The 230686-nt window shown below is 40.2% G+C and carries 170 protein-coding genes, 1 tRNA gene and 2 pseudogenes (2 of these 173 cut by a window edge); 98 read left to right on the forward strand and 75 right to left on the reverse strand.

From position 1 onward, the window contains the following. A protein-coding gene (locus PQO01_RS19760) for an enolase C-terminal domain-like protein (protein ID WP_274315952.1) crosses the window boundary here: on the reverse strand, positions 1 to 561 show its 5' portion. It extends 702 nt beyond the left edge of the window; only the first 561 of its 1263 coding nucleotides appear in the window; the start codon lies at positions 559 to 561; its stop codon lies off the left edge, out of view. Between the two features lie 146 nt (positions 562 to 707). On the opposite strand from PQO01_RS19760, the gene PQO01_RS19765 reads away from it, so the two are divergent. The 3 genes from PQO01_RS19765 (at position 708) to PQO01_RS19775 (ending at position 3101) form a co-directional block, all read left to right on the forward strand. After that, complete coding sequence (locus PQO01_RS19765) at positions 708 to 1667, forward strand: helix-turn-helix domain-containing protein (RefSeq protein ID WP_274315953.1); 960 nt, start codon at positions 708 to 710, stop codon at positions 1665 to 1667. A gap of 167 nt (positions 1668 to 1834) precedes the next feature. Continuing rightward, on the forward strand, positions 1835 to 2371 hold the full coding sequence (locus PQO01_RS19770; RefSeq protein WP_274315954.1) for a heme NO-binding domain-containing protein: 537 nt from the start codon (positions 1835 to 1837) through the stop codon (positions 2369 to 2371). A gap of 1 nt (position 2372) precedes the next feature. Then, complete coding sequence (locus PQO01_RS19775) at positions 2373 to 3101, forward strand: hypothetical protein (protein WP_274315955.1); 729 nt, start codon at positions 2373 to 2375, stop codon at positions 3099 to 3101. A 193-nt stretch (positions 3102 to 3294) separates the two neighbouring features. Here PQO01_RS19775 and PQO01_RS19780 read toward each other — a convergent pair whose 3' ends face one another. Then, positions 3295 to 4521, reverse strand: a complete 1227-nt coding sequence (locus PQO01_RS19780; protein WP_274315956.1) for a type II toxin-antitoxin system HipA family toxin — start codon at positions 4519 to 4521, stop codon at positions 3295 to 3297. Continuing rightward, entirely contained in the window at positions 4518 to 4811 is a 294-nt protein-coding gene (locus tag PQO01_RS19785; protein ID WP_274315957.1) for a helix-turn-helix domain-containing protein, read from the reverse strand. Before PQO01_RS19785 ends, PQO01_RS19780 begins: the two co-directional genes overlap by 4 nt. Positions 4812 to 5038: 227 nt before the next feature. Between PQO01_RS19785 and PQO01_RS19790 the strand changes: the two genes are divergently transcribed. After that, a complete protein-coding gene (locus tag PQO01_RS19790) occupies positions 5039 to 5410 on the forward strand; it encodes a Dabb family protein (protein ID WP_274315958.1) in 372 nt (123 codons plus the stop codon). A gap of 113 nt (positions 5411 to 5523) precedes the next feature. Here PQO01_RS19790 and PQO01_RS19795 read toward each other — a convergent pair whose 3' ends face one another. The 5 genes from PQO01_RS19795 to PQO01_RS19815 form a co-directional block, all read right to left on the reverse strand. Further along, the gene (locus PQO01_RS19795; RefSeq protein ID WP_274315959.1) at positions 5524 to 7053 is read right to left on the reverse strand and encodes a sulfatase family protein; all 1530 of its coding nucleotides are present in this window, start codon (positions 7051 to 7053) and stop codon (positions 5524 to 5526) included. Positions 7054 to 7060: 7 nt separating this feature from the next. Further along, on the reverse strand, positions 7061 to 8593 hold the full coding sequence (locus PQO01_RS19800) for a sulfatase family protein (RefSeq protein WP_274315960.1): 1533 nt from the start codon (positions 8591 to 8593) through the stop codon (positions 7061 to 7063). Between the two features lie 37 nt (positions 8594 to 8630). Next, positions 8631 to 10277, reverse strand: coding sequence for a sulfatase (locus PQO01_RS19805; RefSeq protein ID WP_274315961.1), 1647 nt, complete (start codon positions 10275 to 10277; stop codon positions 8631 to 8633). Positions 10278 to 10342: 65 nt separating this feature from the next. Then, positions 10343 to 10984, reverse strand: coding sequence for a type II secretion system protein (locus tag PQO01_RS19810; RefSeq protein ID WP_274315962.1), 642 nt, complete (start codon positions 10982 to 10984; stop codon positions 10343 to 10345). Positions 10985 to 11070: 86 nt separating this feature from the next. After that, positions 11071 to 12936: a LamG-like jellyroll fold domain-containing protein gene (locus tag PQO01_RS19815; RefSeq protein WP_274315963.1), complete on the reverse strand. Its 1866-nt coding sequence runs from the start codon at positions 12934 to 12936 to the stop codon at positions 11071 to 11073. Between the two features lie 308 nt (positions 12937 to 13244). Between PQO01_RS19815 and PQO01_RS19820 the strand changes: the two genes are divergently transcribed. Then, positions 13245 to 13844 (forward strand): RNA polymerase sigma factor, encoded by a 600-nt coding sequence (locus PQO01_RS19820; protein ID WP_274315964.1) that lies wholly within the window; start codon positions 13245 to 13247, stop codon positions 13842 to 13844. A 4-nt stretch (positions 13845 to 13848) separates the two neighbouring features. Here the strand turns inward: PQO01_RS19820 and PQO01_RS19825 are convergent, their stop codons facing one another. Further along, the gene (locus tag PQO01_RS19825) at positions 13849 to 15804 is read right to left on the reverse strand and encodes a serine/threonine-protein kinase (protein ID WP_274315965.1); all 1956 of its coding nucleotides are present in this window, start codon (positions 15802 to 15804) and stop codon (positions 13849 to 13851) included. Between the two features lie 164 nt (positions 15805 to 15968). Between PQO01_RS19825 and PQO01_RS19830 the strand changes: the two genes are divergently transcribed. The 5 genes from PQO01_RS19830 (at position 15969) to PQO01_RS19850 (ending at position 23142) form a co-directional block, all read left to right on the forward strand. Further along, a complete protein-coding gene (locus PQO01_RS19830) occupies positions 15969 to 17372 on the forward strand; it encodes a sulfatase-like hydrolase/transferase (RefSeq protein WP_274315966.1) in 1404 nt (467 codons plus the stop codon). A gap of 6 nt (positions 17373 to 17378) precedes the next feature. Next, entirely contained in the window at positions 17379 to 19424 is a 2046-nt protein-coding gene (locus PQO01_RS19835; RefSeq protein WP_274315967.1) for a hypothetical protein, read from the forward strand. Positions 19425 to 19439: 15 nt separating this feature from the next. Beyond that, positions 19440 to 20855 (forward strand): sulfatase, encoded by a 1416-nt coding sequence (locus PQO01_RS19840; RefSeq protein ID WP_274315968.1) that lies wholly within the window; start codon positions 19440 to 19442, stop codon positions 20853 to 20855. After that, positions 20824 to 21540, forward strand: coding sequence for a leucine-rich repeat domain-containing protein (locus PQO01_RS19845; protein WP_274315969.1), 717 nt, complete (start codon positions 20824 to 20826; stop codon positions 21538 to 21540). Before PQO01_RS19840 ends, PQO01_RS19845 begins: the two co-directional genes overlap by 32 nt. A 114-nt stretch (positions 21541 to 21654) precedes the next feature. Further along, positions 21655 to 23142 carry a sulfatase family protein gene (locus PQO01_RS19850; RefSeq protein ID WP_274315970.1) on the forward strand — a complete coding sequence of 496 codons (1488 nt, stop codon included), beginning with the start codon at positions 21655 to 21657 and terminating at the stop codon, positions 23140 to 23142. A 50-nt stretch (positions 23143 to 23192) separates the two neighbouring features. Here the strand turns inward: PQO01_RS19850 and PQO01_RS19855 are convergent, their stop codons facing one another. The 12 genes from PQO01_RS19855 to PQO01_RS19910 all read right to left on the reverse strand — a co-directional run bounded on the left by PQO01_RS19855 (position 23193) and on the right by PQO01_RS19910 (position 37984). Then, positions 23193 to 24248, reverse strand: a complete 1056-nt coding sequence (locus PQO01_RS19855; protein ID WP_274315971.1) for a nitroreductase family protein — start codon at positions 24246 to 24248, stop codon at positions 23193 to 23195. 2 nt (positions 24249 to 24250) lie between these two features. Next, entirely contained in the window at positions 24251 to 25393 is a 1143-nt protein-coding gene (locus tag PQO01_RS19860) for a glycosyltransferase family 4 protein (protein WP_274315972.1), read from the reverse strand. Continuing rightward, entirely contained in the window at positions 25390 to 26643 is a 1254-nt protein-coding gene (locus tag PQO01_RS19865; RefSeq protein WP_274315973.1) for a glycosyltransferase family 4 protein, read from the reverse strand. Before PQO01_RS19865 ends, PQO01_RS19860 begins: the two co-directional genes overlap by 4 nt. Further along, a complete protein-coding gene (locus PQO01_RS19870; protein ID WP_274315974.1) occupies positions 26627 to 27868 on the reverse strand; it encodes a polysaccharide pyruvyl transferase family protein in 1242 nt (413 codons plus the stop codon). The genes PQO01_RS19865 and PQO01_RS19870 overlap by 17 nt, the downstream gene beginning before the upstream one ends. Positions 27869 to 27887: 19 nt before the next feature. Further along, positions 27888 to 28976 (reverse strand): polysaccharide biosynthesis/export family protein, encoded by a 1089-nt coding sequence (locus tag PQO01_RS19875; protein ID WP_274315975.1) that lies wholly within the window; start codon positions 28974 to 28976, stop codon positions 27888 to 27890. Further along, entirely contained in the window at positions 28973 to 30007 is a 1035-nt protein-coding gene (locus tag PQO01_RS19880) for a polysaccharide biosynthesis/export family protein (protein ID WP_274315976.1), read from the reverse strand. Before PQO01_RS19880 ends, PQO01_RS19875 begins: the two co-directional genes overlap by 4 nt. A gap of 2 nt (positions 30008 to 30009) precedes the next feature. After that, on the reverse strand, positions 30010 to 32103 hold the full coding sequence (locus PQO01_RS19885) for a GumC family protein (protein WP_274315977.1): 2094 nt from the start codon (positions 32101 to 32103) through the stop codon (positions 30010 to 30012). Positions 32104 to 32112: 9 nt separating this feature from the next. Beyond that, entirely contained in the window at positions 32113 to 33207 is a 1095-nt protein-coding gene (locus PQO01_RS19890; protein ID WP_274315978.1) for a WecB/TagA/CpsF family glycosyltransferase, read from the reverse strand. Between the two features lie 170 nt (positions 33208 to 33377). Continuing rightward, a complete protein-coding gene (locus PQO01_RS19895; protein WP_274315979.1) occupies positions 33378 to 34853 on the reverse strand; it encodes an oligosaccharide flippase family protein in 1476 nt (491 codons plus the stop codon). Position 34854: 1 nt separating this feature from the next. Beyond that, entirely contained in the window at positions 34855 to 36012 is a 1158-nt protein-coding gene (locus PQO01_RS19900; RefSeq protein ID WP_274315980.1) for an alkaline phosphatase family protein, read from the reverse strand. Continuing rightward, the gene (locus tag PQO01_RS19905) at positions 36009 to 37133 is read right to left on the reverse strand and encodes a nucleotidyltransferase domain-containing protein (protein WP_274315981.1); all 1125 of its coding nucleotides are present in this window, start codon (positions 37131 to 37133) and stop codon (positions 36009 to 36011) included. Before PQO01_RS19905 ends, PQO01_RS19900 begins: the two co-directional genes overlap by 4 nt. Beyond that, positions 37130 to 37984 (reverse strand): glycosyltransferase family 2 protein, encoded by an 855-nt coding sequence (locus PQO01_RS19910; protein ID WP_274315982.1) that lies wholly within the window; start codon positions 37982 to 37984, stop codon positions 37130 to 37132. Before PQO01_RS19910 ends, PQO01_RS19905 begins: the two co-directional genes overlap by 4 nt. 318 nt (positions 37985 to 38302) lie before the next feature. Between PQO01_RS19910 and PQO01_RS19915 the strand changes: the two genes are divergently transcribed. The 7 genes from PQO01_RS19915 to PQO01_RS19945 all read left to right on the forward strand — a co-directional run bounded on the left by PQO01_RS19915 (position 38303) and on the right by PQO01_RS19945 (position 48296). Beyond that, positions 38303 to 39181 (forward strand): choice-of-anchor L domain-containing protein, encoded by an 879-nt coding sequence (locus tag PQO01_RS19915; protein WP_274315983.1) that lies wholly within the window; start codon positions 38303 to 38305, stop codon positions 39179 to 39181. 4 nt (positions 39182 to 39185) lie between these two features. Then, a complete protein-coding gene (locus PQO01_RS19920; RefSeq protein WP_274315984.1) occupies positions 39186 to 41891 on the forward strand; it encodes a tetratricopeptide repeat protein in 2706 nt (901 codons plus the stop codon). Beyond that, complete coding sequence (locus tag PQO01_RS19925) at positions 41861 to 43471, forward strand: archaeosortase/exosortase family protein (protein WP_274315985.1); 1611 nt, start codon at positions 41861 to 41863, stop codon at positions 43469 to 43471. The genes PQO01_RS19920 and PQO01_RS19925 overlap by 31 nt, the downstream gene beginning before the upstream one ends. A gap of 186 nt (positions 43472 to 43657) precedes the next feature. Beyond that, the gene (locus PQO01_RS19930; RefSeq protein ID WP_274315986.1) at positions 43658 to 44770 is read left to right on the forward strand and encodes a glycosyltransferase family 2 protein; all 1113 of its coding nucleotides are present in this window, start codon (positions 43658 to 43660) and stop codon (positions 44768 to 44770) included. Positions 44771 to 44772: 2 nt separating this feature from the next. Further along, positions 44773 to 45993, forward strand: coding sequence for a glycosyltransferase family 4 protein (locus tag PQO01_RS19935; protein WP_274315987.1), 1221 nt, complete (start codon positions 44773 to 44775; stop codon positions 45991 to 45993). Positions 45994 to 46199: 206 nt separating this feature from the next. Then, positions 46200 to 47417, forward strand: a complete 1218-nt coding sequence (locus PQO01_RS19940) for an O-antigen ligase family protein (RefSeq protein ID WP_274315988.1) — start codon at positions 46200 to 46202, stop codon at positions 47415 to 47417. A gap of 45 nt (positions 47418 to 47462) precedes the next feature. Next, the gene (locus PQO01_RS19945) at positions 47463 to 48296 is read left to right on the forward strand and encodes an ExeA family protein (protein ID WP_274315989.1); all 834 of its coding nucleotides are present in this window, start codon (positions 47463 to 47465) and stop codon (positions 48294 to 48296) included. On the opposite strand, the gene PQO01_RS19950 is transcribed toward PQO01_RS19945, so the two are convergent. Then, positions 48293 to 50191 carry a sensor histidine kinase gene (locus PQO01_RS19950; RefSeq protein WP_274315990.1) on the reverse strand — a complete coding sequence of 633 codons (1899 nt, stop codon included), beginning with the start codon at positions 50189 to 50191 and terminating at the stop codon, positions 48293 to 48295. The two genes, PQO01_RS19945 and PQO01_RS19950, sit on opposite strands and share 4 nt — an antisense overlap. 230 nt (positions 50192 to 50421) lie before the next feature. On the opposite strand from PQO01_RS19950, the gene PQO01_RS19955 reads away from it, so the two are divergent. The 4 genes from PQO01_RS19955 (at position 50422) to PQO01_RS19970 (ending at position 53991) form a co-directional block, all read left to right on the forward strand. Next, on the forward strand, positions 50422 to 51795 hold the full coding sequence (locus PQO01_RS19955) for a sigma-54-dependent transcriptional regulator (RefSeq protein ID WP_274315991.1): 1374 nt from the start codon (positions 50422 to 50424) through the stop codon (positions 51793 to 51795). A 164-nt stretch (positions 51796 to 51959) separates the two neighbouring features. Beyond that, positions 51960 to 52619 carry a sugar transferase gene (locus PQO01_RS19960; protein ID WP_274315992.1) on the forward strand — a complete coding sequence of 220 codons (660 nt, stop codon included), beginning with the start codon at positions 51960 to 51962 and terminating at the stop codon, positions 52617 to 52619. 197 nt (positions 52620 to 52816) lie between these two features. Beyond that, positions 52817 to 53422 carry a hypothetical protein gene (locus PQO01_RS19965; RefSeq protein WP_274315993.1) on the forward strand — a complete coding sequence of 202 codons (606 nt, stop codon included), beginning with the start codon at positions 52817 to 52819 and terminating at the stop codon, positions 53420 to 53422. 89 nt (positions 53423 to 53511) lie between these two features. Then, positions 53512 to 53991, forward strand: coding sequence for a hypothetical protein (locus tag PQO01_RS19970; RefSeq protein WP_274315994.1), 480 nt, complete (start codon positions 53512 to 53514; stop codon positions 53989 to 53991). A 56-nt stretch (positions 53992 to 54047) separates the two neighbouring features. On the opposite strand, the gene PQO01_RS19975 is transcribed toward PQO01_RS19970, so the two are convergent. Next, positions 54048 to 57071, reverse strand: coding sequence for a DUF7133 domain-containing protein (locus PQO01_RS19975; RefSeq protein WP_274315995.1), 3024 nt, complete (start codon positions 57069 to 57071; stop codon positions 54048 to 54050). Between the two features lie 393 nt (positions 57072 to 57464). Between PQO01_RS19975 and PQO01_RS19980 the strand changes: the two genes are divergently transcribed. Then, on the forward strand, positions 57465 to 58007 hold the full coding sequence (locus tag PQO01_RS19980) for an RNA polymerase sigma factor (RefSeq protein ID WP_274315996.1): 543 nt from the start codon (positions 57465 to 57467) through the stop codon (positions 58005 to 58007). Further along, complete coding sequence (locus PQO01_RS19985; RefSeq protein WP_274315997.1) at positions 58000 to 59334, forward strand: NPCBM/NEW2 domain-containing protein; 1335 nt, start codon at positions 58000 to 58002, stop codon at positions 59332 to 59334. Before PQO01_RS19980 ends, PQO01_RS19985 begins: the two co-directional genes overlap by 8 nt. Before the next feature lie 186 nt (positions 59335 to 59520). Here PQO01_RS19985 and PQO01_RS19990 read toward each other — a convergent pair whose 3' ends face one another. Together PQO01_RS19990 and PQO01_RS19995 are read right to left on the reverse strand one after the other, a co-directional pair. Next, entirely contained in the window at positions 59521 to 60933 is a 1413-nt protein-coding gene (locus PQO01_RS19990) for a DUF1501 domain-containing protein (RefSeq protein WP_274315998.1), read from the reverse strand. A gap of 3 nt (positions 60934 to 60936) precedes the next feature. After that, entirely contained in the window at positions 60937 to 63321 is a 2385-nt protein-coding gene (locus PQO01_RS19995; RefSeq protein WP_274315999.1) for a PSD1 and planctomycete cytochrome C domain-containing protein, read from the reverse strand. Between the two features lie 443 nt (positions 63322 to 63764). Between PQO01_RS19995 and PQO01_RS20000 the strand changes: the two genes are divergently transcribed. Then, complete coding sequence (locus PQO01_RS20000) at positions 63765 to 67703, forward strand: PVC-type heme-binding CxxCH protein (RefSeq protein WP_274316000.1); 3939 nt, start codon at positions 63765 to 63767, stop codon at positions 67701 to 67703. Positions 67704 to 67819: 116 nt separating this feature from the next. Here PQO01_RS20000 and PQO01_RS20005 read toward each other — a convergent pair whose 3' ends face one another. Both PQO01_RS20005 and PQO01_RS20010 read right to left on the reverse strand, forming a co-directional pair. Beyond that, a complete protein-coding gene (locus PQO01_RS20005) occupies positions 67820 to 68350 on the reverse strand; it encodes a hypothetical protein (RefSeq protein ID WP_274316001.1) in 531 nt (176 codons plus the stop codon). 580 nt (positions 68351 to 68930) lie between these two features. Next, complete coding sequence (locus tag PQO01_RS20010) at positions 68931 to 69665, reverse strand: helix-turn-helix domain-containing protein (protein WP_274316002.1); 735 nt, start codon at positions 69663 to 69665, stop codon at positions 68931 to 68933. 313 nt (positions 69666 to 69978) lie between these two features. Here PQO01_RS20010 and PQO01_RS20015 point away from each other — a divergent pair, with 313 nt between their 5' ends. Then, positions 69979 to 73845, forward strand: coding sequence for a PVC-type heme-binding CxxCH protein (locus PQO01_RS20015; protein WP_274316003.1), 3867 nt, complete (start codon positions 69979 to 69981; stop codon positions 73843 to 73845). Between the two features lie 345 nt (positions 73846 to 74190). On the opposite strand, the gene PQO01_RS20020 is transcribed toward PQO01_RS20015, so the two are convergent. Further along, positions 74191 to 75270 (reverse strand): IS110 family RNA-guided transposase, encoded by a 1080-nt coding sequence (locus PQO01_RS20020; protein WP_274316004.1) that lies wholly within the window; start codon positions 75268 to 75270, stop codon positions 74191 to 74193. 270 nt (positions 75271 to 75540) lie between these two features. Here PQO01_RS20020 and PQO01_RS20025 point away from each other — a divergent pair, with 270 nt between their 5' ends. From PQO01_RS20025 to PQO01_RS20135, 23 genes are all read left to right on the forward strand, one after another. Next, positions 75541 to 76704, forward strand: a complete 1164-nt coding sequence (locus PQO01_RS20025; protein WP_274316005.1) for a Gfo/Idh/MocA family protein — start codon at positions 75541 to 75543, stop codon at positions 76702 to 76704. 20 nt (positions 76705 to 76724) lie between these two features. Beyond that, positions 76725 to 77567, forward strand: a complete 843-nt coding sequence (locus PQO01_RS20030) for a sugar phosphate isomerase/epimerase family protein (protein WP_274316006.1) — start codon at positions 76725 to 76727, stop codon at positions 77565 to 77567. Positions 77568 to 77631: 64 nt separating this feature from the next. Then, positions 77632 to 77817 (forward strand): hypothetical protein, encoded by a 186-nt coding sequence (locus PQO01_RS20035; RefSeq protein ID WP_274316007.1) that lies wholly within the window; start codon positions 77632 to 77634, stop codon positions 77815 to 77817. A gap of 30 nt (positions 77818 to 77847) precedes the next feature. After that, complete coding sequence (locus PQO01_RS20040; protein ID WP_274316008.1) at positions 77848 to 78780, forward strand: alpha/beta hydrolase; 933 nt, start codon at positions 77848 to 77850, stop codon at positions 78778 to 78780. A gap of 339 nt (positions 78781 to 79119) precedes the next feature. Continuing rightward, positions 79120 to 79458: a glycoside hydrolase family 3 N-terminal domain-containing protein gene (locus PQO01_RS20045; protein WP_274316009.1), complete on the forward strand. Its 339-nt coding sequence runs from the start codon at positions 79120 to 79122 to the stop codon at positions 79456 to 79458. After that, on the forward strand, positions 79451 to 80725 hold the full coding sequence (locus PQO01_RS20050) for a DUF1552 domain-containing protein (protein WP_274316010.1): 1275 nt from the start codon (positions 79451 to 79453) through the stop codon (positions 80723 to 80725). The genes PQO01_RS20045 and PQO01_RS20050 overlap by 8 nt, the downstream gene beginning before the upstream one ends. Next, complete coding sequence (locus tag PQO01_RS20055) at positions 80722 to 83319, forward strand: DUF1592 domain-containing protein (RefSeq protein WP_274316011.1); 2598 nt, start codon at positions 80722 to 80724, stop codon at positions 83317 to 83319. Before PQO01_RS20050 ends, PQO01_RS20055 begins: the two co-directional genes overlap by 4 nt. 155 nt (positions 83320 to 83474) lie before the next feature. Beyond that, positions 83475 to 83714 carry a hypothetical protein gene (locus PQO01_RS20060; RefSeq protein ID WP_274316012.1) on the forward strand — a complete coding sequence of 80 codons (240 nt, stop codon included), beginning with the start codon at positions 83475 to 83477 and terminating at the stop codon, positions 83712 to 83714. Then, a complete protein-coding gene (locus tag PQO01_RS20065; RefSeq protein ID WP_274316013.1) occupies positions 83657 to 83920 on the forward strand; it encodes a hypothetical protein in 264 nt (87 codons plus the stop codon). The genes PQO01_RS20060 and PQO01_RS20065 overlap by 58 nt, the downstream gene beginning before the upstream one ends. Before the next feature lie 11 nt (positions 83921 to 83931). Next, complete coding sequence (locus PQO01_RS20070) at positions 83932 to 84567, forward strand: RNA polymerase sigma factor (protein WP_274316014.1); 636 nt, start codon at positions 83932 to 83934, stop codon at positions 84565 to 84567. After that, positions 84567 to 86600 (forward strand): serine/threonine-protein kinase, encoded by a 2034-nt coding sequence (locus PQO01_RS20075; RefSeq protein ID WP_274316015.1) that lies wholly within the window; start codon positions 84567 to 84569, stop codon positions 86598 to 86600. The genes PQO01_RS20070 and PQO01_RS20075 overlap by 1 nt, the downstream gene beginning before the upstream one ends. 134 nt (positions 86601 to 86734) lie before the next feature. Continuing rightward, positions 86735 to 88129 (forward strand): sulfatase family protein, encoded by a 1395-nt coding sequence (locus PQO01_RS20080; RefSeq protein WP_274316016.1) that lies wholly within the window; start codon positions 86735 to 86737, stop codon positions 88127 to 88129. Between the two features lie 3 nt (positions 88130 to 88132). After that, entirely contained in the window at positions 88133 to 90019 is a 1887-nt protein-coding gene (locus tag PQO01_RS20085) for a sulfatase family protein (protein WP_274316017.1), read from the forward strand. Positions 90020 to 90034: 15 nt separating this feature from the next. Further along, a complete protein-coding gene (locus tag PQO01_RS20090; protein WP_274316018.1) occupies positions 90035 to 91528 on the forward strand; it encodes a sulfatase in 1494 nt (497 codons plus the stop codon). 52 nt (positions 91529 to 91580) lie between these two features. Next, positions 91581 to 93371 (forward strand): PQQ-dependent sugar dehydrogenase, encoded by a 1791-nt coding sequence (locus tag PQO01_RS20095; protein WP_274316019.1) that lies wholly within the window; start codon positions 91581 to 91583, stop codon positions 93369 to 93371. Between the two features lie 580 nt (positions 93372 to 93951). Beyond that, on the forward strand, positions 93952 to 94644 hold the full coding sequence (locus PQO01_RS20100; protein ID WP_274316020.1) for a type II secretion system protein: 693 nt from the start codon (positions 93952 to 93954) through the stop codon (positions 94642 to 94644). A gap of 85 nt (positions 94645 to 94729) precedes the next feature. Then, the gene (locus PQO01_RS20105) at positions 94730 to 96061 is read left to right on the forward strand and encodes a sulfatase-like hydrolase/transferase (RefSeq protein WP_274316021.1); all 1332 of its coding nucleotides are present in this window, start codon (positions 94730 to 94732) and stop codon (positions 96059 to 96061) included. Between the two features lie 258 nt (positions 96062 to 96319). Further along, positions 96320 to 96580 (forward strand): hypothetical protein, encoded by a 261-nt coding sequence (locus PQO01_RS20110; protein ID WP_274316022.1) that lies wholly within the window; start codon positions 96320 to 96322, stop codon positions 96578 to 96580. A 244-nt stretch (positions 96581 to 96824) separates the two neighbouring features. Next, entirely contained in the window at positions 96825 to 99731 is a 2907-nt protein-coding gene (locus tag PQO01_RS20115; RefSeq protein WP_274316023.1) for an HzsA-related protein, read from the forward strand. A gap of 44 nt (positions 99732 to 99775) precedes the next feature. Continuing rightward, complete coding sequence (locus PQO01_RS20120) at positions 99776 to 100306, forward strand: DUF7402 domain-containing protein (protein WP_274316024.1); 531 nt, start codon at positions 99776 to 99778, stop codon at positions 100304 to 100306. 707 nt (positions 100307 to 101013) lie between these two features. Then, positions 101014 to 101319 carry a hypothetical protein gene (locus PQO01_RS20125; RefSeq protein ID WP_274316025.1) on the forward strand — a complete coding sequence of 102 codons (306 nt, stop codon included), beginning with the start codon at positions 101014 to 101016 and terminating at the stop codon, positions 101317 to 101319. A 33-nt stretch (positions 101320 to 101352) separates the two neighbouring features. After that, positions 101353 to 102828 carry a sulfatase gene (locus PQO01_RS20130; protein ID WP_274316026.1) on the forward strand — a complete coding sequence of 492 codons (1476 nt, stop codon included), beginning with the start codon at positions 101353 to 101355 and terminating at the stop codon, positions 102826 to 102828. 21 nt (positions 102829 to 102849) lie between these two features. After that, a complete protein-coding gene (locus PQO01_RS20135) occupies positions 102850 to 103725 on the forward strand; it encodes an alpha/beta hydrolase (RefSeq protein WP_274316027.1) in 876 nt (291 codons plus the stop codon). A 171-nt stretch (positions 103726 to 103896) separates the two neighbouring features. Here PQO01_RS20135 and PQO01_RS20140 read toward each other — a convergent pair whose 3' ends face one another. The 4 genes from PQO01_RS20140 to PQO01_RS20155 all read right to left on the reverse strand — a co-directional run bounded on the left by PQO01_RS20140 (position 103897) and on the right by PQO01_RS20155 (position 110844). Then, complete coding sequence (locus PQO01_RS20140) at positions 103897 to 106887, reverse strand: autotransporter family protein (RefSeq protein ID WP_274316028.1); 2991 nt, start codon at positions 106885 to 106887, stop codon at positions 103897 to 103899. Positions 106888 to 107047: 160 nt separating this feature from the next. Further along, on the reverse strand, positions 107048 to 107257 hold the full coding sequence (locus PQO01_RS20145) for a sulfatase-like hydrolase/transferase (RefSeq protein ID WP_274316029.1): 210 nt from the start codon (positions 107255 to 107257) through the stop codon (positions 107048 to 107050). 362 nt (positions 107258 to 107619) lie between these two features. Further along, positions 107620 to 109344: a sulfatase gene (locus tag PQO01_RS20150; protein ID WP_274316030.1), complete on the reverse strand. Its 1725-nt coding sequence runs from the start codon at positions 109342 to 109344 to the stop codon at positions 107620 to 107622. Between the two features lie 12 nt (positions 109345 to 109356). Continuing rightward, positions 109357 to 110844 (reverse strand): sulfatase, encoded by a 1488-nt coding sequence (locus tag PQO01_RS20155; RefSeq protein ID WP_274316031.1) that lies wholly within the window; start codon positions 110842 to 110844, stop codon positions 109357 to 109359. Between the two features lie 483 nt (positions 110845 to 111327). On the opposite strand from PQO01_RS20155, the gene PQO01_RS20160 reads away from it, so the two are divergent. From PQO01_RS20160 to PQO01_RS20205, 10 genes are all read left to right on the forward strand, one after another. Then, positions 111328 to 112083, forward strand: coding sequence for a carboxylesterase family protein (locus tag PQO01_RS20160; protein ID WP_274316032.1), 756 nt, complete (start codon positions 111328 to 111330; stop codon positions 112081 to 112083). Between the two features lie 217 nt (positions 112084 to 112300). Then, the gene (locus PQO01_RS20165; protein ID WP_274316033.1) at positions 112301 to 113446 is read left to right on the forward strand and encodes an AAA family ATPase; all 1146 of its coding nucleotides are present in this window, start codon (positions 112301 to 112303) and stop codon (positions 113444 to 113446) included. Next, positions 113443 to 113979: an RloB domain-containing protein gene (locus PQO01_RS20170; protein WP_274316034.1), complete on the forward strand. Its 537-nt coding sequence runs from the start codon at positions 113443 to 113445 to the stop codon at positions 113977 to 113979. Before PQO01_RS20165 ends, PQO01_RS20170 begins: the two co-directional genes overlap by 4 nt. Before the next feature lie 406 nt (positions 113980 to 114385). Further along, positions 114386 to 116284 carry a beta-L-arabinofuranosidase domain-containing protein gene (locus PQO01_RS20175; protein WP_274316035.1) on the forward strand — a complete coding sequence of 633 codons (1899 nt, stop codon included), beginning with the start codon at positions 114386 to 114388 and terminating at the stop codon, positions 116282 to 116284. A 358-nt stretch (positions 116285 to 116642) separates the two neighbouring features. Further along, positions 116643 to 119957, forward strand: coding sequence for an outer membrane protein assembly factor BamB family protein (locus PQO01_RS20180; protein WP_274316036.1), 3315 nt, complete (start codon positions 116643 to 116645; stop codon positions 119955 to 119957). Next, positions 119958 to 120785 (forward strand): DUF1559 family PulG-like putative transporter, encoded by an 828-nt coding sequence (locus PQO01_RS20185; RefSeq protein WP_274316037.1) that lies wholly within the window; start codon positions 119958 to 119960, stop codon positions 120783 to 120785. It begins immediately after the preceding gene. Between the two features lie 148 nt (positions 120786 to 120933). Continuing rightward, the gene (locus tag PQO01_RS20190; RefSeq protein WP_274316038.1) at positions 120934 to 122913 is read left to right on the forward strand and encodes a serine/threonine protein kinase; all 1980 of its coding nucleotides are present in this window, start codon (positions 120934 to 120936) and stop codon (positions 122911 to 122913) included. Further along, positions 122910 to 123497 carry an RNA polymerase sigma factor gene (locus PQO01_RS20195; RefSeq protein WP_274316039.1) on the forward strand — a complete coding sequence of 196 codons (588 nt, stop codon included), beginning with the start codon at positions 122910 to 122912 and terminating at the stop codon, positions 123495 to 123497. The genes PQO01_RS20190 and PQO01_RS20195 overlap by 4 nt, the downstream gene beginning before the upstream one ends. Positions 123498 to 123610: 113 nt before the next feature. Then, positions 123611 to 125323, forward strand: a complete 1713-nt coding sequence (locus PQO01_RS20200) for a sulfatase (RefSeq protein ID WP_274316040.1) — start codon at positions 123611 to 123613, stop codon at positions 125321 to 125323. Positions 125324 to 125525: 202 nt separating this feature from the next. Then, positions 125526 to 126323: a type II secretion system protein gene (locus PQO01_RS20205; RefSeq protein WP_274316041.1), complete on the forward strand. Its 798-nt coding sequence runs from the start codon at positions 125526 to 125528 to the stop codon at positions 126321 to 126323. 242 nt (positions 126324 to 126565) lie between these two features. On the opposite strand, the gene PQO01_RS20210 is transcribed toward PQO01_RS20205, so the two are convergent. Both PQO01_RS20210 and PQO01_RS20215 read right to left on the reverse strand, forming a co-directional pair. Next, positions 126566 to 128110 (reverse strand): M56 family metallopeptidase, encoded by a 1545-nt coding sequence (locus PQO01_RS20210; RefSeq protein WP_274316042.1) that lies wholly within the window; start codon positions 128108 to 128110, stop codon positions 126566 to 126568. Continuing rightward, positions 128107 to 128472 (reverse strand): BlaI/MecI/CopY family transcriptional regulator, encoded by a 366-nt coding sequence (locus PQO01_RS20215; RefSeq protein WP_274316043.1) that lies wholly within the window; start codon positions 128470 to 128472, stop codon positions 128107 to 128109. The genes PQO01_RS20210 and PQO01_RS20215 overlap by 4 nt, the downstream gene beginning before the upstream one ends. 445 nt (positions 128473 to 128917) lie before the next feature. Here PQO01_RS20215 and PQO01_RS20220 point away from each other — a divergent pair, with 445 nt between their 5' ends. Then, the gene (locus PQO01_RS20220; protein ID WP_274316156.1) at positions 128918 to 130027 is read left to right on the forward strand and encodes an RNA ligase RtcB family protein; all 1110 of its coding nucleotides are present in this window, start codon (positions 128918 to 128920) and stop codon (positions 130025 to 130027) included. Beyond that, on the forward strand, positions 130024 to 130635 hold the full coding sequence (gene prfH, locus PQO01_RS20225) for a peptide chain release factor H (protein WP_274316044.1): 612 nt from the start codon (positions 130024 to 130026) through the stop codon (positions 130633 to 130635). The genes PQO01_RS20220 and prfH overlap by 4 nt, the downstream gene beginning before the upstream one ends. Positions 130636 to 130729: 94 nt before the next feature. On the opposite strand, the gene PQO01_RS20230 is transcribed toward prfH, so the two are convergent. The 6 genes from PQO01_RS20230 to PQO01_RS20255 all read right to left on the reverse strand — a co-directional run bounded on the left by PQO01_RS20230 (position 130730) and on the right by PQO01_RS20255 (position 139009). Beyond that, positions 130730 to 131575 carry a DUF3037 domain-containing protein gene (locus PQO01_RS20230; protein WP_274316045.1) on the reverse strand — a complete coding sequence of 282 codons (846 nt, stop codon included), beginning with the start codon at positions 131573 to 131575 and terminating at the stop codon, positions 130730 to 130732. Then, the gene (locus PQO01_RS20235; RefSeq protein WP_274316046.1) at positions 131572 to 132333 is read right to left on the reverse strand and encodes a HipA family kinase; all 762 of its coding nucleotides are present in this window, start codon (positions 132331 to 132333) and stop codon (positions 131572 to 131574) included. Before PQO01_RS20235 ends, PQO01_RS20230 begins: the two co-directional genes overlap by 4 nt. Positions 132334 to 132576: 243 nt before the next feature. Further along, positions 132577 to 133986, reverse strand: coding sequence for a DUF1501 domain-containing protein (locus PQO01_RS20240; RefSeq protein ID WP_274316047.1), 1410 nt, complete (start codon positions 133984 to 133986; stop codon positions 132577 to 132579). Beyond that, positions 133976 to 137143: a PSD1 and planctomycete cytochrome C domain-containing protein gene (locus PQO01_RS20245; RefSeq protein ID WP_274316048.1), complete on the reverse strand. Its 3168-nt coding sequence runs from the start codon at positions 137141 to 137143 to the stop codon at positions 133976 to 133978. Before PQO01_RS20245 ends, PQO01_RS20240 begins: the two co-directional genes overlap by 11 nt. Positions 137144 to 137346: 203 nt before the next feature. After that, positions 137347 to 138204 carry a carbohydrate kinase family protein gene (locus PQO01_RS20250; RefSeq protein WP_274316049.1) on the reverse strand — a complete coding sequence of 286 codons (858 nt, stop codon included), beginning with the start codon at positions 138202 to 138204 and terminating at the stop codon, positions 137347 to 137349. Positions 138205 to 138235: 31 nt separating this feature from the next. Further along, the gene (locus PQO01_RS20255) at positions 138236 to 139009 is read right to left on the reverse strand and encodes an IclR family transcriptional regulator (RefSeq protein WP_274316050.1); all 774 of its coding nucleotides are present in this window, start codon (positions 139007 to 139009) and stop codon (positions 138236 to 138238) included. Between the two features lie 238 nt (positions 139010 to 139247). Between PQO01_RS20255 and PQO01_RS20260 the strand changes: the two genes are divergently transcribed. The 9 genes from PQO01_RS20260 to PQO01_RS20300 all read left to right on the forward strand — a co-directional run bounded on the left by PQO01_RS20260 (position 139248) and on the right by PQO01_RS20300 (position 146080). Beyond that, positions 139248 to 139469 carry an RNA polymerase sigma factor gene (locus PQO01_RS20260; protein WP_274316051.1) on the forward strand — a complete coding sequence of 74 codons (222 nt, stop codon included), beginning with the start codon at positions 139248 to 139250 and terminating at the stop codon, positions 139467 to 139469. A 66-nt stretch (positions 139470 to 139535) separates the two neighbouring features. Then, positions 139536 to 139844, forward strand: coding sequence for a transposase (locus PQO01_RS20265; RefSeq protein ID WP_274312221.1), 309 nt, complete (start codon positions 139536 to 139538; stop codon positions 139842 to 139844). 89 nt (positions 139845 to 139933) lie between these two features. After that, positions 139934 to 140323 (forward strand): hypothetical protein, encoded by a 390-nt coding sequence (locus PQO01_RS20270; RefSeq protein ID WP_274316052.1) that lies wholly within the window; start codon positions 139934 to 139936, stop codon positions 140321 to 140323. A 50-nt stretch (positions 140324 to 140373) separates the two neighbouring features. Next, positions 140374 to 141462, forward strand: coding sequence for a transposase (locus PQO01_RS20275; protein WP_274316053.1), 1089 nt, complete (start codon positions 140374 to 140376; stop codon positions 141460 to 141462). Between the two features lie 160 nt (positions 141463 to 141622). Continuing rightward, entirely contained in the window at positions 141623 to 142138 is a 516-nt protein-coding gene (locus tag PQO01_RS20280; RefSeq protein WP_274316157.1) for an integrase core domain-containing protein, read from the forward strand. A gap of 33 nt (positions 142139 to 142171) precedes the next feature. Continuing rightward, positions 142172 to 142435, forward strand: a complete 264-nt coding sequence (locus PQO01_RS20285) for a hypothetical protein (protein ID WP_274316054.1) — start codon at positions 142172 to 142174, stop codon at positions 142433 to 142435. Positions 142436 to 142529: 94 nt separating this feature from the next. Continuing rightward, positions 142530 to 143045: a nitroreductase family protein gene (locus tag PQO01_RS20290; RefSeq protein ID WP_274316055.1), complete on the forward strand. Its 516-nt coding sequence runs from the start codon at positions 142530 to 142532 to the stop codon at positions 143043 to 143045. 235 nt (positions 143046 to 143280) lie between these two features. Beyond that, positions 143281 to 145668 (forward strand): sulfatase-like hydrolase/transferase, encoded by a 2388-nt coding sequence (locus PQO01_RS20295; protein WP_274316056.1) that lies wholly within the window; start codon positions 143281 to 143283, stop codon positions 145666 to 145668. 37 nt (positions 145669 to 145705) lie between these two features. Further along, positions 145706 to 146080, forward strand: coding sequence for a diacylglycerol kinase (locus tag PQO01_RS20300; protein WP_274316057.1), 375 nt, complete (start codon positions 145706 to 145708; stop codon positions 146078 to 146080). Positions 146081 to 146146: 66 nt separating this feature from the next. Here the strand turns inward: PQO01_RS20300 and PQO01_RS20305 are convergent, their stop codons facing one another. Further along, a complete protein-coding gene (locus PQO01_RS20305) occupies positions 146147 to 146296 on the reverse strand; it encodes a hypothetical protein (RefSeq protein ID WP_274316058.1) in 150 nt (49 codons plus the stop codon). Beyond that, entirely contained in the window at positions 146280 to 146462 is a 183-nt protein-coding gene (locus PQO01_RS20310; protein ID WP_274316059.1) for a hypothetical protein, read from the reverse strand. The genes PQO01_RS20305 and PQO01_RS20310 overlap by 17 nt, the downstream gene beginning before the upstream one ends. 346 nt (positions 146463 to 146808) lie before the next feature. Between PQO01_RS20310 and PQO01_RS20315 the strand changes: the two genes are divergently transcribed. The 8 genes from PQO01_RS20315 to PQO01_RS20350 all read left to right on the forward strand — a co-directional run bounded on the left by PQO01_RS20315 (position 146809) and on the right by PQO01_RS20350 (position 156667). Continuing rightward, the gene (locus PQO01_RS20315; protein ID WP_274316060.1) at positions 146809 to 147045 is read left to right on the forward strand and encodes a transposase; all 237 of its coding nucleotides are present in this window, start codon (positions 146809 to 146811) and stop codon (positions 147043 to 147045) included. 64 nt (positions 147046 to 147109) lie between these two features. Further along, positions 147110 to 148198 carry a transposase gene (locus PQO01_RS20320; RefSeq protein WP_274312032.1) on the forward strand — a complete coding sequence of 363 codons (1089 nt, stop codon included), beginning with the start codon at positions 147110 to 147112 and terminating at the stop codon, positions 148196 to 148198. A 363-nt stretch (positions 148199 to 148561) separates the two neighbouring features. Continuing rightward, entirely contained in the window at positions 148562 to 149164 is a 603-nt protein-coding gene (locus PQO01_RS20325; RefSeq protein WP_274316061.1) for a DDE-type integrase/transposase/recombinase, read from the forward strand. A 193-nt stretch (positions 149165 to 149357) separates the two neighbouring features. Next, on the forward strand, positions 149358 to 149870 hold the full coding sequence (locus PQO01_RS20330) for a sigma-70 family RNA polymerase sigma factor (RefSeq protein ID WP_274316062.1): 513 nt from the start codon (positions 149358 to 149360) through the stop codon (positions 149868 to 149870). Beyond that, complete coding sequence (locus PQO01_RS20335; RefSeq protein ID WP_274316063.1) at positions 149867 to 151315, forward strand: LamG-like jellyroll fold domain-containing protein; 1449 nt, start codon at positions 149867 to 149869, stop codon at positions 151313 to 151315. The genes PQO01_RS20330 and PQO01_RS20335 overlap by 4 nt, the downstream gene beginning before the upstream one ends. Positions 151316 to 151392: 77 nt before the next feature. Continuing rightward, positions 151393 to 154464 (forward strand): DUF7133 domain-containing protein, encoded by a 3072-nt coding sequence (locus tag PQO01_RS20340; protein ID WP_274316064.1) that lies wholly within the window; start codon positions 151393 to 151395, stop codon positions 154462 to 154464. A gap of 27 nt (positions 154465 to 154491) precedes the next feature. Beyond that, positions 154492 to 155496: a ThuA domain-containing protein gene (locus PQO01_RS20345; RefSeq protein ID WP_274316065.1), complete on the forward strand. Its 1005-nt coding sequence runs from the start codon at positions 154492 to 154494 to the stop codon at positions 155494 to 155496. Positions 155497 to 155860: 364 nt separating this feature from the next. Then, the gene (locus PQO01_RS20350; protein WP_274316066.1) at positions 155861 to 156667 is read left to right on the forward strand and encodes a type II secretion system protein; all 807 of its coding nucleotides are present in this window, start codon (positions 155861 to 155863) and stop codon (positions 156665 to 156667) included. 21 nt (positions 156668 to 156688) lie between these two features. Here the strand turns inward: PQO01_RS20350 and PQO01_RS20355 are convergent, their stop codons facing one another. The 12 genes and pseudogenes from PQO01_RS20355 to PQO01_RS20410 form a co-directional block, all read right to left on the reverse strand. Further along, on the reverse strand, positions 156689 to 157438 hold the full coding sequence (locus PQO01_RS20355) for a HesA/MoeB/ThiF family protein (protein WP_274316067.1): 750 nt from the start codon (positions 157436 to 157438) through the stop codon (positions 156689 to 156691). Position 157439: 1 nt separating this feature from the next. Further along, a complete protein-coding gene (locus PQO01_RS20360; RefSeq protein ID WP_274316068.1) occupies positions 157440 to 157706 on the reverse strand; it encodes a MoaD/ThiS family protein in 267 nt (88 codons plus the stop codon). A 26-nt stretch (positions 157707 to 157732) separates the two neighbouring features. Further along, positions 157733 to 158398 carry an ABC transporter ATP-binding protein gene (locus PQO01_RS20365; RefSeq protein ID WP_274316069.1) on the reverse strand — a complete coding sequence of 222 codons (666 nt, stop codon included), beginning with the start codon at positions 158396 to 158398 and terminating at the stop codon, positions 157733 to 157735. Further along, the gene (locus tag PQO01_RS20370; RefSeq protein ID WP_274316070.1) at positions 158391 to 159671 is read right to left on the reverse strand and encodes an ABC transporter permease; all 1281 of its coding nucleotides are present in this window, start codon (positions 159669 to 159671) and stop codon (positions 158391 to 158393) included. The genes PQO01_RS20365 and PQO01_RS20370 overlap by 8 nt, the downstream gene beginning before the upstream one ends. After that, positions 159671 to 160834 carry a hypothetical protein gene (locus PQO01_RS20375; protein ID WP_274316071.1) on the reverse strand — a complete coding sequence of 388 codons (1164 nt, stop codon included), beginning with the start codon at positions 160832 to 160834 and terminating at the stop codon, positions 159671 to 159673. Before PQO01_RS20375 ends, PQO01_RS20370 begins: the two co-directional genes overlap by 1 nt. Next, positions 160831 to 161484: an ATP-binding cassette domain-containing protein gene (locus PQO01_RS20380; RefSeq protein ID WP_274316072.1), complete on the reverse strand. Its 654-nt coding sequence runs from the start codon at positions 161482 to 161484 to the stop codon at positions 160831 to 160833. Before PQO01_RS20380 ends, PQO01_RS20375 begins: the two co-directional genes overlap by 4 nt. Then, positions 161471 to 162403, reverse strand: coding sequence for an ABC transporter permease (locus tag PQO01_RS20385; RefSeq protein ID WP_274316073.1), 933 nt, complete (start codon positions 162401 to 162403; stop codon positions 161471 to 161473). The genes PQO01_RS20380 and PQO01_RS20385 overlap by 14 nt, the downstream gene beginning before the upstream one ends. Beyond that, complete coding sequence (locus tag PQO01_RS20390; RefSeq protein ID WP_274316074.1) at positions 162396 to 163841, reverse strand: extracellular solute-binding protein; 1446 nt, start codon at positions 163839 to 163841, stop codon at positions 162396 to 162398. The genes PQO01_RS20385 and PQO01_RS20390 overlap by 8 nt, the downstream gene beginning before the upstream one ends. Before the next feature lie 443 nt (positions 163842 to 164284). After that, on the reverse strand, positions 164285 to 165739 hold the full coding sequence (locus PQO01_RS20395) for a sulfatase family protein (protein WP_274316075.1): 1455 nt from the start codon (positions 165737 to 165739) through the stop codon (positions 164285 to 164287). Between the two features lie 93 nt (positions 165740 to 165832). Then, positions 165833 to 166033 carry a hypothetical protein gene (locus PQO01_RS20400; RefSeq protein ID WP_337994463.1) on the reverse strand — a complete coding sequence of 67 codons (201 nt, stop codon included), beginning with the start codon at positions 166031 to 166033 and terminating at the stop codon, positions 165833 to 165835. 52 nt (positions 166034 to 166085) lie between these two features. After that, positions 166086 to 166667 carry a hypothetical protein gene (locus PQO01_RS20405; protein ID WP_274316076.1) on the reverse strand — a complete coding sequence of 194 codons (582 nt, stop codon included), beginning with the start codon at positions 166665 to 166667 and terminating at the stop codon, positions 166086 to 166088. Positions 166668 to 166978: 311 nt separating this feature from the next. Then, positions 166979 to 168353 (reverse strand): annotated as a pseudogene (locus PQO01_RS20410) (IS1380 family transposase). 574 nt (positions 168354 to 168927) lie between these two features. Here PQO01_RS20410 and PQO01_RS20415 point away from each other — a divergent pair. From PQO01_RS20415 to PQO01_RS20425, 3 genes are all read left to right on the forward strand, one after another. Further along, positions 168928 to 170613 (forward strand): sulfatase, encoded by a 1686-nt coding sequence (locus tag PQO01_RS20415; protein ID WP_274316077.1) that lies wholly within the window; start codon positions 168928 to 168930, stop codon positions 170611 to 170613. Positions 170614 to 170709: 96 nt separating this feature from the next. Next, on the forward strand, positions 170710 to 174183 hold the full coding sequence (locus PQO01_RS20420) for an outer membrane protein assembly factor BamB family protein (protein WP_274316078.1): 3474 nt from the start codon (positions 170710 to 170712) through the stop codon (positions 174181 to 174183). Between the two features lie 523 nt (positions 174184 to 174706). Further along, positions 174707 to 177067, forward strand: a complete 2361-nt coding sequence (locus tag PQO01_RS20425) for a hypothetical protein (protein WP_274316079.1) — start codon at positions 174707 to 174709, stop codon at positions 177065 to 177067. Between the two features lie 40 nt (positions 177068 to 177107). Here PQO01_RS20425 and PQO01_RS20430 read toward each other — a convergent pair whose 3' ends face one another. From PQO01_RS20430 to PQO01_RS20455, 6 genes are all read right to left on the reverse strand, one after another. After that, the gene (locus PQO01_RS20430; protein WP_274316080.1) at positions 177108 to 179645 is read right to left on the reverse strand and encodes a DUF1588 domain-containing protein; all 2538 of its coding nucleotides are present in this window, start codon (positions 179643 to 179645) and stop codon (positions 177108 to 177110) included. Beyond that, positions 179646 to 180983, reverse strand: coding sequence for a DUF1552 domain-containing protein (locus tag PQO01_RS20435; protein ID WP_274316081.1), 1338 nt, complete (start codon positions 180981 to 180983; stop codon positions 179646 to 179648). 232 nt (positions 180984 to 181215) lie between these two features. Beyond that, entirely contained in the window at positions 181216 to 182232 is a 1017-nt protein-coding gene (gene rtcA, locus PQO01_RS20440; RefSeq protein ID WP_274316082.1) for an RNA 3'-terminal phosphate cyclase, read from the reverse strand. 40 nt (positions 182233 to 182272) lie between these two features. Then, the gene (locus tag PQO01_RS20445; RefSeq protein WP_274316083.1) at positions 182273 to 183502 is read right to left on the reverse strand and encodes an RtcB family protein; all 1230 of its coding nucleotides are present in this window, start codon (positions 183500 to 183502) and stop codon (positions 182273 to 182275) included. Between the two features lie 90 nt (positions 183503 to 183592). Beyond that, a complete protein-coding gene (locus tag PQO01_RS20450) occupies positions 183593 to 184873 on the reverse strand; it encodes a slipin family protein (RefSeq protein WP_274316084.1) in 1281 nt (426 codons plus the stop codon). A 262-nt stretch (positions 184874 to 185135) separates the two neighbouring features. Next, positions 185136 to 185210 (reverse strand) — tRNA-Leu (locus PQO01_RS20455). Positions 185211 to 185501: 291 nt separating this feature from the next. On the opposite strand from PQO01_RS20455, the gene rtcR reads away from it, so the two are divergent. Beyond that, the gene (gene rtcR / locus PQO01_RS20460; protein WP_274316085.1) at positions 185502 to 187091 is read left to right on the forward strand and encodes an RNA repair transcriptional activator RtcR; all 1590 of its coding nucleotides are present in this window, start codon (positions 185502 to 185504) and stop codon (positions 187089 to 187091) included. Between the two features lie 598 nt (positions 187092 to 187689). Here rtcR and PQO01_RS20465 read toward each other — a convergent pair. Further along, on the reverse strand, positions 187690 to 187857 hold the full coding sequence (locus PQO01_RS20465) for a DUF6435 family protein (RefSeq protein ID WP_274316086.1): 168 nt from the start codon (positions 187855 to 187857) through the stop codon (positions 187690 to 187692). Positions 187858 to 188009: 152 nt separating this feature from the next. On the opposite strand from PQO01_RS20465, the gene PQO01_RS20470 reads away from it, so the two are divergent. The 9 genes from PQO01_RS20470 to PQO01_RS20510 all read left to right on the forward strand — a co-directional run bounded on the left by PQO01_RS20470 (position 188010) and on the right by PQO01_RS20510 (position 196615). After that, positions 188010 to 188309, forward strand: a complete 300-nt coding sequence (locus PQO01_RS20470; RefSeq protein WP_274316087.1) for a hypothetical protein — start codon at positions 188010 to 188012, stop codon at positions 188307 to 188309. A gap of 984 nt (positions 188310 to 189293) precedes the next feature. Beyond that, on the forward strand, positions 189294 to 189491 hold the full coding sequence (locus PQO01_RS20475) for a hypothetical protein (protein WP_274316088.1): 198 nt from the start codon (positions 189294 to 189296) through the stop codon (positions 189489 to 189491). Positions 189492 to 189765: 274 nt separating this feature from the next. Next, positions 189766 to 191850 carry a serine/threonine protein kinase gene (locus tag PQO01_RS20480; RefSeq protein WP_274316089.1) on the forward strand — a complete coding sequence of 695 codons (2085 nt, stop codon included), beginning with the start codon at positions 189766 to 189768 and terminating at the stop codon, positions 191848 to 191850. 111 nt (positions 191851 to 191961) lie between these two features. Further along, positions 191962 to 193209, forward strand: coding sequence for a tryptophan synthase subunit beta (gene trpB / locus PQO01_RS20485; RefSeq protein WP_274316090.1), 1248 nt, complete (start codon positions 191962 to 191964; stop codon positions 193207 to 193209). Next, the gene (trpA, locus tag PQO01_RS20490; RefSeq protein WP_274316091.1) at positions 193202 to 193972 is read left to right on the forward strand and encodes a tryptophan synthase subunit alpha; all 771 of its coding nucleotides are present in this window, start codon (positions 193202 to 193204) and stop codon (positions 193970 to 193972) included. Before trpB ends, trpA begins: the two co-directional genes overlap by 8 nt. Positions 193973 to 194046: 74 nt before the next feature. Then, positions 194047 to 194430, forward strand: coding sequence for a transposase (locus tag PQO01_RS20495; RefSeq protein WP_274313841.1), 384 nt, complete (start codon positions 194047 to 194049; stop codon positions 194428 to 194430). Next, positions 194427 to 195263, forward strand: coding sequence for an IS3 family transposase (locus tag PQO01_RS20500; RefSeq protein ID WP_274313840.1), 837 nt, complete (start codon positions 194427 to 194429; stop codon positions 195261 to 195263). Before PQO01_RS20495 ends, PQO01_RS20500 begins: the two co-directional genes overlap by 4 nt. A 68-nt stretch (positions 195264 to 195331) precedes the next feature. Continuing rightward, a complete protein-coding gene (locus PQO01_RS20505) occupies positions 195332 to 195694 on the forward strand; it encodes a four helix bundle protein (RefSeq protein WP_274316092.1) in 363 nt (120 codons plus the stop codon). Positions 195695 to 196033: 339 nt separating this feature from the next. Continuing rightward, positions 196034 to 196615 (forward strand): DUF4136 domain-containing protein, encoded by a 582-nt coding sequence (locus PQO01_RS20510; RefSeq protein WP_274316093.1) that lies wholly within the window; start codon positions 196034 to 196036, stop codon positions 196613 to 196615. 1 nt (position 196616) lies between these two features. Here PQO01_RS20510 and PQO01_RS20515 read toward each other — a convergent pair whose 3' ends face one another. The 4 genes from PQO01_RS20515 to kdsA form a co-directional block, all read right to left on the reverse strand. Continuing rightward, positions 196617 to 197930, reverse strand: coding sequence for a B12-binding domain-containing radical SAM protein (locus PQO01_RS20515; protein ID WP_274316094.1), 1314 nt, complete (start codon positions 197928 to 197930; stop codon positions 196617 to 196619). Continuing rightward, on the reverse strand, positions 197927 to 199279 hold the full coding sequence (locus PQO01_RS20520; protein WP_274316095.1) for a hypothetical protein: 1353 nt from the start codon (positions 199277 to 199279) through the stop codon (positions 197927 to 197929). Before PQO01_RS20520 ends, PQO01_RS20515 begins: the two co-directional genes overlap by 4 nt. An 11-nt stretch (positions 199280 to 199290) precedes the next feature. After that, positions 199291 to 199827, reverse strand: coding sequence for a hypothetical protein (locus PQO01_RS20525; protein ID WP_274316096.1), 537 nt, complete (start codon positions 199825 to 199827; stop codon positions 199291 to 199293). 113 nt (positions 199828 to 199940) lie between these two features. Beyond that, entirely contained in the window at positions 199941 to 200792 is an 852-nt protein-coding gene (kdsA, locus tag PQO01_RS20530; RefSeq protein ID WP_274316097.1) for a 3-deoxy-8-phosphooctulonate synthase, read from the reverse strand. Positions 200793 to 201051: 259 nt separating this feature from the next. Here kdsA and PQO01_RS20535 point away from each other — a divergent pair, with 259 nt between their 5' ends. After that, positions 201052 to 202233 (forward strand): lactonase family protein, encoded by a 1182-nt coding sequence (locus PQO01_RS20535; RefSeq protein WP_274316098.1) that lies wholly within the window; start codon positions 201052 to 201054, stop codon positions 202231 to 202233. Between the two features lie 129 nt (positions 202234 to 202362). Here PQO01_RS20535 and PQO01_RS20540 read toward each other — a convergent pair whose 3' ends face one another. After that, positions 202363 to 203160, reverse strand: coding sequence for a type II secretion system protein (locus PQO01_RS20540; protein ID WP_274316099.1), 798 nt, complete (start codon positions 203158 to 203160; stop codon positions 202363 to 202365). A gap of 96 nt (positions 203161 to 203256) precedes the next feature. On the opposite strand from PQO01_RS20540, the gene PQO01_RS20545 reads away from it, so the two are divergent. Then, on the forward strand, positions 203257 to 203859 hold the full coding sequence (locus PQO01_RS20545; RefSeq protein ID WP_274316100.1) for a sigma-70 family RNA polymerase sigma factor: 603 nt from the start codon (positions 203257 to 203259) through the stop codon (positions 203857 to 203859). Positions 203860 to 203861: 2 nt separating this feature from the next. Next, positions 203862 to 205874, forward strand: coding sequence for a serine/threonine-protein kinase (locus PQO01_RS20550; protein ID WP_274316101.1), 2013 nt, complete (start codon positions 203862 to 203864; stop codon positions 205872 to 205874). A 93-nt stretch (positions 205875 to 205967) separates the two neighbouring features. On the opposite strand, the gene PQO01_RS20555 is transcribed toward PQO01_RS20550, so the two are convergent. The 4 genes and pseudogenes from PQO01_RS20555 to PQO01_RS20570 all read right to left on the reverse strand — a co-directional run bounded on the left by PQO01_RS20555 (position 205968) and on the right by PQO01_RS20570 (position 212554). Beyond that, positions 205968 to 208220: an APC family permease gene (locus PQO01_RS20555; protein ID WP_274316102.1), complete on the reverse strand. Its 2253-nt coding sequence runs from the start codon at positions 208218 to 208220 to the stop codon at positions 205968 to 205970. Positions 208221 to 208436: 216 nt separating this feature from the next. After that, positions 208437 to 209921 (reverse strand): sulfatase family protein, encoded by a 1485-nt coding sequence (locus tag PQO01_RS20560; RefSeq protein WP_274316103.1) that lies wholly within the window; start codon positions 209919 to 209921, stop codon positions 208437 to 208439. Positions 209922 to 210084: 163 nt separating this feature from the next. Then, complete coding sequence (locus PQO01_RS20565; protein WP_274316104.1) at positions 210085 to 210582, reverse strand: DUF4234 domain-containing protein; 498 nt, start codon at positions 210580 to 210582, stop codon at positions 210085 to 210087. Positions 210583 to 211234: 652 nt separating this feature from the next. Beyond that, positions 211235 to 212554 (reverse strand): annotated as a pseudogene (locus tag PQO01_RS20570) (IS1380 family transposase). Positions 212555 to 212721: 167 nt separating this feature from the next. On the opposite strand from PQO01_RS20570, the gene PQO01_RS20575 reads away from it, so the two are divergent. Then, positions 212722 to 213540: a HEAT repeat domain-containing protein gene (locus PQO01_RS20575; protein WP_274316105.1), complete on the forward strand. Its 819-nt coding sequence runs from the start codon at positions 212722 to 212724 to the stop codon at positions 213538 to 213540. Between the two features lie 162 nt (positions 213541 to 213702). Here PQO01_RS20575 and PQO01_RS20580 read toward each other — a convergent pair whose 3' ends face one another. The 3 genes from PQO01_RS20580 to PQO01_RS20590 form a co-directional block, all read right to left on the reverse strand. After that, positions 213703 to 215274 (reverse strand): sulfatase, encoded by a 1572-nt coding sequence (locus PQO01_RS20580; RefSeq protein ID WP_274316106.1) that lies wholly within the window; start codon positions 215272 to 215274, stop codon positions 213703 to 213705. Between the two features lie 104 nt (positions 215275 to 215378). Next, positions 215379 to 216539, reverse strand: a complete 1161-nt coding sequence (locus tag PQO01_RS20585) for an NnrS family protein (protein WP_274316107.1) — start codon at positions 216537 to 216539, stop codon at positions 215379 to 215381. 1216 nt (positions 216540 to 217755) lie between these two features. Beyond that, positions 217756 to 218610, reverse strand: coding sequence for a helix-turn-helix domain-containing protein (locus PQO01_RS20590; protein WP_274316108.1), 855 nt, complete (start codon positions 218608 to 218610; stop codon positions 217756 to 217758). 226 nt (positions 218611 to 218836) lie between these two features. Between PQO01_RS20590 and PQO01_RS20595 the strand changes: the two genes are divergently transcribed. Genes PQO01_RS20595 through PQO01_RS20610 form a run of 4 tightly spaced genes read left to right on the forward strand, consistent with a single transcriptional unit; the run spans position 218837 to position 228478 of the window. Continuing rightward, a complete protein-coding gene (locus PQO01_RS20595) occupies positions 218837 to 221803 on the forward strand; it encodes a PA14 domain-containing protein (protein WP_274316109.1) in 2967 nt (988 codons plus the stop codon). Then, complete coding sequence (locus PQO01_RS20600) at positions 221804 to 224272, forward strand: extracellular solute-binding protein (protein WP_274316110.1); 2469 nt, start codon at positions 221804 to 221806, stop codon at positions 224270 to 224272. Then, on the forward strand, positions 224272 to 226077 hold the full coding sequence (locus PQO01_RS20605; protein WP_274316111.1) for a carbohydrate ABC transporter permease: 1806 nt from the start codon (positions 224272 to 224274) through the stop codon (positions 226075 to 226077). Before PQO01_RS20600 ends, PQO01_RS20605 begins: the two co-directional genes overlap by 1 nt. A gap of 1 nt (position 226078) precedes the next feature. After that, the gene (locus PQO01_RS20610) at positions 226079 to 228478 is read left to right on the forward strand and encodes a glycoside hydrolase family 127 protein (RefSeq protein WP_274316112.1); all 2400 of its coding nucleotides are present in this window, start codon (positions 226079 to 226081) and stop codon (positions 228476 to 228478) included. Between the two features lie 393 nt (positions 228479 to 228871). Here the strand turns inward: PQO01_RS20610 and mnmA are convergent, their stop codons facing one another. Beyond that, positions 228872 to 229933, reverse strand: a complete 1062-nt coding sequence (gene mnmA / locus PQO01_RS20615; protein ID WP_274316113.1) for a tRNA 2-thiouridine(34) synthase MnmA — start codon at positions 229931 to 229933, stop codon at positions 228872 to 228874. A gap of 3 nt (positions 229934 to 229936) precedes the next feature. After that, positions 229937 to 230686: the 3' portion of an aspartate--tRNA ligase gene (aspS, locus tag PQO01_RS20620; RefSeq protein ID WP_274316114.1), read on the reverse strand. Its footprint extends 1041 nt past the window's final position; the window shows 750 of its 1791 coding nt (coding positions 1042–1791); its start codon lies off the right edge, out of view; it ends in the stop codon at positions 229937 to 229939.

The raw sequence follows: 230686 nt of genomic DNA on the forward strand, positions 1-230686 counted from the left end.
GGTATCGTAACCTTGATAATTCTCCGTCAAAACCCCTTCGCGCTTGTGGCGGTCAATAGCGTGAGAATTGAGAATAACACGAGCTTCATCTTTCGTCAGCACATCTTCGACATAAGAAAAATCGAGCAGTTTAATGGTCTCTTCCGTACTTAAATCGAGGAGAAGTTTCCAGAGTGGGACTTGCTTTTTCTTGGCCCATAAATCAAAGCAGGCATTAGTAATCGCGCCCAAGGCCAATTGTACCACACCTTTATGAGGACCAATCCAGCGAAATTGAGTATGGTTGGAAAGCTTGCGCTGAAACTCACCAAAATCCGCCATGAGCTCATCAATATCTTTGCCCACTAATTCCTGAGCTAAAAACTCAATCGCTTGGCAAACAAGTTCATTACCAGCTCCCACAGTAAAGGCCAGTCCACTGCCCTTTTGCTGATTTTCTGTATAGAGTTCACACACTGCATAAGAATACACTGCATCTAAATGTACGGCATCACTGCCAGCTCCTGGGCCTAGCGGGAAACGAGTATCCCGGGCCACGACTTTGGTAATTATTAAACTCATAAAAGTTTTCCATTTATTTTTGTTTGTTTAAAAATAAATAAGTAAATACATTTAACTTTCGAAAAAAGATGATCGTTATATATACAAAAATAAGAATCCACCCTTTATTATCTTAGAGTGAAATAAGACAAGAAGATGATTTAATTATGAATATTTTGGAACGTTACGGCATTCGCGAAGGTGATCAAGCGAGCCTCCACAGCTCTCTTCCGGTTATCGGCAGGCGAGCCATTTCCGAAGTTCTGGAAAATACCATTTTTGCCCATAGCATGCCCTTTTTTCAATTAATTTATGTTGAAAGCGGTGAGCTTGACTGGTGGGTGGAAGGTGAGTTCTACCACCTCTCACCAGGGAAACTTATTTTAGTAAAACCCTACGAGACTCAAAGTTCATTAAAGGGTAAGCTCCCCGTTGGAGAACGCTATTTTCTGCAATTTAATATGTATGAAAAAGGGCCCGAAATTACTCAGGATGAATGGATAAAAATCAGGAAATTATTATCTGAGTACATACCCCGCACCATCACTGTGGGGAAAGAGTTTAAACATAGCTTTGAGAAACTACTGGAGGCTCATCGCAAGCCCAACTCTTTTAGTCCCCTCATTGCTAAGGCTCAATTTTATGAAATTATCTCAATTTTAAACCAAGCTCAAGAAAGCTATTTAAAAGCTGTGAAAGTAGAGCACACTGCTGCCATCAGTATCATCAAAACTGTCAATTCATATATCAATGCCAACCTCGATACAGTTATAACAAGCTCCAAATTAGCGGATTTATTAGAGCTGAGCGAAGTTCATTTTCGCAGAAAATTTCAGGCCGCTAGCGGTATATCCCCCATCAAGTACGTGAATTTCAAAAAACTCCAGGAAGCCAGACGCTTACTTACAGAGACAGAATTAAATATAAGCCAAATTGCTGTAGAACTGGCCTTCTCTAGCTCACAGCATTTTTCCCATAGCTTCTCTAAAGCCTTCTCCCTCAGTCCTCGCGAATACCGCAAAGAAGTTCTCTCTGCCTTTAAAAAAGCACCACTTAAAAAAGTCTCTCAAGTCTCCGCAGAAATTGCCTCGCGTTTTACGAAGGTGGATCAATACAAAGCTCTCTGAACTAACTTTAGATAAAAAACTCCAGAAAGAATACTAATAAAAAATTGACTTCATTAACATTAAATCATATTTTTTATGATGTAATGTCTAAATTAATGTAACAACTTCATTTGATTTTTGTATATTGTATTTTGATAGTTACATTACATAAATAATGGAGATTAATAATGTATGGTTTGATAGGTGTGGCTGTAAAAAAATTAGTAGAAACAGAAATGGGAGCTCAAGCATGGGAAGAAATATGTGAAAAAGCTGATTTTCCCGAAAAAGATTTCATTAAAACTGATTGCTATGACGATAAATTAATATTTGAATTGGTTCAGCAAGTGAGTGAAAAATTAAACACAAGCACTTCTGAAGTATTAAAAAAATTTGGTCATTATTGGATAGATTTTGCTGTATCAGAGGGATATGGTGAAGCATATAAAATTGGAGGAAATTCATTTGTAGATTTCCTTAAAAATCTTAATAAATTACATCTTTATGTTGCAACCTCATTTTCAAATTTAAAGCCTCCACACTTTCAGGTAGTTAATGAACGTGGACAGGAATTTGATCTGATTTATAGATCAACGAGAAATGGCTTAGAGTTTATGGTTATTGGTTTAGTTGAAGCTCTGGGTATGAAATTCAACAATACTGTCAGTATTACTGATATGATCAAGGATTCAGAAAAGGTATTACTAAAAATTAAATATAACTAGTATGATACGTCGAGATGATTATGTGATAAAATATGGAATTAGTTATGATTGGCTAAAGCAAATTTTTCCCTTTTATTTACTAATTTCCAATGAAAACAAGCTTTTAGATAAAGGCCCCGGTTTTGCTTGGTTAGATGTAAAACTTGAAGTTGATGATTGTATATCAAGCACTTTCACTCCCTTCTATTTTTTCAAAGAATTAACATATGATTTCATTAAAAATGATTCAGACGAAGAGGTCGTTTTTACAGATCATCAAAACTCTTTCACGTTAAAAGGGAAAGCCTATTTTTTTTCAGATGTAAATTCAATGCTTTTGCTAACAAGTATATCAATACACAGTCCAGAAATTGCTAATAAGATTCAATCAAAAAACTTTGAGCCTTATAATCAAACTCTTGATATGATTTTTTTGAAAGCAATGCAAGAAGCAGAATCTAAAAAAAGCTTAGCTCTCATTAGAAAACTTGAAAAAAGAGCTAGAGATTTAGCAGAAGAAAATAAAAAAATATCTTCAGGGCGAGTCTTTGTTAATGGTGAAAAAATTAAACAAATCAGGCAGTCAAAATTAATGAGTGTAGATAATTTTGTAAATCACAGTATTGATCGTAAATGCTACCTTTCAAAATCTACCATTAAAAGAGCCGAAGCTGGAGTTAAAGTTTATTTTAAAACTGCTCTAGACATTGCCAATGTTCTCGATGTAAACATTCAAGAAATTCTGCAATGATTATTCGCCCTCTTTACATACTTTATTCCTCCGCTCATTTCTCCTGAGACCACGGATTTCCCCAAAGAAAACCTGAATATCCCCACTTAAAAAAGTCTCTCAAGTCTCCGCAGAAATTGCTTAGGGTTTTACGAGGACTTAATCGAAAGTTTTCAAAGCCCATTTGGCCTTATTTTATACTGTATTTTGGTATTTATAGTCTGAGACGCTTAAGGTTTGCTTGAATGTGCTTATCAATCATTTGGATCTCTTTAGCTTCAATTTCGTATTCTTTTGCTAAGCTCGAGAATTGATTAAGGGATTCAGAGACTTCTTCAATTGTACTTTTTACTTGTTTGACTGAAATCCCAGATTTCTCCGCCAGTTTGACTAAGCCTTGCCCCGTGGGATTTTTGCCTTCTCCGCAAAGACTCATACTATGCTCACCACCTGGACCACTATTAAAAGTTAAATCATAGGCCGGTGCAGCTGACCACTCTTTGTCATAGATGAAGGAAAAATTCTTCACATGGTCATCGCGATTATGACTAGCAATATTAAATACCGCCTGCCTAAAGACTTGTTCCACATCTTCTTGATTTTTTGTTAAGACTCGAGTGACTTTAAGTAGATCTAAATAATCACTTGAAGGAATACGATAATTGCAATGAATTAAGTTTCCAAAAGTATGAATGTGGACCCGCTTCCCTGCTTTACGATCAAAGCGTTTAATCCCAAAATAATAAGATTCATCAGCACTTTTATAGAGTCTCGTCTCAGGCATTCTTAACCCTGATTTTCGCGCCATTTGTGAGTAAACATATTCAAGCTTCCCGGAATCGTTGTGCTCATTAGGCGCAATAAACTTTAAAATCCACGCTTCAAAGCCATCCGGTAAAATATCTGCCGTGATGATTTCATCACCCTTAATGCCTGCTAAAACTTTGGGGCGTGCGCCCCCAGGACTTCCTCCATGATGGAGCAATTGAGGTAATACATCGCTAAGTGAACCTTGCCAGACTTTCTCTACTTCATCAGCCATGATTTGTAAATCTAGCACTTCTCGTAATACATCTTCGGACTGCGAGCAGGGGCGATAGCTTAAGGCACCCATCGTTCGTGAACCCAAATAAGCCAAGCGATCCAGTATCGACAAGTGATTAGGATTAAGTCCCTGTTTACGAAACATACGATCCATTAAAAGAAGCCCCCAGCCATCCGGTAAAGAATCATCAAATAGACCAAAGACTTGTCCAAAATCATAATCTTTAAATTCATAAAGACCCGATTTAGGAGCTAATTTAAAAGGAGATAACCACAAGGGCTCAGATAAAAAGTCACTTGCGTACTCAAAGTAAATTTTTCTATCCTGTTCAGCTAAAGTTCCAATGAGCCGTGAATCACTTTCACTTTGCTGATAATAAACCTCTAACTTTTTCATAAGCGCCCCCGCTGCGGTTTATCTTCACCAACTTCCAAATCTTTCAGACTCTGTGCCAAAGGAGCTTTAAATATATGCTCGAAATCATCTAAGTGATCGAGAGCAAAGGCTAGCTTCAATAACGACTCAAGAGAAATAAGACCACTTTTCTCAAAACGACGCAAGGACGCCAAACTCACTCCAGAGCGTTCAGCTAAGGTTTGCTGCTTCCAAGCCAGAGCTAAGCGCCTAGATTTCATTCTCTGAGCTAAATCCAAAGCCACTTCATCTGGAGTATCTAAGCTATACATAATATATTATCAATTAGTGGTTAAAAATTCATATTAACGTTAATATATTACTACTTAATAGGATACTTTTCAAGTTTCTAGGCTCATTTACAAGCCGGTTCGAAGTATCTAGATCTTTGCGAAAAGCGCAGAAATTATCGTTTTTTACCTATTTTTTGCAAGTTTTCTCCTATTCAACTTAGATAGGAAGTGGCTTATTAGGACATCAGAAAATTTAGGATAATCTTATGTATAAAGTAATAATAATTTTAATGGTACTCATTATGAATTCATGTTCCACTCTAGAAAATCAAACTGATCCACAAGTTCAACATATCGTCATGTGCTGGTTAAAACCCGATGCCTCACAGACAGAATTTATCCAAGCAGTAAAAGGGCTTAAAAAAATTGAAGAAGTACAAAATGTTTCTATTGGTACAAAATTAGAGAGTGTCGAACCAGTCGCGGACAATTCTTTTGACATCTCCTTCATCATCACTTTCAAAAACAACGATGACCTAAAAGTCTACCTCTATCATCCCAAGCATGTCGAAGCCGTCAAGACTATACTAAAACCTGCCCTCGCCAAAGTCGTCGTCTACGACTTCCAGGAATTATAAATTTACTTTTTTTGAGTCATCAACCCTTCACTCTTTTAAAAGAAATAATTTTTCGCAAGAAATAGCACACACCACTAAGCCCGTGAACATCACGAGCTTTTTTATTGAGAACATTAATCTTTCAGTAAAGGTTTTCCCTGTTTGCGAATCTGTATAAATTTGTTCATCAATTCTTTTTTAATTTGTTCATATTCAGGATTAGCAATCAAATTTTTCGTTTCACTTTCCATAGGGTTTGAAGACAAGTTAAACAAAGACTTCTCCTTCAAGGTTTTGAGATTCTTTTGACTTGAAGACTCTATAATTAGTTTCCAATATCCTTTGCGAATTGCATGTAAAGCTTTCTTTTTCCCAAAAATGCTCTGATGAAATAAGTACTCATGCCCAGCTTCTTCCTTTGGATTTTTAAAAATAGGCAAGAGATTCTTTGAATCCAGAATCACCTCACGGTTAATTTCTTGCCCCACAATTGAAGCTAGAGTAGCAACTACATCATGAGCGACTATTAAAGCTTCGGATTGACTTGCTTGCTTTATTACCTTTGGCCAAACGGCGATAAAGGGGACTAAGTGGCCACCTTCAAATATGCTACTCTTTATTCCTCGCCAGCCATTTACTGAATCATGCCCCAAATCACTCATTGCCTGATCAGGTTTTAAGCCGCCATTATCAGATGTGAAGATAAACAAAGTATTTTCAGCATAGCCATTCTTCTCTAATGCAGCTCTTAAGATGCCAATTTGAACGTCTAACTCCACTATCATGTCTCCGTGTTTACCAGGAGTCGAACCAGCTATTTTGACGCTATTTAATTCTTTGGGAGCCGTATGGGGTATGTGAACTGCCTGAGAGCAGTAGTACATAAAAAATGGTTTATTCACATGGTTTTTTTTGTGCTCATCAATAAAATTGACCGCCTTATTCACTAGTAACTCACCCGCTTTACGCGGGTCCCAATGACTATCACCCACTCCAGTCAAATCATTGTGCTTTCTAGCCTTATCATACATAAGTTGCTTGGATGAAAGCTTTTTTAGAATCGAATCCTTATGAAGAGGCTTCCATTTATTATTTTCATAAAAGGCAAAGGGTTCACCCTGAATACCCTGGGGTAATTCATATGAGTAATCGAAGCCATAATCATTTGGTCCTTTAGCTCTACGGGAATAGTCGATCATATCGGTTTTCCAGCCCGTGTGTAATTGATCTGAACCCTGTTGATACATCTGACCACCCAGTCCCCATTTACCAAAAAATGCCGTTCGATAAGAGGCCTTTTTTACAATTCGAGCGGAGGTCGTAAATTTTGGGTCAATTCCAGTATCGCGATGACTCATCCATACACCAAAAGGCGAGTAGTTTCTGAATGAATAATTGCCAGTCAGCATACTAAAGCGCGTTGGAGCACAGAGTGAGGCCGGTGAATGAGCGTTGGAAAAATGTATTCCCTCGGCAATCATTTTATCCAGTTCAGGGGTATTTATTATTGCTTTTTCAGAACTTCTCTGACGATGAAAATAGGAGATATCCCCAGGCCCCAAGTCATCCGCCATCACAAGAACAATATTAGGCATTTCTTTTGCGTTAATCGCAATAAGAGAGCAAAGCAATAACAACGAAAATTTACTTAAATTTGAATACATAAAGCGCCTAAGATTTTTTCTTTTTCGTTTTTTTAGAATCATTTTTTTTACTTCTGTAATTTATATAGATGGCACTATCACTCAAAGCCCAGTCAATATCTTTTTTCATGTTAGACGCTTTAAAACTTGGGTCATTATATTTTGTCCCATAGCGTTGCATATGCTTTGCTAAACCTCGTATTACAGATCTGTATTCTGGGTCATTTATGTAATTGATTGTCTCATCGGGGTTTGCTTTTTTATCTATTAACCAAATTTCATCCGAGGGATCCATAACCAACTTGTATCTTTCCGAAATAGCTGCGACCCATTTGGCCTTTGTTCCGCGAATAAAGGTCACATCATCCCAGCCCTTTGGTGCTTGTTTAATAAGTAAATGGGAAGCATTTCTCCCCTCTTCTTTACCTACAGTTTTTTTATCCATTAAACCTAAAATAGTTGGGAGAAAATCCACTCCACTCAAAGCTTCATTGACTATTTTCCCTGAGCTAATCTTCTTAGGATATCGCACAATGAAAGGAACTTTTGCTGATGCTTCTAGAGGAACCCCCTTATTTTGCCTTCCGTGTTCACCTCTCATATCCCCATGATCAGACGTGAATACCACAATAGTATTTTCTAAGATCCCCTGTTCATCTAAACAAGTCATGATTCGGGCGATATTATCGTCAATACATTTTATCATACCAAAGTATTGACTGTGATCTGCTGCTCCTCTCTTAGTTGTGGCCCAGGAGGGCAAGCCTTCCTGTTTTTTAGATGCGGTTTTTGGCTTCTGAAAATTCATATGAGTATACATTGTGTCGTAAGGGGCTCGCACCGTATCTGGACCATGGGGGTCTGGGTAACTCACCATATAACAAAATGGACTCGATTTGTGCTGAGTTATAAAGTCAATTGTTTTATTGGTGAGCCAATCTGTTGTATAAGTATTTTCGTCAGCACCATCGACGTCGTAAGTTGGTGTCCCTCTTTTTTCAGCTCCGATTTTAGGGCCCGAAGCCGTATCCAATATTTTTTTCCAATGCCCCCGATTAAACATGAAGCGATTATCTTCGAACCCAAATTGACGCTCAGGTCCCCATTGTGGTTTACCGTCACCATCTAAATGCCACTTTCCTGAATACCCCGTCGTGTAGCCATGAGACTGCAGAATTGAGCCAAAAGATACCACCTCGTCACTCATGTGAGTATTATTATCTATAACAGGGGTATTTTGCGGGTACTGTCCACTGATAAATGAGCCACGCGCCGGTGAGCAGACCGGAGAAGATGCATAGAAGTTATTACAAAGGACGCCCTCTTCTGCCAATTTATCAATATGTGGAGTCTCGACAATATTTCCGTCTCCCCAGATCATGGCCTGATCTTTGGAAAGTAATTTTCTGTAACAACCCAAAGTTCTAAAATTGTGCTCGTCAGTCATAATAATGAGAAGATTCGGGTTCTCTTTCGTGGCTTCTGCGTACAACTTTGGAGTAGAAACTAAACAGGCCGCAGCTGAACCCACATTTATCTTTAAAAAATCTCTTCTATTCATCTAAATCTCCTACAGGTAAAATTTTCATTTATAAACACTAAATAGAAACAAAGTTGCTTTTGTCGCCCTTCATTTTCTTTAGCTTGGATTTAAACTTTGATATCACTTCTTTATATTCCGGCTTTTGTGCCAAATCATATTTTTCTATCGGATCATTTTTAAGGTCATAAAGATGCATTTCATCCTGAGATACATAGACAAACCGGTATCTCTTTGATCTCATGGAGTATTTTAGTGATTTTTCAACTATACCTTCAACACTCATCGTCTGCTGTTGTTTATCGCTAATCCACTGTTTCATAATTGCGGTGACCGCAATTTCATCACCATCCCATTTTTCTTTGGAAGGATTTATGAGCAATGGCTTGAGACTGTGGCCTGATAAGGGCTGTCCACCCTTTTTATAGGTCTTCCCCTTTAGCCTACATAAATCGACTAGTGTCGGATAAATATCCATCAGAGATACCGGCACATTGCACTGACTGTTTCTTTTTGCTAAACCGGGGACACGAATAAGTAAGGGAATTCGACAAGCTTCTTCCCAAGTTGAGTTTTTACCGATCTGCAAATGCTCACCATTGTGCCAGCCGTGATCCGAAGTAATGATGACAATTGTGTTATCTTTATATTTACTGTTTTCTAATGCATCCAATACACGACCAATATTTTCATCTGCTGCATGAACACTGGCTAAATAGGCTTGATTATATAATTTAAATGCGGTCGTCAGGTCACCGTAGCTCGCATAGAGCTCATGCACTTTTTTATAAGGCTTCTCCAACTTAGAATAGTCGTCCAATGGCTTAAAGTTTTTGATAGTTTCCAACTGTCCTGCCGTCAATTGAACATCTTCAATTGGAAAATGGTCGAAGTGTTTTTGCTCGGCATGCATGGGTGTATGAGGGCGTACAAAACCCAAATTAAGGTAAAATGGTGCTTTTAATTCATCACCTTCCCCTTCAAACCAGCCCTTCACTAAATCAGCGTTTACTTTATCCGGAGTCATGTAGCCTCTCTTCGGATCATACTCTGTTTTGGCATTTATATTTTTACTCCACACAGTCCCCATTTTGGAGCCTTCTGCGGGACCTGACACCCAATGAGCTTTCTCACCTAAACCTTTTTCAGGAGCTGCTTCTAGAATCCCAAAAGATCCATCTACTCGACCACGATCTGCAAAGGGAGATTTAACATTTGGATGCGCACCTACTGAATCATCTTCATTTTTCCAAAAAGGGCCATACAAGGGGCCGTAATAGTGTTTCGTCCAATTCTTGTGTTCAACACCATGTTCTGTCTTCCCCGTGCCAATGGAGTAATAATTGTTTTTCTTAAAGTAATCAGAAAGGGTAAAATTATTTTTCAATCCCTTGTGCTTACTAATACTTTTCATTGCTAGGCCCGAATGCCATGGCGCTATGCCAGTATGTAGGCTAGCACGACTTGGAGCACACCAACCAGCATTGGAAAAAGCATTTGTGAAAGACACAGCCGTTTTAGCAAACTGATCGAGATTTGGTGTCTTTGATTGTGGATGACCACCAAGTCCATTGACATAATCATTTAAATCATCGGCAATAATGAACAATACGTTGTAAGGCGTGTCCGTGGCACCTTGAATACTTAGGCTGAAAGCAAGTGTAGCAATGTATAGCAATTTTCTGAAAAACTTTTTAAAAATCATATCTTTATCTTTTTATTTGTATTTAAAATTGAGCGTTTCTTTCTTAAACTTTAATCAAAAAATTATTACCAATCATTTCGCCAAAAACTCTGATCGTAAGTCGATGCAAAAGTTAGTAATGTGACACCGCTTAACGCTGCTAAATGCCCATCTTGGAAGTAAACGTTAGCTTTATCTTGGTGTCGCGCGATACGAGTTTTTTTATCCGAATGAAATATTTTGTCCGAAGTAAAATACCCCTTATACATATTATCAAAAGCATTGTAACTATCCATGTAGACCATCCGTTCAGACGAGCCCTTACCTGAATTTAAAAACAGATCAGAACTAATGTTAAATGATGAGCTCGGATCAAATTTCCAATTCATGGCCACATTGCTTTTCCAACCATCTGTACTCACATCTAAGCCCATTGGGCATTGCGCCGTGGCTGGCACCCAATTACCTAAAGACGGTTCCATGAAACCGTTTTTCGTCAAGGCTTTAATCGAAGAATCACCACTGTAATCAAAAGGAAATAAGCCTTCCCAATCTTCACTATACATATAGGCGGCCGTGCCAATTTGACGAATATTATTAGCACATGTTGCTTGAAAAGCTTTCTGACGTCCTTTTGATAATACCGGTAAAAGCATACTGGAAAGGACCCCAATAATGGCTATGACCACCAACAATTCGATTAGCGAAAACTTTTTATACCTGATCATCTAAACTACCTTCTAATTAATTGAATAAATTGTTTGTTAGCAAAGAATTCAAGCTAAATCACTTAGTGACAAGATTTATGATTTTTTTATTTAGCTAATTGAGAAATTTCTTCGGCGCTAATAGAGCGAGTCCAAATACACACCTCGTCAATTAAGCCTTTGAATGCTTTGACATTTAATTTATTGAATGCCTTGTTGGTATAGCCAAGGCCACCAATTGAAAGACGCATTGACTTAGTAAAATTCAAAGTAATATCACTGCCTTTCTTGATTCTTGTGACAGCTTTTTTCCCATTAACATAGATCAATACTTCTGATAGCCTACACGATTCTTTGGGCATAGTTACTGCTAAATGATGCCAGTTCCCATCGTTTATTTTTTCAGTAAGAGCCAATAAATTATGATCTTCGGAAATCACGACTTCTGGAAGTCCATTATTTATATGTAGGTTCATGAAACCTTTAACCGCCTTAGACCAAATTGATCCAGTATTTATAATGAGCTGATTTTCTTTAGAACTAGTCTTTATCCAAACAGAATATGATATGGGCTTACCATTATCAAGTGGTCCCATCCCATAGCTAGTCATGATCGCATTCTTACCAAATCTTCCCGCTTTCCCATGTTTACCAGGTACTAATTCAACTTTGTGATGTAGTGCATCATAGCTATTGGCAAATGATCCATTATTTGGGATTACACGATCACAATACACCCCACGCACCTGCTGTGATTGCTTCTGATTTTTCTTGAATTCTAATCCCGTAATAGGCCGCTCTGAGCAGAGAAATTCCTTCTCAAAAGAAAAGTTAAAGACGGGCTTATCGAGTTCTAAAAAAGCTAGTACTCCTGAATGAGTAAATTGAGGCTTTTTAGATGTTTTATCGATAATCAATACACCTGATTGTTCAAAATTATTATCTGAAACTGATGGGCCATTTTGCTTATAGCAAATGATTTTAATTTGATCATCACTTATGTCTATAGTCTGAAAATTATTAAAAAAGTTCCCTCGACTTACTACTTGGATCACATTTGAATGAGGATCTTTACTTACTGTGTTGGCATGAACTTCCCCCGCAAAATATATATCTACTTCATACTTACGAAGCACTTCCCAAAATAAGCTTTCTATTCCTCCAACCATCATCATCCCACTGCTATTTACTTTGCGAACAGGATAAATTACCGGAAGATGAGATTGTACAAAAATATGCCTGACTGATGAATCATTGCGCGCCGCAATTAATACTTTTTCTAACCATTCCAACTGTTCACCTGTGATGGTTCTTGTTACGCTGCCTTCATCTGATATACGCTTATCGGGGCTTTCTTGGTAAAAGGCATCAAGTGTTATAAACAGCACATTTTTATGCTGGTATGCGTATGCAGTGTCCTCGAAAGGCGTCCCTAAAGGCTGAGAAGGCACTTCGCCTATAGACTTATCATATAGAAAACTACCACCATTAGCTTTATAATTAAATGATTTTGCAAAAGCTTCCCTAAACTGCGGCTGACAATGTGCAAGCACTGAATTTTCCGGCCATGGGTTATCTCCCATTTCATGATCGCCAACTGCCATAATTAACTTAGAATATCCACCTTTTTCAAATGAGCTTATCATGCCATCATAACATAATTTACCTGCTGCTAGAATCGCTTCTTTAGGCGAGAGTTGTGGGTTAAATGATCTGATGAATTTAGGCGTATCCCAATGACCACCATTGCTATCTCCGGGCATAAGAATTAATTCACCACCATAATTATCTTTCAACATTTTTATATCGGCCACATCCTCTTCTATTGCTTGCTTCAACCAAGAGGGATTGTTAGTTGATTGGGTATATTTTTCTGCGTTATGCCAATCTGCAAGAAGTAGAAAACGCCAAGTTTCTTCAGCATTGATTAAGTTTGAAGTAAACACAATTAATAGTAATATTGGAATTTTCACTGAATTCTCCTGGTCATAATTCTTGATTGATTTTGTTAATAATTTCTTTATTTTATTAGCATTATAAATTTGATCAAAGCTTGTCCTTAATCACTAATTTCCTGATCATACACAAGAAATCCAGAACTAATTAATTAGTGACAAATTTAACGATTTATTGTACATCATCTAGAATTAAAAGCTCCGGAACTATGGCACTCAGCTTAAACATAAATTCTAATGAAAACTGCTAATCAGACAAGATTAAATCATGGAAAATAAGAAATTTGAGGTAGAGTAATAAATAAAAAACATTTAGTAAGGTAAGTATGAAAGAAGATCTAACGAGAATTACCCTCATACAAAAATTACAGACAGATTATAATGAAGATTCATGGGATGAGTTCATAAATTTATATCGTGGTTACGTATTCGTCATTATTAAGCGAATGAACTTTAGTGAAGAAGATTGTCACGATATTATGCAAACGACATTTCTAAAAGTCTGGAAAAATGTTGAACGCTTTGAGCATGGTGGATACAATGGCCAATTTAGAAGGTGGCTCGCTACTATTGCTAGAAATACCGCCTTGCGCTATCTACAAAAACAAAAAAGAGAATCAACAAAACAGAACCTTTTTAACATAGAAAAACAAGAAGTTGATCTAGAGGCTTATACTCAGCCAGAAATAGAAGCTTTAGCCGATAAAGAATGGGAACTCTACCTTTCCAACACCGCATGGCACAATATAAAAGACGATTTAAATAATAATCTACAAGCAATCTTCAACATGTCAGTAGAGGGCCTAACTCGTACGCAAATTGCCGAAGCTTTAGATTTACCAGAGAATACCATTTCCGTCTACAAAAGACGAGTTTTAAATAGCTTAAAAAAAGAAATCAAACGCCTGGAAAAGAAATTTAGTTAGAGTCCTAATCGACAAAGATGAATTGAATCTTCGGCATCTTCTCTATCACCGTAGGTTGTATTTGCCCTTGCCTTAAGATCACAATTTCAAGGCCTGGAACTTTTTGAAGTTCTGTAGGGCTTTGGATTTTCTTCCCCGTAAGAATAAGTTTTTTAACATAAGTCGAACCTAGTGTTCCAGAATGAAAAGTACCTGTGCCACTCAGATTTAATTCTCCGATGAATGAGCCCGAAAAAGCTGTTAATGCCCCTACTTTATGATGATCACTTAAATCTATTGAAGTAAAAACTTGCCCATCATTACTCATAAACTGAAGTTTCCAATTTTTCTGCAATGGGTTACAAGACTTCAAAACTTGATTAATTAAGTGAATTCGGTCTTCCGATAATTTGGAATAGCTCATTCTCGTTCTCATCATGCCGTTCGCCAACCACCTATGACCTACTTTATTTAATTCTTGAAGCATACTCGTAAAGTCCGCAATGGGCAACGCTGATTTGGGAGCCTTCAGCTTCGCATATTTTTTAAAAACTGGCGCCGCAGTTTTTATGAAGTTGGTATTCGAAATATGCTTGTCATAGATCTCAATTGCCTTGAGTAATTCTTCGTTATAAATATGAAGGACTAGGAGTTTTTTATGCACATCGAGATTCATTGGAGTGGCTTTTAAGGCAAAATCTAATTTCTCCTTGTAGCGCTTAGATTGCCATTTATCAAAACTAAAGGGTGTGTTAATAATATTCTTCGATGCCAATTCTGAAATTGTTAGTCGCTCTTCTCTTTCTATCTCATATAGTTTGAAATTTTGCTCTGCTTGAATGAGTGCATCAATAGCTTCTTTTTGAGACCTTTGTGCCTCTTGAAAAGCCACCAAAGTCGCCGCTTTTGATTCTTGTAATTTATTGATAAAGCCCGCAACTATGAGGACTAGCACAGTGACTGTGGAAGAAATCGCCACACAGGCTTTTTTATGACGTCTAAAAATGAGTTTAATTAAGGTTCCCAATCCTGCATTCTCTGCGTTAGTCGCAAAACCATCTAGGTAACGTTGAACTTCATCTGCCAGCTCAGCAGCTGATTGATAACGCTTTTCTGGGTCGTGTTCCATCGCTTTCAAACATACGGCATCTAGACTAACAGGAATGGCATTTGTCGAACTGACTTCTGAGGGTGCCGAAGCTCTGCGCTCAAAATTGATGTCATTGCGTGGAAAGGGCGTTTTATGACTTAATAAACTATAGAGGATACCACCTAGCGAATAAATATCTGTTCTTTCGTCAGTGAGCTTATCATGAGGACGAAATTGTTCCGGCGCCATGTACGATGGCGTACCCAAAATTTGATCTGTTGAATCCACTTCATCTATGGCCAAATCATTGTGGTCGCCCTCTGGAATAAATACGCGTTTTGCTAAGCCCCAATCATGGAGTAGAACTTCTTTATGGGCATCGATCTTTATATTATCGGGTTTTAAATCCAAATGAATGATGCCCCGAGAATGCGCATAGGAAATCGCATCACATATTTTGATAAAAATCCGCAGTGATTCATTTAAGCTGAGTTCTACCTGATCCGTAAAAATCAATTCACTTAAGTTTTTCCCTAAAACCAATTTCATGGTAAAATAAGGCTTGTCACCTACATGCACATCATAAACAGGTATGATATTTGCGTGCTCCAATAAGGCACTCATTTTGGCTTCGCGCTTAAATCGCCTAAAGTTCTCTGTCGATTCTTTATCCTCAAGTAAAACCGCGTACGCCACGTCACGAGCACTCTGCTGATTAAAGGCTCGGTAGATACTTTTGAGCCCACCACAAGCGATTTTTTCTTTAATTATGTAGGCTTGATCAAATGACTCGTCACTCATGGCTTCGTCACTTTCTTCCATATCCAAAAGTGCTAATATCCGGTCACTTGAATCAAAACACGCTTCGGGCAAAGTTTCATTATTTTTCATATGACGATTCCAAAGCTTATCCATAATTGATGATTTCTATAAAAAATTATAGCCTACAAAACAACCTAATGTCAATAATTGAAAGCTGTAAAAATAATTTTATCAATTCTTGTCACTAATGACTTACCAATGACTTATTTGCTTAAAATAAACTTGGAGTCCCAATGAAATCTATCTGTATAACATTCTTTCTATTTCTATTACCATTATCTATGATCGCCAGAGAACGCCCTAATCTAATTGTTATCATGACCGATGACATGGGTTACAACGACGTAGGTTTTAACGGTTGTAAAGAGATCCCTACTCCAGGCATTGATTCCATCGCTAAAAATGGCGTTAAGTTCACCAATGGCTACACATCCTATTCTGTTTGCGGCCCCAGTCGTGCTGGCTTTATGACCGGACGATATCAGCAGCGCTTTGGCTTTGAAAGAAACCCCCAGTGGAATATAACTGATCCCAATTCAGCTCTACCTAAATCGGAAATGACTATTGCTGAATCCCTTAAACAAGTAGGATATCACTGCGGAATCATAGGCAAATGGCACTTGGGTGCAGAACCCAGTCTACGTCCAAACGAACGGGGGTTTGATGAATTTTTTGGCCATCTAGGAGGAGGTCATCGTTACTTTCCTGAAGATCTTATCATCAAAAATACTGAAGATGTTAAAGGCGAAACCGACTCCTACATAAGCTGGATCACACGTAACGATACACCTGTAAAAACAACCAAGTATTTGACTGATGAATTTAGTGACGAAGCGGTGAGCTTTATTAAAAGAAATCACAGCAAACCATTTTTTCTTTTCCTCTCATACAATGCCCCTCACCTCCCACTACAAGCCAGCCAGAAATACCTTGATAGATTCCCCAACATAAAAGACCAGAAACGCAAGACTTATGCCGCAATGGTTAGTGCCGTGGACGATGGCGTTATGCAAGTAATACAAAGCCTAAAGGATTTTGGTATTGAGGATAATACTATTGTATTTTTCCTGTCGGATAACGGAGGAGCATCGCATAAAAACAAAGCGGATAATTTTCCTCTAAAAGGGAAAAAGTCTGATGTCTGGGAAGGTGGCTTTCGAGTCCCATTTGCCATGCAATACACTGGCGCAGTTAAAGGTAATCAAGACTTTGAACACCCCGTCACTTCTTTAGATATTTTTGCGACAATTTCTGCCTTGGCTAATTCTCCTATTAATCCGGGTAAAAAACTCGATGGTGTAAACTTAATCCCCTATGTAACTGGAGACAATAAACAAGCTCCGCACTCAGAAATATTTATCAGAAAGTTTGATCAATCGCGATACGTTGTTCGTCAGGGTGATTACAAACTCATTATACCATTCAAAGGTGCGAAACCACATCTCTACAATTTAGCCACTGACATAGGCGAAAATAATAATATTGCTGCTCAGCATCCTGAACGAGTAAAAGAATTAGATAAACTTAGAAAAGCCTGGGAAAGCGAATTAATGGATCCAGTCTTTTTGGGCCTCATGCAACTTGAAAGTCGACAGGCTAAAAAGTCCAAACAAAATGCAAAAACAGCTGAAAAATAATCCCAAATGAAGAATTTAATTTTACTATCACTCATTCTGATACCTCAACTTTGGGCTAATAATCCCTTGAGCCCATTTTCAGATGCAAATCCAAATTTGCTAGACCCATCTCAGATTCACTCCGACGCAAAAATCACTAAAATAAGCGAGGTCCCCAAATGGTCACTGAAGCAGAGTGAAAAAAAACTAGTGCCAGTAAGCCTCCATCCACCGAAAAACACTTTTTGGGACCTTGGCAATAAGCTTTGGTTTTGTGTCGATGTAAAAAACAATAATTTTGAAAAATCTTTTATCCGTGCGGAATTAAACTCAGGTAAAAAAAAGGTCTTAGGTGGCGTCGTTGTTGAAGGTAATCAAACAAAAACTCTCGCTATATTTTTACCAAAGGCAGATCCAAGTTTAGAGAAGTACCAAGATTTATATGGCCAGGTAAAATCTCTGCCTAATGGCAGTGTCAGTGTTCCGTGGCGTGAAATTGATTCATCGAAAATAACTAAGCTGCAACTCTTTTCTTATTCCAATTCTGGGGTGCACAACCTAGAATTTAGCAATTTTAGAAGCGCTGCGAATTATACTGCTCTTAATCACTCAAACTTTGCAAATTTAAATAGACCTTACTCAGATATTTATGGCCAAAGTACTCTTACTCAATGGCTGGGAAAAATCAAAAATGACCAAGACTTTCAAGAGCAAAAAAGAGTCGAGTTTGATGATCTTATAAAAAACCCAGGAGCACAAAACCTTACGAAATATGGTGGTTTATTAAATGGTCCAAGTTTTGAGGCCACCGGTCATTTTTATGTGAAAAAGATCAATTCAAAGTGGTGGTTTATCGACCCACAAGGAAAACTCTTTTGGTCTTTTGGGATTACCTCTGTGAACAACGCATCAATCACTCAGGAACCTCAGCTCCATAAACTCTTTCCAAATGTTATAGAACTCAACAAAAAACAAGGTTTAAAAAAGAACCTTTGGAATCCGAGATTACTCAATATTGAAAAAAAGTACGGTTCCAATTGGTCAGCTGATTACCCACCTATTCTGCACCAAAGACTTAAATCTTGGGGTATAAACACACTAGGGAATTGGTCAACAAAAGAGTATTACAGTCTTAAAAAAACACCCTACACTTTGGCTGTACATTATAAAAGTAAAAAACTATCTGATGATAAAAAAGCCCTTCCAGATATTTTTCATCATAGTTTCAAGGATGGTCTCCGAGACAGATTAATGCAATTCAGTGAGGAAGCTAATGATCCATGGTGTATCGGATTCTTCATTGATAATGAATTGGATTTCGGTACCAAGGCACTGCAATCTGGAATTAAAATCTTAGCGGCCAGAAAAACTTCCAGTACATACCTAGATGCCATTAATCAGCTAAAAAACAAGTACCCAACTATTGACCATTTAAATCAATCATGGGGAACTACATTCCCCAATTGGAACCAAGTGACCTGGAAAAAGCAAAAAACAACTCAGAAGTATAAAAGTGATTTACTGTACCTCGGCAGCCGTTATTTAGATAAATACTTCTCGACTTGCGCTCAATTCATGAAAGAATATGCTCCAAATAAACTTTACCTAGGAAGCCGAATTCACCGTAAAGAAAATTCTCTTGCATTGAAATTTTCAGCCAAGTACTGTGATGTCACCAGTATCAACTGCTACGACTTTTCACCTCTTATTATCAAACTCCCAAAAGATATAGACACGCCTGTGATTATCGGCGAATTTCACTTTGGAACACTCAATGAAAGAGGTGTATGGGGCGGTGGCTTATGCACTTCTCCTGATATGACCCAAGCTGCTGAACAATTGCAGCTATACCTGGAACATGCAATAGCTGATCCGCGTTTTGTGGGCGCTCACTATTTCCAACTCTACGATCAGGCACTTACTGGTCGCAAAGATGGAGAAAATTACCGCATTGGCTTTTTGAGTATAACGGATACCCCCTACCCATCAATGGTTACCGCCGCTCGCGAAATTGCTGCAAAAATGTATTCATTGCGTAGTGCTGAAAATTCATTACTCAGTCAAGATAAATAAACCCAAGGTCGATTCATGAAATTTAGAAAACTCATTTTTTTAAGTACTTTATTTATTAGTTCGCTTAGTGCAGAAACAGCACCTAACATACTTTTTATTGCCATAGACGACATGAATGATTGGACTGGTTTTTTAGGCGGCCACCCTCAGGCACAAACACCTAATATGGATACCTTGGCTAAAGCAGGCGTCAACTTTACCAATGCCCATTGTTCAGCTCCTGGTTGTTCCCCAAGTAGAAATGCACTCTTGTACGGGATCGAACCCTTTAACTCGGGCTTATATCCATTTTACGAGCACGAAATACACCAAGATTTACATCAGAAATACACCAGTCTCCCGCGCTTGCTTAAAGAAAACTCCTATAATACCTATGGCTCTGGAAAAATTCATCACGGCCCCAAGGGAGATTCCAGGGAATGGACGGGTTATTATGAGCCAAAAAACTTCAAAATGTCTTATGCGCAGGGTGAAGGTTATCAGGTCGGAAAATCCCATAAATCATCCTTCCGCCCCACCATATCACCTTATGAAGAACACCTTGATCATCAGTTCGTCGATTATGGCATAGATATTTTGTCCCAAAAACACGACAAGCCTTTTTTCTTAGCCGTGGGTATCGTTAAACCTCACCTCCCTTTTAACTCCCCAAAGGCATTTTTTGATGCGCTTCCAGCTGTGATCTCACCTCCAGAAATCCCTAATGACGACCTTAAGGACATTCCCAAAGAAGCCAAAAGCTTCTTAAAAACTAGAGATGATAAACAGTTCAAAAAAGATAAGGCTTGGGAAGATGTCCGCCGCGCCTATTTAGCCTGCATTTCCTGGGCAGATTATAATGTGGGTCGTCTAGTTAAAGCTCTTGAAGAAAGTGAATATGCCGATAATACCATCATTGTGCTGTGGTCAGACCATGGCTACCACATGGGAGAAAAAAATACCTTCCGCAAATTTACGCTTTGGGAGGAGTCGACTCGAGTTCCTTTTATCATCAAGGACCTCCGTCCCGAATCAAACTCTCAAAAGGGTAATTGTCATCAAGCTGTGTCGCTTATCAATATCTACAAAACGATTGCGGACTTCGCAGATATAAAAGTTCCTAACTATGTTGATGGCGTAAGCTTAAGCCCTCTATTACAGGATTTATCTAAGAAAATCAATTACCCTGCTATCACTTCGTGGGGGAAAGGCAACTACAGCATACGCTCCGATCATTGGCGCTACACACGTTACCATGATGAAACTGAAGAACTCTACTTTCACAAAACAGACGCCCATGAATGGCACAATCTTGCCCAGAATCCTGAATACGAAAACAAAAAAAATGAACTGAAAAAATTGTTACCTAAAAGTTCTCAGGACACTGTACAAAAGCATATAGCTACATGGAGCTTACAAGGTGCAGACAAAATCAGTAAAAAAAGTAAATGACAAAATTAAACTCAATGATGAAACTTTTAAACAGTTCATCACAACTCTAAAAGAAGAAGGTTTTATCGTATTCACCAATTTCATGCAAAATGTTTTTTTATATCAGCACCAAGGGCAACTCTTCAATAAACGCGCGTCTTACATAGAAGAATTATTCTCTCTTCTAAACCCCAATGCTTCACTAACTTATGATCCAGAAAAAGATAGAGTTAAAATTAGCGGAACTCCAATCTTAACTTACACCCCAGTATCTGGCTTAATGTTCAAAGGCCTTGACCTGCAAGGCACTTCATTTAGTGAAAGCTATTTTTTAAATTCTGTGATGAATCTAGAATATCTTAACTTATCAAGAACCGGTCTCATTAATATTCATCCTGTTTACAGCATGAAAAACCTTAAACATCTCGATATTTCCGGAACTCCCATTCGCTCCTTACTGGTTCATAATTCACATATAAAAATGGATTATTTAAACCTTTCTTCTACTCTGTTGACAAATTATAAGGGAAAGCAAAGAGAAGTCGATACAGTTGATCTTAGTAACTGCTATTCTCTTGATCCCATTTCAATATTTACGGTCGCTTACCCACCAAAAACTGTCATTCTAAATGAGAGTCAAATAGCTCAGTACCCGGACTTTTATATAAAAGCTGAAAAGAAAAATATTAGAATAATTCTTAAATAGTCCGCAAGGAAGAAATTAATCCTACTAATATTTTTGTGAAAGTGTAAAGACCTGAGTAATAACTAACGTTTAGTGACGTACAAAACATCAATAATCAAACTAAAGGTTCGTGTCATGTGTAAATATATTTTAATTATGAGCTTATTGATACTCTCAATAAATGCCGAGGAACGCCCCAACATTCTTTTTGCTATTGCCGATGATATGTCCCATGCCGCCTGCTTTGGCGACGCTTGGGTCAATACCCCCAACCTCGACCGCCTTGCAAAAGAAGGCATTCTCTTTGAGCACGCTTTTGTGAGCAATCCAAAATGCGGTCCCTCTCGTGCCTCAACGCTGGGTGGTCGCCATTTTTGGCAAATGCAGGAAGCTGCTATTCACTGGAGTCAATGGCCATCAAAAATAAAAATTTATACTGATATCCTAGCAGAAAATGGCTATCATGTGGGCTACACTGGCAAGGGCTGGGGGCCCGGCCGTTATAATAATGTTCGCGAACATAATCCCGCAGGTAAAGCTTGGAATAAAATAAAAAATGAAGCTCCTACAAAACTAATTAGCACCACAGATTATGCAGCCAACTTTAAAGAGTTCCTTAATGAAAAAAAAGCCGATCAACCCTTTTGCTTTTGGTATGGAGCCAAAGAACCCCATCGGGCCTACACTAAGGGTTCTGGCGTAAAATCCGGATTGAACCCTGCTTCAGTCAAAGTGCCTGCTTATTACCCTGATCACCCCGAAGTCCGCAGTGATTTACTCGACTATGCCCTAGAAATCAACTGGTTTGATCATCACCTCGGCCTGATAGTCAAGCACCTTGAGGAAATAGGTGAATTGGATAACACCATCATTATCGCCTTTTCAGACAATGGAGCGCCTTTCCCGCGCATCAAAGGCCAAATTTATGACGATGATATTCATCTCCCCATGATTGCACGCTGGGGTAAAGTTCACAAAGGTGGTGATGTGGTAAAAGACTTTGTCAGCAACATTGATCTAGGCCCTACTTTTCTCGAGGCTGCCGGAATTGCGATCCCCGCAGAAATGAGTGGCAAGAGTTTTCTAGATATCTTCCATGCCAACAAGAGTGGTTATATAAATCCAGCGCGCAACTTTGTTTGCGTAGGCCGCGAAAATCATGATTTAGGTCGTGAAGGCGACAAGGGCTACCCAGTTCGTGCCATTCGTACCGAAAAATTTCTCTATATCAGAAATTTTGCCGAAGATAGCTGGCCCTCGGGAAACCCAGAAACAGGCTTTACCAATATCGATAGTTCGCCAACTAAAAACCTCATTTTAGAACTTCATGAAAAAGGCAATAGCAAATACTTTAATTACACCATGGCTAAACGACCTAAAGAAGAACTATTTAGAGTTGATCAAGATTCCGACTGTGTCCATAACCTCGCTAATAACCCTGAATATTCCGCTATAAAAGAAAAACTCTGGAAACAACTCAGTGACAAGCTCAAAGCCACCAATGACCCACGAATGGGATCAAATCCAGATGTTTTTGATGAATACGAATATGTCGGGAAAGAAAGAGCTAAGCATTCCTGGGAAGCTTACGAAAAAAAGACTTTCAAAAAACAGACTTATTAACAATCTCTCAGTAAATTCTAGCATGTCTATCTAGAGGAGGAGTACTTGCCTCACAGGCTACATTTTGGAAGAGGTTTATCCATGATAGTGCACAATTCTTCCATAGGCTTTCTCTTAGACTTTGCCACTGTAAATTCATCTTTTATATGACCGCAAGCGATCATCATGATGATTGAATGAGAATGTGGAATGCCACTAGCATCTTTAAGTGCTAGATCTCGTTTTGGGTTTACACTCCAGTTCAAGGGACAAGATGCGATCCCTAAGGAATGAAGGGCATAAATCAGACTCATGGCATAGAGTCCGCCATCAATCCAGGCCTGATTTCTTTCTGATGATGAGAAAAAACATGATAGATCTGCCGTCACCGTAATGACGGAGTCGACTTGATCTCCAAAGCCTCTGTTACCTAATTGATAAGTTAAAACGCTACTTGCTTTTTCTTTCCCATTCGCCACAAAAGCGTGGTAACATTGACGATTACATACACTTGGTGTTTTAGATGCCAAATAAATAGCTTTTTGTAAATCTTTTAAATCTACTTTTTGATCCGAAAATTGACGCATTGAGTAACGATTCATGAAGAATTCTTCTAAATCTATCTTTGTTTTATCTAAGTATTCTTGCTTAGTGAATTCAATAATTCCAGCAGCTTGAGTTTTTAAATTCTTTAATTCAATAATCTCTTTCTCCAAGTTATTTATAGAATCCTCTAATTCTTGGTCCAAGCTATTGTGAAGTGAATTAAATTCTTCATATTTTTGTAGAACTGCATAGGCGATTTCCAACCTTGAGTTAAAAGCAAAACGTTGATAATACTCTAACACATTTGCAATCAATCGCTTGACAACTGCCACACCAAATCCTGGGCGTGGATTCGTAATAGCTAGAGCTTTCTCAATTTTATGCGCATCTGCCTGAATCAATGCAAGTAGTTGATAACTCGTTTGCACTCTTCCGTTTGATTGTAAATAGAAGATCGAGATTGCGTAGGAAGAGAACTTTCTAAAACGTCCCCAATCATAGAGAACTTGGCGAAAAAGCTCACAAAAGATTTGAACGAAGTTGAAGTAAAATTTAAGGCGATATTTTAGACTTTGTGTCATGATTACCTCTGAGTCTCTGCAAGACATTTTTGATAAGATGAGTAAACATTTTTTGCCGTTCTATCCCAACAAAAACTATTGGCATAATCATAATTCTTATCGATATCTTGATTGAAATTGGGGCTATCTAAAGTTGTACGCATACAGGAATAAATCTCCTCTACGCTGTAGGGATCAAAGTTTGGGACTCTACCCTCTGAAATTTCTAGTAAGGAACTCGTATTGGAGCATATTACGGGTGCTCCACAAGCCATTGCTTCGATCACAGGAAAACCAAAACCCTCAAATAAAGACGGATAAACGCAGAGTTCGGCTGCAGAATAAATCACCGGTAGCATGCCATTGGCGGTGAAACCAGTAAAGACAATATCATCTTTGACAGGTGATTCATTGACACGTTGATGAAATTCTGCGGCACCATTCCAATCTGAACCCACTAGTAGTAATTTATAATCACTGGGGTGACGTTTTTTGAATTTCTCAAAAGCTTGGAGTAAGCGAAAATGATTTTTGCCTTTGGGTTCAATTCTTGAAACATAACACATGAATGGACTATCGAAGCCAAATTCTTCTTTTATTTGTTGTTTGGCATGTTCCTTGATTCGAGGATAAAACAAATTGTGATTAATCCCAGAATAAATAACGTCAATTTTATCTTCATCATAACCAATAAACTTAACAATATCTTTCTTAGAAAATTCACTTACGGTTATAATTCGATCACAACGTCTTATCAAAGATGGAACAATCTTACGATTATAAAACATGCGCATCTTATCATATTTCCCATCAATATTAAAAGTCGCCAAGTCGTGAACCGTGGCAATGAGTGGGCACTTCTTCACATAAGGAATTCTACGATAGCTAGGCACGTGAAGTAAATCTACATTTTTAAGAATATTTGAAAGTGGCAAATAAGTATTGTGCCATAAGATATTCAGTACCGGATTTGAAACCATACTTGTAGAAATATTAAATTTGAGATGATCCTGTTTTGCGATGAGATGACTATCATTTTGCGGTAAAAGCATTTTCAATGTGCTGACTTGTTTCACATCATGCATGGCTTTTACTAGGTCCATTACATAACGAGCGACACCGCTTTTCCCACCCTGTAAGACAAATGATGATAAGGCTACATTCATTTTGTAACTCCTTTTTTTTCAATAAGTTCACAATAAAGATTTTGTAGTTTTTCTACTAAGGCTTGCCAACTGTAATTAAGAACTTCCGCAGAGGCATTACGCTTCAAAGAAGCTTTGAGTTCCGGACTATCTAAGTGATGCATTTTACTTAAAAGATCGTGTTCATTATCAGATTCAAAATGCAAGATATTATCTCGATCTGTACTAAAGGCTTCTATACCTGGAAGACGTGATGCGATAACGGGTGTGCCAGCGGCCCAAGCTTCTAATATGACAATTCCAAAAGGTTCATGTAATGAGGGTAATACAAAAAAATCAGCCCCTGCATAGGCTTCTGCAATCATTGGATCTTGAGGTTTAAAGCCCGGTATAATAATTACTTTGTTTTCAAGACCATAAGCACTAATATCGTCGAGTATAGATTTGTGATAATCTTCAACTGTTATGGGACCTGCAATAACAAGTTTATAGTCTGGGTGAGTTTGGCTGTATTTAGCAAAGGCTTTAACGAGTAATCGCTGATTTTTTTGAAAATCAATTCGTGATAGACAGAGGATATATTTCTCACTATCCTTTATGCCATACTGCTTTTTAAAGCTCAGCCCTGTTTTACCCTCAAATTTTTCGATCTCAACTCCATTGGGAAAATAGACAATTTTTTTTCTTGGGTAACGCTCTTGAAGTTTTTGGTATTCATTGCGATCGACGCATATTACCGCATCTGCTCCAGACACAGTTTTTCTAGACCCCAATAAAAAGCCAAAGGCTTTCCCCCACTCGAACTTACCCTTAAAAGGACTCATCATTTTCTTAGCTTCTGATTGAGGCAGTGTTAGGTAATTGCCATGGAGACTGACCACATAAGGTATTTTTTTAAATTTTGCTACTGTTCTAGCGATACCACCTAGACGATGCTGTACATGTGTGTGAATGACAGATGGACGTTTAGCAAATAGTAAGCGAAAAAGCATACTCAAAGAGAGTGGACTCCCCCCCTTTAATTTAAGTTTTTCTTTGGCTTCGGCACTCAGAAAGAGCCAGGGGAATATATAAGAGAAACGGTGTATTTTAACACCTTCTAAATCATCTTCTTTTTGATCACAAAATATGTCGGTTGTATAAATATGATTGTTGATACCATTTTTTTTCATTTGTGTACAGTAGTTATAAACAACTGCTTCTGTACCACCCCATTTGTCTAAAACGAAGCGTCGGGCTATGTGATATACACTGTCAAGCTGAGCGGGCATGGTTGTTCTCCTCTGTTTGTTCTAAAACAGAGTGAAGCATATCCAATGCCAGTTTTAAGTCTTTCATCATTTTTTCACGAACTTCTTTACTTTTAAGCTCAAAAATAGCTTTGTTATTTATATGCGATCCAATCTGCTCTTCCATAAGATTGAGCTTCACAGATTCTACAGATCCACATGATTGTATGTCAAAACGTTTCAAAAAAGTATCAACTTTACTACCTCGGCTAATACCAATGAGTGGAATGTGGTTAATCGAACCTAAGATAAGTAAGTGCAAACGACTACTAATAATCGTATCCATTTGTGCTGTAAGTGCTACGACATCACGAGGGTGTAAACAATTTTTGACGACTGTGCAATTTTCTTTATTCTTCATCAAAGCCATCATTTGAGTCATTAATTCCGCATCTGTTATCGGATTCATGGGGATAAAGAAGATATTAGCAGAGAATTTTTCGATCCAATGATCCATTTTGTTCGCTAAGTCTAATAAATTATTGACGCAGCGTTGTGCTGAAATACACACGGCAATTTTTTTTCTTTTCTGACCGAGCAAATGACGAGTTGTTTTATCCAATTTTGATAAACTAGTTTCATCTGCTTTAAGGACCAAAGCCAAATCTGCTGCACGAGATATATTGATTTGCTGACACATATCTTTGAGGTTCTTACAGCTATCTTCATTGCGTAGTGCTACGAGTTTTGCTTCACTTAAAACTCGCCCCATCTTACTAATCATTTTTTTCACTTGGCGTGATTCGTACATACTCGCAAAGTCAATTGTATGACCCGAAAGCTTACTTAAACCTGATAATAAATCTTTCTTACGACCATCCTGAAGAGTGAATTTAGCGGGATTCAATTCTGAATTCATGCCAGTCCCAAAAACGACAAAAGGAGTGTTTACATTTTTGCACATACTCAAAATCTCCATGGCATCATCAGGATAATCTGATAAGCCCGTTGCGCCGCTCCAAATAAATAAATCATGTTCTTTGATAAGTTGTTGAGCTGCTTTAGGATCATAATCAACATGACTAAAACCAAAGAGCGGGCAGGTATTTATTTTCAAATGCTTTTGCGTTCCTTTTTCGTCATCAGTACTAACACAAATTTGAGCATCGCTTTTGATCTGTCGAATCATCGTCACCACCCCTTCTAGTATCGCTTCATCACCAATATTATTTCTTCCAAATGGAACTCCACCAAGTAATATTTTCATTTTATTCTCCAGTTTATAATTAATAATTTTCGTCGATTGTGTTGGCTGCGGCAGATGATGCGACTGTTTGAACAAAAGCTCTAATCGCCACCTTTGCTAGACGTTCTAAATCAGCAGTTGAATCTTCTGGCACATAGACTATGTCGCCAGGTTTAAGTAGTACATCAGCTTTGTCACCATGTAGAATTTCGTTTATGTTAAAAACTAATTTTTCGGGTTTACTGAGTGAACCTCTAATGACGATAACATTGGGTGAGGCATATTCCTTAATACCTCGAGATTCCGTAATCGCTTGGATAAGAGTCAGACTATTGAGATACATTATTTGACGCGGATAATTCACTTGACCCAGAGTATACACTTTCTTCGATAAGGCACTCGGAATATGAAGATAATCACCATTATTCAATCTTAGGTCATACTTAGTTTCACCTTTTAAAACTAAAGCTGTAAAATCTACTTTTAACTGTTTTCCATCTCGCATTAGAAAGGCATGCTCAAGGTCCGCTAAATCGACCGTTGAATTCCTAAACTCACCACTTTTAAATCCACCTGAATTAGCTATGGCCTCCAGTATGGTAACCTTACCATTGAGAACTTTTTTTCCAGGAAACTTTATTTGTCCGCCTATTGTGTAACTTTGACTGTTAAAGGAGATTGGTACGACACTAACGATAGTATGCTTTCTCTTCGTACGAATAATATTTTGTATTTCTTCTCGTAATTCTACAATTGTTTTTTCACTAGCTTTAACTGGACCAGTTAACAAATACGATATGTAACCACGTGAATCAATGATCAAGGTTCTTTCTTCTTGAATAGTTCCATATATACTAATCTTTATAATATCTCCATTACCGAGCTTATATTCTACTGGTTCAGATGAATGATCTGCTTTTGGTGATTCAGGGGGGGCCTCCGATTTTGGTGATTCAGGAGTTTCCTCTGCTTTTAGCGATTCAGGAGTTTCCTCTGCTTTTGGTGATTCAGGGGGTTCCTCTGCTTTTATAGATTCAGGGACTTGCTGCAATTTCCCTACTGCTGCTACCTCGGTATCTGCAAAAAGCATAAGTGGTAAAACTAATAGAATTAATAATAGCTTGTTCATTCTTTATCCTCCAAACCAAGTACATCTTCTGAAAAATCTCTACCAACTCGACGGCCGAAAGAACTTGCGAAGACGTTGCAGGCTAACCTTGTTAACTCAACTAAAAATTTGTAAGGCTTCTCGGGGACGAAAATGATATCTCCAGGTTGAAGATACACATCGTATTCTTCACCGCTCAAAATGGCTTCTAAATTGACTTCATAAACTTCTGGATCTTGTAAATCTCCACGTACGATCAAGACCTGCTTTAGGTAGGCATCAGGAGTCAAGCCTCGACCACTTTCCGATAGTAGGCTAATGATAGTCATCTCATCATTATAGGCCGCTGGGTACGCCGCTTTTACAGCCCCTAGAATATAAACTTCTTGCGATAAGCCCGAAGCAATGTAGATATAATCGCCGGGGTGAACAAATACGTTTTGACTTGCGTCTCCTTTTTCAATTAATGCGTGAAAATCAACGGGGATCTGTTGACCATCGCGAATAATAAAAGATTTTTTTAAGGATGCCACTTTAATTGTAGTACCGCGAAAGACGCCATCCATCAGACCGCCAGCTTGAGTAACAGCTTGTCGTAAGGTGAGTGAGCTTAAAAGTTTATATTGGCCCGGAGATTTCACTTTCCCAATAATCGAAAAGCTACTACTAAGACTATTGACGGGCAGAACTGAAACTTCTGGATTATTAAACAAGTGACTTAATCCATTTTGTACTTGTGAAGCAATTTCTTCCACATACAAACCTTCGCCTTGAACTATCACTCCGAAAAGGTAATAAACTTTTCCATCTGGAGCAACCGTGACTTTACTGAGTGTATTTCTTTGACCAAAAACTGAGATCTCTAGTTCATCGCCTATTTCGACGTAATTTCTTTCTTTTTTATAGGGTGAAAAATACTTAGGATCAATTTCTTTTTTCTGAGCTACTTTTTCCTTTGTCAGTTTTGGATAGCCCACTAATTTTACTGGCTTCCTGTGCGTCGCACATGACAAGAAAAAGAATAAAGTGCTTAGTAATAGTAGCGTTCTCATCATTATACCTGTAAAAAAGATTCTTTGACTCTATCCAAAATGAAGCCTTCAGGACATACGCCCTTAAATTCCATTTCTTTAAGCTTTTTCACTAAATTGGCACGCTTGGTTTGACAAGCATCTACAACATAAAAATACCAGTCTGAGAAGTTGATTAAGCCCAAATATGTTTTTTGAATTTCTTCAGAGGGTAAGGACACAATAATAAAATCATACTCAAAACTCAACGCTTTCAAGCGATCGAGTACGCTTAGTGGGATTTCTTTACCATCCATCAATACATCGGCTTTATCTATCAAATCATGTGCTTTATCATTCTCAAATGAGAGGTCCCATGCCTTTGATTTTTCTTCTGTGGAGTCATCGATTTCCTGAATATCGCCAAATGTACACAAAAGTACTTTTTTCTTATTCACTGCAAGTAATTCAACTAAATCATCCGCCGCATGACATTCATCTTTAGATTGAAGACATATAATATTGTTTGAATTTTGATTCGCTTTAATTCCGACCAAATTGGTGAACTCATTAAATAAATGCTTGTTCGTATTGTGACTATCTACAAGCTGTACTACACAGGGGATTGTGAAGTTAATATCTAAATGTTTTTTTGTTTTGATTGATTGATCAAGAACACATTTCACCAGTAAATATAGTGCGCTTACAATAAGGCTGAAAATAAACGCACCAGGAGCCACCGCCAGTAACTTGACCGGCTGAATTAAGCTGGCTTGATCAGCCTGCTCATAGAGCTTTAAGTCTTTAATCTCACTTCTCATCATGATTTCTACGTCTTGTTGCTTTTTACGCAATACATCTAACAACTTGGCTGTTGCTTCTCTTTTACGTAGAGTATCATCTAGTTTCATTTCCTTTTCAGGAACTGTATAAAGCTCTTTTTTTTGCTGCTCTAAATTGGCCATTATAGAGTAAATGCGATTAGAAGCAGATTTCAACTGTCCCTCAGCTCTAGCTATTTCCATGTAAACTTCCTGTTTCTTTAAGTTGGGCATGTAGACTTTCTGTAGCGTTGATTGAATATCTTGGGATGCGAGCTGCTTTTTAAGGCCAGCAATTTTTTCCTTAATTGCCATGATATTCGGATTACCCTCGCCGTATATAGATTGCGCGCTCAAAAGAGCCATTTTTGTATTAGTTAGTTGCGCTTTTAATGGATTATCCTCATATGAGTTTCTGATGACTTCATCAGGCATTTTAGCATACTCATTTTTTAAAACCTCTAGCTGAACTTCTTGCTTCTTTTGATCAATCCTAGCTTCGAGTAAATTACGCTCCTGCAGACTCATAGCTTCCATTATAATCCGATATTGTTCACGGGTATTTATGGCGCCGTTTTTCTTCATAGCTTCAGTAATCATTCTATCTTGTACAAGCATATCTTGTTCCGAAAGTTTCACTTGTTTTGACAAGTTACTAAATTTCTCTTGGAAATAGCGGTAGTAAAAGTTTTGACTAGCTTCAATTGCCAAATCACTCAAAATGTTAGCTGTATCAATAGCTTCTTGTTTATTTTTCGAATTCACCTCTATACTTACGAGCTTAGATTTTTTGTCGAAGTTCACATTTACAGATGCTTTTAAGTTACTAACAGTTTTATACTCGGGGAGAGAGCTCAATGCTTTTTCTAAAAGTTCTTTGTGTTGAATCATTGCAAGGCTTGTGCTAGTGGGGAGAACTTGTTTACTCTCAAATTTTACTTCGTTATAAAGCAATTGACTTTTAGAAAAATATGCTTGCTTCTCTTCCCATTTTGAATGAGTAAAATAAATTGCTCCAATCGTAACTAAAATCACCAGAACAGATAGATAAGGCAACTTCTTTTTAATGTCCATCAAGATGGTAGCCCAATCGAAATTAGCGGCGATATTTTTTTTATCGAAGGTTTTACACACCCCACTTGTAAAAGGGTGACGACAAGCTAAATCTATTGAACTTTCAAGTTCAGTGTCTTTGATTTTTCCCACTTGATTTTTAGTAATCATTTGATTATCAGAGGGTTGAGGCTCATTGTTAATGAAGTCTTGCAAATTCAAATCTCTAAAGCTCAGACTTTTATGTTTTTTATCCCAATCCACATCACGCTCCTACATCACGCGAGTAATAAGTGATTTAGTTGCTCTTCTAAACAGTTTGGTGGGTTTTTGCTTCTCAATATTAAAATCATTGCTGATCAATGACACCTGATTGATGCGACAAATCTTTCTTAAGACCGCAATACTGTGGTTGTCTGCTGTAGTTAAATCACTGATATCCATTTGTTTAAAACCATCTTGACTGATTAAACTAGAGACTTTATTTAACATTTTTTTGTTAAAGCTACCTACAACTTTTATTGATCCATTCAAGCCATCCCAATGATCTTGTAATTTGAGAACTTTATGGTTAAACCAATTGAGCAAGTTTAAACGGCCATGAACGATAAATGACATCAATAACAGGATTTGGCGGAAGTATCTTCTCCAGAGCTTTCTAGGCTCCATGATCAAACGATAGGCCCACTCAAGTCCTAAATTTTGAATAGCTTGAGGTGCGCGGTTCACTTCTCCACTTATGAAATTATAACTACCACCAATACCGATGCTTACTGGTACCTGAAGTTGGTCCTTATAACGTCTAAAAAACATTTCTTGTTTAGGGTTACCTAAGCCTAGAAAAAGAATTTTTGCTCCTGAATTATTAATTTTTTCTATGAGTTGCTCATCATCTAAAACTTCTCCTTCTTTAGATACCATTGGAGAAGCAAAACCTGCAGCTTTTAAACGAGGGTACTTATCCTTTAAACTGCGATGAGCTTTGCGAGATAATTGAGTACTTTCCCCAATGTAGAAAATTTTGTGTCCTAGAAGCGCTGCATAACGAGCTATATCAAAGACCATGTCTGCACCCGTAACACGTTCTTTCATGGTTGCATTGTTCATTTTCCCAAAGCAAACAATTGGCATCCCATCTGCAGTAACTAAGTCTGCATTTTTCAGTGTATCATAAAGCTCTTCATTTTTTACTTTCAAGCTAAACGTATTGAAACAGTTAGACAAAAAATCCATGTTTAAAGTAGCTACATACTGAGCTTTTTTTTCACGATCGTAACGTTTTAGTAATTCATGAATTACATTTATAGTTTCCTTTTTGTTCAAAGTCGAAACTGGAATGCCGAAGATGTTGGTATTTGTGATAATCATTTTAGTTCCCTTAATTTTAGGAACTATATAAAAAACGCCGTGCACAAAACAGATAGATAATCTTAAGTATATTTATTTCAATTACTTATGAATTATTTTCAACTTATTATTCAGGTCATAAGTCTAACATTTCACACATTAATCACTATTTAGTGACACATAATTCACGCTTACTTTGAAGATTTCTTATTAATTATTTCTAATAAGGGATCAAGTAAATTTAATCGCCATAAGATCACAAAATTACTAGCAATAAATAGAGTAGCTAAAGCAAACTCAGCCCACAGGCTAGTTCTGCTTGGTAGCAAGCTACACATAAAACTTAAAAAGGAGACCGTTAGAATAATTTTTAGGAAAAATTTAAATGGGAACCATATACCTCCAATTAAACGACGAATAACGCTCAATCTAATAGGAATTGTTAATACAAAGGTCATAAAGACTGCGGCTACAGCACCATTTAAACCATATGTAGGAATTAGAATAATATCTAATGATATGTTAACAATGACCTGCAAAATAAGGAGTCCCACTGTACGTGAATTTTTTTCCAGAGTTGTGACAGCCATAGATAAAGGCATTGATATAAGTGGTAAAACATGAATTAAGCTAAAGTATTTAGCAACTGAGCCCGCTTGCTGCATGTCTTCTCCATACAGCTTACCAACCAATGCTTCTGAAAATAAAAATCCCGTAGCCGCCAAAGGTGCTGAAAGTAAGATCAATACTTTAAACATTGAGTTCACCATTTTTGGCAGAAGCTTCTTGTCTCTTTGATAAGCTTCTGCGAATGCAGATGAGAAAAGTGTTTGTAAAGCCATGGGGATAAAGGTTATCGCCAATAGAGGTAAGCTATATCCCAACTCATAAAAACCAGCTACTGCAGGCATGAAGCAATAGGCCAAGACAAAAACTTCTGTATACTGTAACATTAAGGAACGTAGTAAGCCATTAAACCAGACTGGACTGGCTAATTTAATTACACGTCGACCAGCAATTGAAATGCCATTCTTTATACTTGGTTTTTGGAGACATTTTCTTAAACGAAATAAACCACATAAAGTTGTAATTCCTAGTGCTGCGAATTCCGCAAATAATATGTATTCGATATGAATCTCTTCTTGAGAACATACCCATAAAATAGCCATAAAAACCAAAGCGGATTGCAGTACTGCTATCATGGCAACTGTCTTCGCTTCAAATAAAGCTGTTAAGCTATCTGTCACCGTATTTTTGACCACCCAGGCTAAAATCCACACAAACACCAAAAAGAGTAAATAATCTGAGCTAGTGCTTAAATATTGAAACACCTGAGCTTTTATGAGGTAGATAAATGATATACATATTAACCAGCTCGTAAATTGGCAGAATAAACTACGACATAAAAATGCTTTTATACTCGAATAGTTTTTCTCCAATTCAATCTCTGGTAAGTAGCGTAAAATACAGGTATTTAGGCCAAGAGCACAAAAGATAATAAGATATTGCCCAAAGTTTTTCGATAACGCTAAAACTCCATAATCCTCTGGACTCAAAGCTTTGACAATCATAATCGACACAAAAAAATAAACGACAAAACTAACTGCCTTTGCCGATAGCATCCAAGGAACGGAGCGTAGTGCCTTAGCTGTAAAAATACTGGACATATTAACTAAGTAGCCAATTCATTTCATCTATCATTACTTTGTAAATATCTTTAATTGATTTTAAATCGCTTCTCAACTTGCTGTTGCCGCATATTTGCGCGTAAGAGTCTTTATCTTTCGGGTCATAACCATGTAGGCCTGGAGTGAAATTTTCTCCCATATAACTTGGACAAATCTGCTCTCCAGAATTCATTAAAAATATATCTTCTCCAAATTTTTGATCCTCGAAAAACACTCCCATTTCTTTTAATTCTTTGTCTTCTAAAATACGCCCTCTTCCTGACTCCCTAAGCAAAGTTCTGACTTTGTTCCTAGCATTATCATTGAAGTACCAAAAGCGCGCCATAGTCGAATCATAAACCGCTACAAAATCCTTATCATATTCTAGTCCGAGGGAAGCAACTGCAGACTGTAGATCAAAAATAGAATGTGTATCGTGCATACCATGATCTGTAAAAACATAAAACTTCACGTCTTCATAATTATTTTCGGCAATTTCCAAAGTTTTTCTCAAGCGCTTATCGTACCAATGAATTTTCTCTTCAACCTTTTTATCTTGAGTTCCCACACCGTGCATGAGCGAATCTAATCCTCCCATTGAAACATAGGCGAATTCAATACTTTGATTTTTGAGTTTAGTTTCAAGTTTAGAAATTTTAGCATCATCACTTTGTCCGTAATGGTGTGTATGAAAATTTACATTCTTCTTTTGTAATTCATCAAAAATACTTTCACCTTGGTTTAAGCCTCCTGGCTCCCAAATCCTCTTTTTTTCCGCATAATCGAACATAGGTAAATATTTAAAGGGAACATTATAAAGCATAAAATAACCTGTGAAACCATGAATTTTTTTAATCCAACTACTCAATTTTGAACGAACGCGATGATGATTCATTAATTTATCGGGCAGTAGACGTAAATATTTCAGCCATTTATATGGACAAGTTTTGGGAGCATAGTAAAAAGAATTCCAATGACCGTGCTCACTGGGACTTTTCCCTGATATTATCGATGGATCACAGGCGCTTGAGTAACCAAATACAGTCTCTAGTTTACGCATGTCTTGAATCTTATCGTTGAGGAAAAAAGAGTTTTTCTGAAGGATTTCCCACCCGAATGCATCCACAAATAAAAACAATGCTAATTTTTCTTTTTTCATAGGTACATCTCCCTTAGTTGATAAAATTTTTGTTGACACTTTTCTTGATTTTGATCACATCCTTGGACTCGACTCACAAGAACACATTCTTTAAAACTCAGTTTTTGTTTTATGAGTAAGGGAAAAATTGTAAATAAACGTTCTCTTGGATGCTTTTTGCACCAGTTGAGATCTTCAAAATTAGAGAAGCCAAAACCACGAAAATTTAAGTACAAATGTCGCAGCGATTTTCTCCAAGAGGATTGTTTATTTTTATGGCACATGACATCAAAATAATGACTGTATTCATGAACGTCTTTTTTCAGTCTTATACTCTCGAAATCATAGTAAAATTGCAGAAATTTCTCGTTGAGTTCTTCGTAATAACTTTCAATATCTTTCGGTAATAAGTCGGCGTCGCCAATAAATTTAAAAGCAACTGCAGATTGGTATTCTTCGATCAACCAAGAGCAGTTTTGAAAACCTCTAATTTTTTCAATTTCTGATAATTTATCTTTGTAGTAGATACCGCGGAAACCAGAAGCCATTAAAGCTGCATCTCCCATGGCTAAAACAATTTTATTCAAAAACTTCTTGAATTTTAACTGGTCAGCTTGATCAATCCCACCGCTGCTCAAACTTGTAGAAATATCTAGCAAAAGCTTTCCTCGGTTCAAGAGTAAACGCGTCGCTTCAGAGAGATCAACTGTAGTGTACTCTGGCATTAGGTCCAAAATCGCTTGGTCACCATAGACGACTTTGTGGCCATATTTCATCTCGTAATTCATCAGACTTGCATCGGCTCGTTTGAGACTATTTTCAGTATGAAGAAAAAGATCTACTGTTATACCAATTTCATCTCCCAATTCTGCCTCTAAACGATGAAAATCCTTCTGAATTTTTCGACGCTTCCATTCATTCATACTCAGACCGACAACCACTAAGTCATAATCATTAAAAGGTTGTAAGCCTTGCTCACCTTGAAAAGCAGTGCCTTCACCTCTTCCGTATGACCCCATAAGAACTATGGCTTTTATATATTGGGAGTACTTTGACTTTAGACATTTGGCCACGATACGACATAAGTCTTGGTCAACTGTGAGGTCAAATTTCTCACCTGCATTAACTGTATACTTACTCATAGTTTTGCCTCCTTGCGACGCGCCGCAATTTTCACCCCGCGATACAAAGCTAAATGAATAGTCACTCTGTAAAGAATATTATAGGGAATTGTTTTAAGATTTAATTTTTTAAATGATTTTATGAGGTCACGTGCCAACTCTCTTGCACACAAGTAGAGTTGCCGAAATACAGAAGGTTTGAGCATTTGTAAGCGATAATACACAATACCATGACGGAATTTTTTTCTAAACAAACTTTTGATGCCATAGTTATGCGAGTGTTCAACCACCGCATCATGAACATATTTAAAACGAAAGCCTTCACGGTGACATTGAATAGCCCAAACTAAGTCTTCGGCATAACCATCCGCATAGAATTGAACCTTTTCCCAAACTTCTCTTTTGAAGGCACAGGCAACAGCGGAGAAACGTTTGTGATCATCTTCACTATGATCATATTGCTTGTAAGTTCTCGAATAATCATACTTCACAATAAAATGAGCATCATCTCTAGCTAATTGGCGACTAAAAGTGGCATCGGCTCTATTTTCTAGAATAGGCTCTAAGAGCTTTCTTAACCAATCGATATCTTGAGGAATGGCATCTGCATTCAGAAAGACAACGATCTCTTCATCGCAATTCGAGATCATGTCGTTTAATACGGTTCCTGGCACATAACTGTCTGACGAAATCTTTTTTACTGACTCACTAAAGACTTGTACAACTTCTAAAGTCCCATCAGTTGAGCCTGAATCCACGTTATATAAATTGTAAGCAGAATAAGTCTGACTCAATAAGTTTTCGAGTGCTTCTCTGACATAGGGTTGCTCATTTTTAGATCTCATTATAATTGCGACTTTTTTGATATTCATTAGTTTTCTCCTTCTGTTTGGAGAAGCTGTTAGCAAACACCTGGAACAGTAAATCAAACAAAGTCACAAACAATTGATTTACTTTGCTTTACAAAAAAATAAAATCTTGAAAATGCATGTTTTTATCTAAAAATAAGGAAAATATATATTCTGTTAATATTATGTAACATTCCCTGTATCAAAATCCGCACACGGCAAACTATCACCCAGAATCACAAAAAGTTAAATTATTTATAAGCAATGACTTATGTCTTTTTAATTGAACTCTGCATTATTTTTTCTTTAAGGATCTCAACATATAAAATAAAAGGTGCCAAAATGAAAATTCTTATCTCACTAATGCTATTATTGCATGTATCTTTAAAAGCAGACATAATCATATCTGAATTTGATAATGTAAATAACCTTGTTAACACGTTGATTGATGAAGAAGCGTACATCAATCCTGGAGTCACTATCTCTAACATTACTTACAACGGAGACGATCGTGCTTTAGGATATTTTGACAACGGTCTTGATGCTGGATTAGGGATGGACAGTGGTATCATTATTTCTACGGGAGATGTACAAACTATAAGTGCCATTAACTCGTCCGGACAAACTTCTACTAACTTAAATAGTTCTGGTGATAATGATTTAGATAATTTGATACCGGGTTTTAAAACTTATGATGCAACAAGCCTAGAATTTGATTTCACCACCCAAGGTGATAGCGCTTACTTTAACTATGCATTTGCATCGGAGGAATATACTGAATGGGTTGGTAGTTCTTACAACGACACTTTTGGTTTTTTTATTAACGGAGAGAATTATGCACTTCTTCCTGGAGGAAATGATATAGTTGCAATCAATAGTATCAATCAAGATACTAATGAAGCTTATTTCAATAATAATGACCCCCATCATGACCCAAGTAGTAATAAAGATTTTGACTTATCATTCGATGGTTTTACAAATACATTTACCGCTAAATTAACGGGGCTTATCGCTGGCGAAACATACAATTTAAAACTTGCCGTTGCTGATGCTGGTGATGCACTTTGGGATTCAGCGGTCTTTATCGAGGCAGGATCTTTTTCAAAGGTTCCCATTGCTCCTGCCGGTGCACCTGAACCCGAATTTTACATGCTACTTATAATCGCCGCCGCAATCCTATATAAAAAGTATTATTCAAATAATGAACTGAGCTTTGGATAAGTCGATGCGAATCTTTATTCTTAGTATTGCATTATTCTTCACAATAGGACTAACTAGCTTTTTTCTCATCGAGAAAAAACAAACACCTGTTAAAAGTAAGTCGAAGGATACCACAATTGATGCGATTCAATACCTAGAAAAAATTGATGCTCCAGAACTATCTTTAGATGCTATCAAAGAAATATTTGGTGACAAATCATCAAGTCCGTTATCTGTAAATAATATGAGATCCATATACGTCTTGAAAGGCTTGGATCAAAAAACAGGTATTAGTTCAGAAGCAATAGAATATGTAAATCAATTAGCTAATCAGGATCTGCAGCAGCTTAGGCTAGGCTTAATTTATCATGATATGAAGCTTAAAAATGAAGCTCGTCTTTGCTGGAATAAAAGTTCTCTCATAGAAGCTAAAAATATGATCGCTCGTAGTTACATGAGTGAATATAAATATCGCGAAGCTTATGATTTCTTGAAAGATATAAATACACAGGAAAACCTTAGTCATAACTTTTATACTCTCAATGCCATTTACTCTCTTGAGCTTATACAAAACCTTAATAAATCCTCCGTTCTAACCGCAACACAAATCACTTCACGTTACCCAGACAACCTGGAATGGAAACTTAAACAAGCCATTATGCATTTAAGTACCAAAAATTATCAAGTAGCACATGATCAACTTGCCGAAATCATTTTTTCACGGGAACTTGGAGTTAATAATCTAGCATGTGCCTACAATGCTCGCATGTACCTTTTTTATGCAAGATTACAATTGCAGGGTTCCAATCTTTACATAGATGATATTCTCATGGCCGCTAACAAAGACTGCAAAGCTATTTTTGACATCTCTGGGAAGAGTCAATATTTTGAGCTTTTTATAAATCAAAAAATTATTGAAAAGGAAATTCAATTTTACTCTAATTTCAAAGCCTACCTCCATGGAGATAGAACAATAAAATTCAAATTAAATACGGCTAATCACATCGTTGAAAACTTCTTAAATAGTCGTGTACTTATAATGTCCAACAAACTCTTTGAAGCGATGAGTTTTCTACAAACTAGTGAAGCAAACCGTAAAATGGACCAACTGCTAGGAGTTCATTATGGCTTTATCAATTCACCTGTTTATCTATACAATAACGCTTTGGTTCTAAATCTTTCTGGACGCTATCAATCCTCGCAGAAAGTCTTAGCACAAATCCACAAAAAATCTTACTCAGAAGAATCTGTTGCTCTCTATAATAAAAATAAAATTCAGGGTGATGTAAAAAAGAATAGTGCTTATCAACAGAAAAAACTGAAGAAACCACAAGTAAAGGCTGATAATTTAATTGAAGTCATGAATCAATCTAAGGACATCAACGAAACAAAAAAACAATTGATTAAAGCTAATTTATTAGTTAAAACACAAGCATCTGAAGCCGTAGCGATTTGGACTAAACTGAATTCCCAAGGTAATGAAGATGCCGCCACCGACCTCGCTCTTTACCTCTACTCAAAAAATAAATTAACTGACGCCACAAAAATTCTAAAACCTTACCTCAATACAAACGTTTGCTCTAGAAAAATTTTATTGTGTAGTGCTTGGATTAAATCCCAAGAAAATGATTTTGCTGGTATGCAAAATGATTTAGCTAGACTGATTAAAATAAATGATGCAGAAGCCATACTTATGCTCGCAACTAAAGCCTATGAATTAAAAAAATATACTGAATCTTTTCAATACGCTCAAGGACTTATTTTGGCACATGGAAACTTGAATCAAGCGCTCATTATCAAAGCTCAATCACTTATTAAAATATATCAAAGTTTTCCCAATGTTGAAAATTATTACTTAATAGAAACAACTCTGGCTCAAATAAAGTCAATAGAAATTCAGAATGATATAAATTTCCTCAGCCTTATTTCCGAAATGCATTACTGCCTAGGCAATCATTCTAAATCATTAGATTATGCACGGAAATCTGATAACAAAAAACTTATAAAGAAAAACATATCAAGAGTTTTAATTAAAACACCCCTTAATCAATGGGATACAATCTTAAATAATGATCGCCAACTAATAGCATTTCATGAGTTAGAGTATTTAAAGCTTGCTAATGTCATTGAAAATAAACAGTACAAGAAAGCATTAGAAATGATTGGTGAAAAAACAGATCCAAAATCACTTCATTTTAAATGCCTAAGTTTACATGCTTTGAGCTTACACGAGGAACGCGACGAAATCATATCTAAAACTAATAAGCCATTTAATCTATGGCAATCTCTAGCACAATTTTCATTCAAACAAGGTGATTTTACTCAAGCTGCAAAATGTTTCCATCAAGCATTGCAATTACAAGAAAATAACACTCTCATCTCCAACAATTACCTCTCTTGTTTACTAAAAGCAAAAGATGATAAGGTACTGCAATATTTATCTCTAGCACAATTAAACTATCAAAGAGCTCCGACTCAACAAACCTTGGATACACTAGTTCAAATTCTTAAAATCAATGGTAACAATAAGGAACTTCAAACTCTACTTAAACAAAAAGATAATTTAAATATAGAACAAGAACTTATTTTGGCAGATACCTATAAATCAACTAATCCAAAAATATATAAGCGGATGCTCACACAATTACTCACTAATCGTGACTTAGTATGGGATGAAACAAGAAAAAATGAGGTGTTAAGATGTTTGAAAAAACACACAGAAAATCTGTAATCTCATCATGTTTCATTATCCTTCTTTCATTTCTAGCCATCACTGAAATAATTGATATTGCTAATGATTTATGGGGGGTGCAACTTCGCCTAATATCTGCAATCTTTGCCGAAAAGGTCTTAATATTTTCAGGTTTTAGTATTGATAGAAACTTCACAATACTTGAAGTGGCAAATATGACCTTTGATATAATACCTGCATGCAATGGCTCGAAAGCCATAAAAGTAACCATGATCAGCTCGTGTTTTATTGCCATCATTTCCAAAGACTTAAATCTTCTGGGTAAATTTCAACTCATTGTCATCAGTTTACCTTTAGCCATCCTTCTCAATGGGTTAAGGATATCATGCTTAATAGCACTAAGTGTTTGGAGTGGTGTTATCATTCATGCCGATACTTTTGTACACACCTTACTTGGTTTAGTTTTTTTCAGTATTTCAATTTATCTGTTAACGAAATTAGCTGAAAAAATTATCGCTAGACAAAAAGGAATTTATAAATTCCCACTTTTTTACGCAAATTTAATTTTGTTAACTTTATGTATGATTCCGTTTTTTTCAGCATGTATACGCGATTGGGGAGGAACATCGTATAACCACAATGATCAAGCTTCATTCATCTTTTTCCTATGGGGGTTTGTTGCCTACATATACCACAGTAAAATCAGCCCAAAAAATTATAGCCAATTTAAGCAAGGAATAATCTTCTGCTCAGTGACTCTGATTATAACTGCATTTATCTATTTCTATAGTCCTGGTAATTATATCCTAGGTATATCTTTTCTATGTCTCTTATCAGCACTCAATTTGGCACAACGCGGTAGTGTGAATACTATACAAAAAATACCGCTTTTGGTGATAATATTTTTTGGTTTTCCAAAAACCAATGAAAAACTAATGGAATTGTTAAATATTCAATTAGTTGAAGCTCTATTTATTAAACTCATAATTTCTGTAATATTATTTACATACCTTGTCTTTAAATTCAAAAAACAAGTATACACCTGTACGCATGCGATCCCTGTATCTGCTTACAACTTTGTATTTCTTTTTAGTAGCCTTTTGCTCGGTGTTCAACTCTTTAGTATTCGCCAAATAAACTGTGAACTACCCGAACAAAAAATTTACTATCCATACTACATTAGTAATTGGGAAGGCTTTGATCTTCAATCCGAGGGTAATGAAGTAATTAATAGACTATACACCAAAGAAAATCAGTCCGCTGGTGTGATGGTTATTTCTTCCAAAGGAAATAGAGAGAATATTCATACACCAGAATATTGCCAATTTGGCATTGGATGGGATGTCATATCTAGAGAGACTATCAATATCTCTAACGCAGCCTTTTCACATAAATCTGTATCAAAGCTAGAGTTAATGCGAGATGGTGTTCCTCGTGAATTTATTTATTGGTTTCAAAACGGTGATGATAATTGTGCCTCTTACAGCGAATTCATCACTAAAGATACCTTACTAAAACTAAGAGGTGAAAAACCACAGTGGCACCTTTTTATTGTGTGGTCCGATGATCTAGAAAACCTAGAAGATTTCGTAAGGATCATCCCTCCCATAGAAAGTTGATACATACTTAAATTTAGCTTCACCTCTAAGGCGGTTTTTCGCAAAAAACTGTAACCATATAGTGAACACACACACCATCAAAGAATTTACATAAGACATAAACCCTTTATAATTAATTAATTACAGCCAAAATTTCCGCTGTGGCATAGGATAAGTATCTTCATACCTTAAAAAAAGGAATGATAAATGAATATTCTGATAGGAATGCTGATCCACAATGAAGAAGATATTGTAGCAAAAACTCTACATACTCTCTTCAAACAAAATATATTTGAATCTAAATTATACCGTATCGAATTAATAATCGTTGCTAATGCATGCTCAGATAATAGTGCAGCAATTTGTAGAAATGAACTTAAAAATTTTAGTTTAAATACAGAACAATTCACTTACCAAGTCATCGAAAAAGACGAACCAGGAAAAATCCCTGCTTGGAACGACCTCATCCATCAATATTCATCTAATAATGAAAAATACATCATTATGATGGATGGCGATATCCTGATTCAACAAGATAATAATTTTGAAACTCTTATTCAAAGTCTTGAAAATGATCAGCATGCGCTCATTTCTACCGACCTTCCCATTAAAGATATTCACTATGACCAATCCAATCACTTCCTAAAAAAATTCTCCCTCGGGTTTTCAAAGATTACCCGAAAAGGCGAGGGCCAACTTTGTGGTCAACTATATTGTGCTAGATCATCATTCCTACGCCAAGTTATTATTCCTAAAGAAATTTTAATTGATGATACCTATATAAAGTTTATGGCCTGTACCGATGGGCTTTTAAAAGCTGTGGATAATTCAAGAATTATCAATCACCATTCAGTTACTCATGTCTTTGAAGCTTATACAGGAGCCAAAAATTACTTTAATAATCAAGTGCGACAAACGGTCGGTTTTTCCATGTGGCGTATTTTTAAAACAATCATTAAAAATGAAAACTCCAATAAGAGTGCACTCGAGATCATACGGGAGAAATTCGAGGTAAACCCTCAGTGGTTACAAACAAAAATCAATGCGTATCTTGATGAAAGAAACTGGTATATATATGAGGGTGCTTTGAGTGTTCGATTTAAGCGTTTAAAGCGCTTAAAGACTCTTGGCAAAATCAAAATGTTCATCCCCTCTGTAGCCGCTTGGCTTATTGATCTCCCGGTCATTCTAATAAGTAATTCAAAAATAAAAAATGCTCGCTTAGAGAAGCTCTGGCAAGATACCAAAAGCACAAAGATGGCTCATCAAGCAGATTCATTAGTTCAACTCAAAACAAAAATTAATCGTCAAAGGGTATAAACATGAAAAAACTATTACTAATTAATGAACGTTTCGGTCGTTTCTCAGGAGCGGAGCAACATATTTATGTAACGCTCCCCTACATAAGTAAAAAATTTGATGTTCACTTTGTGTATAATGAAGATACAAATAAAGATTCCCAAAGCTTAGAGAATTATATCGTTGATAAACACCACTATGACTTCAATGCCAAAGAACATCGCGCTTATAAAAACTGCTCGGAACTTTTGAGTCGTGAGAAGCCTGATGTGATTTACGTTCATAAATGTATGAATGTAGGGATGCTACAGGCCTTTAGAGATTACGGTTGCCCGCTCATACGCATGCAACACGATCATGATATGTACTGTATGAGAAGCTATAAATATAATCCAATTAATCGCAAGATTTGCACAAAAAAAGCAGGTGTTTCATGCCTTATCCCCTGCATGGCCTCGCTTAAACGAGAACGATCTGACGAAGGCAGTAAGATTTCTTGGGTTAGCTATAAAAAACAAATGCAACAAATCAAGGTAAGTCAATCCTTTGATGAAGTTTTCGTTGTGAGCCAATATATGAAAGATGAATTAATCACTCAGGGTTTTGACCATGACAAAATAAAAATCTTTCCTCCAGTTCCACTTCCTAAACATCAATTGCCAATTAATACCTACAGCGACGAAAACATTATTATTTTTGCAACTCAAATCATTCGAGGCAAAGGGCTTGATTGCTTGATTAATGCTCTAGCATTAGTGAAAAATGATTTTAAGCTATACGTATTCGGCAGCGGGTCTCACAAAGAATATTGCCAAGAATTAGTCAAAAGCCTTGGACTTCAAGACAAAATTATTTTCAAGGGCTTTGTAAGCCAGGAAGAACTTTCAGAAATCTACTCATCAGCCGTAATGGGAACAGTCCCATCAGTCTGGCCAGAACCTATTGCCACCGTTGGTCTAGAGTTTCTTAGACATGGCCTTCCAGTGGTTGGCTTTGATGCTGGTGGAATTAAAGATTGGCTTATCAATGATAAAACAGGTTACCTTATCCCATGGATGGACACAGAAGAAATGGCTAATAAAATTGACCTCCTTCTAAATGATAAGGACCTCGTAAGAAAACTTGGAAAATCAGGTAGAAGTTTCGTTAATGATAAATATAACTTTGAAAACTATATCAATAAATTAGTTGCTCACCTCGAAGAAGTCGCTGAACTAAAAAATGATACACAAATTGCTATTTGAGATAAGTTTTGTCTGAGTATAAATACATTATCTTTTTTGCTGTGCTTTTTGCCGGTGTCCCAATAGGAGTCTTGCTTTGTCAGCTTAATAAAATCTTTACTAAATTCTTTTTTATTCTGTTAATTTGGTCGAGCTGTGAGCCTGATAAGTTGGGTATCAATTTCTTTTCAAGGGAATTTTACCGTGCCTCTACAAGGGGGTTTGAAATGAGCTTAATTGATATTTGTGCCTTAATTCTCGCAGGAGATTTATTACTAAATTGGAGCGAACGCAAAAAAATAATTCTACCGGCTCTATGCTGCCCTTACCTCGTGTATTTAGGTATAGCCCTTCTCTCTTGGGCTCTAAATTCACAAAATATTGTCACTCCCGATCCAGTAACTACCAATAAATATACGATTTATCCTCCTCCCTATAAATACTTTGAACTATGGCTTTACCCCTTATTTGAAATAAGTAAGATTTTGCGAGGTATTCTTCTTTTTTGGATTCTAGTTAATTACCTCCAAGACTCTGAATATATCAAAATCATCTACTGGGGTTTGGCTCTAACTGTTTTATACTTGACTATGCTCGCACTGCGTGATCGTTATATTTTTGGTTTCCATCGAATCAAAACTAACTTGGGTCATGCCAATTCATTTTCAACATATATGGCCATGCTCGCCACCATGTTTTTCCCTTTAATCCTATACTCAAAATCATGGATTAAGTCTGGTTTTTATTCATTTTTAGTCGCCTGCAGTGGACTCTGTGTTATCCTAACCGTATCCCGAGGTGGTCTAGTGGCGATGGGCCTTGGAGTCTTTGTTTGCTTAGGTATACTTTTTTTCAAAACCCTACGACCTAAAAACATCATACTCTTAAGCTTAGGCTTTGTCCTTTCTTGTGGCGTCATGTACAAATCTGCAGATACATTGATGAGTCGTTTCTTCGGTAAACAAGATGCGAGTAAAGATATGGCATATCGTGGAAAATATAATAAAAAAGCTAAACTCATGGCGGCAGAAAATATTGTTGGAGTTGGAATTGGGAATTTTTCAGCATGGTCTTGGCTTAAATACGCCTCTCAAGTTGATGACGATCTACCGCCAGGAACTCCGCCACATAATTTATGGTTTATAAATCTCGGAGAACTAGGCTACCCAGGCCTAATTGCCTTTATTTGTATTTGGTTGAGATTTTTTACCATTGCTGTAAAAAACATCTTAAAAACTTACAAGGACCCCTTTTTACTGACCATTAGCGCATCCTGCCTAGCTGCCTGCCTAGCACTTCATTTTCAAAGTATGTTACAACTTGGCTACAGACAGAGTCCACAATACTTCCTTATGATCATAATTAGTGCCATTGTCATAGCTATTCACCACAAAATAAAACATAAAGAACTAGAAACAAACACTTTAGAACTAAACAGCCATTAATGGAATGTGATATTCTAGTTTAAAAACAAAAAAATTGGTTTAAAAATGAATTTAATTCAAAATAAAATTAATTGCGCTTTCGAGACGGATCCTGATCCGAATTTCTTCTATGAAAGTTCGCAACATAGTGAAGCGATCTCTCGCCTACTGTACATCAGTAGTGATAGGGGAGTCAACATTGGCGTCTTAACTGGAGAAATAGGGTCTGGTAAAACATTGCTATGTAAACTCTATGCACGCTCAGTTGGCTACTCAAGTAGAATTGTTTACATACCTTCCTCCAACATACCCTACGAAGCTATTTTAGATACAATCATCTATCAGCTTAGCGGTGTGCGTAAAGCTAAAGAATGTAATATGGATCGTTATCTACTACATAATGAGTACGAAAAAATCCTCAATGACTACATAAGCTCCACTGGTAGTCACCTAATTATTATTCTCGATGAATGTCAAATGATTTCTACTGAGTGTCTGAAAAATTTAAAATGCCTTACCAACACTCAAGGACAGAGTTCTAAGGTTTCTCTAATATTTTGTGGGCAACCAGAATTCAATCAAACTCTGAATCAATGTCCAACTGTTGCCCAAAGAGTTGGCTTAATGTATTTTCTTCCCTACCTGAAAGAAGAAGATATTGCTCCATACATAAGCTTACGATTAAACCAAATTGGAAAAAAATCTATAATTGACGATAATGCCATAGGCATGATATATAGATTTTCGCGCGGTTGCCCAAGAGATATCAACAAAATATGTAAAATTGCGTTTGAATATATGGATAAAGTTGAGACCCTTAATTTCTCAAGTCAATTAATAGAAATGGTGATCAACGATATCCAACAACAAAAATTGTGTATGCCTATCCAAGCATTTTAGTTAACAAAGGGAATCATAATTGTAAAACTACAACCGAGCCCTGGATTTGAATCAAAACTAATACTTCCACCGTGTTTACCAACAACGAAATCGTGGGACAATGCTAAGCCTTGCCCCGTTCCAACTCCCACTTCTTTGGTAGTAAAAAATGGATCAAAAATTTTAGTTCTCACATTATCTTTAACACCAATTCCAGTATCAGATATCTTAATCACTATATTACGACGTTTCAAACTTGTCCTTAAAGTTATAAGCCCCAAGGTTTCAAAAGTTTGAGTTTTAATTTGTTCTTCAATTGCCTGTGCTGCGTTGATTATAATATTTATAAATGTCTGAGAGAGCAAGCCGGGGTAGCATGGCGTCTCTGGAATAGTTTCATCTAAAATAAATTTCACTTCTGCAAAGTTTTTCCACTGACTTTTTGTTAAAACAGTCGCCTCTTTTAATAGTGAGTTAATGCTATATAAAACCTTCTCTGATTTTGAAGGATGAGCCATAACTTTCATTGATTTTACAATTTCACTAACTTTATCCAAGCCCTCTAAACTTCCATCGATTGCTTGAGGAATTTCTTCCTGTATAAAATCAAGATCAATGTCTTCGGCAATATCAATGAGCCTTTGATCATGAATACTTTTTCCTACGTTCAGATATTGTGTGATGTCCTCGAAGCTATCTTTTAAGAAGACGCAATAGTTCCTGATATACTGTGTGGGAGTATTAATTTCATGTGCGACACCCGCTGCCAAGGTTCCCACCGATTCCATTTTTTGAGCCTGTAAAATCTGCTGTTGCATACGTTCTCGCTCACGAATATCTCGGATAACCATAGTGAAATAAACGACTTCTTCATAGCTGAAATGACTAATCGAAAGCTCAATAGAAATCTCATCACCATTCACATTTTTAAGAAACGTTTGTTCGACGCTTATAAATGTTTCCATTACATCATGACTGTAATCATCTAACTCTAAATTGGGCAGGAAACTATGACAAGTCATTTCCCCTTTATAATCTTCTGACAGAAATGTTAATCTACGGAAAGATGCATTGTATTGGATAATGTTCCCTTTAGAATCCGTACAAATAATGGCATCGGCAGCTGTTTCCATAATATTGACAATTCGAGCATTGGTATATTCACTCTGTCTAGCTTCTTGCCAAGCTTGTTCTTTGGCTTCCACTAAAGCAGTCACGTATTCGTTTATGCTTTCTGCCAAATGACATACTTCTACTGGAGGCTTATCAGATAGGTTTGCTTGATTAATACCGCCCTCTCGAGCTTGACTTGTTAACTCTTTTAAGGGTTTCACAATTGTGCGATTCGACCACTTCAACATAACTAATGAGAAAATTATAAATAGAGTCGGACATACATACGCCGTTAAGGAAAATAATTTTTGATATTCTTTAAGATTTGTTTTCTTTAAGTCAATCTCACTAGTCAATTGTGATTGTAAGTTAATAACTGGCAGTTCTAAATTATTCGCCATTTGTTTGATTTGATCAGAGATTTTCTCTGTATCAGTATGTTGATTTAAATTTGACGAAAAATCAGCACAGCGCTCTGCAATGATCTGCATTTGCTTACTCACTTTCTGAATATTTTCATTACCTGAATATTGTTGATTCAGGTAAGTCAGCGCTTTAATTTGATCTTCTATATTTCTCTCTAAACCAATAGATGGATTTTCTAGAAAAATCTCTAAAGTCTTTTTCCACTGATTCACTAGCAGCAAAGCTTCTTTTGTTTGTACCATATCTTGTCGTAACAATTGCAACTCAGCCTGCTCTTTGCTGATCATATTAGCTTTATAAAAAACTATACCAACTGCTACTCCTCCTACAAGCATACACGAAATCACCAACACGGTGGTATAAAAACTGATTCTCATGAATTCCGCCTTTCTTACTTAAACTTATCTCAATGATACTTAATCATCTAAAAACTATAATTCTTAAAGTGCTTAATCGTCATTAATATTGACAAAAAATGACAAAAAGTCCTCTGAAACACATAAATTATCGACTTTAGTAATCATACTGTGTAGTTTTTCGCATAAAAAATTGTGTCAATTAAGTGAAGATCATATTTTAAGGCTAATTATTAAATAGGAGTAAGACCTTGAGTAAAGAAATTTATTTTGTCGATGATGATAAGAACTTTTTACATGCCATGAAATTGATCATGAGAAAAACTTCCTTTAAAACCAAAACTTTTTCTGATCCCTTAGAGATGCTCTCAGAAATTGAAATCGGTTGGCAAGGAGTGGTTGTTACAGATATTAACATGCCCCTCATTGATGGTTTCGAAGTTCTCAGTAGACTTAAACAATTAGATGAAGGGATCCCTGTCATTGTTTTAACTGGCAATGGTGAAGTCGAAAATGTCCTTAAAGCACTCCGTGCTGGTGCTTACGATTTCCTAGAAAAACCCCTTTCAAAAGAATACCTTATTACATCCGCAAATAGAGCTTTAGAAAGACGTCAACTAACAATAGAAAACAAAACTTTACGCCAAAAAATCAATAAAAGTTCGGGACCTAAAGAATTCATTGGTCAATCAGCTTCCATGATTAGACTAAAAGATACTCTGAAAACTGTGGCCTTATCGGATGCGAGTGTCATGCTTATTGGAGAAACCGGTGCCGGGAAAGAAGTTATATCCAATTACATTCACCAGTGCTCTGATAGGACAAGTAAAAAGTTTACCGCAATTAATTGTGGGGCGATACCTGAAAACCTTATGGATTCAGAATTGTTCGGCCATGAAGTTGGAGCTTTCACTGGTGCTACGTCTGCAAGAAAAGGCAAATTCGAAGAATGTAACGGAGGTACTTTATTCCTTGATGAAGTCAACTCTATGCCTATGAGTATGCAAGTTAAACTCTTGCGCTTTTTGGAAGAGCGAGTCATCGAAAAAGTCGGTAGCAATAAATTAATCCCACTAGATGTGAGAATTATTGCTGCTTCACAAGCCCCTTTAAAAGAACTTGTAGAAAAAGGGGATTTTCGTGAAGACCTCTATTATCGACTCAATGTAATCCCCGTGAAAATCCCTGCTCTCAGAGAAAGACCAGACGATATCCCCCTACTCTTTAATCATTTCTTATTTCAATTTTGTACTCAATATAAAAGGGATCTTAGCGAGGCTTCTCCTCAAATCATTTCTAAACTTATCGCTTATAACTGGCCGGGAAATGTAAGAGAATTAAGAAATGTTGCTGAACGCTATGTTATAACTGGCACTCTTGCTGAAAATTTAAATGAGCCTAACAACCCTCAAGCAACGCAAGTTGACTCTCAATTCTCCAGTTCAGATGGTCTTCCTATCGGAGATAGAGTTGGACAGTTCGAAAAACACCTTATTGAAGAAGAGTTAAAAAAACAAAATGGCTCTGTAGTGAACACATGCGCTTCATTAGGTACACCTCGTAAAACCTTGTATGATAAAATGAAGAAGTATGACATTAAACCCGCCGATTACAAAAATGGGTGAATAACCACATTTTTGAGCGTAACTTTAATCGCACTTGGGAAGTTTAACCAAAACATTTAAAAAGTCCTAACATACTTATAATAATATATATATACATAAACAAATAACTATTGGCATGACTTATTTTAACAGTTCCTTAATAAATAATATTAAGGAAAACAAAAATGCAACTAACCAAAGTTTTATCAAATTTTAATGACAATGTTCAGCCTCAAACCGTTAACTACGTTAAGTTTAAAAGAATTTTAGATATATCAGTGTCCGCTATAGCTATAATTCTTTTAAGTCCACTGTTGATTTGTACGGCTGTAATAATCAAATTAGTCTCACCTGGACCTTTATTATTTTGGCAAAAACGCGCAGGGCTAAACGGCAAAACAATTATGTTTCCAAAATTCAGATCCATGTATGTAGATGCAGAAGAACGAAAAGCTGCTCTAATGGCCCAGAATATGCATAAAGATTCAATTACATTTAAAATGAAAAATGACCCCAGAATCACTCCCATCGGACGTATTATTCGTAAATACAGTATCGATGAATTACCCCAACTCTTTTTAGTATTGAAAGGCGACCTCAGCTTAGTTGGCCCTAGACCTGCCACACTTGACGAAGTTGAGCAATACTCCAACTTCGAACAAAAACGTTTAAGTGTAACACCAGGACTTACCTGTATTTGGCAAATTAGTGGCCGTGGAGACATTCCCTTCAATGAGCAAGTGATCATGGATTATACTTATATCTGCGAAAGAAGTTTATATACTGATATAAAAATACTCTTCCAAACCGTACCCGCAGTTCTAAACGGTAAAGGAGCCTACTAATAAAATTAAATAGCCCCTATTACTTCCTGTAACATCCACACATAAGTCACCGCTTTCATTAGCGATTAAATGACATCATCAAGATTTATTGATGATTATATTGAATTTGCGATCAGGAAATACATTTATTGAGAGACTCCTCGGGATATTTTAAAAAATGTTCAAGCGGCTCATATTTGAAATAAAGTAGTAATTAAATGGATATTGCCTTAGTTATGCTAGAGTCTTGGATGCTGTGGTTTATACCACCCTTGGCATTCTGTCTCTTGATCAAAACAAAAAGTACTTACGAAAACTACATGCCAGTCATATCCACCGTGATCATGGCCTTTACGGGGTACTTGCTAGGCAACATGATTGAGCTCGGACATTGGTGCATTCCCTGCGTACTTAGTGCAGTTCTTGCACTCAGTACGCTACTGCTCAGTCGTATCTACCCAAAAGTTGGCTCTTTTCTATTTGCTTTCTTTTTTCCTTTCCTCTTTTACCCTTTGGCTTGGACTATGCTTCCAGGCATGCCAGAACTTGAGCTTTTTGTTATCTTTAGTCTTTGGGGACTTCTTCAAGCATCCCGCGCCCTCAAGTGGAAAGATAATTACAACTCCACCTTCACTAAAGCTTTTGCCAGTGCTCTAGTTCTACAAAGCTCCATCTTAATCCTTCCGAGAATCAATTTGTTAAAAGAAGACACCTTCATTAGCTTCGAAAATACTTATCATTTCACTTGGTTTGTGCTCTTTTTCTTGCTCATCATCTTTTCTAAATTATTCGATAAAGAAAGGCCCACGAAAAAGCCCACTTAATTCACCAAACATTCGCCTGCTTTTCACAAACTAGCCCCCGCACAAATTCTCCTCAGCTTTTATTCTTGTATAAACACAGGAGAATTTAAATGAAATTTACTCGCACTGATTTATTTGCTATTCTTGCCGCCTTCGCATTCTTAGGCTTATTATGCGCCATGGTACTTCCCGCATTAGGAACTGCTTCTCGTTGTTGTAACACAAAAAGGTGTACGAATAATCTCAAACAAATTGGCACCGCTATGATAATGTATTTCTCCGATGGCTCAGAAACAATCATGCCTAATAATGAGGGTAGTCGTCACTTAGAAATGAGTGACTCCATGGTTCAACTCTTTGAGATAGACGCCACATTACTCAGTTGTCCTGTTAAACGCCAATGTCCACAATACGAAAGTGTTTACATCACCCAAGAAGGAATTGCAGGCAACTCTATAGACGATTTCGAAAATCCCGACTCACGCATCGCTATGGATGGCGATGAATATGGCCAAACTCAAGTTCATGCAACAGGACTAAAAATGAATGTCTTGTTTGGTGATGGGCACGTTGAAAGTGTTGCTCCCTAAATAACTGCCTTGATCAAAAGAGTCCATTTCTCGACTCTTTTGATACAATGCTGAAATTACTTTTTAGAATCCATCGATTTTAAGTATTCAATTAAATCAGCAAATTGCTGCAGGCTTAGACCATCAACAAGATGAAGTGACATCATATTGAGTCCCGGCTCAACTTTCTTGACCTGCGTTGCATCAAGCGTAGTTGCGATGCCCGCAATATTGTGTAAAACCACTTGTTTGGCGTCTTTTTTCACTAAAGTCCCCAAATGACTTGTACCATCATTCATCTGAATTGTAACCCAAGACTTTGCGATGCTCGCACCCGGTTTAATGATCGATTCCGCAAGCTCAGATTTTGTCATCTTCCCAAGCTTTGTAAGGTCGGGACCTTTGACGACTTGTCCGTGTTCGATATTGTGACAACTCACACAGCCCACCGTTTTAATGATCTCTTTACCTTTTTTCTTATTGCCCTTATTCTTCGACAAGTAGATCACCACATCTTCAATAGCCGATTGACCAACTTTGGCATCACCCGCTTTCTTGGTTTTTTGATCTACTTCCACTTTTGATTTTCCATCGAGATTGCAACGATTCTTCGCCAGTTCAGCTTCTATTGCTTGGCTCTCTTGCCCGCTATGACTTGCTAAATAAGCCTTCAAGACTCCGCCAATGCGCTTTGATTCTTGCCAATTTGTCGGCTCAAAATAAGGTCCTCTTGGGTCAGGTCGCGTACTCCACCAAGTGCTGCCATCCCAATCGACATCCTTTTGCTGAAGGCGCATAAGTACGCTATAAATCTGCTTTTTAAGTTCTTTGTCGGCTGAAGCTAAGCGTTTGATTAAAGCGTCGACCACTAACTTATCATGCATGAATTTCATGGTATTTAGCGCGGCACTTTGTTGATTTTTATCATCGCTATTTAAAGCTTGAATCACCGCTTCATATGCCTTCATATTTACCAAAGCCTGACGTGCCATATGTGGTAGGATAATAGCCGGATTGGGAGTTGAACACAATGTTTTGGCATCTTTTGAGCTAGTCGATTTTTGTGAAGGTTTCTTCGCCACCGGGCTCACAATAAACTTAACTGCCGACTGCTTCTGCGCACCTGAACTTAAGATCCCTTTTGCAGTAAAACTTTTGGCTCCTTTAGGAAGTTTGTATTCAATCGTCGAATACGCATGAGTTCCAATTCCTTTAAGAACCTCGCCCTTCAAATTTTTCAGCTCTTTAGCCTGACAATCTTTATTCACTAAAGTTTTGCCCCATCCACCTTTAGTCTGCTTCCACTTCACAGAACTTAGGTCAATTTTTTGACCATTATTAAGAATCACCGTAGGTTCAATCCAAGCTGCGTGATCTCCGCCATTACTTCCTTGGCTATCAACAATCAGAAATAAGCTTTTATAATCACTTAAATTAGCTTTTATGTCAACCGAATTATTTTTATATGTTACTTTTGGTGATGCAAACTCTTTACCTTTTGTAAGGACTTTACTCTTTACTTTTTCTTTAACTTCAACAGGCACCATCATTTTTATTTGTGGCGGTTTTGCAACTGCTAGTAATGATTCTGCCGCACTGAACTTGGCAATTCTTCCTAGAGCCACACTAGCCGCCACTTGCACTCGAGGATTTTCATCCTGAAGATACTTGGCGATCAATTTTACATTGGCTTTTTGATTGTAAGTTTTCCTATCCCCCATTAGGCGAATTGCATGCTCACGCAAATCTTTATTAGCAGATAATTTTTCCAATATAGCTAAGGCTTTGACTTCACCTAATTGCGCTAAGGTATAGACCGCGGCTACACGTGCCTCAAGAGTTTTTGCGGACTTCGCTAATTGCTCTAAGTCTTGTAGGTAAGATTGATCCTTTCGTGCTAAAATTTCTTGTTGAGCGTAAATTCTTGCCGTAAAACTCTCTGAGTCAATAAAGTTTAAAAGCTCTGATTTTGTGACTTTTGTTAAATCTGGAAAGGCTTTGTATTGCCAACCCTCTGGAACATAACGCTCCACAAAGCCCTTTTGTGAATTCCCCTTATAACCCGCGCCAGCCCATGCCGCAACATACATCCTTCCAGAGGCATCCACATCCAAGTCTGCCACCTGAGAAACTTTGAGGAAGTTTTTTGGTGTGTCGGTAAATGAAGGGCCATCGGGCTTCACATCGTGAATATAAATCATTGAACGTCCCCAATCCGCCATCAGGGGCTTATTATTATATTCCTTTGGCCATCCTGGTTCTTGAAGGTAGAGAGCTCCCGTGCCAGAGCCTCCTCCATACATTCCCAAGGCTGGGATCATGTCTTCGATAAAGTTTTTGTATAAACAAGGGTAACCATATTCACCTGATTGGATGTAGTGACTGAAGCGCACCCACCAGCCCACGCCATCATTAGTATTTTCACGTGAAAAGACATTCATAAATGGATCAATGGCGACATCGTAGACATTTCTTGTTCCATGAATAAACATTTCTAGTTCCTGGCCATTGGGGCGTACGCGAGCTACTCCGCCTCCATAACAAGTCAATTTTTTTCCATCTGTACCTTGTGCATCAACAAAACCAAAATCACCTACCGATATATACAGCCAACCATCAACGCCTAAACGTATATTATTCGTGCAGTGATCCGCACCACGACTCTGAACAAACTTCGGATTGCCAATGCCTTTGACGAGAATTTCCCCTGGCCCATCGGCGACACCATCATTATCAGCATCCGTAAACACCGTGATGTCTTGACCATAAACCTTGCCATCCTTTTGATTACAGTGCAGAACTATCAATTTATCGCCGATGGAAACAATACCGCGAGGATTATCAATCACCACATAATCCGTAATTTGATCCGCAACTCCGTCATTATTTGTATCGCGCAAACGTTTGATAACACCCATATTTATTTTCTTGCCGAGTGAACCCTGTTGGTCAACACCCACAAATACATCCCCATAGGGTGAGGCTGCAATGACTGCAGGTGAAGGTGTTTTGCTTTGATCAGCATACAGCGTTTTTTCGAACTTCTGCCCGAAAGTTGGTAGGCTAGCTACCATGAGTGAAAGTGTGAGCCATTTTTTCATATGTATTGTCAATCCTATTGGCAAAAATTAGTTAGAAAATTATCAAAAAATCGTCCTCGTGAAAGAATGTCATCTTTATGAGCACTTATCTTGTAAACATTTATATCTATTTTCTAAGTCGGCGAAGGGCCCTCTTAACAGCTCTAAGAAAAATAGTCTAAAATTCCCCAAACTACTTTCTCTTCTCCGGACTCTAGCAATTAAGTTTTCTCCTAAAAGCCAGTAAAATTAATTCATGATATGAGTCGATTATTTTCGCCATATGGACTCTTTGTACTCACATAAAGCATGAAAGGCACTAAAATTTCTTATTAAAAACTTTTGCGATGACCGCAAGATTTGCATTCCTTCGCGAAATCTTTTATAAAGTAATAAATATTACGGGATGCTTACATGAACGAACTCATTAATGAAATACGCCAGGGCCATACGGATAAATACCGCCTACTCGTGCGTCAACTCGCTCCTTCCTTGCGCTCTTATTTAGCAGGGCGTCTAAGTGACTTTCACCTCGTTGAAGACCTTTCTCAAGAAATTTTTATTGCCGTCTTTCAATCCCTAGATAAATTCGACTCCAAATACGATTTTCGCAGCTGGTTTTTTACCATCGCAAGAAACAAACTCAATTCTCATTTGAGAAAAACTTACTCCAAGAAAAACCTCAAATTTGCCTTTGAAGAAGAAATTCAAAATCTCGTTGCCGAAGTCTGCGATGAAGACCCGGATCGCGAACGCAAACTCGAACACATCCAAACTTGCATTGCCAAACTTCCTGAAGAGGCTTTAGATATTATTAAATCCCGTTACTACACAAACGAAACTGTAATCAGCTTGGCTGAACGACTCAATAGTACTGAAAATGCCATCAGTTCAAAACTCTTTAGAATTAGAAAAAATATCAAAGACTGTCTAAGCACAGAATTACGTCATGAATAATCAACAAAAACTCACCATTGAAAAATACCTGGATGGTGAGCTCTCTGAACAGGAACTCATCAGTTTTCTCGAAGAACTTCGCGAAACGCCCGAACTCGTCCATGAACTCAATCTCGCCATGGAAATCAAGGGGCTCATTTTCACTTCTCAGCACCCAAATTTTGACACTTTAGAGGAAGAAGTACTCAATCACTTGGACACGGATACTTCCAGTATGGAAGATCAAATCATGGCGCAAATCCCTGAATCAAAAACCCTCAAGTTCCCAAAGTGGTTTAAACTTGCGATCGCCGCACAAATCATCCTAATCCCTCTCCTCTTTTTCATCCTCTCTCCTATTCAATCAGCGACAACACCAGCTGTACTTATTGGGCACGTGGAAAAAGTTGGCTTCGATAGCTTTGTATTGCGCGGAAAAGAAAAAGTCAATATCCGCAAAGGCGACCCGCTCTTCAGTAAAGACCAAATCTACGTTCAAAATGAAAGCTCTTTGGGCATGAAATACCTCGATGGCTCAACGCTTAAATTCTCCAGTCAGTCCTTTGTCCGCCTAACGGATATCAAAGGTCAGAAACGCGTCGAGCTCTTCTCTGGTGTTCTAGATGCAGACATCGCAAAACAAGCACCCGGCAAAGATATGATCATCACTACCGAACACTCGGAATGTGAAGTCATTGGCACGCAATTCACACTCTCATCCTCCAATGTATCATCTCTCTTAGACGTTAGTGAGGGTGCCGTGCGCTACAATAAGGTGAAGAGCGACAATTCCGTGATGGTTGAAGCCGATCACTATGCCTCTGCTAGCCCAGATGAATCTCTTGAATTGAGTAAAAGTACTAAGCCTCTATATCAAAGTCCCATTGTCACCTATTTTACACCCGAGAAGAAAGTTTCCATAGAAGTCGAACTCCACGGAGCGCGTTCACTTTACCTTGTAGTTAGCAATGGTGGCAATCACAAGCTGCATGATCACTCCGCCTGGATTGATCCAAAAATTATTGGACCTGCTGGTGAAATAAGCTTAACTGAGCTCCCCATGAAAGTTGCCAAAGCCGGCTATGCTGAAGTCGAAGTGAATAGTGGTATTTATGGTGGCCCCTTACGTGTCAACGGCATGGATCACCCCATTGGCATTGCGGCTCACGCCACATCTGTGGTCGCTTGGGATATCCCTCCAGGTTACAACACCTTTACTGCCGATGGCGTTATTTTAGATAGTGCCAATCAACGCAATAATCCAAGTCATCATGAATCAGTACAATTCGAAGTCTACACCTCGATTCCAGAGAAAAAGCTTAAGCGCCTTCTTATTCGCAAACGTTGATTTTTTAAGATAAAGAATCGGCGTGACAAATAAAGTTCTATTTTGAAGAGGCTGTGTAAAAAACTCTCTTATGTGCAGAGCACCGATAGGAAATAGCCTATGGTGCAGCCACAGCTTTGAATGAAAAATGTATCTAAGGTGCAAAGTACCGACACAAAGTATTGAATATGTGCCGGACTTACAGCCCTAAGACAAAATGCCTTGAACCACTTCCGCTGGATTCACCCCAGTCAACTTAACGTCTAAGCCCTGAAATGGGAAAGTCAGTTGATTGTGATCTAAGCCAAGTTGCCAAAGCATGGTTGCATGAAGATCGCGAACGTGCACGGGTTTATCGACGATATTGTAAGAAAAATCATCTGTTTGACCATATTCAATACCGCCTTGTATACCACCGCCTGCGAGTAAAGTAGAGAAGCAGCGAGGATGGTGATCACGACCATATTTGTCTTTCGTAATATTGCCCTGACCATAACAAGTTCGTCCAAATTCACCTACCATCACAACTAAAGTATCTTCCAGAAGTCCTCGTTGTTTTAAATCTTTGATGAGTCCCGCAGTCGGCTGATCGACATCGCGGCATTGACCATCCATATGTGTGGGCAGGTTACTATGATGATCCCATCCACGGTGAAAGAGTTGGATGAAGCGAACATCACGCTCCGCCATTCTACGCGCCAGCAAACAGTTACGGGCATAAGAACCTTGATTCATCACCTCTGGACCATAGAGATCCAAAGTGGCTTTGGATTCCTTGCTGATATCCGTCAAATCAGGTACCGATGTCTGCATGCGATAGGCCATTTCCTGCTGTGCTATTGTCGTTTGGATTTCAGGGTCGTGGAGCTCATTAAAGTGCTTCTTATTGAGCTTCCCAACTGTGTTAAGCATGCGTCTTCTGATGGAAGAACTCACTCCATGGGGATTAGAGAGGAAGAGAACGGGATCACCTTTACTCTGAAAAGATGTTCCTTGATGTTTGGAAGGGAGACAACCACTGCCCCATAGACGTGAATACAAAGCTTGTACATTTGTTTTTCCACTCCAATAAGCGGAAGGCAAGACGATGAAATCTGGTAAATCCTTATTCATTGTCCCCAAACCATAACTGAGCCATGAACCCATACTAGGATTGCCAGGAAGTTCTGTACCCGTACAAAACATTGTTTTCCCAGGGTCGTGGTTAATGGACTCTGTATAGAGTGACTTAACGAGGCAGAGGTCATCCATCACACCACCGAGATGCGATAGGCGTTCACTCATGAAAATACCGTTAGAGCCGTAACGTTTAAAATTATACTTGGAAGGGGCTACGACCTTCTTGGCATTTTTTGTCATGGCCGTAAAGCGCTGATTGCCGATCACTGATGGAGGTAATTCTTGCCCCGCCAGTTTATGCAAATTGGGTTTATAGTCAAACAAATCCAACTGACTCTGACCACCAGCCATAAAAAGCATGATAACGCGTTTGGCTTTGGGTTTATGGTGAAGGCCTTTAGCTCCTCCTGCGGCGACTAAATTCTGTGGTAGCATGGCACCAAGAGCACCCATGCCCATGGATCCAAAAAAGGAGCGGCGTGATAAATTAAATTCTGACATGTCTTACTCCCTATTTTTGGTGATATCTAAGTTATAAAGTGTGTTGATCAACATGGTCCAAGAGGCCAGTTCAACATGATTTTGGTCTTGAGGAAATTTGAGGTTTTGAGCCATTTGATTACTCAGATCCTGATCTCCTTTGTAACCCATTCTCATATCATTGAGAAGGTCTTTCAATGAATCCACTTCCTCCTGATCGGCAAGCTTACAGGTCACGCGTTCATAGGCTTCTTTTACTTTTTCCTCATCGCTCTTTTGACTATCCTTCATGAGCTTCATCGCCAAATGTGAGGCTGCCTTTAAGTATTCTGGTTCATTGAGCAAGAGCAACGCCTGCAGGGGTGTATTTGTGCGCTCTCTGCGGGCTACGCAATACTCGCGACTAGGGGCATTCATAATTGTCATTTGCGGCGGTGGCATACCTCTTCTCCAGTAGGTATAAACGGAACGGCGATAAATGGCATCACCGCTATCGGGCTTGAAGCGCTCATTACGCATACTAACTGCTGCCCATAGACCATCTGGCTGAGGCGGTTTTACACTTTTCCCATACATTTGCGGCTTTAGCAAACCACTACTCACTAGGATATTATCGCGTATCACTTCGGCATCTAAGCGATAGCGAGCGCCCCTAGCCAACAAGCGGTTTTCAGGATCATTTTTGTATTGATCCTTGGTGGCTAAAGAGGACTGCCTATAAGTTTCTGACATGACGATCATCTTCATCAACTTTTTTATGTCCCAGTTGGATTCAATGAACTGAATTGTCAGGTAATCCAGTAATTCCAAATGGCTTGGTGGTTCACCCTGAGCGCCAAAATCCTCGGAAGTTTTCACTAAACCCACACCAAAAATCTGCTGCCAGAAACGATTGACCGCAACGCGAGCCGTTAAAGGATTATCCTTGGCTAAGAACCAATTCGCCAGGTCCATTCTTGTTGTTGTGCCTTGGTCTTTTTTAATTGAGCCAAAGAATTCAGGGATATCGCGCTCAACTACTTCTCCTTTTTGATCGTACTCACCGCGATTGAGCATGTAAGATGGACGTATTTCTTTGCGCTCTTTCATCACCATGGCTGCGTTTAAGGAATGTAAATAAGAATTATATTGCTGTTGTACTTTTCTTAAGTCAGTTAGCTTGCTCTGCATTTCTTTTTTCTTCACCTCATCTTTTTCACGTCTCACGGCACGATGAAGTTTATCAATTTCCGGTTTTACTTTGTAATACGCCTTCTTCAAGTCAGCTAACTTTTGCTTCTCGTCATCAGTTCCCAAAATAATAAAGGGCTCTTGTAAGCCATTAACGGGACCAGCAATTGTCTCTGGATTGCCATCGAGGTTATTAAAGAATGCGAACATCGCATAAAAATCTTTTTGTGTGATGGGATCAAATTTATGATCGTGACATCGGGCGCACTGCATAGTCAAACCCATAAATGCCGTACTCACTGCCGTCACACGATCAATCACATTTTTGGTGTAACTCTCCTCTGGAAGAGCTGTTCCTCTGTCAATAATTAAATGAAGACGATTAAAGCCTGAGGCAATAAGTTGGTCATCTGTAGGTTTTTCATAGAGATCGCCCGCCAGCTGATACTTGAGGAAATCACTATAGGGAAGGTTGGTGTTGAAAGCTCTAATAATCCAATCGCGATAAGAATAGATGTTTCTGTAAAAATCTTTGTGCATCCCATTAGTATCAGCAGCTCTAACGAGGTCGAGCCAGTAACGGGTCATGTGCTCGCCATAACTAGGTCGAGCTATTAAGTCATCCACTAATTTCTCGTAGGCATGTTCACTCGTATCATTTTCAAAAGCTTTGATTTGCTCTGGGGAAGGCGGTAAGCCAGTGAGATCAAAGCTTAAACGGCGGATGAGAGTTCTTTTCTCTGCCTGCTTTGAAGGTTGAAGCTTATTATCCTCTAAGCTAGCAAGGACGTGCTTGTCTATTGGCGAATTTCCCCAATCAGTTTTTGATTTCTCAGCTTCTTTTTCCTTAGGCAGTTCAAAAGCCCAGTACTTTTCGTATTTTGCACCTTGCTCGATCCATGTTTTTATGAGTTCTTTTTCTTTGTCCGTCAAAGGCTTTTTGTGTGAATCAATGGGTGGCATGATGTCGTCTTCGTCATCAGTAATGATGCGTTCCCAAACAGTACTCTTCTCAAGGTCGCCTGGAACAATACCGAACTTGCCACGGCGTTCGCGATACGCGCCATCATCGCCTTCAGCAATATCGAGACGTAGTTTTTTCTTACGATCATGTTTATCAGGACCATGGCAGTGAAAACAGCGATCGGATAAAATGGGTCGTATATCCTTATTAAAGTTAATCTCTTTTGCCTGCAGTGAGCTAATGATAAAAAAGCTGCTTAGTATTAATCGTTTCATTATTCTCCTTGTAAATTGATAATTAAATCATGTTTAATGAAATTAATTGCCCCAATATTTATAATTTTGACTAAAAACCAAAATAAAATTCATTGATTGATTGATTGATTGAAATGTATCTACATTAATAGTCGCAGTCACAAACCCTATCTTGCGCCCTCCACAGAAAAAAATGAACTTTTTATAAAAAAAACTCATTATTGAATTTAATACCCCCCGATCTCAAAATCATGCTAAGTCAATAAATAAACTCTCTGTGAATGAAATAATTATGGCTAAAAACTAGCTAAAGATTATTCTTTAGTCATAAAATTAGAGAAAAAGGAACTAAAACCTCCTGTCCCTAGCACCAACTCATACAAAAAAATTTAATTATGATGACGCAAGATTGTATACTTATTGCGTATTAACTAAGTAGTTAACGAAATTATTAGGAGCTTTTCATGTTAAAAAAACTTATCGCCTTTACTTGCTTGGCCGCATGTTCACTCGCCGCCGACAAGGCCAAAGTTATTCTCATTGCCGGACAAGATAGTCACGGCCCCGGAGATCACGAATTCCTCGCGGGCTGCACCATCTTAAAAAATAAACTCGATGCCGCTATGGGCGATAAAATTGAAACCATACTCGTCGAAAAAAATTGGCCTGCAGATGAAAAGGTTTTTAATGATGCAGACGCGATAGTGATTTACTCCGATGGCCTCGGTCGTCACCCAATTAAGGATAAGCAAGCCTTTATTGGCAAGCTCATGGACAAGGGCGTTGGCTTGGCAATGATGCACTTTGCCTGTGACGTCCCAAAAGGCGAACAGGGCGAAAACTTTAAGAAGTGGATTGGCGGCCACTATGAAACACGCTGGTCAACAAATCCTCATTGGACATGTGATTCCATTCTTCATAAAACTCACCCTATCTCCAAAAGCGTCAAAGATTTTTCGGTCAATGATGAATGGTACTTTAACATGCGCTGGGCTGATGAGCCCTTTCACACCGATATCCTCAAGGGTGTGCCAGATAAGGTGGCTCGCTCAGGCAAGAGCTCTCACCCCCGCGGTCCCTACAAACACATAGTTGATGCCGAAGGTCGCGCCGAGACACTACTTTGGGCTGTTGAACGCAAAGACGGTGGCCGTGGCTTCGGTTTTACAGGTGGCCACAATCACGAAAACTGGCAAAATGATGAATACCGTAAACTCATTCTCAATGCTATTGTTTGGCTCGCTAAAGTTGAGGTCCCTAAGGGTGGCGTCCCCTCTGCGACTCCTTCAGATACAGAACTGAATCACATGACAAAAGCTGACCGCGGTGTCATCAAAAAGAAAAAAACGGCACCCAAAAAAGCCGCTAAAGCTCAAAATAAAAAATCACCCTTCCTCTACCACAGTAAGACTCTAAAAAAAGATCAATCTGTAGAGATCTCTGTCGACCTCAAGGGACGTAAGACTTTTGCTCTCTTTAACGGCGATGGTGGCGACAACATTAATTTTGATCACGCCATATGGATCAATCCTCGTCTCGTAGGCCCTAAGGGTGAACTTCCCCTCAGTAAGCTTAAATGGACTAAGGCTAAAGCTGGATGGAAAAGTCCCCAAATTGGTAAAACCGCTGAGGGTAAAGACTACCTCATAAATGGCAAAAAAGTTGATAATGTTATCGGTACTCACGCTGCCAGTTCAATTGAATATAAAATTCCCGCAGGTTACCATACTTTTAAAGCTACTGGCCAGCCTTGCACTGGCTCAAAGAATCAAGCAACTCTAAGTTTTGGCATCACTCCTTCTTTCATTGATCCAAAATCAATTGCTCCTGCTCCCAAAGAAACGACTGTCCCTCTTGACATGTTCGATGTCTATGAAGATCTAGAAGTTACTAAATGGGCAACGAGCCCCATGTTCTACAACCCAACTAATATGGACATTGATGATAAGGGTCGCATTTGGGTCGCCGAAGGTGTGAACTACCGTAACTTCCGTAAACCGAACATCACTATAAAGCATCCCGAAGGTGACCGCATCATGGTTCTTGAGGATAGTAATAATGATGGTAAAGCAGACAAAAGCCATGTTTTTGTTCAGGACAAGGAACTCGTTGCTCCTCTCGGCGTTTCCGTCATTGGCAATAAAGTCATTGTGGCTCAGCCTCCTTCACTCATTATTTATACTGATATCAATGGCGATGCCAAATTTGATCCCAAAGTTGATAAAAAAGAGCATTTTTTAACAGGATTTAGCGGCTTGGATCACGATCATAGCTTACACTCAGTCACATTTGGTCCCGACGGCGAATACTACTTCAACCAAGGTAACGCAGGCTACTCCGAAGTTACGGATAAAGATGGTTTCACTGTTCGTGCTGGCAGCTCATATACAGGCGGTTCGCCTCACAACACCAGTAATAAGCAAGGGAAAGTAAGTGACGATGGTTTTGTTTATGTTGGTGGTTTTGCTGCACGCATCAAACCTGATGGTACTGGTCTCTCGGTTATCGGTCACAACTTCCGCAATAGCTATGAACAAACTGTCAGTAGTTTTGGCGATGTCTTCCAAAACGACAATGATGATCCCCCCGCTTGCCGTACAACCTGGCTCATGGAGTATGCTAACATGGGTTTCTCCTCTGCTGATGGCACTCGCAAATGGAAATTAGATCAACGTCCTGGACAGGATGTACCCACCGCTGAATGGCGCCAAGAAGACCCTGGCACGGCACCAGCAGGAGATGTCTATGGTGGTGGTGCTCCAACGGGAATCACTTACTATGAAAATGGGGCTTTAGGCAAGAAATATGAAGGCATGCTACTCTCAGCCGAATCCGTTAAGCGAGTCATCTACGGCTATTTCCCAAAAGCAAGCGGAGCAGGTTTTGATCTTACGCGTTTTAACTTCTTCAATTCTAAAACGGGTGGTATAAGTGACTGGTTCCGTCCCTCTGATGTCGCTGTTGGCTCCGATGGCGCCATCTATGTCGCTGACTGGTTTGACCCAGGTGTGGGTGGACACGCCATGCGTGACGCTTCTGGTAGCGGTACAATCTATAGAATTGCTCCCAAAGGCTTTAAACCCGTCAATCCTAAAATTGATGTCTCTACTATCGAAGGTGCGATTGCGGCTCTCAAGAGCCCTAATATCAACGTTCGTTCCATGGGTTTCATCAAACTCAAAGAAGAAGGCAGTAAATCCCTTCCTGCCCTGAAAGCAATGCTCAATGAGGAGAACAAGTATTTCCGTGCTCGCGCTGTTTGGCTTCTCTCACAAATTGGTGGTTCAGGTCTCAATGCTGTAGAAACTTTACTCAAGCATGATGATGCTCAAACTCGCATTGTTGCTTACCGTGCCCTTCGCCGTCAAAATCACAAGTTCTGGGAAATTTCTGCGGAACTCGCAAGTGATTCCTCCATGGCTGTTCGTCGTGAAGTGGCTCTAGCTATGCGTAATCATAGCTTTGAAAAGACTCATAAAATCCTCTTGGAGATTGCTCGTGGTTTTGACGGTAAGGATTCGTGGTACCTAGAAGCTTTAGGAACGGGTTGCGCTAAAAAAGAAAAAGATATGTATGATTATTTTCACACCAACCTTCTCCCTGGAAGCGCCCTTTCCTGGTCGCCTGCTTTTGCTAAAATTGCTTGGCGTTTGCATCAACCCGCTGCTCTTAGCGATTTCCGCAAAAGAGCCTTTGCAACTGAACTCAGTTTTGACGAACGCAAAGAAAACTTGGTCGCCATTGCCTTTACGGACACTAAGGAAGCCGCTCAACTCATGCTCGAAGTGGCCAATCAAGGCCCCAGCGACAGCAAAGAGCTCGCAACTTGGTGGATCAATAATAAAAACCGTTCAACTTGGAAAGATTATAACTTAACGGCTCAACTCAAAGCTAAGGAAACTAAGAAAAAGACACTGGATCTCTCTAAGCACCTTACTAAGAGCAATGGCAAGTTACCTTCCATTAAAGAACTACTCAAACTCAAGGGTGATGCTAAAAAAGGTGAAGCCATTTTCCATGGTAAAGCTATTTGCTTTAGCTGCCACAAAGTAGGTAAGCGCGGTATGGAAGTCGGTCCCAACCTTTCAGATATCGGTGGGAAATTCGGCAAGGACTATCTTCTTGATTCTCTGATCAATCCATCAAGTGCTATTTCCTTCGGTTATGAAACGGCAAATATCACCACAAAAGCGGGCAAGGAATACAAGGGTTACTTCATTGATTCTGACTCTGATCCACTGGTGATTCGCGATTTAGCTGGCAACCGTAGCAACTTGGCGAAAAAAGATATCGCCAAGAAGGAAATGATGAAAACATCCATCATGCCTTCAGTGAAAAATCTCAACCTCAATGCCCAGGAAATTGCCGACCTCACGGAATACCTGAGCACTCTGAAAAAGTAATACTCCACTTACTTTTAAATAAAGTTTAAAATCTATGGGCTGTACTCTTCGGGGTACAGCCTTTTTTGGCTTTCACCAGTTTGATTATTTCGTCAAAAATATGACTTAAGTCTTGTCTAACCTAAATGATTGGCCTCAGTTCTCACTTGATCTACGTCGTCGAGATAATCCATGTAATGAATGTGCTCACCATCAACGAGGAAGCCCCATTCGCCTTCTTTGTCTCCGGTATGAACGAGTGACCAAGTATCTGGCTCAATTGATTTCACGCAGTGATAAGTATCGGCCGTGATCATATTGGAATCAAACGGCTTAACGGTCTTGAGACCGGCTTGAGTTTCTTCAACATAACCACCGCTTAAAATTGTCGAGCGACCCGCCCAGGGGTGATTGTGTAAATGTTTATCATCATCCGGCTTGAGGAAGTGATGCAGCAGGAGACTATTTCTCGATGAATGCGATCCCTTCGTCCCTGGCTGAGGTTCATTAACCCAAAAACGAACCAAGTAAATTTCGTCGTTATTACGCCCTAAAATCTCTCTATACCAGCCTTTTTCTAGTGACTGATAAGCTAGGTCAATCCAGTAAGGACGATCCGCTTTAGTCGCCTCTACTTTGAGCCAAGATATATATTGTTCCAGATTCATATTTGTCCTTAAAAATTTAATGCCCGTAAAATACCACTTTTTTGAAATAAGCCAGTGGAGGCAAGGACTTAAGAACTATGTTTTTAATTTATTTTCCTCAATCATGCAAAAGTCGAGGACTAGATAACAGAAAGCTTAGACTACTTCCACTAATTCATTACTATACTTTTTTTCATGCTCTACATAAATTATAGTTTCGCAATACCATTAAATTGAGAGGTCATTAAAATTAAACTAGCTCTCGCCAAGTCGCCAAGGAACTAAGTTTTTTATCTGAGCTAATCTTGTGACTCTGTGGATGGATATTTTAGGGTTCAAAGACCCCATGTAATTAGGGGTTCCCAACTGAGCTTTCGCGATAGGCTATTAGTCAATAGAAAAATCCCCTTATATTTTAATCACTCACTTGGCGACTTCGCGCCTTTGCGAGAAATATTAATTTACGGAATCCATTTTTCCTTCCCTCATAGCCCTAGGCTTTTAGAATACCCTCGGGATCATTCATCTCATTAGTGACTTTTAAAATTAAACTAGCTCTCGCCAAGTCGCCAAGGAACTAAGTTTTTTATCTGAGCTAATTTTAAGAACTATGTTTTTTGATATATTTTAGTGGTGTGGTGCCCACTTGTTTTTTAAAGTGTAGGTTGAAGGCACTTTGATCATAAAAACCTAGATCTGTGGCCACTTCGATAATGGTCTTATTCTTAGACAAGAGCAGATCACAAGCCTTTAAGATCCGTAGTTTGATGATGTACTGATGTGGTGTGCTCTTAAAAATTTGCTTAAAGCGTTTTTCAAATGGGCGAACTGAAAGGCCACATTCTCTAGCGAGTAATTTGTTAGAAATTTTTTCAGTATAATGCGCTTTTATGTATTCCAAAGCTTTGGCGATTTCCCCTAATGGGCGCCCTAATTTACCGGAATTTTCATAGGTCTGCATGATACCATAGAGCCCCAGAACTTCACCTGCCTTATTAAATAAAGGAATTTTCTTGGTCACAAACCAACTTAGGTCACCGAGGTAATTGGGAAATAATTCAACAATGCCTTCTTTAACTTCACCTGATTCCATGACTTGTAAGTCATCTTCACGATACTGCTCGGCCAACTCTACAGAATGAATATTGAAGTCATCTTGAGCTTTTAGCAATTCTTCCACACTCGAAAAGCCACAATGCTGTGCAAGTCGAGGGTTCGCCCACAGTAATTCACATTGACGATTTTTAAGAAAAAATAGCACCCCTTTTATATCATCAAAGACATGGAGGAATTCTTTCGACATCAGACAATCATCTAATAGACTTATGTGTTTCATTGTAATTTTCACCAAAAATATTCATTCTTAACGTGCCCAGACACCATACAAAAGCTAGTGAGCTTCGCCTTAAGACTACTATGATCACAGGAACATTCAAGATCAACACTAAACGCTATTATCCTAAAAATTAGAGTGTTTCATCCAAGTTTTTACAAAAAACGAGCCCTATAATTAGTATCTATTTAAAGTATTCTTAGCAAGGGGCAAAACCTGACGCTTGCAGATAAAACCATGTCCTTTTTAGACATTTTATATACCTTAAAAAACACCTATAGTTTAACCAGTCATTATACAAGGGAATAATTTTAGCATGAAGCTCTTAGTTCACCTACTCATCATCAGCATCAGTTTAGCCAGCACTCTCGAAGCCAAGGTAATCAAAGCCATTTTCATTAGCGGTGGGGGACCGACAACTGACTCTGGTCACAATGGCCGCATCAATCATCATAAATTGATTCCTCATTTTCTAAGCAATAACATAGAACTGACTTACACTTCCGATAAGGATGACCTCAATCCCGAGACTCTAGCAAAATACGACGTAGCGATTCTCTATTTAAGTGCCCCAAATGATAAACCTGAGCGCGTCAAAGCCCTTATAGATTTCGTTGAAAAAGGTGGTGGTTTTGTAGGTGTCCACAATACTTGCGGAGCTTTCGACGGTGACCCGTCTTTTGTTTCTCTCATTGGGGGGGAATTCAAAGGTCACGGTAGCGGATGGTTCACCGCCAATCATGTCAAAGGCATGGAAGATCACCCTGCCCTCGGTGGCATCCCAGAGTTCCTCACCTGGGACGAAACTTACGTACACAAAAATTTAAATGACGACCGAACTGACCTCCAAACTCGCGACGACAAAGGCCGAACCGAGCCCTGGACATGGATCAGAAATCAAGGAAAAGGTCGAGTTTTTTACACCGCCCACGGTCACAACAATATTGTATGGGACAATCGTTTTTTCCAAAAAATGATTACCGCTGCGACTATCTGGACTTCCAACAAAACTGTGTCGCCTAACAAAGACATTCCCATCCTGACTTATATCGACGACCTCAACAATGACCTCCATAATCACGAAGGCCGCAAAGACCCTCAAATGATTCAGGAACAAATCAGTCCCCAGGAATCAGCCAATTGTCTCGTGTTGGAAGATGGTTTCGAAGCTCAGCTCATTGCCCACGAACCCGACATCGTGAATCCCATCGACATCACCTGGGATGATCGCGGCCGCATGTTTGTTGCTGAAACAGTTGAGTACCCGACTATACCACAAGGAAAAGGTAAAGATCGCATTAGAATCTGTGAAGATACAGATGGCGATGGCGTCATGGATAAATTCACGACTTTTGCCGAAGGCTTTAAACTACATACAGGAATATGCTGGGTTAATGGTGGCATCATCCTCGCCCAGGCACCTCACATGTATTTCCTTAAAGATACCGACGGCGACGACAAAGCCGATGTGATTAAACAAATTAATACTGGCTGGGGGCTTGGTGATCTTCATGGTGGTCCAAACAACCTTAAATACAGCTTCGATAATTACATCTATGGCTGTATCGGTGGTGGAGGTCATGTAGATGAGAATGGCGGCAATCGTTTTTCCGCTGGAATCTGGCGCATGGATGTAGATGGCAGTAACTTTACACCCATTAGTAATCTCGGTGATAACAGCTGGGGACTTGGCTTTAGCGAAGATTTCGAGATTTTTGCGTCTTCCGCAAACAAGGGCCCAGCTAAACATATCTACGCTCCCTACCCGTATTTCGATGCCGTGGGCCTTAAGAAATCACCCGCCAACCCCATTTTTGATCACTGGACTTTTTACCCCCTTACCATAACGCGCCAGGGTGATCAATTCGGTGGTTATACTGCCGGCTCTAACTTTGATATTTACACAGCTCGTTCTTTCCCGGAAAAATACTGGAATAAAGCCGGTTTTATCGGTGGTCCTACAGGTAAACTTCTTGGCCAATATTTCCTCGAACCCGATAATCAGGGCAGTTACCACGCTCGTAATGGTGAAAGTCTTGTCGCCAGTTTCGATGAATACACCGCTCCGATCAAAGGCATAACCGGCCCGGATGGTCAGCTCTATATGCTTGACTGGCATAACCTCATCATGCTTCACGGTGGCGAAATGCAAAACCCACTTCGCGACAAAACTCACGGCCGAATTTACCGAATCACTCACAAAGACGGCAAGCCCAATAAGGTTCTTGATTTAAGCAAAGCAAACACCGCCACACTCGTAGACACCTTCAACAACCAGAACCTCTTCTGGCGCATGATGGCTCAACAGAAGATTGTTCAGCAAAAGCGTATGGACGCCATTCCTCTGCTCATTGAAATGGCGAAATCCAAAGAGATAGTTGACCTCGATTCCAATCCGGCAGTGATCCACGCGCTCTGGTCACTCCACGGCCTAGGCCAATTAGACGGCTCAAATTCCGAAGCTCTCAAGGTAGCTCAAGAAGCCCTACAACATCGCTCTGCTGCTGTACGTAAAAATGCTGTCCGCGTTCTTCCACCAACAGAAGAAAGTACAAAGCTACTCACGGCTATGCTCAATGAGCGCGATGCCAATACACTCCGTCACATACTGCTTACTCTGAGCATAATGCCACCCTCATCTGAGACAGGCCAAGTTCTCTACAAAGAAGTCAAAGCAAAAGTTAACGGCAAGAAGCCTCTAGCTCCTCCTTTCAATCTTGCTTTTGTTCGTCATGGGGCTTCCCTCGTTGACCAATTCATTACCGATCTACCTCTGCGTGATCGCAGCAAAGAAGGCGTCCTTGAAAAAGTAGAGACGAAAATCGAAAATCTCATTAAAAACCCAAGCTTTAAAGATAAACGCAAGGACAAAATCGATAGGTGGATCCTTAAAGCCCACCGTAACAAAACCGCAGTAAGCATGAACATCGACACCAATGTTACTCGAGAAGGAAAATACTCTGTGCGCGTTGAATCTAAAACTGGTGGTGGAGCCGAAATTCTGCAAATTCCGCGACTGGAACCAGGCCAATATCTCTATTCCATGTGGGTAAAAATGAAAGACTTCAAGTCAAATGAACGTGGCGTCTATTTACGTGCAGCAGGTCGTGATGTGGTGGAAGCCACAAGCGAAATGCTACAGGGCAACAAAGATGAATGGACCAAAATCCAGGTTAATTTCCGAGTAAAAGCGACTTCAGGAGCTCTACTCTTTGGCCTATTCGGTGGCTGGACAGATGCCACTGGTACCGTTTGGTATACCAATCCTGAGCTCATTCAATTATCCTCTGAAAAAGTTGTCAAAAAAGTAACCGCTATTGAAAGTTTACTCACTGCCCAGGCCGTTGAAAAAAGTGCTGATGAAGTCATTAAAATCGTCAAGTTGATTAACACTCGCAGAGAGAAACCAACAGAACTCTTCATTAAAGGACTCGAGAATGTTAAAGGCATGACTTTTAGTGATGAACAAATCAAAGAGCTCAAAGCACTTGCCGACGACGCTGCACCTGCAAGCAAAATGCCCCTGGCAATTTTCTCTTCCAATAACAGCATCGATATCGGCCTCAATGAACTCGCTAATAGTCTAACGGGCTTCGAAGCTGCCATCGTTGAAGGCGATGCCGAAAAAGGAAAGATATTGGCAAAAGCCTGTATTGTTTGTCACGGTGAAGACTTCTCCGGTCATGCTGCCGAACGCGCACCTTCTTTGTCACAATTATCTGACTGGTACCTACAAAGCCAGATGCAGAAATTCAAGCAGGGAATTCGCGGCGGCGATGTCAGTGACCCTGATGGCTACGCCATGAATATCTTGATGCAGGATTACTCTACCCAGCAAATGGCAGACCTAGCGGCTTATATTCGCACGAAAACGTTTAAACAGCCTAAAATCACTCTTGACGGCGATCCAGTAAAAGGCAAAACACTTTACAATAGTTGCTTTGCCTGTCATCAGCCCGATGGCGATGGACTCAAAGCTCTAAAAGCTCCCGCGATTGCCGGACTCCCAGATTATTATACCGTTAAGCAACTTCACAATTTCAAACATGAACTTCGTGGCAGCGGTAACGGTGACAAAGAAGGAAAAATGATGCAGGCTTCGGCCAAGTTACTCAAAGATGAGCAAGCTATGAAGGACGTCGCCGCCTACATCAGCACACTGCAGGTCAAAGAAAAGAAATAAACTGGGTACGCCAAGCACCTGCTTCCATGAGAAGGCATTTGCAAGTTACGGTTTGCATTAAAGTTATATTTTTCTGAGAATTGAGAAAACCAGTTTTCAAATGCCATCAAATTGTCTTGCTTCCATTCGCATTCTTTTATGGACTGCCTAGTCCGATGCATGATTGTATCCTATTTGATGCTGCAATCTTGGCAACGAACTTTCAACAAGGTCTGGCAAACCTATCATTCTGCTGGTGCTCCGCAGTCATCGCATAAGACATTTGATAAACTCTTTTCTTTTTAAATTTCTTCCTTAATTGTGATTATAAGAAATATTGGGGAGGTTGGCTGGATTGGTGGATAATCATGATGCTTTTTTTAAAGCCTGTTTGTGGAGTGGTTCATAATTATCGCCACTGACCCAAAGTCGATGCATTAAAACAGCTAGCTTCCTAGCTATGGCTACTTTTGCTTTTTTTCTCCCCGCGCCACCACCTCGTGAGGCAATTCGATGTCCGTACCTCTTCAAATCAGAATCCGGGGATCTATCGCTAAAAATATGTTGAGCACAAATAACCAGTAATGATCTCAAGTACCTATCTCCATGCTTTGTTATTCTTAGTTGTTTATCTTTTTCTCCCGATTGGTCCCGCTTTGGAGTTAGGCCTAAAAAAGCACCTATATCACGACTCTTATTAAAACGGCTTGGATCATCAATAGTTAAAACAAATGCCAAGGCAGTAACTGGTCCCACTCCAGGAATCTGCCGCAGGTGCTGAGCCTCGGGACAAGACTCTTCACTAATCAGTTCAATTCGATCATCCAACCTCTCTATTCGATCAGTCAGTTCTTGACATTCGTATAGCATCTCACCTAAAGTTGGCAATAAATCATCACTTACATATTCATACATCTTTTCACTGAAACGATTAGCTTCGCACTTAGGGAGATCACTAACTCCTAAACTCTTTAGTATACCCCTTAATGAATTCATCGTTTGGGTTCGCATCTTCACAAAATGCTCACGAGCACGCAACACTGTAAGCATTTGCTGGGAGTCCATACTTCGGTGTTGAATGCCGTACAAAAGTGATGGATCCATTCGGGCTACCCGTGCTATCTTTTCAGCGTCTTTTTCATCGCACTTATTCGTGCTGTCCCATATCATTCGGAGCTTACGAGCATTTGCTACAATTACATTGAAGCCCATACTTTTGAGTTTACTCGATATCCATAAAGAGCTACTTCCTACTTCTAGAGCTACTCGGATTTTATGAGGGCGTTCATAATTCGAAAAATATACACTTAACGATTCCAGATTATTTTCAATTTTTGCTTGTTCGACGATTTTACCTTCAGAATTTAAAACACAAATATCGTGTTTTTGATTTCCAAGATCCATTCCAATTGTTATTTCAGGTACAGTGATAGTAGTTTTAGACATGGCAGTTCTCCGTTAATTTTGGTCGTAACTTAATTAATGTCAGGCAAGGTCTGCTAGCAAGTGGACTTTGCCGAGGGCTGCCTTCTCATACTATCTTGGCATTTCCTCCCAAAAGCTAAAGAATGAAATTCATACCAAGCCTTTAGGGTTCCATTCACAAAAAGATACGACGCTTTTGGCCTATTTTTTGCCAATTAAAACCAATCCTTATTGAGCAAGGCATCCTAACTTGTATGCATTATTCATAATAAATAAACTAAGGAAAGTAATATGTCATCTCAAAAACTTAATGTTGCTATTGTCGGTCTCAGTTTCGGTGCAGAATTCATCCCAATTTATCAAGCTCATGAAAACGCTAATATGTATGCAATTTGCCAACGTAATGAAGAGAGTTTAAAGCAAATTGGCGATGCTTACAATATCGCAACACGCTACACCGATTACGAAGAATTACTCAAAGATCCTAAAATTGATATCGTTCATATCAACACTCCGCCTTTCATGCATGCCGATCAAACGGTAGCAGCTTTGGAAGCCGGCAAACACGCCGCATGTACCATCCCTATGGCGATGTCAGTTGAAGATTGCCGACGCATTGTCGAAGCTCAAGAAAAGTCGGGAAAAACCTATATGATGATGGAGACCGTGGTCTACAGTCGCGAGTACCTCTACGTCAAAGAACTTTTCGATAAGGGAGAGATGGGTAAACTACAATTTTTGCGCTCTTCGCACCAACAGGACATGGCGGGCTGGCCTGGTTATTGGGAAGGTCTTCCTCCCATGTACAACGCGACTCATGCCATATCTCCAACGCTGGCCATTGGTGGAAATGAAGCTGAATCCGTTCAGTGCATTGGCTCGGGCACCATCGATAAATCCATGCATGCTCAGTATGGCTCACCCTTCTGTATTGAATCCGCTCACATCAAATTTAAAGACTCCGATCTTTATGCCGAGGTCACTCGCTCACTCTTTGACGTTGCTCGTCAATACCGCGAAAGCTTTGATGTTCATTGCTCGAAAAAATCTTTTGAATGGAGCCTTATCGAAGATGATGGCCATATCATTCACACCGGTGAGAGTCCCGAGCGCGTGGAAGTTCCCGACTACGCTCATCGCCTGCCTGAATCTATAGCACACTTCACGACTAAAGGTGTGTACGACGATGAAAATACTCACCTCTCATTTTCTCAAGGTGGCGGTCATGGTGGATCTCATCCCCACCTCGTACACGAACTCTTAGATGCCATTGTCAACAATCGCGAAGCTTACCCCAACGCCAGACAGGGTGCGAACATCACTTGCTCGGGTATTCTCGCTCATGAATCTGCTCTCAATGAGGGCAAAAAAATCATGCTTCCCGAATGGACTCTAGCCAATGGCCCAAAAGCCTCTGCTTATGCCCCAGAAGCTGAATTAGCTCTAGCTAAATAATGATCAAAGCGGGCATAAACATGATGCTCTGGGCCCCCTTTGTGGAGGAGGTCCACTTTGACATCTTTGTCGATTTAAAAAATGCAGGCTATGACGGTGTCGAGATCCCCCTATTTGAAGGTGATTTTGAGCATTATAAAAAAATCAAAAATGCCTTGGATGACTGCGGTTTGGAATGCACTACTTCCACTGCGTGCCTAGAGGATCGCAACCTCATTTCCCCTGACCCCGACATCAGGAAAGCTGGACTCGATCACCTCAAGTGGGCAGTTGATTGTTCTGCTATTCTCAGTAGCGATACGCTTTGTGGTCCATTTCATTCGGCACCTGGCGTTCTAAGTGGCAAAGCACCGACTCAGGAAGAAATTCAATGGGCGATCGAAGGTTTAACTGAAATTGCGAAATACGCAAAATCAAAAAGTCTTCTTCTCACCATAGAATACCTCAACCGCTTTGAGTCTCATCTCTGCAATTCACTGACTCAAACAGACCAATTGGTCGAAGCGATTGGTGCCGATAATCTAGGCATTCACTACGATACGCACCACGCGCACCTTGAGGAGTACAATATAGCAGAGGCTATTCGCACAGCGGGCAAACATATCAAGCACGTACAATATTCCGAAAGCAATCGTGGCATTCCTGGTCAAGGTCAAGTCAATTGGCATGAAACGACTCAAGCACTAAAGGATATGAACTACGATGCTTGGGTTGTGATCGAAGCTTTTACACAAAATGACCCAGGCATAGTTTTGGCCCTACATCTCTGGCGTCCCTTATTTGACACTGAGAAAGAAGTTTACGAAGCGGGAATAAAGCTAATCAAAAATCAATGGCCTAAATGTGAAAAAGTGAGGTATTAAAACATGACTGAAAACCTACATAAATTATACCTATTGGCCGTTTCATTATAATTTAATTGACCAAATGCCTGAGTTAGTAGCTGATTTAAAGAAAAGTCTGAATGATTATTTTGAAGAAGTGGATGCCCAAGATTATTGGATTCATCGCAAGGACGGTAAACGAAATCTCATTGGCAAAGAAGGGCTAGAAGAAGAAATCAAACGTCATCAAGAAAAAGCCCTCAGCTCACAAAAGAGAAAGAGTAAGTAATTATTTAATCTTCATCAATAGGACTTAACTATGCGTCGCTTAACTTACATCTTATTACTAATGTCTTCAGTATTAGTTGCTCAAACCGCTCGCGAATCAGTTGAGTTTAACTGGGTTAATAAAAGTGAAAAAAGCTTTAAAGGAGCACAACACCACACTTTTTACTCCCAGGCTAATAAGGCTGAGATCGGCTTCAATGTTTATCTACCTGAGCACTATCAGAAAAACTCCAATTCTCGTTATCCAGTAATATATGTCTTGCATGGTGGCGGAGGTAATGAAAGCAGTGGCTTGACTCGTATTCGTAGTTTGGAACTAGCGATGAAAAAGAAACTCATCCCTCCGACTATTTTAGTTATGCCCAATGGTGGCAAGGGCTCAGTTTATCTCGATTCATTCGATGGAAGCTATATGGTCAAAACGATGATCATCAAAGAACTCATTCCTCATGTTGATAAGAATTTTAGAACTATAGCGGAATCCAGGGCACGAGCAATTCAAGGCTTTTCTATGGGCGGCAGTGGTTCTACAAAGTTAGCTTTGCTTCATCCACATATATTCAGTTCATTTACCAACTTTGCTGGTAGCGGCCTCCTAAGAGTTGACTTTGATCCGAGCGACCAAAATCAAACTCGTAAAATTCGATACTTTGCACCTAAGCATCGAATGCTGGGTGATGACCCTGAGTTTTGGAAAGAAAATATTGGCTATGCTATTGTTGAAAAAAATCGAGAAATCATAAGTGAGAAACTCGGAATTCGAATCGTCTTTGGCAAAAAAGATAAAGGCCTTCAGGGCGCGCAAGAATTCAGTACTTTTCTAAAGTCCTTGAAGATCGATCATGAATTTGATCTTCACGAAGGCGGACATAACTGGGGAACCGAGAAAAACGCTTTGGATACCTACGCTTTCCATAATAAGCATTTTAAACTCAGCGAACAAGAACTGCAAAATCTAAAATAAACAGGGGATTTCGCGACAAACTCCCCCAGTTGTATATAAGAGAGGACTTTCAAATCACCCGTCCCTTAGGGACTTTCAAATCACCCGTCCCTTAGGACTTCCTTAGGACTTTCGGGTACGGGTCTTTCACATAATATGATGTCCCTAATCTCCCCGCTCTAATCTCCCCGATTCGGAACAGTCCTCTGCTGACGAACGAGCAACATTTCCTGCCCACATCAAGCTCTTAGAAAAATAGTTTTTTTTTGAAAGAAGTGACCCAAACCGGAATTTCGTCTGGTATAAAGGTTATCTAATTATGAATTCAATAAGCAATTTAACTGTTGGAGTGTAGGAATTATGTCAAGTCCCAAGCATTATACGGCAAATAGTCAGGAGTGGAATCGGCATAAAACTAATGCAATCATGAGCGAACGTACTTTACGTGAGGTATACCTGCCGGCCTTTGAAATGATTGTTAAAGAGGCACATCCTGCCACAATAATGGCTGCTTATAATAATATTAATGGCGTTCATAATTCGGAAAACCCTTTACTCCTTCAACAGATTTTTCGAGGTGAATGGGGATGGATCGATTTTTTTTTGACAGATTGGGCCTGCCATCACAAGGCCGATTCCTCAGCGAATGCCGGACTAAATCTTAAGATGAGCGTTAAACAGGTGGAAGATAATGGGTAATACACTAGATAGAAGAAGATTTCTCCAAGGCGTAGGGGCCTTGTTAACCTTACCGCTTTTTGAAGCTTCAGCATCGACAAAAAAGTCATCAAAACCACCGGTGCGCATGATTAATCTCGGTTGGGCATATGGGGTTACCGGCTACGGTAAATGGTTCCCTGAAACTGGCTCTGGTTTTGATTACAAAGTACCAGAATGTCTCGCGTCCATGGAAAAACATAAAAAAGATTTCACCTACTTCTCCAACATTTCTAACCCATTCACTGCCGGTGGACACAACACTTGTACAAATCTATATACATGTGCAAACTTAAAAAGAACAACAGGGCGATCATTTCACAATAGTATCTCATCTGACCAACTAGCTGCGAAGCACCTTGGTGCACACACCCGCTTTGATTCCATTGTTCTCGGGAAAAGAGGTAATGGAACGGGACCGTGTCTTTCTCTGTCATGGGATGAAAGTGCAAGGCCAATACAAGGTATGAATGATCCGATTCAATTATATAATCAGATGTTTGGAGACGGTTCTGTTTCACTGGCAGAGCGAAAAGCACTACTACGAAAAAAACGAAGTGTTCTCGACACTGTTTATCTAGATAGTAAAAACCTTAAGAAAAAAATAAGTCGGGCTGATAGTGTCAAGCTCGACGAATATTTCGAAATGGTACGCAAAATAGAGAAAGATTTTGAAAAGGAAGGAGAATGGTTGAAAATTGCCAAGCCTAAGACTGATCTAAAAAAACCAGTAAATGGACTTAGAGGTGAAAAGAACATTAAGGCAATGTACGATCTGATAATGGCCGGAATGATCGCCGACTCATCGAGGTGTTTCTCATACCTAATTCCAATCTACTCGATGCTTAAAGAAATGGGAGTTGAAGGTTCATCACATGCAATCAGTCATCACTCAAAGAATAATATGGCACTAGTAGCGGATTCAATTAAAATTAATACAAAAAATGCTGAACTTTTGTCTAGGTTTATTGATAATTTAAAGTCCTACAAGGAATCGGATGGATCAAGCCTTTTTGATAACTGTTTAGTTACTTATTCTTCTGGTACCAGAATAGCTCACAGTGTGAGGGATTTACCTTGTATCTTAACAGGTAATGGTGGCGGAAAAATCAAGCATCAGGGTTATATAGAACTAGAGAATGGTAGTAATCGAATGAGTAATCTATTCTTAACAACTCTACAAACTGTCGGTGTTAAAACTGATTCATTCAGTGACAGTAACGGCGTGATCAAAGAGCTGCTGGTATGATAAAACTTTTTAGCTTCTTTTTAGCTGTATTGATTCCTGGAGCCTCAAGTGCAGCAGAAATGTCGTATTCTAATACATTAAAGCCTTTTATTAATTCTTATTGTATTAAATGTCATGGGCCTTCGAAACAAAAGTCAAACTTAAGGCTGGATAACCTTCCCTTTACTCTTAAGGATTTAGCAAATGTTGAACACTGGCAAAGTGTGCTCGATGAACTAAATCAGGGTAATATGCCTCCGGAAAATGCAAAACATCCGGAGGTTGAGGAGTTTTCTAGTGTTCTTGATTTTTTGATGGATAGCCTTGAAAAATCCAAGAAAAATCTATATGGCAAAGGGAAGGGAACGCTGATGCGCCGCCTTAACAAACGTGATTACTCTAACTCTGTATTTGATTTGACAGGTGTTAAAATCCCTGAAGATTCTTTACCACAAGATCCCAAAGGTGCGAGTTTTGACACTGATGGCTCAAATTTGTTTATGTCGAGTTACCACTTTTTTCAATATCAGTCATTAGCAAAAAAAGCTATCAGGGATGCTATTCACTTTGAGAATAAGCCTGAAGTCAGACGGATCGTATTCCACCCCGTCGCTGGACTTGATCTAGTCCCCTTGAAGTTTAAAAATGGTGTCGCTAGTAAAACACTCCAAAATTACCAGAGTAACTTAAAAGCATTTTTAAAAAAATTTAAGATTCCTCTTAAGGATGCTTTGTCGATGAAGGACCAAAACGTTAAGAAGAAATCTGGTGCCAACACCAATGCTAAAACTGTCAAAGTACCGGAAGGTTTAATGCATAATGTTATTATATCACCGTGGGCATTTTTTACTAAGAATAACCAGAAAGGTAATGGTATGATTGAAAGACTGCTTATGTCTCTTAATGGCATGGTGGACAAAGGAAGTCAGCTATCTACTGGGATGTATAAATTCTCTATCACTTGCGGATATGGGAATATGGATCCTTCTGATAAAGCTTTCATCGCTATTGGTACCGGAAATGCAAGGAAAAAGAGTTTCTCAACCGTAGAAAAATACGACTTTGTCGAGCTTAAGGCAAAATCTAAAAAACCCCAAGAAATTGTTTTAGAGTATTACATCGACATGAATAACGATATAGGTTTAAAAACTGATTCTATTTTTCACATAAAATCTCTATTCCAGAACCCCATTGAGATGACTCCCGACATGAAAAAAAATAATGGTATGAACAATTTTCCATTTATCTCAATTTCGAGAATTGAAGTCTCAGGACCGCATTATAAAGAATGGCCGCCAGCTTCGCATAAAAAGATTTTTCCAACGAGACAGGGAAATCTTAGTGAAACGACATATATCAGAAAAATCATAACATCCTTTGCCAAAAAGGCCTTTAGAAGTTCTCCTCCGACGGATAAATACCTCAAGTCATTAATGGCTATTTATCAAGAGAGAAGAGACGAAGGAGAATCAATGGAGAAAGCCATTGAGGAGCCTCTGTCTATTATTCTGGCATCCCCCAGCTTTATCTATATTGCTGAAGAGAACACTGATAACAAACTTGGCTATATTAGTCAGGAAGAACTGGCTATCAGGCTAGCATATTTTCTTTGGAGTTCACCTCCTGACGAAAGGCTATTAAAGTTGGCCCACAGCAATAAGTTGAAGGATCCTAAAGTTTTGAGGTCTGAAGTTAGGCGCTTGATACTCGATAAACGATCTTTTAAGTTTTCAACGGGTTTTGTGGAACAATGGTTGGATGTTAATGAAATTGCTCAGCGCGATGTCCCAGTACCACGTAAGTTCAGTCCTGTTTTTAAAAAGGCTGTCAAAGCGAGTATGGCAAAAGAACCTATTCACTTTTTTGATACCATCATGCGGACAAATTATAGCTTGTCAAATTTTATCGATTCAGAATTTGTCGTGGTCGACAATGTTTTAGCAAATTATTATGGACTATCAGCACCAGGAAAAGTTGGTTTTTCAAAAGTGAAACTTCCTAGAAATTCGCCTCGTGGTGGACTTGTCGGTCAAGGTGCATTTCATCTTATTGGAAGTGATGGGGTACATACAAAGCCCATTTTAAGAGGAGCTTTTGTGCTCAGTAAAATTATTGGAAAACCGACTCCACCACCACCTGAAAATATAGATATGATTGATGCCGATTTAGTTGGTCGGGAAACTGCGAAAGAACTCATTGCACTGCATACATCTAAAGCACAGTGTGCATCATGTCACAGAAAAATTGACCCACTTGGTTGGGGACTTGAGAACTTCTCTGCTATTAGTAAATGGAGGACCGTTGAACCGCTAAAAAAACTGAGTGTTCGTGATATAAGAGCTAAAGGTTCACTTGCTGTTGAAACCTCGGGCCATATGCCAAATGGCAATAAGTACAAAGGTCTTGAGGAATTCAAAAAACAATTGATGGGTTACAAGCACCAGTTTTCTGAAGCTCTTATCGAAGACTTAGTAAGTTATGCCCTCGGTAAAAGAATTGGTGTTGCGGATGAAAAGCTAGTCAAAATTCTAGTCAGCCGCGCCAAAGCAAATGACTATAAACTAGCCTCAATTATCTCAGATATTGCCTGTTCAAAAACCTTCCGAATAAAATAAAGAACCTTCCACCTACCGTGAAAAAGTAGGTGAATTCACTCGATATTTTGGGGTCTTCTCCAGAACTTGTGGCTTAGAACAATATTTTACAGACGCTCTACGGCTGAAATAGCGCAGCTTCATCGCGAAGACATAGTTGTTCAAGATGATGTACTTTGCATCAAAATTGGATGACTCCAGGACAAAATCGTGACGGGCTCATGCGTATTAATCTCTATAAGTCCAAGCCATTTGAGATGCTTGCGATCCCCGCAAAAAGCAATGGTATTGAAATCGAATTCATCAAAGCGATTAAAGAAGAAGATGCCTGGAATAAAAGTCTTTATCAAGTTAAGCAATGGACTTACAAGCCCACACATTATTTGGTGGACCAAAAATTGATCAGGAGCCTTTAAACGTACTTTCCGTCACTCCGGACAAGGAACTCAAAAAGGTTTTTATTAAAATTGCAGGCATGAAAGAAAAACAGGTCATTTACCTGCGTTTAGCTACCCTCTTTCAATCCCATAAAGGGAAAGAACTCTTCACGAGTGATGCTTCTACACGCTCAATTGGAGGGCAAGTTCCTGCTAAGCCTGAAAGTAAACTTTACTTCTTATAGAACGAGGAGTAATGTTATTAAGCCAAAAACATAAGATGCGAGGTTGTGAAGTGAGTGAGGATAGATTCGTAACCAGAAAAACACTACTTCAGCGCGCGAGTTGTGGCGAAGATGGCCAGGCTTGGGATGAATTTGTCGCTTACTATGAGAAGTTTATCTTTATTCTGCTCTGGCATTTGAGCGTACCGCAACAGGAATGTGATGACATATCTCAAAAAGTATTAGTAAAACTGTGGAGAAATTTGGCAAATTATGATCCCTCCAAAGCCAAATTCCGAACCTGGATAGGCACAATAATACGCAATGCAACCGCCACGCATATGGCACAACGATCACAACAAGGCCAACGCTTCCCGTTGTTCGATACCAATGAACGGATGCTTAGTGAACAGGGCGCGGACGAGTTTGAGCAGTTCTATCAAAAGGAGTGGGAAAGCTACATAACCTCGATTGCCATGAAAAATGTTAGCGAGTGTTTCTCCGGCAAAGCAATCGAAGTATTCAAAATGTCACTTAGCGGATGTACACCCCAAGAAATCGCCGACAAATTGGATCTGCAACTGAGCTCGGTATACAGCCTCAAAAAACGTGTCAAAGCGCGCGCTATCGAAGAGGTGAAGCGGCTGCGAAATGAACTGGAGTTGTAATGAATAGCTCTAATGATAGCCTTGATATCAAAACTGAATTCACCAATGAATTCGCGCAGTTATACAACTACTCTGATGATGAACAGAGCTTTGAAGAGTTGAATCCTATCTATGCCGAAGTAGATGCGGCAGAGGTTCGCTACACCGACTTTGAAGAGATAGGCAGTGGCGGTATGAAAACAGTCTATCGCGTGTACGACCGCAAATCAGATAGGCATGTGGCAATGGCACAGCTCCACTCGGATGCGCCCCGGGACTGCTATGAATCATTTCTACGTGAAGCAAGATTAACTGCCGGACTACAGCATCCCAATATCATACCTGTATATGACGTGGGAATTCTCGATAACGCACCATTTTTTACTATGGAGCTTAAAGGCGGCAAATCGCTCTCGGAAATTATCTCATCTAAAGCGGACGGATCTGTCGGAGTTACAAGCAGCGATCTACTGAAGATTTTTCTTAAGATTTGCGATGCGATTGCTTACGCTCATTCAAAAAATGTACTCCACCTTGATCTGAAGCCCGGAAATATTCAGATTGGTGAATACGGAGAAGTGACGGTGTGTGACTGGGGGCTGGCCAAAGTTTTAGGTTCACTTGATGACGATGATGAAAGCTTGTACTTCAATCCCGACTTACTCAACAACATGACTCTTGCCGGTGAAATCAAAGGGACTCCCGGATATATGGCTCCCGAACAGGTAACGCCCGATGGCGATAAAAACTTTCAGACGGATATCTACGCGCTGGGCGCTATGCTCTATGTGCTGTTAACCTTGGATAATCCCTCTGACGAAAATGTTAAGACAACCCTCGAACGCACCTGTAACGGAACTCTCTTTGATTTTTCAAAAACCTGCAACACCATCCCTGAAAGCCTTAAAGCTGTCGTGATGAAGGCAACAGCGACGGCCCCCCAAGCACGTTATCAAAACCTAACGAGTCTGGGCAATGAGGTACAGCAATACTTATCCGGTTTTGCGACAACTGCAGAAGACGCCCATTTTCTCAAACAGCTGCTATTGCTTTTAAAACGCAATCAACGGGTATCACTCATATTATGCACTGCCTTGTCCCTAATTTTGGGCCTAACGCTATACTCAGTTAATGAGATAACCAAAAGCGAAAAAGCCACACGGGAGGCGTTAATCATATCCAAAAAACAGCGTGATTTTGCCCAAGAATCTTTAGATCAATACAGGAATGAAAAACGTTACTCGACTAGCTTAGCCAAAAGTTATGAACAGGCAGTCTTTGGTCAATCACTACTATTCAGATCTTCAGGGGTATACTCCAATCGCACCAAAGTTAATGATTATTGGCGAGTTATTAAAGAGTTGGACAAAGTACTGGAAAAGAACCCAAGCAATAAAAAGGCAATCTATGATAAAGGAAAGTTACTGCTCATAATGCAACGTTTTGATGAGTCGGCGAAATGCTACCGCCTGAACCCTGACCATGGAGAAGTTGCGGCCACGCTTGTTGAAGAGTTTGCAGACAAATACCCAGGGGGGAAAATAAAAAAAGCCGAAGTTATTATTGATTTTATCCGTCGAATCAAAGAGCAACACATCTTCTCACGTGCTCCTTTGGCCGAAAAAATGATGGTATACGATTCTCTAGTGAGACAGAGCTTAAAGCATCATAGTCGCATTGTACGCGAAGTGATCACAATATTTAACAGAAAATGGGATAACGCCCTCTTTGAATATGACAGCAAGGAGCGCAGTCTTATTATTGGAGGTAAATACCTTCGCAACTTTCGGCCTAATTTCTATCATGGCTCAAATTCCAATATCTTACGAACACTTCAAATAGATTCGCTCACTATTAAAAGTGCAGAGTTTCAAAAACTAGAAAATGTTTCAAAGCTTCATCTAAACACATTGGATATTCGTGACACTGCCGTGAGCACTGTTCCCGGACAAAAATACCTCCAACTAATATCTACAATCATCTGCCGTCCGGATCAGTTCTCTGCTGACGAACGGGCAAAATTCCCCAAACACATCAAGCTCATAGAAAAATAACAGATTTTTTTGGGAAGAAGTGACCCAATACGAAATTTCATCTGGTATAAAAGATATACAGCATATATCCAGTATGGTTCTGGATACTGCCGAAGGTGGCCTGTATATGGCAGGACAAAAGGAGATGAAAATTGATGAAGAAATTATTTCTTGTACTTATTTTGAGTGTGATTTCTGGTACGGCATTGAGTGCCGACCAAATGAATAAACCCAATATAGTGATTATTTTTAATGATGATCAAGGGTATCAGGATGTGGGGTGTTATGGATCTCCGGATATCAAAACACCACGTACCGATCAGTTAGCCGCTGAAGGGGTGAAATTGACAGACTTCTATGCTGCATCGCCCGTATGCTCGCCATCTCGTGCATCACTACTTACAGGATGTTATCCTAATCGCATTGGTGTGGGAAGAGTATTTTTCCCGAACGAAGCACATGGATTGAATCCTAAATATGTCACGATCCCAGAGGTCTTGAAGACAGTCGGATATAAAACTAAGGCTGTTGGTAAATGGCACTTAGGGAGTGAGCCCAAGTTTCTGCCAACCAATCAGGGCTTTGACTCCTATTACGGTATTCCATACAGCAATGACATGTACCCGGCCAAAACCATGAAATACGCAGATGATTGTCTGTATCGTGAAGGAGTTACGCCGGAGTCTCTTGCCAAGGTCTTTGAAAATAAGAAGTCACTACAAAAGATGAAGAACAAAGTTCCGCTGATGCGCAATGAGGAGTGTATTGAGTTTCCTACTGATCAGACAACGATTACTCAGCGTCTGGCTACAGAAGGGATCAAATTTATTAATGAGAGTGTCAAAGAAGACAAACCGTTTTTTCTTTATCTTGCAAATCCAATGCCTCACACACCGCTTTTTGCATCACCAAATTTTTTAGGGAAAAGTGAACGTGGATTGTATGGAGATGTAGTGGAAGAGATTGACTATAATGTGGGACGTATTCTTGACGAGATCAAGAAGCTGGGAATTGAAGAAAATACAATAGTAATTTACTCTTCAGATAATGGTCCATGGCTTATTAGAGGTGAGAACGGAGGTTCTGCTCTTCCTCTCTTTGAAGGTAAAGCAACTTGGTTTGAAGGTGGCCAGCGCGTACCGGGGATCATCAAATGGCCGGCTAAAATACCAACGGGATCTGTTTGCAAGGAGCTTGCGAGTACTATGGACTTATTACCGACATTTGCGCATATCACTGGGGCTGCATTACCGACACAGATGTCTCTGGATGGGAAGAATATTATTGATCTCCTCACTGGAAAAGAAGGAGCCAAAACACCTCATGAATTTTTCTTTTACAGTACTTATGCCGTGCGCAGTGGAGATTGGAAGTATCATGCCCAAGAAAAGTTTAAGGTGAAGGCTACAAGGCGTGATACCACAGGACCGACTTTGTACAATTTGAAAGATGACATAGGCGAAAGCAAGAACGTCATCAATCAGTATCCAGAAATCGCAGCACGTTTGAAAAAAGTTCTTCTTGAGCAGAATTCAAAATTGAGGAACTAATATATGAATAAATCTTTGATTATTATAGCGGCCGCATTACTACTGGGAAGCCTGGCCTCTCTTGCGGCTAACCCGGTGACAGGCCAACCGAATATTCTCTGGATCACGAGTGAGGATAATGGAGTAAAATGGTTAGGATGTTATGGAGGAGAGAATGCTCTGACGCCGAACTTGGACCAGTTAGCAAAAGAGGGTTTCCGTTATACTAACTGTTATGACAATGCCGCAGTCTGCGCTCCGACTCGTTCGACCTGGATCACCGGAATGCACGCAATTTCGACTGGAACTCAAGCGATGCGTAGTTCATCCGCTGTACCGGAACAGGTGACATTCTATAACCAGCAGTTGCAGAAGGCTGGATACTATACCAGCAACTGTACAAAGACCGACTACAATCTACGTGGACTGAAACCAGGTAAGTATTGGAATCATTCTAAGAGCGATTATACGCAAAGCTGGAAAAACCGTAAAAAGGGACAACCGTTTTTTACCGTTTTAAATCTAGGGGATAGTCACGAATCCAGGGCTTTTGGCAATCTGAAAGAAGGGTCAAAGGACCCGGGAAAAATGAAGCTTCGCTCCTACCACCCGGATATTCCAGAGATGCGCGAAACCTACGCGGTGTATTCTAGTTCGGTTGAGAAGATGGATGAGAAGGTCGGAAAGGCAATTGCCGCTCTTAAAGAGGACGGCCTCTACGAAGATACTATTATTATCTACAACTCCGATCACGGTGGCGTGCTGCCTCGCAGTAAACGTTTTCTTTATTCGAGTGGTATTCATTGTCCGCTTATCATTCGCATTCCGGAGAAGTGGAAAAAATGGTGGCCAGCAGAGAAGCCGGGTATGACAGTCGACCGTATGGTTAGTTTTATCGATATGCCGAAAACCTGGGTTAGTTTGGCTCAAGGTGAGGTTCCGGACGTATTCCAGGGGACAATCTTTCTGGGAGACAAGCTTGAACCGGAGCCCGCCTATCATTTTGCATGGCGCGGGAGGGCCGATCAGCGGCAAGACTGTGCACGGCTTACACGCGATAAACGTTATGCATATCACAAAAACTATGCACCATTTGCGCCAAATGGCCAATTCCTTCCGTACATGCACAAGATGAAGGCAACAGGCGCCTGGGAAAAATATCATAAAGATGGTAAGACCAATGCTGTCACAGGTCGCTTCTTTAAGCCGCGTGTTTCTGAAGAATTTTACGATAATGAAAAAGATTTCGACAACGTAATCAACCTGATAAATGTCCCAGAACACCAAGCTAAAATTGCTGCGCTCAAGGCTGAAATGCGTCGTCAGCAACTGGCATGCTATGACTCGGGACTGCTGCCTGAGAGCTTAAGGAATAATCGAGCCAAAGCAAACAACATGACCACGTATGAGATGATTCGCGATCCGAAACTTTATCCACTTGAGAAATATCTTGATATAGCAGATCTGGCTCTGGCGCGTGACCCTGCCAATTTGGCGACATTTAAAGAATGTTTATCCGATCCTGATGAAGGCATGCAGTATTGGGGCCTTATCGGCCTGCTTTTATTAGAGGATAAAGCTGTTCCTGCTCTTGGTAATCTTAAGTTGCTTTTCGATCAATCTATGAGTAAACAGACTCCTTATGTTCCTTATTTTGCGGCGTGGATTATCTATAGAAATGGCGATAAATCACTTGGCGAAAAACTGTTCACACAATTGGCAAATTCTAAAATGAAAGGCCACACTCTGGCAAATATTTTTGATTGGATGGGAGACGATGCCAAGCCATTGTTGAACAAAATCTATAAAGGAAAGAATCTCGAAAAGGGATTTCTGAGTGCAGTTATCACACGAGCAGGAGTGGATTTCACTATTGCCACTAAGAAGAAGAATAAAAATAACGATCGATAAAGAGGAGATATACTCATGTTGAAGTTACAACATTTACTACTAAAGGCATTCAGACCAGCCCTGTCAATTACCGCACTTGGAATGTCATTAATTGCCAATGCCGCAGAAAAGCCGCAAAAACCGAATGTACTGTTTTTAATGTCTGATGACCTTAATACTGCGTTAAGTGGATTTGGACACAAGCAGTGTAAAACTCCTAACCTTGACCGTCTGGCACAGCGCGGAGTAAAGTTTGAAAGCATGCACTGTCAGTATCCTGTTTGCGGCGCATCACGTGCATCAATTATGACTGGACTTTACCCCTATAGCAATGGTATGATGGGCAATAGCGGGAAGCTGAGAGAAAATTTACCAAACGTCGTTACGATGTCGCAGGTTTTCCGCGACCAGGATTATTATGCAGGGCGTGTGAGCAAGATCTACCATATGGGAATTCCTCCCGAAATAATTAAGGGAACTGCAGTACATGATGATGCCAATTCGTGGGAGGAAGCAATTAATATCACGGCTCTGGAGGCGAAGGTCCCCGGCGAACGCAAAAACTGGTCTCCTAAGAACCATACTTCACAGAATTTTAAGGGCGTAATCGCTTCAACGGGTGACTCAGAACACGCTGATGGTATGGCAGCTGACCGAGCGATTGAGATACTTGATAGAGTCAAAGATAAACCCTTCTTTCTGGCGGTGGGATTTGTGCGCCCACATGTGCCCTTGGTCGCCCCAAAGAAGTATTTTGATATGTATAATCGGGATGATATGGAAGTCCCTTATGTCCCTGAGAATGATTTGGATGATGTGCCTGAAATTATCCGCGAGTATAAACTGAACAGCAGATTTTACGGTGTTACTCCAGAGTATCATAAAGGGCTTCTGCATGCCTATTACGCTAGTGTGACCTATATGGATGCTCAGGTCGGACGTGTTTTAGCGGCACTTGAAGAGAAAGGATTGAAGGATAATACAATCGTGGTATTCACCAGCGATCACGGCTATCTACTGGGGCACCACAACAAATTTCAGAAGCAACACCTGTTTGAAGAATCGACACGAGTGCCGTTCATTGTGAGTGTACCGTGGATGCAATCACAGCATGGTAAAGGAACGAAACAGCTGACAGAGTTGATTGACCTCTACCCGACACTTGCAGATCTGGCGGGAGTTCCTGCTCCTGAAATACTACAAGGAACAAGTTTGAAGCCACTACTTGAGAATATTAATTCTTCTGCATGGACAAAAAATGATGTGTTTACCGTTAGTCGTAATGGTGGAGAGTCAATCCGCACCAAAGACTGGCGCTTTACCCAATGGGGATTTGGGGAGAGCGGAACTGAACTCTACGATCTGAACAAAGATCCAGGCGAATTTACCAATCAGGCGAATAATCCAGAATATGCTTCTGTGGTTAAAAAACTTCAGCAACAATTGCTTACCAAGCGTGATGAAGCTGGTTACCAAGAATTCATGGCCAGGAAAATGGACAATCAAAAGAAAAAAGGTAAGAAAAAGTAATCTCATCATTTTTTGAGGTGAGTTTGTTATGTATAAAAACGACAGGAGTAATATGGATATATCAAAAAGACAATTAGTTGTGGCGCTTGTGATGCTATTGGCTTTTAGCTTTGTCACGCTGCAGGCAAAAAATGATCCGGATTGGAAAGAAAATCCGGATGTGCACAAAACTCCGCGAGGAATCGATTCCAAAGATAATCCTAATGCTCCTAAGAAAGAACATTTTAAAGTAGAGGTGCTTGCCCTCGATTTACAGGAGCCCATGGAGTTTTGTATGCTGCCAAAGGGGAAAATTCTCATTTGCGAACGCAAAGGAGGATTGCGCGAATATGACTTACTCACTCAAAAAACCAGATTGGTCACTACTCTGAATGTCGTACAAAATCCAAATAAGAGTTATTCCACTGAAGGTGGCTTTATCGGCCTAGCAGCAGATCCAAATTTTATCCAGAACAACTGGCTTTATTTCTACTACTCCGTTCCAAGTAAACATGATCCAGAAAAATTAAAGATAAAGAAAATGTCTTGGCTTAAAACGGACAAACAAGCTAATGCTGCCAAAGAATTTAATCATGTGAATCGCTTATCCCGCTTTACTTACAAGAATGGCAAGATAGATCATAGTTCGGAAGTGAAAATTATCGACGTAGCTACCGATCGTTACCATCGCACCTGTCACGAAGGTGGCTCTATCGCTTTTGGCCCTGATGGCTTATTGTACTTGTCGGTTGGCGATAACACTAATCCACATGGCAAAGATGCTGCTCCAATGGCCCAAAAAAAAGAATATGACTCGAGGCGCAGTGCTGGCAACAGCAATGACTTACGTGGATCGGTGTTGCGCTTGAAACTTAAACCCGAAGGCGGCTATACAATTCCTGAAGGAAATTTATATAAGCCTGGCACAGCAAATACAAGACCTGAAATTTACACTAAAGGTGTTCGAAATCCATACCGTATTACAGTGAACCAAAAAACCGGCACACTTTACTGGGGAGAAATTAGCCCAGATAAGCAACCCACTGGAGAAGAAGTAAACCAAGCTAAAAAAGCCGGATTTTATGGTTGGCCATTTGTTATCGGCCCGGATCTGCGCTTTTTCTACCCTGACAAAACCCTAGTGGATCCGGATAATATTATAAATGATTCCCCACATAATACCGGACTTAAAAATTTACCTAAACCCATAAGTCCCTTCTTCTTTTATACCCGAAGCTGTTCAATAATTGGCGAAGTCTTCCATCATGATAAGGGCCAGTCAGAAGTGGGACTTCCTGAGCATTACGACAACTGTCTATTCATTGCCGACTGGAACAAAGGATGGATAAAATTAATCCGCATGGATGAAAATGAAAATAACCTCGGCGTTGAAAACTTTAATCTGAATTACAAATTTAAAAATAAACCTATCGATTTCTTTTTCCACAATGGAGAACTCTACGTATTGGAATTTGGCAAGGGCTGGTTTGGTGCTAAAGGTGGTCGAATGAGCAAGATTACATACTCAAAATCCTTTAATACAATAGCTAGCTTGGAGGCGGATATGCGAATAAATGGCATGAATACCAAAATGATGGGCACTAAACTAATGCTAAACAGTACATGCCTATCCTGCCACCACGGACAGAATAAGCTTATCGGGCCCTCTTTTGCAATGGTTGCAGACAAATATAAAAATAACAAATCTGCCCTTAACTCATTAATAGGAAAAATTAAAAATGGTGGAGCTGGTGCTTGGGGCGAAATTCCCATGCCAGCGCACCCAACAATTTCAGATGAAAACCTCAAAAGCATGGTTCAGTCCATCTTGAAAACGAAAAATTTGGCCTCAGGCCATCAATAAATTTCCTTAAAAACTATTACTATATTCAACCTTTTTTTTATTTCCCAATTATGGAGAATACCATGAAATTATTCTTTTCTTTATTTATGCTAATTTTAGCTTTCTTGGCTAGAAAATGACCGTGATGAAGAAAAACCGTTTATGCTTATGGTTCATTATTAGGCTCCCCACCGAAACTGGCAACCAACAACACGCTGGAAGGAGAAATTCAGCACTATGACTTTCCCAGAACCTGAATCACTTTTTGATGATTATTCGGGGCGTGGAACTGCGGCAAATAAGCAGGCTATGTCTATATCAAAGACTATGAGTATGAAAAATGTTTTGAAATTATGACAAGTTAGCGCGGATAAAGTTATGTAGAAAATAAGGCCAGTTCAATTATTGGCTTTGGGCTTAATGAATATTGAATAGGCTTCTCTTTTCTATTTCTTTTTTTTCTCGTCAGTTGAAAAATAACTTTTTTTTTTGAAAAAGTGACCAAAAACGGAATTCCGTCTGGTATAACGTTTAACTGACTTATGTTTTTATTTTCATCATCAGGTAGTTATTTTAATAAACTTTATGAAAGGAGCTCTTAATGAAAAATAAACGTTTTACCTTGATCGAACTTTTAATGGTAATCGCCATAATCGCTATATTAGCTTCCATGCTACTTCCGCTTTTGAGTAGAGCTCGAGAAAGGGCGAGAAGAGCCGTTTGTCTTAGTAATCAGAAGCAGATTTACATAGGTCATATGAATTACTCTAGCGATAATAATAACTACTTTGCACCATCGGGGGGGATCTATCAATTGGACGCGAAGGTGGTCGATGGCATGGGTCTCTATAGTGGTCCTCTAGTATTTAAATGCCCCAATTATCAGAAAGAGAGTCAAGATAATATCTGGCAAAGAAGCAATGAGCAATTAGCTACGGACCTGGTGAATGATAGGAAGTTGAAAACTGGCTATCACCTTCTGAGCGGTTCAAAAACTTGGTCAGGTTCCTTAGGCTTCTCCAAGTGGGAGAAAATCACCGATGTTGGTTCCGGTATTCCCATTATTGCCGATAGAACTGAAAGTCCCAATCACGGTACCTATGGAACGAAAATTTCTCATACCTCGCGAGGTGGGGTCAAGTTGATTGTAAACTCCGTTGAGTATATAAGTCAATATGACTGTGAAGGACAGAATGAAACGTCTGCTAGTGGAGGAGGGAAGTGGGTTCCAGTCAGTAAGATGAAGAGATATAAAGCCAGTTCGTCTTATGCCTTTTGGAGCAATGATTATTAAATAGTCATTCTCTTAATTATTTAAATTTTAATAGCCAATTGAAACACTAAACGAAATAAGAAATTAAAGGATTACAAACACAGTTATGAAAACTATAATCAGCTCTTTTGCTTTAGTAATATTTTTATCGATAAGTACTGTAATCGCTGCTTCGAAACCTAATGTAATCCTCATAATGACCGATGATATGGGTGCTGAGGGCTTGGGGTCGTATGGTAGCACAATATATACAACGCCGCATCTGGATCGAATGGCGGAAGAGGGTGTACGCTTTAACAACGCCTACGCGACACCTCTCTGTACGCCGACCAGAGTTATGATCATGAGTGGTCTCTACCCAAACAGAACCGGATTTCGTAATTTGATCTACAAGGGTAAAGGCGCCCGCATGCATGCTAATATCAAGACATTCGGTAACTACTTTCGAGACGCAGGCTATGAGACTGCTATTGCAGGCAAGTGGCAGCTTGGGCAGTTCAACGATTATCCTAATCAGCCAGTTGAACATGGCTTTGACGAATACAGCTTGTGGACCTGGGTTTATAATAAAGAGAAATCGAGCCGGTTCTACTCACCTCAAATATACACAAACGGCGAGATCTTCAACGGTACTGAGAAAGATTATGGTCCAGATTTCTATAGTAAGTTCGTGCTAGATTCCATTGACAAGAACAAGGACAAGCCATTCTTCATCTACTTCCCAATGGCTCTGGTTCATTACCCCTTCGTTCACCCTCCAAAGCTGGAGGAACTTGCAAGAACCAAGTTTACCGATGATATGGAAGAGAGTGAGGTCGCTTTCGGCCATATGATCACCTACATGGATGATATTGTCGGGAAGATTATGAAGCGCCTTAAGGACCACGGGATCGACAACAACACATTGCTTATTTTTACCGGCGATAACGGAACCCTCAAATCAATAAAAAGCAAGCTGCCCGGCATGGATCTCATGGGTGGCAAGGGCTCCTTGAGTGAAGCTGGATGCCGTGTCCCTTTCCTAGCCTGGTGGCCGGGAAGAATTAAACCGGCAGTGCAGGACGAGCTTTTCTCTCTGGTTGATGTTCTACCAACAATTACTTCGCTAGCAGGAATAGAGCTGACAGCTAAAGTTGACGGCATGGATCTTTCTCACAATCTATTCGGGGAAGAAGGTAAAAACAGAGAGTATATCAAGATGAACTACAAGAAGGGCTTCTTCGTGAGAGATAAGCGCTTCCGCCTTCACGAAGACGGCAAGTTTTATGATATCCCGGTGACCTCTGACAAAGAACGATACAGTGAGAAATTGAGTGATAATCCCGAGCACGAGTCGCGCCGCAAACAACTCCAGACAGTTCTGGATGAATTTATGGCAATAGAACAGGAATACGGCAGTAAGGCGAAAAAAAACAAAGCGAAACAGAGCAAAGAATAAAGGTTCATCGACGTTTACTGTAAAGTGGCTATAATTCTTTAGTTAAAAAAAAATTATACGAAATAGGTAAACTATAGGCACCAGCCCACCACTAAGCCGTTTTCTATAAAAAATTCCAGCTCGAGAAGAGCAATTGACCCGGGATTCGTGTGTACCTGTGTGTAGAGCATGTTAAAAAATTGGACGAAGTGGTGCCAGCTAAACTACAGCTGCCGAATGTTGCGGCATAGGTATTCAGAACTCATTACGCCCTGTGTTATGCCCGAGCAAACCCAGGGCTTTTCTATAGGCGCTAGTGGTTCTACAAAGCTAGCTTTTCTTCATCCACATATATTCAGCTCATTTACCAACTTTGCTGGCAGCGGCCTCCTCCTAAGAGTTGACTTTGATCCAAGCGACAAAAATCAAACTCGTAAAATTCGATACTTTGCTAAGTATCGAATGCTGGGTGATGACCCTGAGTTTCAGAAAGAGAATATTGCTTATGCCAATGTTGAAAAACTGAGAAATTATAAGTGAGAATCTGGGTGACCTCCGTGGTCCCGCCTTAAAATAAATCTCAGACCTTGAAGCGTGAAAGAGCTACTCTTGGCCGTGGTGTTCACACTTTTGTTTGTTGTTCTCTGCCTAGAAGAAGATGAATAGGCATTCTTTTTGAGTAAAAAGCTGTTAGAAAGGGGTTTTTCTTGCGATTCATATAACATAATTTAAACCATATGATAAAAGGTTTCTTCTGCTCCCGACAAAATCATAGAGAGTAATCATGAGTATTATAAAACACATAGGATTGTTAGCTGCTTCCTTACTGACTGCCCCAATCGCATTTGCAGTTCCCTCGGTCGAGGATTATATGCAAGCTCTATCAGCAGTGCCAAAAGGACATGCTAAGCTACAGAGCGATGCCCGAAGCGAAGCTTATCAAAAAATATTTTTTCAAGTCAGTATCGACTTTCCGATCCTCAGCGATTGGGTGCTACAAGACGGTGGTAAAGATGCTTGGAAAATCGTACTTCCAGAGCAACGAGACGAAGTGCTTAGACGCTTGTTTAAGGCCCATGGTGTTAGCGAAGCATCGTCACTCAATGACTATGTGAAACTCTGTAATAAACGTCGGACTGAGCGACTTTCTTCAGTGGTGAAAGAATGGGCACCTTTTGTATTTACCGAGGGGGAAACGATTCGCAATAGCTTCTTTGGATACACCGAAGGATTATCTGATGCTCGTGCTGAGCGCTTTTTTGATCCGGGTGCACGACTCACCACTTTGAGTTTTGAACCTGGTTCGAGCTATGGATCCAGCCAAGTATTATTAGAGGACCCACACGGCATGATGCGCGATGTCGACCTTTCATTTGATCATAAAAAACTGGCTTTCGCGTGGAAGAAATCAGACCGACTGGATGACTACCATATTTATGAGTATGACCTCGCAAAGGCCGAAACTAAACAACTCACTTTTGGCCTAGGTCGCGCGGATTATGAGCCAGTATACTTACCTGATGGTGACTTAGTATTCGTGTCCACGCGTCCAGAGCAGAGCGTGCCTTGTTGGAAATCTGAAATCAGTAATCTCTACCGCATGGATGGAGAAGGACGTTACGTGCGCCGTCTAGCGATCGATCAAGTGCATACGGTTTACCCGCAACTACTGACCAATGGTCGTTTATCTTACACGCGTTGGGATTACAGTGACCGCGCACAACTTTTCCCCCATCCTGTTTTCACAATGAATCCCGATGGGCAAGCTCAACGAGCATTTTACGGCGGTAATTCATGGTTTCCAACTTCATTGCTCCACATGCGCCCAATCCCTGGCTCACACAAAACCATGGCTATTGCCGCCGGACACCATACTGGGCAAAACGGCAAGCTGACGATCATTGATGTCAAGGAAGGTCGCGATGAGGGCAAAGGTTTACACCTGATTGCTCCCAAACGTGAACATGGATACGACCCAGACCTCGGTAGAAAATCTCCAGTCGTAAAAGATCGCTGGGGACAAGAAGGCGATCAGTTTCGCTACCCATACCCGCTCAGTGAGGACGAATTTCTGATTAGCTACCTGCCGGACTACGGCTTTGATCCGCATTGGCACTATACGCGATACAAAGGCTACATTTCTTCCAATCATTATGGTTTGTATTGGATGAATGCCGATGGCGACCGAGAACTACTGCATCGTGCCGCTGATTTGGGAGTGTATCGAATGGTGTCGATGAAGCAAAAAGCTCAGACTAAACTCATCCCAGACACAGTAGATTATACCAAAGATAGTGGTAGCTACTATGTGCATGATGTCTACAAGGGAGTTGGCCTCGAAGGCATTCCCCGTGGTGAAGCTAAAAAACTACGTGTCGTCGAGATCGATTACCGTGCTGCCCCGATGGGTGCGAAGAGTAATGGGGGTGAGGGTGGAGGCTCGATGAATAGCACACCTATGAGTATCGGTAATGCAACTTGGGATGTGAAACGCATTCTAGGCGATGCGGATATTCATGAAGACGGATCGGTATTGGTCGAAGTGCCGGCTATGGTCTCGCAATACCATCAAATTCTCAATGCAAAAGGACAAGTGATTCAGACTACCCGCACTTGGGATACACTGCGACCTGGTGAACAGAAGTCCTGTGTCGGTTGCCATGATAAAACAAATCAAAATTTTTATCCCTATGAACATGAAGATACGCTGGCATGGAAACACGGCATTCAGACTCTCCAGCCCTTTTATGGTAAGCCCCGCGGATTTAGTTTTATCAAAGAAATTCAGCCTATCTTGGATCGAAATTGTGTCGAATGCCATGATGGTAGCGACGAGCAGCGCATGGATTTGCGTGGGATCGCGACTGATGGTAAGAACAAGAATAAACGAAAGTGGACACGCTCGTATTTAAATCTCACAGGGGCTTCGCAAGACTCCCGGGGAAGCTATCTCTCCAAGACTCCAGAAAAGGGAATCGTTTCATGGATAAGCCAGATGTCGCGCCCGACTGAACTGCCACCCTATTTTGCAGGATCGGCCAAGAGCCCCTTGGTAAAAATGCTCGAAGATGGGCATCACGACGTTCAGTTGACAAAAGAAGATTTTCATAAGCTCTACGCATGGATTGATCTATTGGTACCGTTTTCGGGAGACTACCGAGAAGGGCACGCATGGAGTGACGATGAAATGGCCTTCTATGATTATTACGAAAATAAGCGTAAGGCTCAGCATGCGGAAGAAATGCATAACATTGCCAATTATCTCAAGCAATCTGGGGAACACCCCCTGGAGGGCAATAGCTTGGAACCCTTCACACGTAGCTACTATAGGAGCATGTTTACTGACATAAGCTTGAGTCCAAATGATCAGCGCCGTTACAGCTTTGAAGGAGAGCCTGCGATTATCGAGACCTTGACTTTGCGCAGTGATTCCAGTGAGAGTGTGCAAGTTCAAGTTCGTAATATAAAGAGCAATAAAACTCATAAAAATATCTGGATTGAGCCGGGTGAAACGGTGACCATGCGCTTTGGGCTAGCCATTCACAGCGGAAATAGCTACCTTGAAAGCAGTGTCGATGGCGTGAACTTAACGATCGTGGAGGCCTTGGGTGTGCGCTTCGATGAACTGCCTTCCAATGGAGCTTATCGAAGACACCGCTACGAGCTTGGTACTGCTCAAAAAAAGCATTAGGTCCCGGCTAAATAAACATCATATAAAATATAAATAGGCTTAGCATGAAAAATTTCATCTTAATTTCAATCGGATTGTTATTACTCACAAATAGCTACGCGAGTGACTCAACTTACCGCAACGTGGCGCTTAATCCTAAGGCAGGAGATGGGTCGTATCCACAAGCAACAAGTAACAGTCAATATAATGACACGACCTTTGCGGCTAATAATGCCATTAATGGACAGACTTCCAACATAGGGTACGGAAAGAAAATGCCTTCATGGGGACCACACAAACGTAATGATCTGTGGTTTAAGATTGATTTCGGCAAAGAAGTCGAAATCGATAAAGCTCTTATTTGGGTTCGTGCTAAGTTTAAACCATTCGCAAAGATAGATCATGACAGCTACTTCAAATCAGGTGTCATGGAGTTCTCAGATGGTTCAAAGCACGCATTTAAACTGAAACGTACCGCTGAAGCACAAGAGATTAAATTCCCTAAACAAAAAACAAAATGGGTCAAATTTACTAAACTAGTTCCCAACAAAAACCTCTGGTGCGGTTTCACCGAGGTACAAATCTGGGGAGAATAATCGCGTTATAAGAGGCTGTGTAAAAAACAGAAATACAGCTCACCTTAGGGATGAAAGCCCGTCCGATTATAGCATGCACCGTGAGGTGTATGTACCATGTTCGTAGCAATCAGAAAAGAGGGGTTCGACACTATATGCCGGAATCACAAGTGAGCCCTAATTAACATTTTCACAACTCTCCTGTGGCTCGCACCACAGGCTATTTCATCTCGGTGCTTTGCACCTAAAAGGGTATTTTCACACAGTCTCTTTAAGTCCTAGGTTCAATATAATCGGCTTTCCATAACAAGGATGAACTCTATCGCTTCGAATAAGATTTAAACTAAGCTTATCTAAAAATTCTATCGCCCTTTAGCTCTATTTTTTCAGCTTTAAGGTGCAAGGCACCGATAGAGAATAGCTTCTACCGTGAGGTGGATGTTGCCATACATGAGTTTTCACCAGGACCCTATTTTTGGGTCCGACACTTTATGTCGGTACTTTACATCTTCTCACACGACAAGTCGTGAGCTACATGCCCATTCGTTTTTCTCTCACGCACTTAAATTCGTATTAAATATATTATTTATGTTATAAAATATTTTTTTTTACGATTCATTATTTATCAAACTTAATTTTAGGGCTTATTAAATATGAACCATCACAAAAGATGGCAACATTCTCCCAAAAATAAACCTAGCTAATATTAATAAAAGAAGGTTCACATTATGAAGGTATTTATTCTCACTTTGATTTTCCTGTGTACAGCAAGGCTTACAGCAGAGGAGGCTCAATTCAAGGCCTATGGCAAAGCTATTACAGTCATGAATTTAGAAAAACTAAACTTAAACAGCAAAGAAAAAGCCGCCTTCCTCGAAGGCGTAAAAGCTGCCTTGAAAGAAAATAAATTAAGTGATAAAGATCAAGAGGGCTTAGCCCAACTGGGGAAGTTCCTAGATCAACGCGCCGAAAAATCTACTGCTAAAAATAAACCCTGTGATTCAACACAAGGAAACTGTCAGTCCTGTCCCTAAAACTTATCCAGATCAAATCTAATGAGCCTATTTATGATAAAAACCAAGAATTTCACCTCCACACTTTTAACTTTAATTGCCTGTTGCGCCACCTTCCCTCTTCAGCTTTTTGCCGAAAGCCAAAAACCCAATATCATTTTGATTTTTTCAGATGACCAAGGTTGGGCAGACACTTCGGTACAAATGCACCCTGATCGTGCGGATAGCCGCAAAGGCGTTTACCACACACCGAATTTAGAGCGCATGGCAGCTAATGGCATGATTTTCTCTCAAGCCTATGCCGGGGCACCGCAATGTGCGCCGAGTCGTGGGGCTTTGATGTTTGGACAAACTCCCACACGCCTGGCTCACACCACCAATGCGGGAGATTATTTAGTGAAAGATCGAAGTCATAAGTTTACTATTCCTCAAGCGCTCCGTTCGGTTCACCCGGAATACGCTACCGCTCACCTTGGTAAGTGGCATATCCCCAAACTCAAACCTGAAGTAGCTGGTTTTGACCTACATGATGGTTACACGGGCAATGGCGGCGGAGAATTCTACGAAAACAATAAGGAAAAACTCCCTCCAGAAGATCCAAAACAGATTTATACCATCTCGGAACGAGCCTGTGATTTTATTGCGAAACAAGCAAAGGCAAAAAAGCCTTTTTACTTACAAATATCTCATTATGCTGTTCACGTTTCATTACAATCCCGTGCCGAAACCCTGGAAAGAACTAAAAAGCGCCTTGCAGCTACACATCCTAAATTGGACAAAAGATCTGTTCTTTTTGCCGCGATGGTGGAGGATTTAGATATTGGCGTAGGTATGATTTTGGACGAAGTCGAGAAACAGGGCATTCAGGACAATACCTACATCATTTTCACGTCTGATAATGGCGGCTTCACTTATGCCAATACAGCTGGACCAAATACACCATTAATTGGGGGTAAGCGTTGGACTTATGAAGGGGGAATTCGAGTACCATTTGTCGTGCAAGGTCCTAAAATTAAAGCGGGGACTTACTGTAATCAAGCCATTGTAAACTGGGACTTTTTGCCAACTTTTTACGATTTAGTGGGTGGCACAGAAGCTCTTAGCAAAGATCTAAAACTCGATGGTGGCAGCTTTCGCGCCTACTTAGAAGGTGATGAGGGTGCCACGGTTAATCGCGGTACGAAGGATTTAATTTGGCGCTTTTTAAAGTGGGAAGGTTTGCCCCATGATCCCGTTCACCCAGCCGTCGCTATTCGCCGCGGTAAATACAAACTTTATTACAGTTATTACACACGTCAGTATGAACTATTCGATGTTGAAAATGATATTGAAGAAGCCAATAATTTACTTGACCAAATGCCTGAATTAGTTGCTGATTTGAAGAAAAGTCTAAATGATTATTTTGAAGAAGTCGACGCTCAAGATTATTGGATTCATCGCAAGGATGGCAAACGAAATCTCATCGGCAAAGAAGGCCTCGAAGAAGAGATCAAAAGACATCAACAACAAGTCCCAAAAGCTAGACAATAGCAAAATAATTATAAGGAAATCATGAATAAAATTTTAAGTTTATTAATTCTTATTAGCCAAACATGTTTTGCAGCGGAAAAAGCTCCGCCTAGTTTAAAAGATGTGAAATACGGCCCTCACGAGCGCAACACGCTGAACTTTTGGCAAGTTAAATCAGAGAAACCATTGGGAGTTTTAGTTCAAATTCATGGTGGTGGCTGGATTGGTGGTGATAAAGCTCAAACTCAGCATGCCAATATTTTCAAAAATCAGTATCACACCATAGCGATTGCCTACCCCTTGGTTTCTAGTGGCGACGTTCAACCCGCCATGGCAAATTCTGCCGCAAGAGCAATTCAATTTATTCGTTATAAAGCCAAAGAATGGAATATAGACCCCAAGCGCATCCTACTTACAGGCAGTTCTGCCGGCGCGGCATCGAGCATGTGGTTGGCAACCCATGACGACATGGCTGATCCAAATAGTGACGATCCCGTTGCTCGGCAATCCACACGTGTTGCCGGAGCCATTGCAGGTGGGGGACAAACGACTTTGGATCCCTTTCTCATTGAAAAGCGTATTGGCTCCGAAACCCTCAAACACGGCATGCTCTTCAAACCCTTCGGCGTAGATAATATTGAAGAGCTCAAAAAGAACTGGGACAGCAAATACAAAGCATTCTCAAATGAGTACACCGCCCTGAAGCATATTAGCAAAGACGATCCACCACTATATTTGAGGTACAAAGATGCAGATTACCCCGCTCGCGACCAAGGTCACGGCATTCATCATGGCATATTTGGAGTCATCCTCAAAGAAAAAGCCCAGAAAGTTGGCGCCAAAGTTTATCTGCAGATCGGCGACAAAGAACCTGAACTCAGCCAAAAAGAATACATGGATTCGATTTTCATTAATTGATCTCCTAGGTGATTTGGTGATTTGGTGATTTGGTGATTTGGTGATTTTAATAAATCTATTCCAGTGACAAACTCTTTCGCCAGTCCTGGAGTTTCTTTTTCATCTCCTGGAGTTTTTCTGGGTGAGAGTTTGCCAAGTTATGTTGTTCTTCAGAGTCGCTCTTTAGGTGAATCAAAAACTGTAAGAGATCCTAGCATTGATACCAACTTCATCGCCATTGTCATTATAGCTGTAGCTTGAGCCCAAATTCAGGTTCCATTGATCATTGATCTTACCATTGATATTGAAGCCACCGATCACGTGATTCGCTCCGCGATTTTGCCCTGTGAAGCTTTGTGTTCCGGAATTAGAGTTCTTGAGGCTGGCGTGAATGCTATGATCATCGTCATGATTGGCGATCCAATCGTGCTCGTAACGAATAAAGAGCCGCGGAAGAATTGTGTATTCCGGGTCAGTACCAATTGAATTAAAATCAAAGTTAAGGCCGATGCTGTTAACTAAAGAATGGGCATCATCAGACTCTAAACTTAGATCCAAAGATGGATTACCACTTTCATCAAAAGACTCCTGATAGTAATAAACGTAGTACATACCAAACTCAGGAGAAATGCTAAAACTTTTACTTTTGTAACAGACTTTCTCTGCTGTTGAACCAATGAACAAACTGTGGCTATCATACTCTCCATCAGAAGTTCCTGATATAGTGCCCAAAGTAGAATTTCGTTCAGACTCATTCATACCATAGGCATAACCAATACTCGAATCAAAACTCCAGTCATTAGTGCTTCTGTATTGGTGATACATACCGAGGTAGAGGACATCCGTATCCAAATCCATATCCGAAACGCCATGTTCGTTCATTTTGTAGTATGAGTAACCGGCAAAAGCACCAACTTTCGAGTTGTGATCCACTGCTAAGTCCTGACCAAAGACAAAGCTTGTAATACTGTAATCAATACTGCCAAGCTCACCATCTTCGTCGATATTACCATCCACATAGCTTAAGTCAGCCCAAAATTCTTTTTCAAAGCCAACTTCTACTGAAGGCGCCACGGAAGGCTCTGTAGATGCCGTCATAGCTGTTAGAGGCGCCCGAAAAGTATTGGCTCCACGAGAGTTATTCGCCACCGTTTTTAACACACCTAAACTTGCCTCTAAACCCACAGTCATGTAAGAAGAATAGCCTTCGGGATGAATTGTATCGAGATGAGAAGTTAATTGTTGATTGGTTAATGAATTAAGAGCATTATTAATTTGAGTATTACCCGTATGCGCCGCACTTCCTACCAAAGATGCTGAACCACGATGATTTCGTGTTTTTACATTTTGGTGTTTAGAGAGGTTAATGGGCAAATTTTCTTCAGCTACTAAGGTGATATCTTCTTTACCATTGGTATTATTGTCAACGATTCTAAAATCAATTAGTACAGGTACGGAACCACCTTCGACAAGAAGCTCATCGACAGTTTTTGATGTTTTATTAAAAACAATATTACCTGTTGCAGCGCTATCTTTAGCAGAAATGATCGTAAATTCTTTTCTATCTAATTGGTTTGCTGTAGACCCGTCAGCAACATTGACAACAATCTGTTTCAATAAAGTAATATCTACATCATTCGCACCAAATTTAATTTGATCGTTTTCAGCAAGATTATTTGTTGCATATTGAACATCTACTTCGAAGGTACCACCATCAAATAAGTTTGAATCAATTAAATCTTGGTCACTGACGAATATACCACCAGAAAATTGTATTAATGAATCCGTCGTTAAAGACCCAATTGGATTACCATTTTCATCACCTAAAGCTAAAAGTGCCTGAGTTGTGTCGTTGGTATTTGGCTTAATGAAGATTGAACTATTTTCATCACCAATCGTACCAGATCCTGTAAATTTTGTCTGAACTTCTAAACTAGATGTATCAAGGTTAATGGTAATGGGGCCTCCAAGGTGAAAACCTCCGCTACCTTCATAAAAACCAATTTTACTATCATTACTAAGGTTGATCGTTCCGTTACTTCCTTTAACATCACCAAAAATACTCATCGAAGCGTCAGTTAAATTAATGGTTCCGCCTTGCCCAATAAGATCTCCACCGGTAGCGATTGTTAAAAATGCATCGTCAATATTAAGGGTTAAATTATTACTTAAGATAATCGTTTCAGCACGAAATAAATTATAATTTTGTACAGTTAAATTAGAAGTTGTATTATCAACCGTTTGAATGACTTCAGAAATGAATTTTTCTGTTACGTCACTTCCTGTTAAGTTATTTGTTCCTTTTAAACGTAAGAAGCCGACTTCATAACTTGCTTGAGCTGTGCTTAGCGTTGAATCAATCAAGGTAAACTGATTTGCAATTTTTAGTTTTTTGGTTCCTCCCCCAGGATTGGTAATAGAAGAATTTTCAACATATAAATCTTTTAAAGAAAAACCAGTATCAGAACCTCGAAGCCTTAAAGTAGAACCATTGATTAAGTTGATAGTTCCTTTCTGTGCTTCAACAAATGAATACTCAAGTACTAGTTCACTTGCATCGACATTCGCTTGGAAATCATTTCTAAATTTTAAAAAGGAAGAATTTGTAATGTTAACACCTGATTGTTCTATTTTGAAGATAGAACCATTTTTAACATTTATAGTGGTGCTATTTGATTCAATAGTACCACTGAGTCCATATAAAGAGTTCTCTGAAGCAGTTAAGGAATTAATCGTTAAATCACCAGTACTTATAAATACAGGGTCCCAAGTTCTAAAATGAACGAGCGCATTGTCAAAATTTATGATATTATCACTCTGCTCAAAGGCAAAACGAATATTCGATTCCAATTCCACATCTTCTAAATTAAGTACTCTAAGTGATAGGGTCTTTAAACTACCGTCTTCTTGAAATGTATTAGGATTTAAGGAATTCAGTGTTAGATCTATTGGCCCACTTTTCCCTTTAAAAGTAACTTCCTCCCACATGTTATTAAAGCCCCCGCCAAACCTCATATTAGCGGATGCATGTAGAGTTCTACTTGAAGTATACTCAAAAACTGTTGAATCGAAAAAATTATTGGGGTCTGGTCGATCTCCAATAGCATCTCCCTGCGCAAAGTTGATGATATTTTCATTTACAGCTATAAATGGATCACTACCAGCTAACATAGTATTTGACATAATTAAACTTGTAATAAGTCTAAACGTAAAAGACTTGTAACATTTTTTTTTCATTGACATCAACTCCTTTGTATCAAAGACAAAAAAATCTAAACTACACAATTTATGATTACAAGTTTTTTCAGAAAAATTTGATGGGTTGTTGCAAATAATTAAAATTCTAAATATCTAACCTCCTAAAAAAAACGGAAATCGCAAAGGGTATGCCCGCTTTTGCCATTTTATCCAAATGGGGAGTTTCGTTAAAATCATTGCCATAAGAGCCCAGCTCTGCCCATCCCAGATCATCCGCTAGAATAAAAATAATATTGGGCTTATCACCTGCATACATAAACGACGATAATAACACACATAAAAAATACCTAATCATTTTAACTCCTAAGCAATAATCACCACTGAGGGCACGAAGTTCACAGAGAAAAAACTAGGTTCGTAGTCTACGCTTCAGCGTGCACGATCTAACAATGATCAAAATCTCTTAATCTATCCACAGATTTCTCAGATCAACACAGATAAAACACTTAGTTGTCTTGGCGACTTAGCGAGAAATATATCCACCACAGAGCTCACAAAGAAGAATTTCACCATATCTATACAAAAAATTTTCTCTCAATTCATTTGATAAAAAGCAGGAAAAACCCTGCGCTCCCAGCAGGAAATAACACCAAGTCTCTTACCTCTTTCAGCGTAGCGGTCTTTCAGCGCGAAGCGCGTTCTACTTTCGAAGAAAGTTCACTTCTTATCTCCAGCCTTTTCGTAATACACTTTTTTATTGTTCGTACCGACCATCTCCGTTCTTATTTTTGATTGATCATACGCGCCATCAGCTTTGGCTTGGGTAATAATATCTAAAATAACTTTATCAACGGCGGCATGTTCTTGGCCTGGTTCAGAGGCTAAAGCGGCTTCACGACCCGCTGACATTGCTTTGGTGTAAATGGGGCCTCTGATTTTTTTACCAAGAATCTCTCTTTGAGTGCTATCGATGGTTTTTTCTATTTCCACAATTTCAGGAGCGTTAGTTTTTGGCATCATTGCTTTGAGCTCAGCCATCACATGGGCGTACTCTGGGTTATTGATCAAATTATTGTGCTCGAGAGGATCATTACTATGATCATAGAGTTCCATTTCATTATCTCTAGGGTATTCAATCAAACGCCATTTCTGAGTCCTTACAGTATTGTAACCGCGGCTGTGAGTTGTTAGCGATGGGTAATTCCATTCTCTATCTGGCTTATCAAGTAAAGGCACTAAGCTGTGACCATCTAATTCGGGATTGGGCTCTAAACCACAGAGTTCTAGAAGAGTTGGATAAAGATCGATAGCATTAACTGGACGATGAGTTTTTTGACCCGCTTTGGTCACTCCAGGAGCAATAATTCCCATGGGGATATGGGTTGTTTCTTCCCAAGTTGCGAACTTCTTCCAATGGCCCTTATCACCGAAGTGCCAACCATGATCACTCCACAGCATAATGATGGTGTTATCTTTCTCAGGGGAAGCATCAATAGCATCCAGCAAGCGCCCTATTTGATCATCAACAAAAGTACAAGAAGCCAAGTATCCCTGGATAGCGCTTTTCCAAAGACCCGATTTTACCATAAAATCATGAGTAGCTCCACCGGCCATATTTTGTCCCTGTTGACCTAAATCATCTATGTCATTTTCTTTAACGACGGGAGTGGGTATTTCATCCAATGGGTACATATCAAAGTATTTGCGTGGGACGGCCCAGGCTAAGTGAGGCTTAGTAAAACCACAGCCGAGAAAAAAAGGCTTATTGCGTTTTTCATTGAGTTTACGAATAATGTAATCCACCATGAATGCATCTGGCATAGCTTCTGGTGGGCAATCCAAAGGCCCCCACTTAATGGCATCTGCCTTGCTTTTATCTTTAATTGTGAGCGCTTTCATTTGGCGTTTACGCTCAATTTCATATGCTTTATTAGCTTCGTGAAATTTCTTTTTTAAAACCATGTCTGCCGCACGATCTTTGGGATCGCGCTCTTCAGTGTTGATGTACTCATCCCATGAACCGGGGTGATAGGTATGAAAGTTTTTACCCCCACCAGCTACAAAATAACCTTCTTTGCGAAAGCGTTGCATAATACTCACATCATCGCGGTTTTTAAACTTCGGCGCTAATTGCCAGGTATGGGGATTGCGATACACCCCATGTTTAGAAACGGCGACACCGGTAAAGACCGAGACTCGTGACGGTTTACATGAGCCCCCAGGAACATGAGCATTGGTAAAGAACATTCCTCGCGCCAATAGTCGATCAATATTAGGTGTTTTATAGGCGGGATAATCATATATAGCCTGGTAATCCCGCATGGCACTTATCCAATGGTTCATGTCGTCAATAGAAATAAAAAGTACATTGGGTTTTTTATTATCTTCAGCTAGGATATTTCCAAAGAACAGAAGAGATATCAGTATATAGAGTATTCGCATTTTAATCTCCTTTTATAGCCATTTCTTGTTAGCTTGGTTGGCTTTGGTTCTTTCAATTTGAGCATTTACCTTAGCATTTTCTGATGAGTCAGACTTAAGTCTTTTCTTTAGTTCTCCGAGGCGCTCAGCATAGACATCTTCAATATCCCAAGCCCCAACTCTTTTTACATAATTTTCCAAAAGCTTATCCATTTCAGCAGCTTTTTCAGGCATACTATCGATAAGGTTTTTCTCTTCTCCCATATCAGTTGCCACATTGTGAAGACGTGTTTCTCCCGTATTGAGTTGGCGCATGAATTTATAATCGCCAAGACGAATGACTGAAATCGGCACACCTGCGTAGTAAGGGTAGTGAAAAACTAGGAATGGCGTATTGCGCTCAACTTTACCAGCATTGCCGTTCTTGAATACGTCTACTAAGCTGCCACCATCAATATCTTCCGGCAAAGGATTGGGGTTGCCCGATAGCTCGTGAAGAGTCGCGAGAAAGTCATACTGAACAATCGGCACATCACACTGAGAGTTCGCTGGAATCCCGGGACCACGAACAACAGTCGGAACGCGTAAACCACCTTCCATCATTTTGGCTTTTCCACCCTGTAAATTAGGATTGCCCCCATGACCACCACCATTATCTGAGGTGAAAATCACATATGTATTGTCAGCAATACCATTATCATCCAAAGCCTTTAGCATTGCACCTAGGCTATCGTCTAAATGTTCAATCAAGGCCGCATACATGGCATCTTTTCTAGGGATATTTCCAGTCTGATATTTTTTGATTGTTTCTTCCAAAGCAGCGTGCTTGACGTGTACTGCGTAGTGCGAAACCATAAGAAAGAATGGCTTATTTACTTGAGCTTGTGTGTTAATAAAGTCAACAGATTTTTTGGTTAAACTAAAGACGCGCTTAGGGTCATCATCGGGAATAGGCTTTCTATTTTTTATACTGAGCCAATCGCCATGAAAATTACCGTTGCCCTCTTTAATGTCATCAATATTATCAGATATATCATAACCGATGTCATCCATGCGACGAGTCGTCATTCCCTTGCCAAAATGAGCCGTCACATAATTGGGATCCGCTTCTTTGACGAACTCAGCCATGCCCTTGTGATTTCTTAAGTCGACACCATTCTTTTTTGCCATAACGTCATGAACTGTCATCACTTTTGTTTTAGCTGTTGTTTTACCAAATTGCAGACTAATGCGTGACGGTGTACATGTCGGCGCAGGTGAATAGGCATTGGAAAAGCGCATGCCCTCTTTTGCCATTCGCTCTAAGTGAGGTGTGCGATAAATCTTTTTTGCCAATTCGGGACGATCTTTCATCATGGGAACTGATGTGTCGCCATAACCCTGATCATCCGTGTAGAAGATTATGAAGTTGGGACGTTCTTCTTTCGCTTCTTCACCCATCGCAGCAAAAGAGCATAGGTAAGATGTAAAAATGAATCCCAGGCTTATCTGGGATCTGAGTGTTTTAAAGTTCTTTTTCATAATGGCCTCAATTTGATTAAGTAAAGTAATATCCACCTAATCAATCGTGAATGAGAAGCCATTCTAACAAGGATTTCAGTGAATTCCCCATAAAATGTGTACGCTTACTGCTTTGGCCTAAGTCGATATTTAAACTTAATCCACAAAAAATTAGTTTAAATTTTTGTAGGTACGAAGTACCGATAGACAATAGCGTCCACCGTGAGGTGGATGATTATAATATTTAAATTCATCAAGGGCCCAAATTTGGGTCCGACATACGATATTTCGGACTCACAAGTGAGCCCTCACATTAATATTCATAACTGACGTGTGGCTCACGCCATACGCTATTTCATATCGGGCCAATGGCCCTTTTCCCTGCAACAAATTTTGCGTTCCCACTGTTAACTATTTAATCATTAATTAAATACCCAAAGCCTTGTTAGATAGTTAAATGTGCTCACGTAGTGATCTATAGATACTCAAATAAAGGAATATGTTATGAGACAAATATTTATACTTGGAGTTTTAATCTCTGGATTAATTATAGCTCCAGTCCATGGACAAAAGAGAGACAACACGAGAAATGCTAAAGTCGCCTTTAAAATGGAAGTCGTGACTATACCGGAATCTATTAGTTCCAGTTTTGGCACTCTGAAAAACCAAGTGCTTCTCTGCCAACCTCTAAAGAGCACGAATGAAAAATCACCCCTAATCATTTCACTGCACGGCGTTGGCGGCGGAGGTAAACCCATCGAATCCCGTATGAAGGCCTCTATCATCAAAGAATTATCGAAAACTGAAAACCTAAAATTCGGCGCCAAAATCCTAGTCCCTCAGAGTGACCCCGTCTGGGAACCTGAGTCACTTTCGAAAATGCTAGATTATATATTGAGTCAGCACAAAGACATCGATGTGAATCGCATTTATTGTGTGGGCTACAGCATGGGTGGTAAAGGCACATGGGAATGGGCAATGCTGGAGCCTGAGCGTTTTGCGGCCATTAGTCCCAAAGGTTTTATACCTGATTATAGCAAAACTGAAAGCATGGTGAAACTACCCATTTGGGCCATGGTGGGCACAAAGGATAGTGCGCCCCGCGTTCAAGGTATTTCTAAAATGAAAGAGGAGTTTGCAAAGTTGAATTCCAATAATGTGAACTTATCTATTTTCGAAGGAGCGAATCACAAGACGGCATCGGCAGAAGCAAAAAAAGTCGAAGGTTATTACGACTGGCTTTTTTTACAAAAAAAATAGTTCTAAATAAATTTTTCCTGACACCCAAATCCCACAGAGATCAACCTAGGCCACTTAATCTAAGTAATTTATTAGAGGTGCATTAACCCTTTCACCAAAGGTGACAAAAAACTCGCAAAAGAACAAACTTCCGACAAATATGTCGGATTTTGTTGATTTTTGGTGTTTTAAGGTGTAATTCAAATATATTTTTTGACTAAATTGGAATAAACAAATTATGATTTTAGCATTTGGCGCACGAAACTTTTTAAGTTTTAAGGAAGGTATAGATATATCTTTGAGGCTCAATAAAAATTGTCCCGAATATATATCTAAAGGACTCGACTTTGCCAGCACCTTGTGCGTGAAAGGCAACAATGCTTCCGGAAAAAGTAATATTTTACAAATATTGGACTTCTTTAGCTATTACTGCATTAATTCTTTTGGAGAACTAAAACCCAAAGATAAAATCCCAGTTAAATCTTTTTATTTTAATGAAGACCCTACTGAACTTTATTTAGAGTATTTTATTGCCAAAAAAAGCTACCGCTACGAACTGGTTGTAACATCTGAAAAAGTTATTTCAGAAACTTTATTTGACATTACTGCCAAACAGAGCCAAAAAGTGCTCTTTATTAGAAAAAACAATAACGTCACTGTACCTAGTAAGAATTTTTTCAGCCTCAAGAAAGTACGCCTCCGAGATAATGCTTCGATTATAAGCACAGCATTCCAATATGAACTTGAAAGTATTATACCTCATTATGATAAAATTAGATCTATACAAGTTGATAGGCTGATGTTCACTCCATTAGAGGAAAAAATTACATTTATCTCTGAAGCTCTAGAAGACGATGATTTTGTTTTTAATTTTGTAAAAACTCAAATTATGGATTTTGATACTGGAATTATAGACATTGAACTAAGAGAAAAAGAGCAAGAAAAAGGTGAATTTTTCCCGATTTTCTTTCATGAAACAGAAGATGGTAAAGTTACTCCCTTGTTTTTTCATGAAGAATCCAAAGGAACTCAGAACTTGTTTATAAATTTAGGATGGTATTGTATATCTCTAATCGGTGGACTCACATTAGTGATGGATGAATTTGATCTTCATCTTCACCCTCATATTTCCCATGCACTTGTTGAGATGTTTGATGATCCTGCAATAAATGTCAATAATTCTCAGTTTATCTTTACAACGCATGATATTCCTTTAATGGATAAAATGGGTAAATATAGAACCTTTATAGTAAATAAAGAGTATAATGAAAGTTATGGCTATCGTTTAGATGAGTTGCCAACTAAAGAGTTGGAATTGAAAAATGATCGTCCTATATCTCCTTACTATAACACTGGTAAACTTGGCGGAGTTCCAAATCTATGAGTCGTTTTTCAAACTCAAGAAGAGCTAAACGATTAGAACGCTTTCCACAATCAAGTGTTTTAATCGTTGGTGAAGGACAAACTGAAGAAGTCTTTTTAAAGCACTTGAAAAGAATTTATGAAAGTCGGGCTACAATCACCAATGGTTATGGAGGTAGTCCTAGTTCAGTATTACAGAAAGCAAAGAATCAATTCCCTAAAAACAGCAATATATTTGATGATAAAGTATTACTACTGGATGGTGATGTAACTCCACCAGCGAGATTTGATGCAGATTGTCAAACTCATGGATATGAAGTAGTAACGACAGATAGTGTATGTATTGAATGCTTTTTACTTGATTTACTAGGCCTTGCTAAAGGAACTGTGAATAGTTGTGCTGATTGTAAAAGAAAGCTAAAGAATCACATGGGTTACACAAACATGTCGAACTTCTCACAAAAACTTCCACTATTTTTCTCAAAAAGTAAACTTGAAACAACTCGTTCATCTAACTCGACATTGGATAAGATTATAAAACTTCTTGAGAAGTAGAATACATATTTCAGTATTGATTACTTTGTCTTCTTGAACCATCCAAACCTTAAGGTTTCTCTTAATTACACCATTTCTAATAGAGAAGGGAGAAACAATTGAGTTTCATTCGAAAACACCCTACAGTCGATTATATCTAACGACACATTTGGCAAGCGTACTTTATCAGCACCAACTTTAACAGCCCAAGCTATGCACGTCCCGTACCAACTCAAGAAGATTAATTACTTCTGAACTGTAGTTAAGAATACTGATATGTATTTAGTGTTAGAGTTCCTTTTATACTGGCTCATAAGATAAAAACCATGTCGCATACGGCTTATTTTTTGTCGCCTTTGGCCATTTACTAAAGATCGAAGATCGTCAATATTGGATAAATTAAGCTTCATTAAGCCAAGGATTCCAAATGACTTTAGGTAAACTCACTTTCACCCCTCTCACTCTCGGCCAAATTAAGCCCACCGGCTGGTTAAGACAACAATTGAAAATTCAAGCTAATGGCCTCAGCGGCGCCTTAGATCAATTTTGGCCTGATATCAAAGATAGCTCCTGGTTTGGAGGCCAGGCAGAAGGATGGGAACGCGCCCCCTACTGGCTCGACGGCGTCATCCCCCTAGCTCACTTACTAGATGATGAAGCCTTGCTGAAGCGCATCAAAACTTACATGGATTACATCATTGCAAATCAAGGTGAAGATGGCTGGTTAGGACCCCGCGAAGCTAATGTAGAGAATATTGAAGCCACGGATGAATACGATCCCTGGGGTCTGATTTTAGCCCTAAAAGTTTTGGTGCAATACCATCAAATCACACAAGATGAAAAAGTTCTTAATGCACTGCAATGCTGTCTAAAAATGATGGATCGCCATATGGATGAGACTCCATTATTTAACTGGAGTAAATACCGTTGGTTCGAGAGCCTGATTTCCATTTATTATGTTTACGAAATTCAGCAGGAAGAATGGCTCATTGACTTGGCACGTAAATTTTTTGCACAGGGTTTCGACTGGAAAGAATTTTTCAAATCCGATGAAGTTCGCACTCCCAATGCACGACGCGGTGACTGGAGCTTCGATAAACACGTGGTCAATAATGCCATGGCGATAAAAGCGAATGCCCTTTGGTGGCGAGTTTCAGGCGAGCAATCAGATCGCAGCTTTGGTCCCGAAATGATTGCGATCCTCGATCGTTTTCACGGCATGGTCACTGGAGTCTTCACTGGTGATGAATGCCTAAGTGGGAAAAATCCGATTCAAGGAACGGAGCTCTGTGCGGTGGTGGAATATATGTTTTCACTTGAGCAGATGCAGACTATTGTTGCGGAACCCGCAATTGGTGATCGTTTGGAAAAGATTGCCTTCAATGCGCTGCCCGCAACTTTTGGTCCAGATATGTGGACTCATCAGTACGACCAACAAGTCAATCAGGTTCAGGCGACTGACAATAAAGAACACATGTGGACCACCAATGGCGATGCCTCCAATACCTTTGGTCTTGAACCGCACTTCGGCTGTTGCACTTCCAACATGCACCAAGGCTGGCCCAAGTTTGCCGCTTCATTAATCATGAAGACTGATGACGATGGCCTTGCGATCATTGCCTATGCGCCCTGCGAAGCTAAGATCATCATTGATAATACTCCTGTCAAAATTGAAGTCATTACCGAATATCCCTTCCGAGATTCCCTACTCTTTAAAATAACAAGTGAACAAGCCCTCACTTTCCCGCTCAAATTGCGTATCCCGCAATGGGCAAGCCGCGCCAGTATTCAACTTGATAATGAAGAAATTTTGCCCGAAGCGGGTACTTACTACTCCATTTTACGTGAATGGTCCGGGGAGACTGAACTGAAGCTCACATTGCCCATGTTAGCACGTAGTTCACGTCGCTACCGCAATGCTTTATCGATTGAACGTGGACCGCTGGTTTATGCCCTCAAAATTGAAGAGCATTGGAAGCAATACAATAAAGACCTTCCTTATCGAGAAGCTCCTCATAGTGACTACGAAGTACTGCCCATTAGCCCTTGGCAATATGCCTTAGACATAGATGAGCAAAGATTAAATGAATCGCTTGATTTTGTGGAGCACAGCATTGGCGACTGTCCCTTTTCTCCCGAGGGTGCTCCCGTAAGCACCTCCCTTATGGCTATGCCCATCAAGTGGAACCTACAGCATGGTTGGGCAGGCAATACTCCCATTAGCCCTGTAGAGAAAAGTCGAATTAAATCCTCTATTCCAGAAAGAGTCACACTCATTCCCTATGGCTGCACCAACTTACGTATTACAGAGTTTCCCACTTTATAAAAATTGCCCTTAGAGCTAGGGCTGGAACTGCGCGGAATACTGTCGGACTCACGAGTGAGCCCTTATTAATCATTCCACAATTACCTGTGGCTTGCGCCACAGGCTTTTTAATATCGGGCTGAAGCCCTAGACGACATGAATCATCAGTCCCTAAAGATCACGCCACAGGCTTTTTAATATCGGGCTGAAGCCCTAGACGACATGCATCATCAGTCCCTAAAGATCAGGCATAGGTCTTTTATTAAGACTTATAACTACTAATTGCTTAGTTGCGTAAAAATAATCATAAAGTCGTGTTAGAACAAATAAAAACCTTCGATTCATAAGTCAAATAAAGTGAAAAAAGGTTTTTCGAATCATGACAAAATGGCAGACATTATTATCCCTCCTCATTCTCCCACAAGTTGTTTTTGCGGGATCACTCCCAGATTTTTCCGATAGCCCCGCAGGCCTAGTTCTTTACTTGGGAACACCGGACAAAAGTGACTTTGACGAACTCATTGAGCTCAGTAATAGTGATAAATGGAATGGTCAAATCCTTACTGAAGACCCCACTAAAGTTAGCGAACTTCGCAAAGTACTAATCGAAAAGGGCAATGGTTCCTTGTCGGTCCGCAGTTATAATGGCTACAATTTACCCGTACTTAACAACTTGATCAACAAAGTCATTTGTGCGGATTCCGCAACAGTTCCCAAAGAAGAGATTATGCGAATTGTGGCGCCACGAGGTAAAGTCTATTTTAATAAAAATGGTCAATGGGCAGCAGAAACTAAAGCCGTCCCCACAAATATTGATGATTGGCCCATGGCTTTTTATGGCGCTGACAACAATGCCGTAAGCTTTGATGAAATGGTGGGACCTCCCAAACATATTCAATGGCGCAGTGGCCCCTCATGGACGCGCTCACACGAAATGATCTCTAGCCTCACGTCCATGGTTTCGAATAATGGAGTACTCTACTACATCATCGATGAAGGTTCGCGCCTATCTGCGATTCTGCCAGAGAAGTGGCGCTTAGTCGCTCAAGATGCCTTTAATGGTAAAATCCTTTGGAAATTAGATCTGGAAACTTGGCACAATCACCTCTGGCCAGTGAAATCTGGCCCTGCCCAACTTCAACGTCGCCTCATTGCGATTGGTGATAAACTTTACCTACCACTTGCTGCAGGTGCCCCCCTTTCGGAAGTTGACGCCTTTAGTGGCAAAGTCTTACGTTCTTTTGCGGGCACCGAAGGCCTAGAAGAAGTCGTATTTGATAATGGTTCACTCTATGCCCTTACAGGAGAGAGTGCCAAAGCACAAGAAGGCTATGAGCTCTCCAATGTAGAAGTTTGGGGTGCTGCTGGCGATGCCACAGGCAAGTATAAGTTTGAAAATAATCAAAAAAATAAAATCATGCAGATTGAGCAAGAGAGTGGCAAAATTATTTGGTCACATGATTCAGCTATCGTACCCAACACGATGGCCATTAACCATAAAGGCGTATTCTTTCACAATGGCAAACAAGTGGTCGCGCTCAACCCCGATGGTTCCGATAAATGGAAAGGCGAAGCCTTTGAACTAAAAAAATACAAACTTGGTACCGCAACTACTCCCACATTGCTTTGTCAGGATGACGTGGTTTTAGCAACTCTTGGTTTTGATTTTAAAGATGGTAAAATTTACGCTCATCACATCGATACGGGTAAAATTATCTGGACCTCGAAGCATCACTCATCAGGCCATAGTTCACAAGATGATTTGTTTGTGATCAATGGCCTCGCTTGGTCAGGTGCTATTGCCCGCATTCAACATCAAGGTGGTAACTACGATGGCCACCATCTCAAATCAGGCGAAGTGGCCACCTCTTTCCCTCCTAATGTCAAATCAAATTTCTGGTTTCATCAACGCTGTTATCGTTCAAAAGCTACGGCAAAGTATGTTATCCCTGCCGCCACAGGCACCGAATATGTCGACCTACAGAACAAAACTTGGGATGTGCATCACTGGCTTCGCGGTGCCTGTCTCAATGGTATCTTACCTGCTAATGGCATGACTTATGTGACGCCCCACCCCTGTGCCTGCAACACCGAATCCATGCTGCGTGGCTTCAGTGGCTTAGTCACTCCGGGTATGCAAAAAGATCTAATTGAAGTCAAAGAAACACCACGACTCATCAAGGGTCCGGCCTTCAATACTCCACTCAAAGAACAAGCTCAGGGTTGGAATAACTTCCGCTATGGAAACAAAAGACTCAGCTACAATCAAAATGCGATTTCCGCAAATTTAAGCCCGCAATGGGAAATCAAAATTGCTCCTGGTGAAAAGCTTACCCAACCCGTCGCTAATAATGGCAAAGTTTATGTTGCCGCTGTTCGTAAAAACACCCTCTATGCTCTTGATCAAGAGACGGGTAAAACACTCTGGAGCTTCAGTACGGCAGGTAAAATTGATTCCTCGCCATCACTATGGAAGGGACGCGTTATCTTTGGTAGTGCCGATGGTCACCTCTATTGCCTGAATGAAGATAATGGTGAACTCGTTTGGCGCTTTCGTGGTACGAAAGAAGATCGTCAAATGGCTATCGAAGGTCGCGTTGAATCTATCTGGCCGATTCACGGAAGTAACCCCATTGTTGATGGTACAATCTATTGCCTAGCGGGACGCACTATTTTTCTTGATGGTGGCTTACGACTTTCACTCATTGATGCTGCAACGGGAGAACTGAAATCCGAAGTCATTCATGGTGACAAAGACGAAAAGGATGGCATCCAAGTACAGCTTAAAAACCAAGGCCAAAAAATGGTTCCGGGCAATAGCGATATCTTAAGCTTCGATGGTAAACACCTCTACATGAACTCACAAAGAATTGGTCTTGATGGTAAAAGAATTTATAAGGAAGGTCATGGTAAGCACTACAAAACACTGACTTTTAGTCGCTCTGACCAAGAAGGAGAAGGTACTCACCTTTTCGCTCCTGTAGGTTTCCTTGATGACTCATGGCACCACCGCAGTTTCTGGATCTACGGCAAGGGTGCGGGCTCTGGCTGGGGTGGTTGGCAGAAACCAGGTAAATATGTACCGACAGGTCGGCTCATGGTTGTGAAACCCGATCATACGGTGTATAGCTTTGGCCGTAGACCTGAATTCTTTGCTCAATCGCATATCATGGAGTACATGATCTCATCTTCGCAAGGCAATGCCTACAAGTCTGGTGACTGGGAAAAAACTTTCCTCCCCATTAAAAATAAAGAAGCCTCGATCACAAACTGGGAAAAAAACTCCAAATTACCGATTGAAAAATTATCTTCTCTCAAGTTCAATTGGCGCAATACCGAGCCAGGTTTATTAGGTCGTGCGATGGCGGGTGCAGGCGACAGTCTTTTCATTGCGGGACCTCCCGATATTCTCGACGAGACTAAACTTTACGGACAATTTAGCCAACCTGAATCCATCAAAAAAATCCAAGCGCAACAGGATGCAATTGACGGTTCAATGGGTGCCATCCTTCGTACAGTTTCCACTACAGATGGTAAAACTGTCGCCGAGTATAAGCTAAGTGCACCACCAGTTTTCGATGGTATGGCAGCGGCTAATGGCAAGATTTTCATCGTTCTCCAAGATGGTAGCCTCGTTTGTTGGCAAGCCACTGAAGAATCAACTAAATTAACGACTAATCAGCAGGTGAAATAAATGAAAGCTAAAAAGAAATTCACTCTCATCGAAATCTTAGTCGTCGTAGCCATCATTGGTATTTTAGCTAGTCTCTTACTTCCTAGCTTAAAGAGAGCACGTGAAAAAGCACGCCTCGCCTCCTGCATCAATAATCAAAAGCAAATTGCTATATCCTTTGCCCTCTATCAGGATGATAGTGAAGGGCATTACCCTATCTATGGCACCACTTTTGAAGACGATATTTCCTGGGACGATATGCTCAGTGATTATGATGGTCGAGAAATTAGCGACGCCGATAAACTCACAGAAGAATTACGTATCGATGAATATAGTGCGGGCAGCTACCTCTGCCCATCTACTTTGCAAAATCGCGACCCCATACTTATAAAATCTTATGCCATCAATGATTCATACGTTCAAGATGATATGAGTAATGCCAATGCCATCCGAGGCACCGCGGGATGGAAAAATGACGCTGGCTGGTCAATGAAAATATCTGATGTACAAAATTCGAGTAATTTCATCGTTTTAAGTGAAGTCAATTTTTGGTCAAATAAAATGGGCTCCACTGGCGCCTGGGGTGAAGTTGGAGCAAGAGAATGGTGTGATGGCCTTTCAGTAGCTAAGGTTGTAAGTAGACAAAAAAATGAGGACAAAGGCGGTCTCGGAGGTTTCTTTATTCACGATTCAAAAAGCTATAAACTCAATTTCCTCTTCGGTGATGGTCATGTAGAGTTTCGTTCGGTCCCCAGCACACTTGGAGATGGTGCATCTGGGTTTTATGATGGAAGTGCCCCCAGTTGGAGTAATTTTGTTGATACCCCATGGAATGCTTTAAGCGAATAAAGCTTTCTTCTTGAGTTTCTTACAAATCTTTCAAAAGTCACCGAAATCTCTTATCTTATCGCTAAATCAATTAAAAAATAAGATTTGGCTTGGTGATTCTTCTCCTCAAGTCTTGTACTCTCCTCCCAAAAAGTTTAACTTGGAAGTCATGGATGATAATGAATACAAGTTAAATCGTAATGTCAGCGACTTCTTCGATGAGGCCCTAGGGCTCGGCTTAGCCGAAGACATCAAACTATCGCAAAGCGATCGCTACCTGCCAGGTAAAGAAATCGCCCGTGGTGGAATGAAATCTATCGAAAGCACCGTTGACACCCTGACTGGACGCGAAGTGGCCAAAGCCCTATTGATTGCCAAAGATGATCCAGAAAAAACCGAGCGCTTCTTTCATGAAGCTAGAATATGTGCTTCTCTTGAGCACCCCAACATTGTCCCCGTTTACGACACGGGCTTTGACAAAAATGGCCTCCCCTTTTTCACCATGCGCTTACTGGGTGGTCAAACACTGCAGAAAAAAGTTAAAAACGCACAAAGCTCCGTCGCTGACTTAATCGACGTATTTGTCAAAATCTGTGATGCTGTTTCTTACGCCCATTCTCAGGGAATTATTCATCGCGACCTGAAGCCCGATAATATTCAAATTGGTGGTTTTGGTGAAGTACAAGTCTGTGACTGGGGCCTCGCCTGTAGCCACGGCTTCAAAACGGCTCATTCGATTCATGAAAGCGATACCAAGGAATACATTTTACCTGTCACTCTGGATGGCATGATTAAAGGTACACCTGGTTACTTAGCTCCCGAACAAGCTTCCTCGGAAAAACAAGAATTAACTGCCGCGGCTGACATCTACTCCCTTGGGGCCATACTCTATTTTATTCTAACGGGTAAAGCGCCTCTGGAAGATTGTGATACACTAAGTTCTATACAAAAAACACTTGCGGGAGATATTACCCCCATCAAAGTATTCAATCCCGACGCCTCCCACTCCCTCACAGCCATCTGCAACAAAGCCATGGCTGTAGAAATTCAAGATCGCTACCAAAGTGTAGAAGAATTAAAAAATGACTTGCTTAAGTATCAACACGGTTTCCCCACTTCTGCAGAAGAAGCGGGAGCTTGGGGCGCACTCAAATTACTCATTAAACGCAATCAAAGAATCGCTAGCCTCATTCTTGTTTTCTTCCTCGTCTTTAATAGCGCTCTTGTTTTATTTTTGCTTAACCTTAGCGAAAAAGAAAAAGAGGCGAGACGAGCGGAAGCCCTAGCTATAGAAGCCGCCGATCAGGCACGTGATTCCGAGCAAGCGACTTTAGAAGCCATGTCTATGCTTGCCGCTAGTGAAAAGCAAACGCGAGAAACCTTGGAAAACCTACAAAAAATGACCGATGAGAAAAAACTGGCTTCTCAAAAAGCCGCCCCACGTTTTTTGCGAGAGGGCAAAATGAGTTTCAACCATTTTGAGCACTACAAGGCTCTTGAACAACTAAATCAGGCTATCGAATTACATCCTAATATTGCGACAGCTCACGAATACAAAGGCAGAGTGCTCATGTCACTCCTGCGCTACCAAGAAGCGGAAATAAGTTATCTACGAGATAAGTCGACTCGCAATACTTTTTTGAACTTCGTTAAAGAAATTAAAACTCAAATCCCAGACCCTGCCAAGGCAAATTATCAGGACATTCTTACTATCCTTTCACTCTACAAAAAATATAGTTTCGCCACAATTCAAATCGAGGAACTGTTTTATTCACCCGCTCTGGATTTCCTCAGTACTGAACAAAGACAAGACTTAGCGGTAGATGCAGCCCATATTTTTCAGGGCTTTAAAAAAAGCGAATTTAATAAAATGCTACCTGTAATCTCTAACTCCATGCCACTTGTTTTATACAAGACGGGTCTCAAAACCTTTGATCTGCGCAAACACAGAAAAATAAAGACCTACATGATCCGAGGACATGCAACAGAGGTCGTCATGCTTCCAAAAGTTATCATTCCAAGTCCCACCTTAGAAGACATAGACGCCTGTCCTAATCTTAAGCAAATTTATATCAGCTCTTCAACAGAACTGGACTTTTTCAAAAACTTGAAAGTCCCTGTTCTAAATTATAAGGACATCCCCCAATGACAGATTTTCAACCAACTCGAGTAACCCTGCTCCAGAGACTTTGCAATGATGAAAAAGACGATCTCTCTTGGGAAGAATTTACCGATGCTTACAAGCGCTATATCTATTTACTCATCCGCGGCATGCACATCGATCATCACGATGCAGAAGACCTCACGCAAACTTCTTTATTGGGAGTATGGGAAAAAATCAGCTCCTTTGATTACTCTCCAGAAGAGTGCAAATTTAGAACTTGGCTCTACCGTATTGTTCGCAACAAAGTGATTGACCATATTCGCAAGGCCAATACCAAAAAGAATAAAAAGGTCGAAATCCCCGACGCGGAAACTCATTCTGATCCAGAAATTTACAATATTGCTGAAAAGGAATGGCGGGCTCATATATCTGATCGAGCTTATAGCAATATTAAAGGGAACTTTTCTGAAAAAGTTATGCAATGCTTTGACCTGAGCCTTGAAGGTAAATCCACTGCGGAAATCGCAGCTACAACAGGGATTGCGGAAGCGACCATATACGTTTATAAACAGCGCGTCAAAGATGCTCTTTGCCACGAGATTCGCGTCTTAAATGATAAATGGAGTTAATAGTTTTCTGGAAAAATAATTTTTTTTCATTAAAAACTGTTAGACCCACTTAAAAATTGCGATTGTTACATAAATACGGAAAATGATAAACAGAATTTTTAAGGACTCCAATTATGCGTAAATATTTTTCATCTCTACAGAAAGGCTTCACAACTGCCTTCTTACTCTTCATGGGACTGGGCATGAATGCTGCTGACAAACCCAACTTCATCATTTTTTATATGGATGACCTAGGTTGGGCCGACACGTCACACGAAATGAAAAAGGGCATGACTGAATCCAAGAGCGATTTTCACGAAACCCCCAATGTTGAAAGACTGGCAAAACAAGGCTTAACTTTTACGCAGGGTTATTCCCCTGCACCTACGTGTACTCCTTCACGTATTAGTATTCACTATGGCAAAACAAATGCTCGTCTCGGTTACACAACTGTACACGACGTCCTAGCCAATAATCGCGGACTCAAAGAGAGCATACCAAAAGACAACAAATCAATTGCCCATGTCATGAATGACGCAGGTTACACAACAGCCCATTTTGGTAAGGGTATTGCCATTGCTAAACCACAGGAAATTGGCTACCAAGTACACGACGCTTTTGACGTCGGTGATAATGGCAACTACCATGGCGATTATGTAAAAATTGCTCCTGAAAGCGAACGTGAAAAACTTCCCGTCGATAACCCCAAGCGCATTTACTCCCTCACAAAATCTTCCGTCGATTTCGTCAATGAACAAGCTAAATCTGACAAGCCATTTTTCATGATGGTTTCTCACTACGCGGTGCACGTACCCCACGCTGCTAGTCCTGAAATCATTGAAAAATATCGCAACAAAAAACGCGGTAAATATCTTCGTGACGAAGATTACATGGATCCTTCAGAAATGAGCGTAGGCCAACGCACCTGTACTTGGCGCTTACAGTACGCCGCTATGCTCGAAGAGGCAGACATGAACCTTGGGGCTATTATGGATGCCCTCGAAGCCAATGGCCAAGCCGATAATACTTACATCGTTTTCACTTCCGATAATGGCGGTGGTCTCACACCTAATGGTGCCCTTACTGGTGGCAAGGCAAATCTATTTGAAGGCGGACTCCGTGTTCCAACTATTATTGCAGGTCCAAAAGTCCTTAAAAATCAATACTGCGATGTCCCTGTTATTCAGTGGGATCTTTTGACGACTTTTCACGACCTCTCCAATTCTTCTGCTCCACTTCCCAAAGATGTTGATGGCGGTAGCCTACGCCAAGTTTTTGCCAAAGGCAATAATGGAAAAGTTAAGCGCCCCAATGAAGGCATTGTCTTCAACTACCCCTACTACGCAGCAGCCCCGATCAACGCTATTATCGTTGGTAAATATAAGCTCATGCGCCAACTCAATACGGGTGAGATCAAGCTCTTTAATATTGACGAAGATTTGGCAGAGAAAAACAATCTAGCTCAACAGAGCCCCGAAATTGCCGCGCGTTTAGCTCAGCAAATGGATTCTTACCTCGCCGAAGTTAATGCACCAAAAATTGAAGACGTTTACGAAGCTCGCTTAACGGAACTCGCAAATTGGACGAAAGAAGCCAAGTTTAATTTTAAAAATAATTTAGAAATTCGTTCTAGAAATAAATCCGCTTCAGAAATCAAACTTATCAAAGCTCAACTCAAGAAAAAATATGATGCTGATATGGCGCGATTCAAAAAATCTACTGAGCATTGCCAAATGCAAATGCTCAACAAAAACTTCATCGGTGGCAATTATGAAAAAATTCAATCATCTTCACCAAAGAAAGAAAAACCAGTAAAAATCAAAAAAGCTCAAACTATTTCAATTTAATCTCTCGATAAACTCCCTCCCCTAAGTGTGATTCGAGTTTAAAACGACACTTAAAATAGAATAAACAAAGCCCGCCTTAGATAAAGATTTTAATTATCCATGGCAGGTAATGATAAATTCATGTCGTAATTTGACAACAAAAACTTCTTGCTTTCTTGGCCTCCTTGTACTTTTATATTGAAAGAACAATCACAAGGTTATTATGAAACAAGAAAATAAATTCTCTCTCATCGAGCTTTTAGTCGTCGTGGCCATTATTGGTATTCTTGCCAGTTTTTTACTGCCCACACTGAAAAAAGCACGTGATTCAGCTCGTCGTACTGCATGTATGAGTCAAGAGAAACAGATAGGTTATGCCTTCTCTATGTATCGTGGTGATAATAATGGCCATTACCCTTCGACTCCAATGCATTCTGTTGGGTCAAGAATCTCTTGGGATGATATGCTCAGCGGCTACGATGGTCGCCCCACCCTTTCAGACTCAGACATGACAGCACAGCACCTCCTCAAAGATGGTCCATACAATAATGACCTCTATCTTTGTCCGAGCAATATTATAGAGCGCGACACTTACTCTATACGTTCGTATGCAGTATCTTTTGATTATGCACCTCAATGGGATGTCATCGGCGTATCAGGTTGGGATAATGGAGATAGCTGGTCAGTTTCTGAGTCCGACATCGTAAACGCTAGCAATTTTGCCGTAATGGCTGAATACCAAAATTTCGGAAACTCCATGGGCTATGCCGACTTTAATGTAGGGTATTTCACTGTAAATGGTTTCGCCGCATGGTATTCACCCACAGTAACTTCAGAAGTAAATAGTTTTTATGTTCATGATACAAAAACCTTTAAACAAAATTTCCTCTATAGTGATGGACATGTAGAATATAAAAGTTTCGATAAAACTTTAGGGTCGGAAGCCGATCATTTTTGGACAGCCTCTTGGGGTGTAGCAATAGAAAACACTCAATGGAGCGCACGTTACGGAGGCAATTAATTTCGTCTTTATTATAAGTTCTTGACAGTGACGACACTCAATGGAACGCTCTAGATTAAAGTAGCTCAAAGAAAATAAATTGAGTGAAGCTCACTATCTAAGCGTCATTAGAATTCAGTAAAACAAAAGCTAAGAAGGAAAAGTATTTTAAGTTTATTTTCACTCAGTAACTCTTTAACTCCATCAATAAACTGATGAAGAAAAAGAACCGCGATTAATGAACTACTTGTAGCTGACTTACTCTACAATTTTTCCTCAACTACTTTAGCTTCTAAAAGAATCCTCAAAGCTTTGCCTTCAAAGCTTATATTGATTTCAGAAACTTTGTCTTTTGTCGTAAGCAAAGAAAAAATGGCTTCTTGTGTCTCTGTTGCCATAACGACGTTACTCGTTTGCTCTTCATGAATTTTAACTTGAGTTATTTTTGAGTCTACCATTTTAATCAGTATAACTTTCCCACTCAAATGTACTTGGCCAGAAAATTTTGGATGCTCAAGTAAAGAAGGCTTAACTTCCAGTGAAACCCCTATATCCGTAATATCACCAAAAATAGGCTTTGCAGGTGTAAAACTAAGATTTCCTTGCTTTTCTTTAAATCTAGGTTTCTCCCAAGATTCAGGTAAATATTTTTCCTGAACTACTCTAATAATAGCCGTACTATCTTCCTCTGTCATGACACTGGGAGCGCTCAGAACCTTATCCTCTCCTTCAATGAACTGGCTCTTAATTAAAATTTGCTTTTTAATTTTGCTATTAACTGGACTCACACCTTTCAGTGCTGGTTTCACTTTCAAGGCGTTTTTGTCATCCACAGACTCAGAGGAATGTCCCCAGCCTAGACATGCTAAACTCGTCATTAATAATACCGCAAAAGTTAATCCGCATTTATTCTGTTTTGTCTTAAGCATCTGAATTCTCCGTTTGAGTTGCTTTTTGTTTTCATTTAAATAAACCACTGCACACAAGCTAGGGTTCTGTTCTAAGTTGGATTGCTCGACGACTTTTATCAGCGTCGAGCCATAGGCTTTCGCATCGACAAAATCCCTAATAACTCTAGCATCGCAAGCCTGCTCCTGAAGCTCTTGTGTTTTAGACCTAAAGTACCAAACCAAGGGATTGTACCAATTGATGATGTGGATCAATGAAAAGAAGCAGTTCCACCAATTATCAGCCTTTTTAAAGTGACTTAATTCATGTAAAAATACATGCTTGAGTTCCTCTTCGCTCAATTGATTCAACAAGCCATGAGGCAGTATGATTTCGGGCTTAATGAGTCCATACAAAGCGGGACTCGACAAGTGGGACGACTCACTCAAACCCAAAACATTCTTTATACATAGTTGATGACAACAGTCACCGAGCAAAGTTTGTGCTCTATTATCGCCTAATTGCTTACGTGAATTAAGTTTCTTCCTTTGTGTAAGATTTAAATAAAGCATAAAAGCAAGGCATAGACAGACTCCATACAACCACATCTCAAATAGCGGCCATTCGAAAGCTTTATCCACACTAACGTCAGCTATATACTCTGGGTTCGTATTTGTCTTTAGCTCTGGGCGAAGAGAAAGCTCCTTACTCTCTGGCATTAAGCTTGCGGAGTCCTCAAAAAAATGACTCGAATTCAAGCTCAGCAAAAAGAGACCTGGTAATAAAAATCGTAGGTAGACTAATTTATGAAGGAGTAATTTTCCTCCGGGACTCAAAACTCGATGTAATAAGCAGATGATGAGTGATACCATGAGCAGTAATAAACTCCCCTGGACCAGGGCTTCATAGAGGTAGGTCACGATTGATTCTCATCAAGCAACTTACGCAATAAATCAGCTTCTTCTTTACTGATTTTTTTACTTCCTGCAAAATGTGATAACATCGGCATCAATGAACCCCCAAAGAATTGCTCCAAAAAGCTTTCACTGGCCTCCTCTAAACACTGCTCCTCACTCACTTTTGGAAAGTAAAAATAATTACGCCCTTCCTTATTAAAACCCAAGACTTCTTTTTGTACTAAGCGACTCAAAAGAGTTTGAATTGTCTTTGGTTTCCAGTCGCTACTGAACTCAAATGCTTTAATAATTTCTTTAGAACTCAGAGGACTTTTTACTCCCCACAGCACCTGCATCACTTTGTGTTCTGCGTTAGATATTTTCATTTCTCCACCTATCGGATTACTTTTGTAATCCAATTAGACTACATATGTAATCTTAGGATGCAATCAGAAAAATAAATAAAAAGTAAAATTAAAGAAAAGGCAAGGCAGCTTTTAACATAAATCGCTAAGTGATTGACTATGAGGATCTAAATTAGCACGATCAAAAATATGAATTTTTCTTTTTTACAAACCTTGTGTCATAAAAAAATCTATGTATAATCTAAAGACTTAAAAAATTTACGGAGACGCATCATGCAAAAAAGAAAACTCACAAGAGGATCTTTATAGTCTCTCGCTCCTATTAGCTGAGCGGGTGCTCAGCAACTTCCTCATCACATACTTAAAGCTTAGATTAACTCTAAGCTATTCATCTATTTATGTTCCGAAATACGGAAAAACCTTTTCCTAAAGTTTTAGCTTTGGGATCAGATTATGAGGATAAGTTATTAATACTTCATCAAATACAGAAGTTCGACTCGTGGCTTCTAACAAAAATTGGATCGAAGGATCCGCAATCGAGCAACTCAAACAAACGGCTAGCTTAGCAGGCATGAAACTGGCGGTCGGCTTACCCGACCTTCACCCCGGGCGCGGCAACCCCATAGGGGCCGCCTTTTATACGGAAGGGATTTTTTATCCTTACCTCGTTGGTGGCGATATTGGCTGTGGTATGGGGATTTGGCAAAGCAAGCTAAAGACCCGAAAAATCAAACGCGACCGTTGGATGCAAAAGTTAGCTGATCTCGACTCTCCGTGGCAAGGGGATCGCCAAGCCTTTGTAGAACAGCATAAACTCCCGCAATGGGATGATGCACTAGGCACTATTGGTGGTGGCAATCATTTTGCTGAGCTCCAACAAGTCGAAAAAATCTTTGACCAAGAACTTTTCGAAAAAATTGGGCTCAGTAAAGATTACTTGCAGCTCATGGTTCATAGCGGTTCTCGCGGATTGGGGCAAGCAGTCTTACGCCGCCACACTTCACGCTTTGGGGCACAAGGCCTTGAATGTGGAAGTGCCGAAGCTATGCGCTACCTTGAAAAGCATAATTATGCTCTGCAATGGGCTGAGGCCAATCGCCAACTCATTTCCAAGCGTTTTTTAGAGGCTCTTTCTAGTCAAGGTGAACGTATTGCGGATATTAACCACAATACCGTCACCCCATGGAAGAAGGGTTGGTTGCACCGCAAAGGTGCGGCTCCCGGCGATAAAGGCACAATCCTAATTCCCGGCTCACGTGGAAGTTTGAGTTACATAGTTCGTCCCATCGGCGACCTTGAATTCAGTGCCTGTTCTCTTGCTCATGGCGCGGGTAGAAAATGGAATCGATCGCAGTGCAAAGCTCGCTTTAGCCCGCGTTTCAAGGTTAAGGATCTTCAGCAAACAGCTCTTGGTAGTCGCGTTATCTGCGAAGACAAAGAACTGCTCTACGAAGAGCTACCTGAAGCTTATAAAAATATTGATGTGGTCATTCAAGACCTCGTAGATTTTGGCCTTATCCAAATCATTGCGAGCCTACGCCCCATCATTACTTATAAAACTCGGAGGTCAAAATGAATGCCTGGATACAGTTTTCTTCAGGGCAAGGACCTAGAGAATGTGAGCGTGTCCTTTGGCACCTTTTCAAAATTTTCTGCCATGAAGCTAAATTAGAAAACATTCATTGTGAGCTGATTAAAGCTCTTCTTGGTGTGGAGAAAAATTCTTTCCGCTCTTTAATGATAAGCTTGGAGGGGCATGACCTTAGCAAAATTCGTGCTGATTGGGAAGGAAGCCTTTTATGGCGAGCTCCTAGTCCCTTTCGACCACAGCACAAAAGACGCAATTGGTTTGTTCAGGCAAGCTTTTTTGCGGCTCCTGCAAAAGAGGATTTCGATTTAAGTGCAATTAAATTTGAAGCTCAGCGCGGCTCTGGTCCTGGTGGTCAGCACGTCAATAAATCTGCCACAGCGATACGAGCCTATTACCCTCCACTGGAGCTTTCAGTTTTTTGTCACGAAGAACGCTCTCAGTATCGTAACAAAATGCTTGCGACAGCAAGGATTCTCGAAGCCATCAATTTGCGAAGTTCGCAAAAAGAAGGCGAGGGAAATAAACTGCAGCGACTGAGGCATTACCAACTCGAGCGCGGACAAGCTCACCGCATTTTCACTTCTAAACTCTAAACTGAACTGGTGGCTTCGAGCCACCAGTTTTTCTTTTTGCCTGAAGCGCAAAAAATGAAAGGAAGGAATCAATAGAAATGAATTTTATCTGAAACTAGCCTACAAATTCACTAAGTTGCTTCTTGTCTTCCTGTGTGAAAGAATCAACACCGTGAAGTTTAATCACCTTTACACCTTCATCTTCTAAACCTGCCATAATCTCAAAGCAAGCAGGTGCAAGCTTAACATCTAAACTACTCTTAACTGTAAAAGCGACTTCATCTGGCAGGAAACCATATTTTTTAAGGCGTTTAATTTTTGTAACCCAAGCATCACCATGATTGTAAATACTGGATTTATCTTTCTTATCTAAATCAAATGGCTTAATTGCCTGGTTTTTCATTGGATTAAAAAAGGTCATTTTGACATGGTAATCATCATTACCTATTGTGTGATCTTGTTTGAAATTTTGAAGAATCTGCATTCTCTCAAACTCAAGCTTAATTGTTTGAGTAATACGCTCTTCTATATATCTCTTACTTTCAACATAACCACGTAAAACATAGTACTCAAATAGTTTCTCCACTTTTACGGCGGCATCTTTGCACATACTTGTCGCTATTTGACTAAACTGAAACACACCTTCCTTGGGGCTGACTAAACTTTTAAAAATCGTTTGCTGTTCTTTAAGAAAATAGTCTAAACCATCATGGGTAAAACTTTTTTTAAGCTTATTTAATTCTTGGTCGTAAGACTTAACCCAAGTCAAATATATTTGAGGTGTAAGTTCAGGGAAGAAACCTGTTAAACGTTTATATTTTTTAGTTTCTAATTTATGGAAAAGTTTGCCCGTAATTGGAGAAAAAGCCACTACTCCAACATTCACAAATTCCCCTGCATCTGCGTAGGGAACAAAGCGAATCACGGCATAATTGATCACATCTTTTTTATGACTTTTCATTCTCTAATCCAAAATTGTTCTTCTTGGTATCTTTCCAAAATTGATTTTACATATCTAAAGCATTCTTCCAATTTTTCAACTTCATTCCCTAGTTCCGCTACATCGAGCCATTGATCTGGAATATATTCGCAAATAGCTCTAAGGTTATTGATACACGTCTCTAAATAATTAATACCTTTTAATTTAAAAGTGCTACTCCATTGATCAAAATCTTTGATAAAAGGATGTTCAAGCCAAAACTCTTCTCTACTTACGTCGCTATCAAAGGCAAGGTTGTGATCAATAATATAAAGTTGTTTTTCCAAAGCATTATAGAGCATATTCGGATTACCACCTTTCGCTGAGATTTGGCGATCAATATTTAAAATTGCCCAATCAAATAATAGTATTTTTGCTCTTAATTCCGCATCAACATTCTCAAGTTGATCGAAACTTACATCATTACAAAATTCAAGTAGTTTTGACGCGAATGCAAAACCAGATTTGCAATAATCTTTTATATCTTGGTTATCTGAATACTCAATTAGTTCAAAAGGCATCTCTGCAATAAAAAAATCTGGAATTGGTAGCTCAAATATCTTTGCTAAATTCCCTGCGATCCATTCATAAGCTAAGGATTTACCTCCAGCATTTAATGTCTTGACATAATAAGAGTCACCCCCTTCATCTTTACAACGAAAAGGGTTGGTCCGAGCATTCTCAGACATCTCATTTATTTCTTCGATTTGAAGTATTGAATTATTAATCGAATCAGTCATTTCTCACATCACAAAATATAACATATCCTAAATACAGATCTACTCTCCTATCAATTCACATCTTTACAATCGCCCTACACTTCTGAGAACGTTTTTTTGTTAAAGTTCATTGTCATTTAATGATGGTTCTGAACACTATAAAAAATCAATCTATTTTGAGTATAATAATAAAAGATATTAATTTTTGCAGATAGAATTCAATACTGTTAGGTTAATACCTTTAGTAAAGCCACATACATCAGTTTAAACAAGTATCTCATCCCAAACATGACCGTGCACATCGGTAAGGCGAATATCTCTGCCTGAAAAGCGGTAGGTGAGTTTTTCATGATTGATTCCGAGCTGATGAAGCACCGTGGCCCAGAGGTCGTAGACTGTGGCGATTTTATCAACCGCATAATAACCTAATTCATCTGTGGCACCGTAAACTGTGCCACCTTTTACGCCACCGCCAGCCATCCATAGGGAGAAGCCATAGGGGTTGTGATCTCGTCCATTTGAGCCCTGCGAGAAAGGCGTACGACCAAATTCACCAGTGAACACCACCAAAGTTTCATCGAGTAGGCCTCGTTCTTTAAGGTCGGTGAGTAATGCCGCAATGGGCTGATCTACATGGTCTGCCATCTTTTTATGACTCTTTGGTAAATCGGAGTGTTGGTCCCAAGGATTAGCCGCTCCACCGCCACCACCGCCAGCCCGACAGCAGGATAATTCGACAAAGCGCACTCCGCGTTCTACGAGTCGACGCGCCATGAGGCATTGTTTGGCATATTCAGATTTATTTTGATCCTTATCATTTACACCGTAGGCTTCCAGTGTTGCTTTTGATTCCCCGGAAATATCAGTGAGTTCAGGGACTGAAGCCTGCATTTCATAGGCTGTTTCTGTATTTTTAACTGAAGAGACTATCGCCTCTTCATAAGCGACTTTTTTGGAAAAACGCTGATCCAGTTTTTTGACTAGGGAAAGCATTTCAGTTTGCTGCTTATTTTGCATCCACGCCTGAATATTGGGTACCGCTTGATCTCCAGATATATTGAAAATTGAGCCCTGGTGAACGGCGGGTAAAAAGGCGTTGCCATAAACGCTCACCCCGCCATGCATAATTCCAGCATTCTTAGTTTTAAGAACCACATAACTTGGTAGATTTTTATTCAAGGTTCCACAGCCATAACTCACCCAAGCACCCGCAGACGGGTAGCCTAAGAAGGGAAAGCCTGTGTGCATGAAGAAATTGCCTTGAGCGTGCTCAGAGAACTTGGCCGTCATGGAGCGAACAATGGCAATATCATCAATTTTCTCATTAATCTTCGGAAAGAGATTCGTAAGCTCAATTCCCGATTGACCATATTTTTTCGATTCCCAAGGACTCTGGAAAATATTGCCATTATTATCGAATTGAGTTTTCTGAACTTTCATCGGCATGGGCTTGCCGTGCATTTTCTTTAGAAGGGGCTTCGGATCGAAGGAATCTACATGAGAAACACCACCAGACATGTAGAGAAAAATAACCGACTTGGCTTTAGCTTTGTGATGAAACTTAGGCTTGTATTCTGCGGCCTCCGCAGAATTAATCATACTAGATAAAGCGGATGCACTCACCCCCATGGAAGTGAGTTTCATAAAGTCGCGGCGGTTGATATTAGTAGACATAGATAAACTCCTTTGAATTGAGCAAGGCTAGAGCAAGTTCCTTATTACTGTGATTTTTTAAATATTCCAAACAGGCATCAATTTCGGCTTGTTCCGGACTTCGAGCATACAGCCTATTGTAGAGCCCATTGACAAAGGCTTCGTTCCCTTTATCCCTCGTTTTATTTTCAATAGACTTGGCTAGGTGATTACTCATATTTCTAGCAATTGGCCCATTCATTAAAAGCAAAGCTTGAGCGGGTACGTTAGTAATATTGCGTTTACTCATGGTCGTCATGGGAACCGGGAAGTCAAAGCTCGTGCTAAATTCATCGAGGCGATTTCTAATAACATTATGCTTCATACTTCTGTAGGGTTTATTACCAACATGATGAAGACTATCTTTAATGGCTTCGGCATCGAGGCGACGTGGTGTGTAGTAACTTAAATAGGTATTTGTAATGTCCTTTTCTAAATTCGCTTGCGACGGCTCAGAGGATAGCTGAAAGCTTTCTGAAATCAGCATTTTCCGAAGCGCTGTTTTGATGGACCAATTATTTGCCTCAAAATCTAGTGCTAGATAATCCAGTAATTCGGGATGAGTAGGTTTTTTACCAAGTAGCCCAAAATTATCAGTCGAATGAACAATCCCATGACCAAAAACATAATTCCACAGGCGATTTACCAAGACTCTGGACTTGAGTGGATTGACATCTGAGGTAATATCTTGCGCCAATTGAAGACGTCCGGAATTCTCTGAGCTGTATTTTTTATCAGAAAAAACTTCAAGAAAAGATCTTGGCACTTCGTGACTCTCTTTTCTATGATCCCCACGGACAAAAAGCTTGGAATTCACCACCTCACTTTCGTGTAGACCCGGCGCTCTTTGAGGAACAATAATTTCTTTTTCTAATTCACGATATTTTTGAATTAGTTTTTGTAACTGAGGTGGCATTGATACAAGTTCATTCTTGAGAAGGCCCTGCTTCAACATGACGTTGATATATTTAGTCTGCGCATCATTGGCTTTGCCCGCTTTCCATGACTCAAGAGAATTTTTCAATGCTCGTTTATAAGCTGACATAAGCTCTTTCTGATTGTTGATTTCTAAACCTTTTCCTAAGACATCAACAAAATTCACCGGACGATTTTTGGGAGCTTCTTTAGCAATAATAAGTTCTGTCATGCCAAACCAGCTTCTATCTTTACCGTTAGGTCCATGGACTGCATCTTTAGAAGTTCGAATTTCAAAATGTAAACGGTCATCACGCCAGTAATCCCACTTGCGATTAACATTATTCCATTGCCATCCTTCAGAGTCTTTGAATTCGTGCGTGGGATGAAGTAAGCCGTGACTTAGGGGATAATTTCTAACCGGTGTTTTTGCAGTTGCTAAAGAACCGAAACCATTCAGCCAAATACCTTTTTGAGTAGCTCGGAAGTTATCACTCATTAAAACAGCTGCGTGTTTATCGGAAATCAAATGGGAATAAACACCTCGAGGATAAATACCGTTTACAGCATATTTACCTTCACCAAAAAGCGCAAAACTACCTGACTCACTCACTTTATCTGCTGTTGAATTACCTGAGATCCGGAGTTTTTTCAGATCACTTTCCTTCCGCAAATCTAGATAGAGATCTGCTGATTTTTTTAACTTATTATTATGTGCACTTATTTGATCAAGCTCTTTTTTAAATGCCTTAAATCTATTTTGAATATCTTTTTCTTTTGTAAACTGCAGTAAGTAAAACAGCTTATCTTTACGAACTAAATTTTTATATAGGGTTTCTTTTTCAAAGAGCTTTTGTTCTTCTTTAGATCTTTTATTACGAGGCTTTTTTCTTGTTTCTTTATTGATAATAATTTTCTCAGTTGCCCTTTTAACTATCCCGTCAAGATTATAGTTTTGCGTCAACAAATAATCAGCTAGCTCGTTTCGAATTGTTTTTTTAAGTTCGCTGATTTCTTTTTTATTGATCTCTAATTGATCTTTGCTACTGATGACAATATTACCAATTTTTGTTGAATCTAAAATCCCGTAAAAGCGGTGGAAGTCGTCCTGACTTATAGGGTCAAATTTATGATGATGACAGCGCGCGCATGAGACTGTGATACCAAGCATCGCTTTTGAAACTACATCAATTTGATTGTCCGTTGAAGTCACCTGCTCCGCATAGGCATCAGTCACACCAAAGCCATAGGGGTTCATGCGAAAATGAGCTGGCCCAATAGCCGATTCATTGATCTGTAAGTCTTTGTTGATGCGTGGTTTTTTAAGCAGGTCACCGGCAATATGTTCGGTCAAAAGTTGATTATAGGGGATATCCTCATTGAGCGCTCTTATTAAATAGTCTCTATAAACATGTGCATAGGGGATATTTGGATCACCTTCTGAGCCATGAGTATTAGCGAAGCGATACCAATCCATCCAGTGACGTGCCCAGCGTTCACCAAATTTTGGTGACGCTAAAAGTTTATCGACATACTTTTCAAAATTTTCCTGACTAGGATTCTTTTTGAAATCTACCACATCTTTATAGTCCGGAGGTAAGCCAATTAAGATAAGAGAAGCGCGGCGAATGAGTGTTTCCGGTTTCGCTTTCTGGAGCGGAATTAATTGATTTTCTTCCTGCTTTTGGGCGATAAAGGCATCGATCGGCTGTTGTTGAAATCGTTCATTTTTGACTTTTGGCACGGAATAGTTTTTCACTTCTTGGAAAGACCACCAATTTGCTCGCTTATCGCGAACTGTTACCCATGGAATAGCATTTTCTAAATCTTTCTTTGTAGGCTTAGTTGTACGGGGGTCAGGAGCGCCCATATCGATCCATTTTGCGAAGTTCGCAATCACTTCTGGAGAAAGTTTTGGTGCCTTTGCAGGCATCTCCATATCTTCTTCTTCGTGACGAATAGTTGCCATTAAAAAACTATCTTTGGAACTACCTGGAATGAGAGTGTCGCCCCAGTCACCGCCTTTTAGGAAAGGCTCTTTCCAGTCGAGAGCCAAACCGCCCTTTTTCTTGCCGCCTTCCTCTTTACTCAAACTATTATGACAATCGTAACAACTTTCCGCGAGCACTGGACGAATGTGCTTTTCAAAGAATTCGAAACCCTGATTAGCACGTAATGTTGCACCAAGGCTTAGAAAAGCGATCAATAAAATAATTTTCTTCATCCAATAAATTCCTTTGTTGCTTAATCTTATATTACCCAAGGCTAACAAGCAGTACTTACATAATTATTTTATGGAAAAAAGATTTATAATCTATAAATAACTATTAGGGATATTAATATTTCCATATATGGATATATATCCAAATAAGGATATTATCAATGTCTATTGCATTTAATATTCAAAAAAAGACGGGTATTTGTAACTTAATTGTTTCTCAAAACTTTAAATTTCTGAGGTAATTCAACCGTAGCACCACTATGACTACAAACATAAGCTGCTACATCAGAAGCTAATTTCTGCGCTTCCTTAATGGGCATACCTTGTAAGTAATTGATGATAAAATAGGCTGTAAAAGAATCACCTGCTCCAACGGTATCGACTATTTCGCATGGCGAAGCAGGCAAATGACTGACAGTATTTTTAGAAATTATCGAACTCCCTTCAGCTCCAAGTGTAAGGATGATTAAATCAAGATTAAAGACTTCTAAAACTTCATCTTTACTGAGTCTAAGTAAGTCGCAAACAATAGTTATTTCCTCTTCATTAAGCTTAAGAATATCGCATTCATTTAAGGATCTTGTAATGATATCTAAATCATAGAAATCTTGACGAAGGTTGATATCAAATAACACCTTGCAACTTGGACGGCGGTGACGCAATGCTTCGATAATAGTTTTTCTGCTTTCTTCTGAGCGTTGAGCCAGGCTACCAAAAGCAATGAGGTCTGCATTAGAACATAAATTGATAAGCTCCGCATTTAGAGGAATATGATCCCAGGCGCAATCGGAGTTAAATTTATAATTGGCACTACCATCTTCATTTAAAGTAATATCCACAACACCCGTTGGGTAATCAACAATCGGAGCTCTTAAATTAATTCCACAAGCTTTGATAAGCTGAGTAATCTCTCTCCCCAAAGCATCATCCCCCACTGCTGAATACACCGCTGCTTGCGCCCCCATCTGGGCCGTATGAAAAATGAAGTTAGCTGGAGCACCTCCCCAAACTTTTTTATCTGGGAAAATATCCCACAATATTTCACCAATAGATAATGTTTGCATTAAGACTCCTCATGTAAGGCAAAATAATAATTTAGAGCTTATTTTCTATAGATTTAGCAACTTGTACACATTTTTTGCCAAGATCAGCAAACTTGTCTTCTGTCAATCGAAACTTTGGCCCCACTACTGTGATAGCTGCCACGGGCTTAGCACGTTTATCTAAAATGGGGGCAGCCACACACTGTATCCCCAAATTCCCCTCTTCACGGTCAACGCTATAACCCGCCTTTCTGGCTTCCAAAATTTCTGCCATCAATTTTTCACGACTTGCAAGGGTAAATTCAGTGAATTGCTTAAGTTTATTCTCTTTGAAAAAAAGCTCTAATTCCTTATCAGCTAAGCTCGATAACATTGCTTTACCAGGTGCACAGGAATAAAGTGGAACACGAAGGCCAACCTTACCTAAAACAGTAACTGGATGACTTCCCGGAATTTGTTCCAGCACAACTGCTTTCCAGTTATTCTTCACTAGAATTTGAACAGATTCTCCAGTTATTCCCTGCAATTCCTGCATATGATCATAAGCCGTCATGATAAGACTTTTACCATCGACTTTGGGACTACTCATATTAAATAACTTATCTGTAATAATATACTTCTTCGTTTCAACACATTTTCTTACAAAATCACGTATCTCTAAAGTCTGCACAATCCTCGATGCTGTATTTTGTGCAATGTCAGTTGCATCGACTAACTCTTTGAGAGTCATGCCATCTGCCACCCCTGTAAGCAATTCAATAATTGCTAAAGTTCTATCCGCACCGGGGCTTGGCGCATCTCCTAACTTCACATTCCCTAAAGCCATACAAACTCCGTATTTGGATACAAATTCACATTTGGTGGAAAGAGTAGTACAAAGCTAGCTTTTTGTCAATTATCTTAATGAGTTAAAGTTAAAATCAGTCTGTAGTTCACTAAGAAAGAAAATCATTGTCATACTTTTTTAAGCATTAAACAAAAAAAATTGAAAGAAATTTTAATTTTTGGCGATGAATTCAGTATTGTTAGATGAATACCTTGTAAAGACATAAGGATTATATTGAGTGAATACAGAAGAAGTCATCGCAAATTTTAGTAAGGAATATCGTCGACTATGGGCCATGGCCTATTCTGTTTGCCGTGTTCACCACCTCTGTGATGACATTCTTCAGGAAGTTTCGATTACGCTCATCAAAAAAGCTGATGACTTTGATTCAAGCAAAGCGTTTTTGCCCTGGGCCATAGGTATAACGCGAATTCAGGCTGTTACGCTTCAGTTGAAATAGGACACATCACTTTTTTTCTTAGTTGAGTTACTTTAAAATTGTAACCCTCCGAAAAGGAAATGAATTATGTCTAAAAAACGCCGTTATTTTAGTGCCGACCAGAAAGTTGTCGCCATTCGTAAACACCTACTTGAGCGAACTCCTGTATCTGATATTTGTGATGAACTCAATATTACAACGACGCTATTTTATCGTTGGCAAAAAGAGTTCTTTGAAAATGGTTCTCGAGCCTTCACCAAGGATAACGATAGTAATTTAAAGAAGGTAGAAAAAGAAAATACACTACTCCAAGCGACTACTTCACAGAAAAATGATGTTATCGCTGAACTCGTGGCGGAGAATATAAGCTTAAAAAAGAAACGTGGCCTGATCTAAATGGAAACTGGGTTAGTAAAAACATCCGAGATCAGGTCGTTCAATACCTGTATAGTTGGCATGAGCGTACGCAAATCAGTCTTCGTAGTATGCTCAAAACCTTAGCCCTTCATCCTAGTAAATTTTATCAATGGAAAATACGAGAAGGCAAGGATAATCAACATAATGGTAAACAACCCAAGGATTTTTGGATTACTGAAGATGAAAAACGAACTGTCATTGAGTATTACCAGTCTCATCATCAAGAAGGCTACCGAGCTGTGACGTATATGATGATTGATGAAGATATTGCGTATATGAGTTGCTCCTCTGTTTATCGTATTTTATCAGATGTAGGGCTTATGCGTACTAAAACCACAAAGAAATCCAGTAAAGGAAATGGATTTGAGCAACCACTACAAACTCATGAACACTGGCATACTGATATATCTTACGTGAAGATCGAGCCTTTTGCAAAAGTCATAAAACAAGCTGAATAAAAGTAGAAACATGTTATCTCAATAGTTACCAAAACAAAAAGAGAAAAAACATGAATCTACCCGGCTTATGGGATACCATAGAAAAGTATTTATTTCCAGGCTTAGAAGAACTTTTAGGCGGAGAATTAACTAAGAAAGAGAAAGAGTTTGTTCGCATCTGCACAATAACTGAGCTTGATCAGTTCAGCCATGAATTTGAATGGTGTGGATTTGGGCGACCTCCGAAAGATCATTTTAATATAGTGAAAGCTTACATAGCCAAATCCGTTTATAACTTCGATACAACAAGATCTTTTATAGACTTTCTCAAATCAAGTACAAAGATACGTCGTTTATGTGGTTGGGAATTTGCAAAACAGCTTCCTCATGAAAGTACTTTTTCTAGAGTATTTGCAGAAATCACCGCCTCTCAGCTCTGCCAAAGAATCCATGAATTCTTAGTGGTAAAACATTGTGGAGACACCTTAGTACCGCACATTAGTAGAGATTCTTCAGCAATTGAAGCTAGAGAAAAAGTCATGTCTGAACCAGGGGCTGAGCCTAAAGCCCCTAAGAAACGAGGGCGGCCTAAAAAAGGTGAGATCCGAATTAAAGAAAAAACCGTAGTGGAAAAGCAGGTCGACCGGTCACTTGAAGAAAACTTAAAAGAGCTCCCAACGCACTGTAATAAAGGGACAAAGAAAAACAGTAATGGTTATAAAGTTTCATGGAAAGGCTACAAGCTTCACTTAGATTGTATTGATGGAGATATACCAGTCGCAGGCCTATTGAGTTCAGCGTCTTTACACGACAGCCAAGCGGCAATCCCTTTAGCACAGATTAGCGCACAACGCATAACTAATTTATATGATTTAATGGATGCAGCCTATGATTCACCTTCTATCCATAAATTCAGCCATCTTTTAGAACATAAATCTATTATTGATCACAATCCTAGAAAAACTGGGGAGAAAAAGATTTTTGACCCGCCTGAAAAAGAACGGTACAAACAGCGGTCATCTGTTGAAAGAGTCTTTTCGAACTTAAAAGACAACTATGGTGGTAGGATGATCAGAGTACGAGGACATGCAAAAGTCATGACTCATCTAATGTTTGGCATTATTGCAATAACAGCAAACCAACTCTTCAAGACTATTTAGCAACTAACATAAAACTATACGTCATGATCAACTTGCGTCCATTTTTGGCTTGTTTATACTCACATGTATCCAATTTCGAGATACATGTGAGCGAGATCTTAAGATTTATCCTGGATGAACTTTTTAATCACTCTAATTCAGGACTTTTGCAAAAGGATCGATCAATAAAAGGTTTTACTTCTTTATAGGCGTCTTAGATGGTTATAGTCGTTGTTTACTTCATTGGGAAATTCGAGAATCAATGGATGAGCAGGATGCCGAAATAGTGGTTAAAAGATCTTTGGAGAAGTTTCCAGAAGCAAGACCTAGGATTATTACTGATAATGGTTCTCAGTATACAGGGCAGGAATTCAAAAAATTCATTGCCATCCATGGTCTCACTCATGTTAGAACTTCTCCATATTATCCACAGAGCAATGGAAAGTTAGAACGTTTTCATTACACTTTGAAAGAGGGCTCAATCCGGCCAAAAGTTCCCTTGAGTGTAGAGGATGCGAGAAGAGTTGTCACGCAGTACGTGGAGTACTATAACAACACCCGTCTTCATAGTTCTATTGGCTTCATTACTCCAAGCGATAAACTTATTGGTAAAGATGTGAGTATTATTCAAGAAAGAAAAAGAAAACTCGCTGAGGCAAAAATTCGTAGGTTAGAGTTCTTTGCAGAAGCTTCATAAGCCAGTAATGTAACAAATCTCAGCTAAGAAAAAATGCCTAACTGTCTAATTTCCGCTGAAGCAGCACAAATTGAAAAAGCTCTAGCTATTTCTGAACCGCGACCCGGCTTTGGAGTGGGTGTAGTTAAGCATTTGATCAATAATGCTATAGAGTATTATAAACTTTTTGGTTTTAATTCTCGACTGGAGATTTCCTACATAGTTCTGAGAAAGTATTATGAATTTAATAATAAGCACAAAGCCATATCAGGTTCTTTAAAAATGAAAATCCTTGAGCTGCCCAAGCGCATTCCATAGATGATAGGGCGGCGGGTGTTATTCATTACACTAAAGAAGCTTATTTAAAACATAGTAAAAGGATTTAGAAAACTTTTTTATGGGGCGTTTCTCCATGAGACAATTTGCTAAAAAAGCTGTTGACAAAGAACTCTTATTCAAAGCAGTGGAACTGGCTTCGAAGACTCCAAGTGTTTGTAACCGTCAATGCTACCATGCACATATTTTTTCAGGTAAAGAACAATCAAAGGCTGTTTTGTCCTATCAACTTGGTAACCGGGGTTTTGGTGATCAGGTCGACTCTGTTCTAGTGGTGTCTGCCGACCTTTCATGTTTCTTCTCTGCTTCTGAAAGGAATAAGGCATGGATCGACGGCGGTTTATTTGCCATGAGTCTAATGTATTCTCTTCATTCACTCGGACTAGGTTGCTGCCCGCTCAATTGGAGCGTTTCACCAGAGCGTGATCAAGCTCTTAAAAACGCAACTGGAATCTCGAATTCTCATTCTATCATCATGATGACTGCCTGTGGTCACCTTAAGGATGAGTTCACTGTTGCTAAATCCAAGCGTAAACCAGGGGGAGAGCTGTGTACAATAGTTAATAATAAAGTTGCGTTTTCTAAAATCTGATAATGATTAAATTTTATTAAATGGTGTGTGATTATAAGCATTTAATTACGGCCCAAGTAAAATTTCTAATGTTTATTTCAAATAAAAAAGTTTATTTTTTATTTTTATATTTTTTTAAATTGTTGAATATCAACAAATTAAAATATCGTTAGGTATTGTGGATTGTATGTTGCTAGTCTAGCCGTCAGAGGATTTATCCTTAATCAAATTTCATATAAAACTTGAGGAGAATGCATTGAATTATTTTTCGTTTATTAAAAAAAATCATAGTGAAATTTCTGGGATTTACATTGTGTTATCATGTATTAGTTCATTCATTTTTTACTTAAACAATTTAAGTGAAGTAAGATACTTTTTGATCTCCCAAGACAATTGGTTTTTGACTGAAGGTTTAATGATACTCCCACAGTTACTAATGATTACAGGGTTAATAGTGGGTGTTTTTTTGGGACAAAAATTAATTAAAAATTTAACTATTATTTGGTTTATAGCTTGTCTAGTTTTTCAGGCTTTAACAATATCAGATCCATTAAAATATTATGCTATTGCCTCTTGGTTTTATCTAGTTCTTCCCTTATGTATTACTATTTATAAGTTTTCAAAGGGTTTTATTAAATCTAACAATGTTGAAGATGAGCATTATTTAGAGTGGATATGGACGGCTAATTCTTTTTTCATTAGCTGTCAATTAACCTTGTGTATTCAAAGTTTGATTGTTTTAAATGAATTACCGGTGAGTTTTACTGATTCTTTGTCTGTAACATCTAAACTAAGCTCATTAGTTTGTATACCAATAGCATTAAGTGTAACTGCTCTTGGTTTAATCTTGTGTTCGAGCATTAAACGTAAGTATGGTAAGTTAATTTTTTGTGCGTTTGTAGGGTCCTCAGCTTCTATACTTTTTTCAATTGTAACAATATCAGGAATAATTGTTATTGAGAAATTAACGATTTTACATATCATATTTAGTTTTGTAGTTACTATTCCAGTAGTATTAGCCTTTTTATCTGCGCTTCTCGATGTGAACAAAGCTTCTTTCGGTCAAAGTTTGAGGTGCTTCTTAGCTTTTATTTCATCTAGATTGTTTAACAAAAATAAAACTCTTTTGAGCTCTATTATTGTAGTTTTAGGCTTGTTTTCATGTCATAGTTTAGTTGGCTATTTACACCATTATTATTCATGGGGCTCTGTAACCAGAATTTTGTACAATACTATAGCTATAATTTTCACCTGGTTGTTAATCACTCTTATTCGTAGTGATTTACAGAAAAAACTTATTACATGCGGGTGGGGAGTAAGTATAATTAGCTTGGCTTGGTTCATCACTTTTGCGCCAAGTAATAGTTCATGGCAAAACTATATGAAGTTTGATAAAAATATTACTTCTCTAAAAAAAGTTTACTTTAAGTTCAAACCAAATCAAGATAAACATTTAATAGACCTTAGAAATTTACTTGATGAAACTCAAAAAATAAAATGGCAAGATTGCCCTTCTATTGAAGTGAAAATGACAAATGATAATATCGATAAACCGTCAGTTTTATATATTATTATTGATGCATTACGAGGGCAGAGTTATCAAGAATATACACAAAACCGTAACTTAGGTGGTTTAAAGTTTCTAAAGAAAAATTTTGTTGAATATGATAATGCATGGTCAACATATAATGCTACAGCGGGCTCAATGCCAGCTTTGTTAAATGGAATAAAACACCCCATATGGTACAAAGTGTCTACTGAACAAGCAGATAACGTTAAAAATACGACAGCGGTATTGGCGGAGAATCATGGTTATAGTATGCATAATCTAGCAGATTACATGGGGTTTGATAAATTTTGGCCTCATGACTCCACGCATTCAAATATTCCTAAAGGAAATGGATATGGTGATCCAGAAGTTATCTTTGAATATGCATATGAGCAAATAACAAAATTAAACCGAAAAGAGATGCCATTCTTTGTCTATAGTCATATATATAATATTCACCAACCATTATTAGACAGAGGGTGCTACTCGGAAAAAGAGACGGGAAGTCACTGGATGAAAAGTCTTTATGAAGATAATATTCAACATATGGATAAAGAGCTTTTAAAACTTCTATCCTCATTAAAAGAAGATGGAGTTTTAGATAATACGGTGATTATTGTAACTTCTGATCATGGAGAGGAATTAAATGACTTCGGGGGGCTATATCACGGCTGGCAACTTAATCCATATGTAATGAGTGTACCTCTATTTGTTCATTATCCAAAAAGTTTAAAAGGAATACCTAATAATGGAACAAAAGTTAGTTATCCATGTAACCTTATAGACATAGCGCCAACTTTGGCAGATATTATGGGTTCAAAAATTGTATCAGAACTACCAGCGGGTAAATCATTGCTAAAGCTTGAAGAGCTAGACAGAAACAGAAAGTTTCCATTGTTTAATTGGCAGACCAGAAGCGCAGGGATAATATCTTTTAATCCTGTAATTATGGAAGTTATAGATTTCAATGGAGGTGAGTTAAGTACTTTTTCTAAAAATAAAGGTTGGTTTTTAACTGAAAACCTCAGAACTTCTGAAGATGTGTCATTAGAAATTAATTCAGAAATCCAATCTATTATCAAGCCCTGGAAATAAACTAAGAAATTATAAAAAATAAAGGAGTTCATCCTTGATGAAAGAAAAAAAGAATAAGGGTTTCTTAAGGTTCACGCATACACTTAGCTATTCACTTTCTGGAATTAAATCCGCATGGAAGTTTGAAGAGTCTTTTCGCCAAGAGATGATATTGTTTATTATTTTGACACCTGTTGCGTGCTTAATTGGAGTAGAGATGATAGATTTTATAGTATTAATTGGTAGTCTGTGGTTTCTATTAATTGTTGAGTTAATAAATTCATCGATTGAAGCTGTAGTTGATAGAGTTGGCTTAGAATATAATCACTTATCAAAAAGAGCTAAAGATATTGGTTCAGCTGCAGTTATGTTGGCTATCATACTAACTATTTTTATTTGGTTTGTAGTTATTTATTATAGACATATCACTTAGAGCTTTTTATAAATTCAGAAAAAATATTTAAGTGGAGTAATTAAAAACTTATTTAGCAATAGGTCACTAATCTAGATTTAGATTGTCTTCCCAATCGACTGAGGTTTTGCACTCGGACGCTAAAGACTTGTTAAGCACCTCAACCTCTTCTTTAAAACGTTCTTTATTTTTATCTTCAGAAGTAATATCGATACACCATTTAAAATGGTTGTTCATCTATATCGCCAAAGTTTTCAAGGATTTCTACGTTCGTCATTCCTTTGCAAAAACCAGTTGGGTAATTCAAGAAAGTGAATTCCGTTTTTAAATCATAAAAAGTTTGTACACACTTACTTAATTTTCTTTCTGATATATGAACACAAAATATCACTGCTGTTTTCATAATTTCCTCCTAAGAAAACATTTCTACTTTAAAAAAATAACAAAAACCATACCAAGATTTTGTTATCATTGATAATTCATTCGAGTTCTAGTAACCCTTAATTGATAATATTTATACATCAATATTAATAAAAGTTCAGTCACGATTCAGGTTTCCACCTTTTCTCACTATTAAAGGTGTTCTACAACTGAAATGAAGTAGTTTTTTCGGGCGATTCAATTACATGTAACGTCATTGGAACAGGAGTATGTTCAAGAGTTTTCATCTGGGTTACACAACAAAAATATATAGTGCTCCCGTTTAAGAAGTCGTGTAAATTAGATAGTATAAAAACACGGAGTATCACATGAAACGACGCCAATGGAAACCAGAAGAGAAACTTAAAATAGTTATGGAAGGACTCAGGGCCGACTGTACTGTCAGCGAGCTTTGTAATCGCCACCAAATAACTCAAACGCAGTACTACCAATGGAGAGACAAACTTCTATCTGATGGTTCAAAGGTATTTGCTCATGGTGGTGTAGATAAAACTGAAGAACGTTTAAAAAGTGAAGTTAATAAGAGCCTTTTGCAAAAGTCATAAAACAAGCTGAATAAAAGTAGAAACATGTTATCTCAATAGTTACCAAAACAAAAAGAGAAAAAACATGAATCTACCCGGCTTATGGGATACCATAGAAAAGTATTTATTTCCAGGCTTAGAAGAACTTTTAGGCGGAGAATTAACTAAGAAAGAGAAAGAGTTTGTTCGCATCTGCACAATAACTGAGCTTGATCAGTTCAGCCATGAATTTGAATGGTGTGGATTTGGGCGACCTCCGAAAGATCATTTTAATATAGTGAAAGCTTACATAGCCAAATCCGTTTATAACTTCGATACAACAAGATCTTTTATAGACTTTCTCAAATCAAGTACAAAGATACGTCGTTTATGTGGTTGGGAATTTGCAAAACAGCTTCCTCATGAAAGTACTTTTTCTAGAGTATTTGCAGAAATCACCGCCTCTCAGCTCTGCCAAAGAATCCATGAATTCTTAGTGGTAAAACATTGTGGAGACACCTTAGTACCGCACATTAGTAGAGATTCTTCAGCAATTGAAGCTAGAGAAAAAGTCATGTCTGAACCAGGGGCTGAGCCTAAAGCCCCTAAGAAACGAGGGCGGCCTAAAAAAGGTGAGATCCGAATTAAAGAAAAAACCGTAGTGGAAAAGCAGGTCGACCGGTCACTTGAAGAAAACTTAAAAGAGCTCCCAACGCACTGTAATAAAGGGACAAAGAAAAACAGTAATGGTTATAAAGTTTCATGGAAAGGCTACAAGCTTCACTTAGATTGTATTGATGGAGATATACCAGTCGCAGGCCTATTGAGTTCAGCGTCTTTACACGACAGCCAAGCGGCAATCCCTTTAGCACAGATTAGCGCACAACGCATAACTAATTTATATGATTTAATGGATGCAGCCTATGATTCACCTTCTATCCATAAATTCAGCCATCTTTTAGGACATAAATCTATTATTGATCACAATCCTAGAAAAACTGGGGAGAAAAAGATTTTTGACCCGCCTGAAAAAGAACGGTACAAACAGCGGTCATCTGTTGAAAGAGTCTTTTCGAACTTAAAAGACAACTATGGTGGTAGGATGATCAGAGTACGAGGACATGCAAAAGTCATGACTCATCTAATGTTTGGCATTATTGCAATAACAGCAAACCAACTCTTCAAGACTATTTAGCAACTAACATAAAACTATACGTCATGATCAACTTGCGTCCATTTTTGGCTTGTTTATACTCACATGTATCCAATTTCGAGATACATGTGAGCGAGATCTTAAGATTTATCCTGGATGAACTTTTTAATCACTCTAATTCAGGACTTTTGCAAAAGGATCAATAAGCTTAAAACTATTATTGGTGATTTGACTGTGGAACTAAAAAAAAACGAATTCTGAAAAGGAAACGAACTTTGAGTGCAGCTAATCAGGATTTATTAAAAGATGAAGAATGAACACCCTTCTTGAGGTTACAGATGAGTTTGGGCATATCTAAAATTTCGTAAAAATATTAATGTGAATAAGAAACGCATTCATAGAATCATGAAACTAGAAAATCTTTTGGTTCCGCCCAATCTAAAGCTTAAATCAAAGAGAACTCCTACTCGGAGCAAACCTAAGACTATTGAACCAAATTCGATTTGGGGTACGGATATGACTAAAATTTTAATTCCAAATTCGGGCTGGGTGTACCTTCATGTTCTAATTGATTGGGGAAGCAAGAAAATCATTGGTCATTCATTGGAATCAACAAGTCGTACAGATGATTGGTTAAGTGCTCTCCATATGGGGATAAACAATCAATTTCCTAATGGGATTAAAGAAGCTAATCCTTATTTGCAATTGGTTTCAGACAATGGTTGTCAGCCTACTTCAAAACGTTTTATTTCAGAGTGTAAATCTCTAGGTATTCAGCAGATTTTCACTTCCTATAATAACCCTAAAGGAAATGCGGATACTGAAAGAGTTATCCGAACCATTAAAGAAGACCTAGTTTGGCCTCGAGAATGGAAGGACATTTACGAGCTAAAAGAAGAGCTTACCAAATGGATTCAAAATTATAATGAGGACTTCCCTCATTCATCTTTTGGCTACATGACCCCATACGATTATGAAGCTTGGTTCAATGCGAGCCTAGTTGCATGATTACCTTAAAGCAATAAGTTGCGACTATAACTCGCACTACGTAATGTTACCCCTTGAAAAAGGGGGGCATTACAAATCATTGACATACTTTTTTAAGCATAAAAACAAAAAAAATTGAAAGAAATTTTAATTTTTGGCGATGAATTCAGTATTGTTAGATGAATACCTTGTAAAGACATAAGGATTATATTGAGTGAATACAGAAGAAGTCATCGCAAATTTTAGTAAAGAATACCGCCGGCTATGGGCCATGGCCTATTCTGTTTGCCGTGATCACCACCTCTGTGATGACATTCTTCAAGAAGTTTCTATTACACTGATGAAAAAAGCGGATGATTTTGATTCCAGTAAAGCCTTCCTCCCCTGGGCTATCGGCATCACTAGAATTCAGGCTTTGCGCTTCTCGCAAAAACGACATTTAGATAAGCTTAATCTTTCTGCGGAGAGTCTTGATATAATTGAAAGTCAAATTTGTGAAAATTATCATGATGACATCCTCGAATCTCGCTTAGAATCACTAAAAGCATGCCTCAGTAAAGTCAGTGGCGAAAATTACCAAATTTTAAAAATGAAATACATCAAGGGTGAATCTGCTCGCAGTATTGCAAAAATTATTGGCCGCAGTGAAACGGCTACACATTCTCTCCTCCAGCGCCTGCGCATGAGCCTGCAAAAATGTATTAATTCGAAGGCCTTAAACCCATGAATGATCTAGATTTTATCAAAAAATTTCATTTTAATCAGCTCAATCCTCAGGAAACTGAAGCCTTTGATAAGCGCCTGCAGGAAGATGCGGATTTCGCAAAAACCTACACAGATTTTATGATTGACGAAAGCCTTATGAAAGATGCTATTCATGAGCTTTCAATCAATGGCAATGAGCCTCATCAAGCAAGGAAGTCAAAAAACTCCTTTTATCTCATTGCGAGTGCGATCATGGCGACGGCCGCTTTATTCGCCTTTTTCTTGCAGTCTCCAAGTCAAAAAAATATTGATTTCAACCCGAAAATAATCAGTGTAAAATCAAAGCAAAACTTTCAAGCCGGGCAAATCCTTGAGTTGGGACGATTCTACAAAACCTTCAAAGGTGAGAAACTACGTGTTCAATACCCCGACAAATCCATTTTAGAATTCACCAACGAAGCCGAATTTAGTTTTAATCGCAAGCTCGATTCAAAATTAGTTTACCTCAATCACGGACAGATGTACGGCGACATTCAAAAACAAGAACTCGGTCCCATGTTAATCGAAACTGGCTCAGCAAAAGCGGAGATCCTTGGAACCAAGTTTAATCTAATTAGTGAGCCGGAGAAATCTTATTTAGAAGTTCTTCATGGTAGAATTCGTTTTCAGAATCGCACGGGGAATTCCGATATCGTTCAAACTGGTGAAAAGGCCTCTGCGTCACCAAAGCAGGCGGTCATTGCCGAGTCGATTCATCCCAATCAAGTGGATGAAGATTTCGAGCGCTACAGTCAATGGCAAAACTACTCGAACCAACTACAAAAAGACCCTGATCTCGTAGCTTATTACGACCACTTCAAAGGCGAATTCCCATATGTTCTGAAAAACTTATCACAAACTGATTCCCCTCACCTAAGAGATGGCCGCATTACTGATCCACAATGGACTAAAGGCCGTTGGCCCCAAAAAGATGCCCTCTATTATTCGACCTATAGTTATGTTGACTGCGGTTCTGATTCGCACTTTAATTTTGAAAAAGCCGTCACTCTATTTGCGTGGGTTAAAGTCAAAAAATTCACTCGTTATTTCCAGACAATTGTCGCACGTGGTGACCATAGTTGGCGCATTGCACGCAATGGTAATGAAAACTCCATCGAATTCGCCTGTGGCACGAACAAGCCCTATGTTGTGAGGGGCAAAAAGAGCATCGACGATAATCAATGGCACCTCGTGACTGCGACTTATGATGGTCAAGTGATGAAACTCTATATCGATGGTCAAATTGACGCTGTTCACCACGTGAAAGGTCAAATCAAAGTCACTCCAAATAAACGAGTCGATATTGGCACCAATAATGACAGATCACATCATCGTGATTTCGAAGGCTGGATGGACGAAGTTGGTATCTTCAAGCGTGCTCTCAGCACAGCCGAAGTACAAGAAATGTACGACATCGGCAAGCCATAATTTTGATCATTTGATCAAGCCTGTTAAGAACAACCTTTTCATAAACAATTAAATCAATAATCATTACTAGGAGTCCAATGAAAAAAACTGCCCTCTTATTTAGTCTTTTATCCAGCGCTATCTTTGCTCAGCCGCAAACGCCTGAAGGCTTCGAACAAAGTCTTTTTGCCGGCTACCCCGAAATCAAAAGTCTCACTGGCCTCTCTGCCAGTCCTGATGGCGTTGTCTTCGCAGCCCAGGATCTCAATGCTGCTTGGGGTCAAAAACCTAAGTGCGGTTCAATCACTCGCATGGAAGATACAAATGGTGATGGCAAAGCCGATAAATTCACTAAATTTGTGGAAAACATAGATCAGCCTCGTGGCATTCACTTTATTCACGATACCCTTTACGTCATTAACCCGCCCTACTTAACGGCATTTAAAGATACGGATAATGATGGTGTTGCTGACCAAAAGACAAATCTACTTACGGGTATCGGCTTCCCCCTCGATTGGCGAGGTGGCGATCACACTTCCAATGGCGTCCGCATGGGTGTAGATGGTTGGCTTTATATGGCCATAGGTGACTACGCTATCCCAGATGGTAAAGGTACAGATGGATCTTCAGTAAAACTTTGGGGAGGCGGTGTTCTACGTTGCCGTCCTGATGGTTCGGAGCTCGAAGTTTATACTCGTAATACGCGAAATATTTACGGTGTCGCCATTACTCCACAAATGGAACTATTTTCACGAGACAATACTAATGATGGCGGTGGCTGGAACGTTCGCTTCCACTACTTCAGTCAATTCATGGACGCCGGATACCCACGAAAATATCTAAGTAACCCCGATGAAACACAGCCACCACTCGCCGATTATGGTGGTGGCAGTGGAACGGGTATGCAATTTATCCAGGAACCTCGCATCCCAGCACAATGGAACAACAAAGTCTACAGCTGTGATTGGGGTGGAACTGGCATATCTATTCACAATATGAAACGTTTTGAAGAAACCTACATAATCGAGCAAAAAACATTCTTTAAGCCCGATAAAGCCATGGATATAAGTGCTGATGCTGACGGCAACATCTATGCCATGAATTGGAAGGGTCACAATAATTATGCTCATTTTGAGGATGAACGCGGAGCCATTTTTAAACTCACTCCAAAAAGTCCTCAGGGGAAAGCGTTTCCAAATGTAAAAAAACAAACTATTGATCAACTCATCGCCAACTTAAACAGCGATTCAGAAAACCTGCGTATGACGAGTCAACGTGAACTCATCAGCCGTAAAGCAGATAAGACAAGCGAACAAAAACTCATTGCCTTTATTAAGGATAAATCAAAAACAATCTACGGACGTAGTTCGGCACTCTTTGCCCTCAAGCAAATTTTTGGAGTTCATTCATATAAAGCATTACAAGCCATTAGTGCGGATCCAGATTTACGTGAGCTTGCCCTTCGTGCACTCACTGATCGTTCAAGTCAACTCAATGACCTCGATCCCCAATTTTTCATTAACTTCCTCAAAGATCCCAATGCCCGTGTGCGCTCACAGGCCGTCATTAGCTTAGGTCGACTCAAAGCTCCTGGAATCAGCCAGCATATCATGGCTTTAGGAACACAAAGCTATGATTACAAAAGTGATCAACTTCCCGATAGAGCTCAGCTCAATCCCAGAATTCCCCATACCGCTTTTCGAGTTCTCCTCGAGTTAGCCGACGTTCCTTACTTACTCAGTAAGGCTAAGGAAACAGGTCCGCAATCGGAAATGGCTTTGCGCGTTCTTAAGAATATTTACAGTGAGGAAGTGGTTTCCGGAATCATCTCTCTTTGTAATAGTGCTTCTCCCCAAGATCTCCCTCGTTATTTACCCACACTCTTCCGCCTCTACTACACTGAAGATTTAGACAAACTGGAGTGGCGTAAGCACTGGTGGGGCACACGCCCTCAAACAAAAATACCTTTCATGAAAAAAGATCTTTGGGCTGGTTCTGCACAGGTTAAAGCCGCTATCGAACAGAATGTTTCTCGTGTGAAGAATGATCAAATTGTCTCCATGCTCTCTTCCTTACAGGGCGTTGGAATTCAAAGACGCGACTTCAATCTCGGCTTAAAAATGACTGGGCTCGAAGCCTTAGTAAACAAAGATAAACTCGATCAAAAAGATATTGCCTTTATTGAAGACGAAATGAAGGAAGGCAAAGATCAACCGCAAGTTGTGATCGATGCTTGGAATAAGCTTAATGATCATTTAAATATCTATCCAAAAGAAGTTCGTATTGCGCTTTTCGCTATTGCGGAAATGAATATAAAACAGCGAAAGAACAAAGCTCTTGACGAACAGATCAAAGCTTTGATGACCGACCCCAACTACCTTCTCAGTAATGAAGATGCCATGTTCCAGGCTTTCCACCAAAAAAAGAACCGCAGTACCATGGACTATTACAGCCGTTACCTGCTCAATCTCCAGAGCATGCCTCTCATCCAGGAAAAAACTCGGGAAAAGATTATCAAAGCGATTACTAAAGAAATTAGTCGAGGTCATGAACAAAGCGCTGAATACGCTGTAGATATGGGCTACTCGGAATATTTCGAAGAAATCAAAAAATACGCGGCCAAAGGCAAGGGGAAAAAGGGTGAGTTTTACAAGCAACTCGTGGTGAAAATTGAGCAACTTAACAATACTGATAGCAGCCAAAAAATTGCTCAGCTCGACAAGAAAATTGTCTTGGCAAAAGTCAAAAGTGTCAAGGGTGATGTCGCTCTTGGTGAACAACTCTACGCTCGAGCCGGATGTATTGCCTGCCACGCTCGCTCAGAAAGCGAAATGGCCAAGGGGCCTTATATGGGAAATGTGGGTACAACCTTTACAAGAGATGCCATTGCCGAAGCTATCATCGACCCCAACGCAACTATTTCTCAGGGTTTTACTACTGTTCAATTCAAAATGAAAGACGGTACTATTCATACTGGCTTTGTCAGCAGCCGCGAGCACGGCCAAATCGCCCTGCGCAATCTCTTTGGCATCACCAGTAAAATTGCGCATGAAGATGTAGTGGAAGAGAAAAAACTCAAAACTTCCATGATGCCCGAAGGACTAGTCAATAATCTGAGTATCAGCGAGTTTGCTGCATTATTAGATTACCTAAGCTCACTCAAAAAATAAATTTTAACAAGAAGGAAAAGCACCAAGATGAAATTCACTCATACCCTTTTAGCTACGGCACTTTTTACAGGTTTTGCACTTTTCGCAAATACTGAAAAGCAAGAGAAAATTCAAGAACTCAATAAACAAATTAATGAGTTGCATCAGCAATCTAATGATCTCAAAAATCAATCTGAACTAAAAAAGCGTGAAGTTAACAAAGTCAAATTCCAGAAAAAACTTCTCGAAAAAGACGCAGCGCTTGAGAAAATGTTTGCAGGCTTCGAGATTGCCAAAAGTCAAAAACCTAGAAAAGTCCTTATTTACTCAAGAACCACTGGTTTTCGCCATAGCTCAATAGAAGCTGGTGCGGCCATGTTAAAATTAGTCGGTGAAAAAACTGGGGCTTATTCTGCCGTTCATACTGAAGATGAGGCGATGATCAATGATGCGGAGCTCGCAAAATACGATGTCTTACTGATGCTCAGTACAACAAATAACCCGATTTCCACTCCAAAAGCTCGTGCGGCTTTTGAAAAGTTCATGGCTTCAGACAAAGGCCTCGTGGGCATCCACGCCGCCACTGATTGCCACAAAAACTGGCCCAATTATCTCGAAGCCATGGGCGGAATTTTCGATGGCCACCCTTGGGGTGCTGGTGATCACGTGACTTTATACAATGAATGCCCCGAGCATCCCTGTGCGGAAATGGTTCCTCAGGGTTTTGTGATCCGTGATGAAATCTATCAATACAAAGATGATAAACATTTTACTCGCGATAAAATGCGTGTGCTTCTCAGCCTTGACCTCTCTGGGAAAAACATGATGAAAAGAAATATGAAGCGTAAAGATAATGATTACGCCGTTTCATGGCTCAGATCTTATACGGGATCAAAAGTCTTTTACACCAACCTTGGTCACAATGAAGATACTTACTTCAACCCCGTTGCTATGCAACACATTCTCACCGGCATTCAATATGCCTGTGGCGATATCGAAGCCGACGCCACTCCTAGTGCCAAACTCGGTAAATTCCCCAAGCCAGTTAAATAATAGCGACCTTATTATTTCCATATAAAGAGCCCCTCATAAAAGGGGGCTCTTTTTTTATATCTATAACAGGCTTAAGTGAGTGTTCAGTAGTTAAATTAAGATGAGCTATTTTGACAAAACCCCTCGCTTATTTTAATTTTTTATTATAAAATAAGTCGCTATTAATAATAAACACTACCGTACATTATATATTTAAAATGTTATAACAGTATGAACTTACACTTATAAATTATATAATCTAAAGGCGTAATAAGACAATCATATGTCGTAATTTGATAAACGTGAAGACTTGTGTTTCACTCACAATTGTAGTTTACTAGATAACAAGGCAAGGGAAACAAACACCTAAAGAAAAAGGCTAAATATGAAAAGATCAAAATTCTCACTCATCGAAATTCTCGTCGTTGTGGCCATCATTGGCATCTTGGCTAGTTTCTTAATGCCTACCCTCAAAAAAGCACGTGACTCGGCTAGAAGAGCATCATGTATGAATAATATGAAACAGATGGCTATTGCAATTGTCAACTATCACAGCGATAATGAAGGCTATTACCCTGGACCCAATGCACATTTTAGTAGCACAAAAGTATCTTGGGATGATCTTCTGGGCTTATACGATGGAAGAGACCTGACTCAAGCCCAAATGGAACGCCAGAATCTAAATGAGAGTGATGAGGTCCCTTCTCCCATGTATCTATGCCCATCTAATGTACAATCTAGATCGGGAGCCATTTTAAGGTCCTATGCCATGAACACAGCTAATGTAAATGATAGTAATGGAGGAGTTATTGAAACTACTAATACCGGCGGCTCTATATCTGCAAGCCAAATAAGCAATGCCTCAGATACTATTGTTAACGCTGAATCTCAAGGCTACTCTAATATTCTTGGATTTTATGGAGCTGGTGGTTACCTAGGCGCTCGTAACTATATTGAACAATACCACCCAGGAGGCTTCCCTAGGCACAACAGTGATGTTGGTGGAGTCAGTGGCTTCTACGTCCACGATGATAAAACATATAAAATGAATTTTTCTTTTGCCGATGGTCATGCGGAGTATCGCAGTCTTCCTAGTACCCTCGGTAGTACGGGCGCAAGTAATTTTTATAACGGAGGAGCATTTACAAATTGGGGCTATTTAGCAGACACCCCATGGAATGCCCTTAAATAGCACACCCATAAATATCTTAAACTAAGAATGAAGTCCTGAACAAGCTGGGCAATGATCGCGTTTAATGAGCGGGCTTTTCATAAAAGTCATATCACGTAAATCAAAACTCAAGAGCTTATTTTCGAGTGTATCTCCCAGACCACTCAAAACTTTAATCGCTTCCATTGCGGCCATACAACCCACAGTTCCCGACACGGCGCCAAATACAGGAAAACGGCGTTTCCAAGCAGCGGGTTTCTCTGGATAAATACACTTCAAACAAGGCGTAAGACCTGGAATAATCGTCGTAATCTGAGCCTGTAATTCAAACATAGCACATTCCACCAGGGGAATATTATTGCGGATTGCTTCGCGATTCATTAGGTAGCGTTCTTCAAAGAGTGGAGCGCAATCAATAATCAGATCCGCTTGTGCCATCAATTCTTGCGCATTCTCTTCATTGACATTGGCATTCACTGCCTCAATCTCCAAGCGAGGATTAAGCTCTTTTAAGCGGCGTTCAACCGATTCAATGCGGGGCTTACCCAACCAATCGTGCGTCATTAGTAACTGACGATTCAAATCCGAATGTTTGACATTGCCACCATGGGCTAAAATCATTTTGCCTATGCCTGCTGCGGCCAATTCATAAGCGACCACGGAGCCAAGCCCGCCACAACGAGAAATAAACACCGTTGAATTTTTGAGTTTAACTTGCCCTTCTTCCCCAAATCCAGGCACGGTTGTTTGCCAAGCATAAGTATCTTTTTCTTCTTGGTTAAGTGGCTTCATTTTACCCTCCTGCAATGGGTGACATTAGTGTAATCGAATCATTTTCTTTTAGGTCTCTTGGAGTCTCCCATAAGTGCTGATTGTCATTAATAAAGACGAGGATTGATGGGTTTGCTTGACCTTCTGAAATAAGCATGTGACTTATTTCTTCTCGCTCTTCTGCAAGCTTGAGTATGAGTTCATTGACTGTTGAAACATCAGCGACTTGGACGTATTCGTCTCCTGCTAAATGCTTTAATTGTCCCCAGAGTTTTACTTTATGCAACATGGCCGTACTCCTGTATGAATTTGTATTTATGAACTCCACTGCCCTGCAGTCATGGTCAATTTTTTCTGTGCAAAAGCAACTGCACGATCGTCATGAGTCACCATTAAAACAATGCCGCCCTGCTCAGTAAAATCTTTCAATGCCTTTAAAACTGTTTCGGCATTTTCTGCATCTAAATTACCCGTGGGTTCATCCGCCAAGATAATTTTTGCCCCCGAATAAATTGCGCGCGAAAGAGCGACGCGTTGCTGCTCTCCCACACTGAGTTCTGAAGGTAAGTGATGAAGGCGATCCGCAAGGCCAAATTTCTGTAAAATTTCCTGGGCTTTCGTTTCCGAACCCGTAGCTAATGCGAGGTCCGCAATACGTACATTATCAATAACACTTAGGTAGGGGATGAGGTGAAATTCTTGATAGACATAGGCGATATTATTGGCTCTAAAGCTGGCCTTCTGTGAGTTTGATAATTCACTCAAATCCTGCCCGTTAACCACGATTTTTCCTGAGTCAAGTTCTAGCAAAGCTCCGGCACTCAGCATCAAAGTCGATTTACCACAACCACTGGGACCCAGCACGGCAATAAAATCACCGCTTTGCGCTTTCAGGTCAATCTTATTTAAAGCCTGGACAGGGGACTGATTTTTTCGTTTGTAGGCCTTTGAGGCTTGAGTTATTTCTAAAGAGTTAGTCATGACGAAGAACCTCCGCTGGATCAGTTTGAGCCGCCCATAAAGCCGGCAACCAAGTAGCTAACATAGCCAAGATGGGCATCGCTAGCAGAATGAGAATGATTTTCGAACCCTGTATCAATTCACAAGCAGAATGAGAATTAAAGAAGGATTCCTTCCCGAAGTGTAAAGACAAATAGAAAAGTCCCAAACCTATACCGGCACCAATTATCGCACTTAAGAAAGCTTTTATTAAATAAGCGAACAAAATCTTGCTCGTTTTTACCCCTAAGCTCAACAATAAACCGAGCTCATAAATACGTTCCTTCACATTTAAAAATGCTAGCAGCGCAATACTTGCCATACATAATAGCGCGACAAAAGGAACCATGATTGCCACCATGTTTTCGCGTTTCTTTCTAAGCTCATTTTGCTGCTTTTTTATAGAGTCGATTTCTAGCATGGCGGTCTCTTTTGTTTTATTGCGAGCTTCTGCTCTTGCCAAGGCTTTACTATCCTGTTCAATAATTTGCGTCCCCGGCAAAATTGCCAAGAGCTCTTTGCGGATTTCGCCAATGCGATCCACTGTGGCACAGTTGCATTCCAAGGCTAAAATTGAATTGATCCGCTTCTCTTTATTCAGTAATTGCTGACACACACCCAAATTGATCCACACTGTAATGTCATCTTTCGTCCCTCTTTGGCGATGAGTTTTAGACACATTAAACTCTCTGCCCATAAACTTCACTTTATCACCTGGTTTAAGCCCCAAGCTAGTATGAAGCTCATAACCCAAGACCATATCATTTTCGGCAACGGGATTCACTAGGGGTTTCTTTGGATTGCCATGTGATTTGGGAACTTGCCCACGAATACCAATCAGCACGACCTTTCTCTTATGTTCTGGCCATTCTAGACTCTGCGTCAATGTGGGTAGCAGGTGATTAACCGTAACAATATTTGAGTTGGCGAGCTTATACACATATTCTTCAGGCATGGTTTTACTTGCGTAACCCTCTGAATAGACTTCACTCAAATCTTGGCCTTCTGGGAAAATATAAATATTGAAACCAAGCCCCTTCATTGATTTGCGAATATCATCCTCAAGCTTTTTCATATGAGCTTCTGTTTCGTCAACTTTTTCTTGAATGAGTGCCTCGGATTTGAGGTTGGCACTCTTGAGGAAAGCCTCACTTAAAAGCCAACTTGCCGCCGCCACTGCAACTGCAATTATTGACAAAGTAAAATTCACTTTGCGGTGAATAATCTCTTTGCGAATGAGTTTTAATAGATTCATTATTTTTTCCTTATCATTAAGCTACCGCCGATGAGAAAGGCGAGCACGAGTAAGACCGTTATGAGGCCACTAATTTTTATACTAGAATTTTCACTTGGCAGATCTGCCTCTACAGTTTCTTGAGCTCCTTCGGTCACAGGCGCTTCAATAGCTTGCGTATCTTCTACATCGATTAGGCCAATGAGTGGCGGTAATTCTTTGTCGACTACCACTTCACTTCCCGCTAAATAACTCTGCCAATTTAAGTTCGTGAGGAAATCAATCCCTGGATTTTGACTTTTTACTTGGCAAGAACAGGCGCCACAGAGATAAGTCGAAAGTTGCATTAAATGCTTCACAATGATATCATCTCCAATCATCGGTCCCAAAAGGCGCCCACGTCCAAAGAAAGCAAATAATTTCGGCTCTGCTTCCGACGATTCATCTTTAAAAGTTCTCGCTAGAATGGTTCGAAAAATCACATTGGCATCATTATTTGGCATACGCACTAGGTGAAAATCAATTTTTAGGGGTATCCCCGATTCTAAGACATTTGAAGGATCAATTGCAGCGGCTTGATATGGGGTCAACTTACCGCCAGTCACCGCACCATCGGTTTGCACAACTCCCTCGGGCATTTTCAACTCTTTTTTAAGGGTTTTGATTGCCATTTCAATTTCCTGAATTGCCGCTTCATCTTTTGCTTTATTACCACTCTCGAGAAGAAGGAAAGTACTTGAGTAACCCTGTAACACACCTTTCATCAACTCCGCGGTCGCTTTTGAATTCAAGAGTTCATCCACATTGCTTTTATTGAGCTCGCCTTCCCAAACAGCTTTAAATACCCGTGTGCTCGTGGGATAAAGCAGAATGAGTTGTGGCTTATCTGCAACTTGAATTTGTTTTAGATCTTCGTGAGCATTATAAAAATCTTCTGCTTGTTTAGGGTCGTTTAAATCGACTTTATAGGCCACAATATTAGCATGCCCACCATGACCAATACTATTATCATAAATTTCTTCGGCTAAAGAAGCGTCGGCCTCATTTAATTCGCCGCGGTGCAATACAAAAACTTTATAAAGGTCGCGTTCCCAGCGCTCCAGTGCGTAGCGAAACACGGGAACGTCACACGCTGATACAATTCCCTGGAAAAATACTAATAAACAAATTAATTTAAGTTTCATACAAAGGCCTCCTGGTGCTGGATAATGCGGCCTTCGCAAAGCTCAAAAAAATGATCTCCTAGTAAAGACGCTTCTGATTTTCTATGGGTAATATGTAAAGTCGTCACCTCGTTTTCCTGAGTGACTGCTTTTATCAAATTGATTACATCTTCGTGGGTGTCGTCATCTAGTGTACTCAAAGGTTCGTCTAAACACAGCACTTGCGGGCGTACGGCAAGGGCTCTACCCATGGCTGTCCGCTGTTTTTCTCCACCACTTAAACCCGCGGGCTTACGCTCGAGTAAATGCTTGATCTGTAGCTGTTCGGCCAATTCATGAACGCGATCATCTATAACTTTTTTATCCCATTTCTGAATCCTCATGCCAAAGGCAATATGTTCATATACTGACATGTGCTCAAAAAGAGCTATATCCTGAGGTAGGAAGCCGATATTTCGCTCTGCTGGACGTTTTTTAGTTATGTCCTGCCCATTAATACTTATAGTTCCCGCAGATACTTTGCGAAGTCCGCAAAGAGCTTCCAGTATAGTCGTTTTTCCCGAGCCCGTTTTTCCCATTAGAATTCCGTAGCTTCCTGTGGGAATCTGCATATTAATATCGGTGATTTTAAAATTACCTGCTTGAATGGTGCAATCTTTAATTGATATCATAAAGCCCTCCTTTACGGCCATCGATAAGGCGAACTAAAAATAAAACGGCTAAGGCAATGGCGACCATAATCATCGAAACTGCCACCGCACCTTCAAGATTCCCGATGCTAATCTCTAAAAAAACTGATGTCGAAAGCACTTCTGTTCGACCCCGAGTCGTCCCAGCAAAAATGAGTATGGGGCCAAATTCACCTAAGGCTCGTGCCCAAGCTAAGGCCGCAGCAGTTAAAATCCCGCGCCAAGCACCCGGAACGGCAATGAGCCAAAAAGCTTGCGAACGGTTGCAACCCAAAGTCATGGCCACTTGCTCTTGGCGAGGGCTCATTTGATCAAAAGTATTGCGCATAGTGCGAACCGCAAAAGCACAAGAAACGCTAAATTGTGCGAGGATTATGGCGGGGACTTTGTAAGTCACTCCCACAGAGAAATCCGGAGCCTTGCCTGTGAAAAATGAGTATATATTTGTAAAAATAATAACACACCATTCTTCAATACTCGTGCCAAAAATGGCGAATTTATGAAAGAGAATTAATAAACTTAAGCCAATCACTAAGGGAGGTAAAATAATCGGAATGTCGAGCAAAGCATCGAGTGCGGCTTTTCCAGGAAAGCGAAAACGCGCTAATAAATATCCCGTGGGAACGGCGACAATTATACTGAGAATAGTCGCAATAAAACAGCTCAACATAGTGATTTTCAGCGAATATTGAATATTGGGATTCTCCAGAGTTTTTGCGATGTCGGCAAAACTGGTGTAATTAGCATCCGCCACCAACATCCCCAATATCAGCAAAAGGTAGAGAGAGAAAATAAACGCGAGCCCAAAAATGAAAGGTTTATCGGAAGGCACCTTGCGCATTTTCGTGGTCACAGACTCCGCTTTACTTGTGACGTCTACATTTGTAGGCGCCTTACTCATTCACGGCTCCCTGCCAATGAAAACCAATGTCCGTAAAACGATTTTGGTGACTCGTCAATTGTATCATTAAACGTTTCAGTAATTCCTTGTGATCATTATTCTTGGAAATCGCATAGGGTTGAACTGCTTTGGCTTCCTCGAGGGGGATTTCAATCATTTCACATTCGCGCACTGCACTAGGACTCGCCATAAAATTACTCTTGTAGATAATTACTGCATCCACAGAATGTATACTGATCTGGTTAATAAGAAAATCTCCTGTTGGGGAATCCACTGCTACATTCTTCTTTATCTTATCATAAAGATTCACCGCCTTGAGCATTTCCATCGTTAAATAGCCTAAAGCCGATTTATCAGGATGTCCCAAGCCGACTTTGACATCTGCTTTTAGTAAATCATCGAGTGAACGAATCGCTTTAGGATTGCCCTTCGCCACTGCAATTACTATGTCGTTACTCGTCACATCAGTTGATTTCCCGAAGCGATCTTGTACCTGCTCCATGAATTTGCGATCACAGGCAAAGTAGGCATCCGGTTGTGCTCCTGCTTCCATCTGAGAAACTAAAATGCCACAGCCATTAAAAGTCGTTTTCACCACTACGCCCTCACGCTTTTCGAATTCGCTTATACTCTCTTCTACTGCAGGACGAAGCATTCCACCGCCAAAGAAATTTATTTCGGGTTTATTTACCCATTTATCGCCTTCGACAATTTTAAAACCCATGGCTTCAAAATGCTTCAGTCCCTTGTCTCGCGCTGTGAGGTAGCGAGCGAAATGCAAGGCTTGAGAGGGATTCTCACTTGATTTCAAAATACCAATCGTAGTGTTTTTGGGCTGTGAATCGAATTCACTTAGGGCAACAAAATCTAATTCTGGATACTGCGCAGCCACGGCATCCCAAACTATGCCCACATCAATTGAATTAAGTTTAAGGTTATTGGTGAGCTCATTGACTGTACCGGTGAAGACACCGTCATTTTTAACGCGCTCTTCAATAGCTCCCCAGTACTTGTGCTGGCTCAAAACTTTTTTAGTGAATTTCCCCACTGAAGCTGCATCAGGGTTCGCCAAGCCAATTTTTAAATCTTTTTTATCAAGTAGATCCTGAAGGGATTGAATCGAATGGGGGTTACCTTTCGCCACTGCTAAACCCGCGCGCAGTTGATTCACTGGAATGGCTTCTGCGAGAAGACCTTTCTCGCGCGCTAAAGTAATGTAGCTATAATCGGCGGCTAAATAAAGGTCACCCTTTTGTGCTACTGCCAAGTTATTGAGCAGTGTTCCTGAGCCCCCGTAAATGATATTAATTTTGACGCCGAACTCATTTTCATAATCTTTAACCACTGCCACTGCCGGAAGTTTCATTCCTGCCGCACAATAGAAGTCCAGAGTCTTCTGTGCTTGTCCTTTTTCTGAAGGATCGTTTTTAGATAACATAAATGTCGCTAGAAATAGACCTATCAGCAGACTTAAAAAAATGTATTTAGCTTTGTTCATTTACCTTCACAACTTTTTATTTATATACAAACTTAAACGGAATTAACTGTACACTCTAACAATCATATTAATAAAAATTTGATTCTTTTCTCTAAGATTCCATAACAATATAAATGACTGTAAGGCACTTTTTTTACCATCAAAACAAACTAAGAAGCAAGAATTTTCTCTTTCAGAGAACACCTTAATTATGTATTTTTGAAAAATTTTCCTTTAGGAAGTGTGCAACTCTTCGCATATAAAGAGGTAATAAACGCTCCAGCGCCCCTCCAGTAATGAAGGCTCTGTTTATGAGCAATTAACTCTTCATGTAGAACAAAACTTGGAAGTTTATGGCTGGTGAAAGATCAGGTCGGCAAAACTTCCAAGGCATTAATAAGCGTTTACTTTTTTCTTTTCTTAGATTTTTTCACCTTAGTAGCGTTGCCGTAAGTCGAGGCAATAACCTGATCAACGATTGCGCGATCATTTCTATTCTCAAAAGCTTTTAGCATGGGATCATTCGTTGTTTTCATGTTCATAGTAAGTTTCTTTTTAAACTTCTCGATCTCTACTTTATACTCGGGATTATCAATTAAATTCACTAAACAATTAGGATCATTTTCAATATCATAAAACTCTTCTGATGGTCTGTGCCTGAAAAGATCTATCCGAGCCGCAATCTGCTCATCCTTTTTAGCCGCTTTTTCCATGGCTTTCATGGTCAAACCTTCGTTATTGTTTCTATAACGCTCTTCCTGCTTGAAAGCATTGTAGATATAGCCAAATTTCTTGTTTTGCACTGCTCGCATCGGCACCGCTGCACTACCAGCTTTTTTATCTATTTGCGTATAAACAAAATCTCGACCATCCTGTTCTTCTAATTTAAAAAGAGGCACTAATGAACGGCCATCAAGTTTGGCGGGACCTTTGACTCCCGTGAGCTCAAGAAAAGTTGGTAACAAATCAATCGTCGATACAAAGTGCTTGCCATCTTTACGGTTTGCCTCTATCACTTTGGGCCAGCGCACAAGGAGGGGGGTTCTCGAGCTATAAAACCAAGTATTACATTTAGCAAAGGGCATCGCAATGCCATTGTCCGACATGAAAATCACTAAGGTATTATCTGCCAAACCTGAGTCATCCAAGGCCTCCATCACCGCTCCAAAGGTATCGTCAAGACGACGTGTCGAGTTAAGGTAAGCCGCATACTCATCGCGAACACCCGGGAGATCGGGAAGAAAACGGGGAACCGAAACATCTTTAGCCGTATAAACTTTCGAAGGCATCTCAGCACCCTTACGCAAATTATCTGGATAACAGTAAGGACGGTGAGGATCGTGAGAATTCACCATAAAATAAAAGTTTTTATTTGTCTCTTTACACTTATTAAAAAAGTCTACCGAGCGCTGTTTATAAAGCGTTGGGCTACGGCCATCACCGAGATCCTTTTGATCAAAAGCGTAATCCCATTTTGATGCGGGCTTAGGCGTCGAATGATCCTGTTTCCCCAGAATCCCCGTCATGTAGCCACCATCTTTCATCAAGTCAATCACATTAGGGATTTCTGGTCGAGTTGGCATAAAACCTAGACCTCCAGAATTATGACTATATAGCCCCGTTCCGATCACTGTCCGACAGGGGTAACAAATTGCCACGTTCACATGTGCCCGCTGAAATTGTATGCCCTCACTAGCAAATTTATCTAGCTGTGGAGTTAAATCTGATGGTCGTCCACCGTAAGTACCCAATGACTCCGAATGCAGATCATCTGCAGTAAACAATAGGATATTAAGCTTGTCTTTGGCGTTCAAGCCAAAGCAGATTGAAATGAGTATGAGGTAAACGAAATGTTTCATAACTTTCCTTGTTTTAAAATCTCTTAAATACAGTAACTAGAAATACACCACGCTAGGTAGTAAAAGTTACACTGAATTTAGTTTATTTTACTTTTATGACTTATCTCTTAAATCGAGCTCAGCATGAATTATGTTGCCCATAAAAATTTGACCCGATTTACTCTTGATCGTCGCCATACGGTAATTATCTGGAACGTCAAAACTCGGATCGATAATATTGAGTAAAACATAGTCAGTATCGGCTCGATTTGAACCCGTTAAATCTGGCCCAATAAGCCCTCCGAAATCATACATTTTATGACAGGTAGCACAAGTACGATTAAAAAGACTTCTACCACGGCCACTATCAGCATTTTTTAAAACTAGCGCTATTAATGAGTGCTTTGAATTTTTTAATCAGCGCTTTTTTATCGCTTGAAGTCGATTTCTTTTCTGCAAAAATTTCATTAAAATCTTTGCCCCATAAATTGCGTAGGCTTCTTGCCACATAAGCGGAAATTTCATTTTTCTGAATGCTTCCCTGCTTGATCGCTTTTAATAACTCTTGCCCATAGGAACGACGCGTTGCCAAGGTTTCTATCACGGCCTGTTTTTGTGCAGAATCAAAACTATCGTAACGCTTAAGTAAGAATTGCGCTCCACTTAAAGAATCATAATGCGAGTAGGCACGAATGGCATCTACAGCCAATGGGCCATCAAGTAATTCAGGCAATTGAGTGAGTAAGGGTTTATACTTTTGCTTAATTAACGAAGCTAAAGATTCACGACGTAGTAGCACATCATTTTTTTCGTTCATGAGTTCTTCCAAAGCCGCTATATTAGCTTTCACGCTACCAAATTTCTGATTTAATTCACGTAAAAGTACTTGCATTATGGGATTTGGGTTTTTAGCATATTTACTTTCCAAAGCTTCCCAATTCTCAGGCATCTTCACTCTCGGAAAACCCTTGAGTCCATCTTTCAAACCCCGCAGTGCCGCGAGCTGAACTTGGGGTTTATCAACGCGTATCAAAACATCTATAGTTAAATCATACGATTGGAATTCTGTGAAACTTTGAAGAGCCTTGATGTGTTGCTTTTTGGAGCAGAGTTGTCAGTTCTCAATATTTAACATTACTGTGACAACAAATAGAGGGGGCTATAACTACTCAAGACTCAAGAAAATGTGTTTTTCACATGATGGAGACACACCGTTGCGAGCCGGCTATTAAGTCAGCTATGTTAGTTCTTTAGTTGGCTTCATATGATCCAGGGAATTAAGGATCGTTCCCATATTTTATTAAACTGCAATTCTTTCATTTTAAATTTATGTATTTTCAGAGTAAATGAACGAGACTCAGGAATGATTTTTCCCGCTATATCGAAAAACTTCCTTCTGAAAGTTGTTGGATAAGAGGTCTTGAAAAGGCAGGCAATTTTTCTTTTAAAAACCTGAAACAGATTAAAGGCTAGAATCCCCATGTAGTACCAAAGTTGATTAGCGTGAAAATCTAAACAAGGCATACGTTCGCTAGTGAAGTCTTTGACCTCTCTATGAGTTAATTCATCTTTACCTCTAGAATGGTCATATTCAATTAATTTTTCATCACTACAGTTATCATAATTCGATAGAATTATACGACCATTCAAGCCTAGCAAGGGTTCACCATTTTCTTCAACCACAACAAGTTTTAAAGCCCTGTATTTCATATTTTCATCCCATGATTTTCTGCACTCTTGAAAAGCTTCATATTTCCACATACTATTCTTGTTTTCATAAATGCCAGAAAAACTATGTACGTCAAAAGTATGATCTTTGTAAACCTTTCCAGCACAAACAAAATTAACCCCCAATTCATCGCAAAGCTTGAAGATTTTTTGATCGTAAAAGCCTCCATCCATTCTAACAATGATAGTGACTTCCGGACCAAGGGTTTCCCTTATGCTTTTGCTTGCGTTCTTTAGCATTGTTTTAACTATGTCGCCATGGTTGGTCGAACAATGTCCTGATTGAAAATAGGTGTCAACATAAAAACCATTCCAGATAAGATTGATGGGATGATATCCTTGGAAATTTTTGTAGGTAGGTTTAACTCCTGCACGACATTTAGCCCCATCGTTATTGTATACACAGGAATCTAAAAATAAGACCACTTCATTCGGTGACTCATTCTTTAATACTGATTGAAAAATACGATGGAAATAAGGACGAATAGTTTCGACATCTATTTTATCTGCTTTGTATAACAGTCGTTTCAGTGATGCGGTATTTAAGTATTCTTTACAGCCATGTATTTTTATCCATGACTCATCTTGGTTGAGTCTATCAAAACTTTCTAAACTCTGTTCAGTTCCATCTGCTAAAAATAATAAAATCTGTAAGAAAGCCTCTTTTAGCTTTATGCCTTTTTTTGATTTACGCAGATCTTGATATATCAAAGACAGTTCATCACTGACATGTGACTTCTTAAGGAAATTTACAAATGGAGCTAAGCCTGCACGGGGGGTGAGACATTCGGATGTTATTGATATTTTGGTGATAGAAGGCATGATGAATGGGTGGTGTTTTGAGTTTTTGTTTTTTGGTCGAAACTAATTTAACTCATTCACCACTTTTCACCTCACACGTGAACATTTTTCCTTCAAAGCGTATTTATTAGGTACGTATGTTTTACTAAGATTTTTAGCTTTCAGATCTCAGTGGCTACATTCCTTCTCAAGAATTACGACTCTAATTCGGGGTGTTTTGTGGAGCTATTTCGATTTATCATCTCTTTTGAAAACTTGTGGGACAGCCAGTGATCCACCAAAGATTAAAGCAGTTCCAGATCAAGCGTATTTACCTAACTTTGACAAGGCATTCTATGGGACAGCATGTGTTTGATTAAGCCCAGTTTTACCTAAAACCGTCAAAGCCCTTTGAAGAAAACCGGGATTATAACACTCAAACATTAAGTGACATGAGCTAGTTTAGAAATTTATGGGATGGGTGTGACTTGATTTAGTTTAGTTTAGTTTATTTTTATGACTTATCTCTTAAATCGAGCTCATCCTATCTTCTATGTCCCTTAAGCCCCTTAAGCCCCTTAAGTTCTCTCTATCTCATAGCTTTCAGTAAAAAAACACCTTTTGCCACAATAAATTAGTTAGACTTGTCCGTTTCTCTTCGATTAAACTTATAAAATGACCAAACAAGAGGACAAAACTTTATGAATATTAGGAAAATTTACTGCACATTTATTGCCTGCTTTAGCTCTATACTTATTCATGCCGAACAAGCTCCGCCGAACTTCATCATCTTTTATATGGATGATCTCGGATGGGCTCAAACTTCGGTTAAAATGATGGACTCGGAGCCCCTCTCTGTTAGCAATTTTTATCAAACACCTAACCTCGAAAAACTCGCTGAACGTGGCATGAAGTTTTCCAATGCGTATGCGCCCACGCCCACTTGCACTGGTTCGCGAATTAGCATTCAGTTCGGCAAAACCTCGGCACGTATGCAATACCGCTTTGTTCATGATGTCCTATCTTATAAGCAACGCCCCAATGGCTATAAAGATGAAGTATCGATTGCTGGTATGCTCAAAGCCGCTAATAAAAACTATATCACCGCACATTTTGGCAAGGGCATTGGCGTCGAGCAGCTGAAAGATGTTGGCTATGATATTACCGACGAATATGAAGAGATTGCGCCAAATGGCAATTTCCATGGAGAATACATCGATATTAAAAGTAAAAAGCCTCTGCCTGCAGATGATCCCAAGCGTATTAATTCCTTGACCAAGGAATCACTCAAATTCCTCGATGATCATGCGGGAAAACGTCCTTTTTACATGATGATCTCGCATTACGCTGTACACGGCCCACATGTGGCTTCTGCACATATTCTCGAAAAATGGCAAGCTAAATACGATAAGTTAAAAAAGCCGGAAGTCAGACGTGATCTTGATGCCTTCTATCGCTTACGCACCCCGGTATTTGCCTCGATGATCGAAGAATCAGATACTCATTTGGGCAAGCTCATCGATAGCTTGCAAGAAAAAGGTGTTTTAGATAATACCTATATCATCTTCACTTCAGACAACGGCGCTGAATGGGCCCCAAGAAATGAAAAGAAGCATCGCTATAATGGGCCGCTAACTCAAGGAAAATACTTCCCTTTCGAGGGTGGCTTACGCATTCCCTTTGTGATTGCGGGCCCAGGAATCCCGGCAAATACTCAATGCGATACCCCCATCATCCAATGGGATTTACTCCCCACTTTTCACGATTTAGCCAAAAGCCAAGCGGATCTACCCAAGGGCGTTGATGGTGGAAGCTTAGCCAAAGTTTTTTCAAAAGGCAATGATGCACCTGCGATTAAGCGCCCTGTACCAGGCTTAGTCTTTCATTTCCCAAGCTACTACCAACCTCCTTTGAGTTGTATTCGCATGGGCGATTATAAATTCATGCGCAATATGAATACGGGTGAAATGCGCCTCTATAATGTTAAGACGGATTATCGTGAAGAAAATAATCTAGCTGAACAAATGCCCGAAAAAGTCGCCCTTATGGATAAGGCTCTCAGAGAATATGTCGATGATGTGGATGGCGGAAAAGTGGAAGACGTTTATCAAGCTGCCATTGAACTCTTTGATGAATTCGATCGCAGAGAGCACGAAAACTATGCCCGTAAACTCGCCGAATTAAAAGCAAGTAGCGCAAGTGATGCTGATTTCACAAAACTTAAAGAAGCCCACGAAAAGAAATTGCGCTCCAACATGGTTAAGCGCGAAATGATTAAGGATCAAAGAAATTGCGCCGATTGGCATGGAAGCTCATCACTCCATACGATGGCTCGACTGGGCATAAAAAAAGACGGCACAATCATCGACAAATCAAAGAAAAAATAATGACACAAGTGTTATAAGCTCAGTGTTTCATCGATTCATTATAAAATAACATTTTCTTTATTAAAATATATTATATGTAGAGCCTCAGGAGCCCACATGAACTTACACAGATATTTACCCCTACTTTTACTAGCCAATACGGTCTGGGCAGGAAAGTTGCCCGATCTACCAAAAGATGCCGGTGGCTTAGTACTTCACCTTGGCCAAGCTGATAAGGATGAAATCCATGAGCTCGCCAAAGATGTGGCCAGTCCCAAATTATTAGGCCAAATCCTCGTCAAAGATAACAATCAATTAAGTTCTAGTCGCAAACTCGTCGCTCAAGAAAAAACTAAAGGGCAGCTCTCGGTTCAAACTTATGATGGGAAAAATATCCCCGTCATTAGTAGCGTCGCAAACTTCATCATTTGCCCCGAAGAGAGCCAAGTTAGCCAAGAAGAAATTATGCGCGCTTTGGCACCCCGTGGCACCGCTTACATGCAAAAGGGCTCTAAATGGGAAAAGGTCATAAAAGAGGTTCCCAGTGATCTAGATGACTGGACTCACGCTCTCTATAATCCCGCTAATACAGTCGTAAGTAAAGACACTAGAGTCGGCCCTCCCCGCCGACTCCAATGGATGACGGGGCCGGGCTGGTCTCGTTCGCACGAACACATGGTGAGTTTCAATGCCATGGTATCTGAGGGTGGCATTGTTTATTACATCGTCGATATGGGCTCGCGTTCTGCCGTCGCCCTTCCAGCTCGTTGGACACTGATTGCCCGCGATGGCTTTAATGGCAAAGAACTCTGGCGCAAAGAGCTCCCTTCATGGATGAATCACATGTGGCCCCTCAAATCTGGACCCACGCAAATTCAAAGAAAGTTAGTCGCCGTTGATGGCAAAGTTTATGTAACCTTGGGTGCCCTCGCTCCCGTTTCTCAGCTCGATGGTCGTACGGGAGAAGTTCTCAAAACTTATGAAGGCACCGAAAATGTCGATGAAATAATTTTAGATAATAATCAATTAATTGTTCACATGAGTGATCACGTTAAGCGACGCGAAGGCTACACACACGACATGAGTCATGTTTGGGCCGCAGCCGGTGATGCTCGAAAACGTTTTGCCTGGACCAACGAAGAACGTACTATAAGCTCTATTAACCCTGAAACGGGAGAAACTAACTGGGTTTACAAAGCTCCCTGTATTGCCATGACAATGAATATGGATAAAGATAAGATTTACTTCTTTGATGGAGCCAATGCCCAAGCCATTAGTCGCAAAGATGGTAAATTACTTTGGAAGTCTGAAAAGCTCGTTCTCGAAGATATTATAAAAGCGGGTGAACTTGGTGCGGGCTATGCACCCACAATGCTGAATTACATGGATATGGTGATTATTCAAATTCGCGAAAGCCGCAAACCAGCAGTGGTCTTTGGCATCGATTCTAAAAGCGGTAAAACAATCTGGAAACAAAAACCTCAACACTCGGGACACCATAGCCCAGAGGATCTCATTCCCATCCGTGGCTTACTTTGGACTGGTGGTACTTATGCCGTCAATAAGGGTGGCGGAACTTATCAGGGCATTAACCCCAAAACAGGGAAAATCGAAAAAGAATTCCCCCTCGATGTCCACCCAGATTACTGGTTTCACCAACGCTGTTATCGCGCCAAAGCCACAGAAAAATACATCATGCCGGCAGCAACTGGCACGGAATATATTGACCCTGAAAAAGAAACTTGGGACCTCAACCACTGGGTTCGTGGTGGCTGCCTTTATGGTGTGATGCCCGCTAATGGTGTGACTTATGTACCACCAAACCCCTGCGCCTGCTATTCAGAAAGTCAGCTCCGTACCCTAGGTGCTTTTGCTCCGGCTGAAGAAGGTGTGGATTTCAAGGCTATCGACAATAATAATCGTTTCGTAAAAGGTCCTGCATATGGACAAATTGAGGAACTCACAGCCGATGCAAAAGACTGGCCCATGTACCGTAACAACATTGAGCGTACAGGCTCAAGTAAGCAATCCATCCCTGCTGAAATCAAAGAAAAATGGCGTGTATCTTTTCAAGGTAAAATTTCAGCACCAGTCTCAGCTCATGGTTTGGCACTTGTTTCCCTACTGGATTCTCATCAAATTGTCGCGGTAGATCAAGCCTCCGGCAAAGTCAAATGGCGCTATAATACGGGTGCAAAAGTCAATTCAGCTCCCACTATCTACAGAGGTAGAGTTCTTTTTGGCGCCAATGACGGCTGGGTAAGCTGCCTTAGATTAAGTGATGGCGAGTTGGCCTGGCGTTATCGTGCCGCCCCTCAAAATAAACAGCTCGTTGCCGATGAACAGCTCGAATCTGTGTGGCCCCTCGTAGGTTCTGTACTCATTCATGAAGGCCGCCTCTATGCTGTCGCAGGACGCAGTCTCTTTATCGATGGCGGTCTACTAATGAATGTCCTCAATCCAATGACTGGTGAGCTTATAAACGAGGTTCGATTCGACGACATTGACCCCATCACAGGCAAAGCTATGCAGTTACGAACACAAGGATCTAAGCTGCCTACTTCACGCCCAGACGTGCTCTCTGTAAAAAATAACACCATTTTTATGGGCTCACAAAAAATCGATAAAGACGGCAATAGACTCTGGCCTGAAGCAAATGGTCAAAAACCAGGTGAAAAAAGTCTTACCTTAAACCAAAGTGAGCAGGGTGGTGATAATGTCCACCTCTTTTCCCTATCAGGTTTTTTGGACGATAGCTGGTTTCACCGAACTTACTGGATTTATGGAAATGCTACTGGAGGTGGCTGGGGTGGCTGGATGAAACCCATGACTCTAGCACCTTCTGGGCGCATCCTAACCATGGATGATGAAACGGTATTTGGCTATGGACGCAAACCCGTCTTCATCCGTCAGTCATCGGTAACTGAATATCAAATTTTCTCAACGAAAAAAGGTCAGTTTTCCAAGGAAAAAGCCAAAGCTTTGGCTGGAGAAAAACCGAAATTAATCATGAGCCCCGAACAGGCCTCTACTTTAGAAAAACTTAAACAAGCTTCTCTGGAAGCACGCAGAAAATATGGTGACAAAAAAGCTCCTGAAGTACAGAAAGCCTCAAAAGCCTACTCTGATTACCGTACAAAAATGAATCAGCTGGAAGCTAATAAAAAACAAACTATGGAGTATCGCAATAATAATCCAAATATCGCTGACTGGAAAGCAAGTTTAAGGTTCGATGATTCACGTACCGTACTCTATAAATACGACTGGCGTGAAATTGAACCAAAAATCATGGTTCGTGCCATGAGCCTTGCCAATGACAAGCTCATCGTTGCGGGCCCCGCAGACACCCTCGATGAAGCCTCGCTTTATGGTCAATTTACCGCAGAAAAAAATCAGGCCAAACTCCTGGAGCAGGAAGCTGCTTTTAATGGGGAACGCGGCGGTCACCTCTGGGTCATGGACAAGAAGACAGGGACACACCTCAAAGAGCTCAAGCTCAACTCAGTTCCAGTATTTGATGGTATGGCAGTGAGTCAGGGCAATGTCTTACTCTCTCAGAAAAATGGCGAGCTCGTCCTCTTCGGAGAATAAACTAAATAAGTAAAATCAAACTTAAATCTGCTCAAATTCCTTGAGCAGATTTGTTGGCGTGTAAAGAAACAAATTTCTCTAATATTCATAGGATCATATAGCTCCTAGTCTGGAGCATGGATTTCATATGCTCGTGTGAAAGTGGATTTTCTAGGGCTGTAAGTCCGTCAGACTATAACGTACACCGTGAGGTGTATGAAGTTCTGAAACTAAATCTTCTAGGGCCCAAGTCTGGGTCCGATATATGTTGGACTCACATTCGTGAACCCTTGCTGTCTTTTCTCATCATACCATACACCTCACGGTGTACGCTATTTTATATCGGTGCAAAGCACCTGCATTGCTGAGTCTTAGTCGTGAATTCACTTGGTTTGTTGGCGCATAGAGAATATTAATTGTCGCATTCAAACATTTACAGTCATCAATTCAACAATAATATTCCTTGGGTTAAGAGCACAAACTAAAGGATAACTAAATCCTCATCCGTATCGAAACGCATGCCATTAAAATACTAGGAGTCATAATGAGTCGTCATATACCACGCTTAATCATTTTAAGTATTGTTTTTCAATTTACTTTTGTGATGGCTGCAGAAAATCCCCTCGAAGCGGATATCTGTAAACGCTTAGAACATGATGTCCAGTATAAAAAATCGGGCTTCCTTGCTGGAAACCTCTCTTATTATGTAGGAGGTCACCACCCTAGTTGGAAAGCCGATATACCTAAATTCCAAGAAACCATTGGGCTCACTCACCCCTTCTATCACGATCTTCGTAGCCGTGGTTTTGGCTTAGCGAAAAGCAAAGAACAAGGACCACAAAATACCGGCATCGGCAATGATTATTGGGGATGGGAATTTTATAAAAACACTCGTGTCCTCTATGGCTCCGTCATCATTGATGGTACAATACACAAGTACCCGGTACCCACCAAAATGCTCTGGCGCCCAGACAAAATGATCTGTGAATACGAAGTCGCTGGAGTGAAAATTAAAGAAGAAAAGTTTATTGCTGCCAATGATGCCGCTTGCTCGATCATCACCTCTTCAAAACCGGTTACGCTAGTTTTTGATGGTCAAAGTTTCTGGGGGGAAAAGTCACTTAAAAGCACCGCCACAATCAACTATGATTCCTCGCATAACGCCATCGTCATCAAAGAAGGTGGAATAACGGAAACACGACCACAGGAATTCGGGGGACACACGACTGCTCCCATCATGTACCAAGACATGTCAACTGTTTTGACCGCTTCTAAAAACTTTGCACAAAACCTCAAGTTTTCCAAAGGAAAAAAGGGACAAGAAGTCTATGAGTTTAGTATCCCATGTGATAGTAAAGGAGTTTCGGTAGTCTGGTCAATGCACGATGATAGAAACTTGGCCTTTAAAAATGCCCGCCATCTTTTAAGCAATGCCAAACAAGAGCTCGCAGCTAAAAGCAAAGAAATGAATTATCAGCTCACACAAGAAATCCCTTGGTTTCGTTGCTCTGATAAGCGTATTGAAGATATCTACTACTACCTCTGGTCGATGCAGCTCATGTATTATATCGATGTCCAAAAGGGTTGGGAAATGGAAAATCATACCCAAACTGCAGTCAATAATTTCTTGGGCATTCATCGCTATGATTCTATGTTCCAAATTAAAGTGGGTGCTTGGGCCGCAGATAAAGAACGCTTAGCGTATGGCAATGTCCTTACTTGGAAGCATCTCTTCGTCAACAAGCAGTATAAAAAAAGTCGCAATGGACATATAGCTCTAGCAGACAACAAGGGCACGACTTGGCACTCGGGTGCCTATGGCCACGAAACATCAGAGCATGTAATCGGCGCTTGGCAGATTTATGAACATAGCAATGACTTAAATTTCCTCCGCAATTGTTACGAGGGCTATTTCCGCGAAATGTTTTGGGAAGGTATCCCGCAATTCTTCATGAATGAATTCGAAGTGCGTGAAATACTTGCCAAAATGGCCAAACTCACTGGCAATGAAAAAGACATGGATCACTGGCTCAAAAATGCGGCAGGGAAAGACATCTTAACTGCTGATAATATACAAAAACGTTTCGCGAGTCAATGGGAGAATCATGGACACAAAAATTTCTTTATGGCACCGGGTGATGGCATGCTGATGACCACTGGCTTTTGGCCCATGCGCTTAAAGCATTTCCCTCGAGAGTATGCTGTTAAAATGGTGAATGACTGGGCCATCAATAGCGACTACGGTTTTTATGGCAAGATGTTTCCTCTGGCCATGAGTAAATACGCCATGAAAAAATTTGCTACTTCCGTCGATCATACTTTTGGTTACACGCCTGACACCGCCTACTTCACACTGATTGGGATGTTCACTAAACACTTAGGTGACCCTGCCTGGCAGCTTACCCTCAATCACTTACTTAATTATAATTATCACAAAGAATGGGATTGCCCTGTGGCGCCAGAAGCCTATGACCGCGATGCCAAACCCTTTGGTGATCAGTACTCCAACTTTAATGCAGGTAAGATTTTACTCATCCTCGAAGGACTCGCAGGGATTAAGTACTCACTCCCCGACAATACTTTAACGATTACCGATACCATGCCGAAAGCTTGGGGCATGATGGAAGTGGGCATCCCCATCCGCGCCGGGAAAGACAAAAAAACTCAGTGGGTTAAAATCAGCTACAAACGCGAGCGCAATGGACCTCATGGGCAAAAGACTATTAGCGTTTCTAATTCACCACTGAAAGTCAATATTAACCCCTGGCTAGAAGGTGGTAAACTTGCTAAAAAAGCTCAATTGAGCCCACAGGGAAGTAAGGCTAGTACTTCTCCTCCAGCTCATGCGGCCTTTACTTTTCCTGCAGGTGAAAAAGCTACGCTTAAAATACAAATTGCAGATTAAGTAGTAGCTCTACTCGCATTTCCTTTTTAAAAAAATCACCTTACTTGCGGTAGAGAAAAGCATCTGAACTTAAGAGTGAAGTGAGTAGAGCTTTCATACTTCCGCCATTGTCTTTGTAGGCCTTGTGGGCCGCCTGAAGGACAGGGCCATCGTGTAAAGTTTCGTTGCGACCCATCCAGAAACGGAAGGCATGACGCACAAAGACTTGTTCCACGCGCTCACTATTGGCTAACTTGTCAATCAACTCAAAAGCATTAGCTACGGGCCCATCCAAAGAGGGGTCTCCTGAATCAATAATCTCACCCGAAGTATCGACTGGTTTACCGAATTCTAGCTTACGAAACATGCCCACGTGATTGTAAGACTCAAAAGTTAAACCTAGAGGATCCATCTTATCATGACAGCTCCAACAGTACTTTTCTTGCGTCACTCGCATACGTGACCTAAGTGTTGTCCCTGGCTCATCTGGAAGCTGCGCATCTACTGTAATAGGCACATCGGGAATCCCGCCACCAAGCAAACGTTCACGGATCCATATCCCACGATGAATGGCGTGATTATCCATGGCATCAGAGTGGGATATCAACCAAGAGGGATGAGTTAAAATCCCCATTCTCTGGCCCTGTGGAGCACTGGACAATAGTCGGTCTATATCACTAAAACCTTTACCAAACGAACGACGCCCTAAGCGAGCAGATATCTTTTCCCCTTCAAATTTGGCTAACTTAATTTCGGCTTTATCGTATGAATCCTGCTTAGCCACAAGACCTTTTTTCTGTAAACTTAGTTTTTTGATTTTTTTACTCAATTCACTTTGCTTACTACCTTTGCCAAGCTCTTTCTGCTCTTTGCTGAGTTTTTTCATTTCAGCACTAATCTCTTGAATCTTGTCCTTCTCTTGCGCTATGACTTGCGGATCAATCTTTGACTTTTCAGAGAGTTCTAGGAATTGCCCAAAAAACTGCTCGTCACTTTTATGTGCCACGACTTTCTGTGTTGTCAGCAATTGCTTCAAAACGTCTTTGTCTTCTGCGAGAATCAACTCAACCAAACGATCCGTACTCGCCGAAGCATAAAATAAGTTATGATAATATCGGCCAGCTGTTTTCCCCTCTATTCCCGCATTAGCTAAAGCTTTATCATCTTTGCAAATGTAACCGGCTAAATCGTAATCAAAATACTCACGAAAAAATTGTAAAATGCGCGGCTTGCGAAAGCTGTCTTTATCGAGCATGCGAGTCAGCTCGCGTTTCACATCTTCACGACTACGCATTTTTCCTTTTTCGATCGCTTCTCGTAGGGTCGCGTCGGGTTTCACATAACTCAAGGCATGGTTCAATGCCAAGCCGAGCTCCCAATCTTGCATCATGACTCGGCCATATTGATCAGGCTTCGAGCTTTCGGCTAATTCAGTTCGAAAAAGCGCTTCGCGATCTAAAAAAATCGCTGTTAGCCCCATCATTAGACCTTCCTTTTGTCCGAGTTGCGAAATGGTGGCTTCTACCACCTGATAATACTTCTCGACTTCTTTTTCACTCGCAGGGCGAAAGCTGAGCATTTCAAATAAATAAGCAATCGTTTTGCGTATCTCATACTCAGATGACATTTTTTGGGGATCGGCAAACAAATCATAAACTGGGGTCATGGGACGACGAATTGTAGTCGAATAAGTTATGGCAGAAGGCAAACCGCGAAGGTCTCCCTCCTCCCGAACTTCTTCATAAGTCTTTGGATCATCAGTAATCTGCGCTGGATTGGCCACTAAACTTTCTGGACCATAAGCCATGTACTTTAAAATATCCTTCGCTTTCGTAAGGATTTGAGTTGATTCCGCACTATTGACTCCATGCTTATCTGCGTAACTCGCAAAACCATGTTTCCGCATAGTCGACAGTACGACAGGAACACTTTTTACCGCAGTTGCATATGCCACTGTACCGCCCTGCCAGCCGTTAATCCTATCCACACCAAAATAGAGCTTAAGTTCACCCCCGTGATTGGTGGGTACCGCATCGCCATATGTTCGAAGTCCAGGCTTTAATGGATTGTATTCTGCTTCTTTGTTAATCAACAAACTCAATCGAGTTATGTGCTCTTGTGGGGTAACCCGCCAAATGCGTTTAGGAGATGAAGTCGGCTGAAGCTTTAATCCTTTAGGATTAGGAGAAAATAACAAATCATGATTCAGGAAGTTTCCTTTTTTGGGAGATTTATGGGCATAAAAACCACCCTTATCTTTCATGACGCGCTCCATTTCTTGGCGCACCCAGTCGGAGAACTCAAGCTTTTCAATCACGGTGAGCTTATCTTTTTTCTTTGGAGGCATTTCTCCCAGAGCAACTTGAGCCCAAATGGATTTCCATACGGCTATATTGCCTTCATTCACTGGCCCCAAATCCAAAAGGTTTAAGTCGCCTTCTGTTTTTTCGTCATCGTGACAATTTGTACAATTATTATCAATGAATTCCACTCCATAGGAATCAAAATCCTTGTTGATGTGAGTTCCCGGTGCGTACGTTTCTTTGCCCTGGCTACTTATTTGCAATGCTAGCAAAGCCAGTAATAAATAACGACTCATTTAAGAGATCACTTCTTTTAAGGGTCCTGTGGAAGAATCGTAACGCGCCGCCATTTTTTCTGACATATTAAAGCGCTCATTATTGACTCCCACTGTTTTAAGAATGGAAGCATACAAAGCATTGATTGGACGAGTTCCATCAAGCTGAGTAAAACGCCCCATCTTAAAGGCCCCCTGGCAATCTCCTATGAGAATAAATGGCCAAGTCGTTCCCTTGGTATGTTGCTTATCTGCGTTATTACTCGTGTAAACGATCAGCGTATTATCCATCATCGTTCCACTTCCTTCAGGAACACTCTCAAGCTCCTGTATGAGCTTAACTAGCATCTGTGAGTTGTATTGCCTTATCTTTATCCAAATGGGATTATTGTGTTGCGGCATATGCCCTAAGTTATGCCCCTGCTTTTCCACTCCGAGTCCCTTCCAGGAACCAAATATTTCACCCCGCCCAGAAGCCACTGTCAAAACATTAGTCACACCAGATTTCAATGCTGAAATCCCCAAGTCCAAAAGAACGTCATGCCAATCTGTCTCGAAACTCGGCTTGGTATAGCGATCATCTAATTTTGGCGCAAATTCTGCCAAGTTAAGCGAAGCTTTATCCAAGCGTTCCCGCAAGCCATTCATTTGTTCAAATCCCTTGGTGAACTCACCATAAAGTTTTTGATCGTATACAGGTAAACCCGCACTACCTCCACGGGCAATTTCTTCTATGTTCTTAAGCATCAAGGACTGAGCTTGGTGTTGATTTTTAAGCTCTCCAGTAGCCAATCCACCATAGAGTAACTTATACAAATGTAAGGGATTTGAATACATAAAGATAGGCTTGCCCGCACCACTGGCAGAGAGCGTCGCAAGCGTTGGTTTTGCTCGCATATTCCCCAAGGAATCCATACCAATGGATAAATGAGGCAAAAGTGTTTCAGGTAAAACCCGACTTAATTCATAGTCAATCGTCGATGCACTCGGCGGTACACCATCGCCCCCTCGATAGCCACCTAAGGCGCCAAAAAAAGCACTGTGATTAGGTGCCGTATGTTTACCATGCAAGCCATTAATAATATGAATCCTTTCTCTATAAGGCTGCAGGGCTTGAATCGGTTCTGGCAGGGTCGCATTGGCAAGGGATCCACTATTTTGCATACCTAAAGGAATACATGTCTTAGGCTCAAATCCCTGATTTTGAAGAAAGAAAATCACGCGCTTGGGGCCACCCGAAAAATTGCTGTCCAATGCACTTGGCTGCGCAAATTGTGAATACACATTTGAACTAAAAGCAACTGAACCTAAGGCTCCTAACATTGTCTTTAAGGCGTCACGACGATTAAGATGATTCATAAGGCTCCGAGTTTATATTCACAATCTGTTTATATAAAACTATACGAATCAAATCAATAAACATTACTCATGCATTTTAAAAAAAATACAATTTTATAATTCCCCCACGCCCTAAATCATGCACCCATGTCTGTTCGTGGTACAGGATTTAGCCTTGTTTTTCCCAGACGATAAATCGTGAACTTCATACTTGGATCGAAAAATAAGCTTTATGAAAAAGTATACGAACTCTTTAAGTTATGCTGATGTGAAAAGCCTGGTTTTGCTCTCGCACCGAGAATTTTACCTTTAGGAATTTTTGAATCACTTCCATATTTGTCCTTGTATGACTCGATATTTCTGTGCATAAAAACTCACCCTCTCCTGCCAAAGCCATGGGCAAAAGCAATTGATCGGCAAGGTGTTCACCAACTGGCGCTTCTGACAAAAGGTACTTGCGAATGGCGCAAACTGCTTTGTCAGCCACCCTCGCAGCACGTATCCCTTTTTCACCAAAGGATGAGCATAATTCACTGACATGCTCAAATTCGAGCTCAGTCATAACGATATTCCCAGGTCCATTAGGCTGCAGAACTTCTTCTGCAGAAATATCCTTCCATTCTAATTTACTTTGCAAAACTTTGACTTCGCTTTCTGCTATAGAAATTGGAATGCTAGAGACCACTGCTCGACCACGACGATTCTTTAATGCCCCTCGAGTCATAAGCGAAAGACTTTTCAGTTCATTGACAGGCTCAATACTTACATTCATGCGTCCGCCTCCCGCAGGAAAAAAGCCCCAATCTTCCAAGTTCATGTCCATCTTAACTCCCATTTTGGCTAATTGAGGTACAAAAACCTGCTTCAAAAAGTCAAAAGGTGGCGCCATGGGATTATGTGTTCCTCCTTCTAGAATCAAAGTGCTGGGGCCATCTGCCAAAATCAAAGCCGGCATCACCGTTTGAAGTACTAAGCCCACACTGCCTGCAGACCCCACATTGAAGTGATAGTCGCCCGCCTGAATCTCGCCCGGGATAAAACTAACTTCCATAGATTTCAATTCATCGCCCTGGACGCGAGCGCCACAAAATTTTTGCGCTGCTCGCACACAAGCTAAATGCTGGCGCATCAGTCCAGGCTTGGCACGCCCCGCACGAATATTTTTAAATTCGACCCTCTTCCCAGTAATCATGCTCAATGCCAATGAACTGCGTAAAACTTGCCCACCACCTTCTCCGAGTGAACCATCAATATGTATTGTTTCCATCATTAATTCTCCTTAAACGGAGCCCTCCGCGGGCTCCGCATATTTATCCTTTCACACACACAACTTGCTTAAGTGTATGCACTATATCCACCAAATCATTTTGAGCTGCCATGACGTCCTCAATATCTTTATAGGCCATCGGAATCTCGTCAATTACACCTGAATCTTTACGGCATTCCACCCCTTCAGTTGCTTTAATTTGATCTTCCACCGAATACATTTTACGTGCCGCAGTTCTGGACATCGCACGTCCTGCACCGTGAGAACAACTACAGAAACTCTCTTGATTCCCTTTGCCGCGAACAATAAATGATTTAGCACCCATGCTACCAGGAATAATCCCCAATTCGCCTTCACGAGTACGTACAGCACCTTTTCTCGTCACTAGCACATTCTCACCAAAGTGATTTTCTTTTTCGACGTAGTTATGATGACAGTTCACCGCCATTTTATTCGTCGTAAAAGTCGGTAGTATTTCAGATTTACGCAATTCTTGAATCAAATTCTCCATCATCATGAAGCGATTCGTTTTTGCATAATCCTGTGCCCACTGAACCGCATCACAGTAATCATCAAAGTGCTCTGTCCCTTCAGGAAAATAAGCAAGATCCTTATCTGGCAGATTGATCATCCATTTTTCCATATCTTTTTTTGCCTGGTTGATGTAGGACATACCAATTCTATTTCCGATTCCTCTAGAACCGGAATGCAGCATTATCCAAACGCGATTGGCTTCATCCAAACACAATTCGATAAAGTGGTTACCTCCCCCTAGACTCCCCAATTGCTGCATTGGGTGACGACGAGTTTCTGCCTGAGGATTTTTAGCAATGATTTTTTGATAAGCTTCATCTAGGCCTTCCCAAGCTTTTTCTATCGCTGCGGGAGCTTCTTTCCATCCACCTTTTTTATGATTGGCAGCACGGCTAGAAAAATCTCCATGAGGGCAGGCCATCTCTATGGCTAATCTGATTTTACTCAGGTCATCCGGCAAATCATTAGCCGTCAAGGAAGTCTGTACGGCCATCATTCCGCAACCAATATCAACCCCCACTGCGGCGGGAATAATCGCGCCCTTAGTTGGGATCACACTTCCAATTGTTGCCCCTTTCCCAAGGTGAACATCTGGCATTAGGGCAATCCATTTATAAATAAAAGGCATCTGTGCTGCTTTGCGCACTTGTTTCTCTGCCTCGGGTTCAAAAGGAACTCCTTTTGTCCAGGCTTTGATCAATCCTTTCCCTTTTTCATCAGACAATACATTATAATTCATTTTTCTTTCTCCATAAAATTTAAGTAAAATTAATTGCGAAATTCGCAAAGTCTCTGTCACGCCAGAGGAGCCAAGCCCCTCTGGCAGTGTTTAAGCCAAAGTTCGCAAGCTATCGATCACACCTTTATCACCTGCGATAATGGTTAAGGCTGCATTGCTGGCAACTTTTTCGGCCATTTCCAATTCTCGTAACTTTAACAAGATAGGATTCTGCTCCATGATTTTTGCCGTATTAGCTTGGGATCGCATTGCCGCCGTTTCCTCGCGACGCGTTATATAGGAGGCTTCTGCCACCTTCCTTGCTTCTGTCACACGGTTTAAAATATCCTTCATATCACCTGGCAAGATAATATCTTTTAAACCCAAGGAACGCACATCCAAGCCCATCTGCATACCAGCCTCACGAATCGAAGATTCCACCAATTGCTCTAAGCTCTCCTTATCACTTAACAAGCTATCCAAATCGCGTGAACCTATGGCGCTACGCAAAATCATTTGAGCTTCTTTGTATAAAGCCGATTGGTAATCTTGGAATTCTTGAATCGCTTTGACCGCATCTTGAACTTTATAAGTCACCAAGGCATTGACCCGTAAGGAAACTTTATCACCAGTCATAATTTCCTGACCAGTGATCTCAAAAGTGGACTCTCGCAAATCTACTATTTGTACGTCGACTTTACGGATACCTTTCCAATAGGCATAACGCCCCTCAGAAAAGCGGTGCTCAAGCTTCCCATCAATATTCACCAAGGCTATTTGACCAGCACTCACATCAACTTTCTCGATAATCGCAGAACTAGTGCGCACCATGTCGTTTAAACGACTGTGCTGAATAAACACATCATCAACTGCAATTTTCTCCACATTCACCGCATTGCCCTCTTTCCAAAAGGCGAATACGGGTGCTGAAAAAACGTCGTAGAAACGATTATTTATGCTAATCAATGCTCGCTTGTTATCTTCCAAAGTATAAAATTCCAAATCAGGAAAACCCTCAGCTCTACGGGACATAGATTCCAAATCTCCGTGGACAAATACTTTTCCTATTTTAAAAACCTCGATTTCCACTTCTTCAAAAACTTTCCAAAAAGCATGAATCCCTGGTGCCAAAAATCTTTCTACTCGACCATTGATTGTCAATAAGCCACGCTCGCCATCTAAAATCTTTACAATTTCCATTTCAGAAGCTTCTTCGCGATTTCTCCAAACATAATCCAAACGCTCAGTTTTCACCTCTAATTGACGAACATCAAAAACTTCAAATTCCACTTTTTTCACGGGATTACCAAAATGACGTCCCGCTTTTACAAGCTGCTTAAATTCACCATTCACAAATTTTAATGCTCTTTCATATTCTTTTATTTTTATCATCTTTCTTTTCCTTTTTATTTAATGTTCTCAGAAAAAGATCCGCTGCTTCACGATCAAAGTTCACGGAAGTTGGTTTTAGCCGACATTCTCAACTCTTCTGACTTCCATGCTTTCCTCTCCTTCTTTCCTCAGCATTTCCGTTTTCCGAATTGTCTCCTGCCGGCGCTATCCACCACTTGCAAGGCTAGCTTCAATCACTCTCAATGAGAGCTCGGATTTCACTTCTCTTTTTCTTCGAACGGTTTTGTTTGCCCCTAAGGGCTGGAGTCTAAGGCGAGAATCGAACTCGCAACAACACGATTCTAAGTCATGCGCTCTACCAGTGAGCTACTTGGACATTCGCTTTACAGGCGATTGTTTTATCGACTCCTGCTTTCAAACCGTTCGCGGAACGCTAAAACCTCATCACTGTAGCTTAGGTAATAGCGCCGCCGGCATGAGTCGATGAGAACAATAGAGAAAAAGGCGTGCCAACTTTTTAACAACAAGATAACAAATAGACATAAGTTATTTATTTTAAACTAGATAAAAATAATAAATAATTTTTATAGTTTTTTGAGATAAAAATATTATCGTATTTATTTATAATATTTTATACAAATTTATATTTAAAGATATATAATTTTACATGAAAAAGAAAGTACTCATCGGTCTCCTCGGCCCCAATTTAGATATGGGCACAAAAAATACACGCTGGGAAAAATGGCGCCCTAGCGTAGCCTTGTGCATGCACGAAGACTTGGCTTTTGATCGCTATGAACTTCTTTATCAAAAACGCTTCCATCTACTTGCCGAGACCATTAGCTCGGATATTCTTAGCGTCTCTCCAGAAACCACCCTCCGTCAGCACCATATTGACTGGCGGGATCCTTGGGATTTTGTCGAAGTCTACTCAGCGCTTTATGATTTCGCCTGCCATTACTCATTTAAAGAAGACGAAGAATATTTCATCAATATTACAACGGGAACTCACGTCGCTCAAATTTGTCTTTTCTTACTTACTGAATCCTATCATTTCCCCGCCCAACTCATCCAGTCTTCTCCCAGTCAGAAAAAGCATAAGAATGTCGCAGGAACTTACTCGATCATTGATCTCGACCTCTCCAAATACGATAGCCTTGCCAACCGCTTTCAGGCCGAGACTTTTGAGAGCTATGACTTACTCAAATCTGGGATCAAAACTCGCGACGATAAATTTAATCGTCTCATTGAACAAATAGAAAAAGTCTGTCTGCGTTCTGATGCCCCCTTATTGCTACGTGGCCCTACGGGTGCAGGTAAATCTCAGCTCGCCAGTCGTATATACGAGCTACGTAAACAGAAACATCAGCTCAAAGGAAATTTTGTTGAGGTCAACTGTGCGACTCTTCGTGGAGATGCTGCTATGTCGACCTTATTCGGACACAAAAAGGGCTCATATACCGGAGCCACGTCAGATCGCCCCGGCCTCCTCAAAGAAGCCGATGGTGGCCTCCTCTTTCTCGACGAAATTGGCGAGTTAGGTCTTGATGAACAAGCCATGCTCTTACGCGCCCTAGAAGATAAAAGCTTCCTTCCTTTGGGTTCAGATAGCTCCACAACTAGTGATTTTCAACTGATCTGCGGAACCAACCGCGAACTCTATAAAGCAAGTGAAGAAGGCCTCTTCCGCGAAGACCTATTAGCACGTATCAATATCTGGGATTTTGAACTACCAGGACTCAAAAATCGCACTGCCGACATAGCCCCCAATATTGATCATGAATTACAAAAATTTGCCGAGAGTAGTGGTAAGCTAATGCGTTTCACTAAAGAAGCCCGTAAATCTTACCTCGATTTTGCCACTTCCGCAGAAGCCACTTGGAAAAGTAACTTTCGCGATCTCAACGCTTCTATTCATCGCATGACAACTCTCGCAGACTCTAGTCGGATTGGAAATGATATCTGCGACAAAGAAGTGCAGCGTCTGCAAAGACAATGGCAAAGTCTAGAACACCCTAGAGATGAAGTCATTTTAAATGAATTATTCTCACCCAATTTTATTGAAAGCATTGATCCCTTTGATCGACCCCAGCTCGCCAAAGTTATTCAAACTTGCCGAGAATCAAAAAACCTTTCAGAAGCAGGCCGCAAATTATTTTGCGTCTCTCGCAAAAACAAAAAAGTCCCCAATGATGCTGACCGATTACGCAAATACCTCGCTCGTTTCGAACTCAGTTGGAAAGACATCAAAGCTTAAGTGCTACTAAACCATTCTTCCACACAATAAATCATAAACTGCATGCTGAAAATATTTAACCAAGCTAAGCTCTATCGCATAGACTAGGTCGACTCAGTAAGTTCTTACATAAAGACTTCGCGGTACGAAAACTACAGCGACAGTCATAAAATGTGCTTCGAATTCAAGCTTATTGATGGCGCTACCTTTGCTTAAGCTTTGCGATAATCGCAAAGTCCTGCTCTATTAAAATATTGATATTTACTTGGAGGTAGGAGTCACTCACACAACACAGCCCCCACTATTTTTACAAAAGTACTTTCCTCACTTTTGATGCGGAGCCTGCCTAGTTGAAATAAAAACTCAAATAAGCCCTAATACCCCGAGTTAGCCGAATTGGCATTCCTGATTTATTTATAGCTCAAAATGCTATACAAAATAAAGTTTGTGTATTCTCAGAAGATAAACACTTTATCAAACTTAACGAAGTAACAAAAGTTGAGATACAACTAATATCTAACCAACTTATGGAACTGATGACTTTGCTACGCAAAGTTCATCATCTCGATCCACAGAATTACACAGTTCGTTAGGCGATCAGAAATAAAAAATAGATCTACTAGCTCTCTAACTTTTGAATGTCGTCCCACATTTTTTCTGATTCACTGATTAAAGATGAATAAGTTTTTATATCACCATTTCTTTGAGCATTCATTGCCTCAGCAACTTTCTTTTCATAATCTTTTTTTAACTTTTTTACTGGATCGGACTTTAAAAAAGAGAACATAATTAAACCCTTGTTAGTTATTTAGTTGCGTAAACAAATTCCAATCTGGAGAACAAACAATTTTAGCAATAATAAAAAAAGCAAAGTAGAACAAAGAGTCGCACCTAAAATTCTCGTTCCTCGAGTTTAGCTCGTTATGATAGAAAAATAAAATGTCCGAAAAAAAGTCAAATACAGCATTAGTCATAATTACTATGTTCAGTTTAACTGGAGCTCTTTTAGCAACAGGCTTTATGGTAGCAGAGTCAATAAATAATCAATTTATATTTTTTCCATTTTTAATGGCCGCTGGAATTGTTCCGACAGTAGTCGTAAAACTTGTTTTTTACTCAAAGAGACAAAGTTTAAAAAAATTATTATTTACTATTTTTGAATATAGGTTTTTAAATCAGCATACATTAAGGGAAGTTAAACGTGAACCCGAAAAAGAGAAAGATCTAACCCAAAAATGAACCTAAAATGTCGTTCCTCGAATTCAGGTAATTTAGGTCGTTCTACTTGAATAAGAAACTAAATAGAAAAAAGATAATTATAACAATATTTATCCTCATGATAGTGTGGACAATTAGACCTTTCTCAAGTCCCGACATGAAGAAAGTCCACCCTGTCCTCTCATCATTAGAAGCTCCTTATAAAACAGTTGATTTCTATTATTGGATGGATGGTGGGAGCGTAGGAATTTCCATCACAGATAATAAGGGAAAAGTAGGTCAAGTATGTATACCAAGACCTGTAGGTGAGAATGATGTATTATCAAGAAATGTGTACATAGGAAACACCCACTACACATTTGACAAGTCGACTAAACTAAAAGGCTACCCCGACACTAAAATCTTCATTGCTAATCTTCTACGAAATAAAAAAAATCCGACATTATACTCCGATAGAGAATGTATGATTTTCTCCAGACGGATGCGAGATTTTATAACTTTTATGTATAGGCGCTTTACAAAAGATAATAGATATATTTATCACGAAAATGAAAATTCAATATATTAAAGTAGAACTAAATAAAGAAGCAATACTCTCGTGCCTTGTTTATCACAAAACTCTGACCTTAGGTAAACATAGAAATGTTTAGTCACCTTGAAACAATACTCTTATTTACTTTAACAATTATTCAGTCTTTTTTATTGATTAACTTTTTAAACACGATCTTTAATTTTGAAGGTGTTTTTGTAATCATCGCGTCAATAATTATAAGCTTCTTCATAACATCATTTGAACTCACTTTGGCACACAAATTAAGAAATAATAAAGATGATAGGTAAAGATAGGAATCATGAATTTTATATAGTTGCAATTATATACGGGCTAATTGCAGCGGCTCTTATTCCTGTATATGAAAAATACAATATCCATGCAGTATTTGCATACATAACTCCAATTATTCTTCTATTTTTATTTTCAGAAATAATAAATTTTTTTGATAAAAAATGACAAAACCAAATTCATTTATGGTTATCAGTTTACTAGTTTTTATTGCTATTGGACTGATTTTTCTCGGTAGTCTCATTGTCGAAAAATATGAAGATGTGCCAGGTATTGTCATCGTCTTTTTTGTTTTTTTAGTCGCTGCAGGAATCATTCCATCTTTTGTAGTTCAAAAGATTTTTTATCCAAAAGACAAATAATACATCTACAAACAAAACGTCTTCTAAGCGCCCAACAAAGCTCGATCCTATGCTGAGAAATAGTAAGGAAGAACTGAAAAAAGGAATGGAACTTGAGAATCCATCAGCCCTCCGTTCGACTTAAAATCACTTAAACAGCAATAATAATGATAGTTCTATTGCTAACCTTCTAAATTTCATCTATAACTTTTTGCTCATAGGCTTAATAAGTTGTTTTATGACTTATTAAGCCTATTTTTATTGCAACTCAAATATTCATTGATCGGAACCCATTTTGGCCAAAACACGTTCATCTTTACTTTCAATTCACAATATGGAAGTTCGCAATAGAACTATCATCATTGTTGTCTTATTGCTGCTCGTTCTCACTGGTTACTTTACCGAACGACGCCTCAAATATGAGATTGAAACTTCCGTTCGCGATTCTTTAGAAAAGACTTTGAGAAGCAATGCCGAAGCGATGTCGCTCTTACTCCGCGGATATAAGGAACGAGTTAATGGTATTAGCAAAATACCTCAACTGCAGAAAACAGCTACAGAAATTGAACAGCTCTATGCAAATAATGACTTAGAACAAGTTAAAGTGAAATCTAAAGTTTTTGAGGATATCCTAAAAGGTTTCTTTAGTCACCAGGGTTTCCAAGATTATTACTTGATCAATACTGATGGTCGCATGATGGCCTCAAAGCAAGCAGAACTCATTGGTCATCAAGTCAACACTTCCGAAGCCATTAAATCGCTCATGGATAAGGACGGCAATTTTGTCTGCCTCCCAAAAAAGGCGACTCACCCCATTACTGGCAAAGAGTTTATCCTCATGTATATCGGTACTAGCCTTAAAAATGCGCAGGGTGAAAGCTATGCGTATTTAGCCTTTAGCGTTGAACCAAGCCATGGCTTCAGTAGCATCATGGAAGTTACGGCTCAAACTGGTGAATCGAGCGAAACCTACGCCATCAACAAAAATGGTTGGATGATATCTCACAGTCGTTTTGATCAAGAACTCAGAGAACTTAAAATCTTGGATAAGGATGACCGTTCATCAGTATTAGAAGTACAACTTATTGATAAAAATGGCAAAGCTTTAACCGTTTTTGAAGATGCCTTCACCAATCCCGAAACTAAATATCCCAAGGTGCAAGTCAACTCCACTGGCTATACGGATTACCGGGATTATGAAGTGGTTGGAGCATGGACTTATTTATCTCAGTACAATTTTGCGATCACTAGTGAAATTGACAAAGATGAGGCTTTTCGTTCGCTCTATATCATCCGCAAGATATTTGCTGTCATTTTTGGCCTAGCTTCTTTACTAGCTCTCGGCCTTATTGCCTATGCCTTGTATAGCATTAAGCTCAAAAAGAAAGTTCGTAGTGCTGCCTTGGCGGCGGCAAGTGAATTGGGGCAATTTAAAATTATTGAAAAACTCGGCGAAGGTGCCATGGGGGTAGTCTATAAAGCTGAACACCAACTCATGCAGAGGGAGACTGCCATTAAGGTTCTGAAAAATGAAGCATGCCGTGAAGTTGATTTGATTCAATTTGAGAAGGAAGTTCGCATCACCTGTCGATTAACCCACCCCAATACCATTTGCATTTATGATTATGGTAAAACACGCGAAGGGCTATTTTATTATGCCATGGAGTACCTAGAGGGTTCGGATCTTCAAGAAATCATTACAAAAACGGGCCCTATTTCACCTGAACGTGTGATTCATTTTGTAAAACAAATTTGTGCATCACTTAAGGAAGCTCATTCCATGAATTTGATTCATCGAGATATAAAAGCACAAAATGTTGTGATCTGTAATCGTGGTGGCGTATATGATAGCGTAAAAGTACTAGATTTTGGCCTTGTTCATGATAGCAATGACGAGAGTGGACACAAAGTTTCAGGGACACCACGTTACATGGCTCCCGAGGCCTCCAGCTCACGTAACGAACTTAAAGATAGCATCGATATATATGCTATCGGGATTTTGATCTCGGTCATGCTCACGGGCCAATACCCCTTTTCTTGCGATGACTCGGTCGAAGATATTCTTCGTGCGCACCGAGAAGATACGCCAATGAAGCCTAGTGAACTCGTCAGGTTCCCTATCCCCGAATGCTTTGACGACATTGTCCTTTGGTGTCTAGAGAAAGACCCGAGCAAACGCCCGCAAAATGTCATGGAGTTAGCCAATAAACTCGATACACTCAATCTAGATAACTGGTCCCAAGATCAAGCACAACAATGGTGGGCATTAAATGCTGAGCATTTCCTTCCCAGTAGTTCTCAGCAAGGCACTTCATCTAGTTCCTTTGATCGCACCATACAATTTGATCGTTTTGATAAAACCATCCAAACTGACTCTTAAAGATCTGCTCCCAAAATCTTGATTTAGATTACTTTCGACACATAGTGACGAAACATGAAGTGAGTTTATATTGAGCCACTTTTATAATTTTATTAAACCCTAGGAAAGATAATGAATCTCTTTGATTACGAAGACGGTCGCGAAGGTTACTTTGGCGAATACGGTGGCTGCTTCATCCCCGAAATTCTCTACTCCACTGTAACAGAGCTTAAAGACTGCTTTAACGATGCAAAAAAAGACCCAAAATTCTGGCAAGAATTTGTAGAATTAATGCATAATTACTCTGGGCGTCCAACGCCTGTCACCTATCTCAAAAATCTTTCCGAACATTTAGGTGGTGCCCAGATTTATGTAAAACGCGAAGATTTAAACCATACGGGTTCTCACAAAATCAATAACGTTATGGGCCAAGGCTTACTCTGTAAACGCTTGGGCAAAGAACGTATCATTGCAGAGACCGGTGCTGGACAACATGGTTTTGCCACCGCCACCATGTCCGCGCGTATGGGCTTTGATTGTAAAATTTACATGGGTGCCGTCGATGTAGCCCGTCAACGCCCAAATGTCTTTTGGATGGAAAATTTAGGCGCAAAAGTAATTGCAGTGACTGATGGTCAACAAACACTTAAAGACGCCATTAATGAATGTATGCGTGACTGGGTTTCTAATATGGAAGACACTCACTACGCTTTAGGTACTGCCTGTGGTCCTCACCCCTTCCCCGAGATCGTTTCTTACTTCCAGAGTATTGTGGGAAAAGAAGCTCGTGAACAATTGCTTGCGAATGGCGCAAAACTGCCCGACAAAGTCTTTGCTTGTGTTGGCGGCGGATCAAATGCCATGGGTATTTTCCAAGGCTTCTTAGATGATGAGAATGTGGAACTTATTGGCGTCGAAGCCGGTGGCCACGGCCCAGGACTGGGCAAACACGCTGCTCGTATTGCTTACCCTGATGCCACTACGGGAATTGCTCAAGGCTACAAAACGAAGTACCTTCAAAATTCAGATGGTAACATGCTTGATACTCACTCCGTTTCTGCTGGTTTGGATTACATCGGAGTTTCTCCAATCTTAGCTCATTTGGCCGATGTTGGACGCGTTCGTTTTGATGCGGCCACTGACGTCGAAGTCACTGAAACTTTAAAACTTTTAATGACTATTGAGGGACTTATACCAGCACTGGAAAGTACACATGCTTTTGTATCTGCCATCAAGGAAGCCAAAACGATGAATAAAGATCAAGTGGTTCTTGTCAATCAATCAGGCCGTGGTGATAAAGATATTTTCACGGTTGCGGAAGCTTTAGATGATACAAAATGGAAAACATTTATTAAAGAAAGGGCAAATCTTTATGTCTAATCAACTCGAAAATTTTTGTCGTCAGACCGCTCAAGAAAAAGACCTCATGCTCATGACGCATGTCGTCTGTGGTTACCCTTCTTTCGACGATAACTGGCGTATGCTCGAACTCATGGATGAGAATGGTGCCGACATCGTCGAGCTGCAATTCCCCTTCTCTGAACCCTCTGCCGATGGTCCTCTATTTGTTCAAGCTAACCAAGCGGCCGTCGATGCAGGCGTCACTGTTCAAGACTGTCTCGACTTCATGAAAAAAGCGAGCGAACGCTTTAGCTTTAAAATTTTAATGATGGGCTACCTCAACACTGCCTGGAAAATGGGTTATGAAAAATTCACCGACGCACTAGTAGATGCTGGTGCTTCTGGCTTTATTCTCCCCGATCTCCCCGTAGAAGAATGTAAAGACTTACATGCCCTCTCGGAAACAAAGGGCTTAGCTCCCATCATGCTCATGACTCCCACAACGCCAACTGAGCGTCTCCACAAAATTGCGGCGACTGCAAAAGGCCTCATTTACGTTGTTGCCCGCAAAGGGGTGACGGGCACAAAAACGCAAATGTCGACTGAGCTCGAAGACTTTTTAGCTCGCTGTAAAGAAGCTACCGACCTGCCTTTAGCAGTTGGCTTTGGGGTCTCTTGCAAAGAAGATACTGATTTCCTCAAAGGCAAAGCTGATATGGCTATTGTGGGGACCGCTTCACTACGAGCATGGTTAAATGGCGGCGAACAAGAATTGGGAACTTTCCTCAAAAATCTAAAATGATCTAGCCAGTTGGCAGTTGGCAGTTGGCAGTGTCTTGTCCTGATATAGGTTGTCATCTAAATCAGGAACAACCCATGAAAGATACAATAAGATATAGTGAATCATTTAAACAAAAAGTGGTAAACGAAATCTCCAAAGGTAAATTTATAAGCTGTGGAGAAGCTAGCCAAGCTTATGGGATATCAGGCTCTTGTACAGTAAGAGGCTGGGTCAAAAAGTATGGTAGAACAGACTTATTACCAAAGGTGATTAAAGTGGAATCAGAAAATGATATTGATGAAATTAAAGCTCTTAAAAAGCATATTGCTGAGTTAGAGAAAACAGTAACTGAACTAGCTATAAGTGATGTTATGAATAAAGCTTACTTTGATATAGCGTGTGATAAGTTCGGTGTGTCAGATAAAGTCGCATTCAAAAAAAAAGTCGATGCGAAGCTGTCTGGAGAGTCAGAGAAATGAACAAATCTTTCACTGTTAAGCAACTCTGTGAGTATTTAAAAATGAGTCGGCAAAACTTCTATAAACATAGATCAATTAGCACTAAAAAAGAAGTGGATCAAAAGCTTATAGTCGAACTGATCAAAGAACAACGCTGCATCCAGTCAGAGCTCGGAGTTCGAAAGCTACATCATATATTAGCGGATGACTTCAAAGAGAATTCTATAAAAGTAGGACGAGATCGCTTGTTCGATATAGCTCGTGAAGAGCGACTATTAATCAAAAGAAAAAAGAAGTACTGTCGCACAACCGATTCTAGGCATTGTTTTAAAGTTTATAGAAACCTCATCAAAGATATGAATTTAACATCTCCTAACCAGGTTTGGGTATGCGATATCACCTATATTAGAGTAGTAAAAAGCTTTGTTTATTTAGCATTGATTACTGATGCATACTCTAGAAAAATCATTGCTTATAATGTGGGAGAGAACTTAGAAGCTGTTGGATGTATCAAGGCGTTGAAAATGGCTTTAAAAGATCTACCTAAAGGTTCTCACCCGATCCATCACTCTGACAGGGGGTCGCAGTATTGTTGTTATGACTATGTCGATATTCTAAAAAAGAAAAACCTTCTGATTAGTATGACAGAAGAAAATCATTGTTATGAAAACTCAAAAGCTGAAAGGGTTAATGGGATCCTAAAATATGAGTACCATTTGAGAAATACATTCAATGATCTAAAGAGCGCAAAAACAGCTATTAAACAAGCTATCTATTTGTATAATAATTGCCGTCCACACATCGCTTTGGGTTACTCATTCCCAAGTACTGTTCACGACAGACAATGTGCATAACAAAACAACAAATTGTGACAACTATTTTTCAGGACTTGACATATTCCTCCAAAACTATGGAGGAATAAATGGCTTTTGAAGATTTAAATGTTTGGAAACGGTCCGCGGCTCTGTCTATAGAAGTCTATCAAACTTTAAGAGACCTAAAAGATTACGGGTTCAAAGATCAAATCACTCGTTCATCTCTTTCTATTTCAAGTAATATAGCTGAAGGTATAGAAAGGAAATCAGACAAAGAAGCTCTTAACTTCTTGTCCTATTCCAGAGGGTCTTGTGCAGAATTCAGATCTCAAACTTATATCGGCATCAAAATTAATTATATCCCTCACAATCTAGGCAATAAGTGGATCCAAGAATCTAAAGAAATTTCTGCAATGCTAACTGCTTTATCAAAAAGTATTGCTAATAAAAATCATCAAACTGATAACTGATGACTGACAACTTCCCCCTAAAAATCTAAAATGATCTAGAAACTTAAAAGAGTGGAACTATACTTAGTCCACTTTTTTATAGAAAAGCATAATTTAAAAGGAGTCCAACATGGGCCAGCAACTACGTAAAAGAACTAAGCGCGCTGCACGCAAAAGATACAACAAGCGTCAGAGAGAAGCTGTTCGTGAAGCTATCGCAAAATCAAAGAAGTAATTCTCTTTGATTTCAGATCAACCCGCATTTTTACATGCGGGTTTTTTTGTGCCTAGTTACTTTTATTTTGCCTTAATTAGCTCATAATAACAAAGATCATTTCATCGTCATTTATAGGACTCATTATGAAACAAATTTGCCTTGCCTTTTTATTCACCATATTTCTCTCTTCATGCAATGTAAGTCCCGTTACCACTTCCAGTGATTATGATGAATTTGCCGACTTTAGACTCTTACGTTCATTTAAATGGTATGAACGCGAACAAAATCCTCCTGGTGTTGATGATCTCCTTCACCGCCGTATTACTCGAAACATCGAAAAGGAATTAAAGTTCGATGGCTACCACCCTGCTCAAGAAGGTGAACCCGTCCATTTCCTAGTCAATTACGTCGTCGTAGCGAAGGAAAAACAAGAGATCCGCAGTGTTACCACCTACTCAGGCTATTCTCCTTACTATTATGGTCGTCATCACTATCCGAGTTATCACGCTAGCAATGTTGAACTTCGCAATTATCGCAAGGGTACCATATTCATCGACATTCTTTCTGCAAAGACGAAAAAACTTATCTGGCGTGGTGTGGGTACGCGACGAATCCCAAGTAATATGGATCGCCTCCGTCGCAATGAAGTCGTCAAAGAAGTTGTGGAAGAAGTCATGAAAAACTTTCCTCCCAATCCCAAAGACAAGCCTATTAAACAAGAATAATTTAATCCACTTTAGCTAACTTCCATTGCTGATTAAAATGTTGCCGTCGCTTGTTGGTGAACTGCTTTGAATATAGCCTTTTCACCAATTCTCTAAAGCCTTGTCTTAGGCCTTCTTTAGTGAAGTTTTTAGGCTCAAAAAGCAAGTCAAATAAAGTACATTTATGCCAAGCCTTATCCTCTAATAAACGCCCCGATTTTTTCAAACGTTTATACAATGCCGTCCCGGGAAAAGGCGTTGGTAGAGTGACCTGAACATCATAGACATTGCACTCATCGCAAAAGTCGTAAACCGCATCGAAAATGCTTTCATCGTGGGAATCCAAACCAATAATGAAACAGGCATTGACTCGAATTCCCTTTTGCTGAATCCGCAAAATATTTTCTTTGTAGCTTTCGATTTGTTTTAACTTCCAGTTATTGCGCAACTCAATGCCCTCTAATCCCGCAATTACGGGACTCTCTAAACCAATTAGAAGCTCTTTACAGCCCGACTCAAAGAGTAATTCTAAGAATTCCTCATCGCTACCCACTGCGATGTCTGCTTCCGTAAACCAACGAATATTACGCTTCTTAACTTCAGGCAATAAATCGCGCCAAAACTTTTTATTAACGAAGCTATTATCATCGGCAAATTCAATGAAGGGACGTTCCCACAATTCACATATTTTATCTATCTCAGCAAGGATTCTTTCGGCTGGCTTTTGTTTGTATTTCGAGGTCAACAAAATTGAACCTGCACAGAACTCACAGCTATGGGGACAACCACGACTCGTTTGAACCGTAATGCGGTTATATAATTGCGGATCTAGCAATTCATAAGCTGGCATTGGGGCATCACATAAATGAAATTCTTGCTCAGAGGCATCATAGACCTTTTGAAGCTGATCATTTTCGCAATCGCGTAGGATATTCTGCCATTGTAACTCGCCTTCACCAATGCAAATCGCATCGCAATATTCCATTGCCTCATGTGGCTGAACACTCACATGTAAACCGCCCATAATGACTTTCATCCCATGAGAACGACAAGTCATCGCCAAGTCATAGGCTTCAAAAATCTGCGCCGTAAAAGACGATATGACGACCAAATCATATTGATTGGATAAAAAACCTATGTTCTGAAATTCTTTGACTTCATAATAAGAACGTTGATGATGACTAGGAGTGAGTCCCGCCAAAGTTAAAAGTCCTAAACTCGGAAGTGAGGCAATCACTTCGCTGCGTTCAACAAAGCCCGGTAGAGTTAAGCCCTCACGCAACAAGTCTTCATCTTGCACACGCACGCCACTCATAGCCACAAAAGCAATTTTCATTGACTTTGTAAACTCTGTAAATATTCTAAATTCTTTTCGGAGATAATATCATATTGAGAGAAGTTCTGCACCGCATCAAAAAGAACTATTTTCATTTTTTGATCATAGGATTTAGCTGTGGTATAGAGTAGAACATTATTGACATGTTCGTTAAAAATTTCTTTATTGTTTCTTAGAAATTCTAAATCACTATTAAGTAATGGTTTTTTATTAAGAAATTTGACTAAAGATTCATCATCACTCCATCGTGATTGAAAGCTTACGGCTGCCCATTTATAAACTACATCCTTTAACCATTGTGGATGTTCTTCATTTAGTAAGGCCAATAAATAAATCCCTTCATTACTTGAGTAAGGCAAAGCTAAAGGTCGCGTTTTTACAAAGTCATCTCTATTTAAATCTTTGGCAAAAGCCAACGCCTCTTCATATTTATCCTCTTGTACTAAAGCCGTGAATCTCGAATGATTACTTAATTTCCCTTGAAAAGATAGGTAAGCCAAAGCGGCCAATAAACTCGCAGATAAAATAAAGACCAAACTTACACGTCCCTTCTGATCAATTTCGGGCATGCGTGCCAAACGTTCGGGATTCTTTTTATAGGTCACAAACTGAAACAAGGTGACTGGAAGCGAGATAAAAAAGGCAATTACCACCACGCCCATGGCCGCACCTGTAAAGTTTCGCAGTAATTCCTGCTCAGCACTCAAAGCTGATCCACTCATCACACCAACAATCGAGACATACTTCAACATCAAACTCGGGTAAGCCACTACACAGCAGGCCGTAATTAAGGGGGCATAAAAATTCACTCCCGTGCATACATGAAGCACTCGACCATACAAAAATACGCGCCATATAGCCACTAAGGATAATAAGCTGAGATTGATCTCCACGGCAAGCATGGAATCAAAAAATTCTTCCACGGGAATTGCATATAAAAATGCCAAGGGACCCGTCATCCAAAAAGTGGCAAAAAAAGATCGCAGCTGACTATTGCCAATCAACAATTTAAGCGTTCGCGTATTAATCTGAAACCAAAGCACAATCCACAAGATCATAATAGTAGATGCTATAAAAGGGATAAAGTAAACCATTGGGTTTTCAGAAAATAATTCCTGATCATACTCTCTTGCGATTCCCGCAAAAAAGACAAACAAGATGCCATACCAAATACTCGAACTATTGCGGGCAACCTTAATAATCGCCTTGCGATTCCCCAGTAAATAGCAGAGAATATCTTTAAAACTTAAATTATATTGACTCGTCTCTGCAGCTTTTTCGACTTCTTGCCCTACTGCGCCCTCTGAACTTTGTGAATCAATAATGTCTTGATCAGAACCCTCGCTCATACTACTCCCATTTACACACTAGATAATCTATCCTTGATCTTCGTGATGCTCATTGAACGTTTGATACAGCGCTCTAATTGATGAATTTCATGTCGTAATTCATCCGTAGCTTGCTCAACCACACAGATCAATAAATTCGCAACTTTGTCAATATTGTTGTTATCAATAAACTTACTATAGGATTTAAAAGAGTAATCTTCCATTGCCGATAAATTATAGATGAAAGCTACTTGTGCAGAATTGCATTTCCATTTTGTATAACGCTTAAGTTCTAAGAAGTCACAAACTTCATCTTTGAGCTCATCCATGGTAAGCTGTAAGACATTGAGTAATTCCAGTTTAGATCTTTGGCTTTCATCCGGCATCAAATGATAATTGATTAAAGCCTGACGACCCAAATGAAGCAATTGCTTCATGTCAGATTTTAATAGACTTGATTGCGTACCAAAGCGTTCACCTAGCTGATCGGCTACTTTGTAGGCTAATTGAACTTTTTCACACGCGTCTGAAAAATTGTCTATTTGTTCGTTTTCTTGTAGTAGGCTCATCCTATCCTCCATGAGTCATTATTCATAATCAGAAAAAAAGTGGACAAAGAAAACTCTGTCCACTCTCACTAAAAATCACTAAGACTCCGAATACAAAGGCCTTAATCAATAATTTATTTTATTTCTAATTCCTCGAAACTTTTTACCAAGTCATCAATAGCTTTTACTTGCTGTAGGAAGGGTTTAAGTAAATCTAAAGGCAAGGCAGAAGGGCCGTCGCACTTGGCTTCTGCTGGATTAGGATGTGATTCTAAGAACAAACCTGCGAGGCGAGTCGCCATACCCGAACGAGCGAGTTCAAGAACTTGCTCTCTACGGCCACCTGATGCTGCTCCGAGTGGATCACGACATTGTAAACTATGCGTTACATCAAAAATAATGGGTGCTCCACCTGAACACTGTTTCATCGTCCTGAAACCGAGCATATCGACAACTAAATTGTCGTAACCCATGCATGAACCACGTTCACATAAGATTGTTTTTTCATTGCCTGCTTCAGCAAATTTCTCGACGATATTTTTCATTTGACCTGGACTGAGAAATTGTGGCTTTTTAATATTGATAACTGCACCTGTCTCCGCCATGGCCACAACTAAATCAGTCTGACGAGCTAAGAATGCAGGTAATTGAATAACATCAACTACGTCAGCAACTGGCTGACACTGCTCAACCTCGTGTACGTCTGTAATGATCGGCACATTATTGAATTCGCGTTTCAGAGCTTTAAAAATCTCCATGCCTTTCTCTAGGCCTACACCACGGAAACTGTGCACTGAAGAGCGATTAGCTTTGTCAAAAGAAGCTTTGAAAACGTAGGGGATACTTAACTCTTCACAAACCGAAAGGTATTTCTCACAAACTTTTAAGGTGTCGGCTTCATTTTCTAAAACGTTTAAACCACCAAATAAAACGAAGGGCTTATCATTAGCTAAACTAATATTATTGAACTCAATAACTTTACTCATTTTGATCCTTATAATTAATAATTATTTTTTTGAATATATGAGTACTAGATTCATCTGCAATCAATTTAACTGCAATGCCATCACATTTGTAAAATATCTTTTTTAAATCGTAAGCGCTTAATCATATTTTTTGTTTTCTCTGAAAATAAGTTCTTGCTGGTTCAAAATAATTTTTAGAAAAGAAAGAAAAGCTGTATATCAATCGTAGACTTAGCAAGACACAGCCTATAACTTTTTGAATTATCATTTTGGATACCTTATGAAACTCTTTTTAATTCTGTTTTTACTGATCTCGCCATTCTCTCTGTTAGCCAAAGCCTTCATGTATGTTTCCACTGCGGATAGTTTAATGACATATTCCATAGACACTCAAACTGGAGAATTAAAACTTTTAGACAGCATCACAGATAGTCGTGGCTATAAAATGACTAAGATTTCGCCCGATAAAAAATTTCTCTATGCTCACCTTTTTAAACAGAAAAAAACTCCTGCAGCTATTCAGACTTTTGAGATTCAAGAAAATGGTAAACTCAAAAAGATTGCGGAGATCGCAAGTAGCACGGGCAACCACGCATACATAGATGTGGATCCCAAAGGTCAATACATTTTTGCCCTAGGTAACAAGCCGAGTAAAAAACAAGTTGCCATTGCTTACAAGCTCAATGATGGCGTCGCTGACTCTGCTTCTTTCACTGATGCTCCTGTGGGTGAAATGGGAAAACACGCCATAGCCATGAGTCCCAATGGCCAATACCTTTATGTTCCTCATATAAAAATTAATCAGGTTTATCAATTCAAATTTGATCGCGAGCAAGAACGTATAATCCCCTTAAAGCCTATTGCTACTAAGGGCCCTGACAAAAGTAAATATCCAACAGCCCACGATCCTCGCCACCTCACTTTTCATCCTAAATTCAACATCATGTATACATCACAAGAATTTGGTGGCGGAGTCTCATCTTGGAAGATTAATTCTAATGGGACACTAAAACTCTGGCAGACTTTCCAAAATCGCCCTGTTGATTATCAATTCCCCTTTGATCCCAATAATCCTGAAGTCATCCTTAACAAGGCTTCCGATATTCACATCACACCAGATGCCAAATTCATTTATATTCCCAACCGCGACAATCGCATTCGCAGGCAGCGCGGAGGGCCTCAGTTAAGTCTTGACTCGGGCAATGATACTATAACGACATATGCAGTGAATCAAAAAGACGGATCGCTATCTGCGCCCTTGCAAAACATCTCCACTGGGCGTCACGTTCGTTGCCTCACATCTTCTGGAAATTTTCTCTATGCTAGCGGCGTTTACTCGGGAACTATTCACAGCTATAAAATTGATCCTAAGAGTGGGCAACTAGAAGAAATCAACTTAATTAAAAACGCACCTCATATCCAAGGCCTTAACTCTCCTGCTTGGATGAGTATTCTGGACTAAGAAAGCCACTGTTGATAGAGCCTATTAGGCCATAATACTTTCGATGCAAGACCCTTTCACAAAGAAACATTTTTTAGCTAAATTAATAAGAATGAAAGCATTAGCGGCGCTATTTAGCTTATATAAGTATTATGGGTTACCCAGCTTTACAGATTGTAAGCTTTGGCTGAGGTAATTATGTGATTCAACATGGCCATCTGCATTGACAACATTAATTTTATTCAGATGCCAATCAGGCTTTACGCTATCAGCCCATGTGTGGCCAAAGCCATTTTGGGCATAGTCCCACATTGTTGTTGTAGCCCCATTTTTTAGCCAAAGGCCAATTGTCCCGTTAGCCTGGGCATCACAATCAAAAATCATGGCCGTTTCTACCGGGGCAACTAATCTAGCTAAGTAACCATTCACATGCCCCGGCTCAGCCCAAAGAGTGCTCTCTGGCATATTGAGAAAAAGCCCACGATTGGAACCGTAAGATGTAACAGGGCGTCCTGATCGTCCTCCATTATTAAAATTTTGAAAGACAATCGAGGGATCATCATCACCAGGACAAATGAATGCCTGCATTTTTCCTTCATCCTGTGTTTGAGGTTCAAAGTTGGCAAAGCTACTAGTGTCAAAACTCCCTGGGCTATTATAAATCGCGGCATTTTGCGTGTAGGAAATTGCTGCGCCATCAATTTTGATGGAGTTTTCTATATTAATCGCCCATAATCCATTCTTACTCATATCTGGTGGCACGCGACCATTGAAGTCATCTGATGCAATAAACATTGTGGTTCCATATTGCTTTAGATTACTTTTACAAACTGCCTGTCTAGCCTGAGCTCGAGCCTTGCTCAAAACTGGTAATAAAAAAGAAGCCAATATGCCAATTATGGCAATCACGACCAAAAGCTCAATCAGAGTAAATCTTTTCTTATTCATTGTATTACATCCTTGTAAACTATCATTTCCTTATTACTCGTACTAGATTAACAGATCATGACACAATCTTATTTTTTTAATATAAGGGTAAAATAAATGCCCTCCAACTGGAATACTCGATATACGCTTTTGGATCGTCTCAAAAATGATGATGACCAAGAAGCTTGGGAGGACTTCAAAGCCTATTACGATCCCTTTATTCTAATCATGCTCTCAAAATTCAATATTGCGCACGATGATAAAGACGATTTGGTACAGGAAATTTTACTTTCACTTTGGAAATCACTAAAGCAGTTTAAGCCCGATGAAAATCGAGCAAAATTTCGCACTTGGTTCAGCCAGATCATTTATTGCCGGAGTATGGATTTTTATCGAAAAAAATCTAGTTCTGATAAAAAGGTAGAATCTCTAACAAAGGATCCCACCGCACTCGAATCATTTACAGAACCTGAAATTGAAAAAATCTTTCAAAAAGAATGGGAAGCTCACATTGTTAACGTAGCTCTCGAAAATATAAGTCCCATGTTTTCCGGTAAAGCTATCGATGTTTTTAAAATGGCCATGAAAAACACTGAAACCAACACGATTGCAAAAAGCTTTGATCTTAAGACAAACACAGTAATTCAGCTAAAAAACCGTGTAAAAAATCGCCTGGTTAAAGAGATCCAAACTCTGAAATCTGAACGTGAGCTATTTTAAAAATGACTATTGCTAGCGATGACTTCGGACACGAATTTTCTGAATTGTATCAGGAAGCTGAAAGTGAAAATTGCGAATCTCTCCTAAATTATCAAATTGAATCAGAGCGCTACGAAATTCATGAAGTTGTCGCCTCTGGTGGAATGAAAAACATTCACAAAGCTCTCGATAAAAAATGCGAGCGCACTGTTGCTTTGGCCACCCCAAAACAGGACATCGATGAAAGTTTTTACGATGTGTTCTTAAGGGAAGCTAAACTCACAGCCCGCCTGGATCATCCTAATATCATGCCCATTCACGACCTGGGCTTAAGGGAAACTGGTCAGCCTTATTTTACGATGGATTTAAAAAGTGGCGATTCATTAGCTACAATCATACAAAAACTCGCGGATGGAGATACGACTTATCTGCAAATCTATAACACTGCAGAACTCATCAATATCTTCATCAAAATATGTGATGCCATTGCCTACGCTCATGAGCACAATGTCATCCATTTAGATATAAAACCAGAGAACATTCAAATTGGTCACTACGGGGAGGTCTTAATCTGCGACTGGGGCCTAAGTAAAATTATTGGAGAAGCGGATTACGATAGCCTTGATGAAGCCCTATTTAATCCCGATTTACTCAACAACCTAACTCAGCACAACAGGATTAAGGGCACTCCCGGTTATATGTCCCCAGAGCAAATTGACCATAAGCATCCCAAGAGTAAACAGTCCGATATTTATTCTCTCGCTTGCCTACTATATACTTTGCTCAAATTCAAAGCTCCCTTTAGTGGTTTTTCTTTGGATGAAACCCTGAAGCTTACAAGTGAGGGAAGAATCCCCTATCTTAAAAAATTCCCTGTGGCTTTAAACGCAGTTATTAATAAAGCTATGGCACGGGACCCTGAAGATCGCTACGAATCTGTGATTGAACTCAAAAACGAACTAAAAAACTATACCAATGGTTATGCTACTTTAGCGGAAAATGCCGGCCTCATTCAGGAAGCCAAGCTTTTTGTAAAACGAAATAAAGCCAGCTCGACTATCATTCTGATTTCACTCATTTTAGTGACTTGCCTAACACTATTTTTTATCGGAAGACTTCAAGGAAAAATTGATCAGATTAAATCATTGCACGCAGTTTCGGAAATGAACCGAGACGAAGCCATTGGCAATGCTCAAAAAGCACGTGAAGCGGAGGGATTAGCAGAAGAACGATTAGGAGAGGTTCAAAAAAGTAGCGAGCAGATTAAAAAGCTATACTGGCAAAGCATTCGTAATTATTCAGACCGTTTTGTTTATCAAACGCCTGCTATATCAATGCATCAGGCTATTTCACAGCTCAATGAACTTAAGGAGCTCTACCCCAATGATGCCTATCTTAATATTCAGCTCATCTATAATTACTTTATCTGCCAAAAATTTAATGAGATTAATCAACTGAATCGTAATCCCGAATTAGTTTCTGACCTTGTGAATTTGAGTGAAAAATATGCGCCCAAGTTAAAGCAAAATGGCCTCCTAACTCCCCATGATTTTGCTCACTTAATCAGAGAATTCACCATTAATGAACGCTATAATTTAGCTGAAAAAATGCTGTCTTATTATCATGAAAGAAATTCGCATGCGGACTTATTACCAGTTGTCACTGCCATCTTAAAGTTGTGGAATCCGCAATGGGATCAACAAGGCTTAAAATACGACCCAAACCAACATCACTTAACGCTGGCATCGAACGACATAAAAAATTTAAGTTCTCCAGTTCACTACCTTCATTCAAAACTTACTATCCTCCGTTTTCTTAAAGTCAATAAACTCAGTTTTTACGAAGTACAAGGACCACAAATCGCTCAAATTAATGACCTTAAAATTCATACTCTTGACTTAAGCTCCAGCTCAATACTTCCCTATAATGAACTGGGGAAATTTCGCCATCTTGAAAAACTGATCCTCAATCAAAAGCAATTTAAACTCTGGAAACAGATGTACCCTAAGTCCTTGTTAAAAGTCACCGTGAAATAAATTTCTGTCTCGTCACTTATCCTAATCCAGCTTAGTATTTTTTAAGGGATCACAGTATTAAAAAATGAAAAACTAGCTGTTTACATGACTTCTTTAAGCCATAATACTTTCGATGCCAGATCCTTTCACAAAGAAACAAGTTGTGCCCAATTTCTCGGACAAATCTTCCATGTGCTCTTTTTGGAGTTCATCACTGTGACCGAAAATATTGAGGTCGGCTTTGTCGACCAAATTCAATGCATCAGAAAAGCTCTCATCACTCACAAAAATCTCGACATTTGAGCCCAAACGCGCCAAGCTAATAAGGTTCTTAAAAAACTTCCTCGTCGGCCTTTTGTATTCTTCTTTACTCACCGCACAACAAAGTCGAATCTTGCCTTTCCAATTGCCCGCAATTTTATACGCAGTCAAGGCTAACATATCTACGTTGGTCATATGCAATCCCAAGTTCCAATCTGGCGATTGATCCCGCACCCAAATATTGATACTCTTTTCACGACCAAAAACATTCTCTTGATTCAAACACATCAAGACTAAGGACATGCGCCCAGATTTAGCTGTGATTGCCGCTTCTTTCAGTTCTTGATCGCTACGGTCTTCAATGGGCATAAATAATACATTTGGCTTAAAAAATGAGCCCCTCATCACAGATACAGCGGTTTTAACCGCACCACTAAAGCTACGGGCTTCTACTAAGGAACTCGTTGCGAAAATTTTCTTATCATTGAGTTCTTTCACCACTTTATTGACTCCGCGCAGTTGCTCGGTACTCGCTTTATCTTCATAACGCAAAGCAACCACTTGCAAGGAACCCTGGGGATAGGTAAAGGCTTTGAGTACTGGACTAACCCCTTCGAGTTGCGAGCTCTTTTCTACCGGCATAATGAGGTCGGGTTTCCACCCTCGTTTTTGCTCAAAATAGCCCGTGCGAAACACCTTTTTTGCTGCCCAGTTGGCAATAATTCCAAATAGACCCGAATGAACGGTTTCCCAAGGTTTTTCGAGCTTTCTCCTATCTAATATAATATAGATTGCCAAAATGATTCCCAATGACACCAAAGACATGAGCGGATTGATCACAAACATGGCCCCTAAACAACAAAAGGAACCCAAGAAAGGCACCAGAAAAGGAATCGAAAAGACCGGGCGGAAACTGATCAAGTTCATCGATTTCTCAATACAGAGAACTGTATTAATGGTGAAATAAGCAAGAATGAAAAACATGGTCAAAATCATTGCAATCGCATTCAAATCTCCCAATAACATGACAATAAAAACTTTAATGCCTGTATAAATCAACGCCTTGCGAGGTTCGCCTTTACTTTCTTGTTCTAAAAGGTCCCCACGGGGAACAATGCGGTACTCACCCAAAGCCTGTAAAACTCGTGGTGCCGCCGCTAATGAACTCAGTGTGGCCGTGAAACATGAAGCAATGAGACCACATTGAACTAAGAGTGGCCAGCGGGCGTAATCGATCAAAGCGGTTGTATTGCTAACCAACTCTGGTGTTGGCACTAAGAAAGAGGCTAAAACTGCTACAGAAGCATAGACGACAAATGAAATTCCCCACGCTCCCATAGTTCCTTTTGAAATACTCCGGCGTGGATTTTTTAAACTCCCCGACATGCTAGCACCAACCATCACGCCTGTAGCCGCAGGAAAAAAAACCGCAAATAAAGACTTGAAACTATTACCGTCAGCAAAGTCGCCAATGAGTTGCGGGCTTTGCCACTCATGCACACTTAAACCCAAGAACATACTACTCAAGGCGACGACAATAAAAACCATCACTAAGTTCTGAACTTTAAAGGCGACTCGCGTGCTAATTAATGTGAGGCCCAAGGCACAAAAGAAAAAGACCGTAACCATAAAAGTTTCATACATCCCAGCCTCAACGACAGGTCCTAAGAAGGTCGACTCCATCCTTTCCGCCGGAAACAAGGATAACCAACCTTCTTTCATACCATGCAAATACATCGCGGCTGACATCGCCTGTGCAAAATAAAGCGGAATGCCAATGGCTCCACCAATTTCCAAGCCTAGCGTTTGCCCCACCAAAGTGAATACGCCGCCCTTCTCCATGCGCACATTACTGGTAATTGAAGAAATAGATAAAGCTGCCGTCCCAGTGATGATATAAGCTAGAACAATCACTCCCAACGCGCCTAGCAGGCCCGCATGACCTACGAGCCAGCCCTCACGAATGTAAAGCATCACACCAATAATGGTGAGCAAAGTGGGTTTTAGGACGCCATGAAAAGTACCAAAGAGTTCAGGGCTCGCCCCATTATCGACCTTCCCCGCTGAGGAATCAACTGAAGTCTGAACTTCGTTCTGAATCGACATAATTTAGTTCTCTCGTTTTAAGTATAAGAGAACAATAAACTAAGTATGAAAACTTACAGTTTACCACTTGAGATTATTGGCAGATTTTTGCTTTATTTTTTACTGAAAAATTCAGCTGATTAATTCTAGCTCAAACAAAAAATTAAATCTTGAGCGAATTAAATAAAAAAACCCATCAAGTTTTGATGGGTTTTTTATCTAAATCAAAGCTTGTTTTTAGCGAATTGATTCTTCCGGGAGTTCTGATTTTATACCCTTATCAATCGGCATTTTATCTGGATTCGCTCCCGTAGCTTTAAGCGTTTTTGCGAGTTCCGCAGCCAAATTTGACTTAATAGCGCGATAAGCTGGATCTTCAGCTAAATTGCGCTTTTCACTTGGGTCACGCTCCATATTATATAATTCTTCCATGTGGCGAAGTTTACCGCCATCACCGTGGGGGTAAGCAACATACTTCCACTTGCCATGACGAATCCCACGAACGTTGGGTGTGTAGGGAAATTGGATTTCATAATTATATTCATAAAGCCACGTTTTACGCCAGTCCACTTCTTTAGAATCATCGAGAAGAGGAGCCCAAGAAAGACCTTGAGCAGAAGGCATTTTTTTGCCAACGGTGAGTTCCATAATGGTCGGTGCCATATCAATCGAAAGCACTTGTTCTTTAATTACTGTTCCGGCTTTGATTTTCTTTGGGAAACGCACCGTTAGGGGGATGCTGATACTCGCTTCGTGCATGGTGCGTTTATCAATCATGCCATGCTCACCCAAGAGGAAGCCATTATCTGAAGTAAAAATCAAAATGGTATTGTCGAGGATGCCCATCTTTTCCAAATGATCATAAACACGGCCGACGCTGTCGTCAACTGAGTTAATTGTCGCCGTGTAGCTACGAACAAAATTTTCGAAATCAACAATTGCCGACGCTTTTTCATTGGGGAAATCTTTACGAAAGCCATAAAGAGGACCATAAATACCGTGCCAAGTAGGCAAGCGATCAACAATCCATTTGGGCTTGTCAGCTAAGTTCCAAGAACTATTCGGGTAGGGAACAGGCACGTCATTATAAATGCTATCATATTTTGCCTCTGGGATAAAGGGTCCATGGGGAGCTTTATGGCCAAGTACGAGGGCAAAAGGCTTATCTTTTTCGACATTATTTAAAAAGTCTATCGCCATATCCGTTACTTTATGCGCATAATAACCGGGAACTTTTTTGCGATCTCCATTGATGTTAAAAGTGGTATCCCAATACTTACCTTGGCCTTTGTGAGTTACCCAATAATCAAAACCTGGACGTTTGGAGTCATCATCTTCTCCCATGTGCCACTTACCGATCCAAGCGGTCGTATAACCTTCGTTTTGAAGTAAAAGTGGGAAGCTTTTGAGGTCGTGGGGATAGTCGGTAAAGTTATCGTAAACCTTGTGTGTGTGAGTATAAGTTCCGGAAAGGAATGCCGCTCGGCTTGGTGAACATAGAGATGTTGTGCAGTACATATTTTCAAATTGCACACCCTCAGCGGCAATTTTATTAATACTTGGCGTATCAATTCCCAAGAGAGGGTTCTTGTGGTAGCCGACTGCATCGCCACGTTGATCATCCGTCAAGATGAAAACTACATTGGGACGTTCTGCGGCTTTAATTGCTAAACTACTCAAAAATATGGCAGTCGTTAAAAATAATTTTTTTCTTAGTGTCATAGGAACTCACTTCTAATTTCGAGAATAAATATCTATAAGTCTTTATTGATGGCTATTATAAGGATCTTAACAAGCATACACCAAAAGATGACAATAAATGTGCCATTTCAAACAAGTTTTTGTATTAATTCACTCAAATTCTGATGAATTCAGGTCTAAAAAGCTACTGACTATGTTTAATAGTATTTACTTTATAATTGAAATACAACTCTTGAAATATGAAGGTCCAAATCCCGTTAAACCAATTCGATTCATTATTTTGTGTGCCCAATAATTCGTTCATTCTATTACGCCCCTTAAAGGCCCATACCAAACTCAGAATTATATAAAGGTAATCCACAACATAACCAACATAATCAAGATAAGTTAAAATTTGTACATCATCAACAAAAAAATAAATGATAAAGATTGGAATTGATATAATCGCCAGTGCAAAAATTGTGTTCACTAAAAGCTTAGAAATCTTTGCTGAATCATCAACATAATTATTAATCACTTCACTTTGCCGCTTGATATAAAATGCTGTGTAAATACCCAAAGTGATTATACTTAAAACCAACAATCTAAAAGTACCTTGATGGGCGAGGTCATCGATAATACCCATGACTCCATTATTCTTAAAGTTAAGCTCTGATTGCGGTGGTGTGTAAACTTCGTTCATGTATTTGATTTACCTTACTTATATTAAATTTGCAGAGTAAATCTTATAAAAATTTAACTCCCTCCAATAGCTACCCATATAATACACTCGCTAAGACCTTTTAACAGCTCAGTATTTTACTGACAATTCAATTTATTGGAAGTCATTCTTTCTTTAAGGTTGAAGCCCGTACTACGAACATTTGTATGCAGTTCACGCTTTAGAGGCTGTATAAAAAATAGAAATACAACTCAACTTAGGGCTGAAAGCCCGAAAGTAGTAAAGTCAAAGCGCGCATATTAAGTTCCTAAATCAGTTCATTTAAGAGTAATAGCAAGCCACTGACCATATGTGTCAGTTTTTTTACTCTTTCATTAAAAATGATTCAATTAATTCCTTGATTCAAAGGGATCGTCGATAAGATAAATGATTCAATGAACTACCTGAATCCGTGATCAGGTTTTGAGATTCATGAGATAATGGTTTGGTCGAGTAATTCTTAGATCGTTTTTATCCCAGATTGTGAGATGTCCTTATTTCTTAAGCCTATCGCTCGTGATCAGGTGTCTAAGGATAGTAAATATAGCAATTTCTAAGGCAATTCACCCAACTTGGACAGAGTAAAGCACAAAACTCAATAAAAGAGCTTTGCAATAAACTTCTTATTAGTGGATTAAAGGCTAAATGATATTTTTTGATACAGCTTAAACCAAGGGCTATGTCGACCAAACTTGAGAGTTTCATCTCCTGCGTGCTTTACGTGTTTACAAGCGGTTAAAATCAAGTCACGTATCACGCACCGTAGGCGGCGTCGTTGGGCTTTGATTTTAATTGGAGCCAAAGATTTATTATGGATAAGGTGATTACCAATGACTCTGAGCACATTAAAAGCGAGCATAGCGCAGTGCAAAAAGAATTGATTCGCTTTAAATTTCCCTGAGGGTAAACGCTCTACATTCATATCGCTCTTCAATTCGCTATGGAACTGCTCACTGGTTCCATGATCGTGATAAAGTTCGATCACATCCTCGGCTTCTAAAGGTAAATTCGTCCAATAGGTCTCCACTTCGATTTCTGGCATCAAAAGTCGATTGCCATCTTGATCTTCGAGTCGTTCCGTAACTTTAAAAATAACAGGAACCACTTTATGTTCTTCATTGTTTCCAGGATGTTTGTGATGGAGTTCACCGACAAAGACACTCTTACCATCTCGAGATTTAAGCTGTCGCCCTAAACGCCGTGCGTTGGATAGCTACTGTTCTTTAGATTCCTTTCTAAGGTTCCGTTTAATCAGAAAATATTGATCATCAGGAAGGTGTCCGAAATTAACCTCAGCATCGTGAGCGGAATCTAAACGAAGTAGTACGGGGTGCTTAAGCTTTAATTTTTTGATCATAGTAAAGCTGTCATCTAAGAACTCTGGCATCCCTTTTTGTGCATGCTGTGAACCTGGACGCAGCTCATTATTTAGCATAAAGCCCTCAGTTCCAAGGTAGGCAAACATGGGAGAAAATCCGTCATGATTTTTATATGTCCAACTCACATTTTCTTTATGGCTACCGGAGTTATCCATGGGTGATACATCCATATCGAGTGGAATAAAATTCATCCCCCCTTTTGATATATTACCTATACACTGTTTTTTGAGCAGGTTTGTATTCGCTGATTTTAAATGCACTTCATGCTCAGAAGACATGATTTCTAGTCGTTGACGCAAACGTTCCTCGGATGGAACTTTGTTTAATCCAAGTGATTTCATAAAGACTTCGTTTTCACGAAACTGACTAATATCTGTGAAGCGTTCACGCCCCTGAATCAGTAACCCCACCTGTGATTTGAAAATATCTAGATCTTGAAAGATATGATTGGCCTTGTGATCTGTATTGAACTCATCGTCAATTTCACTTTGTTGAAGGACTTGGCCACCTAAAAATATTCCGCCAATACTGTGAAGGGAATCATTGCCTGTGTCGAGTTTAAATGCTTTATTCATGAGAAAACCTGTTGGGTGATTTTGGTGTCGTAACTTAAATTACTATAAACCAACAGGTTTTCTTGTTTTTAAGCTGTTTTTTAAGATCAGCTCACGGATTCAGGAACTATATATAAACAAGGCAAGTAAAGCTGATATACCTTCAAATCTCAAAGGACCTTTCCCTGATGTCTGAAATCCACGATAAATATAAAAGCGATAAGCGAAGTAGTAGACAACTTGCCGAAGAATACCGTGCTGCTATAGAACCTCATCAGCCTATAAAAATGATTGCCACCATTCATTATCGAGGAGGCCAAGAAGAATTTGATCTTGGAGTGGAATATACGAAAAGCCCCGATCCATGGGATCGTGTTCTAGGAGCTGATATTTTAGGTCAATTGGGCTGGGGCAAACAAACTTTTCTAGAAGAATCTGTTGATATTTTGATAGGCCTTTTAGGTGATGACCATACTGATGTTATCTCCGCTGCAGCTGTTGCCCTAGGTCACCGCAATGATGCGCGCGCTATTCCCCATTTAGTAAAACTCGTTCACCATGAAGATGTGCGCTATGGCGTCGTATTCGGCTTACTGTATTATGAAGAGCCGGAGGCAGTTCAAGCGATGATTCATTTATGCCAAGACAAAGATGAAGATGTGCGTAATTGGGCGCTTTTTGGAATAGGAAGTCAAATTGAACTTGATACTCCGGATATAAGACTCGCTCTTTTTAAGGGTTTAAATGATGCTCATGATGAAGCTCGTGGAGAAGCTTTAGTTGGTCTCGCTGTTCGTGGCGATCAACGTGTAGTTAAGGCTCTTTTAAAAGAATGGGAACGCGATGATATTGGTCGCCTAAGTCTTGAAGCGGCCGAAGCTATCGCCAATCCATTGCTCTTGCCAAATCTGCAAAGGTTTCATGAAACTCTGGATCTCGATGACGACCCTCATTACAAGCAAACCCTTGAAGATGCCATCAAAGCCTGCGATAACTTGTGCGGCTAAAAGCTAGCTCCAAAAACGAGAAAGCCGCGGCATATGCCACGGCTCCCCGCCCTATCCACTCCCAGTGGAGGATGCGTTTGTACTCCTCAAAATTGAAAAATCACAATTAATAAAATTTATTCACATAGAATAACTCATTTGGGGGACATGTAATAAACTTTATTACTTACTTAAATAATGACTTAAATCGTGGCCGTGCATTTTAGCTCGTTCGACAGTGAATTTGATTTCGCCTTCCATCCACTTACGGTATCCCGTCAAGCGTTGGTATTCTTTTTTGCCGCGCGCATCACCCTGATCCATGAGCTTTTTGTTCTCGATGATTTCTCGATCAGTATTAGGAATCCATAACTTGGTCATTCGGTCGAGGTAGCCAATGCGTAAATCCATCAAATCTTCTGCCTTCACTTTTGTAATGTAAGTATCGAGCGTTTTTTCCATTTCAATGGTTTTCTCTGGCATTTGTTTGGCAATATTATTGCCTTCTGATACATCTTTACTTAAATCAAAAAGTTGTACATCTTTAGTATCTAAATTCTTGAGAATTTTAAATTTTCCGGATATGAGTGCGCTTTCTGGTTCACCGTTATACCACGGGAAATAAAAGACAAAATCGCGTAAATTGCGCTCGACTGAAGCTTTATCTCCTTTTGCCAAGACATTCTTCAAACTTCCTCCTTCAACTTCTGGTGGTAGGGCATCCGTACCACCTGCGAGGTCGTAAAAAGTTGCAAGAATATCCCATCCCGCCGTCGGCACGGATGTGTAAGAATTGGCTCTCACTTTAGGTCCTCGTACAATAAAAGGCACGCGAATTCCGCCCTCAGTTAAATCGCCTTTAGAACCGGACAAGCGACCATTATTTCGCATGCCGCCGCCATTATCTCCGGTGATGATCACATAAGTATTGTCAGCAATACCCAATTCATCCAAACGGTCTAAAACACGCCCAAACTGAGCGTCCATATCATCCACCATCGCGGCATAATTTACAATCCAGTTATGCTTATACATACTCTCGGTTATTTCTGAATCTGGAAAGTAATCATGTGCTTCGGCACGATTTGAGCGAGCTATTTTTTTATATTTCTCACGGGTTTCTGCAAAGGAATCATGCCAAATATGCACGGCATAATGCGAGAGCTGCACGAAGAAGGGCTTACCAACTTTATTTTGATCTTCAATAAATTTAATCGTTTTATCAGTTAAAGAGACCATGCGCTTGGGGTCGTCTTCTGGCAAGTGAGTTTTGAAGTCATCCATGTAATCCCCTTCTCCATTGCCTGTAGGACCATCGGTAATTTCGTAACCCGCTTTCCTAGGAGATAATGAAGGGATATGCCACTTGCCAAAGTGCGCACTAATGTAATTGGGGTTGGCCTTTTTTAAGGCCTGAGGAATAGTAATCACCCCGCGATATTCTTTGGATGCGGCTTCGGAATGCAGTACGGCATTGAGCATTCGCGCTGGCGTCATGCCATGCTGAACACTATTGCGTGATGGTGTACATACCGGTGAAGGCGCATACGCGCTAGAAAAGACCATGCCTCCTTCTGCTAAACGTACGATGTTGGGAGTTTGATAAAAATCGCTACGACTTCCTGTATCGCCAGGAATCATTTCTACTGCGGTATCAGCCCAACCTAAATCATCTAAATAAATCATAATAAAGTTGGGGCTCTTGGCCTGGAGGCCAAAACTAAAGAGTACGAGGCTAATAATAAAATTTTTCATAATGATAGGTCATCCTTAATGTTTTACTTAATTAAGGGGCTCAACGCAAAAACTAAATATCTCAGTATGACAAAAATTTATCACAGAACGACAGCTCGGTTCAATTACCCTTCTTTGCCATCGGGTCTTTTACTCAAGAGTATGGGAGTAAAAACAATGAAGTAGATGAGGTAAGCTAAGGTCCATAAGCCGCTGGACCAAATGATCGCTTCGAAGAATTTGGACTCATCAAAAATGGGTAAAAAAATACGTATAAGTGCCGCCAAGCTTAAGGCAATAAAACTGATGTTCATCCACAATGAGCTCTTGATTTCGCGGCCCGTGTGACCAATTCCCACACGTGTCATCATCGCTAAAATACTGACACCAATCAAACCCGCAGTCAAAGCGTGAACGCCGGTGTGACCACCCATGGGATCATAAGCCGCAAATGCTTTGATCAATAAAGCAAGGGGTAAAAAACTATAAGCGACATACAAAATTAATAGGATGGGCTTTGTCAAGATCTTAAGACTTCCCCATAGAAAAATGCGCAACAGGTGGATCAAAGCAAAAAAGGCATAGAAATATTTCACCCACTCACCCTGAAAGACATGAAAGTCACATAAGATAAGAAAAATCACTGATAAAACGGCTAAAAGTTCTATGGGCATTTTTTTCTTAGCCGAATCATCTTCAAGTGCTTTATTCGTGAAAAAAGGTAGAATCCGCCCTGTTATAATGACGATCATCAAAACAATTAGATCAATGGCAAGAAACATTCCCAAGCGCAATGAGTTGTCTGTATAGCCTAAAAGTTCCGCGTGGAACATGAGATTAGCAATAAAAAGCGCCGCGAGCAGCCCCGTCATCATCAAGTTTTTATATTTTTTTGATTTGATTAAAGGCCGAGTAATGAGCCAAGCTAAATAAGGTATAAAGAGCAGATCAATTAAAGCAATGAAATGAGGATTCACATGTGTAAAGGGAAGAATTCTTGCTCCTAACCAAATTAAAATCAAGGGAATTAATTGAACTCCACAAGGAAGTTTTTCCCCTGTCCAATTTTGAACGGCAGTTAATAAAAATCCCGCAATCACTGCTAAGCAAAAGCCAAAGACCATCTCATGACTATGCCAATACAAGAGACCATACTGAGTTTCGAAATGCATACCATGTGCCAGCACTCCACCCCAGTAGAACATCGATAAAACGGTAAAGGCTGAAGCGAGCAAGAAAAAGGGTCGAAAAGCTAAGGGTGCTTTGGCAAATTCTAAGGCTTTCATAATTCACTCACATTTAAACTTGATTATTTTAGTTAAGTATAATACTTGTTCGCAATAATTACTAAATAATCGCTGATTATTTTGTGTATTTCCAAAATAAGTACAGACCTAGCCAATCTGAGCTCTTAAAGAGGTCTCAACTATTCTATGTTAAAATTATCCTCAATCATAATACTTTGAGATAAAGGATTATCTACAGTCAAAAATCTCGCGCAAAGCCGCGGAGGCGCAAAGAAAAGAGATTAGCTTTTAAGCGCTGAAATTCTATAAGGCAATTGCGGGCACCGTAGGATAATCTCTATATCTACTTGAGAACACAAACTCTGTAGCTCAGCGACTCGGCGTGAGTAGATTCCTGTGACTCAGACCCCACTTAAAGCTTAGGGCTCGGCTATTCTGTGTTTAACATTATCCTCAATCATAATACTTTGAGATAAAGGATTATCTACAGTTAAAACTCTCGCGCAAAGCCGCGAAGTCGCAAAGAAAAGAGATTAGCTTTTAAGCGCTGAAATTCTATAAGGCAATTGCGGGCACCGTAGGATAATCTCTATATCTACTTGAGAACACAAACTCTGTAGCTCAGCGACTCGGCGTGAGTAAATTCCTGTGACTCAGACCCCACTTAAAGCTTAGGGCTCGGCTATTCTGTGTTTAACATTATCCTCAATCATAATACTTTGAGATAAAGGATTATCTACAGTTAAAAATCTCGCGCAAAGCCGCGGAGGCGCAAAGAAAAGAGATTAGTTTTTAAGGGCTGAAATTCTATAAGGCAATTGCGGGCACCGTAGGATAATTTCTATCTCTACTTGAGAATACAAACTCTGTAGCTCAGCGACTCAGCGTGAGTAAATTCCTGTGACTCAAACCCCACTTAAAGCTTAGGGCTCAATTATTCTGTGCTTATACATTATCAGCATACTTTGAGATAAAGGATTATCTACAGTCAAAAATCTCGCGCAAAGCCGCGAAGTCGCAAAGAAAAGAGATTAGCTTTTAAGGGCTAAAATTCTATAAGGCAATTACGGGCACCGCAGGTTAATTTCATATCTTAGGTAACTGCAGGCGTAGCCGATCTGCAGTGAGCTTGCGAACGATCTGCAAGCGAAGCAATCTGACAACTTCGATTAACAAGTGGAGTCAAAAATCCGCATAGAATGCGGGGCTCCCAGCTTTTAACTGCAAGCGAAGCGATCTGACCTCTTAATTAGGGTCAACTATTCTGTGTTCGGAAAGAGCCAGGTGGAATTTGGCAGTAATTCTTAAAGGCCTTGGAGAATGAATATACAGAACTGTACCCAACGCGATCGGCAATAGCATCTAAAGTTAACTCCGTGGAAATGAGTAATTCTTGTGCGCGTTGCATACGAATTTTTGTGAGCATGCCCTCGGCAGTCGTTTCATAATTTTTCTTCATGACACGCTGAAACTGCCGCACCGATACTTTGGCTTTGTAGGCGAGTTCCGATACACTCCAACTCGCTTCTGGCGAGGCATTGACTTCTTCCCAAACTTTAGCCAGAGTTAAAGCATTACGAGAATAATCATTTTCGGAATCAGAACCAAGTTCTCGGTCAATGCACAGGCTAATATAAGAGGCTAAAGCTCGCGCTTCTTGCGACATACCATCTTTGCAATGGGTTGATTCGGATAAATACGCTTCTACTGCATTAGCCAAATGAAGCACATCATTTTGCAACATTTTGCAAGTTACTGAGCCTTCTATGTGCTCGCGACTGTTAGATTTGATAAGCGCTGCCGATATAAACTTCCAGTCACTTGTTGCTTTGTATTGATAGGATGTATCTGCCGGTCCAATCCAAATGGTATTTTCTTTTATTAAGCCACTTCTGCCTTTGCAACTGTATCGCGCCGAGCCAGAAATAGTGATGAGTGCTATGTGCCAAGGGGCTGAAACTCGTTGGATTTCATAGGGAACTTTAACTTCGTGTATACCGACACCACGAATTTTCTTTTGTCGAAAAGGCTCGGCGAATTTGGGAACCATGGGCAAATGTTGATCGCGGGAATCAACCGAAATACAAGCATAGTCTTTTAGTATAGCCATAATCAGCTCCTGGCATAATTTATTATTTTTATAATTAAAAAATAGGACAGAAATTTCAATTATTCAATACAAAACACTAAATTGTCGTCATAAGACATGGCGTAATCAGACAAATTTATGGCGTAATCAGAAATTGTAATGACTCTCCCCGGATATTAGAATGAATCAATCAAAACAACTCAAACCAATCTTAGACTGACCTGTCAAAACCCAGGAGCTTAATTAAATGAAACCAATCCTCTCTCTTCTCGTTTTCTTCATCAGCACGACTTTGTTCGCGGCTAAACCTCACAAAGACTTTTGTGCGCTTTTGGAACGCGACATCCAAGATAAACTTTACTCTTTCATTGCTGGTAACAAAATGTACTACATCGGCGGCAAAGTTGATGAATACTGGAAACCCGTTCATTCCGAAACCATCGGTTTCACACATCCCATGTTTCGCGATGGCCGCGCTCGTGGCTACGGCATTGTAGAAGGCCAAGGCGGCAAAGGCGGCAAAGGTCACGATAAATTTGGCTGGGAATTCTGGAATCACGTCAAGGGTGCGGAAGGCACTGTGATCATTGATGGCAAAAAATATAAACGTCCCAAGCCCGAAAAAATGCTTTGGCGTCCCGATCGCGTCACTTGCCTCTATCAAGTAGCTGGGGTCAATATCAAAGAAGTTAAATTCATTGACCAAAACGATGTATTAGCTACTATTATTAGTGCTGACAAAGACATCCAAATTGAGTTCACGGGGTATAGCTTTGTCAATGATAGCGAGTTCCCAACTTGGGATGGCGATGCGGCCGGACAAAAGTTTACTCAAAGTCAAACAGCCACCAGTCAATACGATAAATCTAGCAACTCTATCCACGTTAAAGAGGGCGGTACAACACTTACAAAATCTGGCTGGAAAGAGACTAAAGTAGGCAAAATCATGTATGATGGCATGAGTATCGTACTCAGTTCTACGGCCTCTTTTGGCGATAGTGTAAAACTACATAAAGACGAGAAAGGTCGTCAAGTTTATACTTTTACGATTGCAATTAAAGCTGGTAAAGATGAAACGCTAAGTTACGCACAAGACGACCAACATTCAGTTGCACTAAAGAATAGTAAAAAGCTCCTTGCGAATCCCGCAAAAGCCCTTGAGAGCAAATTCACTTGGTTCAACGATTTACTCAATAATCAAATCCCTTACTTTGATGCTTCAGACAAAACTGCAGTTAAAACTTACTACTACCTCTGGTCGCTTTACTTCATGTACTACACTGATATTGGCGAAGGCTTTGAAGAATACCCACATACACAAACGGCTATCAACAACTTCATGGGTCTTCACCTTTGGGATTCTTGGGCCTACACGGCGGTTGGTGCTTGGACAGTCGACAAATGGAAATGGGGCTACGGTAATGTTCTTTCTTGGAAGCATATGATTCCATTTAAAAACAAAGCGAATGGCTTACCCGATAACTTTGGTACAACTTGGTACTCACCTGAAGTTTGGATGAACTTAGTTGGTTCAGTTGAATTCTCGTGGGATATGTACCGCAAATCTGGCGATAAAAAATTCCTCAAAGAACTTTATACAGAACTCTGGAAGCCACTTTATTGGGATCACGCAGGTCCACAGGCCTCCATGGGTGAAGAACTCAATGCTCTTGCTGACCTAATCAAAATGGCCAAAGAACTCGGTATGCATGAAGACGTCAAGCACTGGGAAGCCATGCACCCACAAATGTATAAGAATTGGTCTCAGCACTGGGAAGCTTATGCGCCTTCATTTTATGCCGCTAAAGGGGCTCCTTGGAAAGATATCTGGAATATCATCTCATTAATGACACGTGAAATGCCGCAAGAATGGGCCGACAAAATGATTGACCGTTGGGTTATGAACCCTGAAGATGGTTTCCTTGGTCCTGTCTCTTTCCTCATTCGTCCAATGACAGATCCCCCCAATGGCGTTTTTACCGTATCATCAATCTCTACTTGGTTGGCAACAGAGGGCGTATTCCGTCACAATCGTGGTCGTGAAGGTGTATTCGCTACATTGAGTCATATCAATGGCATGAACAAAGCTCATGGCTTTCCAGTTGCTCCTGAATGCTGGGAACCAGAAAAATTTGGCCCTTGGGGTTCACTCTACTACAACTGGGATGTGCCGATTGTTGACCTCCTTATCAAGCGTATTGCTGGCATCGACTTTTCACTCAAAACTGACACTTTCACCGTTAACGAACACCTCCCTGAAAACTGGGAATGGCTCGAAACTTACATACCCGTCACCAAAGATGGTAAGACGACTTGGGTACATGTGAAGCTTGATCAAATGCACACTAAAGATGGTCTCAATAAAAATATCCAAGTGAAAAATAATCCGCTTGGCAAGCTCGAGATCAAAGCTTGGAGCGATTCTCGCGAAACTTATACAAAACGCCAGAAACTTGATGGTGCAGAAGGTAAAATCTCTGTGAAACTTGGACCGAAAACTCTCACACCAAAAACTTTTGTCACTGTATCACCCGTGGACCGCAAGTTTTACCGCCCCATGGAAATCACCCTCCAAAATCTTAACCAAGAAACCACTTTGCGTTACACGCTCGATGGTTCAGTACCAAATGAGAGGTCTCCTATCTATACTAAGTCACTAACACTCGACAAGACTTGTCAGCTCAAAATGCGTGCTTGGGATCAGTGGGGCAAAGCTTACCAAACCGCCACACTCGATTTTGAACGTCAAGAAGCTGTAAAGCCCGTGAAGCCTTCTGTAAGCCAGGGACTTGATTACAAGATCTTTAAAGATTCTTTCCGACGCATCCCAGAATTCGAAAAGCTTAATGCCTCTGCGCAAGGTCACACTGAAGTTATTGAGCCTCGTAAAGTCGCTAAAATGCAAGATGAATTCGGCATGCAGCTCATGGGCTATATCAAAGTACCCAAAACGGGGCTTTATACCTTCAACCTTAAGAGTGATGATGGTTCACGCCTTACAATTGCAGGTCAAAAAATCGTTGAGCTCAATATCCTCTCCGATCGCGACCCCTGGGAATCTAAAGGTAGTATCCCACTCGAAGCGGGACTTCACCCAATACAAATCGATTATTTCCAGCACAAGGTAAATAGCTCACTCGAAATCATGTATTCTATTGATGGTAGCGAGATGCAGGAAATTGAACTCGAACAATTTTTCCGTCAGGTTAAATAATTGAAACGCTTAATCACCACATTATTTGCGCTTCTTTTTACGCTGGCGGCAGAAGAAAAGGTTCATTTCAAAACCACGGACTTTGCTCCAGCTCCCGATTCAGCTTTTAGCATCGATGGCAAAGCAAACCTCGCAGTTTATCACGCCTTCCGTAAAAAGTATCCGAACATTGTCCCAGAGGGCAATCCCATGGGACTCAAATTCGAGGGTGCCGCTGGGGAAGCGCCCTTGCTCATGTCGATTGCAGGCGAAACGGCTCCGGATGTTTTTGCTGTAAATGGCCGTCAGTCAGGTTCTTTTGTTCAGCGCGAATTTCTTACCCCTCTCGATCAATTTATCAATATCGATATCACTGCTGAAGAAGCTAAAGAACAGGGTATTTTCAATGAAGATATCATGTACAAAAATGAGTTTGATGAACGTGTCAAAGGCCAGGCAAAAGATGCGGTTTACCGCGTCGGTCCCGACGGAAAAAAGCATTTCTATTTTCTGCCTTATTCCTACTGGGCACGTGCTTTAGCTTACTCCAAGAACCTCTTCCTCGAAAATGGTCTCGATCCTGAAAATGGCTACCCAAAAACTTGGGACGAAATGCTCACTACTGCCAAGAAACTTCACAAGCCAGAAAACAACTCTTACGGTATGCTCGTGGATACTTCTGGCGGTGCATCTTGGATTGCTCTCCCCCTCTTTTATGCCAATGGTTCCAAGTTCATTGAGCGCGATGCTGAATCAGGCGAATGGCGTGCCACCTTTAACGACAAGGGTGCCGTCGAAGCCGCCGATTTTTATCTTCAGCTCGTTGATGGTGCATGGAAGAATGACAAAGGCGAAGAACTCTATGGCGTAGGCCGTACTGAAGCCGCATGGCCCTTGTGGAACAAAGGTCGCGTCGGCATGGTTTTTCTCTACATCAATGATTTGCTGATCAATGCAGACACCAACTTATCGGCACTCAACCCCGAAGAACTGGGAATTGTGCCCATCCCCACTGCTCCTTCAGGAAATAAAACGACTGAACTTCACGTTCGCGGCTTAGGTATTTGTGCCACGACTCCTAAAGAAAAGCTTTTAGCTACCTGGCGTTTCATTCGTTTTGTGGGTTCACCCGAAGCGCAAAAAGAGATTGTTCGCGTCTATATTGAAAATGGCTATGGCTCTTACATCAACCCAGAAAAACTCAAAGAATTTGGTTATGAAGAATACCTTCACCGCGTCCCCAAGCAATGGGCAGCAACGCTCAAAACGAGTTTAGAAGATTCCTACCCAGAGCCCTATGGCAAAAACTGTCAGGTCTTCATCCTACGTGCGTCAAAACCTCTTGAAGCCGCTTTAACTGCCGAGATCCCGCGTATCAAAGATAAAAAGGAACGCCTCGAAAAGCTTCAAGTCCTATACGATAAAGCTGTGGTTGAAACCAATGAAAAAATGCTCGGTTACGTTCCCGAAGAAACCATGGAATTCCGTCGTAAAGTGGCTCTTGCAGTGATTATCACCATTGCCGTTGCTTTCATTGCCATGTTCATCTATATCTGGAAAATTTTCACTCCCCCGAAAAATGAGTATGCCAAAAAAATTAAGTGGACCAAAAACTTACCCGCTTACCTTTTATTGACTCCTGCCATCGGGACGATCGCCATTTTCAATTATTACCCATTAATTTATGGTTCTTACATGGCCTTCCTCGACTACAACGTTATTGCGGGTGCCGCAGGTTCCAAATTTGTTGGTGTCGATAACTTTGCTGCCATCTTATTTGACTCTACTTTCTGGATTTCGATGCTGAGAACTTTTGAATACGTTTTCTGGTCACTCATTCTCGTTTTCCTTTCTCCCATTGTCCTTGCCCTGATTCTTTCAGAAATCCCTCAAGGTAAAATCTTTTTCCGTATTGTTTATTACCTCCCTGCGGTTGTTTCTGGCCTCGTCGTCATGCTCATGTGGAAGATGTTTTTCGAGCCGAGTTCAAGTGGTATGTTCAACCAAGTTCTCGACATCATTGGCATTGGCCCTCAGAAGTGGTTGCAAGATAGTTCACTCGCAATGATCTCCATTTTGCTCCCCGTTGCTTGGGCAGGAGTGGGACCTGGTTCATTGATCTATTTGGCTGCCCTCAAAACGGTGCCCGAGGACCTCTACGAAGCCACCGCAATTGATGGTGCAGGTTTCTTCAAACGCATTTGGTATGTAACTATTCCAACCATTCGTCCCCTCGTACTCATTCAATTAATCTTCGTTTTAATCGGGGCTTTCCAATCAGCTGACAATGTACTTGTCATGACTGGTGGTGGACCTGGTGATGCCACCAATGTGATTGGCCTGGAGATTTTCTATAATGCTTACGTTTACCTCAAATTCGGAACTGCCATTGCCATGGCGTGGGTTCTTGGCTTCTTACTCATCGGCCTCACCATGTTCCAAATGAAAAGGATTTCCAACATGAGCTTTACTGCAGGAGATAATAAATAATGAGTATCGTACTTCACACTGAAAGAAAAAATATATCGACTCGAATTCTCTATGGCGTCATGTATATCCTACTTGCCATTGGCGCCCTATCGATGATCTATCCCTTCCTCCTCATGGTCTCTGGCTCAATGAAAAGTCGTATTGATGAGAATGAGTTCAACATCGTGCCAACTTACCTCCACGATGAATCCATGCTCTTCAAAAAGCAGATTGAATCAAAGTATAACGAGAATCTGCAACTCTATTTACAGAGTAATAATGAGCAAGTTTTCAACTTCCGCAATATTGCTATGCCAGAAGTCCACAAGCCCGCACTCATTACGGATTGGATCGAATTCAATCAGACTGAATTGCCCTTATCCTGGTTTGTCATTGGTTATGGTCCAACGGGTGATGGTAAAATAATTCAGCGCAATGAACGCGAGTTCCGCAATTATATTAAAGCCGTCTGCAATGATGACTTAAATGAATTTAGCCAACGCTTTGGCGAGCCTTTGGAGAATTGGTTCTTCCTCAAGTTCCAATCCGAGCGCCTCTTGGATAGAACTTTCCTACTGAATCCAAGTGATTTATTTAAGAATTTCTATGAATTCAAAGCTCAAATCAAGAGTGAAGATCGCATCTTCATGTCCGCCATGGGTGCCTACAGTAAGTTCCTCAAACAAATTGGTGCTGAACCAGAAATACTCACTCAAACAATCACATCAGAGAATATGGAACGCTGGGTACGCACCATTTTGCACCCTCAGTTCGTCAACTTCTCTACTGAGGGTTTGAGCCACTGGAATAAATTCTTGACCGCTAAATACCAAAAAGTCGAGTTTCTGAATAAGCTCTATGGCACGACTTATGTATCCTTTTCTGAGGTTCCTCTTCCTGGTGATAGAATTTATTCTAGCCCTCAGGTAACAGATTATATGTTGTTCATTTCCGAGCAGAAAAACTCGCCAAAAGAATTCATTACTTTGAATACTCCAGAATTTACCTGGCAAAAATTCTTGATGTCTAAGTATGGTTCACTCGAAAAAATTAACGAGAGTCACGGACGTCAATTTAACTCAGTCGATGAAGTGCGCATGCCGCAAAAAGAATTCGATTACGCCATGGTGATCAAAAATAAATCCGATGTAAAATCCAATTTCTTAACGCGCAACTTCACGATGGTTTTCGAATACGTTTTACTTTACGGCAAGGGGCTTTCCAACACCGTGATTTACTGCCTCTTATCCATCGTGCTTTCCCTCTTGGTTAACCCCATTGCGGCTTACGCACTATCCCGCTACAAATTGCAGAGTCAGTTTAAAATCCTCTTATTCTTGATTGCGACCATGGCCTTCCCCGCGGTTGTTACCATGATACCAAACTTCCTCTTGCTACGCGATTTGGGTCTGCTCAATACTTTTGCCGCCTTACTACTGCCCTCAATGGCCAATGGCTACTCGATTTTCCTGCTCAAGGGTTTCTTTGATTCCTTACCAAGGGAACTCTATGAAGCCGCAGATATTGATGGTGCAAGTGAATGGAGCAAGTTTTGGATGATCACCATGAACCTCTCGAAACCGATTTTAGCCGTCATCGCACTAGGTGCTTTCAATGGAGCTTACTCGAATTTCATGTTTGCCTTCATCCTCTGCCAAGATCGCGAGATGTGGACCCTCATGGTCTGGCTCTATCAACTGCAGCAATTCTCGTCCCAAGGGGTCGTCTTTGCCTCCCTCTTAGTTGCCGCGGTCCCCACTTTACTCATCTTCATTTTTTGTCAAAATTTAATTATAAAAGGAATCGTTGTTCCAACGGAGAAATAATATGCCTACAATAAAACATAAAGAAATAAAACCGATTACTTTTAACCAAGTAACACTTAAAGATAGCTTTTGGCTACCACGTTTAGAAACTCAGAAAAAAACGACGCTGCCCTTTGCCCTACACAAAACTGAACACGCCGTTGCCAACCTCAAACGCTGTGCCAATTTCCTCAAGGGTATTCCCGACGAAAAGCCCTTCACCCACCGCTTTGTCACTTCTGACCTCTACAAAGTTATGGAAGGTGCTGCTTACTTACTGATGCTCAATCGGGATGCCGAATTAGAAGCGCAAATCGATGAGATTATTGAGATCATTGCCGGCGCTCAACAAGATGATGGCTACCTCTACGTCAACCACATCACCAAAACTTTTAACGTCGATGAAATGGGTACTAAACCCTATAGCTTTGTCATTCATTCTCACGAGCTTTACAATGTTGGGCACCTCTATGAAGGTGCGGTTGCCTACTTCCAAGCCACGGGTAAAGATGCTTGGCTCAAAGTTGCCGAAAAATCAGCTCAGCACGTCTACAAAGTTTTTGTCGAAGGCGACCCCAACTACAATGATGGCAAACCCGTCAATCAGGCTCCTGGTCACCAAGAAATTGAGCTTGGCCTCTGTAAGCTATACATGGTTACTGGCAATAAAGTGTATCTCGAACTCGCTAAACATTTCCTCGAAATTCGCGGCGTCACTTTCATCCCCGATGGCGAAGGAGTTAATGCCTCTGATTACGCGCAACAACACGTAGCACTCACTGATCAAGACAAAGCCGTAGGACACGCTGTTCGCGCCGCTTATATGTACGCTTCGATGGCTGAAGTCGACATGCTCGAAGATAAAAATCATTACACCAATGCCCTTAACAAAATCTGGCACAATCTCGTCGATATGAAGATGCATATTACTGGTGGTCTTGGCGCTATTCACGGCATTGAAGGTTTTGGCGACGATTTTGACTTGCCCAACAAAGAAGCCTACAACGAAACTTGTGCGGCCATTGCCAACGTCTTCTTCAATTACCGCATGTTCTTACTACACCGTGACGCCACTTATTTCGATGTTGCGGAAGTCGCACTTCTCAACAACTCCCTCGCAGGTGTGAATATGGAAGGTGATAAATTCTTCTATGTCAATCCCCTTGAAGCCGATGGCCAACGCCTCTTTAACCATGGTAACGCTGGTCGTTCTGCATGGTTTGATTGCGCATGCTGCCCTTCCAATATTGCCCGTCTCATGCCACAAGTCAGTGGTTATATGTACGCCACTAGCGAAGACGAAGTCTTTACACTACTCTACGCTGGTTCCGAAGTCGATTTAGAATTGGAAAACGGCAATATTTCACTCAAACAAGAAACTCAATACCCCTTCGAAGGCAAGGTTAAATTTGACCTCGACATGGAAGAAGATTCTGAATTCACTTTTAAGCTTCGCATTCCATCTTGGGCAAGAGAAAATTTCCTCCCTGGTGCTCTCTACAAATATATCTCTAAACCTAGTGAGGCTTGGACGGTAAAAATTAATGGTGCGGCCGTTCAGTGTACACTCGATCGTGGCTTTGCTTCGATTCGTCGCACTTGGTCAAAGGGTGATATCGTTGAGCTCGAACTTCCCATGCCGATCATGAGTTCAGTTTGCGATACTCGCGTCGACGCCAATGTCGGACGAATTTCACTTACTCGTGGCCCTCTAGTACTTGCTGCTGAAGAAGTCGATAATGCAGGACCCGTTCAACGTTTCTACTTAGAAAAAGAAGTCGGCACCTTTAAGCAAGAAGCTATCCAGGAGGGCAACCTCAGCGGCATGCCTCTACTCACCGTTCCTTGTAAAGAAATTGACAAGGGTGAGAGTTCGATGAAACTCATCCCTTATTTCGCTTGGAATAATCGTGGTAACTGCTCAATGAATGTTTGGTTCCCCAATATCGAATCACTCGCACAAAAATCCTTGGATTCGATGCAATTCAATAATGATCACTATGGTGAAATCACGACGAGCTTCACTGCTAATTGCGATACTAATGATGCACTGAAAGATGGCCGTCGTCCCCAATCAGCTAGCGATCGTAGTCTTCCAAAATGGTCCTCCTCTGGACAAGAAGGACAAGAGCAAACCATTGAATTTGCCTTCCCCGCAAAACAGAAAATTGAATCGGTTGGTGTGTATTGGGCTGAAATGGATTCCATTGCGACTCCTGAATCGTGGGCAATTCAATACAAGAAAGATGGCCAATGGTTAGCCTTCGAACGCTACGTGACCGACTTCTTTGGTACTGACCTTAATATGTATGTCGTCGTTCACCCGGCTGCTGCCCTGCATTGCGAAGGCCTCAAGCTCATTATTAAGCCTCAAGCTGGCAAGGCGGTTGGCCTTCTCGACTTAGACCTAATGATCGATTAATTCTCCTTGTGCTTCTCGTCGGCTTTTTGTGGTGACAAGCTGAAGAGGAGCCTTTTTTAAACACTCCTTGTGCCTCCTTTCTTACCTTTGTGGTGAGGGTCTGAAAGGGGGCCTTTTTGTATACATTTGAGAAGATATATATAGAAAAGTGCTCTTTTGTATACACGTTAGGACGATATGTATAGAAAAGTGCCATTTTGTATACATATCAAAAATCTGCGCCACAGCGATTCAGCGTGATAAATTTAGGTGAACAGGGCTCTATCCCTTGGAACTCCCCTGTAAGGACTTACTAGTCCTTAAGCAGGCGAATAAATAGCTCTATAGAAAACACCATCCGCGCGTGTGGCTGGACTGAGGCCCTAAAAATTTAATCTGCCCCTACGGCAGTAGCTACTTCTCGATGACGCCGCGGCCGAGGCAGATGAGATCATCGTAAAAAATGCAGGATTGACCTGGGGCAATGCCCTTATCTTTTTCAGCGAGCTTAATGAAAACGCGATCTTCGCCGAGGTCCATAATGCGCGCCTCAACGAGTTGTGGGCCATGACGGAGTTTGACTTTGAGATTGGTGTTTTGGGGAAATTTTCCTGAAGTCCAATGGACGGTATTAACCGTGACTTCGTCGCGAAGCTGATCTTCTAAACCATTCTTGTGAGAGATATACACAATGTTACTTTCTAGGTCTTTTTTAACCACATACCAAGGACCGCCAGAGAGACCTAGACCTGAGCGTTGACCAATGGTGTGAAACCAAACGCCTTTATGTTCGCCTTTTTTCTCATCGGTTTCAATTTCAATGATATCGCCCTGTTTTTCACCAAGGTGAAAGCGGACAAAGTCAGGATAAGAAATTTTACCCAAGAAACAAATGCCTTGTGAATCCTTGCGGACTTTATTGGGCAAGTCGTATTCTTCCGCTAATTCACGGACGCGACTCTTCATCAATGAACCAATGGGGAACAAAGCACGAGAGAGTTGAGCCTGACTGAGAGAAGAAAGGAAATAGGTTTGATCCTTAACGGGATCGGGAGCTCTGAGGAGCTCAAAAATGCCATCTTCATTTTCTTGAACTTGAGCGTAATGCCCCGTCGCTACTTTATCGTAGGACTCATCAATCGCATCGAAGAAGGCACCAAATTTTATGCGCTCATTGCAAAGAATATCTGGACTTGGTGTGCGACCTTGTTTGAGCTCGGCTAAAACGTAGGAAACGACGCGATCCATGTATTCTTTTTGTAGAGGTACCACCTGCAGAGGGATATCGAGTTCCTCGCACACGGCACGTACATATTGCATATCTTCTTCCCAAGGGCATTCACCGAGGAAAGCCATTTCGTCCTCAAGCCAAATCTTGAGGTAAAAAGCAGTGATCTCGTGACCGCCTTCTTCTTTGAGAAGGCGAAGGGCCACCGAGCTATCCACTCCCCCCGAAAGAAGCATAGCAATTTTCATTATTTAGCCCTGCATTTTAGGCTTAGGTTTGGGCAAATTGAGCTTGAGGTGAAGTTCCTTGAGCTGATCTTGTGATACAGGTGAAGGAGCATTCATCAATAAGTCTTGTGCCGAACCATTGAGTGGGAAAGCAATAATTTCGCGAATACTTGGCTCGCCAAGAATAAGCATTACCATGCGGTCAACACCTGGAGCAATACCAGCGTGAGGTGGTGCACCGTGGCGGAAAGCATTGATCATACCTGAGAAACTTGATTCAACTTCTTCAGCTGAGTAACCCGCTATGCCGAAAGCTTTGAGCATGATGTCGGGACGGTGGTTACGAACTGCGCCAGAGGAGAGCTCAATACCATTACAGACGAGATCATACTGCCAAGCGAGAACATCGAGTGGGTCCATTGTTTCGAGTGCTTCCATCTCGCCCTGTGGCATTGAGAATGGATTGTGACTGAACTCAACTTGTTTTGTTTCGTCGTTGTATTCAAACATGGGGTAATCAACGATCCAGCAGAATTTGAATTCTTTTTCGTCGAGTAAGTTGAGGCGCTGACCTAATTCATCGCGAACTGCAGCACAAATGCGACAAGCATTCTTTTCTTTGTCAGCAACAAAGTAAACCACATCGCCATCTTGAACGTCGCAAGCATCTTTAATGCTATTGATTGTTTCTTCAGAAAGGAATTTTGCAATGGGGCTACGAAGCTCACCATTTTCAAAAATCAGGTAACCGAGTCCTTTCGAACCAACTGATTG

It is taken from the genome of Lentisphaera marina (assembly GCF_028745505.1).
GTDB lineage: Bacteria > Verrucomicrobiota > Lentisphaeria > Lentisphaerales > Lentisphaeraceae > Lentisphaera > Lentisphaera marina.

Coding starts and splice junctions, on each gene's coding strand:
- PQO01_RS20340 (WP_274316064.1), top strand. CDS start 151,393: ATGAAAAAAACTGCCCTCTTATTTAGTCTTTTATCCAGCGCTATCTTT.
- PQO01_RS20005 (WP_274316001.1), bottom strand. CDS start 68,350: ATGAATCTGGAACAATATATATCTTGGCTCAAAGTAGAGGCGACTAAA.
- PQO01_RS19775 (WP_274315955.1), top strand. CDS start 2,373: ATGATACGTCGAGATGATTATGTGATAAAATATGGAATTAGTTATGAT.
- PQO01_RS20365 (WP_274316069.1), bottom strand. CDS start 158,398: ATGACTAACTCTTTAGAAATAACTCAAGCCTCAAAGGCCTACAAACGA.
- PQO01_RS20585 (WP_274316107.1), bottom strand. CDS start 216,539: ATGAAAGCCTTAGAATTTGCCAAAGCACCCTTAGCTTTTCGACCCTTT.
- PQO01_RS20540 (WP_274316099.1), bottom strand. CDS start 203,160: ATGAATAAGAAAAGATTTACTCTGATTGAGCTTTTGGTCGTGATTGCC.
- PQO01_RS19835 (WP_274315967.1), top strand. CDS start 17,379: ATGAAGAATTTAATTTTACTATCACTCATTCTGATACCTCAACTTTGG.
- trpB (WP_274316090.1), top strand. CDS start 191,962: ATGAATCTCTTTGATTACGAAGACGGTCGCGAAGGTTACTTTGGCGAA.
- PQO01_RS20205 (WP_274316041.1), top strand. CDS start 125,526: ATGAAACAAGAAAATAAATTCTCTCTCATCGAGCTTTTAGTCGTCGTG.
- PQO01_RS19850 (WP_274315970.1), top strand. CDS start 21,655: ATGTGTAAATATATTTTAATTATGAGCTTATTGATACTCTCAATAAAT.
- PQO01_RS19950 (WP_274315990.1), bottom strand. CDS start 50,191: ATGAGAATCAGTTTTTATACCACCGTGTTGGTGATTTCGTGTATGCTT.
- PQO01_RS20300 (WP_274316057.1), top strand. CDS start 145,706: ATGAAAGAAAAAAAGAATAAGGGTTTCTTAAGGTTCACGCATACACTT.
- PQO01_RS20120 (WP_274316024.1), top strand. CDS start 99,776: ATGAAAAATTTCATCTTAATTTCAATCGGATTGTTATTACTCACAAAT.
- PQO01_RS20350 (WP_274316066.1), top strand. CDS start 155,861: ATGAAAAGATCAAAATTCTCACTCATCGAAATTCTCGTCGTTGTGGCC.
- PQO01_RS20545 (WP_274316100.1), top strand. CDS start 203,257: ATGCCCTCCAACTGGAATACTCGATATACGCTTTTGGATCGTCTCAAA.
- PQO01_RS20405 (WP_274316076.1), bottom strand. CDS start 166,667: ATGCCTGAGAATTGGGAAGCTTTGGAAAGTAAATATGCTAAAAACCCA.
- PQO01_RS20310 (WP_274316059.1), bottom strand. CDS start 146,462: ATGAAAACAGCAGTGATATTTTGTGTTCATATATCAGAAAGAAAATTA.
- PQO01_RS20270 (WP_274316052.1), top strand. CDS start 139,934: ATGCTCAAAACCTTAGCCCTTCATCCTAGTAAATTTTATCAATGGAAA.
- PQO01_RS19865 (WP_274315973.1), bottom strand. CDS start 26,643: ATGCCCGCTCAGCTTGACAGTGTATATCACATAGCCCGACGCTTCGTT.
- PQO01_RS20070 (WP_274316014.1), top strand. CDS start 83,932: ATGTTATTAAGCCAAAAACATAAGATGCGAGGTTGTGAAGTGAGTGAG.
- PQO01_RS20360 (WP_274316068.1), bottom strand. CDS start 157,706: ATGTTGCATAAAGTAAAACTCTGGGGACAATTAAAGCATTTAGCAGGA.
- PQO01_RS20325 (WP_274316061.1), top strand. CDS start 148,562: ATGAAACTAGAAAATCTTTTGGTTCCGCCCAATCTAAAGCTTAAATCA.
- PQO01_RS19915 (WP_274315983.1), top strand. CDS start 38,303: ATGAAAATTCTTATCTCACTAATGCTATTATTGCATGTATCTTTAAAA.
- PQO01_RS19965 (WP_274315993.1), top strand. CDS start 52,817: ATGGATATTGCCTTAGTTATGCTAGAGTCTTGGATGCTGTGGTTTATA.
- PQO01_RS20465 (WP_274316086.1), bottom strand. CDS start 187,857: ATGTTCTCTTTTTTAAAGTCCGATCCAGTAAAAAAGTTAAAAAAAGAT.
- rtcA (WP_274316082.1), bottom strand. CDS start 182,232: ATGATGGAAACAATACATATTGATGGTTCACTCGGAGAAGGTGGTGGG.
- PQO01_RS20080 (WP_274316016.1), top strand. CDS start 86,735: ATGAAGAAATTATTTCTTGTACTTATTTTGAGTGTGATTTCTGGTACG.
- PQO01_RS20010 (WP_274316002.1), bottom strand. CDS start 69,665: ATGAAACACATAAGTCTATTAGATGATTGTCTGATGTCGAAAGAATTC.
- PQO01_RS20305 (WP_274316058.1), bottom strand. CDS start 146,296: ATGAACAACCATTTTAAATGGTGTATCGATATTACTTCTGAAGATAAA.
- PQO01_RS20470 (WP_274316087.1), top strand. CDS start 188,010: ATGTCCGAAAAAAAGTCAAATACAGCATTAGTCATAATTACTATGTTC.
- PQO01_RS20200 (WP_274316040.1), top strand. CDS start 123,611: ATGCGTAAATATTTTTCATCTCTACAGAAAGGCTTCACAACTGCCTTC.
- PQO01_RS20215 (WP_274316043.1), bottom strand. CDS start 128,472: ATGAAAATATCTAACGCAGAACACAAAGTGATGCAGGTGCTGTGGGGA.
- PQO01_RS19880 (WP_274315976.1), bottom strand. CDS start 30,007: ATGAGAACGCTACTATTACTAAGCACTTTATTCTTTTTCTTGTCATGT.
- PQO01_RS19970 (WP_274315994.1), top strand. CDS start 53,512: ATGAAATTTACTCGCACTGATTTATTTGCTATTCTTGCCGCCTTCGCA.
- PQO01_RS19770 (WP_274315954.1), top strand. CDS start 1,835: ATGTATGGTTTGATAGGTGTGGCTGTAAAAAAATTAGTAGAAACAGAA.
- PQO01_RS20415 (WP_274316077.1), top strand. CDS start 168,928: ATGAATATTAGGAAAATTTACTGCACATTTATTGCCTGCTTTAGCTCT.
- PQO01_RS20525 (WP_274316096.1), bottom strand. CDS start 199,827: ATGAGCCTACTACAAGAAAACGAACAAATAGACAATTTTTCAGACGCG.
- PQO01_RS20110 (WP_274316022.1), top strand. CDS start 96,320: ATGCCCGAGCAAACCCAGGGCTTTTCTATAGGCGCTAGTGGTTCTACA.
- PQO01_RS20595 (WP_274316109.1), top strand. CDS start 218,837: ATGAAACCAATCCTCTCTCTTCTCGTTTTCTTCATCAGCACGACTTTG.
- PQO01_RS19935 (WP_274315987.1), top strand. CDS start 44,773: ATGAAAAAACTATTACTAATTAATGAACGTTTCGGTCGTTTCTCAGGA.
- PQO01_RS20335 (WP_274316063.1), top strand. CDS start 149,867: ATGAATGATCTAGATTTTATCAAAAAATTTCATTTTAATCAGCTCAAT.
- PQO01_RS20165 (WP_274316033.1), top strand. CDS start 112,301: ATGATTTTAGCATTTGGCGCACGAAACTTTTTAAGTTTTAAGGAAGGT.
- PQO01_RS20320 (WP_274312032.1), top strand. CDS start 147,110: ATGAATCTACCCGGCTTATGGGATACCATAGAAAAGTATTTATTTCCA.
- PQO01_RS20420 (WP_274316078.1), top strand. CDS start 170,710: ATGAACTTACACAGATATTTACCCCTACTTTTACTAGCCAATACGGTC.
- PQO01_RS20265 (WP_274312221.1), top strand. CDS start 139,536: ATGTCTAAAAAACGCCGTTATTTTAGTGCCGACCAGAAAGTTGTCGCC.
- PQO01_RS20135 (WP_274316027.1), top strand. CDS start 102,850: ATGAATAAAATTTTAAGTTTATTAATTCTTATTAGCCAAACATGTTTT.
- PQO01_RS19940 (WP_274315988.1), top strand. CDS start 46,200: ATGAGCTTAATTGATATTTGTGCCTTAATTCTCGCAGGAGATTTATTA.
- PQO01_RS19875 (WP_274315975.1), bottom strand. CDS start 28,976: ATGAACAAGCTATTATTAATTCTATTAGTTTTACCACTTATGCTTTTT.
- PQO01_RS20155 (WP_274316031.1), bottom strand. CDS start 110,844: ATGAAAAAGAACTTTAAAACACTCAGATCCCAGATAAGCCTGGGATTC.
- PQO01_RS20450 (WP_274316084.1), bottom strand. CDS start 184,873: ATGATAAAAATAAAAGAATATGAAAGAGCATTAAAATTTGTGAATGGT.
- PQO01_RS19780 (WP_274315956.1), bottom strand. CDS start 4,521: ATGAAAAAGTTAGAGGTTTATTATCAGCAAAGTGAAAGTGATTCACGG.
- PQO01_RS20130 (WP_274316026.1), top strand. CDS start 101,353: ATGATAAAAACCAAGAATTTCACCTCCACACTTTTAACTTTAATTGCC.
- PQO01_RS20430 (WP_274316080.1), bottom strand. CDS start 179,645: ATGAGTCGTTATTTATTACTGGCTTTGCTAGCATTGCAAATAAGTAGC.
- PQO01_RS19830 (WP_274315966.1), top strand. CDS start 15,969: ATGAAATCTATCTGTATAACATTCTTTCTATTTCTATTACCATTATCT.
- PQO01_RS20400 (WP_337994463.1), bottom strand. CDS start 166,033: ATGTATGATTTCGGAGGGCTTATTGGGCCAGATTTAACGGGTTCAAAT.
- PQO01_RS20095 (WP_274316019.1), top strand. CDS start 91,581: ATGGATATATCAAAAAGACAATTAGTTGTGGCGCTTGTGATGCTATTG.
- PQO01_RS19860 (WP_274315972.1), bottom strand. CDS start 25,393: ATGAATGTAGCCTTATCATCATTTGTCTTACAGGGTGGGAAAAGCGGT.
- PQO01_RS20345 (WP_274316065.1), top strand. CDS start 154,492: ATGAAATTCACTCATACCCTTTTAGCTACGGCACTTTTTACAGGTTTT.
- PQO01_RS20170 (WP_274316034.1), top strand. CDS start 113,443: ATGAGTCGTTTTTCAAACTCAAGAAGAGCTAAACGATTAGAACGCTTT.
- PQO01_RS20385 (WP_274316073.1), bottom strand. CDS start 162,403: ATGAGTAAGGCGCCTACAAATGTAGACGTCACAAGTAAAGCGGAGTCT.
- PQO01_RS20505 (WP_274316092.1), top strand. CDS start 195,332: ATGGCTTTTGAAGATTTAAATGTTTGGAAACGGTCCGCGGCTCTGTCT.
- PQO01_RS20370 (WP_274316070.1), bottom strand. CDS start 159,671: ATGAATCTATTAAAACTCATTCGCAAAGAGATTATTCACCGCAAAGTG.
- PQO01_RS19925 (WP_274315985.1), top strand. CDS start 41,861: ATGTTTGAAAAAACACACAGAAAATCTGTAATCTCATCATGTTTCATT.
- PQO01_RS19870 (WP_274315974.1), bottom strand. CDS start 27,868: ATGAAAATATTACTTGGTGGAGTTCCATTTGGAAGAAATAATATTGGT.
- PQO01_RS20390 (WP_274316074.1), bottom strand. CDS start 163,841: ATGTTATCTAAAAACGATCCTTCAGAAAAAGGACAAGCACAGAAGACT.
- PQO01_RS19805 (WP_274315961.1), bottom strand. CDS start 10,277: ATGATTTTTAAAAAGTTTTTCAGAAAATTGCTATACATTGCTACACTT.
- PQO01_RS19810 (WP_274315962.1), bottom strand. CDS start 10,984: ATGATCAGGTATAAAAAGTTTTCGCTAATCGAATTGTTGGTGGTCATA.
- PQO01_RS20075 (WP_274316015.1), top strand. CDS start 84,567: ATGAATAGCTCTAATGATAGCCTTGATATCAAAACTGAATTCACCAAT.
- PQO01_RS20495 (WP_274313841.1), top strand. CDS start 194,047: ATGAAAGATACAATAAGATATAGTGAATCATTTAAACAAAAAGTGGTA.
- PQO01_RS20245 (WP_274316048.1), bottom strand. CDS start 137,143: ATGAAGAAAATTATTTTATTGATCGCTTTTCTAAGCCTTGGTGCAACA.
- PQO01_RS20065 (WP_274316013.1), top strand. CDS start 83,657: ATGGACTTACAAGCCCACACATTATTTGGTGGACCAAAAATTGATCAG.
- mnmA (WP_274316113.1), bottom strand. CDS start 229,933: ATGAAAATTGCTATGCTTCTTTCGGGGGGAGTGGATAGCTCGGTGGCC.
- PQO01_RS20275 (WP_274316053.1), top strand. CDS start 140,374: ATGAATCTACCCGGCTTATGGGATACCATAGAAAAGTATTTATTTCCA.
- PQO01_RS20015 (WP_274316003.1), top strand. CDS start 69,979: ATGAAGCTCTTAGTTCACCTACTCATCATCAGCATCAGTTTAGCCAGC.
- trpA (WP_274316091.1), top strand. CDS start 193,202: ATGTCTAATCAACTCGAAAATTTTTGTCGTCAGACCGCTCAAGAAAAA.
- PQO01_RS20285 (WP_274316054.1), top strand. CDS start 142,172: ATGCCTAACTGTCTAATTTCCGCTGAAGCAGCACAAATTGAAAAAGCT.
- kdsA (WP_274316097.1), bottom strand. CDS start 200,792: ATGAGTAAAGTTATTGAGTTCAATAATATTAGTTTAGCTAATGATAAG.
- PQO01_RS20555 (WP_274316102.1), bottom strand. CDS start 208,220: ATGTCGATTCAGAACGAAGTTCAGACTTCAGTTGATTCCTCAGCGGGG.
- PQO01_RS20030 (WP_274316006.1), top strand. CDS start 76,725: ATGATGCTCTGGGCCCCCTTTGTGGAGGAGGTCCACTTTGACATCTTT.
- PQO01_RS20375 (WP_274316071.1), bottom strand. CDS start 160,834: ATGAAACTTAAATTAATTTGTTTATTAGTATTTTTCCAGGGAATTGTA.
- PQO01_RS19790 (WP_274315958.1), top strand. CDS start 5,039: ATGTATAAAGTAATAATAATTTTAATGGTACTCATTATGAATTCATGT.
- PQO01_RS20035 (WP_274316007.1), top strand. CDS start 77,632: ATGCCTGAGTTAGTAGCTGATTTAAAGAAAAGTCTGAATGATTATTTT.
- PQO01_RS20565 (WP_274316104.1), bottom strand. CDS start 210,582: ATGAACGAAGTTTACACACCACCGCAATCAGAGCTTAACTTTAAGAAT.
- PQO01_RS20380 (WP_274316072.1), bottom strand. CDS start 161,484: ATGATATCAATTAAAGATTGCACCATTCAAGCAGGTAATTTTAAAATC.
- PQO01_RS20115 (WP_274316023.1), top strand. CDS start 96,825: ATGAGTATTATAAAACACATAGGATTGTTAGCTGCTTCCTTACTGACT.
- PQO01_RS20290 (WP_274316055.1), top strand. CDS start 142,530: ATGAGACAATTTGCTAAAAAAGCTGTTGACAAAGAACTCTTATTCAAA.
- PQO01_RS19995 (WP_274315999.1), bottom strand. CDS start 63,321: ATGAAACGATTAATACTAAGCAGCTTTTTTATCATTAGCTCACTGCAG.
- PQO01_RS20610 (WP_274316112.1), top strand. CDS start 226,079: ATGCCTACAATAAAACATAAAGAAATAAAACCGATTACTTTTAACCAA.
- PQO01_RS20520 (WP_274316095.1), bottom strand. CDS start 199,279: ATGAGCGAGGGTTCTGATCAAGACATTATTGATTCACAAAGTTCAGAG.
- PQO01_RS20250 (WP_274316049.1), bottom strand. CDS start 138,204: ATGCAAACATTATCTATTGGTGAAATATTGTGGGATATTTTCCCAGAT.
- PQO01_RS19920 (WP_274315984.1), top strand. CDS start 39,186: ATGCGAATCTTTATTCTTAGTATTGCATTATTCTTCACAATAGGACTA.
- PQO01_RS20255 (WP_274316050.1), bottom strand. CDS start 139,009: ATGGCTTTAGGGAATGTGAAGTTAGGAGATGCGCCAAGCCCCGGTGCG.
- PQO01_RS20025 (WP_274316005.1), top strand. CDS start 75,541: ATGTCATCTCAAAAACTTAATGTTGCTATTGTCGGTCTCAGTTTCGGT.
- PQO01_RS20125 (WP_274316025.1), top strand. CDS start 101,014: ATGAAGGTATTTATTCTCACTTTGATTTTCCTGTGTACAGCAAGGCTT.
- PQO01_RS19840 (WP_274315968.1), top strand. CDS start 19,440: ATGAAATTTAGAAAACTCATTTTTTTAAGTACTTTATTTATTAGTTCG.
- PQO01_RS20100 (WP_274316020.1), top strand. CDS start 93,952: ATGAAAAATAAACGTTTTACCTTGATCGAACTTTTAATGGTAATCGCC.
- PQO01_RS19855 (WP_274315971.1), bottom strand. CDS start 24,248: ATGACACAAAGTCTAAAATATCGCCTTAAATTTTACTTCAACTTCGTT.
- PQO01_RS19980 (WP_274315996.1), top strand. CDS start 57,465: ATGAACGAACTCATTAATGAAATACGCCAGGGCCATACGGATAAATAC.
- PQO01_RS20395 (WP_274316075.1), bottom strand. CDS start 165,739: ATGAAACATTTCGTTTACCTCATACTCATTTCAATCTGCTTTGGCTTG.
- PQO01_RS20085 (WP_274316017.1), top strand. CDS start 88,133: ATGAATAAATCTTTGATTATTATAGCGGCCGCATTACTACTGGGAAGC.
- PQO01_RS20580 (WP_274316106.1), bottom strand. CDS start 215,274: ATGAAAAATTTTATTATTAGCCTCGTACTCTTTAGTTTTGGCCTCCAG.
- PQO01_RS20045 (WP_274316009.1), top strand. CDS start 79,120: ATGTCAAGTCCCAAGCATTATACGGCAAATAGTCAGGAGTGGAATCGG.
- PQO01_RS19765 (WP_274315953.1), top strand. CDS start 708: ATGAATATTTTGGAACGTTACGGCATTCGCGAAGGTGATCAAGCGAGC.
- PQO01_RS20150 (WP_274316030.1), bottom strand. CDS start 109,344: ATGCGAATACTCTATATACTGATATCTCTTCTGTTCTTTGGAAATATC.
- PQO01_RS20475 (WP_274316088.1), top strand. CDS start 189,294: ATGACAAAACCAAATTCATTTATGGTTATCAGTTTACTAGTTTTTATT.
- PQO01_RS20105 (WP_274316021.1), top strand. CDS start 94,730: ATGAAAACTATAATCAGCTCTTTTGCTTTAGTAATATTTTTATCGATA.
- PQO01_RS20090 (WP_274316018.1), top strand. CDS start 90,035: ATGTTGAAGTTACAACATTTACTACTAAAGGCATTCAGACCAGCCCTG.
- PQO01_RS19820 (WP_274315964.1), top strand. CDS start 13,245: ATGAAAGAAGATCTAACGAGAATTACCCTCATACAAAAATTACAGACA.
- PQO01_RS20050 (WP_274316010.1), top strand. CDS start 79,451: ATGGGTAATACACTAGATAGAAGAAGATTTCTCCAAGGCGTAGGGGCC.
- PQO01_RS20055 (WP_274316011.1), top strand. CDS start 80,722: ATGATAAAACTTTTTAGCTTCTTTTTAGCTGTATTGATTCCTGGAGCC.
- PQO01_RS20445 (WP_274316083.1), bottom strand. CDS start 183,502: ATGAATTATAATGTATTGTCTGATGAAAAAGGGAAAGGATTGATCAAA.
- PQO01_RS19900 (WP_274315980.1), bottom strand. CDS start 36,012: ATGAAAAAAGAAAAATTAGCATTGTTTTTATTTGTGGATGCATTCGGG.
- PQO01_RS20180 (WP_274316036.1), top strand. CDS start 116,643: ATGACAAAATGGCAGACATTATTATCCCTCCTCATTCTCCCACAAGTT.
- prfH (WP_274316044.1), top strand. CDS start 130,024: ATGAATGCCTGGATACAGTTTTCTTCAGGGCAAGGACCTAGAGAATGT.
- PQO01_RS19930 (WP_274315986.1), top strand. CDS start 43,658: ATGAATATTCTGATAGGAATGCTGATCCACAATGAAGAAGATATTGTA.
- PQO01_RS20235 (WP_274316046.1), bottom strand. CDS start 132,333: ATGACTGATTCGATTAATAATTCAATACTTCAAATCGAAGAAATAAAT.
- PQO01_RS19800 (WP_274315960.1), bottom strand. CDS start 8,593: ATGAATAGAAGAGATTTTTTAAAGATAAATGTGGGTTCAGCTGCGGCC.
- PQO01_RS20185 (WP_274316037.1), top strand. CDS start 119,958: ATGAAAGCTAAAAAGAAATTCACTCTCATCGAAATCTTAGTCGTCGTA.
- PQO01_RS19985 (WP_274315997.1), top strand. CDS start 58,000: ATGAATAATCAACAAAAACTCACCATTGAAAAATACCTGGATGGTGAG.
- PQO01_RS20500 (WP_274313840.1), top strand. CDS start 194,427: ATGAACAAATCTTTCACTGTTAAGCAACTCTGTGAGTATTTAAAAATG.
- PQO01_RS20560 (WP_274316103.1), bottom strand. CDS start 209,921: ATGACACTAAGAAAAAAATTATTTTTAACGACTGCCATATTTTTGAGT.
- PQO01_RS20435 (WP_274316081.1), bottom strand. CDS start 180,983: ATGAATCATCTTAATCGTCGTGACGCCTTAAAGACAATGTTAGGAGCC.
- PQO01_RS19795 (WP_274315959.1), bottom strand. CDS start 7,053: ATGTATTCAAATTTAAGTAAATTTTCGTTGTTATTGCTTTGCTCTCTT.
- PQO01_RS19895 (WP_274315979.1), bottom strand. CDS start 34,853: ATGTCCAGTATTTTTACAGCTAAGGCACTACGCTCCGTTCCTTGGATG.
- PQO01_RS19975 (WP_274315995.1), bottom strand. CDS start 57,071: ATGAAAAAATGGCTCACACTTTCACTCATGGTAGCTAGCCTACCAACT.
- PQO01_RS19990 (WP_274315998.1), bottom strand. CDS start 60,933: ATGTCAGAATTTAATTTATCACGCCGCTCCTTTTTTGGATCCATGGGC.
- PQO01_RS20535 (WP_274316098.1), top strand. CDS start 201,052: ATGAAACTCTTTTTAATTCTGTTTTTACTGATCTCGCCATTCTCTCTG.
- PQO01_RS19945 (WP_274315989.1), top strand. CDS start 47,463: ATGAATTTAATTCAAAATAAAATTAATTGCGCTTTCGAGACGGATCCT.
- PQO01_RS20195 (WP_274316039.1), top strand. CDS start 122,910: ATGACAGATTTTCAACCAACTCGAGTAACCCTGCTCCAGAGACTTTGC.
- PQO01_RS20425 (WP_274316079.1), top strand. CDS start 174,707: ATGAGTCGTCATATACCACGCTTAATCATTTTAAGTATTGTTTTTCAA.
- PQO01_RS19905 (WP_274315981.1), bottom strand. CDS start 37,133: ATGAGTAAGTATACAGTTAATGCAGGTGAGAAATTTGACCTCACAGTT.
- PQO01_RS20145 (WP_274316029.1), bottom strand. CDS start 107,257: ATGATTAGGTATTTTTTATGTGTGTTATTATCGTCGTTTATGTATGCA.
- PQO01_RS20515 (WP_274316094.1), bottom strand. CDS start 197,930: ATGAAAATTGCTTTTGTGGCTATGAGTGGCGTGCGTGTGCAAGATGAA.
- PQO01_RS20550 (WP_274316101.1), top strand. CDS start 203,862: ATGACTATTGCTAGCGATGACTTCGGACACGAATTTTCTGAATTGTAT.
- rtcR (WP_274316085.1), top strand. CDS start 185,502: ATGAAAAAGAAAGTACTCATCGGTCTCCTCGGCCCCAATTTAGATATG.
- PQO01_RS20040 (WP_274316008.1), top strand. CDS start 77,848: ATGCGTCGCTTAACTTACATCTTATTACTAATGTCTTCAGTATTAGTT.
- PQO01_RS19960 (WP_274315992.1), top strand. CDS start 51,960: ATGCAACTAACCAAAGTTTTATCAAATTTTAATGACAATGTTCAGCCT.
- PQO01_RS20510 (WP_274316093.1), top strand. CDS start 196,034: ATGAAACAAATTTGCCTTGCCTTTTTATTCACCATATTTCTCTCTTCA.
- PQO01_RS19825 (WP_274315965.1), bottom strand. CDS start 15,804: ATGAAAAATAATGAAACTTTGCCCGAAGCGTGTTTTGATTCAAGTGAC.
- PQO01_RS20355 (WP_274316067.1), bottom strand. CDS start 157,438: ATGAAGCCACTTAACCAAGAAGAAAAAGATACTTATGCTTGGCAAACA.
- PQO01_RS19890 (WP_274315978.1), bottom strand. CDS start 33,207: ATGATTATCACAAATACCAACATCTTCGGCATTCCAGTTTCGACTTTG.
- PQO01_RS19910 (WP_274315982.1), bottom strand. CDS start 37,984: ATGAATATCAAAAAAGTCGCAATTATAATGAGATCTAAAAATGAGCAA.
- PQO01_RS19785 (WP_274315957.1), bottom strand. CDS start 4,811: ATGTATAGCTTAGATACTCCAGATGAAGTGGCTTTGGATTTAGCTCAG.
- PQO01_RS20140 (WP_274316028.1), bottom strand. CDS start 106,887: ATGTCAAATACTATGTTAGCTGGTAGTGATCCATTTATAGCTGTAAAT.
- PQO01_RS20020 (WP_274316004.1), bottom strand. CDS start 75,270: ATGTCTAAAACTACTATCACTGTACCTGAAATAACAATTGGAATGGAT.
- PQO01_RS20605 (WP_274316111.1), top strand. CDS start 224,272: ATGAGTATCGTACTTCACACTGAAAGAAAAAATATATCGACTCGAATT.
- PQO01_RS20315 (WP_274316060.1), top strand. CDS start 146,809: ATGAAACGACGCCAATGGAAACCAGAAGAGAAACTTAAAATAGTTATG.
- PQO01_RS20000 (WP_274316000.1), top strand. CDS start 63,765: ATGTTAAAAAAACTTATCGCCTTTACTTGCTTGGCCGCATGTTCACTC.
- PQO01_RS20575 (WP_274316105.1), top strand. CDS start 212,722: ATGTCTGAAATCCACGATAAATATAAAAGCGATAAGCGAAGTAGTAGA.
- PQO01_RS20190 (WP_274316038.1), top strand. CDS start 120,934: ATGGATGATAATGAATACAAGTTAAATCGTAATGTCAGCGACTTCTTC.
- PQO01_RS20175 (WP_274316035.1), top strand. CDS start 114,386: ATGACTTTAGGTAAACTCACTTTCACCCCTCTCACTCTCGGCCAAATT.
- PQO01_RS20240 (WP_274316047.1), bottom strand. CDS start 133,986: ATGTCTACTAATATCAACCGCCGCGACTTTATGAAACTCACTTCCATG.
- PQO01_RS20230 (WP_274316045.1), bottom strand. CDS start 131,575: ATGAAAAGTCATAAAAAAGATGTGATCAATTATGCCGTGATTCGCTTT.
- PQO01_RS20590 (WP_274316108.1), bottom strand. CDS start 218,610: ATGGCTATACTAAAAGACTATGCTTGTATTTCGGTTGATTCCCGCGAT.
- PQO01_RS20160 (WP_274316032.1), top strand. CDS start 111,328: ATGAGACAAATATTTATACTTGGAGTTTTAATCTCTGGATTAATTATA.